The 212,191-nt window shown below is 61.0% G+C and carries 183 protein-coding genes, 3 tRNA genes and 8 pseudogenes; 75 read left to right on the top strand and 119 right to left on the bottom strand.

All coding sequences use genetic code 11. The features are described from left to right. Window positions 1-697 precede the first annotated feature (697 nt). The 5 genes from CFE428DRAFT_RS20485 to CFE428DRAFT_RS20470 form a co-directional block, all read right to left on the bottom strand. The gene (locus tag CFE428DRAFT_RS20485; RefSeq protein ID WP_006981550.1) at window positions 698-1,039 is read right to left on the bottom strand and encodes a hypothetical protein; all 342 of its coding nucleotides are present in this window, start codon (window positions 1,037-1,039) and stop codon (window positions 698-700) included. A gap of 50 nt (window positions 1,040-1,089) precedes the next feature. Continuing rightward, window positions 1,090-2,124 carry a DUF72 domain-containing protein gene (locus CFE428DRAFT_RS20480; protein ID WP_006981549.1) on the bottom strand — a complete coding sequence of 345 codons (1,035 nt, stop codon included), beginning with the start codon at window positions 2,122-2,124 and terminating at the stop codon, window positions 1,090-1,092. 73 nt (window positions 2,125-2,197) lie between these two features. Continuing rightward, the gene (locus CFE428DRAFT_RS20475) at window positions 2,198-2,437 is read right to left on the bottom strand and encodes a hypothetical protein (RefSeq protein ID WP_006981548.1); all 240 of its coding nucleotides are present in this window, start codon (window positions 2,435-2,437) and stop codon (window positions 2,198-2,200) included. A gap of 828 nt (window positions 2,438-3,265) precedes the next feature. Beyond that, window positions 3,266-3,721, bottom strand: coding sequence for a DUF4259 domain-containing protein (locus CFE428DRAFT_RS35950; protein WP_083805259.1), 456 nt, complete (start codon window positions 3,719-3,721; stop codon window positions 3,266-3,268). A 595-nt stretch (window positions 3,722-4,316) separates the two neighbouring features. After that, window positions 4,317-7,007, bottom strand: a complete 2,691-nt coding sequence (locus CFE428DRAFT_RS20470) for a DUF6600 domain-containing protein (RefSeq protein ID WP_006981547.1) — start codon at window positions 7,005-7,007, stop codon at window positions 4,317-4,319. A gap of 935 nt (window positions 7,008-7,942) precedes the next feature. On the opposite strand from CFE428DRAFT_RS20470, the gene CFE428DRAFT_RS20460 reads away from it, so the two are divergent. The 3 genes from CFE428DRAFT_RS20460 (at window position 7,943) to CFE428DRAFT_RS20450 (ending at window position 10,672) form a co-directional block, all read left to right on the top strand. After that, the gene (locus tag CFE428DRAFT_RS20460) at window positions 7,943-8,896 is read left to right on the top strand and encodes a PEP-CTERM sorting domain-containing protein (RefSeq protein WP_006981545.1); all 954 of its coding nucleotides are present in this window, start codon (window positions 7,943-7,945) and stop codon (window positions 8,894-8,896) included. Window positions 8,897-9,058: 162 nt separating this feature from the next. Further along, a complete protein-coding gene (locus CFE428DRAFT_RS20455) occupies window positions 9,059-9,325 on the top strand; it encodes a DNA-directed RNA polymerase subunit omega (RefSeq protein WP_006981544.1) in 267 nt (88 codons plus the stop codon). Between the two features lie 495 nt (window positions 9,326-9,820). Beyond that, window positions 9,821-10,672 (top strand): hypothetical protein, encoded by an 852-nt coding sequence (locus tag CFE428DRAFT_RS20450; protein ID WP_131989508.1) that lies wholly within the window; start codon window positions 9,821-9,823, stop codon window positions 10,670-10,672. Window positions 10,673-10,843: 171 nt separating this feature from the next. On the opposite strand, the gene CFE428DRAFT_RS20445 is transcribed toward CFE428DRAFT_RS20450, so the two are convergent. The 16 genes from CFE428DRAFT_RS20445 to CFE428DRAFT_RS20365 form a co-directional block, all read right to left on the bottom strand. Continuing rightward, a complete protein-coding gene (locus CFE428DRAFT_RS20445; RefSeq protein WP_083805258.1) occupies window positions 10,844-12,262 on the bottom strand; it encodes a tetratricopeptide repeat protein in 1,419 nt (472 codons plus the stop codon). A 50-nt stretch (window positions 12,263-12,312) separates the two neighbouring features. Next, window positions 12,313-12,876 (bottom strand): hypothetical protein, encoded by a 564-nt coding sequence (locus CFE428DRAFT_RS20435; RefSeq protein ID WP_006981540.1) that lies wholly within the window; start codon window positions 12,874-12,876, stop codon window positions 12,313-12,315. Between the two features lie 2 nt (window positions 12,877-12,878). Then, window positions 12,879-13,349 carry a hypothetical protein gene (locus tag CFE428DRAFT_RS20430; RefSeq protein ID WP_131989509.1) on the bottom strand — a complete coding sequence of 157 codons (471 nt, stop codon included), beginning with the start codon at window positions 13,347-13,349 and terminating at the stop codon, window positions 12,879-12,881. A gap of 388 nt (window positions 13,350-13,737) precedes the next feature. Beyond that, window positions 13,738-13,974 (bottom strand): hypothetical protein, encoded by a 237-nt coding sequence (locus CFE428DRAFT_RS20425; protein ID WP_006981538.1) that lies wholly within the window; start codon window positions 13,972-13,974, stop codon window positions 13,738-13,740. A gap of 27 nt (window positions 13,975-14,001) precedes the next feature. Continuing rightward, the gene (locus tag CFE428DRAFT_RS20420) at window positions 14,002-14,244 is read right to left on the bottom strand and encodes a hypothetical protein (protein WP_006981537.1); all 243 of its coding nucleotides are present in this window, start codon (window positions 14,242-14,244) and stop codon (window positions 14,002-14,004) included. Window positions 14,245-14,249: 5 nt separating this feature from the next. Next, entirely contained in the window at window positions 14,250-14,462 is a 213-nt protein-coding gene (locus tag CFE428DRAFT_RS20415; RefSeq protein WP_006981536.1) for a hypothetical protein, read from the bottom strand. Between the two features lie 27 nt (window positions 14,463-14,489). After that, window positions 14,490-14,768: a hypothetical protein gene (locus CFE428DRAFT_RS20410; protein WP_006981535.1), complete on the bottom strand. Its 279-nt coding sequence runs from the start codon at window positions 14,766-14,768 to the stop codon at window positions 14,490-14,492. 23 nt (window positions 14,769-14,791) lie between these two features. Next, on the bottom strand, window positions 14,792-15,070 hold the full coding sequence (locus tag CFE428DRAFT_RS20405; RefSeq protein ID WP_006981534.1) for a hypothetical protein: 279 nt from the start codon (window positions 15,068-15,070) through the stop codon (window positions 14,792-14,794). Continuing rightward, window positions 15,067-18,636 carry a hypothetical protein gene (locus CFE428DRAFT_RS20400; protein WP_006981533.1) on the bottom strand — a complete coding sequence of 1,190 codons (3,570 nt, stop codon included), beginning with the start codon at window positions 18,634-18,636 and terminating at the stop codon, window positions 15,067-15,069. Before CFE428DRAFT_RS20400 ends, CFE428DRAFT_RS20405 begins: the two co-directional genes overlap by 4 nt. 391 nt (window positions 18,637-19,027) lie before the next feature. Next, window positions 19,028-20,167: a hypothetical protein gene (locus CFE428DRAFT_RS39970; RefSeq protein WP_006981532.1), complete on the bottom strand. Its 1,140-nt coding sequence runs from the start codon at window positions 20,165-20,167 to the stop codon at window positions 19,028-19,030. Next, entirely contained in the window at window positions 20,164-20,460 is a 297-nt protein-coding gene (locus CFE428DRAFT_RS20390) for a hypothetical protein (RefSeq protein ID WP_006981531.1), read from the bottom strand. The genes CFE428DRAFT_RS39970 and CFE428DRAFT_RS20390 overlap by 4 nt, the downstream gene beginning before the upstream one ends. A gap of 537 nt (window positions 20,461-20,997) precedes the next feature. Then, window positions 20,998-23,589 (bottom strand): hypothetical protein, encoded by a 2,592-nt coding sequence (locus CFE428DRAFT_RS20385; RefSeq protein ID WP_006981530.1) that lies wholly within the window; start codon window positions 23,587-23,589, stop codon window positions 20,998-21,000. Between the two features lie 15 nt (window positions 23,590-23,604). Then, window positions 23,605-23,937 carry a hypothetical protein gene (locus CFE428DRAFT_RS20380; RefSeq protein ID WP_006981529.1) on the bottom strand — a complete coding sequence of 111 codons (333 nt, stop codon included), beginning with the start codon at window positions 23,935-23,937 and terminating at the stop codon, window positions 23,605-23,607. Between the two features lie 528 nt (window positions 23,938-24,465). Further along, window positions 24,466-27,126 carry a hypothetical protein gene (locus CFE428DRAFT_RS20375; RefSeq protein WP_042725412.1) on the bottom strand — a complete coding sequence of 887 codons (2,661 nt, stop codon included), beginning with the start codon at window positions 27,124-27,126 and terminating at the stop codon, window positions 24,466-24,468. A gap of 1,462 nt (window positions 27,127-28,588) precedes the next feature. Then, window positions 28,589-28,912 (bottom strand): hypothetical protein, encoded by a 324-nt coding sequence (locus CFE428DRAFT_RS20370; protein ID WP_006981526.1) that lies wholly within the window; start codon window positions 28,910-28,912, stop codon window positions 28,589-28,591. Between the two features lie 287 nt (window positions 28,913-29,199). Further along, complete coding sequence (locus CFE428DRAFT_RS20365) at window positions 29,200-29,421, bottom strand: hypothetical protein (RefSeq protein ID WP_006981525.1); 222 nt, start codon at window positions 29,419-29,421, stop codon at window positions 29,200-29,202. A gap of 661 nt (window positions 29,422-30,082) precedes the next feature. Here CFE428DRAFT_RS20365 and CFE428DRAFT_RS20355 point away from each other — a divergent pair. After that, entirely contained in the window at window positions 30,083-31,141 is a 1,059-nt protein-coding gene (locus tag CFE428DRAFT_RS20355; RefSeq protein WP_006981523.1) for a tetratricopeptide repeat protein, read from the top strand. A gap of 219 nt (window positions 31,142-31,360) precedes the next feature. Further along, the gene (locus CFE428DRAFT_RS41240) at window positions 31,361-31,546 is read left to right on the top strand and encodes a GmrSD restriction endonuclease domain-containing protein (protein WP_083805257.1); all 186 of its coding nucleotides are present in this window, start codon (window positions 31,361-31,363) and stop codon (window positions 31,544-31,546) included. Between the two features lie 16 nt (window positions 31,547-31,562). On the opposite strand, the gene CFE428DRAFT_RS37610 is transcribed toward CFE428DRAFT_RS41240, so the two are convergent. The 3 genes from CFE428DRAFT_RS37610 to CFE428DRAFT_RS37600 are packed head-to-tail and all read right to left on the bottom strand — an operon-like array spanning window position 31,563 to window position 32,289. Then, window positions 31,563-31,787 (bottom strand): hypothetical protein, encoded by a 225-nt coding sequence (locus CFE428DRAFT_RS37610; RefSeq protein ID WP_131989512.1) that lies wholly within the window; start codon window positions 31,785-31,787, stop codon window positions 31,563-31,565. After that, complete coding sequence (locus tag CFE428DRAFT_RS37605; RefSeq protein WP_131989513.1) at window positions 31,784-31,933, bottom strand: hypothetical protein; 150 nt, start codon at window positions 31,931-31,933, stop codon at window positions 31,784-31,786. Before CFE428DRAFT_RS37605 ends, CFE428DRAFT_RS37610 begins: the two co-directional genes overlap by 4 nt. Window positions 31,934-31,959: 26 nt before the next feature. Further along, window positions 31,960-32,289 carry a hypothetical protein gene (locus tag CFE428DRAFT_RS37600; RefSeq protein WP_157447583.1) on the bottom strand — a complete coding sequence of 110 codons (330 nt, stop codon included), beginning with the start codon at window positions 32,287-32,289 and terminating at the stop codon, window positions 31,960-31,962. Between the two features lie 422 nt (window positions 32,290-32,711). On the opposite strand from CFE428DRAFT_RS37600, the gene CFE428DRAFT_RS20345 reads away from it, so the two are divergent. Next, a complete protein-coding gene (locus CFE428DRAFT_RS20345) occupies window positions 32,712-33,008 on the top strand; it encodes a hypothetical protein (RefSeq protein ID WP_006981521.1) in 297 nt (98 codons plus the stop codon). 306 nt (window positions 33,009-33,314) lie between these two features. On the opposite strand, the gene CFE428DRAFT_RS20340 is transcribed toward CFE428DRAFT_RS20345, so the two are convergent. The 7 genes from CFE428DRAFT_RS20340 to CFE428DRAFT_RS20305 form a co-directional block, all read right to left on the bottom strand. Further along, window positions 33,315-33,617: a HigA family addiction module antitoxin gene (locus tag CFE428DRAFT_RS20340; protein ID WP_006981520.1), complete on the bottom strand. Its 303-nt coding sequence runs from the start codon at window positions 33,615-33,617 to the stop codon at window positions 33,315-33,317. Between the two features lie 14 nt (window positions 33,618-33,631). Beyond that, window positions 33,632-33,913, bottom strand: a complete 282-nt coding sequence (locus tag CFE428DRAFT_RS20335; protein WP_006981519.1) for a type II toxin-antitoxin system RelE/ParE family toxin — start codon at window positions 33,911-33,913, stop codon at window positions 33,632-33,634. A 390-nt stretch (window positions 33,914-34,303) separates the two neighbouring features. After that, window positions 34,304-34,501 carry a hypothetical protein gene (locus CFE428DRAFT_RS20330; RefSeq protein WP_006981518.1) on the bottom strand — a complete coding sequence of 66 codons (198 nt, stop codon included), beginning with the start codon at window positions 34,499-34,501 and terminating at the stop codon, window positions 34,304-34,306. A gap of 110 nt (window positions 34,502-34,611) precedes the next feature. Further along, entirely contained in the window at window positions 34,612-34,965 is a 354-nt protein-coding gene (locus CFE428DRAFT_RS20325; RefSeq protein WP_006981517.1) for a hypothetical protein, read from the bottom strand. 79 nt (window positions 34,966-35,044) lie between these two features. Next, on the bottom strand, window positions 35,045-35,470 hold the full coding sequence (locus CFE428DRAFT_RS39965) for a hypothetical protein (RefSeq protein WP_237705531.1): 426 nt from the start codon (window positions 35,468-35,470) through the stop codon (window positions 35,045-35,047). A gap of 199 nt (window positions 35,471-35,669) precedes the next feature. Next, window positions 35,670-36,017, bottom strand: coding sequence for an ATP-binding protein (locus CFE428DRAFT_RS20315; protein ID WP_272941129.1), 348 nt, complete (start codon window positions 36,015-36,017; stop codon window positions 35,670-35,672). 815 nt (window positions 36,018-36,832) lie between these two features. Next, a complete protein-coding gene (locus tag CFE428DRAFT_RS20305) occupies window positions 36,833-37,342 on the bottom strand; it encodes a GreA/GreB family elongation factor (protein WP_006981513.1) in 510 nt (169 codons plus the stop codon). A gap of 120 nt (window positions 37,343-37,462) precedes the next feature. On the opposite strand from CFE428DRAFT_RS20305, the gene CFE428DRAFT_RS20300 reads away from it, so the two are divergent. The 9 genes from CFE428DRAFT_RS20300 to CFE428DRAFT_RS20260 all read left to right on the top strand — a co-directional run bounded on the left by CFE428DRAFT_RS20300 (window position 37,463) and on the right by CFE428DRAFT_RS20260 (window position 48,439). Further along, on the top strand, window positions 37,463-38,044 hold the full coding sequence (locus CFE428DRAFT_RS20300; protein ID WP_006981512.1) for a hypothetical protein: 582 nt from the start codon (window positions 37,463-37,465) through the stop codon (window positions 38,042-38,044). A 93-nt stretch (window positions 38,045-38,137) separates the two neighbouring features. After that, entirely contained in the window at window positions 38,138-38,659 is a 522-nt protein-coding gene (locus CFE428DRAFT_RS20295) for a DUF4142 domain-containing protein (protein WP_157447582.1), read from the top strand. A 320-nt stretch (window positions 38,660-38,979) separates the two neighbouring features. Further along, window positions 38,980-40,542: a hypothetical protein gene (locus CFE428DRAFT_RS20290; RefSeq protein ID WP_131989514.1), complete on the top strand. Its 1,563-nt coding sequence runs from the start codon at window positions 38,980-38,982 to the stop codon at window positions 40,540-40,542. 8 nt (window positions 40,543-40,550) lie between these two features. Beyond that, window positions 40,551-41,810 carry a glycosyltransferase family 39 protein gene (locus tag CFE428DRAFT_RS20285; RefSeq protein WP_042725407.1) on the top strand — a complete coding sequence of 420 codons (1,260 nt, stop codon included), beginning with the start codon at window positions 40,551-40,553 and terminating at the stop codon, window positions 41,808-41,810. 44 nt (window positions 41,811-41,854) lie between these two features. After that, a complete protein-coding gene (locus CFE428DRAFT_RS20280) occupies window positions 41,855-43,357 on the top strand; it encodes an NAD(P)/FAD-dependent oxidoreductase (RefSeq protein ID WP_006981507.1) in 1,503 nt (500 codons plus the stop codon). Between the two features lie 268 nt (window positions 43,358-43,625). Further along, the gene (locus CFE428DRAFT_RS20275) at window positions 43,626-44,492 is read left to right on the top strand and encodes a hypothetical protein (protein WP_006981506.1); all 867 of its coding nucleotides are present in this window, start codon (window positions 43,626-43,628) and stop codon (window positions 44,490-44,492) included. Further along, complete coding sequence (locus CFE428DRAFT_RS20270; protein WP_006981505.1) at window positions 44,479-45,192, top strand: hypothetical protein; 714 nt, start codon at window positions 44,479-44,481, stop codon at window positions 45,190-45,192. The genes CFE428DRAFT_RS20275 and CFE428DRAFT_RS20270 overlap by 14 nt, the downstream gene beginning before the upstream one ends. Before the next feature lie 1,195 nt (window positions 45,193-46,387). After that, window positions 46,388-46,630 (top strand): hypothetical protein, encoded by a 243-nt coding sequence (locus CFE428DRAFT_RS20265; RefSeq protein ID WP_006981504.1) that lies wholly within the window; start codon window positions 46,388-46,390, stop codon window positions 46,628-46,630. Between the two features lie 519 nt (window positions 46,631-47,149). After that, window positions 47,150-48,439 carry a Gfo/Idh/MocA family protein gene (locus CFE428DRAFT_RS20260; RefSeq protein ID WP_006981503.1) on the top strand — a complete coding sequence of 430 codons (1,290 nt, stop codon included), beginning with the start codon at window positions 47,150-47,152 and terminating at the stop codon, window positions 48,437-48,439. A 316-nt stretch (window positions 48,440-48,755) separates the two neighbouring features. Here the strand turns inward: CFE428DRAFT_RS20260 and CFE428DRAFT_RS20255 are convergent, their stop codons facing one another. The 3 genes from CFE428DRAFT_RS20255 to CFE428DRAFT_RS20245 form a co-directional block, all read right to left on the bottom strand. After that, window positions 48,756-50,018 carry a Glu/Leu/Phe/Val family dehydrogenase gene (locus CFE428DRAFT_RS20255; protein WP_006981501.1) on the bottom strand — a complete coding sequence of 421 codons (1,263 nt, stop codon included), beginning with the start codon at window positions 50,016-50,018 and terminating at the stop codon, window positions 48,756-48,758. A gap of 358 nt (window positions 50,019-50,376) precedes the next feature. Next, window positions 50,377-51,219: an ABC transporter permease gene (locus CFE428DRAFT_RS20250; protein WP_006981500.1), complete on the bottom strand. Its 843-nt coding sequence runs from the start codon at window positions 51,217-51,219 to the stop codon at window positions 50,377-50,379. After that, window positions 51,216-52,139, bottom strand: coding sequence for an ABC transporter ATP-binding protein (locus CFE428DRAFT_RS20245; protein ID WP_042725406.1), 924 nt, complete (start codon window positions 52,137-52,139; stop codon window positions 51,216-51,218). The genes CFE428DRAFT_RS20250 and CFE428DRAFT_RS20245 overlap by 4 nt, the downstream gene beginning before the upstream one ends. A gap of 44 nt (window positions 52,140-52,183) precedes the next feature. Between CFE428DRAFT_RS20245 and CFE428DRAFT_RS20240 the strand changes: the two genes are divergently transcribed. Beyond that, on the top strand, window positions 52,184-53,005 hold the full coding sequence (locus CFE428DRAFT_RS20240) for a hypothetical protein (protein WP_006981498.1): 822 nt from the start codon (window positions 52,184-52,186) through the stop codon (window positions 53,003-53,005). Window positions 53,006-53,194: 189 nt separating this feature from the next. After that, a complete protein-coding gene (locus tag CFE428DRAFT_RS20230) occupies window positions 53,195-54,046 on the top strand; it encodes a hypothetical protein (RefSeq protein ID WP_162145293.1) in 852 nt (283 codons plus the stop codon). Here the strand turns inward: CFE428DRAFT_RS20230 and CFE428DRAFT_RS20225 are convergent, their stop codons facing one another. Together CFE428DRAFT_RS20225 and CFE428DRAFT_RS20220 are read right to left on the bottom strand one after the other, a co-directional pair. After that, complete coding sequence (locus CFE428DRAFT_RS20225; RefSeq protein ID WP_006981496.1) at window positions 54,047-54,574, bottom strand: type II secretion system protein; 528 nt, start codon at window positions 54,572-54,574, stop codon at window positions 54,047-54,049. It abuts the gene before it with no gap. Further along, window positions 54,571-55,137, bottom strand: coding sequence for a hypothetical protein (locus CFE428DRAFT_RS20220; RefSeq protein ID WP_006981495.1), 567 nt, complete (start codon window positions 55,135-55,137; stop codon window positions 54,571-54,573). The genes CFE428DRAFT_RS20225 and CFE428DRAFT_RS20220 overlap by 4 nt, the downstream gene beginning before the upstream one ends. 367 nt (window positions 55,138-55,504) lie before the next feature. Between CFE428DRAFT_RS20220 and CFE428DRAFT_RS20215 the strand changes: the two genes are divergently transcribed. Continuing rightward, complete coding sequence (locus tag CFE428DRAFT_RS20215) at window positions 55,505-56,836, top strand: B12-binding domain-containing radical SAM protein (protein ID WP_006981494.1); 1,332 nt, start codon at window positions 55,505-55,507, stop codon at window positions 56,834-56,836. 351 nt (window positions 56,837-57,187) lie between these two features. Here the strand turns inward: CFE428DRAFT_RS20215 and CFE428DRAFT_RS20210 are convergent, their stop codons facing one another. The 5 genes from CFE428DRAFT_RS20210 to CFE428DRAFT_RS20190 all read right to left on the bottom strand — a co-directional run bounded on the left by CFE428DRAFT_RS20210 (window position 57,188) and on the right by CFE428DRAFT_RS20190 (window position 61,244). Continuing rightward, complete coding sequence (locus CFE428DRAFT_RS20210; protein WP_006981492.1) at window positions 57,188-57,805, bottom strand: tetratricopeptide repeat protein; 618 nt, start codon at window positions 57,803-57,805, stop codon at window positions 57,188-57,190. A gap of 42 nt (window positions 57,806-57,847) precedes the next feature. Continuing rightward, a complete protein-coding gene (locus CFE428DRAFT_RS20205; RefSeq protein ID WP_006981491.1) occupies window positions 57,848-58,528 on the bottom strand; it encodes an acyltransferase in 681 nt (226 codons plus the stop codon). A 68-nt stretch (window positions 58,529-58,596) separates the two neighbouring features. Beyond that, on the bottom strand, window positions 58,597-59,997 hold the full coding sequence (gene cysS / locus CFE428DRAFT_RS20200; protein WP_006981490.1) for a cysteine--tRNA ligase: 1,401 nt from the start codon (window positions 59,995-59,997) through the stop codon (window positions 58,597-58,599). Between the two features lie 12 nt (window positions 59,998-60,009). Then, window positions 60,010-60,489 carry a 2-C-methyl-D-erythritol 2,4-cyclodiphosphate synthase gene (ispF, locus tag CFE428DRAFT_RS20195; protein ID WP_006981489.1) on the bottom strand — a complete coding sequence of 160 codons (480 nt, stop codon included), beginning with the start codon at window positions 60,487-60,489 and terminating at the stop codon, window positions 60,010-60,012. Further along, a complete protein-coding gene (locus tag CFE428DRAFT_RS20190; RefSeq protein ID WP_006981488.1) occupies window positions 60,486-61,244 on the bottom strand; it encodes an inositol monophosphatase family protein in 759 nt (252 codons plus the stop codon). The genes ispF and CFE428DRAFT_RS20190 overlap by 4 nt, the downstream gene beginning before the upstream one ends. Between CFE428DRAFT_RS20190 and CFE428DRAFT_RS37595 the strand changes: the two genes are divergently transcribed. Then, entirely contained in the window at window positions 61,235-61,510 is a 276-nt protein-coding gene (locus CFE428DRAFT_RS37595) for a hypothetical protein (RefSeq protein ID WP_157447581.1), read from the top strand. The genes CFE428DRAFT_RS20190 and CFE428DRAFT_RS37595 overlap by 10 nt on opposite strands. A 269-nt stretch (window positions 61,511-61,779) precedes the next feature. On the opposite strand, the gene CFE428DRAFT_RS20185 is transcribed toward CFE428DRAFT_RS37595, so the two are convergent. The 14 genes and pseudogenes from CFE428DRAFT_RS20185 to CFE428DRAFT_RS20115 form a co-directional block, all read right to left on the bottom strand. Beyond that, window positions 61,780-62,328 (bottom strand): flavoprotein, encoded by a 549-nt coding sequence (locus CFE428DRAFT_RS20185; protein ID WP_006981487.1) that lies wholly within the window; start codon window positions 62,326-62,328, stop codon window positions 61,780-61,782. Beyond that, a complete protein-coding gene (gmk, locus tag CFE428DRAFT_RS20180; RefSeq protein WP_006981486.1) occupies window positions 62,325-62,954 on the bottom strand; it encodes a guanylate kinase in 630 nt (209 codons plus the stop codon). The genes CFE428DRAFT_RS20185 and gmk overlap by 4 nt, the downstream gene beginning before the upstream one ends. Window positions 62,955-62,970: 16 nt before the next feature. After that, window positions 62,971-63,849, bottom strand: a complete 879-nt coding sequence (locus CFE428DRAFT_RS20175; protein WP_006981485.1) for a YicC/YloC family endoribonuclease — start codon at window positions 63,847-63,849, stop codon at window positions 62,971-62,973. 38 nt (window positions 63,850-63,887) lie between these two features. Then, window positions 63,888-66,290, bottom strand: a complete 2,403-nt coding sequence (locus CFE428DRAFT_RS20170; protein ID WP_006981484.1) for a DUF3857 domain-containing transglutaminase family protein — start codon at window positions 66,288-66,290, stop codon at window positions 63,888-63,890. A 16-nt stretch (window positions 66,291-66,306) separates the two neighbouring features. Next, window positions 66,307-67,503, bottom strand: a complete 1,197-nt coding sequence (gene trpB / locus CFE428DRAFT_RS20165; protein WP_006981483.1) for a tryptophan synthase subunit beta — start codon at window positions 67,501-67,503, stop codon at window positions 66,307-66,309. A 371-nt stretch (window positions 67,504-67,874) separates the two neighbouring features. Beyond that, window positions 67,875-69,497 (bottom strand): annotated as a pseudogene (locus tag CFE428DRAFT_RS41235) (fucose isomerase). Further along, window positions 69,494-71,080, bottom strand: coding sequence for a ribulokinase (locus CFE428DRAFT_RS20150; protein WP_006981479.1), 1,587 nt, complete (start codon window positions 71,078-71,080; stop codon window positions 69,494-69,496). The pseudogene CFE428DRAFT_RS41235 and the gene CFE428DRAFT_RS20150 overlap by 4 nt, the downstream one beginning before the upstream one ends. 170 nt (window positions 71,081-71,250) lie before the next feature. Next, the gene (locus tag CFE428DRAFT_RS20145) at window positions 71,251-72,150 is read right to left on the bottom strand and encodes a dihydrodipicolinate synthase family protein (protein WP_006981477.1); all 900 of its coding nucleotides are present in this window, start codon (window positions 72,148-72,150) and stop codon (window positions 71,251-71,253) included. Further along, a complete protein-coding gene (locus CFE428DRAFT_RS20140) occupies window positions 72,147-73,268 on the bottom strand; it encodes a sialidase family protein (RefSeq protein ID WP_006981476.1) in 1,122 nt (373 codons plus the stop codon). Before CFE428DRAFT_RS20140 ends, CFE428DRAFT_RS20145 begins: the two co-directional genes overlap by 4 nt. Then, complete coding sequence (locus CFE428DRAFT_RS20135; protein ID WP_006981475.1) at window positions 73,265-75,199, bottom strand: FG-GAP repeat domain-containing protein; 1,935 nt, start codon at window positions 75,197-75,199, stop codon at window positions 73,265-73,267. The genes CFE428DRAFT_RS20140 and CFE428DRAFT_RS20135 overlap by 4 nt, the downstream gene beginning before the upstream one ends. A 67-nt stretch (window positions 75,200-75,266) precedes the next feature. Beyond that, window positions 75,267-76,070 (bottom strand): GntR family transcriptional regulator, encoded by an 804-nt coding sequence (locus tag CFE428DRAFT_RS20130; RefSeq protein WP_006981474.1) that lies wholly within the window; start codon window positions 76,068-76,070, stop codon window positions 75,267-75,269. Window positions 76,071-76,273: 203 nt separating this feature from the next. Next, window positions 76,274-76,558, bottom strand: a complete 285-nt coding sequence (bamE, locus tag CFE428DRAFT_RS20125) for an outer membrane protein assembly factor BamE domain-containing protein (protein WP_006981473.1) — start codon at window positions 76,556-76,558, stop codon at window positions 76,274-76,276. A 60-nt stretch (window positions 76,559-76,618) separates the two neighbouring features. Continuing rightward, on the bottom strand, window positions 76,619-77,410 hold the full coding sequence (locus CFE428DRAFT_RS20120; RefSeq protein ID WP_006981472.1) for an NIPSNAP family protein: 792 nt from the start codon (window positions 77,408-77,410) through the stop codon (window positions 76,619-76,621). Between the two features lie 51 nt (window positions 77,411-77,461). Further along, window positions 77,462-79,129: a hypothetical protein gene (locus tag CFE428DRAFT_RS20115; protein WP_006981471.1), complete on the bottom strand. Its 1,668-nt coding sequence runs from the start codon at window positions 79,127-79,129 to the stop codon at window positions 77,462-77,464. A 116-nt stretch (window positions 79,130-79,245) separates the two neighbouring features. On the opposite strand from CFE428DRAFT_RS20115, the gene CFE428DRAFT_RS20110 reads away from it, so the two are divergent. Continuing rightward, complete coding sequence (locus CFE428DRAFT_RS20110) at window positions 79,246-80,115, top strand: ThuA domain-containing protein (protein ID WP_006981470.1); 870 nt, start codon at window positions 79,246-79,248, stop codon at window positions 80,113-80,115. Window positions 80,116-80,121: 6 nt separating this feature from the next. Here the strand turns inward: CFE428DRAFT_RS20110 and CFE428DRAFT_RS20105 are convergent, their stop codons facing one another. The 14 genes from CFE428DRAFT_RS20105 to CFE428DRAFT_RS20040 all read right to left on the bottom strand — a co-directional run bounded on the left by CFE428DRAFT_RS20105 (window position 80,122) and on the right by CFE428DRAFT_RS20040 (window position 98,660). Next, the gene (locus tag CFE428DRAFT_RS20105) at window positions 80,122-82,650 is read right to left on the bottom strand and encodes a c-type cytochrome (RefSeq protein WP_049975700.1); all 2,529 of its coding nucleotides are present in this window, start codon (window positions 82,648-82,650) and stop codon (window positions 80,122-80,124) included. Window positions 82,651-82,861: 211 nt separating this feature from the next. Next, the gene (locus tag CFE428DRAFT_RS20100; protein WP_006981468.1) at window positions 82,862-83,944 is read right to left on the bottom strand and encodes a hypothetical protein; all 1,083 of its coding nucleotides are present in this window, start codon (window positions 83,942-83,944) and stop codon (window positions 82,862-82,864) included. A 76-nt stretch (window positions 83,945-84,020) separates the two neighbouring features. Beyond that, window positions 84,021-84,093: transfer RNA gene (locus CFE428DRAFT_RS20095), tRNA-Ala, on the bottom strand. A gap of 73 nt (window positions 84,094-84,166) precedes the next feature. After that, window positions 84,167-85,192 carry a glycosyltransferase gene (locus tag CFE428DRAFT_RS20090; RefSeq protein WP_131989479.1) on the bottom strand — a complete coding sequence of 342 codons (1,026 nt, stop codon included), beginning with the start codon at window positions 85,190-85,192 and terminating at the stop codon, window positions 84,167-84,169. Further along, entirely contained in the window at window positions 85,189-86,340 is a 1,152-nt protein-coding gene (locus tag CFE428DRAFT_RS20085) for a glycosyltransferase family 4 protein (protein WP_006981466.1), read from the bottom strand. The genes CFE428DRAFT_RS20090 and CFE428DRAFT_RS20085 overlap by 4 nt, the downstream gene beginning before the upstream one ends. After that, the gene (locus tag CFE428DRAFT_RS20080; RefSeq protein WP_006981465.1) at window positions 86,337-87,395 is read right to left on the bottom strand and encodes a glycosyltransferase family 4 protein; all 1,059 of its coding nucleotides are present in this window, start codon (window positions 87,393-87,395) and stop codon (window positions 86,337-86,339) included. Before CFE428DRAFT_RS20080 ends, CFE428DRAFT_RS20085 begins: the two co-directional genes overlap by 4 nt. Further along, window positions 87,392-88,936, bottom strand: coding sequence for an O-antigen polymerase (locus CFE428DRAFT_RS20075; protein WP_006981464.1), 1,545 nt, complete (start codon window positions 88,934-88,936; stop codon window positions 87,392-87,394). The genes CFE428DRAFT_RS20080 and CFE428DRAFT_RS20075 overlap by 4 nt, the downstream gene beginning before the upstream one ends. After that, on the bottom strand, window positions 88,933-90,015 hold the full coding sequence (locus tag CFE428DRAFT_RS20070; protein WP_157447580.1) for a glycosyltransferase family 4 protein: 1,083 nt from the start codon (window positions 90,013-90,015) through the stop codon (window positions 88,933-88,935). The genes CFE428DRAFT_RS20075 and CFE428DRAFT_RS20070 overlap by 4 nt, the downstream gene beginning before the upstream one ends. Before the next feature lie 41 nt (window positions 90,016-90,056). Further along, the gene (locus tag CFE428DRAFT_RS20065; protein ID WP_006981462.1) at window positions 90,057-90,974 is read right to left on the bottom strand and encodes a glycosyltransferase family 2 protein; all 918 of its coding nucleotides are present in this window, start codon (window positions 90,972-90,974) and stop codon (window positions 90,057-90,059) included. Then, window positions 90,971-91,510: an acyltransferase gene (locus tag CFE428DRAFT_RS20060; protein ID WP_006981461.1), complete on the bottom strand. Its 540-nt coding sequence runs from the start codon at window positions 91,508-91,510 to the stop codon at window positions 90,971-90,973. The genes CFE428DRAFT_RS20065 and CFE428DRAFT_RS20060 overlap by 4 nt, the downstream gene beginning before the upstream one ends. Next, complete coding sequence (locus CFE428DRAFT_RS20055) at window positions 91,501-92,391, bottom strand: glycosyltransferase (protein WP_006981460.1); 891 nt, start codon at window positions 92,389-92,391, stop codon at window positions 91,501-91,503. Before CFE428DRAFT_RS20055 ends, CFE428DRAFT_RS20060 begins: the two co-directional genes overlap by 10 nt. A 6-nt stretch (window positions 92,392-92,397) precedes the next feature. Continuing rightward, the gene (locus tag CFE428DRAFT_RS20050; RefSeq protein ID WP_006981459.1) at window positions 92,398-93,321 is read right to left on the bottom strand and encodes a glycosyltransferase family 2 protein; all 924 of its coding nucleotides are present in this window, start codon (window positions 93,319-93,321) and stop codon (window positions 92,398-92,400) included. After that, complete coding sequence (asnB, locus tag CFE428DRAFT_RS20045) at window positions 93,318-95,189, bottom strand: asparagine synthase (glutamine-hydrolyzing) (protein WP_006981458.1); 1,872 nt, start codon at window positions 95,187-95,189, stop codon at window positions 93,318-93,320. Before asnB ends, CFE428DRAFT_RS20050 begins: the two co-directional genes overlap by 4 nt. A 225-nt stretch (window positions 95,190-95,414) precedes the next feature. Further along, window positions 95,415-98,660 (bottom strand): DUF7133 domain-containing protein, encoded by a 3,246-nt coding sequence (locus CFE428DRAFT_RS20040; protein WP_157447579.1) that lies wholly within the window; start codon window positions 98,658-98,660, stop codon window positions 95,415-95,417. A gap of 153 nt (window positions 98,661-98,813) precedes the next feature. On the opposite strand from CFE428DRAFT_RS20040, the gene CFE428DRAFT_RS20035 reads away from it, so the two are divergent. After that, window positions 98,814-100,184 (top strand): outer membrane protein assembly factor BamB family protein, encoded by a 1,371-nt coding sequence (locus CFE428DRAFT_RS20035; protein WP_202797469.1) that lies wholly within the window; start codon window positions 98,814-98,816, stop codon window positions 100,182-100,184. A gap of 104 nt (window positions 100,185-100,288) precedes the next feature. Here CFE428DRAFT_RS20035 and sucD read toward each other — a convergent pair. The 6 genes and pseudogenes from sucD to CFE428DRAFT_RS34085 form a co-directional block, all read right to left on the bottom strand. After that, window positions 100,289-101,199, bottom strand: a pseudogene (gene sucD / locus CFE428DRAFT_RS41230) (succinate--CoA ligase subunit alpha). 27 nt (window positions 101,200-101,226) lie between these two features. After that, on the bottom strand, window positions 101,227-101,601 hold the full coding sequence (locus tag CFE428DRAFT_RS20025) for a VOC family protein (protein WP_006981453.1): 375 nt from the start codon (window positions 101,599-101,601) through the stop codon (window positions 101,227-101,229). Window positions 101,602-101,614: 13 nt separating this feature from the next. Beyond that, entirely contained in the window at window positions 101,615-102,805 is a 1,191-nt protein-coding gene (gene sucC / locus CFE428DRAFT_RS20020) for an ADP-forming succinate--CoA ligase subunit beta (protein ID WP_006981452.1), read from the bottom strand. Between the two features lie 104 nt (window positions 102,806-102,909). Then, the gene (locus CFE428DRAFT_RS20015) at window positions 102,910-103,422 is read right to left on the bottom strand and encodes a hypothetical protein (RefSeq protein WP_006981451.1); all 513 of its coding nucleotides are present in this window, start codon (window positions 103,420-103,422) and stop codon (window positions 102,910-102,912) included. 92 nt (window positions 103,423-103,514) lie between these two features. Then, entirely contained in the window at window positions 103,515-104,039 is a 525-nt protein-coding gene (locus CFE428DRAFT_RS20010) for a hypothetical protein (protein WP_006981450.1), read from the bottom strand. A 163-nt stretch (window positions 104,040-104,202) separates the two neighbouring features. After that, window positions 104,203-107,406: a protein kinase domain-containing protein gene (locus CFE428DRAFT_RS34085; RefSeq protein ID WP_006981449.1), complete on the bottom strand. Its 3,204-nt coding sequence runs from the start codon at window positions 107,404-107,406 to the stop codon at window positions 104,203-104,205. Between the two features lie 98 nt (window positions 107,407-107,504). On the opposite strand from CFE428DRAFT_RS34085, the gene CFE428DRAFT_RS37590 reads away from it, so the two are divergent. Further along, entirely contained in the window at window positions 107,505-108,431 is a 927-nt protein-coding gene (locus CFE428DRAFT_RS37590) for an adenylate/guanylate cyclase domain-containing protein (protein ID WP_162145292.1), read from the top strand. An 89-nt stretch (window positions 108,432-108,520) separates the two neighbouring features. Further along, window positions 108,521-108,760, top strand: coding sequence for a hypothetical protein (locus CFE428DRAFT_RS19995; protein WP_006981447.1), 240 nt, complete (start codon window positions 108,521-108,523; stop codon window positions 108,758-108,760). Between the two features lie 55 nt (window positions 108,761-108,815). Here CFE428DRAFT_RS19995 and CFE428DRAFT_RS19990 read toward each other — a convergent pair whose 3' ends face one another. Genes CFE428DRAFT_RS19990 through CFE428DRAFT_RS19980 form a run of 3 tightly spaced genes read right to left on the bottom strand, consistent with a single transcriptional unit; the run spans window position 108,816 to window position 112,823 of the window. Beyond that, window positions 108,816-111,089, bottom strand: a complete 2,274-nt coding sequence (locus CFE428DRAFT_RS19990) for an FHA domain-containing protein (RefSeq protein ID WP_006981446.1) — start codon at window positions 111,087-111,089, stop codon at window positions 108,816-108,818. Window positions 111,090-111,102: 13 nt separating this feature from the next. Continuing rightward, window positions 111,103-112,017, bottom strand: coding sequence for an OmpA family protein (locus tag CFE428DRAFT_RS19985; RefSeq protein ID WP_006981445.1), 915 nt, complete (start codon window positions 112,015-112,017; stop codon window positions 111,103-111,105). A gap of 8 nt (window positions 112,018-112,025) precedes the next feature. Continuing rightward, window positions 112,026-112,823 (bottom strand): RluA family pseudouridine synthase, encoded by a 798-nt coding sequence (locus tag CFE428DRAFT_RS19980; protein ID WP_006981444.1) that lies wholly within the window; start codon window positions 112,821-112,823, stop codon window positions 112,026-112,028. 136 nt (window positions 112,824-112,959) lie between these two features. Between CFE428DRAFT_RS19980 and CFE428DRAFT_RS19975 the strand changes: the two genes are divergently transcribed. The 14 genes and pseudogenes from CFE428DRAFT_RS19975 to CFE428DRAFT_RS19915 all read left to right on the top strand — a co-directional run bounded on the left by CFE428DRAFT_RS19975 (window position 112,960) and on the right by CFE428DRAFT_RS19915 (window position 127,312). Further along, window positions 112,960-113,172 (top strand): hypothetical protein, encoded by a 213-nt coding sequence (locus CFE428DRAFT_RS19975; protein WP_006981443.1) that lies wholly within the window; start codon window positions 112,960-112,962, stop codon window positions 113,170-113,172. A gap of 90 nt (window positions 113,173-113,262) precedes the next feature. After that, window positions 113,263-113,925 carry an ABC transporter ATP-binding protein gene (locus CFE428DRAFT_RS19970; RefSeq protein ID WP_006981441.1) on the top strand — a complete coding sequence of 221 codons (663 nt, stop codon included), beginning with the start codon at window positions 113,263-113,265 and terminating at the stop codon, window positions 113,923-113,925. Next, window positions 113,922-114,401 carry a cyclic nucleotide-binding domain-containing protein gene (locus tag CFE428DRAFT_RS19965; RefSeq protein WP_006981440.1) on the top strand — a complete coding sequence of 160 codons (480 nt, stop codon included), beginning with the start codon at window positions 113,922-113,924 and terminating at the stop codon, window positions 114,399-114,401. Before CFE428DRAFT_RS19970 ends, CFE428DRAFT_RS19965 begins: the two co-directional genes overlap by 4 nt. Before the next feature lie 73 nt (window positions 114,402-114,474). After that, complete coding sequence (locus CFE428DRAFT_RS19960; RefSeq protein WP_006981439.1) at window positions 114,475-115,782, top strand: bifunctional UDP-3-O-[3-hydroxymyristoyl] N-acetylglucosamine deacetylase/3-hydroxyacyl-ACP dehydratase; 1,308 nt, start codon at window positions 114,475-114,477, stop codon at window positions 115,780-115,782. Beyond that, the gene (gene lpxA / locus CFE428DRAFT_RS19955) at window positions 115,779-116,555 is read left to right on the top strand and encodes an acyl-ACP--UDP-N-acetylglucosamine O-acyltransferase (RefSeq protein WP_006981438.1); all 777 of its coding nucleotides are present in this window, start codon (window positions 115,779-115,781) and stop codon (window positions 116,553-116,555) included. Before CFE428DRAFT_RS19960 ends, lpxA begins: the two co-directional genes overlap by 4 nt. Window positions 116,556-116,593: 38 nt before the next feature. Further along, window positions 116,594-117,181, top strand: a complete 588-nt coding sequence (locus CFE428DRAFT_RS19950) for a hypothetical protein (protein WP_131989474.1) — start codon at window positions 116,594-116,596, stop codon at window positions 117,179-117,181. 213 nt (window positions 117,182-117,394) lie between these two features. Continuing rightward, window positions 117,395-119,488, top strand: a complete 2,094-nt coding sequence (locus CFE428DRAFT_RS19945) for a sensor histidine kinase (protein ID WP_006981436.1) — start codon at window positions 117,395-117,397, stop codon at window positions 119,486-119,488. A gap of 9 nt (window positions 119,489-119,497) precedes the next feature. Continuing rightward, complete coding sequence (locus CFE428DRAFT_RS19940; RefSeq protein ID WP_006981435.1) at window positions 119,498-120,139, top strand: response regulator; 642 nt, start codon at window positions 119,498-119,500, stop codon at window positions 120,137-120,139. 36 nt (window positions 120,140-120,175) lie between these two features. Then, window positions 120,176-123,244: pseudogene (locus CFE428DRAFT_RS19935) on the top strand (LamG-like jellyroll fold domain-containing protein); the annotation flags it as partial. Window positions 123,245-123,563: 319 nt separating this feature from the next. Next, the gene (locus tag CFE428DRAFT_RS41225) at window positions 123,564-123,917 is read left to right on the top strand and encodes a LamG domain-containing protein (RefSeq protein WP_420196891.1); all 354 of its coding nucleotides are present in this window, start codon (window positions 123,564-123,566) and stop codon (window positions 123,915-123,917) included. A gap of 85 nt (window positions 123,918-124,002) precedes the next feature. Beyond that, window positions 124,003-125,029, top strand: a pseudogene (locus CFE428DRAFT_RS19930) (methyltransferase). Between the two features lie 74 nt (window positions 125,030-125,103). Further along, on the top strand, window positions 125,104-125,868 hold the full coding sequence (locus CFE428DRAFT_RS19925; protein WP_131989471.1) for a hypothetical protein: 765 nt from the start codon (window positions 125,104-125,106) through the stop codon (window positions 125,866-125,868). Window positions 125,869-125,924: 56 nt separating this feature from the next. Further along, entirely contained in the window at window positions 125,925-126,530 is a 606-nt protein-coding gene (locus CFE428DRAFT_RS19920; RefSeq protein WP_006981430.1) for a GAF domain-containing protein, read from the top strand. Continuing rightward, on the top strand, window positions 126,527-127,312 hold the full coding sequence (locus CFE428DRAFT_RS19915) for a S8 family peptidase (protein WP_006981429.1): 786 nt from the start codon (window positions 126,527-126,529) through the stop codon (window positions 127,310-127,312). Before CFE428DRAFT_RS19920 ends, CFE428DRAFT_RS19915 begins: the two co-directional genes overlap by 4 nt. Before the next feature lie 7 nt (window positions 127,313-127,319). Here the strand turns inward: CFE428DRAFT_RS19915 and CFE428DRAFT_RS19910 are convergent, their stop codons facing one another. The 4 genes from CFE428DRAFT_RS19910 to CFE428DRAFT_RS19900 form a co-directional block, all read right to left on the bottom strand. Further along, window positions 127,320-128,126 carry a glycoside hydrolase family 99 protein gene (locus CFE428DRAFT_RS19910; protein ID WP_006981428.1) on the bottom strand — a complete coding sequence of 269 codons (807 nt, stop codon included), beginning with the start codon at window positions 128,124-128,126 and terminating at the stop codon, window positions 127,320-127,322. Continuing rightward, window positions 128,107-128,631: a glycoside hydrolase family 71/99 protein gene (locus CFE428DRAFT_RS34080; RefSeq protein WP_006981427.1), complete on the bottom strand. Its 525-nt coding sequence runs from the start codon at window positions 128,629-128,631 to the stop codon at window positions 128,107-128,109. Before CFE428DRAFT_RS34080 ends, CFE428DRAFT_RS19910 begins: the two co-directional genes overlap by 20 nt. After that, window positions 128,628-129,281, bottom strand: coding sequence for a carbonic anhydrase (locus tag CFE428DRAFT_RS19905; protein ID WP_006981426.1), 654 nt, complete (start codon window positions 129,279-129,281; stop codon window positions 128,628-128,630). Before CFE428DRAFT_RS19905 ends, CFE428DRAFT_RS34080 begins: the two co-directional genes overlap by 4 nt. Window positions 129,282-129,425: 144 nt before the next feature. Beyond that, entirely contained in the window at window positions 129,426-129,683 is a 258-nt protein-coding gene (locus CFE428DRAFT_RS19900) for a hypothetical protein (RefSeq protein ID WP_006981425.1), read from the bottom strand. A gap of 407 nt (window positions 129,684-130,090) precedes the next feature. On the opposite strand from CFE428DRAFT_RS19900, the gene CFE428DRAFT_RS19895 reads away from it, so the two are divergent. After that, window positions 130,091-130,738, top strand: coding sequence for an RNA polymerase sigma factor (locus CFE428DRAFT_RS19895; protein WP_006981424.1), 648 nt, complete (start codon window positions 130,091-130,093; stop codon window positions 130,736-130,738). A 94-nt stretch (window positions 130,739-130,832) separates the two neighbouring features. On the opposite strand, the gene CFE428DRAFT_RS34075 is transcribed toward CFE428DRAFT_RS19895, so the two are convergent. The 3 genes from CFE428DRAFT_RS34075 to CFE428DRAFT_RS19880 all read right to left on the bottom strand — a co-directional run bounded on the left by CFE428DRAFT_RS34075 (window position 130,833) and on the right by CFE428DRAFT_RS19880 (window position 133,503). After that, complete coding sequence (locus CFE428DRAFT_RS34075) at window positions 130,833-131,897, bottom strand: DUF4126 domain-containing protein (RefSeq protein ID WP_006981423.1); 1,065 nt, start codon at window positions 131,895-131,897, stop codon at window positions 130,833-130,835. Between the two features lie 28 nt (window positions 131,898-131,925). After that, the gene (locus CFE428DRAFT_RS19885) at window positions 131,926-132,756 is read right to left on the bottom strand and encodes a fumarylacetoacetate hydrolase family protein (protein WP_006981422.1); all 831 of its coding nucleotides are present in this window, start codon (window positions 132,754-132,756) and stop codon (window positions 131,926-131,928) included. Window positions 132,757-132,954: 198 nt separating this feature from the next. Continuing rightward, window positions 132,955-133,503: a M15 family metallopeptidase gene (locus CFE428DRAFT_RS19880; protein ID WP_006981421.1), complete on the bottom strand. Its 549-nt coding sequence runs from the start codon at window positions 133,501-133,503 to the stop codon at window positions 132,955-132,957. A 220-nt stretch (window positions 133,504-133,723) separates the two neighbouring features. Here CFE428DRAFT_RS19880 and CFE428DRAFT_RS19870 point away from each other — a divergent pair, with 220 nt between their 5' ends. The 3 genes from CFE428DRAFT_RS19870 to CFE428DRAFT_RS19860 are packed head-to-tail and all read left to right on the top strand — an operon-like array spanning window position 133,724 to window position 137,421. Next, window positions 133,724-134,770 (top strand): hypothetical protein, encoded by a 1,047-nt coding sequence (locus CFE428DRAFT_RS19870; RefSeq protein WP_131989467.1) that lies wholly within the window; start codon window positions 133,724-133,726, stop codon window positions 134,768-134,770. A 53-nt stretch (window positions 134,771-134,823) separates the two neighbouring features. After that, window positions 134,824-136,338, top strand: coding sequence for an MBOAT family O-acyltransferase (locus tag CFE428DRAFT_RS19865; RefSeq protein ID WP_006981419.1), 1,515 nt, complete (start codon window positions 134,824-134,826; stop codon window positions 136,336-136,338). An 18-nt stretch (window positions 136,339-136,356) separates the two neighbouring features. Further along, window positions 136,357-137,421, top strand: a complete 1,065-nt coding sequence (locus tag CFE428DRAFT_RS19860) for a transporter substrate-binding domain-containing protein (protein ID WP_006981418.1) — start codon at window positions 136,357-136,359, stop codon at window positions 137,419-137,421. A gap of 83 nt (window positions 137,422-137,504) precedes the next feature. Here CFE428DRAFT_RS19860 and CFE428DRAFT_RS19855 read toward each other — a convergent pair whose 3' ends face one another. Both CFE428DRAFT_RS19855 and CFE428DRAFT_RS34070 read right to left on the bottom strand, forming a co-directional pair. Beyond that, entirely contained in the window at window positions 137,505-141,146 is a 3,642-nt protein-coding gene (locus CFE428DRAFT_RS19855; RefSeq protein ID WP_006981417.1) for a bifunctional proline dehydrogenase/L-glutamate gamma-semialdehyde dehydrogenase, read from the bottom strand. 30 nt (window positions 141,147-141,176) lie between these two features. Beyond that, window positions 141,177-141,836 (bottom strand): basic secretory protein-like protein, encoded by a 660-nt coding sequence (locus CFE428DRAFT_RS34070; protein ID WP_006981416.1) that lies wholly within the window; start codon window positions 141,834-141,836, stop codon window positions 141,177-141,179. 129 nt (window positions 141,837-141,965) lie between these two features. Here CFE428DRAFT_RS34070 and CFE428DRAFT_RS19845 point away from each other — a divergent pair, with 129 nt between their 5' ends. Continuing rightward, window positions 141,966-142,847 (top strand): ATP-grasp domain-containing protein, encoded by an 882-nt coding sequence (locus tag CFE428DRAFT_RS19845; protein ID WP_006981415.1) that lies wholly within the window; start codon window positions 141,966-141,968, stop codon window positions 142,845-142,847. 29 nt (window positions 142,848-142,876) lie between these two features. Here the strand turns inward: CFE428DRAFT_RS19845 and CFE428DRAFT_RS19840 are convergent, their stop codons facing one another. From CFE428DRAFT_RS19840 to CFE428DRAFT_RS41200, 8 genes and pseudogenes are all read right to left on the bottom strand, one after another. Continuing rightward, on the bottom strand, window positions 142,877-144,364 hold the full coding sequence (locus tag CFE428DRAFT_RS19840) for a DUF1501 domain-containing protein (RefSeq protein WP_006981414.1): 1,488 nt from the start codon (window positions 144,362-144,364) through the stop codon (window positions 142,877-142,879). Window positions 144,365-144,689: 325 nt separating this feature from the next. Continuing rightward, window positions 144,690-145,148: a DUF1553 domain-containing protein gene (locus CFE428DRAFT_RS41220; RefSeq protein WP_420196889.1), complete on the bottom strand. Its 459-nt coding sequence runs from the start codon at window positions 145,146-145,148 to the stop codon at window positions 144,690-144,692. 112 nt (window positions 145,149-145,260) lie between these two features. Then, window positions 145,261-145,353 (bottom strand): annotated as a pseudogene (locus CFE428DRAFT_RS41215) (hypothetical protein); the annotation flags it as partial. A gap of 1,060 nt (window positions 145,354-146,413) precedes the next feature. Continuing rightward, entirely contained in the window at window positions 146,414-146,737 is a 324-nt protein-coding gene (locus tag CFE428DRAFT_RS41210; protein WP_420196890.1) for a DUF1549 domain-containing protein, read from the bottom strand. A gap of 500 nt (window positions 146,738-147,237) precedes the next feature. Continuing rightward, window positions 147,238-147,510 (bottom strand): annotated as a pseudogene (locus CFE428DRAFT_RS41205) (c-type cytochrome domain-containing protein); the annotation flags it as partial. A 241-nt stretch (window positions 147,511-147,751) separates the two neighbouring features. After that, window positions 147,752-148,336 (bottom strand): MarC family protein, encoded by a 585-nt coding sequence (locus tag CFE428DRAFT_RS19830; RefSeq protein WP_006981410.1) that lies wholly within the window; start codon window positions 148,334-148,336, stop codon window positions 147,752-147,754. Window positions 148,337-148,462: 126 nt separating this feature from the next. Then, window positions 148,463-149,842: an L-serine ammonia-lyase gene (locus CFE428DRAFT_RS19825; protein ID WP_006981409.1), complete on the bottom strand. Its 1,380-nt coding sequence runs from the start codon at window positions 149,840-149,842 to the stop codon at window positions 148,463-148,465. 64 nt (window positions 149,843-149,906) lie between these two features. Further along, a pseudogene (locus CFE428DRAFT_RS41200) lies at window positions 149,907-151,119 on the bottom strand (glycine C-acetyltransferase). Between the two features lie 24 nt (window positions 151,120-151,143). Here CFE428DRAFT_RS41200 and CFE428DRAFT_RS41195 point away from each other — a divergent pair. Next, window positions 151,144-151,629 (top strand): Uma2 family endonuclease, encoded by a 486-nt coding sequence (locus CFE428DRAFT_RS41195; protein WP_042725394.1) that lies wholly within the window; start codon window positions 151,144-151,146, stop codon window positions 151,627-151,629. A gap of 26 nt (window positions 151,630-151,655) precedes the next feature. Here the strand turns inward: CFE428DRAFT_RS41195 and CFE428DRAFT_RS19810 are convergent, their stop codons facing one another. The 3 genes from CFE428DRAFT_RS19810 to CFE428DRAFT_RS34065 all read right to left on the bottom strand — a co-directional run bounded on the left by CFE428DRAFT_RS19810 (window position 151,656) and on the right by CFE428DRAFT_RS34065 (window position 155,001). Further along, entirely contained in the window at window positions 151,656-152,903 is a 1,248-nt protein-coding gene (locus CFE428DRAFT_RS19810) for a DUF3472 domain-containing protein (protein ID WP_006981406.1), read from the bottom strand. Between the two features lie 42 nt (window positions 152,904-152,945). Next, window positions 152,946-153,980 (bottom strand): L-threonine 3-dehydrogenase, encoded by a 1,035-nt coding sequence (gene tdh / locus CFE428DRAFT_RS19805; protein ID WP_006981405.1) that lies wholly within the window; start codon window positions 153,978-153,980, stop codon window positions 152,946-152,948. Window positions 153,981-154,068: 88 nt separating this feature from the next. Further along, window positions 154,069-155,001, bottom strand: a complete 933-nt coding sequence (locus tag CFE428DRAFT_RS34065) for a helix-turn-helix transcriptional regulator (protein WP_006981404.1) — start codon at window positions 154,999-155,001, stop codon at window positions 154,069-154,071. A 150-nt stretch (window positions 155,002-155,151) separates the two neighbouring features. Between CFE428DRAFT_RS34065 and CFE428DRAFT_RS19795 the strand changes: the two genes are divergently transcribed. Then, on the top strand, window positions 155,152-155,385 hold the full coding sequence (locus CFE428DRAFT_RS19795) for a ferredoxin (protein ID WP_006981403.1): 234 nt from the start codon (window positions 155,152-155,154) through the stop codon (window positions 155,383-155,385). A gap of 626 nt (window positions 155,386-156,011) precedes the next feature. Here CFE428DRAFT_RS19795 and CFE428DRAFT_RS19790 read toward each other — a convergent pair. Next, entirely contained in the window at window positions 156,012-156,317 is a 306-nt protein-coding gene (locus tag CFE428DRAFT_RS19790) for a hypothetical protein (protein ID WP_006981402.1), read from the bottom strand. Between the two features lie 215 nt (window positions 156,318-156,532). Between CFE428DRAFT_RS19790 and CFE428DRAFT_RS19785 the strand changes: the two genes are divergently transcribed. From CFE428DRAFT_RS19785 to CFE428DRAFT_RS39940, 4 genes are all read left to right on the top strand, one after another. Beyond that, window positions 156,533-156,796, top strand: coding sequence for a hypothetical protein (locus CFE428DRAFT_RS19785; protein WP_006981401.1), 264 nt, complete (start codon window positions 156,533-156,535; stop codon window positions 156,794-156,796). Continuing rightward, window positions 156,751-158,532: an SGNH/GDSL hydrolase family protein gene (locus CFE428DRAFT_RS19780; RefSeq protein ID WP_006981400.1), complete on the top strand. Its 1,782-nt coding sequence runs from the start codon at window positions 156,751-156,753 to the stop codon at window positions 158,530-158,532. Before CFE428DRAFT_RS19785 ends, CFE428DRAFT_RS19780 begins: the two co-directional genes overlap by 46 nt. Before the next feature lie 168 nt (window positions 158,533-158,700). Then, window positions 158,701-158,775: transfer RNA gene (locus CFE428DRAFT_RS19775), tRNA-Val, on the top strand. 244 nt (window positions 158,776-159,019) lie between these two features. Beyond that, complete coding sequence (locus CFE428DRAFT_RS39940; protein WP_237705529.1) at window positions 159,020-159,166, top strand: hypothetical protein; 147 nt, start codon at window positions 159,020-159,022, stop codon at window positions 159,164-159,166. A 29-nt stretch (window positions 159,167-159,195) separates the two neighbouring features. On the opposite strand, the gene CFE428DRAFT_RS37585 is transcribed toward CFE428DRAFT_RS39940, so the two are convergent. Then, entirely contained in the window at window positions 159,196-159,426 is a 231-nt protein-coding gene (locus tag CFE428DRAFT_RS37585) for a hypothetical protein (protein ID WP_157447578.1), read from the bottom strand. A gap of 124 nt (window positions 159,427-159,550) precedes the next feature. On the opposite strand from CFE428DRAFT_RS37585, the gene CFE428DRAFT_RS19765 reads away from it, so the two are divergent. Continuing rightward, a complete protein-coding gene (locus CFE428DRAFT_RS19765) occupies window positions 159,551-162,043 on the top strand; it encodes a CBM96 family carbohydrate-binding protein (RefSeq protein WP_006981398.1) in 2,493 nt (830 codons plus the stop codon). A gap of 82 nt (window positions 162,044-162,125) precedes the next feature. Here CFE428DRAFT_RS19765 and CFE428DRAFT_RS19760 read toward each other — a convergent pair whose 3' ends face one another. The 3 genes from CFE428DRAFT_RS19760 to CFE428DRAFT_RS19750 form a co-directional block, all read right to left on the bottom strand. Next, the gene (locus CFE428DRAFT_RS19760) at window positions 162,126-162,320 is read right to left on the bottom strand and encodes a hypothetical protein (protein ID WP_006981397.1); all 195 of its coding nucleotides are present in this window, start codon (window positions 162,318-162,320) and stop codon (window positions 162,126-162,128) included. A gap of 124 nt (window positions 162,321-162,444) precedes the next feature. Next, window positions 162,445-163,677 carry an amidase gene (locus CFE428DRAFT_RS19755; RefSeq protein ID WP_237705528.1) on the bottom strand — a complete coding sequence of 411 codons (1,233 nt, stop codon included), beginning with the start codon at window positions 163,675-163,677 and terminating at the stop codon, window positions 162,445-162,447. A gap of 169 nt (window positions 163,678-163,846) precedes the next feature. Further along, window positions 163,847-164,422, bottom strand: a complete 576-nt coding sequence (locus CFE428DRAFT_RS19750) for a YbhB/YbcL family Raf kinase inhibitor-like protein (RefSeq protein ID WP_006981395.1) — start codon at window positions 164,420-164,422, stop codon at window positions 163,847-163,849. 99 nt (window positions 164,423-164,521) lie between these two features. Here CFE428DRAFT_RS19750 and CFE428DRAFT_RS19745 point away from each other — a divergent pair, with 99 nt between their 5' ends. Together CFE428DRAFT_RS19745 and CFE428DRAFT_RS19740 are read left to right on the top strand one after the other, a co-directional pair. Continuing rightward, window positions 164,522-165,016, top strand: coding sequence for a cyclic nucleotide-binding domain-containing protein (locus CFE428DRAFT_RS19745; protein ID WP_006981394.1), 495 nt, complete (start codon window positions 164,522-164,524; stop codon window positions 165,014-165,016). 42 nt (window positions 165,017-165,058) lie between these two features. Next, the gene (locus CFE428DRAFT_RS19740) at window positions 165,059-165,850 is read left to right on the top strand and encodes a hypothetical protein (RefSeq protein WP_006981393.1); all 792 of its coding nucleotides are present in this window, start codon (window positions 165,059-165,061) and stop codon (window positions 165,848-165,850) included. Window positions 165,851-166,057: 207 nt separating this feature from the next. On the opposite strand, the gene CFE428DRAFT_RS37580 is transcribed toward CFE428DRAFT_RS19740, so the two are convergent. Next, on the bottom strand, window positions 166,058-166,213 hold the full coding sequence (locus CFE428DRAFT_RS37580) for a hypothetical protein (protein WP_006981392.1): 156 nt from the start codon (window positions 166,211-166,213) through the stop codon (window positions 166,058-166,060). Window positions 166,214-166,290: 77 nt separating this feature from the next. Here CFE428DRAFT_RS37580 and CFE428DRAFT_RS19735 point away from each other — a divergent pair, with 77 nt between their 5' ends. Next, the gene (locus CFE428DRAFT_RS19735; RefSeq protein WP_006981391.1) at window positions 166,291-167,181 is read left to right on the top strand and encodes an NAD(P)-dependent oxidoreductase; all 891 of its coding nucleotides are present in this window, start codon (window positions 166,291-166,293) and stop codon (window positions 167,179-167,181) included. Between the two features lie 2 nt (window positions 167,182-167,183). Here the strand turns inward: CFE428DRAFT_RS19735 and CFE428DRAFT_RS19730 are convergent, their stop codons facing one another. After that, window positions 167,184-167,957, bottom strand: coding sequence for an SDR family NAD(P)-dependent oxidoreductase (locus CFE428DRAFT_RS19730; RefSeq protein ID WP_006981390.1), 774 nt, complete (start codon window positions 167,955-167,957; stop codon window positions 167,184-167,186). Between the two features lie 171 nt (window positions 167,958-168,128). Between CFE428DRAFT_RS19730 and CFE428DRAFT_RS19725 the strand changes: the two genes are divergently transcribed. The 5 genes from CFE428DRAFT_RS19725 (at window position 168,129) to CFE428DRAFT_RS19705 (ending at window position 171,689) form a co-directional block, all read left to right on the top strand. Next, window positions 168,129-169,115, top strand: a complete 987-nt coding sequence (locus CFE428DRAFT_RS19725; protein WP_006981389.1) for a C-terminal binding protein — start codon at window positions 168,129-168,131, stop codon at window positions 169,113-169,115. A gap of 98 nt (window positions 169,116-169,213) precedes the next feature. Beyond that, window positions 169,214-170,311, top strand: coding sequence for an alpha/beta hydrolase (locus CFE428DRAFT_RS19720; protein WP_006981388.1), 1,098 nt, complete (start codon window positions 169,214-169,216; stop codon window positions 170,309-170,311). Between the two features lie 92 nt (window positions 170,312-170,403). After that, the gene (locus CFE428DRAFT_RS19715) at window positions 170,404-170,880 is read left to right on the top strand and encodes a hypothetical protein (RefSeq protein ID WP_006981387.1); all 477 of its coding nucleotides are present in this window, start codon (window positions 170,404-170,406) and stop codon (window positions 170,878-170,880) included. A gap of 10 nt (window positions 170,881-170,890) precedes the next feature. After that, window positions 170,891-171,307 (top strand): fluoride efflux transporter CrcB, encoded by a 417-nt coding sequence (gene crcB, locus CFE428DRAFT_RS19710; protein WP_006981386.1) that lies wholly within the window; start codon window positions 170,891-170,893, stop codon window positions 171,305-171,307. Between the two features lie 7 nt (window positions 171,308-171,314). Further along, window positions 171,315-171,689, top strand: coding sequence for a DUF190 domain-containing protein (locus CFE428DRAFT_RS19705; RefSeq protein ID WP_006981385.1), 375 nt, complete (start codon window positions 171,315-171,317; stop codon window positions 171,687-171,689). Window positions 171,690-171,819: 130 nt separating this feature from the next. Here the strand turns inward: CFE428DRAFT_RS19705 and CFE428DRAFT_RS34060 are convergent, their stop codons facing one another. Beyond that, entirely contained in the window at window positions 171,820-172,482 is a 663-nt protein-coding gene (locus CFE428DRAFT_RS34060; protein WP_006981384.1) for a response regulator transcription factor, read from the bottom strand. Window positions 172,483-172,876: 394 nt separating this feature from the next. Here CFE428DRAFT_RS34060 and CFE428DRAFT_RS19695 point away from each other — a divergent pair, with 394 nt between their 5' ends. The 4 genes from CFE428DRAFT_RS19695 to CFE428DRAFT_RS19680 all read left to right on the top strand — a co-directional run bounded on the left by CFE428DRAFT_RS19695 (window position 172,877) and on the right by CFE428DRAFT_RS19680 (window position 177,038). Further along, window positions 172,877-173,575, top strand: coding sequence for an FHA domain-containing protein (locus tag CFE428DRAFT_RS19695; RefSeq protein WP_006981383.1), 699 nt, complete (start codon window positions 172,877-172,879; stop codon window positions 173,573-173,575). Between the two features lie 21 nt (window positions 173,576-173,596). Then, window positions 173,597-174,256 carry a hypothetical protein gene (locus tag CFE428DRAFT_RS19690; protein ID WP_006981382.1) on the top strand — a complete coding sequence of 220 codons (660 nt, stop codon included), beginning with the start codon at window positions 173,597-173,599 and terminating at the stop codon, window positions 174,254-174,256. 111 nt (window positions 174,257-174,367) lie between these two features. Then, entirely contained in the window at window positions 174,368-176,311 is a 1,944-nt protein-coding gene (locus tag CFE428DRAFT_RS19685) for an ArnT family glycosyltransferase (RefSeq protein WP_006981381.1), read from the top strand. 37 nt (window positions 176,312-176,348) lie between these two features. Then, window positions 176,349-177,038, top strand: coding sequence for an SGNH/GDSL hydrolase family protein (locus CFE428DRAFT_RS19680; RefSeq protein ID WP_006981380.1), 690 nt, complete (start codon window positions 176,349-176,351; stop codon window positions 177,036-177,038). Between the two features lie 45 nt (window positions 177,039-177,083). On the opposite strand, the gene CFE428DRAFT_RS19675 is transcribed toward CFE428DRAFT_RS19680, so the two are convergent. Genes CFE428DRAFT_RS19675 through CFE428DRAFT_RS19665 form a run of 3 tightly spaced genes read right to left on the bottom strand, consistent with a single transcriptional unit; the run spans window position 177,084 to window position 178,863 of the window. Continuing rightward, window positions 177,084-177,464 carry a c-type cytochrome gene (locus CFE428DRAFT_RS19675; protein ID WP_006981379.1) on the bottom strand — a complete coding sequence of 127 codons (381 nt, stop codon included), beginning with the start codon at window positions 177,462-177,464 and terminating at the stop codon, window positions 177,084-177,086. A gap of 2 nt (window positions 177,465-177,466) precedes the next feature. After that, window positions 177,467-177,895: a DUF2231 domain-containing protein gene (locus CFE428DRAFT_RS19670; protein WP_006981378.1), complete on the bottom strand. Its 429-nt coding sequence runs from the start codon at window positions 177,893-177,895 to the stop codon at window positions 177,467-177,469. A gap of 11 nt (window positions 177,896-177,906) precedes the next feature. Further along, window positions 177,907-178,863 (bottom strand): metallophosphoesterase family protein, encoded by a 957-nt coding sequence (locus tag CFE428DRAFT_RS19665; RefSeq protein WP_006981377.1) that lies wholly within the window; start codon window positions 178,861-178,863, stop codon window positions 177,907-177,909. Between the two features lie 173 nt (window positions 178,864-179,036). Here CFE428DRAFT_RS19665 and CFE428DRAFT_RS19660 point away from each other — a divergent pair, with 173 nt between their 5' ends. Both CFE428DRAFT_RS19660 and CFE428DRAFT_RS19655 read left to right on the top strand, forming a co-directional pair. Continuing rightward, window positions 179,037-179,564, top strand: a complete 528-nt coding sequence (locus CFE428DRAFT_RS19660; RefSeq protein ID WP_006981376.1) for a sigma-70 family RNA polymerase sigma factor — start codon at window positions 179,037-179,039, stop codon at window positions 179,562-179,564. Beyond that, on the top strand, window positions 179,561-180,316 hold the full coding sequence (locus CFE428DRAFT_RS19655) for an anti-sigma factor family protein (RefSeq protein WP_006981375.1): 756 nt from the start codon (window positions 179,561-179,563) through the stop codon (window positions 180,314-180,316). The genes CFE428DRAFT_RS19660 and CFE428DRAFT_RS19655 overlap by 4 nt, the downstream gene beginning before the upstream one ends. 1 nt (window position 180,317) lies before the next feature. Here the strand turns inward: CFE428DRAFT_RS19655 and CFE428DRAFT_RS19650 are convergent. Both CFE428DRAFT_RS19650 and CFE428DRAFT_RS19645 read right to left on the bottom strand, forming a co-directional pair. Next, window positions 180,318-180,402: transfer RNA gene (locus tag CFE428DRAFT_RS19650), tRNA-Leu, on the bottom strand. A 102-nt stretch (window positions 180,403-180,504) separates the two neighbouring features. After that, on the bottom strand, window positions 180,505-183,318 hold the full coding sequence (locus CFE428DRAFT_RS19645) for a WD40 domain-containing protein (protein ID WP_162145290.1): 2,814 nt from the start codon (window positions 183,316-183,318) through the stop codon (window positions 180,505-180,507). A gap of 1,118 nt (window positions 183,319-184,436) precedes the next feature. Between CFE428DRAFT_RS19645 and CFE428DRAFT_RS34050 the strand changes: the two genes are divergently transcribed. The 9 genes from CFE428DRAFT_RS34050 to CFE428DRAFT_RS34045 all read left to right on the top strand — a co-directional run bounded on the left by CFE428DRAFT_RS34050 (window position 184,437) and on the right by CFE428DRAFT_RS34045 (window position 198,786). Then, window positions 184,437-185,897 (top strand): DUF1549 domain-containing protein, encoded by a 1,461-nt coding sequence (locus CFE428DRAFT_RS34050; protein WP_337442749.1) that lies wholly within the window; start codon window positions 184,437-184,439, stop codon window positions 185,895-185,897. A gap of 7 nt (window positions 185,898-185,904) precedes the next feature. Further along, window positions 185,905-187,236: a DUF1501 domain-containing protein gene (locus CFE428DRAFT_RS19635; RefSeq protein ID WP_006981371.1), complete on the top strand. Its 1,332-nt coding sequence runs from the start codon at window positions 185,905-185,907 to the stop codon at window positions 187,234-187,236. Window positions 187,237-187,380: 144 nt separating this feature from the next. Further along, complete coding sequence (locus CFE428DRAFT_RS19630) at window positions 187,381-189,552, top strand: PPC domain-containing protein (RefSeq protein ID WP_006981370.1); 2,172 nt, start codon at window positions 187,381-187,383, stop codon at window positions 189,550-189,552. Between the two features lie 213 nt (window positions 189,553-189,765). Beyond that, complete coding sequence (locus CFE428DRAFT_RS19625; RefSeq protein WP_042725389.1) at window positions 189,766-191,334, top strand: hypothetical protein; 1,569 nt, start codon at window positions 189,766-189,768, stop codon at window positions 191,332-191,334. After that, a complete protein-coding gene (locus CFE428DRAFT_RS19620; RefSeq protein ID WP_006981368.1) occupies window positions 191,322-192,908 on the top strand; it encodes a GMC oxidoreductase in 1,587 nt (528 codons plus the stop codon). The genes CFE428DRAFT_RS19625 and CFE428DRAFT_RS19620 overlap by 13 nt, the downstream gene beginning before the upstream one ends. Window positions 192,909-192,910: 2 nt before the next feature. Continuing rightward, a complete protein-coding gene (locus CFE428DRAFT_RS19615; protein WP_042725388.1) occupies window positions 192,911-193,747 on the top strand; it encodes an NAD-dependent epimerase/dehydratase family protein in 837 nt (278 codons plus the stop codon). Beyond that, a complete protein-coding gene (locus CFE428DRAFT_RS19610) occupies window positions 193,744-194,559 on the top strand; it encodes a polysaccharide deacetylase family protein (protein WP_006981366.1) in 816 nt (271 codons plus the stop codon). Before CFE428DRAFT_RS19615 ends, CFE428DRAFT_RS19610 begins: the two co-directional genes overlap by 4 nt. Continuing rightward, window positions 194,552-195,523: a glycosyltransferase family 2 protein gene (locus CFE428DRAFT_RS19605; RefSeq protein ID WP_006981365.1), complete on the top strand. Its 972-nt coding sequence runs from the start codon at window positions 194,552-194,554 to the stop codon at window positions 195,521-195,523. The genes CFE428DRAFT_RS19610 and CFE428DRAFT_RS19605 overlap by 8 nt, the downstream gene beginning before the upstream one ends. 542 nt (window positions 195,524-196,065) lie before the next feature. Next, window positions 196,066-198,786, top strand: a complete 2,721-nt coding sequence (locus CFE428DRAFT_RS34045) for a hypothetical protein (protein WP_006981364.1) — start codon at window positions 196,066-196,068, stop codon at window positions 198,784-198,786. A 117-nt stretch (window positions 198,787-198,903) separates the two neighbouring features. Here the strand turns inward: CFE428DRAFT_RS34045 and CFE428DRAFT_RS19595 are convergent, their stop codons facing one another. Both CFE428DRAFT_RS19595 and CFE428DRAFT_RS39935 read right to left on the bottom strand, forming a co-directional pair. Next, window positions 198,904-199,932: a Gfo/Idh/MocA family protein gene (locus tag CFE428DRAFT_RS19595; RefSeq protein WP_237705526.1), complete on the bottom strand. Its 1,029-nt coding sequence runs from the start codon at window positions 199,930-199,932 to the stop codon at window positions 198,904-198,906. A gap of 287 nt (window positions 199,933-200,219) precedes the next feature. Next, a pseudogene (locus CFE428DRAFT_RS39935) lies at window positions 200,220-200,285 on the bottom strand (twin-arginine translocation signal domain-containing protein); the annotation flags it as partial. Window positions 200,286-200,588: 303 nt separating this feature from the next. Between CFE428DRAFT_RS39935 and CFE428DRAFT_RS19590 the strand changes: the two are divergent. Together CFE428DRAFT_RS19590 and CFE428DRAFT_RS19585 are read left to right on the top strand one after the other, a co-directional pair. After that, window positions 200,589-204,359, top strand: coding sequence for a PVC-type heme-binding CxxCH protein (locus CFE428DRAFT_RS19590; RefSeq protein ID WP_006981362.1), 3,771 nt, complete (start codon window positions 200,589-200,591; stop codon window positions 204,357-204,359). Between the two features lie 160 nt (window positions 204,360-204,519). Continuing rightward, window positions 204,520-204,819, top strand: a complete 300-nt coding sequence (locus CFE428DRAFT_RS19585) for a DUF6799 domain-containing protein (RefSeq protein ID WP_006981361.1) — start codon at window positions 204,520-204,522, stop codon at window positions 204,817-204,819. A 51-nt stretch (window positions 204,820-204,870) separates the two neighbouring features. On the opposite strand, the gene CFE428DRAFT_RS19580 is transcribed toward CFE428DRAFT_RS19585, so the two are convergent. Next, window positions 204,871-205,569 (bottom strand): DUF4410 domain-containing protein, encoded by a 699-nt coding sequence (locus CFE428DRAFT_RS19580; RefSeq protein WP_006981360.1) that lies wholly within the window; start codon window positions 205,567-205,569, stop codon window positions 204,871-204,873. A gap of 141 nt (window positions 205,570-205,710) precedes the next feature. Then, window positions 205,711-207,000, bottom strand: coding sequence for a diaminopimelate decarboxylase (gene lysA / locus CFE428DRAFT_RS19575; protein ID WP_006981359.1), 1,290 nt, complete (start codon window positions 206,998-207,000; stop codon window positions 205,711-205,713). Window positions 207,001-207,170: 170 nt separating this feature from the next. Between lysA and aroB the strand changes: the two genes are divergently transcribed. Further along, window positions 207,171-208,283: a 3-dehydroquinate synthase gene (gene aroB, locus CFE428DRAFT_RS19570; RefSeq protein ID WP_042725414.1), complete on the top strand. Its 1,113-nt coding sequence runs from the start codon at window positions 207,171-207,173 to the stop codon at window positions 208,281-208,283. 321 nt (window positions 208,284-208,604) lie between these two features. Here aroB and CFE428DRAFT_RS19565 read toward each other — a convergent pair whose 3' ends face one another. The 4 genes from CFE428DRAFT_RS19565 to CFE428DRAFT_RS19550 all read right to left on the bottom strand — a co-directional run bounded on the left by CFE428DRAFT_RS19565 (window position 208,605) and on the right by CFE428DRAFT_RS19550 (window position 212,095). Next, complete coding sequence (locus CFE428DRAFT_RS19565; protein ID WP_006981357.1) at window positions 208,605-209,378, bottom strand: sulfite exporter TauE/SafE family protein; 774 nt, start codon at window positions 209,376-209,378, stop codon at window positions 208,605-208,607. Window positions 209,379-209,436: 58 nt separating this feature from the next. Continuing rightward, complete coding sequence (locus CFE428DRAFT_RS19560; RefSeq protein ID WP_006981356.1) at window positions 209,437-210,084, bottom strand: CPBP family intramembrane glutamic endopeptidase; 648 nt, start codon at window positions 210,082-210,084, stop codon at window positions 209,437-209,439. After that, window positions 210,077-211,441 (bottom strand): GntT/GntP/DsdX family permease, encoded by a 1,365-nt coding sequence (locus CFE428DRAFT_RS19555; protein ID WP_083805248.1) that lies wholly within the window; start codon window positions 211,439-211,441, stop codon window positions 210,077-210,079. Before CFE428DRAFT_RS19555 ends, CFE428DRAFT_RS19560 begins: the two co-directional genes overlap by 8 nt. A 66-nt stretch (window positions 211,442-211,507) precedes the next feature. Continuing rightward, window positions 211,508-212,095, bottom strand: a complete 588-nt coding sequence (locus tag CFE428DRAFT_RS19550) for an IS1634 family transposase (RefSeq protein WP_042725386.1) — start codon at window positions 212,093-212,095, stop codon at window positions 211,508-211,510. Between the last annotated feature and the right edge of the window lie 96 nt (window positions 212,096-212,191).

The raw sequence follows: 212,191 nt of genomic DNA, 5'->3' as shown, positions 1-212,191 counted from the left end.
CCCGCGGAGGGATGCGGAGCCCCGCGGAGGGATGCGGAGCCCCGCGGAGGGATGCGGAGCCCCGCGGAGGGATGCGGAGCCCCGCGGAGGGATGCGGAGCCCCGCGGAGGGATGCGGAGCCCCGCGGAGGGATGCGGAGCCCCGCGGAGGGATGCGGAGCCCCGCGGAGGGATGCGGAGCCCCGCGGAGGGATGCGGAGCCCCGCGGAGGGATGCGGAGCCCCGCGGAGGGATGCGGAGCCCCGCGGAGGGATGCGGAGCCCCGCGGAGGGATGCGGAGCCCTGCGGAGGGATGCGGAGCCCTGCGGAGGGATGCGGAGCCCCGCGGAGGGATGCGGAGCCCCGCGGAGGGATGCGGAGCCCTGCGGAGGGATGCGGAGCCCTGCGGAGGGATGCGGAGGCCCCGCGGAGGGGTGCGGAGCCCTGCGGAGGGATGCGGAGCCCTGCGGAGGGATGCGGAGGCCCCGCGGAGGGGTGCGGAGCCCTGCGGAGGGATGCGGAGCCCTGCGGAGGGATGCGGAGCCCTGCGGAGGGATGCGGAGCCCTGCGGAGGGATGCGGAGCCCTGCGGAGGGATGCGGAGCCCTGCGGAGGGATGCGGAGCTCACGGAGGGGGCGCAGGCCCGCTGAAGAAAGGAAAATAGAAAGGTGAGCGGGATGACACGATCACCCCCGATCGCGGCCTTGGCTTATCAGCCGTCAGGATCTAACCCTGATTGCGTTTGCCGGTCCGGCGGGAGCAGTCTCGATTTGCACGTTGAGCGTGGCATTCTCCAGGATGGCTTGGACGTCGCCAGCGTCCCATCCGGCTGGAATCGTCAGGAGGAATGTGCCCGAGGTCGCCCCATGCGGGCCCTCCTCGAGTTCCGCTTGCGCCAAAAATCGACCCCTGATTTCGGAGCCGTCGACATTTTCGGCGGTGAAGTCGGGGTCTCCCAGCGGGTAGGCGTAGCTGCGAAGCTGGCGCATCGCCTGCTCACAGTATTCGTGGTGGAAGAGGAGGGCGAAGGATTCCGAAGCGAGAAGTTCAGCGACGGTCATGGAACCAGCTTAGGGCCGATCGCCGAGGCTGCAACCGGCAAACGACCTGATCACGCCGTCCCTCTCTGCTTCATCATCTGCCCCATGATGCTCAGTAAATCCAGAAAGCCCTTGATGGTCAACGGCGCCGACCCTTCCAGGCGGTTGTTGATGTAGATGTAGACGAGCCGCTTGAGAAAGAATGACGACTCCAGCAGCTTGGCCGCGGCGCCGCGCGCGGCATCGATGCGTTCCTGCATTTCCTTGTAGGGGCTGAACAGGTCGACCGCTTGTTGATAGGCCCGGCCCGGCTTGAGGAGAAAGCGGGCCACCGTGAAATCCGCCGTCAGGCTGCCCTCGATCGCCAGCTGTTCGTCGACGCCCGGCATGCGTGTCCAGTTGTTGTAGACGTGGGCCACGTTGTGCGAGCGGAGCATGGCGAAGTATTCCGGCACCAGCCAGCCCTTGTTGCGGATCTCCACGCCGTATTGCCAGCCCTTGGGCAGCGCACTCAGAAACGTGTCGAGCATCTGGACGAAGTCGCGCCCGTGTTCGATCTCCTTTTTGTGGAACTGGGAGAACTCGAAGATCAAGGGACCCATCTTCGAACGGAACGGCAGGCACGGCTCGAGGAACAGCCGGGTGAACATTTCCGCATTGAGAAAGTTCGGATTGAGCGTCCCCGCCTTATTCCCCACTCGTGGGATATTCGGGAACCGCTGGATCGTAATATCATCGGTCACCTTGAAGGCCATCTTGAAGCCCTCCGGCACCTGGTTGAGCATCCCGGCCAGGAAATCGTGCTTCGGGAATTGATAGTAGCCCCCATCGAAGCACGTGGTGGAGAACGTCTCGGCGTATTCCGCGAGGCACGTGTCGTTGAAGCGTTTCTCGGCGAACTTGCCGCGGTATTCGTAGCGCTTCTCATCGTAGATCAGCCCGCACCAGCCCGGATACTTCCAGGAAGACGTGCCGACGTAGAGACCTTGGGCCGCGAGGGCGGCGAGTTGCCGGCGATAGACAGGGAGATCAAGCGGGCCGGCCGGCGGCTGCGCGGGTGGCCGCGGCGGTTCTGGTGCGAAGAGGTCAAGCGTCTCGTCGGCCATGCCTCCACTCTATAGGGCACGTCGGCTGGAGTCGACAAGGCCCGAGGCGGCGATTCGCATCGATGCCCCTCAGTTAGGATCGGCCGGAAAGCGCATCGGGTTCCGGACCGCTCGGGCGCGCGATCTCTTGCTGGGCAATCTCCTCCGGCGTCTTGCCCATGCGCATCAGCGACATCCAGAGGGCAAATCCGCCTTTGAATCCGACGTTCATCGCCTCGACATAGGAGCGTTCCAATTCACGATCGACACTCTTCTGGGCCTTGGTCTTGTCTGCTCGCGCCGCGCACAAATACCGGTGCCTGGCCTCGATCATGTATTGCCCGAGCGGATCCTGCGCGTCTTCAACTCTTCGAAGTTCCTTGCGCCAGTTCGTCGGCCAACTGGCGTTGAGCCACAGCGATCTTTTCCGCCCACCGGGCGGCGCGGCGAAGAAAGTTCAAGTTCATGCGGAGGTGGCCGTTACCGCCGGCAGAGTATGATCCTACGGCATTGGAGACATGGGAAACAGGGATTCTCTTTCACATAGGAAAGTGATCATATGAACACTATCGCATGCAACCGAAAAATCCTCGGCTGGACGGAATGGACCGGTAGGCGCTTCGCTCAAACCTTTTTCCCTGCACGATATCATCGCTACTACGAACGCCTCCGACTTCTGCCACGGCCCGCACCGCCTTCTCCGTCTCCGGAGTTGTGCCGTCGGTTGAGTCTTTACTCGCCATGACAGACCTCCCCGTTTACCCGAGCGTCACTTCCCGACATGTCGCCCACGCAGACCCCGCCGGTCCATTGCCAGAACCCTCGACGGTTGGTCCGGGTTCCAGTTCTGCGGCCTTCGCCCACAATTGAGGGGCTCGGCTGCCGGGAGTACTTTTTCGAGGCTCATTTATGTGGTTCATGTGTTCATTGCGACCTGCCGGTTCGACTCCATGCCTGCTCCCCACCCCGCCTCGCGGCGACGCAGTTGGCACGGTCTGCGGTGCTGAACCGTCTAATTGCACCGACGGGACTTTCACCCGCGCTGACGCCCGCTTCACGGGCGCACCAACTGTCAAGAGTTGACCCCGCCTTCCACCCTCCCCCTTCTCTCCCTCCATTTATTTTGGACGGCAGTGCGCTTTCTCCCCTTTCTTCGGAACATTTATTCGGCTAGTCGTCGCTCCAAATCCTCAACCGATTTTCTCCAGCCAGCGACATCGCTCTCTTCCCGCAAGTCCTTTAGTTCTGAGTTGGTCTTGACAATAGCCGTTGCCTTTTGAGCAAGAGCGACCAAGTCGGGGTGAAATGAAGATGAGTATTGCTGCACCCATGCAATAACGCTATCGGGCAAGTTCGAAGACGGATGGCCACGCCATGCAGCCACGATTTCAGCAGCGGCCAAGGACTTGGCCGCAACACTAGCCGTCAACCAAGCCGTATGATGTGAACGACCACGCAACCTCTCGAGAATGGAAGGTGGCGAATGTTTTGTGCCGCCGTGCTCGACAACTTGGCTCAATGCAGTGCGAACAAGCGAGGCATCTCTGCACTCTCGGATATCACCCAGCCAATCCAGCGCCCAGTCATTTTGAAAGCTGTCAGTTCCCCATGTCCCCATAGGGCCTCCAGCGGATTGTGTGAATAGAATAAGATCGCATATGTCAATGACTGCACATTCCTTTTACCCTCTCGTTCCCAAACTCGAGCGGAGCGAGAGGTCAGACGCAATCTGCCCGCAGGGTGGCGACGGCTACGCCCGTCCGGCCCGGACCGCCAACAATTAGCGAAGCGCTTTGGGAACGCAACATCCGGCTTGAAACTCCGTTTCCCCATTTTAATCGATCGGCGATCCAGAGCGCCGATCAAGAAACAGAGTTTCCGCCCGCAGGAGGAAGCGGCAGCGAGATTATTTGGCCCGCGAATCACACAGATGACGCGAATGAAAAATACGCCCATTTGTGTCATTCGTGTTATTCGCGGGCACTTTTTTCACAGGGGCGTGATCGGCGTGATCGGGGTCAATGATCGGGGTCAATCAATGATCAGGGTCAACTCTTGACCGTTGACAGATAGCGCACGTCGAAACGCGCTTTGGCAAAACGCCGTAAATGGAGGACCACGCTATCCGTTGGCATCAAGGCATTCCGCGCCGAGGTCTAGTAAATTTGCTAACTGTCCAGAGTTGACCCCGTCTTCTGCTTTGTCTGCTTTGTCTAATGTGGTTCTGGCGTTGCTTTGCCTTTGCCTTTGCCCTTGTCGCCTTCCTTGCCTTTGTTTCCCTCCTTCGGCGGTTCCTTGCTCTTGTTTTCAGGCTTCGGCGCTTCCTTGGTTTCCGGGCGAGAAACCTGCGGCGCGGGCTCCTTGTGTTTTCCTTCACGCGGACGCTCCTCCGGTGGTTTCGGAACCGGTTGTTCAGGGCGCTTCTCCTTCGGAGCCTCCGCTGGCGGGCGCTTGGTCATGGGCTCGACCGGCGCCTGGGGGCGCTTGATCTCTTCTTTCGGAGGACGCTCCGGCTTTTGCGGTTTTGCTGGTTTCTCCGGTTTTTCAATGGGCTGCTGAGGCTGCGCGGGGCGCTCTGACTTCTTCTCCGGCTTTTTCTCAGGCGGGGCGGGTTTTTCAGCCTCCGCAGGCTTGCGCGGCGGCTGATTCGGTTTTCCGGGCGCTTCGCCGGGAATCGTCTGCCCAGGCTTCTCGATCGTTTCTCCGGGCTTGCGTGGAGGTTGATTCGGTTTTCCAGGCGCTTCGCCGGGAATCGTCTGCCCAGGCTTCTCGATCGTTTCGCCGGGCTTGCGCGGCGGTTGATTCGGTTTTCCGGGCGCTTCGCCGGGAATCGTCTGCCCAGGCTTCGCGATCACTTCTCCGGGCTTGCGCAGCGGTTGATTCGGTTTTCCAGGCGCTTCGCCAGGAATTGTCTGGCCGGGCTTCTCGATCACTTCTCCGGGCTTGCGCGGCGGTTGATTCGGTTTTCCAGGCGCTTCGCCGGGAATCGTCTGGCCGGGCTTCTCGATGGTTTCTCCGGGCTTGCGCGGAGATTGATTCGGTTTTCCGGGCGCTTCGCCGGGAATCGTCTGGCCGGGCTTCGCGATCGTTTCTCCGGGCTTGCGCGGAGATTGATTCGGCTTTCCGGGCGTTTCGCCGGGAATCGTCTGCCCAGGCTTCGCGATCGTTTCTCCGGGTCTATGCGGCGTCTGGCCGGGCTTCTGTTCTCCATTGACGATCGGTTGTCCCAGGGGCCGGGCGGGAGCATTTTGCGGAGTTAAGCCATTCGACTCGCTGGCGATCTTCGTTTTCAACTGCGCGGCCAATTTCGGGTCTTTGATCTGCGCCCATCCTTTGTCCAACTTCGTCGCGGGAATGGTGGCCGTGACCTTCGGAACTCTCGTGGCCTTCCCTCCGGCGACAATCTTCGGCCCGGCAATCGCCAGGACATTCCCCTTCTGCACAAACCTGCCACCTGCTCCCACGGGACTTAGTGCGGTATTGCGCTGAATCACCACCGGCGAGAAGGGACGGCCGCCTCCGCGGGTCAGCGTGTTATTGATGGAGGAAAGGCTGGGACCACCGGCATAGACGACATGATTGTTATTGGTGATATTCGTGACGTTCGTCGTTTTTTGGATGATATTCACGTTTTGCTGACGCTGAATGATCACTCGTGAAATCTGCGGCGCGCCGAAGTCGCGCACGGAGACAAAGTTATAAGCCTGCGGCCCGAGGCCGTAATGATTGTCGGCCCAGCCCCCGATTCCTACATTTGCCGAGAACCCAGCTTCGGGAGGCAAAGGCGCCCACCCCACATGGCCGCCGCCAAATCTCCAGGAGCACCAGGAGGGAGCCCACACCCGGCCCGGCGTCCAGAACCAGCCGTTATCGGCATGGCACCACCGACCGTAGTGATACGTGGCCCAGCCCCAGTCCTCGTCCGAATCCCACGTCCAGCCGCCATCGGAGGCATAGACCCAGTGGCCCACCGTGTAGGGACTCCAGTTCTCGTCGACATGATTCGGCTGCCAGCAACGCCCATAGCTTCCCACTTCCACCCAATGTCCATTCCTTTGCAGGCTCTCATCGCCGTAGAAAACATCGCTGGAGATTCCGACATCGCTCTGGTCCGTGTCGTCCTCGACGCCGGCATCCGTGCGGATGGCGCCCGGCGTCACGGGGCTCGGCCCCTCGGCGACCGCCCCGGGCGGCAAGGCGGCCGATGGGCCGGCCACTTCCTGATTGGTGAGCGCGTAAAAGCTGAAAGGCGTGCTGCCTGAGCGCTGGGTGACGGTGACGCCCGGGCTCGTCGATCCATCCCAAGTGAACCGGTAATCGACGTAGTAGACCTGGTTTGCGTCAGTAAAGCCGCCAGGAGAAGTCGTCGCATCGTCTTCGTTGAAGAAATCCGTCGCCACCGCGGGTTGACCGTCGCCCGCAAAGGCCAGATCGATCTGCCGGTTCTGGCCGGACGGATTGCAAAAATAAACCCGCAGATCGTAGGTCTTCCCGGCCTGCAGCGTCGCAGGATCCAACACCAGGTACTGCTCGGAGCCGTTGTCTGCGCCTTGATTAAAAGTCGCGCGGGAGAGCACCTCGCCGAGCGAGCCGTCCGCCTCGATGCTGGCACTCTTTCCACCGCCGGCGGCCAGCGTGCCCGTGGCCGCGCTAAGGGTTAATCCGGCCGCGGTCGCCGAGTTCCCCGAGATGACGAGCGGCGTGAACGGCACGCCGCCGATGCTCAACCCTCCCGGCGCGTTCCCACCGCCGGCGGCCGCCGTATAAACATTGCTCGTCGTGATCCCGGAACCGGCGTCACTTCCATTGCCCGGGATGCCCACGTAAAAAAGTGTGCCCGCATGGGCCTGCGCTGCGGCGACGGCCAGCGCCGCCGTCATCACTGCCCGAAGGAGATATTTCATGATTGGATTTTCGGCTGAAGATTTAACGGGAGAATTCATCCAGCGGTTGTTGCTGGTTGAGACGGGAGGAGCCTCAAAAACCTTCACATTCCTTCTTCGAGCGGCCTCTGCGTCGTGAGCGTATGAATCGCCGATCCCCTCCCATTGTTTCATGGCAGAGCAGAGCACGACATTGGGGCGAGGCTCCCATTGGATCGGTTCTCAAGCGGAGACTTTCCGGTCCATTTCATGCCGCGCTCTGTCCTCAGCATTACCCACCTCTTTTTTGAACGCCCCGCGGAGAGAAGAAGTGCCTGCGAATCACGCAAATCACGCGAATAAAATCCTCCTCATTCGCGTTATCTGCGTGATTCGCGGGCCCCATCCGAAGTCTTTTTTGAGATGTGGGTAATGCTTAGGCTCAGTCGCCGCCCACCACGGAGCGGGGCGACTACATATCGGATGCATCGACTGTGGATCGAACTATTTTGGGACTATGAAACAGCGACGTCTTTCAGTCTATGTCACTGCCGTGATGGTCGTCCTTGTCATTGCGAACTGCTTGGCGTGGCTCGTCGGAGGCGCGGCGAGGTTTCGGGCAATGGGAATTTACTCTTCGGGATTTTTGATAGGCATGCTCGCCATGTATATCGCTATGCACCTCTACAAGTGGCAATCGAGATAGCGTCATTGTTTTAGGTGCCGGTCACGGATGGAATACCGCTGGTATCGCTGGAATTAGATCTTCACCCCTGGAGGCCCTTGAGGGATTTACGCGACTGCAGCGAGGAACGAGGCTTGAAACACGTTTACTTCAGGCTCAAGACTGCACCGTAGACCCAGATTGAAAGGCTCCGCACAAATACGGAATAAGCTTCGACACGAACCGCATTGCGTTCTACACACGAATGCGTAGCTGCGGCATGTGATCCACAAGCCGCACTCGAAAAAGTAACATGAACACAAAGGCATATCTTACCATCTGCGCACTGCTGGCCTATTTCCAAGGACTGCCTTTCAGTGCCCGCGCCTCCTCGGCGACCACCTACAACATACACGAGCAAGAATCCCTACAACAAACAGGCAGCGCTTCTTTTTCCAACGGCTATACCCCGCTCGGTGGGTTTTACGTCAGTCAATTCTCCATGGTCGCAGCAATTGATACTGGTGGGGCAAGCCTTTCCGCCGCTCCCATCCTCGGCTACCCCAATGGCGGCAGCATTACGTTTTCAACCGGTCCCTCCTCCGCCCCGAACTGGGCAACCGGTAATGGCTACCACATATATCATTGGGGTGCGCCCTTCGCGACACAGGCAGCATTGAATACACAATACGGGACGGGAAACTTTTCCCTTACCCTCGGCAATGCCACTGTGACACCGACCCTTTCACTGAATACCGTGAATCCCGTCTATCCGAGCTCCCCAACGCTCACCAGCGGCGGAACCTGGAGCGGCACTAATCTCCTCATTGACCCCACAGCTACCACCGTCCTCACATTCAACACGAGTTCGTTCACTGCCTATTCGGCTGCGACCGGCTCGAGCACCTCCGCCGCCCAAATCAAGTTTGAGTTTGTCGATTCCAATTTAGAGCCCATTTCCGCTCCAAGCGTTTCCCAGAACGGCCTCGGGAAAAGCGATCCAGCTCTGACTTCCTTCACCATCGCTCCTGGCACTTTGGTCCCCGGACAGACCTATAACTTCCAAGCCAATTACACGGCGTATGACACGGTAAACAACGCGTCCTTCACCGGAACGGGAATATCGGGAAACCCGGTCGGGCTGGCAGGTGAATTGACCACCACCTTTATTACCATTCAAGCCGTGCCAGAACCTGCCTCCGCCGTATTGCTACTTGGTTCAGGATTAATATTCCTGCTCAAGCGACGACGGCATCTTGCTCATTGAGCACCGACGCGCGCATTGTGGTCAATGGTTTGTGCATTCCTTCATTTCCGAAAATACTCCTCGCTATCTCTGCGAAAAAGACGACGGTGCACATCTGCTTCTGTCTCTCTTTTAAGGAGCCCGCGCGGTGAAACCCCTGAGTCGGCTGGGAAACGTCTCCTTATGCAAAGCCAACTACTCGAAAAAGCCCTTGCCGTCATCAAAAACGAACAATACCTCGTAAATGTCATTTCGAGGCGGGTGCGTCAACTTTCCAATGGCCACAGGCCGATGGTGGAAATCGAATCGCGCATGGGTTTGGCCGACATTGCCCTGATGGAAGTGATCAAAGGGAAGCTGACATACGAGCAGACTTCAGAATACGTTGAAGAACCGGTTGCCCCAGGCCGTCGAGACGACTACCTGAACGAACGCAGAGAACGCGCGTAATGCGTCGGTGGTTAGATGATTGAAGTCGACGACTTGGATCGGATGCTCGGCCAAGTCTGTCTAATCGGGGTAATCGGCGGTAATCGGGGTCAATCGTAATCGGGGTCAACTCTTCGTAATCGGGTCGTAATCGGGGTCAACTCGGTCGTAATCGGGTAATCGGGGTCAACTCTAATCGGGGTCTAATCGGGGTCAACTCTTGACAGTTGACAGATAGCGCACGTCGAAACGCGCTTTGGCAAAACGCCGTAAAGGGAGGACCACGCTATCCGTTTGCATCAAGGCATTACGCGCCGAAGTCTAGTAAATGGTTGAACTGTCAAGAGTTGACCCGCCTTCCGACAGGGCTGGGCCACAAATTTAAGAACCGACCCACTGCAATTTCGACCCGGTATTTTCTCCTGTGCCAGATTTCCAGGCTGAGGTAAGAAAAAATGGCCGGGCTACACCTGCAGTCTCGCCCACGCAATCCGCAACCCATCAACCATGATCCTTATGTCTTGTCTCGCTGGCCTCTGCCGCTGGGTCAGAATAGCCTTTGTCCTGTTGTTCTCTGTTTGTGTTGCGCGGGCGGAAATCGATCCGGACGGCGCCGATGCACCGCCCGAAATTGTTGCGCGGGCAAAGCAACTCGTAGAACAAAAGGACTATTTAGCGGTGGAGGCGATGATCGCCGAGGTGGATGCGCAGAATGGAAAAGACCATGGTCGCGCTTATTTCCGTGCATTGTTGGGCATTAGAAGCGCCGTTGTCGGATGGCCGAGATATCCCGCGAAGCCGGACTATTCGCGAATTTGGCTTGCTAATAAGATCCTTTGGAAGGTCTACCTGACACCGTATTCGCGAATCGAGGATGCAGCACTTGTTCAGGAGATGAAGAACCTGCTTGGAGGATTTAATGCGCCTCCTCCGTTGGGCGATTTCGATCGGGACCAATTTGTCGCCTTGCGCAACGACGGTATAGCTAGATTGGAGGCTTACCGGGATTTGTTAGCGGCTCATACTGTGCCGGGCTATATACGAAAGCCTATTGAACCCCATCGAACGGGGTTTTTTAGCGAAGAAGAGGCAATCCAACGAGCAAGCCCAGAAGGTCGAAAGTTAGCCGCGCTATTGACGCAAAATGAATTGGAGAACGCCGAGCAGGACGAGTTGAATGCTTCCCTACATCGGCTTAAACATTTTGCGGAAGTTGCGATCGAGGATTCTTTTTGCTGGGCGCCACAAGACGAGGCAGCGGTGAACAGATTGCTTGGCAAGTTTTTCGGAAGTGACAAAGAAAGAGCGCGCATTTTTTCTGAACTTCAGAGCCGCCGCGAGACCGAGCGAGTAAAAAAGGCGCTATAATCGGGGTATAATCGGGGGTATAATCGGGGTCAATATAATCGGGGTCAACTCTTGACAGTTGACAGCTAGTACATATCGAAACGCGCTTTGGCAAAACGCCGCAAAGGGAGGACCACGCTATCCCTTTGCATCAAGGCATGACGCGCCGAGGTCTAGTAAATGTGTCCACTGTCAAGAGTTACCCCCGCCTTCTGACGCCCAAGCTTGCAGCTCCGCACGCACCCGCTCGATCACTTCTTCCCAGTCGCCCGCAGATTTTTGCCGGAATAGCCGCATCGTCGGGTACCACGGCGTCGTATCGCCATGCAGCCCCCAGCGCCAGTCGGGCACGAACGGCAACAGCGTCCAGACCCGCTTACCCATCGCCCCGGCGAGATGCGCTACGGCCGTATCCACCGTGATGATCAGGTCGAGTTCAGACATCGCCGCCGCAGTATCTTCAAAATCGTTTATTGACCGCGTTAGATCAGTAACTCCGGAAGGCGCGGGATGGCCCAACTGCAGACTACAAAACCTCACTTCCGGGATGTCCAGAATTGGCTGGAGAAGTTCCGGGGAAATCGAACGTCGTTGATCCCTGTAGTTTCCAGGGTTACCGGCCCAGACGATGCCGACGTCCAATCCGCAGGAAGTTCTCACATTCGGCGTGCAAATATAAGGATCTCGCGTAGTGATCGGCGCGTACTGCTTCAATGTCAGCGGAAGACTGGCCATCGGCAGATGGACATCAAATTGAGGAAGTGGGTCACCATCCGTAATGACCTCAGCGACACCTTTGGCATTGCGAAATAGTCTCGTTAGAACACCAGGGCATTCCACGATCACGACACCCCCATTTTGGGCGACGATCGTCGTATATCGGACGAACATGATCGCGTCGCCAAAACCTTGCTCGGCGTGAAGTAGGATTCGGCGATCTTTCAAAGGTCCGCCATCCCACTTTGGCTGGTTGAAATCTCGCTTGCGCGCCAACGGCAAAAGGTGGCGCGATTCGTAGAGGTGCCATCCTTCTTCGAATTCGCCGTGGAGGAGTAAAAGGAGCGCAAGATGAAACTTTGTAGCGACTTGATTCGGCTCGATTGCCAGTGCCCGTCGGCATTCCACTATCGCTTCATCTGATCTTCCGAGATCGGCAAGGATGATCGAGATGTTGAGATGAGCTCGGCTATTGACTGGATCAAGAGTAATTGAGTGGCAATAGGCGTCCAAGGCTTCCTTGATCCGGCCCTGCCCTTTCAAGGCGTTCCCAAGATTGTTATAAGCAACCGCAAAATTCGGATTCAACTCAATCGCACGCCGACCTTCCGCCTCCGCCCTACTGTAATCGCCCAACGCCCGATAGGATTCACTGATATTCGAATGAGCGGCGGCGTTGAGAGGGTTGAGACTGATCGCTCGTTCGATCAAGACAACGGATTCCGAGTGTCGTCCTTTCTGGTGCTCCACTACTCCCAAAAAATGCAGTGTTTCCGCATGATTTGGATCTACCGAGAGGAGTTGACGATAAATTGCCTCGGCCTCGGCTATGCGTCCGAATTTATGATGTGACAATCCAAGATGGAAAAGTGCGTCGGAACCACGGGGAGACATCTTCAAAATACCATCAGCTGATGGCTACCTCTCCGTCAAGAGCGAGTTGGTTACGTCCCAGGCGTATAGGCCGTGCACCGACCATCCATAAAGGTAATGCTTCCGATGGTGTTCGGACCCGTCACGGAATACGTGCCGTCTGCGATCGGATTGATGCCGGAGGCGGACATCACATCGGCGTCGTTGACCGTCACCGCTCCCGGTCCGTTGTGACCGTTAACTCCGGTAACCAAGCTGGGTGATGGTCCCAATGAAAACGCATAGTCACCCTGAAGTGATGGTGGGTTCGTAATCCAATTAAAATACAATTCGACGTAGTTCACCGTAGAAGTGTACAAGGAAACAATAGTTCCCACGTAGGGTTTCCCGGATGCATCAGTCAATACGAAGTAGCAGTATCCCAGCTCTTCCAAGAGCGTCGACAGATCGATCGACGGGCCATTCTTGGAGTTGATCGAAAAAAATATGTGCGTCGATGCCGAAGGGTCGGCATTGTCGAAGCCAAATTCACCGGCATTGATCGTTGGGTTAGCGCCCCCCTTGTAGGTCCAAATCGGAAGCTGCGGAAGCGATCCGCCTCCGCCGGATGGTAATGGTGAAACAGTAATGCCCATAGTTAGATTACCTGCGCATAAAACGCGCAGTCTGCGCTTCCGATGGTTTTGCTGAACGTCCCAGTCGAGGAATTGCTCACGGCGATTCCGTTGGCCGCGGAAAGCGGCGTCGGAAGATCCAGCACCAGGAGCTGGCCGGCCGCTACCGGGATGGGCGGAAAGAGCAAGGTCACGGCCCCGTCCGACGGCACGGTCGCGGAGTCCATCAGCAAAATGAATTGGGCCGCCGCCTTGGAGTTGAAGACCGAGAACTGTTTCAGTTTTCCGCCGGAGCTTTTCAGCACCTTGCCCGCTTCCAAAGCAGTACCGCGCACTTCGACCACTCCACTGGACAGCCCGCCGCCGGAGTCCACGGTAATCGGGATGGCCTTGGATCCGTCCGTGCTCAGCCCGCAAATGAGAATCGGCCACGAGAACAACTCTCGCATCCGTCCGAAAATCGACGCTGTGAATCCGGCAAGTCGTTCACCCATAAGTTAGAGGTCCCAGTGATGTGGAGTGACCGAGCCCAGGATATCGACCGCCGGCCGCCGGAATAGTCGATCACTATCGCCGCGTGGAGCGTCGAAGGATGAGGCTCGAAAGATACAATGGCTGGCCATAAGTCGTGGCGTTGCTCCCGATGGGGTGAGGGTCAAGCGGAAAAGCGCCAGCCGAAGGTTTTGGTTGCTTCCGACCATCTTCTTCGCGGTGTCGTCTTTCGGCGCCATTCACCGCGACCGAAAGCGATCGCAGCGAGAAAATAGCGGTCAGCCAGCAAATCCTCTGTCACCGCCGAGAACAACATCCTTCGCCCAAACCCCGGCGGCGCTGGGTCGACCTGTCCAATTATGTCGCCTGCCCCCTTTTCCCCTCGCACCCTCAATAAATCGTATCCGGCCCGTCGTCATTGGGCGGAATCGGATCAATATGGATGACATGCCCCTGCAGTGATTTCGCCACGGCGGTCGCCAGACCGCCGACCCGATCTGGAAAATAGTGCGCCACAAAATCTCTTGCTCTCAACTCGCAAAGTTCTGCCGCCGCAGGCTTCTCCGATTTCCAATGAATGCCGTCAAAGCTGACGGCGTGGCCCATGATTTCGATGATGGCAGCCATAGCTTCGTTTCACCCAAGCTTCCGCTCTCAGTAAGCCATGTGCTCCGGTGGCGGCCCTTCGCGTTGGGGTTTCGGATCGAGATGAATCACCCGGCCGTTCAGCGATTTGGCCACGGCGGTGGCGAGGCCACTGACAATGTCCGGATAATAACGGGCAACAAAATCTTTTGCTCTCAATTCGCAAAGTTCCGCCGCCGCGGGATTTTCCGAAGCCCAATGAATGCCGTCGAAGCTGACGGTGTGCCCCATGATTTCGATGATGGCTGCCATAGATTCTATTTTACCACTCCCCGCAGGGTGTTGACAACAAAAGTGAAGTATTCGGGGTCCTGCTCCGCGAAGAGCGCCGGATCGGCATGCAATCGCTCGATGCCCATGGTGAGCACCTCGGTGCTTTTGTCGGGATACTTTCTGCCCGCGTAGGCGTCGCCTCCAAAGTCCTTGAAATGGTCTTCGATGGCGACTTCGTTGTCCCTTTCATAGGTCAACGCGGGCGCACCAAATGCGCCGCCTGGCTACCCGTTCTTTTCCTTCTCCTTCATTTCCTTCTCGTATTGGGCCTCTATCGCGGCTAGCGCCGCCTCAAATTTCGCGCGGGCCTTTTTTTCTTTCTCGATTTTGTCCGGGTCGTCAGGAAAGGGCCGCTCCTTGTAGTATATAGCTGATGCCTTCAGCTGAGCGTCGGCCCGACGCAACTCCTCCGGTGTCGGCCCTTCTTGGTCGAATAAGTCTTCGAAACGGTCGTCGAGGATGCACTCATCGTCCCGGGTGGGCTCGTTTGGCGGAGTGTTCATAGGTCAATACGGGCGCGGTCTAGTTACCCTTTCTTTTCCTTCTCCCTCATTTCTTTCTCGTATTGGGCATTGATCGCGACGATTGCCGCCTCATATTTCGCCCGCGCCTTTTTTTCTTTCTCGATTTTTTCCGGGTCGTCGGGATAGGGCCGCTCCTTGCAATATACAGCCAGCGCGGCCAGTTCTGCGTCAGCCCGACGCAATTCCTCCGGGGTCGGCCTCTCCCGATCGAAGGGCCCTTCGAAACGGTCGTCGAGGATGAACTCATCGTCCCGGGTGGGCTCGTTTGGCGGAGTGTTCATAGGTCGGTCCGGGAGTAAAGGATATCCTCCGGAAATTCTTTTTGCAACTCGTTCATAATCTCATGCGCGAAGATCTGGCTGGACTGCTTTTTGCCGACCTTGTTGGCGGCCCTCTCCGCAAACTGCCGGTTGCGCACCTTGGACATGGCGGCCTTATAGGCGCTCGTCATTTCTTCGGCGGGCAACCACCCCTTTGCAGGCCGCTGCAGGCGAAAAAGGACGGCGCCACCCTTGGGAGTTGGGCAGACGATGCGGATTTCCCCTAAGTCGGCCTTCGCGGCGAAGTCCAGATCGCCTTCCGAGAAGGAGTTACCGCAAGGATGATTGTGCGTAAAGATGTTATCTTTCAGCAGGGGTATTTCCTTCTTTTTGAACGGCACCTGGTCCTTTATTTTTCCGGGCTTTCTCATCAACACACTGCCGTCCGGCAGGTACACGGTACCATGCTCCAAAGGTTCGTTGATCACTTCCGCTTCCTCGACAGTAGCTCGGTTCGGTTCCGCCACAATTCCCTTTCCTGGTTCCGGCGGAGTTACTGGGTCCAAAGGATGCGTATAGAAGGTGGTATGGGCAGCGATCCCTGACTCGTCCCCCTCGTCGGAATTCGTCGCTGTCTCATCAGGAACATCCGGCGTTCCAGCCTCCGGCGTAGTGAAGTTCGCGCCGGGCGCCGGCGCGCCGCTCTCCGGCGGCGGAGCATCGTCGCCTGGGGAACCTGCCAGCCGTGTTTCCGCCTGCGGTTTGACGTGCAGTTTCCCCGCAGCGTCGCGGATGGCCACGTTGCCATTCGGAGAGCCGGGTGGCGGCCCCGCGGCCAGCGTGCCGGTCAAGCCGTCTTGCGTCTCGACGGGCAGGCCGCGGTGATCATCGGTAACTTCGCCCCACGGCCCGGGATTCGGCGGCGCGGCGGGGGTGCCCGTTGCGGTCGCGCCGCCCTCCGGTGAAGGCGCATCGTCGCCCGCGGAACCCGCCAGCCGCGTTTCCGCCTGTGGGACGACGTGCAGTGTCCCCGCGGCGTCGCGGAGGACGATGTTGGGGTTGGGGGTATTGGGCAGCGGCCCCGCGGCCAGCGTGCCGGTCCGGCCGTCTTGCGTCTCGACGGGCAGGCCGCGGTGATCGTCGGTGACTTCGCCCCACGGCCCGGGATTCGGCGGTGGGTTAGGATTTGCCGGAATGTTAGACTTCTCTCCGCTCTCACGTGGCACATCCGGCGCGGCGGGGCGGACATCGGCGGCATCGAAGAGATGATAGTTACCGCTGGCGTCACGGACCGCTGCCTTTTGCGAATTGGCATCGCCCAGCGTGCCGGTGATGCCGTTGCGCGACTCCACGGGCGTTCCCCGGTCCGCCTCGGACACGCCCCACGGTCGCTCCGGCGCGCCCGGAGTCTCCGGCGCCGGCGGGGTGGCAAAGGATTGACCCTCGGGCGCCGCGGGAGTAGAAGGCCGGAATGATTGCGAGCCTGTGGAGCCTTGTCGGACCAGACTTCCTGGTGATGTTAGCCCTGCTGGTGGGTTTTGTGATGTTAGTCCGCTGGGTGTGGATAAGTTCGACTCGCCGGGACCGGACTCCGCCACCGGTCCCCCAGGAACGGCCGGCGACTCCGCCGCCGCCCCCGCGCGATCATTGATCCCTTTTCCCGCGCGCACCTTGTCGAGGAAATCCGCGGCGACCGCGCGGAGGGCATGGCTGTATTGCGCGGCCTGTGCCTGTTGCTCCGGGGTGTATCGTCCGCCGGCTCCTTGCGCGATGCCGTCGAGCACGGCGACTTGCGGGTGCTGCCCGCTGAGGATGCTGCGCGCGGTGGCCAGTTGCTGCGGCGATTGGTATTCCGTCGATGCACCGTGGCCCGCGAAGACCACCGCATTGACCAGGTCATCCAGCGTCGGCGTCGGATTCTGACCGGCCGCGGCCTTCCCCGCGGCGCCCGCGGCCACATTCACTCCGCTGCCGGTCACCCACGCGGCCGCGGCCCGGGCCAGGGGCGACGCCTCCAGCGGGACGATGTTTTTCAGGATCTTACCGGTGACCCCTCCTGCGCCCGCAAACAGCAGCGTGCCCGGGAGCGTTTTCAGCGCCGCCACGAGGCCCGCTTTGGCGGCATCGGAGTCCGATGCGCCGGCGGCTTTGGCCTGGTCGTGCGCCTCCGCGCTGGATTGCGCCGCGGTCTGCATCCCCAGGGTCAGGAGGCCGGGGATGCCGCCCAGGGCGATCCCGGGCGCATTGCCGATCAAGCCCCCGACGAGGTTGGATCCGATCCGGGTGGCGGTGGAGGGTTCGCCGAGTTGCACGGTTTCACCCGAATCCAAAACCACGGGTTCGCCGCGCAGGAGCGCCTCTTGTTGCTCGGTGCGGTGTTGCAGGGCCGGGAGGGCAGCGGTGTGATTGGCGACCTTTTGCAGCGCCCAAGCCACGGGCATGATGCCCCCGGCCCACTCCGGCAGCGCCTTGCTCCATTGCAGCGCGCCCTCGATGCTTTTTTCGAAAGTGTGCGCCCCCGTGAGGGCGGTCCTCCACAAGAAATTCGGGATCCCGGTAATCGGTTGCACCGGCGCGCCGGCCGGCGATGGCGGCGTGGCCGTGGTCGCCGGCGTCACCGAGGCCGCTCGATCTGCCTGTGGCGACGTCGCGGTGGGCTGCGACGGCCCGGTACCTGGCTGCGACTGCGCAGCGTTCGGCTGCGGCTGTGCGCCGGTCGGCTGCCCCTGGGCGTCCGTCATCGGCGATTGCGAAGTCGATCCTTGGTCCGGCGAAGCGGCGGTGAGCGGTTCCGTGGTGGGCGGCCGCGAAGTCGATCCCTGGTCCGGCGAAGCGGCGGTGGGCGGTTCCGTGGTGGGCGGCCGCGAAGTCGACAGTGCGCGGTAGGAGCTGCGCAAGTCATCCAGGGTATCGGCATGATCGCTGACGATCGCCGCCGCGCGGTTGCCGAGGTCCGCGAGGTTATCCCGAAGAAGCTGGGAGTGCGGCGTGAGCCGCGCCGGACCCAACGGCGAAAGCTGATTGGCGCTGGGATCGGCGAGTGCCGCATTGATCTGCACTTGCACCGCCGTGTGCAACGCCGCCGGATCGGCCAGCGCATCATCCGGCACGCTGAACCCGAGATTGGCCAGCTTCTGCCGGGTATCGAGCATCGACTGCCCGGCCGCCTGCCGCGCCGCCTGGTAATCCCGCTGCGCCGCGGTCACCGGGTCCGCCGGATCCACCGGAGCGGGCGAAGCATCCGGCCCGGAGTCCGACGGCGCGTCGATCAGCGTGAGCGCAAAGCCCGGTGCGGCAGCCGATGGCGAAGCATTCGACGGCGATGTGACCGACGATGCCGAAGCATACGACGGAGACGCATCGGGAGAAGTGACATTCGACTGCGCATCCGGCGGAGCATTCGGAACGTCCGCGGCATCCGGCGAGTCGGGAATCGAGTCATCCGCCCAAGCTGTGGTATAATGAGTCAGCCCGCGTTGCGCGAGATCGGAGGCCTTGATCGTGGCATCATCGAGCGTCACGGCGCTGCTCGTCGTCGGAGCGGCGTCCAGGGCCTCGAGATTGGATTCGGAAAGAGGATCGCCCATCCCCCGCGCCCGTTGCGCCCCAGCTTCTGGAGGTCAAGCGCGAAAGCATGGAGTTAGGGAATTTTAAACAACACGGTCGCCACGGCTAATCTATACGCAGAGAACACAGCGCGGCCGAACCGCAACCAAAGAATTTTTTGAACGCAGAGGCCGCAGAGGCGCAGAGAAGAAGCGGAGATGGGCTCGTGGAGTAAAAAAAACGCGAATGGACGCTAATGAGCGCGAATCAGAAACGCATTCATCTTTCTCCTCTATTCGCGTTCATTGGCGTCCATTCGCGGTAAAACATTTACGCAAGCTGCGTCCACTTTTCGGGTAGCACCGCGGAGAACGCAGAGGGCCGAGGAAGAGGAGGGCAACCGAGCGGAGCGAGAGTTATCAAATGAATGTGTTAGATTAGTTCCACCGTACCAGCAGCTCCATGGTTGCCGCCGGCGCCGGGAAAACCGGCACTCGTAAACGAGTTACCCGGGGCTCCGCTGTTGCCAGAGGCGCCGCCGTTCACCCCCACCCCTCCCATGCCTCCGCCGCCGACTTCGGCGCCACCCCCGGAACCGCCATTGCCGCCGAAACCTCCGGCCCCTCCGTCGACGGAGTAACTACCCACCAAAACACCGGCCTCATAGTAGATGACGCCACCATCACCGCCATTGCCTCCGGTGCCGCCGCTGCCGCCGTTGGCAGTCACGCTGCCGCCGTCCCCGCCATTACCGCCATCGAAGGCGTGGCCGGCGCCGTCATCGATGGCGTTGCCTCCCGCGCCTCCCGTGCCACCTTGCCCGGAACCGCCGCCTCCACCGGTCCCGCCGACACCCCCGCTGCCGCCTACCGCGGAGACGTTCGCGACATGCAGCGTGCCGCGCAGGGTCACGTCCCAGGCTCGTTTGCCATCCGTGCCGGCGCCGCCGGTGCCACCGACGATCGTCACCGCGCTAGCCGGCGAGCCATCCGAGGGCGGCGAGCCATCCGAGCCGGGGTCTCCGTTCCCGCCCATCTCAAAATCGCCGTCCGTGCCCGGGCTCCCCCCATCGCCGGAACCACCGTTCACGGCCAAACTGCCGATGGTCGCGTTCTTCCCCGTGATCTGCCCCGCGCTCTGGGCGCCCGATCCTCCGCTCTGCTCCGCTTTGATGACGACCGCCACGGCCACATGAGTCAGTGTTAAATTCGCATTGGCCTGGCTGCCAAATGGGAAGTTACCCGTAACCGTCGTCGGGCTGCCGGCATGATACCCCTGCAGAGTTAGCCCCGTGGCGAGGAGGTTATCGTATTGCGAGACGTCCGGCGTGTCCGAGTCCGCCAGGTTATAAGTCTGGGTAAAGCCCAGCACCACCGGGCTTCCCGGGAAACCGGCGGCGAGCGCGGAGACCGCCGCGGCGAGGGTGGCGTAGGGTTGCTCGGGATTGTTGAACCCGGCCGTCCCATCATCGCCGGTGTTCGAAAGAAACGCCGTGTTAGTATAAACCGGCGGCGGCCCCGGAACGAGCCGCGGCCGATAACATCCCAGCACGGGTGTGGCGACGAGGATCATTGGTAGGCGATGACCGAGCCGCTGCCCAGCGTGATGAGGGTGAAGCTGCCGAAGAGCTGTTTCCCCGCGGGAATGGTGGCCCCCGAGGCCTCCAGCCCGGGGATATTACACGTGACCGCATCGAAGACGACATCCGTCACCACGTCGATGACCGTCCAGTTACCGGTATGCGTATCCGTATCGGCGATAAAGTCGCCGCCGGAAAATCCGTTGGCCACGATGACCGGCTGCGCGGCCAGTTCCCGCCGCCGCCCGAAAATGCTGACATCGTACCCTGCAAGTCGTTCGCCCATAGGTTAGAGATATAAGTGGGGTGGAGTAATCGCGACCAGGATAGCTACCGCGCGTCGCCGGGATAGTGGAAGTCGGCGGCCGCCTGGCGGGCCGTCGAAGGAGAAAGCGCGAAAGATAGAATGGCTGGCCATCAGTCACGGCGTTGCTGCCGACGTGGCGAGGGTCAAGACGAAAAGACGCTCGATCAACGCTGGCGTTTGGGAGTGCGGCTCGCCCGTCCGCCGACCTGCCACTATTCCCCTCCGCCGCCTCGGCGCTGCAGCCTCAGCATAACGCACATCTTTTCTCGGATTTAGGACTAGGGTAATACGGCCGTAGCTCACTGGGAGGTGCGACTTCTTAGAAAAAACCCTGCGTCGCGGAGCGACGCCCTCAAAGAGAGGCGCTACGCGCATCGGTTTTTCGGTCAGCGACTAGGAAGTCGCCGCTCCCAGTGGCGCCATCCCCTTCGACGTCTAAACGTGGGTAATGCCGAGGCGGCAGCGCCGGTGGCACTACGGGCCGGTGGCGGTCTCTCAACTCTCAACTCTCAACTCTCAACTCTCAACTCTCAACTTCCCCCTCCCCCCTCCCCCCAGCCGGCGCTGCATGTCGCGGTTCAGCACCGCTACGCCCGCGGGCGTCGGCAATACCTTCTCGCTCGAATTGATCACCGCCGGACGACCGGCCAGCACCACCGGCTGCGCTTTCGCCGTCCGCGGCGCGCCGCCGACTCCCGCCGCGATGGCCCGCCGTTCGCGCTTGATCGCCGGCGCGAAGAGGCGGCGCCCTGCGGCGTAACCCGGCACCCGGCCACGCGCAAAATTCTTCGGCGGCGGCGTCCCCTCCACGGTGGCCATCGGACCATTCGGCCCGGCGAGCTGCTGCGTGGTCGTCCCGGCACTCGGGTCGTACTGTTTGTCGTAACTATTGAGCACATTCTGCGCGGATTGCATGTCACCCTTCCAGGTCGCCGCCTCGGCGCGATCGGCCGCCGTCGGCTGGCTCCTCGCCTGCGGCGTGAAGGCGGAAGCCTCCGCCGGCGGATTGCCCGCATCGGACGATGGATCGTGCGGAGGGTGGAAGACATTCGGCATGGAATTGGCGCGCCGCATGTTATCCGCGAGATCGATCTGGTCGCCGCCGCCCTCGGTCGCATAACCGAAAGCGTAGTTAGGGATGAAGCCTCCGCGGGCATCGTTCGGCACGTCCGCGGCAGCCATGTCGCTCGCCGGCGCGGAATCGTCCTCGGGCGTCTCGTTCGAGGCCTCATTCCCGGCATTCAAGCCCTGCAATGCATCGTCGTTGTTCAGAGAGTTGACCTTCTGCTGAATGACCTCACTCGGCGACGTCGGTGCGGGCGGACCCTCCAAAGTGCTGGTGCTCGGCATGTGTTGGTTGGCCGCCTTGGCATCCAAGTCCGGGGCGTTGCTCGCCGTAGCCAACGGCGCGCCCGACACCTTGTTATCCTGCATCTGGTGGTAGTTATCCAAGCCGGGAGTCGGCGAGCTACCGGTCAGGGAGCCGGGCGACGTTGGCGCCGAATTTGGCGTCGTGGCCGTGGGAGCAAACATCGCCGGCTGTGCGCTGGCGGGTGTGGCCGGTGACGCGGGTTTCGGGGCCGCGTTGACGTTATTCGCTACCGCGGATGCCGGCGTGCCGCGCTCGCGGGCGGCGGATAGAGCCCGCGCCTTATTCGAAATGGCCCCCGGCTTAACCGAGGCAGTGCGCTCCTGCGCTCCGACATCGCCCGTCGAGGTGCCGCCTTCGCGGGCCAAAGATTGAGCCCGCGCCTGAGCCGAAATGACGCCGGGATCCGTGGTGGTATTGCGTTCATTCTGGGCGACGTCCGATTCGTTATTTCCGTAGCGCAGGTAATCGCCCACGTCTTTGGCATTCTGATCCGTGATCCCGATGGAACGCAAAGTCCTTTCCGCCGCATCTCCCGACCGCAGGTCGAGATGCTTCAACCCCGTCATGGCGTCGCCGCCCACGGTTCCCACATTGAACGGGCCGGCGTCCGCCTGGGCTTGAGCGGCCGTCTGCTGCGCCGCTTGGGAGGCCGCGGTTTGCGCGGGCGTCGGCGTGGCCGAGCCCTTGGCAATGGATTTCATGAGATTGCCCGCATTGGCAATGGCCGCTTCCTCGCCATACGGCTGGCCAGTCAGTGGATTGGTCGATTTCGCGTAATTGACAATCGCCGCATTCTCCGGTGTCCCTTTCTGGAATACCTCGGGATGACTGGCAAAAAGATTTTGCCGTGCCGCTAAAGCATCCCCTTGCACGCCGTATGCGTTCCCATTGGCGTCCCGCAGAAGCGTGCCCGTCGGGGCGTACTTCGACACCATGATCGGACCGTATTCACCCGAAGTGGCCCGGTCGTAAGCCGCCTGCTTTTGATTCTCGGCGCGGGCGCTGGGGTCGAATCGGACGCCGCCCTTGCCGTAATCCGTGGCGGTGTTAGTCGGGCTCGTCGGCTGAACGCCGGAAGCTTTGTCGAGCAGCCCCTGCACGAGCGAGCCGTTGACGTCCGCCGGTGCGTTCCTCACCGTGCCATTGAAAGACGGGGCCGGCGCGCTGGAGTTCGCCGGCGCCGAGGTGCGTGACGCCGGCGGTTGCGCGCCCGCCGCCCTGTCGAGCAAGCGCTCGACGTTGGACCCGCTCTTGATCGAGCCAACTCGGAACAACGACGGCAGCATGCCAGCGTCTGCCGGTGCGGACGATGCCGGAGCCGTGGACGGCGTGGACGGCGTGGGCGCCTTCGCCGGCGGCGTCTGCGACTTCGCCTGCCCCTGCGACTTCCGCGGGAACTCTTTTGTGAACCCGCTCCAGTCATGCGGCGCGGTCATCGCCAAATCTCGGGCACCTGGCGGCGGCGCATCCGGCGCGTCCGGCGGAGCGGACGCGTCCGGCGCCGGTGCGGGGACGAACGCCTTGGGACGTGCGCTACCGTCCGCCATTTGCGGGAAGTTTTTTTCGAATCCATCCCAGTCATGCGCCGCGCTCAGGGCCAGATCCGGGACCACCGTCGGCGCGTGGCCATCGATGCGATAGTTAGCCGGGCCGTAGTAAGCGGAATAACCCGCCGGCGGATAACCGGCGGCCGCTCTGCGCTGGCCCTGAGGAGTGTAGTAACGTTTGGAACCCATGGGATTTTCGGTTGATTAGTTGGGATTGGCTTTGGCGAGAAATTCGGTGTGTTTGGCTTCCGCGAGACCGCGGATGACCCGGGCGATGTGCTTGCGCTGGCAGGCGATGTCGCGCCGGGCGGTGGGCGTCTCGAGGTCATTGAGAATCTTGTCCTCCGCCTCGATCAACGGCTCCACGAACTCCTGGAGGAACCAGATGAAGTCGTCATTGGTCTTCAGCCGATAAAGACGGCCGGCGGTGTTGGCATGCTTGGTGTATTCCAGCCGGGCATCCTCGGCCGCCTGCGTCTCCACGATGATCCGCTGGGCCTGCTGGGCCTGCATGAGAAGGGCATCGGCGTCGGGCATAAGTCAGGGTGGGTCAGATAACTTCAGAACCGGTCAGTCGAAAAACGAGAAGCCGAGATAAGACGCGGAAGCAGTACTGGTGGATCGCGATCTCCGAGCGCGATGGCTACCCCCCGCGCGCAGCGCCTCTCCGCTGTAGCGGCGGCCTGCGACCTGATCTTTATACACATCTTGGGCAATTCTGTTTTGGCGAAGGGATAGCGTCTCCCCCCACGGTGTCATCCTGAGCGGAGCGCTCGTGGGCCAGTGGGGAGCGCGCAGTCGAAGGCCCCCGCCGCTGACGTGCGATTCTCGCTGGTTCTTCGGTTGCGTTTGCCACGCCGTTCCAGAGACGTCTCGCTGGTTGTTCGACCGGGTTTGCCCCACAGTCCCATAGGCGTCTCGCGGACTCGGCTTTCGACTGCGTGCCCCGCCGCCTGGCCTCCGGGGCACTCCGCTCAGAATGACCGCGGGGAGAGAGCGGCCTCGCAAGGCAGCCGCGACCGGATATCCTATAGCATCGCTTTCGAAAAAGTACATAACCTGGCTCTACGCCGCGGCGGAAGGGTTTGGCAGGACCTGCGGTGATGTCATCGGTGTCATCGGTGCCATCGACGTTGATTGCTGCGCGCCTTGCTGCGCCGACTGCTGCGACTGCCCCGACTGCCCTCCCCCCTGCCCCCGCTGCGGATCCGCCTGAATCCCAATCTGCTGCAACGCCTGAGCCTGCTCACTCGGCAAAAGGTCCGCCAGCTTGATCCCAATGCTCTCTCCGAGATGCGGATTCGGCGGCGGCGGCCGCTGTTGCCCTTCGGCCTGAATCTCTTCATCCGACGGCTCGACGAGAATGTCATCCGCATCCTGCACATCGAGACTGCGCAGCATCGCGATGAACGCGAAGCGCACCTGCTTCTGCATACTCGGACGCATCGCGTCGTACTGCTGGATCATCGCCACCGCCTGCTGATTATTCGCCAGCGACTCACTGCTCCGCGCCTTGGTCAGCAACAGCCGCACCTGCCGCGGCAGATCGCGAATCTCATCGCGATTCAACCCGGCGAGCAACTGCCCGCCCGGCGAAAACCGCAGCGTCTCCAGGTCCGCGTTTTCCAAAATCAAATCGATCGCCAGCTCACACAGCCCGGTCAGATCCTCGGCCATCATGTTCTCCGTCGCGCGCTGCAAAGTATTCCCCGTGCGCTCCACATTGCGCGTCGCCGTCGCCGTCGCGTCCTTGGCAATCTGCGCGCCTTCATCCTGCAACTGCCCGATGTCCGCGATACCAAACTCGATCTGCCCCGTCTGGATGATCTTCTGGATCATCTCCCATTCCAGTTGGTTTTGATCGTGCAAATTCTCCCGCCAGATCACCGGGTTGCTGGGCCCCAGCGGCCGATCGTTCAGCTCGCTTTTCACCCGGTAAATCTCCGTCCCGCCCATGCGAAACTCCTGCGCATCCTGGGCCTCGATGAAGGCGTCCACCTTCATGAAATCCGCGCTGGCGTTCTTCGTCGTCTTCAGCTTCGCGCGGTTGAACCAGTAATCCACCGCCAGATTGCGCTCGTGGAATTTCTGATAAATCCCCACGCCATAAGCCCGCGACGGCACACTCTCCAGCCCGCGCAGGATGCGGAACGGCGGACTCTTCATCCGCATGTTACCCAGATACTCCGCATGCAGCGGCACCTGCCGCGCGTAATCGAGCACCAGGAAAAGCCACGTCTCGTTGGCATCATCCGGATGGAGCCGCACCCGGTAATAACATTCGTGCACATTGCACTTGCGGCGAATCGAGCTGCCCTGCGTGTTATAATACTCGCCGTGCTCGCGCTTCGGCATGCTCGCCCCGCTCTTCGGCGAATCCTCCTCCGGCGCCGGAAAATTCAGCCCCGCCTTCAGCGGCGCATATTTCTCCGCCGGATCGCTGGAATGCCCGTAGGCCGCCAGCACCCGATCGAGCTCATCGTCGTAGACGTGGACCTGCAGCGGGCTGTCCATCAGCTTCGGCTGCTTGATGTCATACAAAAAATCCTCCACCTGCAGCCCCGCGCCCACCAGGCAATCCTGAATCGTGTCCGTCCCGATCAACCCCGGCACCGTCTGAAAAACCGGTTTGCTATCCGGCCCTAACATCGTCGCCGGATCAAAGACAAACGCCGGCTCCTTCTTCAACCGCGCCTGCACATACTGCCCCTCCGGCACCGGATCGCCCGGCGCATAAAGCGCCTGAAACTCGCCGGTATTCGTCGCCGCGAGACAAAGCACGATATCATCGTGCTGAAAAATGAAATCCCCCTTCGGCGTCCGCAACGGCTCCGCCGCCGCCCGCGCCGCCGCATTAGCGGCCCCCATCGCCTCCGCATCCATCCCCGCCAGCAAAGCAACCGGATCGAACCCACCAGGCGTCGTACTGCCGTTACCCATCCCGCCACCATCGGCCATCGCACTACCATCGGAAGTCGCATTGCCATCAGGCGTCGCGCCACCATCGGAAGCCGCACTGCCATCAGTGATCGCACCGCCATCCGCCATCGCGCCACCATCGGAAGTCGATCTCCCATCTCCCATCTCCGATCTCCGCGCCCCGCTCTCCACATACACCGCCACCGGCCGCAACTCCGGCCGCTGCGCCTTCTGCGTCACCCAGGTCAGCTTGATCACCGAATCATTCTCCGTCAAAGCCACCCGGATCGCCTCGCGCACCACCCCGCGGATGTTACTCCGGGTTAGTTCCTCCTGCAGCTTCTCCTCCACCTCACGGCTCAACGCCGCCTCGCCCTTGTTACTGATATCCGTCGGCATCGCCGCCACAAACGGATCCGTCCCCACGAGATTATCCGCATGCCCCGCCGCGCGCGTGGCCACAAACCGCGCCGGCACCCCCAGCGAAAGATTCCCCCCCGGCGCATCAAACACCCCGCCATAACCCGTCAGATAGCGATGCGCAAACCGCCCCGCATACTCACTGCGGGCAATCCGCCGCCACCACGCCCAAGACCCCCAGCGCGGCTCCGGATTCCCATACTCCAGCCCCATCTCCGTCCGATACTCGCCGATGAGCACACACACATCGCGGGTGATCTCCAGCAACCGCCGCGGATCAATCCCCAGCGCCTCCTCCGCAAAAGCATCGGAATCTTCCGGGCGCGCACCGTCCCCACCCTGCAGCGGAGTCCCCGCATAAGGATCAGGATCAGACGCCGCCGGCACAGCCGGATTAGGAGAAGCAGACTCACCAATAGTCAACATACCCCGCGCCGTTGCTCCCTGCCGCGCGAGGGTCAAGACATTTTCTGCTGATCCTTTCCTTAATCCTTAATCCTTAATCCTTGATCCTTAATCCTTAATCCTCCCTCGTTACCTGATGGGATTAAGATTAAGATTAAGATTAAGATTAAGAATCAGACGTTTTGTCCTCGAGTCCAAACTCGATTTTGGCACGAGAGAAACCGCCCTCCCCGCGTGTCATTCTGAGCGGAGTGGAGGGAGTGTAACGACCGGAACGCAGTCGAAGAACCCGGGCGAACAACCAGCGAGGCGCCTATGGGACTGCGGGGCAAACCCGGACGAACAACCAGCGATGATCTTTGGTAAAGCGGCGGGGTTTGCCCCCAGTCCCATAGGCGTCTCGCAAGCTCGGCTTTCGACTCCGTGCCCCTGTACCAGCGCTCTATGAACTGATCGTTACCCACGTCTTTCCGGACGCGTCCGAGTCGTTGCTGCAAAGAGGCAGGTGTCCCGGAGGGACAAAGGAATTTAGCCGGGGGTAAAGCGAGCTTGCGAGCGACACCCCCGGAACACGCCCCCAACACGAATGCGCCCCGGAGGTGGCGCGGGAACGCTTCGCTCGTGGGAGATTCCTCCGCCCCTCCAGGGCGGGTCCGTGGAGGGACGCAGTTCCGGTGGCCACGCCTGTTCGCCTGAAGCTCACAGGCTTGCGCACCGGCTAAATTCCAATGTCCCTCCGGGACAGTCTGCCGCTTCGCCAACTCAACCCGATCGACGCCACTGAGATGCAGGTAAAGATCCCTCTCGTTCCCAAACTCGAGCGGAGCGAGAGGTCAAACGCAGTCTGCCCGCAGGGTGGCGACGGCAGTCGCCCGTCCGGCCCGGACCACCAACAATGAGCGAAGCTTCGCTAACTTTGGGAACGAGAGAGAAATGCTCTAACGCTCCGGCGCGCGAAGGTCGCAACGCCTCACCGCGGTACCCGCGCTCTATGAACTGATTGTTACCCACGTCTTTCCGGACGCGTCCGAGTCATTGCGGTGAAGAGGCAAGCTGTCCCGGAGGGACAAAGGAATTTAGCCGGGGGTACAGCGAGCTTGCGAGCGACACCCCCGGAACACGCCCCCACACGGATGCGCCCCGGAGGCGGCGCGGGAACCCTTCGCTCGCGGGAGATTCCTCCGCCCCTCCAGGGCGGGTCCGTGGAGGGACGCAGTTCCGGTGGCCACGCCTGTTCGCCTGAAGCTCACAGGCTTGCGCACCGGCTAAATTCCGTTGTCCCTCCGGGACAGTCTGCCGCTTCGCCAACTCAACTCGATCGACGCCACTGAGATGCAGGTAAAGATCCCTCTCGTTCCCAAACTCGAGCGGAGCGAGAGAAACGAGAGAGCTGCGTCCATGACCGCTGTCGGGTGATATCATTTTTTCCCAAGGCCAAACCTCTTCACGTAACTACCCTCCCCCCACCCACGCCGACCCTCTCCGCCTTCTCCCCCAGCCGCCTCCTCTTCCGGTACGCCCGCATCCGGGCGTTGTAGGCTTCGCGGTGTTCTTGTTGCCAGCGGATGGAGCGGCGGGACGCCCGGGTCCGGGCGCGGTTCTTTCGTTTGCGCTCTTCGATGTTGTTTTTCTTCGGCAGTGCGCTGCTCTCCAGATGGCCGTTCAGCCACGCGTCGAGTTGCCGCGCCTGGGCTTTCGTCGGCAGGTCAAATTCGCTCACGCGGATGGGTTTGCGGCCGGTCAGGGTTTCGTGTTTCGTGGGTCTCATGCGATCGGTGGATTAAGGTCGGGTCACGGGTGGGGTGCGCGGGCTGGGTCTAAGCATTGCCCACATCTTTTTTGTCGATTTTTAGGGACCGCGAGGAATTCGACGGTGACCACTGGGAGGGGCGACTTTCTAGAAAAGACCCTGCGTCGCGGAGCGACGCCCTCAAGACGGCGCTTCGCGCGCTTGTTCGGTCGGCGACTGGAAAGTCGCCGCTCCCAGGAGCTCCATCTGTGTCGATGCGCAAATACCGTGCAAAGATGTGGGTCATGCCTAAGGCTGGGCGGAGCTCACTCGAGCGGGGGTAAGCTGCCGTCGGCGTTTTTCAGGCTCAGCAGGTCGAACTGGAAGCGCCATACCTTGAGGCTGATTTGGCCGCGGAGATATAAGTCATCCAGCCAGGCTTGTTGCTCGGCCCGGCTGTGCAGGATAAAGTGCCCGGGCGCCGGCGCCGCCGCAGTGGAGTCCGGAGGTTGATGTTTCCATTCGTCGCCTTCGAGGATTTCGCTCATTTCTTCCGAGCCTTTGGTTTTTCTTTCACGCGTTTCGCCGCCGCCTCGCAGACGCAGTCCGTGCAGATATGGGCATTCGACATTTCGTCCTCGGAAAGCTTCCATTCTCTCGCCGTATTCATATCGAACTGCACCGGTAGTAGGCTAACTAGAAACTCAATTTGCAGCCTCTTGTATGGACTCCGAGTCACGACCTTGACCGGCTGCATGTCGTCTTCCGTGACAGGCTTTGCGCAGATATCGCAAGTTACGGTTACTGTTTTCATATTTTAGCAATTCAGCCCGAAGGCGCGTTTGATTCTCAGGAAAGCATCCGCCTCGGCGAACCAGCGCGCGGGGGATAGGAACCGCAGGGCGTGCAACCACTTCGGCTGGTGGTGGGTGCGCGGCCTCTTCCGACGCCGCGATCAGTGACCCGATGTCCGTGCCGAGCGCGACGTCCTGGCTCAGGACGATGACTCCCTGCTGCCACGCGTAGAAACAATCCGCCTCGCCGGGCTTGGGAGCACGGACCAGCACCTTGGCGCCGCTGGCTTTGGCGATGTCCAGACCGCAGATCGGCGACGCCTCAGGGCGAGGTGATCGCGGCACGGCAGGCACTCGTGGAGGCCGGTTTGGCATAGCTTACTCCCAGCCTCCTCCATGGTTATCGGCGGCGCCGATGAATGGACGCACCGTCGCCGGCCGCGGCGCCGGCAGCCTCATGAATTTCCTCCAACACATGCCGCCCCTCGGCGCGGACGGGATTTTCTGGACTTATCGCTCGACCAACGGTGGCCCCGACGAGCTGCCCTCGGATCGCATTCAAAAGCTCGTGAAGAAACATCAAGGCTGGCTCGTACCGGTGTATGGTTTCGATGAATTGATGGCACAATTTGCCGAGCTTTTCGGCGTGAGCAATCTGTCCGACGAGCTCCAACGCAGTGCCAAGGAAACGTGCGAGAGATACAAAAAGGCCAGCCGCGAGTTGATTTACCGCTTTGCGATTGAACTGGCTGCGAAGGCCACGGGCACGGAAAAGGAACGGCTCTATCGAGCGGCGATCTATCATGCCGAACAATCCGACATGAAAGAGGAGTGGGGATACTGGGAGATCCGGGCCATTGCCGCACGCAATCCTGACGATCAGGAAAAAGCTTACCTGGAAGGACTGAGCAAACTTCCCGAGAGTGCTCCGTTGCTCGGCAATTACGCGATATTCCTGGATACTGTCGTTCAGAAACATGACGAAGCGGAAAAGTTCTACAAACGCGCCATCGGCGCCGCCCCCAAGAATGCCATTCACCTCGGCAACTACGCCAACTTCCTGACCGATGTTCGCCAGAAGCATGACGAAGCCGAGGAGTTCTACAAACGTGCCATCACAGCCGATCCGAATCACGCCAACAATCTCGGCAACTACGCCGAATTCCTCGAAGAGGTCCGGAACAAGCTCGATGAGGCGGAGGAACTCTATCGACGGTCCGTGGAGGCCGACCCACTCTATCCAAGGCATCTTTGTAACTACGCCGCGCTCCTGGCGAGGAAGCCCGCCAACAAGCCCAAGGCCCTAGAACTCGTGGAAGCCGCCTTGCGCATCTCGCCAGACGACCGTCTGGCAAAGGATCTGGCCGAAGCCCTGAAAGCGAAAGCCGCCCCTAACACCGCCAACGGTAACAAACCCGCCGCCCGCCGCCGCTCCAAGAAATCCGCGCGCCGAAAGAAAGAAACCGGTCGTTAGAGCATCTTAAAATGAAACTGTAGTCGCGACTAATTTAAACGCAGAAGACGCGGAGAACGCGGAGGGCCGCAGAGGAAGAGCCTGCCATCCCTCCTCTCCTCTCTCAAAATTCTCTGCGCCCTCTGCGTTAGATTCGGGCCGTTCCTGCAATAGATAGACCGCCCTCAATTCACGACGAAGCTGGTATCTATATTAACCGGCTCCGCAAATCACGCATTGATGCGAGCCAGCGATAATTCCGCCGTTTTGAAAAGCGAACCGTTCGCTACAACAAAAGCTGTTTTCGCGAGCTGCCCATATGTGCTCACAAGCCAAGTATCGGAATGCGACGACTGGAACTCAGCAACGATTAGCGATCGCCAAAAAGCATTGGCGCAACTCGCTCTAACAGCTTGGCCGATTTGATAATTTGATGGTCCGATCAACTTTGGGATGGAGGCTTGAGCGGTGAGTCTCCAATGATCGGTTTAGGGTCTAAACCACGACGGACGCACTCAAAATAAATCGCGTCCCAGAGATGGCGTCGCAATATTTCGCATTCGGTCTCCTGCCACGCCGAAGCCAGATCCATCGGCGTGGCGGATTCATCAATTTGAACATTGATCTTCGGCCCCTCGCTCCTTGGAACTATCACGATGTCGATCATGCTTCGCTATAGGAACATCCCGTCACCTCAGAGGCAACTTTGATATATTCCTCGTCGATATCGAAACCGATGAACCGGGATACGATATCCTCGCATTCGATCGCAGCGAGGGCGGAATGGCCAATGCCAAGGAACGGGTCCAGCACCGTGCAATCTTTGTGCCCGTGAAACCCTACGAGCCGCTCCTCCTCGGCAGCGCCTCGTTGTTAGTCATGTGGCTCCTCCTGCTCTGGATGTACCGCCGCAAACTTTTCCTGCGGATCTGAATGATGGGAGCATAATAGGCGCGTACTTTTTCCTCCAACGCTTCTGTTTCGTCTCCGTTGACGAACACCCCATCAATGATGACGTGCGGAGCATTGATTGGTCCAATTGGCAGGCGAAGCTCAACGGGCAACCCCGGTGAAAGTGATTTGTATTCAGCTTTCCATTTTCCTATTAATGCCCGGATCATTTGCAAGGCAGTATCCAAATCGAGTGGAATGGCGTCGGAATAATCCACCGGGTATTCTCCGGTTGAGGAGTTGATTCGCACTGGTTTTCCGCCAATCCTAAGGCGGCAGTCATGAGTTATGTTTATGAGCATGCGGCAAAATTTACCGCGCCAAGGAACGCTGGCCAGTTAGTTTTACTTACAATAGTAGCGGGATTAGGATTTTTGGGCACGCACTTGAGAGCGAAACTCTGTTTCGCACGGAGGGAGTGTCCGCGGGCGGGATCCCTCGAAAGCCAAACCCGCAGACGCCCCCTCCACGCCCGATGGAATTGGGCCCGCAAGGGCGTGCCCAAATGGAGTTTGGGCACGAGAGATTGGAAATCCGACCTACGCCTCCGCCCGAAAGGCCATTGCACACATAAAGGTAAGGATGCGAATCATCCTGCGACCCGTTGGGGGCGCTTGTAACCCTGTCAATACGATTACCTATGACTACTGCCGTCTGCATCCACTGCGGTTCCTTCAAATTCGGGGCGTTCAATCCCTGCGATCATTGTGGGTCCGTGCCTGTCACGGAGGAAGATTACGCTCTGTCCTTTGCTCTAACCGAGCACTTCAACAGCGAGGAGGAACTGCAGAAAATCGGCGAGCAGATTGCCAGCGGTATAAGGCTTCGGATCGGCCCCGATTCGCTGCCGCCGGATATGCAGGAAATCGCACGAGATGCCAAAGCGGCTTGCGAAAAGATGGCAGCATTTGTCAAGAAAAAACGCAGGAAGTGTTAGTCAACGGCAGCCTTGGCCAATCGCGCTGCCCATGCTGGGCCCACAAGGGCGTGCCCAAATGGAGTTTTTGGCACGAGAGAGAGGTCGGATACCGAAAGAAACTGCCCAGTCTTCGCCGAGTCGATCGAACCGCCCACGCCCTAAGCATTACCCACATCTCAAAAAGACTACGGATGGAGCCCGCGAATCACGCAGATAACGCGAATGAGGAGGATTTTATTCGCGTGATTTGCGTGATTCGCAGGCCCTTCTTCTCTCCGCGGGATCTTCAAAAAGATGTGGGTAATGGTTAGGCCCACGCCACGCCTACACCCCGACCGCGACCATCGGATGAACCTCGCGAGCAATCTTCGCGAGCAGCGGCTTCGCGTTGCGCAAGTCGCATTCCATTTGCAAGTTCAGCCAGAAGCGCGGTGACTGGCCAAAGTAACGGCCGAGGCGGAGCGAAGTGTTGAGCGTAATCGCCCGCTTGCCATGGATGATTTCATTCACCCGGCGTGGCGCCACCCCTAAAGCGCGGGCGAGCGCGTTCTGCGTCAGCCCCATCGGCTTCATGTACTCTTGGAGGAGAATTTCTCCCGGCGTTACTTTGAGAAGCTTGGCACTCATAGCGATGTTTTTGGTCAATGGTAATCGACGATTTCGACCTCGTGCGCCTGTCCGTCTTTCCAGACAAAACAGATGCGCCATTGGTCATTGATGCGGATGCTGTGTTGGCCCGCCCGTCCACCTTTGAGGGCTTCGAGGCGGTTGCCCGGTGGCACCCGCAGGTCACTCAAGACTTCTGACGCCGAGAGTTGTAGGAGCTTACGGACGGCAACACGCTGAATATCGGCGGGGAAACGCCGGGAGCCTTTGCCGTTCCAGATCCTCTCCGTCTCTTTGTCGCGGAAATCCTGAATCACTCCCCCATCCTATAACGCGCCGCGTTATAGTGCAACCCCTCCCTGTGGATAACCGGTTTCCAGTATTTTAAATAGTTTACAAATACGAAACAGCGATCCCGGAACGCGGAGCAGGCGCCTGTCCCCTTGTCCCCTTGTCCGCTCTTCTTCCCTCTCTGCAGTGCTAACCATGAAAATGTCCGCACGACGCGTAGAATTTTTGGCCCGCGAATCACGCAAATAACACGAATGAGGGCAGATCATTCGCGTCATTCGGGTGATTCGCGGGTCACTTTCCCTTCCCTGTCTTTTCGAATGTTCGTGGCTCCCCTTTTGGTTGCGGCTCCGCCGCGCTGTGTCTCTGCGTTTTAAAAAATTTTCCTCCCTGCTTTGCGGTGCGGCACCCGCGCGCTACCAGACCACCTTCATTTCCCGCTTCCGTTCTTGATCCAGCAGCATCTTTTCCGCGTCGTGGCCGCCCGGCTGAATCGCCACGTAATCCAATGCTTCTTTCACGGAGGCAAACTCCCATTCGGCGGCTCCTCCCCGGCGGCGCAGAACAAACCGTGGACCCTGCAATATCTCGATCTCGAACGTTTCACGTTTCATAGAGGCTCCTCCTCTCCCTGATTCGGACGCCACGCGTTCGGCGCATTCAAAAAAATCAATCCGCTTTCAGCCCAGATCGGCGCGTCCCAGGCGCGCCGCAGGCCTTGCCCCTACTGTCGGTCCAACCATTTCCGGGCGATGTCCTCATCTCGGAACACCGCAAATCTGTCCGCACCTTCGACCTGCGTGGCAAACCTGCGCACCATCCCGTAGGAAAGGTCTTCGTCGGTGACGAAAGCCCAGCGGATCGGGCGGAGCTCATCCGCCCTTTTCGCCAGGTCGCCGAGCTCGTCGCCGGAGGTTTCCCACCAGACCGCGTCAAAGAGCACCAGCGCTCCCGTCGCGCGCGGATATTCCGGATGCGCCTTGATCGCCTCCCAGCAGGCGAGAATCTCCGGTTTGCTCAAACCTCCCTGAACTTGGATGAGGAGAATCAGCCCCTCGTTTCCGATCGAATAGTGCATGCGCGTACTCCGTCTTTTTCTTCCTCCTTCCGCCGGAAGCCGACCCAGCGGCGACGGGCGAGGAGCAGGAACCGCCTCGTCATGAATCCGCCGACTCTGCCGGTGGCGGCGTAATCGTATTCGCGGACTCTGCCGGTGGAGGGGTAATCCTGGAACTCCGCTCCACGATCCCTTTGAGCTTCTCTTCGACGTCTTGAATGTCGCCCGTTTGAATCAGCGTGCGCTTCACGAGTGCACCGATCTCCTCTTGAATGTTTTTGATCTCCTCTTTGGGCGTTTCCGGCATGCGCGGGAATCGCCTGAACAGCCGGGATTGGATGTATAAATAATGGTTTCCCCGACAGATTAGTCCCGAGAGGGTGTCCCGAAAGCCGGACAAAAGGAGTTTTTGACCACGGAATGAAGAGAAGGATGAAGGCGGAGGGATGAAGGATGAAGTGAAATGCGCTCCGCGGCTTTGGATGTGGCGTCCTCTTTTCGGGTGACGCCTTTCTTCATCCTTCATCCTTCATCCTTCATCCTTCTGCCTTTTTTGCCCTCGTGCCCGAACTCTATTTGGGCACGCACTTGGGAGCGAAACTCTGTTTTGCACGGAGGGAGTGTCTGCTGGCGGGATTCCCCAAAAGACGCCGTAAGAGGCAAAGTCAACCCGGCGAAACTGCGGTGAAGCGGAAGGTTGTCCCTGAGGGACAAAGGAATTTAGCCTACTCGCCCAGCCGATTCAACAGCCGGAACCCCAGCACCTCGCGCAATGCGCCTATCTCCAGATTGCTCGTGATGATCGTCGGCCGCCGATGATCGTAGCGATCCGCCAGCACCTGATACAGCATCGGCTCCTCGTCCCGTCCGCCGCCCGACAGCCCAAACTCATCGAGCACCAGCATCTCACAATCCTGCCAGCGCGTGATCAGCTCCTGCGTCCGGCCCGCATCATAACTCGCGCGCAGATCCATCAGCATGTCCGGATGCTTGAGGAAAATCCCCGAGCCATTCCACTTCAGCGCCGCTGTCGCCAGGTAACCTTTGCCCGCCCCGCTCCGGCCAAGGAGCAGCAGGAAATTGCCGCATCCACTCTCGCCCGACCTTCGTATATATCCCGCTCACCTCCCCCTCCTCCAGCTCGCCCACGTACACGTCACAATCTCCCCGTGCTCCGTGATCCGCGACAACGCCGAGTCGCCGATCGATTCACGGAAAGCCGGCGCCGTCTCGTTCGAGATCAGCAGCGTGTCCAGGCGGTTCGAGTAGCGGCGATCCAGAATGTCCGTCAGCACCCGCATCTTCAGCCGCTGATTTTCGCCTCCTTTCGCGGATCAGCACGCCAGAATCGCGCAAACGCCTCCGCCTCGACCGCGCGCGCGTCAGCGCCCGTTCCATTCAGTTCCATTCAGTTCCATTCCATTCCATTCAGTTCCATTCCATTCCGTTCCATTCCTTCTTTCCTTCTTCGTCACCTGGCTGACAGCCGGGTGACGGCTGGCTGTCACCCGCCTGATAGTCCGATGCCATCTCCTCCATCCAGCCCACTTCCAAAAGCACCGGGATCGTCTTCTCGAACCTTCCAGACCGCCCATCGCCCACCGCGTTGCCAGCTCCATTGCCCACCGAGTAGTCCACCCATCCCGAGCCGCTCCGATATGCGACGCCCCATCCCTTTGCTTAACCCCGGAACAGCTCTGACCCTCACTACTCCGACCAATCCGATTCGAATTCTGTCCAATCCTGTCCAATCCCCGCCCTTTTCGTCCGAAGGGAAGCTGTTGGCGGCTGAGGAATCGAACCTCGACCGGGTTATTGCCGGCCCTCCGCAGAATTACACTGCTGCCGCCAATGATGTATCGGCTCCGCAATAGTGATCGGTCTTGGCTCAGGATGGCGGGCGCACTGCGACGATGTGCAGCTTCTTCTCTCCCGCCGGCGCCTGAAATTGCACGACGTCGCCGATCTTCCGGCCAACGATCGCCTGGGCGAGCGGCGAGAGCCAGCTGATCCAGCCTGCTTCCAAATCGACTTCATCCACGCCGACGATTCGATACTCGTCTTCCACGCCACCGGCATCGCGGATGGTGACAAACATGCCGAACCGCACTTCATCGCCGCGGCTTTCGGAAATCGCGATCACTTCTGCATCCGCCAACCTTTGCGAGAGGGCTTGCATGCGCGAGGTCACGCGGCGCAATTCGTCACGGCTGATTTCTCCTTCGCCGGTTTCTTCCAATTGCGCTTTCTGATCCGCGAGCACGGCCAGTTCCTTCTGCAGCCGTTCCGCGCCATCCACGGTCATGCGATTGCGAGCGCCACTCGGCAAGGTCGAAGCCCTCGACAGGGCGGCTTCTTCGCCGGAATCATCGCTTTCGCGGGTGAAGGCTTTGCTCATTTTCTCAAGGTGGATAAAGGCAGGACGGGACGCAGTATCGAACCGAACACGTGCCGCTGCACAGGAAATGTGCGAAGTAACTTGGTGAACCGCATCTTTCTTCTTTCTCCGGCGAAAGCCATGGGGGTTCGCGCGCAGTGGCTCGTCCGGCCGCAGGCCCATTTTGAACTCGCGCTCCGGGTGCAAATCGGCGACGCGAGCCTCGGCGAAGTCTTCGCCTTTTGCAGTGGTTTGTATTTCCGAGGCAAGCTTGCTTACGCCACGCGATTCGCGCGCGTTCCAAGTCTTCTCAGCGGCGCGCAGGTCATCACGCCCAGTCGCGGCTTGGTTCCCGCCGAGACGCGGATCGGCCTGAAAGAGCTGCTGGAATTTTCCACGGTGCCAGTGGATGCCGCCGAACCGCGCTTCACCGCGCCACTGCAAGCCACCGCCGGTGCGTTACCGCTGAGCGAACCATTTGAAGTGGTGATTTTGGGTAGCATCGCGACCGGAAAGTACGTCGAAACACTGTTACCCGTCTTCGGTGAGCGCTTGTTCTTTCCCGCCGATTTTGTGGGGCGGGGCGACATGAGCCGGGGCGCGCTCATGCTCAGTTGCGCAGCGAGTGGCGAGGAACTCCGCTATGTGCCGGTGAATGGCACGATTCGCAAAGGACGGCGCGCTCCGAAAGTCTCGTCGATGGCAGCTTCGCGACTTCGCTAACTCCGCTTTTCGTTGGCATGTTTCATGCCTCCAAAGACGTTCCGCGGGACGAACATTTTGTGGCCTCCGGGTGAAACTAACCTACCTTTGTATATGAAAAGCATACTTCGCTCACTTTTCGTGGTCGCCGTGGCTATGTTCGGTCTCTCCGTCCTCGCGTCGTTCGCCAATGACGTCGATGTGAGCCGTGCCGACAAATCCTTTCTCCAGAAGGCGTATCAAGACAGCCTCGCGGAAATCGACGCCGCGCGACTCGGACTCAAAAGCGCCAATGCCGACGTGAAGACGTTCGCCGATCGCGTGGCCGCGGACCTCGCCAAGGCCAATGCGGAACTGAAGACGCTGGCTGGCACCAAACAAGTCACGCTTTCCGAGAATCCGTCGCTCATCGCGGAAGCGAAATCGACACCCTTGGGGGTAAAATCCGACGAAAGTTTCGATAAGGCTTTTGCGCAGACCATGATCGACAACCAGAAGAGAGCGATCGATGCCTTCGAAAAAGCGGCGAGTGAGGGGAAAGACCCGGATGTGAAAGCGTTTGCCGCCAAAATCCTCCCGACCCTGAAAGTGCATCTCTCCATGGCCGAGGAACTCCAAAGTAGGATTGGCAAGTAATCGCCGCCTCGATCGATTCGGAAAGCCAGGAGGTAAAGCTGTTCCGACTATCCAGCATCAGAATACGTCACTAATTTAAACGATACGTAGACGTATTTTCTGAAACTGAATAATTTTTCACACGAGATACAGACGCCGTTAATGGGAATGGTGTAGTCTGGCGCGATGTCCGTTGGTCCCAATTCCCATTCCGTTTTCCGCGATGCCCGTCCTCGCGTCTCTCGCACCATCGCGCGCTGGGTGGATTTCGTCTCCTGGAAATCCGCATTGGGAAGAGGGCTCACCAACGGCCAACCGTCCCTCGGCACGGAAATCTTCGCGTGAACAGCTCCGCCGGTTCCGCCGTGGGGCTCGTTGCTTGGTTTCGCCGACATCCAGTGGTTGCGGACGCAATTCGCTGGGCCATTCCCGCGCTTTTGGTGGGTGGCATCCTGCGCATCCTCTTTGTCAGCTACATGCCGTACGCCCTGTGGGGGGCGGACTCGCGGTCCTTTTTTGTATTCACCCACAAGCTGTTTCTGAACCACTCGTTCAGCCTCGGCGACAAGCGGCGCTATCTCTACCCGCTCCTCATGGCGCCGATGGCAGCACTGCCAGGCGGTGTCCTGCGCTGGTTGCCGATTTTCCAGCACCTCCTGGGATGGGTCACGCTGGTGCCTCTGGCCTATGTGATTCGAAAATCCTTCGTCCGCTGGCAGCTGTGGATCATCCCGATCACCATCCTCTACGCCGGCCTGCCCGAGGTGCTCTGGTGCGAGCACGAACTCCTCGCCGATAACGTCTTCTTCGCCCTGTTCCTGTGGACATTTGCCGGCTGGACGGCGTGGATCACCCAAAAGGACCCGACCCGGTCGCGGCGCGTATTTTGGTTTTTCTTCGTGGCGTTCGCGCTGTTTATTCTTACCAAGCCATCGGGGCGTTTTGTGTGGCCGGGGCTCGCCATCGGAACGCTGATGACGCAAGCCTGGCGCAATTTCGGCTGGCGCCAAATCACCGCCATCGTCCTGCTGATGGGGGTATCCCTGACCGTCGGCTCGAAGCGTCAGGGTTCCCAACTCTTCTATACTTCTGTTTTTCCGCTGACTCGTCTCGATACGCCGCTGCACGCCGACTACAAGGCCGAGATCCGCGATTCGGTGGAGCATTACCGGAACAACCTGGAATACTTTCACGCCATGCAGGATGGGGACCTCTTCTACTTTCTGCGGGATCCGGGCGAGCAGGATGCACGGCCCCTTTGGAAGGCCTTGGGGAAGGACGACAATTTGAAGGTCAAAATCTACATGGATCTCGCGCTGGAAGGCATCAAAGCGCGGCCCGATTTGGTCTTCTATCTCGGCCTGCAGCGCGTCGTCTTCGATGCCAATCTCTCGGCTTACGGGCTTTCCCATTTTGCGGACGGCGGCTACGTGGATCGCTCCGCCCTGTATTACAACGAGGCCGTGAAGGATGAAAAAAGCCCGCTGCGCCTGGCTTTCGGTCTGCCGCCTCACGGTCCGCTTCCGCCTTACAGCGAGTTCGCCCACCACCTGGAACCGGCGCCAGGATCCTGGGCCGCACGGACGGTGCAGACCTGGGTCGCAAGCTACGGGACGAAATTCGATTACTTCCGCTACCCCAAAGTCCCCAAGAATGAGAGCAAACTCTCTCTCGTCCGGCCGACTTTCCTGGGCATCTGGATGCTTCTGGCCATGGGCTGCGCGTTCCTGCCGCGCTACCGCAACACGCTCGGAATCTGGGTCATCATTTCCGTGCTGCAAGTTTTCGCGGTCTATTCCGTTTCGCTGGTCAATGTCCACTATTTCGCCGTCGTCTGGCCGGTCCTTTTCGTGACCATGGCGATCCCTCTCGATGCCCTGTTGGCCAGATTCATTCGTAAATGACATTGGTAATGACTGACAAACCCACCACGAATACCGGAATCAAAGCCGACTCCGGGCCACGCAAAGCCTCGCACATTCTGGTAGCGTGCTTGTGTCTCATCTACCTGGCCCTGAACATCTCCGTGCTCATTCACACGTCGCGTCATCCGGACCTCGTGACCAAAATGGAGTCCAAGGATTCGCGGCAATATATCGAAATCGCGCAGGAGTTTGCCCGTGGTGATTTCCGCATGTCGTACGTCCAGACCATGCCTCACCGGCAGCCGCTCTATCCGCTGCTGCTCGCGCCGGCGGTGAAATTCTGGGGTGACAACCCGATCGCTCTGGGCTCGGTGAATCTCCTCGTGGGGCTGGCGCTGTTGATCTGCTTTTACTACGGCGTGCGACGACTCTTCCAAAGCGATACCGTCGCGGCCATCGGCAGCCTGCTCTTCATCGGCAATCCATTCATGGTGGATAAGATCGCCCGCCGCCTGATGACGGAGCCTTCGCACGCCCTCGTGCTCGTCATCCTGATTCTGCTCTTCCTCGGCTATGTGCGCACGGGGAGGCCGCTCTATCTCCTGGGCATCGCCGCTGCCGCCGGCCTGGACTACCTCAGCCGGACCAATGGTCTTTTCGGCGCCGCGGCCACGCTGGGCGTTTTGTTCGTCTACGATCTTTGGCGTCTCGCCAAACCACGTGAAAACGACACGCGCACCCGTTTCGCCCGCACACGATCCGTCTTCCTCACCTATCTCGGTGCGGCATTCGTGCTCATGATCGTGACGATTCCCACGTGGCTGCCCCGCTATCAATACTTCCACAACCCCGTCCATCACGGGTATCTCTCGAATTTCATGTGGGTGGACAGCTACGAGGAGGGCCACACCGGGCAGATCCAGAGCGAATTTACGTGGAAGGATTACGCCAAAAGTCACAGCGTCGGCGATTTCTTCCATCGTTGGGCGGAAGGATTCTACCGGGTCTACTATGATATCCCGCGCCACGCGGAGCATATCCGGGTGCTCTATTTCCTCTCGCTCCTGGGCATCGTCATCGCCTTTGCCAAACGGCGATGGGAATTTTGCGTCCTGGCGGCGTGTCTCTTCATCCAGTTGCTCCCGATCGTCTGGACGAGTATCACCACTCCCGGCCCACGAGTTGCTTACGGAACCTTGTTGCCGTTCGAACTGTTCTTCGCGACAGTCGGCGTCAGTTTCGTCCTCACCCTCCTGGCGCGGTACGCTCGTCGTGTCGCGCCCGCTCGCTTTCCAGACTCTCAATGACAGTTTCGCCTTCGACAGAAAATACTTCCAACCCACCCCGGGGAATGGTCGCCATCATCGGCGCCGGCCCCGCCGGATTGACCGCAGCTTATCTCCTCTCCCGCGCCGGCGTCCCCGTGACCGTGTTCGAAGGCGATCCGCAGTATGTCGGTGGCATCTCCAAGACGGCGACTTACAAGGACTACCACTTCGACATCGGGGGCCACCGCTTCTTCTCCAAATCCAAGGAAGTCGAAGATCTGTGGAGCGAAATCCTGCCCGACGACATGCTCGTCCGCCCGCGCTCCTCGCGCATCCTTTATAACGGCCAGTTCTTTTCCTATCCGCTCAAGGCGGCCGAGGCGCTCTTCAATCTGGGCATTTTTGAGTCCGTGCGTTGCGGCCTCTCCTACTTGTGGGCGCGGCTCTTTCCGGTAAAAAACCCGAAGAGCTTCGAGGATTGGGTGAGCAATCAGTTTGGCAAACGGCTCTTCCAGATTTTCTTCAAGACCTACACGGAAAAAGTGTGGGGCATGAGCTGCAAGGAGATCTCGGCGGATTGGGCCGCCCAGCGGATCAAGGGCCTCTCCCTGACAACCGCCGTGCTCAATGCCCTCCTGCCGAAACGCAAGCCCGGCAGCGGTGGCAAGACGGTGAAGACCTTGATCGAGTCCTTCCGTTATCCGCGACTGGGCCCCGGAATGATGTGGGAAGCCTGTGCGGAAAAGGTCAAAGCCGCGGGCGGCCAGGTCCTCATGGGACGCCGCGTGACCGAATGCGCTTTCGACGAGAGCAGCAAGGAGTGGACGGTAACGACGCAGGATCAAAATGGGCAGGTGCAGACCCTCCCGGCCCAGCACGTCATCTCCACCGCCCCGGTGCGGGAGCTGTGCTCGATGCTGAAACCCGCGCTGTCCGAAGAGTCCGTTCAAGCGGCGAATCAGCTCCGTTATCGCGATTTCATCACCGCGGTTCTCATCCTGCACGATCGCGACGCCTTCGCGGACAATTGGATCTACATCCACGATCCTTCCGTGCAGGTCGGGCGCATCCAGAATTTCAAGTCCTGGTCGCCGGAGATGGTTCCCGATCCGAAGATGACCTGCTACGGCCTCGAGTATTTTTGCTTCGAGCACACCGGCCTGTGGGAATTGACCGACGAGCAGCTCCAGGAACTCGCCAAAAGCGAGATCAGCAAACTCGGCCTCGCCCGCCAGGAAGATATCGTCGACGCCTGTGTCGTGCGGCAGCGCAAAGCCTATCCCGTTTACGATGACGCCTACGCCCGGCACCTGGCCACGATTCGCGAAGAGCTCACCCGCCGCTTCCCGACACTCCATCTCGTAGGCCGCAATGGCATGCACAAGTACAACAACCAGGATCATTCCATGATGACGGCGATGCTCTGTGCGCAAAACATCCTGGCCGGAGAAACGGTCTACGATCTCTGGCGGGTAAACGAAGACGCCGAATATCACGAAGCAGGCGAAAGCGGCAGCAGCAGTTCGGTCTCCGGACAGCGGCATGTGCCCAAAAAGATCGAGTCACCGGCCACGACAGCCCAGTGAGAGGCCTGACATAGCGGAAGGGCAGCGCTGAATACTGGATGACCCGACTCACCATGTCGGTTTTTCCGCTATTTTAACCACAGGCAGCGGGATGCCCTTGCAGTCGTGCTGGGTCTTTGGAAGAGACAACGGGTTTACCCCGTCTGGCGCTTCCGCCGGGCGAAAATCCCATGCCGCTGCCGCAGGCCATCTCTTCTGTGCGCAGGTCGCTTTATCGCGACCATGGTCCCGGCCCGTCTTCTCCCGGCAGTCTTCGCTGCGTCGCGCCATGACTGCGATCCCGCCGGAAAAGGACCGCCCGCCTTTCACGCTTCGTCGCTGTTTCTGGCTCTGCCTGCCCGCGCTGATCATCGGCGCGATCTTGCGCATCTCCTTCCTCGCCGCCGTTCCCGAGGGCTTTTACGGCAGCGACAGCAACTCCTACTTCGCCACGGCGCATGCGATCTACCTCGATCACCGCTTCGAGATGCCGGCAAAGCGCCGCTACGTTTACCCGCTCCTCCTGACCGCAGCGCCGCCGATCCCCTTTTGCAACACCGTCCAGGTCGTCGCCGCCGTCCAGCATCTCGCCGGTCTTTTCATCATCTTCGGCATCGGTTGGATCACAGGCCACCTCGTGCGTCGCCCCACGCTTTGGGTGCCGCTCGTCACTACTTTTGCGGCCATCTGGCCGCGCACAATTTACTACGAGCACGAGCTCATCTCCGAGACCCTCCTCCTCGGCGCCTTTATCGCCACCGTCGCCATCGCCATCCCACGCCAGGGGCTCGCCGGCGATCGCCGTCTCATTTGGTTCTGCATTCTGGCCCTGCTGATTGTTGCCATCAAACCCGCGGGCCGGCCCCTCTGGCTGGGGCTCATCCTTGCTGCCGCCATCGTCACCCGCCGTCCGTTGCACTGGCCGAAACTCTGCTACGCGACGCTTCCCCTGGTCATCCTCGTGGCCCTTACCTCGGGTAAGGATTCGCAAGGGCCCTGGCTCTTCCTGAGCTCAGCCCTGCCCTTGGTGAAAACCGAAGGCGAGCCCTACGCCAAAGAGCGCGCCCTCATTCGCCCGGCCATCGACTCCGCCCGGCACCGACCTGCCCAACTACGTCTTCAATCAAGGGCACTTCAAAAAGATGCTCATCAATGACGACGCGGACGGCCCCCTCGGTCCGGCTTACGCGAAGCTTCTTTCCAACCGCAAACGCTTCGCGCAAGTCGCCCAAACCCTGGCGCGGCAGGCGGTCCTCGCCCACCCCTTCCAATACTTCGGCATGGTCTGCAAAAAGATCATCGTCGCGGCCGCCGATCGGCACGCCGAGCAGCGCATCGACCCGGCGGAGTTCTGGTCCGACCAAAGCGAAGACGGCGAGATCCATTGGAGCCGGCGACCCAAGGAAATGCAGATGGTTTACGAGATGGATCGATCGGCCTTTGACACCCTTGTCGTCGAACGCGCCACCCACACCGTGTGGTATGCCAAATATTTGAAACCCTTCACCCGCGTCAATTGGCTCCAGGCCCATCGCGGTGAAATCGGACACCCTCCTCGCATTCACATCCAGACCATGGGCTGGCTCGCCTTGCTCGGCCTGATCTCTGCGCTCCTGCCGGGACGTTTCGCCCGCACGTCGTTCCTCTGGCTCCCGCTGTTGCTCTATCTTTTCATCGTTTACGCCATCGGCGACACCGTCACGCGTTACCTCGTCCCCATCGAGTGGATCCTCTTTATTTTTATGGGCTTCGGGTTGGACACGATCCTCGATGGCCTTGCTCTCGCCTGGCGCCGGATGCGTTTTTCCTCCGTCGGTGCGGCGCCTGCGCCGTCACCGGTAGAGGTCGTCTCCTAACATCGGAATACCTTTAAAACGCAGAGGTCGCAGCGCGGCGGAGCCGCAACCAAAGAGGAGCGACGAACACTCGAAAAGAGAGGGAAGGGAAAGTAGCCCGCGAAATCACGCGAATGACTCGAATGATCAGTTTTCATTCGTGTCATTCGCGTGATTCGCGGGCCAAAAATTCTACGCGCCGTGCGGACATTTTCAGGGTTGCGCGCTCGGTCCCAAGTTGCACTTGGGACCGCACTTTGGAGCGAACTCAAGCGGAGCGGAGAGGCCAACCGCAGGTTGCCCCGAAGGGGCAGCGACGGCGGTCGCTGGCAATTTCACTTCGCATGGCGGGGGTGTCGGCGGGGGCGCAAGAACAACCCGTCCGAAGACGATTCCTTCGCAGGCAGTACAACTGTCCCCCAGGTGCAAGTTGGGACCGAGCGCGCAAGAAGCGTATCGCTGGGAAAATTGTAGAATCCACCAGCCCTCAACACTTCTTCTCTGCGCCTCTGCGGCCTCTGCGTTTAAAAATTCTTTGGTTGCGGCTCCGCATTTAACCTCGACACGTTTTTTTGCGCGCTCGGTCCCAAGTTGCACTTGGGACCGCACTTTGGAGCGAAGTTTTACTTCGCATGGCGGGGGTGTCTGCGGGCGCGGGAAATGATGACCACCCGAAGACGCCCCTTTCGTGAACAGTGCAACTGCCTCAGGCAGACGCGATCCCAATTGCAACTTGGGACCGATCCGCAAAATTTCCGCAAGCTGCGGACACTTTTCAGGTTAGGGTAGTGTCCTAATTTGAAATTGTTCCACAAATGGAGATGGAGCCGGTGGGCTTTGAACCCACACGCACGGAAACGGGCACAGAGACGGCTGTATACTGGCGCGCGCCAGTATACAGTGACTCAACATGGACCTTCGAATGTAAGCGTCCGCTGGCGCTAACCATTACCCACATCTTTTTTGAAGGTCCCGCGGAGAGAAGAAGTGCCTGCGAATCACGCAAATCACGCGAATAAAATCCTCCTCATTCGCGTTATCTGCGTGATTCGCGGGCTCCATCCGCAGTCTTTTTGAGATGTGGGTAATGCTTAGCCGCTGGCGCACCTATTGACCGGGCTCTGGTAGATTCGGATTTCGCTCGTCACGGAAATGACTTTGCTCTCGTGCTCGAGTCCCGCTTTCGGTACTGGGAAAACTTTGGAAGCGAGAAAATATGAAATTCGAAACCGCTGAAGAGGTCGCAATCGTTTTATTGCGAACATTTAAGGAATTGGACCAATTGGCCACAACAATCAGAGCAGGGACTAGTGAAGAGGAGTTTGCCGACTATGGCCGCGCGGTGGCCCACGCCATCGGCAATTTGGACTATCAAATTCTGGCAAAGATTTACCGGGAACATCCGGGGCTCGAGAAGCGCGACACCGGACTTCACCCGCCGGAGATGAATGCCAACTGATATGGACCTGAAGAATTTGGGCATTTGGTCTTAGGCGGTGCTGTCCCCGAAGGGGCTCCTGGGAACGACAGAGATGCGCTTCGGGATGCAGTCAGCCGCCTATCAGACGTAATCGAGCAGGCAAAAGACCCGGCCTTTGATGCGCCCAAGAAATACACCGCGTTTCTTCTGCAAAGTTCGCGTCAAACGGACAACATCAAGCCGCGCGAAGGTCGATTTAATACCCTCTACGGAGAGGCGTTCGGATAGGAACAAAATTGTTCCACAGCTAAATTAGGACACTACCCAGGTTAGCACTGCAGAGACGCAGAGAAAAAGATCTACCAATGGGGCTCAATCCCAGGAAGCGTATCGCTGGGAAAATTGTCGAGTCCAACAGCCCCTCGACACTTCTTCTCTGCGCCTCTGCGGCCTCTGCGTTTTAAAAATTCCTGGTTGCGCAGCTGCGTTTTTCTTTCGCATTTTCCCTCGACACGTTTTACGGACTCGGCACCCTGCACGCGCATTCCCAGAACAGTCATGGCTAAAACGATCAAGATCGCCCTCGTCGGCGCCGGCATGTTTGGCGGCGACGTCCATCTCCGTGCTTATTCCGACCTCCAGCGCTTCGGCATCGCCGGGCAACTGGCCCGCGTCGGTCTCGACAAATGGACGCGCGATTTCGCCGAAATCCGTTTCGAACTGGTCGCCGTCGCTACCCGTTCGCAGGCTTCCGCCCAGCGGGCGCAGGCCCACTTCCGCGAGATTACCGGCCATGAACCCCGCGCTTTCTTCGGCGATGCGCCATGGGACGACATTCTCCGCGAGATTCCCGATCTCGATATCCTGGCCGTCGCCACGCCGGACAATCTCCACACGCAACCCATTCTCGCCGCGCTGGCCAAGGGAGTGCATGTCATCACCGAGAAACCGATGTGCCTCACGATCAATGAGGCCGATGAAATCATCGAAGCGGCGCAAACCAAGGGGCTCGTCGTTTCCGTGGACATGCACAAGCGCTACGACCCCGATCACCTCCGGGTGCGCGACGACGTCCAAAAGCGCATCGGCGCACCGCTCTACGGCACAGCGTATCTCGAGGAACCGCTCGAAGTCGCCACCGGCACTTTCAAGTGGGTCGAATCCAGCGACCCCTTCAGCTACGTCGGCGCGCACTGGACCGATCTCATTTACTCTTACTATCGCAGCAAGCCCGTTTCCCTCACTGCCGTCGGGCAGAAGAAGCGCCTCATCCGCGATGGCATTCTCGCTTACGACTCCGTGCAGGTCCGCGTCGATTTCGAGAACGGCCTGAGCATGAACTTCCACAACAACTGGATCACGCCGCCTGAGTTCGAAGGACCGGTGAACCAGGGCCACGAGATCGTCGGCGCCGATGGCAAGGTCGAGAGCGACCAGCAATACCGCGGTTTCCGCTGGTGGAGCAAAGGCGACAAATCGCGCACGGCGAACAACCACTTCACCCGCGAAGTTGCGCGCCCCGATGGCACCAGCGCCTATGTCGGTTACGGCGTCGACAGCCTGACCGTCGGCCTCGCGGCGATCTGCCGGATCAAATTCCACGGCGAGACCCGCGACGCCGTCGCCTCGCTCTACCCCACCGCCGAGGAGTCGCGCATCACCGTCGCGCTCATCAACGCCGCCGCCCAGGTCCGCGATTTGAATTTCGAATATCTGCAGAAAGGCAAAGGCGCCACCGTCACGGCCGCGCTTCGGCCCGGATGGAATCTTCGTGGTCGATCCAAACCGCGCGGGGGAAGGCGAAGCCGCGGTGTTCCAGCGGATTTACGACCGGCCGATTTAGGCTGAGTGTAGGAAGGCGATGGCCCTGATTGGGACGGGCGACTTTCCAGTCGCCCTGCGTCGCGGAGCGACGCCCCAAGAATGGCGTTCCGCGCGTTTGCTCCGGTCGGCGATCCCGCCATGGCGGGATCGCCGCTCCCAGTCGCACGTTCTGAAAGCGTTTCATAGCGGCGCGCCACCAATCCTTGCTCATCCCCGGCTAAGAGACTGTGAAAAAAGTGCCCGCGAATCACGCGAATGACACGAATGGAGCATCTTTCATCCGCGTCATCTGTGTAATTCGCGGGCCAAACGATCTCCCTACCGGTTTATTTCACAGTCTCTACGGGAACAACCCGCGCGCCCGCTTGGCGGCGAGCACGCGCTCGACGCCGATGGCCATGGCGGCCACGCGATGCGGAATCTTCGCTTCGCGGGAGCGTTTGGTCACCGCGGTAAATGCCTGCTCCAGGATGCGAAAGAGCTTGTCCATGATTTCGCTCTCGTTCCAAAAGAACTGCTGCAGCCCCTGCACCCATTCGAAGTAGGAAACGATCACGCCTCCGGCGTTGCAGAGGATATCTGGGATGACGAAGATCTCATTCCAGCGTTCGAAGAGGATGCGATCGGCCGCGGGTGTAGTCGGGCCATTAGCCGCTTCGGCGAGGATCCGGCAGCGGAGCTGACCGGCGTTTTTCTCGGTGATCACGCCCTCGACCGCGGCCGGAACGAGGACATCACACGGCTGAATCAGGAGTTCGTCCGGATCGATGGTATCCGCCTCGGTAAAACCGGCGAGGCTGCCATGCTCATTCGCATATTTCTCCGCGGCGTGAACGTCGATCCCGTCCGCGCGATAAAAGGCAGCAAAGGCATCGCTAATGCCAGTGACTTTCATCCCGTCCTTATAGGCGAGACCCAACGCGGTTACGGCGCCCACGTTGCCGAAGCCCTGCACGATGGCGGTGCACTTTTCCGCGTGCATCTTGAGGACATTCAGCGCGCGCTCGACGAGATACACGACGCCGCGCCCGGTCGCCTCACGGCGTCCCGTGGTGCCTCCGATACTCACCGGTTTGCCCGTCACGATTTCCGGCACAGCGTAGCCCTTGTAGACGGAATAGGTATCCATGAACCACGCCATGACCTGCTCATTCGTGCCCATGTCGGGGCCGATGACATCGGTATGCGGCCCGACAAAAGGAATCATCTCCTGCATGTAACGACGGGAGAGCGATTCCAGTTCCCGTGTCGAAAGTTCGCGCGGGTTAACGGTCACGCCTCCCTTCGCCCCACCGTAGGGCAGCCCGGTGAGCGCGCACTTCCAGCTCATCCAGGTGGCGAGCGCCGCGACCTCGCCGAGACTCACCCCGGGGTGAAAACGCACGCCGCCTTTCGTCGGCCCCATCGCGAGGTGATGCTGCACGCGGTAGCCCTGGTATGTTTGGAGGGTGCCGTCGTCGCGATGGATGGGCAGCGTCACTGCGATCGCCCGCTTGGGGTGCAACATCCGCTCGCGGATATTCGCGTCGAGGTTGAGGTAGTCGGCGATCACCCGGAATTGTTCCGTAGCCATCGCATAGGCGGGATCAGCGTAGATATCCATGGGGTTGCGAAAATGAAGGTTGGCTCTGCCGGTGGGCAGTTGTGCCAGCCACCTTTTTATTCGTGACAGGCGGCCGGCGCAGCCGCCTCAACATGGCGTAATCGCTGCGTGTGGCTAAGCATTATCCACATCTTTTTGTCGGTTTTTAGGGACAGCGAGGAATTCGGCCGCGGCTCACTGGGAGGGGCGACTTTCCAGTCGCCCTGCGTCGCGGAGCGACGCCCCAAAGGATGGCGCTCCGCGCGTTTGTTCGGTCGGCGACCCCGCCATGGCGGGGTCGCCGCTCCCAGGAACGCCATCTGTGTCGACGCGCAAATACCGTGCAAAGATGTGGGTAATGATTAGTCGGTACAGCCGCTTACGATTTGAAATCCCGGGAGCAGAAAATCACAACCCCAATCAATACGAACGTCGCATCGACGCCGAATAGGTAGGCGTAGTCTTCGACCATACGTTGCCACGGCAACGGGGAGCGCAGGACGTTATACCACGTTTCCGTATGCTGGGAGATGAACCAGTGTTTGATGGATTCGAAATAGGGCAGGCCGCGGAAGATGAGGTCGGCGATGAAGAAGGTCAGCGTGGCAATGGTGGCAGCCGCCGGCTTCACGTTACAGCAGGACATCATGAAGGCGAAGGAGGTGACGCTCAGCAGGCTCAAGCCCAGCGCCGGCAACGACGCGAGATAACGGACCAGGCCCGGACCGAAATCGTAAATCACATAGAGCTTCTCCAGTGGCTGGAAGACGAAGAAGCCGCCCGTCCCCTGTCGCAAGGTGCCGACGACCAACGCGCTCAGGCCGATGAAAAGCGCCAGCGCGAAGGTGTAGAGCACACACGTGAGATATTTCACCGCGAGCACGCGCAAGCGCGAGACCGGGCGACATAGCGTCATCCGCAAAGTCCCGTCTTCCACTTCCTTGGCCACGATGTCACCAGAGACGAGCGCGGTGTATAGAAAGGCCAGCGTCGTCGTCCCGAGCACGACCTGAAACGCGAGGGTAATGCCCGAGAAGTATTGCTCGAAGACATAGCCCGAATCCTCGAGCAGGTGGCGCCACGAGCGCTGCACTTTCGGAATCTGGAAGAGCAGCAGAATGACGACCTCCAGCGCAAGGAAAGCGCCGAAACCGAGATAGGTGCGTTTGCGGGCGAAGAGTTTCCAAAGCTCGCCCCGCAGTTGAAGAAAGAAGAGGCTCATGATTCGGTGTGCGGCGTGGCTCCGTTGTGCGTGATGGAAAGGTAGATTTCCTCGAGGTTTCGCCGGTGCGGTTCCACGGCGCGGACGCGGATACCGCCCTGCACCAGGCGCTCGACGAGGTCCGCCGTGTCGAAGTCTTTCCCGACCGTGACCAATCCGTTCTCGACGATCTTCAATTGCTCGATGTCTCGCAAAAGACCCGCGGCCTTTTCCCAATCATCCACCTCGAGCCGCACGCTCCGCTGCTCGCTGTCGAGCTCGGCCCAGCGTCCGTCGAAGACTTTGTGGCCCTGGTTGAGGATCGCGACGCGATCGCATAGTTGCTCCACCTCCACCAACAGATGCGAGCAGAACAGCACGGTGATTCCTCGCTCGCGATTCAGCCGCTGGATGAGCAGGCGCATCTCGTGAATGCCCTCGGGGTCGAGACCGTTCGTCGGCTCATCAAGCAGGATCAGTTCGTTGTCCGGCAGCAGCGCTTGCGCGAGGCCGAGTCGCTGGCGCATGCCCTGGCTGTAAGTCCCGACTTTGTCGCGAATGCGCCTGGTCAGCCCCACGGTCTCGACCGCTTCGGCGATCTTTTCCTTCGGCACGCGGGCCGAGTAACTGGTGTAAATCTCGAGGTTTCGCCAGCCGCTGAGGTAATCGTAAAAGCGCGGCGCCTCGAAGATCGCGCCGGTGCGTTCCAGCGCCTTCGCCCGCTCGCGCTGCACGGAGACGCCATTGACGAAGGCTTCACCCTGATCGGGAAAAACCTGCCCAAGCAGAATCCCCAGGGTGGTGCTTTTGCCCGCGCCATTGTGGCCGAGCAGGCCGAAGATCTCGCCCCGCTTCATCTCCAGCGAGAGATCGTGGAGCGCCGGCTTTCCCCCAAAGGCTTTTTGCAAGTTGCGTAGTTCGATCATGGGGGCGGAAGACATTCCGGGATTGGTCTGCGCGCAGCTTTTCGGTAGCATCGCCTCGCATGCAACTCATTTCCCAAGGTATGCCGCTGGCAGCAGCGAGCCCGTTTCCGTTCCATCCCCGGTTTGCCGAGTTCATTCAACGCGACGAAGTCCGGCACATCGGCACCTGCCTTCTCATCCTAATGGCCTGCGCCCAAGTGGTGCAAATCTTCGCCCTGTGGGGCGCATCGAAGATGGTGGTGGGCAATGATCACTGCACTTTCGGCAACTCCTTCAAAGCATGGCTGCTCGGTCTGCTGCTCTGGCTCGCCTTTATCGTGGGTCTGATATTCGCGGTCCCGTGGATGATTCGCACCGGCGAATACTGGCGAACCTTCCTGGTCGCGGGTGGAATGCTGATGACCTGGCTGCTGCTCGCCTTTCTCATCCCGATGAAGATCTACGTCACCGGTTTCATCCGGGCCTTCGCCATTCTTCTGCTGGCCGCCTGCATCAATGGCGGCGTCATGAAGGTGGTGGAAGTCGTCGTCCCCCCCGTCATGCATTTGGAAAAAGACATCGCCAGCCTGCAGGTGACCTTCGGGAAGTCCAAGGTAGAGCAGCAAGAATTCTTGAACCGATTGCTCGGCTTGGGGAAGCCTGACGAGATCGACCGGATGCTGGACGATGCCTTGCGTCCCATCGGCCCGCAACCGCCCCTGGCCGACCGGGAAGCCGCGCTGCGGAACATCCAGCAAAAGCTCAATGCGCGGCAGCGTTCTCTGCCGGCGGGCGACGCCCACGCGGCGACCGCTTATCAAAATCAACTCAACCGTTATCTTCTGTTTCGCAATGAGTTGATCATCGCCCGAAATGCCCCGGCCGCCAAGCCAGCACAGTGATGTCAAATGCGCCCCGGCATTTACCGGGAGCGATTTTAGTGTTGTTACGCATGGGGCGGGTGGGTAAACTGTATCGGTATGCAAATGGTTTCTTCCGTGCTGGCGGCTCCGACTTCCATTTTGGGCAGTCTCTTCTCTCCGTCTCTCGCTGACTCTCTGCTCCCTGCGGGAATCGCCACTGCAGGGATCGTGATGATCATCCTCGCCATCGTTGTTTCGATCCCGGTTACTATTCTCGTGACCGCCATTCCCATGTGGCTGTCCGCCAAGATCGCCGTTTCGGGGAGAACGACTTACGGCATGGCAATCAAAGTGATCATCTCCAGGATTCTGGCGGGAATCGTCATCCTCGGAGTGGGCGTACTTCTCATGTTCCTGATTGCGGCTGTGGGTGGAAAAAACACCGCTCCGCTTGTCGTTGGGGGGATTTATGCCGCTTTGATGCTCGTCGCCGTCGTCACCAATCTCCTGATCATCGCTGGCACTTATGATATCGGCACCATCCATGCCTTTGGTGTTCAACTCCTGTCGGGCGTGATCAGTATGGTCCTGGGCGCGGTCCTCTTTTTCAGCGGGGTCGCCCTCTTCGGCAAGGACAGCACGGGCGGCCTGCTCCAGGCGGCGGTGCAAAAGATCCACGACGTCCAGGCGAACGGCCTTGCCAAGGCTCTGCCTGCCTTCAACTCTCCCACGACTTCCGCAGCTCCGGCATCCGAGACTGCCGCCCTGCCGCCGCCCTCCGCGGATTACAGCGCGGAGATCGATAATTTGCTCAATGCCGCTCTCCATCCGGACGGTCCCCGTCCTTCGCTGGCCGAACGCGAAAATATCGTGCGCTCCCTTCAGGAGAAACTGCGCGTGCAGAAGGCCAGCCTGCCGGCGGGTGATGCGCATGCGATGCTTGTTTTTCAAAATCAGTTGAATCGCTACATGGCGCTGCTCGAAACCGTGCAGTTGGAGCGTCGGTTGCATCCGCTCCGCGATGAAGTGGTCACGCAGAAGCCGATCGGCCGCGATTACGCGTCGCCGGCGCAGAAGTAGCTAGTTGCCGGTAAAAAACTTCACGTCCTTGGTGACGTGCCCGTCTGCATAGAGAACGTTCACCTTGTTTTGCAGGTAGGGATGAAACCCTTCCTTATCCGAGAGGATGGGAATGTGCGTGGTGTCGGTGACGAGCAGGAAGTTCAAACTGGCCACCGCCTGACCGTTGAGCGCGACATTCCAGAAGTAGCTCGTGCCCGTCGTCGCGGCGTAGTTCTTGTTGTCCGCCGGGCAGGCGAAGACGCCTTTGTCGGTGAGGTATTTGTCGAACGTGTTGTCGATCACCGGCACGTTCTGGCTGAGGTTGTCCCGCGCGATCTGCAGCGTGGGCATCTTCATGTCGTTCTCGTTGAGATAGGCATTCAGCCCCATCCCAAGCTGGCGCAGATTGGAGAGGCAGGCCGCGGCTTTTGCGCTGGCCGTCACCCGTTGATATACCGGATAGGCGAACGCTGCCAAAATGGCGATGACCGCGATCACCGTGATGATCTCGATCAGCGTGAAGGCGCGAACAGCGGGACGGTTCATCGGAGCCCCTGAAGGTTTCTCTGCAGTTGCTCGATCAGCGGCGCGACGTCCATCTTCGTCTCCGCGCTCGCATCGCTGTAAAAGGACTTGAAGCCCTGATCGATGATCTTCTGGCCATTGGCATCGAGATCGCGCTGACCATCCGGGCTATCCTCACCCTCGTGCTTTTTCATGTCGGCCAGGGCCTTGTCGACGAATTGCTTCCGCTTCTCGCGCGTCATCTTGTTCAGCGACTCCATCATCTGTTTGAAGCCCGTGGGCAGCGTGAGGTCCAGGAAGCGTGTCTGGTCGTCCGCGGGCAGGGTGCGGAAAAAGCCATCGACCTTTTTGTTCACCCGTCCCTCGCGGCGCTCCTGATAGCTGAGCTGGTTGAGCTGTTTGGCGACCTTCTCGACGGTCTCCTCGCGATCCTTCGCCGAGGCGTTCGCCACGGAATGTTCATCGAGATAACGCATCACCGATTCGGGCGTGGGCTTCGCGCTATGCGCCCAATAGATGGCCCCGCCCGCAACGGCCCAGATGACGAGCAAAGTGGCAACGATCTTGATCCAAGGGAGGCGCATGGGAGGGAGCTTAGCGCAAGTTGCGGACAAAGAGAAACTTTCCCATCTTCCACTTCAAGACGCCGCCGGCCAAGGGGCGGTTACGGGAAAGAGTTTAGGTACGCCCTCTAAGGCCTAAGCATTCCCCACATCTTTATTCGGCTGTAGGGACAGCGAGGCATTCGGCCGCGGCTCACTGGGAGGGGCGACTTTCCAGTCGCCCTGCGTCGCGGAGCGACGCCCCAAGGATGGCGCTTCGGGCGTTTGTTTCGGTCGGCGACTGGAAAGTCGCCACTCCCAAGGCGCTATCCGTATCGACCGCGAGGCGCTCTGCCACTCCGCCTCGGACTGTGGTTGACTCTGGGGCGAAGACGGGGAAAGTGCGGACGTGATCAAAGTGCTGTTCAGCAACCCCCCGTGGTTTGAAGTCGAGCCAGGAACGAACCATTTGCGCAAAGGCGTACGCGCGGGTTCCCGCTGGCCGAATACCTATCACGCTGGCTCCATGCCGGATTGGTTCATGTTCGGCCACTACCTGCCGTATCCCTTCTTCATGGGGTATGCCACCACGTATGTCGCCCAACATACGGGAGCGGAAGCAACCCTGCGCGATTCCGTGGCTTTGCACGAGAGTTACGACACCTACACGGCCTACCTGCGGGAGGCTCAGCCGGATTTCATTTTCATCGAAAGCGCAACGCCCAGTTGGGATCATGACATGAAGATCATCCGTCACATCGCGACGGTGGTACCGCATGTGAAAATTGCGGTCTGTGGTCCGATCACCACCATCCGCGCCGATGAGATCATGGCGCTCCCCAATGTGGTGGCGGCGATCAAAGGGGAATACGAAAAAGCGGCCGCGAAAGTGGTGCAGGGGGCGACGGGAGTTTTTGAGCACGATCTGTTGACCGCGACGGAGATGAATGCGGCGCCATTTCCTTACTACGATGCGGTCACCGCCTGGCGGTACTACGATCCGAATCCGCAATCGCCCCGCCTGCCGCAAGCGCACGTGTGGTCGAGTCGGGGTTGCCCGTTCAAGTGCTTGTTCTGTGTCTGGCCGGCGACGATGACGGGGAACGACCCGGATGGAGAGCATCGACGCACCGTGCGGCACTACACCGCGGAATACATGGAGGGGTTCCTTCGTGACATCGTCGGGCGCTACGGTTTCCGCTCCATCTATTTCGATGACGACACGTTCAACCTCGGCAATCGTCACGTTGAACGCATGTGTGAGGTGATGCGCAAGATCGCCCTGCCGTGGGGGGCAATGTGCCGCGCGGACACGATCAACCGCGAGACGTGGAAGCTCATGCGGGAAAGCGGTTGCTATGGTGTGAAGCTCGGATTCGAGAGCGGCAACCAGCATGTCGTGGACAATATCGTCAACAAGGGACTCGACCTGCAGGAGGCGCGCGAGACCACCATCTACCTGCGGAATCTCGGGATGACCGTGCACGGCACGTTCACCTACGGGTTACCGGGAGAGACCAAGGAGCAAATGGCGGAGACCAAGGCCTACATCCGGTCGTTGCCGTTGACTTCCTACCAGGAATCAGGCACGGCGGAGATCGAGGGCACGCCGCTGCACACGCTTCGTTCGGCAGGACATTTGGAAAAATATTCCGGCGCGACGATGGATGAGAATTACCGCCAGGTCTCCGATGGGGTGAAGAAGATCGAGGCGATCAAGCGAGAGTTGGCGTTGTTGTAGGGTTTCGGATGTGAGACATCGCTGGCAATAAACGCCCGGCACAGATGCGCGAAGCGCTCGGAAAAAACGGTCATCCTGAGCGGAGCGGGGAACCATGGGCGGAGTCGAAGGACCTCTAATCTCTGCGGGTTTTCGCGCGGAGCTTCCCCAACTTGCGCGTGACCACGCGTCATTCTTCCCACCACCTTCGCCCGCCGACATTGGAGATCCTTCGACTGCGTGCCCCGCCCACCTTCGCCCGCCGGGGCACTTCGCTCAGGATGACGGGCTTTTTTGGAGCCGCTGCGCGGCAGCGCCTTCACGCGTTTTCTCTGTTCGTGCCTCACTCGTCTCCGTTCGGAGACCACAGCCCTACTTCTTCAACTTCCGCAGTTCAATCTGCGCCTGTTGCGCGGCGAAGTTGCCGGGGAATTGCGTGAGCATCTGCTCGTACAAGCGGCGGGCGTCCTCGGTCTTGCCTTTCTCCGCGAGAATGCGGGCCTGCGCGAGGAGGGCGATGGGAGCGCTGAAACTGTTGGCGTAGGTGGTCGTGACTTTCTGGTAGGTGCTCAGCGCCTCGTCCAGTTTGCCCTGGGCTTCGAGATTGGTCGCGAGGCTGGTCCACGCGCCGCTAATCAAAGAATGCTCCGGATACTTCTCAATAAAGGTGTGCAGCGCGGCTGAAGATTCGTCGAGCTTGCCCTCGGCACGCAGCTTCTCGGCGAGCATCAGATAGGCATCACCCGCCGGCATGGAGCCGGAATAGTCCGCGATGACCTTGCGGTAATCTTCGACCGAATGCGCATTCGCGAGCAGCGCCTCGGCAGCGGCCGTGTGCTTGTTGTGGATGTATTCGGAAAGGGCGTAGCCTCCGAGCGCGACCACGAGCAGGCCGGCCAGGAGCAGGATCTTGCTCTGGTGCTTAATCCAAAAAACGAGCGGATCGAATTCGGTTTCGGCAGGCTGAGGCGTGGACGTAGGACTGGGCATAGGGGCGGGCAAGGTTCCAAAAGACCTGCTTTCGCGCAAGGATCAATCGCGTCGGGCTAAAATCTGATGTTCCTGCCGGGTCTTGACGATGCTGTTGGCCGGGACGACGCCCCGCCAGACGGTGCCAGGGTAGATCACGGAATTCCGGCCGATGAGCGAGCCGGGGTTAATGACCGAATTGCAGCCGATTTCTGCCCGATCGCCGACGATGGCGCCAAATTTTTTCAGGCCCGTGGGCACCAGGCCGCCGGCGGTCGGCACAACGATCTCACCGTGATCGAGCTTCACGTTCGAAAGAATGACCCCCGCGCCCAAGTGGCCGCGATAGCCGATGATCGAGTCGCCCACGTAGTTGAAGTGCGGAATCTGCGCCTCGTCGAAGATGATCGAATTCTTGAACTCGCAGGAATTGCCCAACACGCAGCCCGAGCCGACGATGACGTTTTCGCGGATGTAGCAGCCGTTGCGAATCTCGCAGCCTTCGCCGATCCACGCGGGACCTTTGATCATCGCGCCCTGCTCGATGACCGTGCCTTTGCCGATGAAGACCGCACCGCTGATGAACGGTTTGCCGACGAGCCGGCCTTGAATCGCCGGCTTGAGCCGGAACTGCAGGTAGCTGGTGATCTGCTTCAACGCATCCCACGCATTGACCGAATTCTCAAAGAGCATGCGGTGCTCGGTGTGATTCAGGTCGAGGTAGTCGCCAGGGGAAAAAGTCATCGCCACTGTTTAAAGTCGATTCGTCGGTTGCAGGAAATACTGAAATGTCGCCTTCTGTCGAATGCGCATCAGCGAGGGGTGAGCTTGGGGCCTTCCTTGGTATCCTTGACCACCCAGCCTTTGGCAAGAATCTCGTCGCGGAGCTCGTCGCTCTTCTTCCATTCCTTGTCCGCACGGGCCTGCTGACGCTGCTCGACCAGGGCAAGGACGTCCGCGGGGATGGCAGCGGCTTCGCGCTCGAAGCCGAGGACGCTGTCGATGCGTCGCCAGTCGGCCAGCAATTGTGCCGCTTCCGCTGGCGAAAGCTCGCTGCGATTGAGGGCGGAATTGCTTTCGCGGATGAGATCGAACAGCGGGGCGAGCGCGCCGGAGATATTCAGGTCTTCGTCCAGGGCGGCGAAGAACTTCTCCGTGAAATCGGACAATGGAGTCGCGGTAGGGGAAGCGCCGGCCGCGTGAGCGGTGAGACGGTCGACCCATTCATCGATGCGGGCGAGGGAGGCGCGTGCCGATTCGAGACCGGGAAGGGTAAAGTTCAACGGCAGGCGGTAGTTCACCGTGAGCAGCGCATAGCGCGCCTCGCGCCCGGTGAACCCTTTCTCGATCAAGTCGCGTAGCGTGTAGAAGTTGCCGAGCTTCTTCGACATCTTCTGCCCGTCCACCATGAGGTGGGCGCAGTGCAGCCAGTAGCGCACGAACTTCTTGCCCGTGCAGCACTCGCTTTGGGCGATCTCCGCCTCGTGGTGCGGGAAGATGTTATCGACGCCGCCGCAATGGATGTCGATTTCCGGGCCGAGCAGTGCGGTCGCCATGGCGCTGCACTCGATGTGCCAGCCGGGCCGCCCGCGACCCCAGGGAGAATCCCACGCCACGTCGCCATCCTTCTCGTCCCACGCCTTCCAGAGCGCGAAGTCGCCGATGCTTTCCTTCTCGTACTCGTCATTGGCGATGCGGCCGCTGGGGCGCAGTTCGTCGAGATTGAGATGGGCGAGCTTGCCGTAGTCGGGGAATTTCGAGAGGCGGAAGTAGACGCTCTTGTCCTCGGCCTGGTAGGCGATGCCCTGCGATTCGAGTTGCTGGATCATCGAGATCATGCGCTCGATGTAGCGCGGTTCGGTCGCTGCCGGGAAATGCTGAGCGCGCTTGATGCGCAGGGTGTCGACGTCCTGGAAAAATGCGTCTTTGTAGATGGCGGTGAAGTCGGCGAGCCGCCGGCCGGCTTCGCGGGAATTGCGGATGGTCTTGTCGTCGACGTCGGTGAGATTCATCACCCGCTCGACCTGATAGCCACGCGCTTCGAGATGCCGCTGGAGCAGATCCTCGAAGAGATACGCCCGGAAATTGCCGATGTGGGCGTGGTTATAGACCGTAGGGCCGCAGGTGTACATCTTCACCTGTTGGCCAGCCGGATCGAGCGGCGTGAATTCCTCCAACTGCCGCGTGTAGGTATTGAATAAGCGAATGCCCATGCGTGTGCGTCTTTACTCCGGCACTTCCACGCTGGCCACGGCCATGGCCGAGATGCCTTCGCCGCGGCCGAGGAAGCCCATGCGTTCGTTGGTGGTGGCTTTCACGCCGACGCGCTTGGGATCGAGGCGCAGCGCCTTGGCGATATTGGCGCGCATCGCGGCCACGTGCGGGCTGATCTTCGGTGCTTCCGCGATCAGCGAGGAGTCGACGTTGAGCACGCGTCCGCCTTTCTCCGAGACGAGGCTGGCGACTTTGCGCAGGATTTCGAGGCTGCTGATGCCGCGGATGGATTGATCCGTGTTCGGGAAATGAAAGCCGATGTCGCGTTCGCCGATCGCGCCGAGCACGGCGTCCGCGATGGCGTGAGCGAGCACGTCGGCGTCGCTGTGGCCCTCGAGTCCGTGAGTATACGGGATTTCCACACCGCCGAGAATGAGCGCCCGGCCTTCGACCAGGCGATGCACGTCGTAACCGATACCGGAAAGAGTCATGGCCGCACCTCCAGGTCGAGGAGCCCGCTGGAAGCGCGAACGCTGATTTTGTCGGGATTGTCGGTGCGCGGTTTCATTTCAAATTTTCCGCCCGCAGCCTCGACGAGAATCTTGCCGGCGGCAACGTCCCAGAGGCTCACGCTGGATTCGATATAGGCGTCGTAGCGGCCGCAGGCCACATAGGCGAGGTCGAGTGCGGCGCTGCCCATGAGGCGGCACTTGCGGGCCTTGCTCACGAAATAATCGAGCACCGGCAACCCCGCGCTGATCGTTTCCTTGGACTTGGCGAAGCCGATGGAGAGCACGGCGTCGCTGAGCTGGTTGCGCGTGCTCACGTGGATGGGCTTGCCATTGAGGGTCGGCGTGCCGCCGCGTTCCACCTGCCAGGTTTCATGGCGCGAGGGGTCGTGGATGACGCCGACGATGATCTCGCCGCGCTCACGGAGAGCGATGGAGATGCAGTAGTGCGGGATGCCGTAGAAGTAATTCACGGTGCCGTCGATGGGGTCGACGATCCATTGGAAGTCGCTCTGCTGGTTGCCGGCGATGCCTTCCTCACCGTAGATGGCGTGATCGGGGAAGCGGTCGAGCAGGTGTTTGGTGATCAGTTCCTGCGAGCGGACATCGAGCTCGAGCTTGATGTCGTGGGCGGCGAACTCGTTGACCTCGAGCGCTGTGCCGACGTGGCTGCGCAGAAATTCACCGGCCGCGAGGGCGGCGCTGACCGCAGTTTCGAGATAAGTGGATGTGGACATGGAAAATGGTGAGCCCGGCATCTTCCACAAAACGAAACGGGAGGAGAAATGAATTCTCCTCCCGTTCGTTTAAGTTGCAGGGATCTGCTTACTTTTTCTTAGCAGCAGCCTTCTTCTTCGGAGCAGCTTTCTTGGCCGCCGTCTTCTTGGCAGCAGGCTTCTTGGCAGCAAGCTTCTTCGCGGGCTTTTTTGCAGCAGGTTTTTTAGTCGCCATTGATAATCCCCCCTTTCAATCCGCAGGTGCGGTTCGCAGGAAATTTGGTTGAGTGGTTGATGAGATACATCACTCGGTTGCGTTGGTGAGTGGGTAATGAAGTTGAAGCAAACCGTCAACGAATTTTTTCTTGCACGCGTCGCGAAATTATCGTTTCGCGCGTGACTCGCGATGCAAAAGCGGGCGTGAAATTTTTCCTGAAGCGCAACACGCATCGCGCGCGACGCGTGTGTTTATGCGGCTTCGCGAGTGACCCGCAAATTTTCTCCGCGCGATCGTGCGCGCGCACTTCACGCGATTTTTGCGCGCGGAAAATTTTTGCTATTTTTTTTGCGCGATGATGTGCGCAACGCGTTCGACGATGTCGTCGACATTCCACAAACGACCGAGTCCTTCGTACCCGCACGCGAGAATTCCTTCCTCCGGTCCGATGAATTCCACACCGCGCGAGCGCAACAACTTCACGTTGTCCTGCGTCGCCGCGTGCTGCCACATCTTGCCATTCATCGCCGGCGCGACGAGCACCGGCGCGAGCGTGGCGAGCGCGATCTCACCGATGGGATTGCCCGCGAGTCCATGCGCGAGTTCGGCGAGGATGTTCGCGGTGGCGGGCGCGATGAGGAGGAGATTCGCGCGGTCAGCGAGGTCGATGTGCCCCGGTTTCCAGTCGCGCTGGTCGTCGAAGACGCTCGTGATCACCGGATTTCGCGAGAGCGTCTGGAAGGTGAGCGGGGTGACGAACTCCTGCGCGCCGTGGGTCATGGCGACGTGCACTTCGAAGCCGCGCTTCACCAGCTTGCTCACGAGATCGGCGGCCTTATAGGCGGCGATCGACCCGGTGACTCCGACAACGACGACGGGGGCGCTCATGGCGTGAGGACCATCCGGTGGCTGAGATACCGCTCGGCGCGCATGATGGCGCGGAACTTTTGCAGGTCTTCCTCCACGGAGCCGCTGATGATGGTGTACCGATAGGCGTGCCAGGCTTCCATCTCGGTGGCGGCGTTGTGCAGGCGGGTTTCGATCTGCTCGGAGGTCTCGGTGCCGCGCTTGTTCAGGCGGCGGCGCAATTCCTCCAGGCTCGGCGGCATGATGAAGATATCGGCCACGGCATCGCTGATCGCCGGGTTGCCGTCGGAGCGAATCTGCTGGGCGCCCTGCACGTCGATGTCGATGAGCACGTCCACGCCGTCGTGCAATTGCTCGATCACCGCGCTCCGCAGCGTGCCGTAGTAGTTGCCGTGCACCTGCGCGTGCTCGAGGAACTCGTCGCCGGCCAGGCGCTGTTCGAATTCCTCCATGCTCACGAAGTGGTAGTCCTCGCCATTCACCTCACCCGGGCGCGGCTGGCGCGTGGTGTAGGAGACGGAGTAGACGAAATCCGGCGTCTGGCGCAGGGCATTGAGCAGCGTGCTCTTGCCGGCGCCCGAGGGAGCCGAGACGACGAAGAGGATGCCGAGGCGCCGGAATTGGCGGGAAGGGGCCGGGGTCTCCACGGAAGAGGATTGGTCGTTATTCAATGTTCTGAATCTGTTCGCGGATTTTTTCCATCTCGGCTTTGCACGTGACCACGAGCTGGGAAATGTCCACATCGTTGGCCTTGGCGCCAAGGGTATTGAATTCGCGGCCGATCTCCTGGCACATGAACTCGAGCGTGCGGCCGACGGGTTCATTCTTGCGCAGGTGATGGGCGAACTGGGCGAAATGGCTGTCGAGACGGGTCAATTCCTCGGATATGTCCGATTTGTCGGCGAAGAAGATCACTTCCTTCACCAGGCGCTCGTCGTCGACGGGGAGATCGACGCCCGCTTTTTGGATGCGCTCGTGCAGCGATTGGCGATGGCGCTTGAGGACCCCGGGCTGCAGCGTGCGGATCTTGCGCACGGATTCGCGGACGATCTTGAGACGATGGATGAGATCCTTGGCGAGGTGTTTGCCTTCGCGCTCCCGCATTTTGACCAAGTCGGCGAGCGCTTCCTTCAACGCGCTTTCCACCGGCGGCCACATGTCATCGATCGAAACTTCTTCCTCCGGCATGCGCAGGACGCCGGGGGCGCGCAGCACGGTGTCGATACTGATCTCGCCGGCGGCATTGAGCTCCTTCTGCAAGTCAACCATCGCCCGGTAGTAGATCCGCGCGAGATTGGTATCGAGCGCCAGGGCGGCGTTGGCCGGCCTGGCGGTGTGATGCGCGGCGATGACGACATTGAGTCGGCCGCGCGATACCTGGGCGTTGATGACATCGCGCACGCGCGGTTCCAGTTCGGTGAGCTCGCGGGGCAGCGTCACGACCACGTCGCTCTGCTTCCGGTTCACGGAGTTGAGTTCGACGCTGATCTTGCTGCCGTTTTGCGAGCTTTGGCCCCGGCCATAGCCGGTCATGCTTCTCATAGGCTTTGTTTAACGGCGAACGGTGGGGGATAGGAAGCTCACTTTGCGTGCAATAGGAAATGGAGCATCGCCAGCAGGATGAATCCCCCAATGATCGTGCCGATCCAGAAAAGGATGCCGTGCTCCTGGCGCCGATGCCGCCGCCGGCTGCCACGTCGCCGCCGGGAACTGCTTTCGCGCAAGGCGGAATCGGGAAGTGGCGGAGGTGTGGCAGAGGGATTCGGGCGAAGGACTGGTCCACGGTCGCGGCCGTGGGTGGGTTCACTCGCTCGTCCGGATTTTTCCTCGCGCGGGACGAGGTTTCCTCTCTCCCGCTGGGCGCGCGAAGTCAGCGCCGGTGCCGCTTCGATAGGCAGGGCGGAGAGACCGGCCTCGTCGGGCGACTGTGGAGAAGATGAAGTCGCACGGGTGCCCCTGCGCGGGAGCAGATTTTCGTGCGAGCGCGCCTTCCAAGGCACGACTGAGCTGGGCGGCAATTGCCCGGTCATGATCGTGGACGGCCACACCTCGCCGATCTTTTGCTTGTGTACTTCGAATTCCCACGTCGGCACGTGATCGGCGAGGATCTGCGCGAGAAAGGTGATGGAGGCAAAGCCCGGCCGCTGCTGGCCGTGGCAGGAAAAGCGGAAGGCCTTCGCGTCGACCTGCGCCGGGCGGACCAGATTCAGCGGCAGTCCGGAGGATTCGATCTCGATGGTATGCCGGACACGGCAGGGGAAAGGCATCTCCCACGGGTGGCGGCGCCTGCCGGATTCGAACAAACCGAGCACGGCCTGGATGGCATGGGCGCGGAAGCGAAAGAGGAAGGCTCGCTCCTCCCCACTGACGATCGGAAAGAGGACCGACCGCAGTTCGAAAGCCTCTCCGAAGACCAGTTCGTTATTTTCGCGATCGTCGTGCCATTCGACTTTCCCGAGGCGATGCGCGCCGGGGAAGAGTTGTTGGTAAAAGAATTCCCGCTGGCGCGCGAAAACCTCCACCCCGTCGTGGGCGAGACCGCGGCGCCACTTTTCCGCGTCACGACCGGTGGCAATGACCTGCACGCGCAGGGTCGAGGATCGTCCGGTGGTATCGAGGTAGAAAGTTTCTTTCAGCTCCGTGCGATCGCTCGATTCGTCCGTGGGAATCGACTCCAGGTCTTCCACGCCGGGACCGAGCGGCAGGCCGAGCCTGAATTGCGCCATGGGGCGCGAAAGCACCGATCCGCCCTGCAGCGTTTGGGTCGTGTCCAGCCAGCGGCGGCGGCCGTCGATTTCGAATTCGACGATGGCGTGGTTGAAAACATTGGGCGTGGGCAGGAACTCCTCGACCGTCTGGCGGAGGTCGGTATTGACCAGGACCGGTCGCGCCGGGATGCCGAGGAGGCGGAGGAGATGGACGGCGGCGAAGGATTTGTCCTTACAATCGCCGAAGCCCCGCTTGAGGATGACGCCCGGTGAAGTCGGGTTCTGGCCTCCGAACTCGGTGCTGTCGCTGAGGTTGCGGATGTCGTCCTGCAAGTAGGTAAGCGCCCGTTCGGCACGCAGGGCGGGGGGCGCCACTTCGGCGGCGATCGACTCGACCAGGTGAAGCACTTCCGGGTTTTGCAAATCCTCCCGCCAGGCGGCGACCACGCCGGATACCACCTCGGCCCACGAGGTGAAGTCGGTCAATTGGATCCAGCGATGCTGGAAATGCCAGCCGGGCACGTTCCGCTCGGGTTCGCGGCCCGCTTGGTCGTGGAGATGCCAGGACCATTCGGTTGCTTCCGCCTCTTCGCCGATCATCGGCGTGAGCTTTTCGTCGTTGCTCTTCCACCGCATGGGCCGGCCGGTGGGAAAGCGCACGGTCAAATGGAAGTCGCGCAACGTCCAATTCGGAATGGTGACGAGCCGCGCGAAATGCGTCGGAAAAATCCGATTCTGGGAATGGATGGTGAAGCTGATGTCGAGGATGTCGCCCGCGCGCACGTCTTCCAGCAGCACCACCACGGTCAAGCGGCCGTTGAGCGTCTGGGATTCGAGGCCTTCCTCCCGTTGCAACACGCGCAGGCGCTCCGGCTTCGCATTTTCCGCCACGCGTTCGCCGCGACGCACGATGAGGGTGTGTATGAAGAGTCGTTCCGTCGCGGGATCGAAATTTAATCGCCACTGGCTTGCCTCGCTGACGGCTTTCGTCGTATCCAGCCGCTGGACGTGGCGGTGATAGCTCCCCTGCAGTTCGGCATCGTGTTGCGCATCCAGCAGGTAAACTGGATTCGAGCCGTCCTCCTTGCGTGCTTCGAGATCGATCGGGCGCTCGACGATCCACGACTCGACGGGGCCGATGGCGATTCGCTCGAGAACGTGCGGCGGGATGAGGCTGACCGTGCCGATTTCCGCGGCCGGTGCGGGTTCCGGCGTCGGCGCCGCCAGGCCGGGGGAGTAATCCGGAACCGCTGGCGGAACAAACGTCGAATCCATCACACCTCGCGTGGCATTACTTCAGCAGATACTCGGCTGCCTGGGCGACATCCTTGTCCCCGCGACCGGAGAGGTTCGCGATGAGGATCTCGTCCTTCGACATTTGCGGGGCGGACTTCAGCACCTGGGCGATGGCGTGCGAGGATTCCAGCGCGGGGATGATCCCCTCGGTGCGCGACAGCCTTTGGAAAGCGTCGAGCGCTTCGTCGTCCGTGGCGTAGTTGTAATCGATGCGGCCCTGATCGCGCAGGTAGGCATGTTCCGGCCCGATGGCCGCGTAATCGAGACCCGCGGAGACGGAGTGGGTGAGCTGGATCTGGCCGTCATCATCGGCGAGCAGATACGTCTTCGTGCCCTGGAGCACGCCGAGCTTGCCACCTTGGAAGCGCGCGGCGTGGTCGCCATTGCGAATGCCGCGGCCGCCGGCTTCGACCCCGATCATCTTGACCCCGGCGTCGTTGAGGAAAGGCCAGAAGAGTCCGATGGCATTCGAACCGCCGCCGACGCAAGCGATGAGCAAGTCGGGCAGGCGGCCTTCACGCGCGGTGATCTGCTGGCGCGCTTCGTCGCCGATCACGCGATGGAAATCGCGGACCATCATGGGATAGGGATGCGAGCCGAGTGCGCTGCCGAGAATGTAATGCGTGGTGCGCACATTGGTCACCCAATCGCGCATCGCTTCATTGATCGCTTCCTTCAGCGTCTGCTGGCCGGCGGTGACTTCGACGACCTTGGCGCCGAGGAATTTCATGCGGGCGACATTGAGGGCCTGCCGCTGGGCATCGACCGCGCCCATATAGACCACGCACTCGAGCCCCGCGCGCGCGGCGACGGTGGCCGTGGCCACGCCATGCTGGCCGGCGCCGGTCTCGGCGATGATGCGCTTCTTGCCCATGCGCTGGGCGAGGAGGATCTGGCCGAGGGCGTTATTGATCTTGTGCGCGCCGGTGTGGAGCAGGTCTTCGCGCTTCAGGTAAATCCTCGCGCCACCGAGCTCGCGGGTGAGGCGCTCGGCAAAATAAAGGGGGGTAGGCCGTCCGGCGTATTCCTGGAGAAGCCACGAAAGATCCCGCTGAAACGAAGCATCCTCGCGAGCCTTGGCGTATTCCTCCGTGAGCTCGTTGAGGGCAGTCATCAGCGTCTCCGGCACAAACATTCCACCGTAGGGCCCGAAATGGCCATGGGCATCAGGAAGTGTGGCGAGATCAATCATAAGTAAGGGCGTGGAGACTAGGCGTGAAGACGGGAGGCTGCAAAGGGATTTCCAAGCGGATTGTGCGGTGCGTAGAAGACCCGGACTGAGACCATTCTGGCTAATGAGGCCCAAAGTGATATGATTCAATGCTGCCGCCCTCGATGAAGCCGACTTATATCATATCAGCGATGCTGGTCGCCCTCTTACTCTATCCGCTTTCTTTTGGCCCGGTGGTTTGGATGAGCCGCAGGATGGATCATAGGCCTGAAATGATGGATTCGTTTGGGCGCGAATTCTATTACCCACTTGTTCGCTTGGCAGAGCAAAACCAGACAACCTGCCAGCTGCTCATTTGGTACCAATTCCTTGTCCTTGAATGCGACGGGGGATCAATCCAATAGCCGTGCGTTGCCGCAGAGGTGGACCTCGAGCCCCAGCTCAGCCAGGGCCGTGGCCTTGATGCGCGCGGCGCGGCGGGCCTGTTTCTCATTCGGCGCGTAGACCACCTGGATGTGGTTCGACTTGTGCCGGGCCATCATCTGGTCGCGAGTGACACCCTTGAAAACGGCGTGCATGATCGGCCATTGCGGCGTGGTCTCACGCCAACGGCGCGCGGTCTCGGCTTCGGGCAATTTTACTACTTCGGCTACGCCCAGGTCGGCATGCAGCTTCCCGCCACTGATGAACGCACGGCTCCAGACGATGTGCCCCGGCTTGCTCACGCCTTTCAGCGTGCCGCCGCCGAGACGGAAATACATCGGCGGCTGCCGCTCGCTGCTTGCGCCTTTCCATCCGCCGATGAAATGCGCTGGCGGCGCGGCTCCGCTGATGAGCAGCACCCAGACGTAGTCGCCCTCAAATCCGCGCCCCAGCGTAGATCATGCAACGTATTTTCCGGCGCAAAACCGAGTTCGCGCCAGAGGCGATAGGTCACGAGTCCATCGAGACCGGCGCATTCATCCACTTCATTGAAGTGGGGCAAGGCCTGGCCCCTCGAAGAGCACGCGCCGGCCATCGGCGCTCTTCACGGGTGGGCGGTCGACGTTGTTGAGCATGCCCTCCACGAGATCGCTCGCCGGGCGCGAGGTCTTTGAGCCCCTGCTGATATTGGATGCCGATGGCCGCGCAGCCGAATTCATCCGCGAGTCGCACCGCGGCGATATACATCTTCGCCTGCTCGCGCACTGGGCCTCGGTGAGATCCGTCTCCGCGTTCGGGCCGAAGCGAAATTGCAATCCGCGCTTCTTTAGCCACGTGATTACGCCATCGGCCTCGGTATCGCTGACCGTGCGCATCGTGGCGAAGAGCGTCGACTGGCTGAGGCGTTCCTTGAAAAGCCCAGTGGGGTGCAGCAATTCGTCGGGAACGATGGCGTTGAACATTCCCATACAGCCTTCATCGAAGACGCCGAGAATCGCTTTCTCGCGGCGCAGTTTGCGGGCGAAGTCACGACCAAGGCGCTCGTCTTCCGCCGGGATCTTGAGCAGCGCGAGATCGCGCACGTGGGATTGATCGTGGGTGACCGCGCCGGTGGTGATCCATTCCTGGAGACCGGCTTGGAAGAAGCCATCGGTGAACGTCTCGCTCCAGAGGGTGGAATAGCGCACCCCGGCTTTGGTGAGCGAGGCATTGAGATTGAGCAGACCGACGAGGCCCGGCCATTGACCGCTCCAGTTCGCCACGGTGAGAATCGGCCCGCGATGTGTGGTCAGCCCGGCGAGGACGTGATGGGAATATTGCCACACCGCCTCGGCGACGATCAGTGGGGCGTCCGGGTCGATGTCGCGAAACACGGCCATGCCCATCTTCTGCGAATCGATGAAGCCGTGACCCGCCGCGCGATCGACTGGGTGGGCGCGCTGGATCTTCCAGCCTTGGGCAGAAAGGGCTTTGGCGAGGGCCGCTTCCATCTTCTGCTGCGCCGGCCAGCAAACGCGATTGGCGCTGGGCCGAAGATCGCCGCTGGCGATCAGGTAGGCGGTCTTGGGTCTGAGTCGGGCGGCTGGCTTCATGGGGATGAAAAATGCGACGCGAGTTCGCGGTAGCGGATGTAGAGTTCGTCGTAGGCGGAACGATGGGAGCGCTGCGGCTTGACGACCGACGCGGATCTGGCCGTGGCCATCGCGCGGATGGCGGCGTTTGGCGACGGGAAAGCGCCTGCGGCGAGCGCGCCGAGGATGGCGGCTCCGAGCGCGGGGCCGTTTTTGCACGGATGCACGGTGATTGGTGCGCCGAGGACGTCCGCATAGACCTCGACGACCAACGGGTTGTGATGCGGCAGGCCTCCAGTGGCGACGAAACGATTCACCGGCACACCATGTTCGCGAAGAAGATCGACGATCCAGCGCACGCCGAAGGCCGAGGCTTCGAGCAGCGCGCGATAGAGATGCGCAGGCGTGTGATGCAGGGTGAGACCGGTAAAGGCGCCGGTGAGCGAGCCGTCCATGAGCGGAGTGCGGCAGCCGTTCAGCCAGTCGAGACAGAGCACGCCATCCGCGCCGGGAGCGAGCGCGGCGGCTTGTTGCGAGAGTAGCCGCAGGTCTCGCTGGCCGGCGAGGCGGCGCAACCAATCGAAGGCATCGCCCACCGCCGCCTGTCCGGTCTCGTAGCCGACGAATCCCGGCAGAATGCCATCGCGCACGATGCCCGCGACCCCGGGAACGAAACGTTCCTCGACGCTATTGAGCATGTGGCAGGAACTCGTGCCGAGAACCATGACAAAGGTGCCCGGTTCCGCCGCGCCCGCGCCCGGGACGCCGGCGTGGGCATCGATGATGGCGGCGCTGACGGGCGTGCCTTCGCGCAGTCCCAGTCGTTTGGCCATTGCCACGCTCAATCCACCCGCCGAAACACCCGGAGCGAGCAAGCGTCCCGGCATCTTGTCTTTGACGACGCGGGTAAAATCGGGATGGAGCGCGCGGAGAAAATCCTCACTCGGGTAACCGCCATCGGCGCTCCACATACCTTTGTATCCCGCCTGGCAGGTCGAGCGCGGCAGCGTAGTGGCATCACCGCCGACGAGCTGCCAGACGAACCAATCGCCGGCCTCCAGCCACACTTCCGCGGCTTTGAAAACGCGCGGCGCGTGTTCCAGCGTCTCGAGCATTTTCGGAAAGAACCATTCCAGTCCGATGGCTCCGCCGTAACGCGCGAGAAAGTTCTCTCCACGCTCGCGGGCGACCCGATTGATCCGCTCCGTCTGGGCCTGCGCGCCGTGATGTTTCCACAACTTCGGCCAGGCCAACGGCTCGCGCGCGAAACGCTCGACGAGGCAGAGCGGCGTGCCGTCGCGCAATGCCGGCAACATCGTGCAGCTCGTGAAATCCACGCCGAGGCCGATGACGTCGGTGGCTTTCGCTCCAGCGGTGCGCAAGGCGCGGCGCGTGGCCCTGGCCGCGGAGTCGATCCAATCTTGCGGGTGCTGCAGCGCGTAAAGCGGCGGCAGTTTCTTCGGCGAGCCGGGCAGGGTCTCGATGATCTGCCCATGCTGATATTTCGCGACGGCGGAAGCGTGTTCGCGCCCTCGCAGATCGACGAGCAGTGCTCGAACGGATTCCGTACCGAAGTCGAGGCCGAGTGTAAGACGATCTGCCATGGCTTAGGGTGCGATTACGAATTCCGTTAGGTGAGGCTTTTCGCGGCAGCGTTTTGGAGTGCGGCGGTGCTCCGCCGCTTTTCGAGGACCGGCTCCCAAAGCGGCGGAGCACCGCCGCATTCCAAAACGCAAGCGATGGTCATTCGCCCTCTCGAATTCGTAAACATAACTCAGGCCGTGATTTTTAGTTCCGCGAGGACCTTGCGCACCCGCTCGCGCTCTTCCTCGCGGAAGCGATGGAACGGTTCGGCCATGAAATCATCGCAAATGCCCAATTCGCGGAGCGCGCACTTGAGCCCCTTGATGATCGCGGAACTATGGCGGCCCACGCGATAGAGCGTAGTCGAGAGATGGATGACCTCGGCGTGCAACGCGGCAGCGTGCTCGAAGTCGCGAGCGTGGGCGGCTTCGTACAAATCAACGTAAAGCCGCGGCCGCAGGTTCGCGCCGCCGCACACACCACCGTGACCGCCGAGCAACACTGATTCGGCGAGCAATTCCTCGGGGCCGACGAGCAGCGACCACTGGGGCCGTTGCGGCAGCAGGCGGATCAACTGGTGAAAATAAACCATGTTCGCCGAACTGTCCTTCAGCCCCACGATGTTCGGCATATCCATCGCCCGCCGCACGGTCTCGACCTCGAAGATCGTCTTGGTGTGCGTGGGCATGTTGTAGAGGAACAGGGGCAGCGGCAGCTCGGGCGCGAGGTGTTGCACGTATTCGAGCAACTCAGGCTGGCTATTCGGAAAATAGTAGGGCGGCGCAAGGACCAGTGCTTGCGCGCCGGATTCCGCGGCGAACTGCGCCATGTGCACCGCCTCGACAAAGGCGGTGTCGGTGATGCCGACGAGCACCGGCACGCGGCCCGCCACCAGCCGGCAGGTGCGCTCGATGAGTTCGCGGCGCAGGCGATAGCTCAAGCCCGGCGCTTCGCCGGTGGTGCCGAGGATGAAGATGCCGTGCACGCCGCCAGCGAGCACGTGTTGCACGAGACGCTCCAGGCCCTCGACATCGAGCTCATCGCGCGATCGGAGGGGCGTGACGATGGGTGGGATGATGCCGCGCATCATTTTGCCTGAGCCGCGGCCGGCGCGGGTTCGGGGGCGCTGTACTCGTTGTCGGGCCACTCACCATTCACGATCGGCGCCAGCACCAATTTCGTGGGATCGACGACGACGTGTTTGATGCGGTGCCGTTTCCACGTGTAGGTGATGTGCACGAGTCCATCGGCGGTTTGGATCACCGCCGGGTAGCTGTATTCACCGGGTTCGTTTTCGAGGACGAGCGCAGCCTGCCAGGTCCTGCCATCGCGCGAGACGGCGACATTGAGCGGAGAGCGGCCGTGGTCGGTGTGATTGTAGACGAGTACGTGGCGGTGATCGCGCAGGGTGACCGCGTCGGTGCCGGAATTCGGATTCGGCAGATCCGTGAGCGACAGTTCATTCCACGTCTGGCCGTCGTCGGCGGAAGTGGTGCGGAAGAGATGCGCCTGGCGGGTGCGGCCGATGGCGAGCAGCTTGTCGCCGCCGAGGAAGAGGATGCTCGGTTGGATGGCGCTGATCTCGAGACCGTCGTTGAGAAATTCCGTCTTCTCCCACGTCTTGCCGAGGTCGGGCGTGCGCTCGATTTGCACACGCCAGCGACTCGGCTTTTCCGGCGTCTCGATGCTGGCGCCGCAGAGCAGCATGCCGTTTGCCAATTGCACGGGCTTGTTCTTCACTGGCCCGACAAAGCCATCGGGCAGCGGCTTCGCCGCGGACCAGTCGGCGCCGTCATCGAGCGAGGTCTTGAGAAAACCGGACCAGCCGTTGGGATTGCCGCCAGCCTTGTAGAAGAGGAGGAGCGGGCCTTTGGCGGGCTGGAAAAGCACGGGGTTGTAGCAGGCGAAGCGCCGGCCATCACTACGCAGGCCGTTGGCCACTTCGACGGGCGCGCTCCATTGGCCGCCGATGTGGCGAGAGAGCCAGATGCCGACGTCGGGCGCGCCTTCACGCGTGCCGCCGAACCAGGCGGAGACGAGGCCGCTCGCCGTCTGGGCGATGGTCGAGGCGTGACAGCTCGGAAACGGCGCACTTTCGAAAATGAACTCGGAATGGACGTAGCCGGGTTGCGTGGTGAGATCGGCGGCCATGGCGGACAGTGCCGGGATAGTGAGCAGAGCGAACAGGGCGGGGAGGAACGGTTTCATTTGGAGCGGGGATTTTTGAGATAGTAAAAATGGCCATCCTCGGCACCGAGGAGCAGATCGGGGATGCCGTCGTTGTTCCAGTCAACCGCCGTGGGGCTGGTATCATGGCCGGCAAGATTGGCGTTGGCGTCGAGATTGCCCATGTTCTTGAAGAACCATTTGCCATCGTGTGCCCCGACCTGGCGCCACCACTCGGCGTTGCCGCTGTTGATGAGGATGTCGATCGCGCCATCGCCGTCCCAGTCGACCAGACAGAATTTGCGGCGTCCGCTCTTGCCTGCCGTGCCTTTGCTGAATTGCAACGGCTCGCCCTTTTCATCGCAGAAGACGCGCTTCGGCGGAAGCAGCACGAGCTTGCCGTCGCGCCTGGCGCGCTCGAAGAAGGCGAGATAGCCCTCCTGGTCGAGCATCACGAGATCGACGAGGCCGTCGTGGTTCCAATCGATGGCATAGGGCGTGGTGCGCCATTGCGTGAGCAGTTCTTTGCCCTGCGGTTTTTGCCAGCCCCACGCGAGTTGCGGTTCCGCGCCTTCCCATTCGACTTCGATCGGTTGCGCGGCTGCGAGCTTCGGTGCGGTGCGAGTGCCGATGTTGCGATACCACACGACCTTGCCCCAGATGGAATTGACGATGAGATCGGGCAGACCGTCGCCATCCCAGTCCGCGACGCTGAGCGTGGTGTAGCCCCACTTGGCCTCCGCCGGGCCCTGGATGCTGCCGTTCGGACCGGCCATGATGCGGATACGCTGGCCATCGGCTTCGAGGTATTTTGGCGCGGCCCATTTGGGATGCACCTCGCCCGGCTTGCTGAGATTTTCGATGAAGCCGATGTAGCCGGCGCTGTCGCCGCAGAGGATGTCGATCGAGCCGTCGCCGTTCCAATCGAAGCCATAAGGCGAAGATAGCGCGCCGAATTTCACGAGATCGGCCTGCTGCTGAAAGTAGCGGGGCTGGAGAAAGATGGGCGTGTGATCGGCGTCGAGTTTGCCGGTGTTTTCGATGAAGGCGACGCGGCCGTCTTCATCGCCCACGACGAGGTCGACGTGGCCATCCTTGTTCCAGTCGATGGCCGTGGGCATGATCATCTCCAGGTCCATCTTGAGCGGCTGGCCATCGGGAGTTTTAATCCGCCGGCCCGGAGCGTATTTCGGCGCGGTGCGAGTGCCGATGTTTTCGAAATAGGTAAAGCCATCGAGAAACTCGCCGCAGATGAGATCGAGTTTCCCGCTGTTGGTGAAGTCGGCGAAGTTCGGCGTGGGCCAGCCGAAGGTTTCGATCGGTTTTCCGCCGGCCTGGATTTTGACCGCGGATTCATAAGTGGGCTGTTCGTTGGTGCCGGCGTTGTGGAGGAAATAGACGTAGCCGTGGAGGCCGCCGCGAGTCCAACGGCCGGTGGCATCGTAGCCGTTGTCCCAGCCGTAGTCGCCCCAGTCGTCGACCCCGACGATGAGATCGACTTTGCCGTCGCCATCGTAGTCGACGTATTTCCAGAAATTCCCGCGGACGTTGTGCGTGTGCACGTTCACCGGCAGCGGTAGTTTGATCGGCTTGTCGAGGCCGGTCTCGTGAAAATAGGGGAAGGAGGTAGCGGGAGTGAGGATCTGCGGCTTGCTGTTGAGATAGCTGACCTGAGCAAACTGCGCGCCGCCGCTGATGCGTCGCGCGGCTTCGAAGACGGGGAATGGATTCACCGCGGTGTCGCCGCCGGGATTGCGGAAAAAGTAGAGGCCGTTGTAAGGCTTGTCGGGGCAATCGACGAGAAGGTCGAGGTTGCCGTCGCTGTCGAAATCCATCGGCAAAGGATCCGCCCACAGGCCGACGCTCAGGTCGACGACGAGGCCGGGGTTGTTGTAGTGGATGGGCTCGAGCGCGAGGGCGGGGAGAGACGCCGTGACAAGGAGCGGGAGCGTGAGGAGACGCTGGGGAGGCATGGGAGAGGGAAATTTCGAATGACGAATGACGAATGATTCCGCGGGGCGGATACGAAGGCCAAAGGTGTCAGCTTTTGCGTTGGCGGGTTTTGCGAGGACGAGGAAGAGCGGGGCCTTGCTCGATGCGTTGGAGGTCGGCGAGCAGGTCGTCGGGGAGGCCGAGGGGGATGGAACGGGTGTCGGGGGTGGTTTGCGCGCGGTCGTAGTGGTCGAGTGCTTCGCGCATGCTGGCCCGGATGTGGTCGGCCATAAGGCGTTGGGCACGGGCGGCGTCGCTCTTTTTGACGGCCTCGAGGATGTCGCTGTGGAAGCGATGGGTCTCCTGGATCACGTCGAGATCGTGTTCCTGACGCGGGGTACCGAAGATGCGGGTAAGCATGCGCGAGTCGGCGATGATTTTCATGAGGCGCCGGTTGCCGGAGGCGCGCAGCAGGACCATGTGGAAACCGAGATCGGCGGAGAGCAGCCGGCGCATGAGCGCGGTATCGAGTACGGCGCGCGGCGCTTTCTTCAAGGTCGCGGCGATGGAACGGATTTCGTCGCACAGCTTGCCGAGCGTGACGAGGTCCTCGGTGCTGAGGCGGCCGGCGACCTGGGCGACGGCATAGGGCTCGAGCGCTTCGCGAAGCTGATAAAGTTCCTCGAGATCCCGCCGCTCAGGTCGGCGGACGATGGTGCCGTAGCGAGGGACCTGTTCGAGCACGCCTTCCTGTTCGAGGCGCTGGATGGCTTCGCGCACGGGAGTGCGGCTGATGCCGATTTCACGGGCGAGCGAATGTTCCGAGACGACATGGCCGGCGGGCAATTCCCCGGCGAGGAGCTTGCCGTGGATGTGCTTGTAGGCCTGGTCGCGGAGGGGATTGGTGGGCATCGGAAGGCGGATCTGGTAAGGCAGTTAAATACCACTGGTATACCAGTGCAAGAAATATTCGTTTCCGCCAATTGGGTCGCGCGGCACGCCTCGGGATCCGGAGATCTATTTTAAGAGACGTGCCAAACAGAAAGGGCGCTGAGTGATCAGCGCCCTGCGAATGTGTTTTCTCGAATTTGGAGGAAAAGTGGGTGGCGACGGGCTCAGTTCGGCCCATAGGAACGCACGCGTCCATCGCGGCCGAGGATGACGTAGTAGGACAGCGTCGGCGGTTCGCTCTGGTGCAGGACGGCGGGTTGCTCCTGGGTGAAGACGTAGTCGTAAATGAGGAGCGCGCCCATGTTGCTGATCGTGCGCGGCTTTCCGAGAAGATTGGTCAGTTCCTGTTGCGTCATTCCGACGTGCAGTTCCGCGATGCGATGCTGGATCGGCCGGGCACTGGCACAGGCGAAGAGGAGGAGAGCGAGCAGAGGGGCGAGACGATGCATGCGGTGGGAAGGGCGCGGGTGGAGTTTGGGCGAAGCGGGTCGGGCGTAGTCCTTGCGGACTCAGATCTCGGAGTACGCTTCGGGTGTCAGGATCTTGTTGGTGATCTTCGAGACGATTGACTTGTCGGCGTACTCGGGGATTGCCTTGAGCTTTTTCCATTCATCGTCGCCACCGAAACGCTTCCACGCGGCGGTGCGCCCGGCGTCGTCGGGAAAGACGAGCATGTAGGTGAGGTTCGGCATGTTCGCGCCGACGATCGTCTGGCCAAAGAAGACCGGAGTCAGCCCCACACGCTGGAAGATGGGCATCTCGTGGAGGTTGAACATCTCGATCTTCTTCGCGGCAGCGCGCTCGTTGTGGCTCTCGTAGATGCGCAGGTTGAGTAGGCGGGGTTTCGAGGAATCGGGCCGTGCGAGTTTCGGCATGCCTTCGATGGCGAGATGCACCGAACTCTGGATCCGCTCGTAGACGGGATCGGCCGCCGTGGCGGAGAGGTAATCGGCACCCGCTTTCTGATACTCGGAATCGGCGGCCAGCTTCGCTGGTTGCGCGACGATTTGTTCCGCGGACGAATGCACGGTGAGCACGTAAACGGCCAGATGATCCGGGTCGACGGTCTCGCTAAACACGCCCACGGGGCCGCTGCCCAAGCGCTTCACGGCAGGGATGAAGGCTTTGCTGAGATAATCGTCGAGCAACGATTTTTTCGCGGTCTTGAGCGTGTAGACGCGCAGTTCATAGAGGTCGCGCCCGGCAGGAGCGGCAGCCTCCGCGGCATTGGCCTTGGTTTCGAGAGCGGCGGCGCCGACGCAGGCGGCGATGGTGTTTTGCAGAAAGTCGCGGCGTTTCATGGAAGGGGAGGGAGAGAGGGGAGGCAGTGTGTTCAGGGGCACGGCTCAGATTCAAGATCGCTGTGGAACGATTTTTCCAGCGGTGCGGTAGAGCGCCTGGCCGGCGACGGCGAAAATGAAGGCCGTCATGGCCGTGAGCACGAACAGCCAATACCCCCCATAGGTAATGCGATAGCGGTAGATATCGAGGGCGTGGACGATGCAGACGCCGAAGGCATTTCCCAGCGGTGCGAGGAAGAGAAAGAAGGCGGCCCAACCGGTGCTGCGGAGGTTGCACAAGGGAGGCCATACATGCACGGCGAGCAGGGCGAGCAGGAAGAGGCATTCCAAGGGCAACGCCCATCGAGTCACGCCCCGAGCCAATTCGGTGAGTTTGGGGTGCTCGGCCAATGGGGGCGATGCCTTCGCCAGCGCGGCGAGGTCCTCTTGATAGTGCTGCCGCGTGGTCTGCCAGTCGGCGCGTAATCCGGTGGGCTGGTGAGCGGTCAGAGATTCTGCCGAGAGTCGATATTCCCCGGTGATATCCGAGCGGTCCTTGAAAAAGGTTTTCGCATCGGGCCAGAGGAACCAGTGGAACTGGAGGAAAACCTTGCGGGTGTAAGCACCGGGATCGTGCAGCACGGCGCTGGCGAAGGAACCGAAACAGAAGGCTTTGATTTGCTGAGGAGTGGCGCCGGCGTATTCCGGGATGGCCGTGTTGAGCTTGCGACTGTCCAAAAGATAGTCCGGGTTGATGCGCAAATGATCGTACGGCCGATAGTGGTCCGCCGCGATGGCGAGTTCGCCTTTGAGGACATCGTCGAGATGTTGCAGGCGCGGCTTTTCCGGGGCTGAATCCGGAAGATGGGCGAGCTTCGCGGTGAAGGATTCGTCGATGAGTGGAGCGTGCACGCAAAACAAGGCCAGCGGGAGCAGCGTGACAGAGGCACCGTCCCGGACGAAGAACATCCGGGCAGGAAGCGCCAGGATGAGCAGTGCTGCGGCGATGCCGGTGACAGGAGTCAGTAACCGGATTCTCCACGAAAGCGCGCTGCCGAACAGCCCGATGCCAACCGAAAGCGAGGTGGTGACCGTTGCGAGATACCAACTCGGCTTGAGTAGGAAACAAGCGTAGGCGAAGACCAGCGCCGCCGCACCGAGGAGCAGGGAAGGCAAGGGCTTCGGTGTGTGCCAGCGAAAGCGGCAATAGCCCATGGCGCAGGCCAGTTGCGCGTAGACGAAACAGGGCAGCAACGATTCCGGGCGCAGGGACATCTGGTAAAGGACGCTCTGCGGATTCACCAACTGCATGAAAATCGGCATCGCCCCGAGGAGAGAAATGGCGAAGCGAATACCCCGATGGAACGGCAACATCGACACCCAACAGCGCCACGTGATGGCCATCAGCACGCCCGACAGCAGACCGATGCATTTCTGCCAGGCGACGATGCCGGTGAACGAACCGGTCGTCTTGAGAAACAACGCGACGAAGGCGGGGTACAGCCAGTCGCGCCCACCCGCCTGGACAAAGCCCGTGCCGCTGAGCCAGCTCAGCGCCGGGTTCAAATATCCCCACGTGTCCGGGTCGGCGAGCGGAACCATCGGCCACGCGCTCCAGGATTTCCACGCGAGAGTGAGTACGATGGCCAGGATCAGCAATTCGAGGCCACGGAAGACCAGAGACGGCAGGCGAGCCTCGGTGCGCACGGGCACTGCGGGCGAGGGATTCGGGCTGGTCATGGCTGGTCTCTAGCGATGCAAAGAATGGCCAACAAGCTTGTTCCAGAAGCCGCCTTCAAACGTACCTAACACCGCCTCGGCTCGGTGGTCATTCCCGATGCCCGCGCATTCTCACCATGAAAACACTCGTTCTCCCTACGCTCGTCGCGCTCTTCCTGCCGCTGACCGTTGCGTCCGTCCGCGGTGCTGATGCCGTCAAACCGATCAAGGCCCTGCTCATCACCGGCGGATGTTGCCACGACTATGTGAAGCAAAAGGAAATCCTGAGGGAGGGTTTGGAAGCGCGCGCCAACATCGTCGTCGACGAAGTTTACAGCAGCGACAAAACGGACTCTCCGGCGTTCCCGATGATCTACGGCAACCCGAATTATGCGAAGGGTTACGATGTGATCATTCACGACGAATGCGCCTCACGCACTTCCGGGCTCACCACCCAGGCGGAGAATGAAGCGGTCATCAAGAGCATCCTCAAGCCGCATCGCGAGGATGGCATTCCCGGGGTGAATCTGCACTGCGGTGTGCATGCCTATCGGGCGAAGGATTCGCCATGGTTCGAGTATCTCGGCCTGGAATCCAGAAAGCATGATGCGCAGGAACCGATCGCCGTGACTTATATCGACAAGGAGAGTCCGATCACCAAGGGGCTGGCCGATTGGACTACCATCAAGGAAGAGCACTACAACAACGTCCACATCTTCGACACGGCTCATCCTCTCGCGCGCGGCAAACAAACGGTGCATGTGAAGCAGAAGAATCCCGATGGCACGACGACCATTACCGGAGATCGCACGGACGATTGGGTGGACGTGTGGACGAACATTTACAACGGCAAGACGCGCGTCTTCAGCACGACGATCGGCCACAACACCGAAACGGTCGCCGATCCACGGTATCTCGACCTCGTCACGCGCGGGTTGCTGTGGGCGACCGGCCATCTCAACGACGACGGCACGCCGGCGCCGGGTTATGGTCCCGGTGGAAAGTAGCGCCGTCTATCTCTTGAACGGCGCGCCATCGGCGTGGCCAGCGGATTCGAGATAGGCGAGCAGATCGAGAATCTCGTCCTTGGTCAGCATGTTGATCAGACCGGGAGGCATCGGGGAGACCTTCGAGATTTCCCGCGACTGGACGTCCGCCTTGCGCACCTCACGCATCTCCGGCGCGAGCATGCTGGGACGGATGACGATCTGATCGTCGGTTTCCGACACGATGCGTCCGGAGAGGACGTCGCCATTTTTCAAGACGAGGTCGGTATTCGCGAACTGCTCGGAGATGACCTTGGAAGGTTCGATGATCGACTCGAGAATATCGTGGCGGGAGAAGCGGCTGGAGATCGCGGTGAGATCGGGGCCCACGGAGCCGCCATCGTCGCCGATGCGATGGCACATAAGACATTGCACGGCATAGAGGGCGTCCTGGCCCTCGGCGAAGTTGCGGCCGTGGCCCACGTGATCGAGTTCTCCTTCGAGGTCGGCCACTTTCCAATCGCGGACATAGCCGCGCTGCTTTTTTGAAGAATGGAGGTTCTTCACCGGCTCAGCCCAGGAGTCCAGCACCGGCTGGAGGGCGGCGAGTTCCGCGGGTGAGAGATTCGTCATCGCTGTATGCCGCGTCTTGATGAGGAAGTTGTTGTAGCTCGAGCCGTTGGTGTATTCGCGACCGGCTTCCGGAAACCAGCGGAGCTGATAGTCGGGATGCTGGGCCGTCTTCGGCATTTGGGTCCACCAGGAGAAGTACTGGTGGCGGAGTTCCGGGGTCCAGCCGGCGGTGATCGTGCGCAGGTAGAAGATGTAGGTGAACTGCTCCTCCTGGGTGGGGGCGGCGGCGACGAGTTGGAGCATTCGGCCGATCACATTCGGGGCATCCAACGCGAGCAGCACCTGGCAAAGTTCGCGATTGAGTGGGATCGATTTCGCTGGGAAGATCGGGTTGAGCTCGGCAACGAGCGGCGCCGCTACTTCCGCGGAGGGTTTCCCCGCTCGACTGAGCGAGACTTCGAGTGCCCGCAGCTTGTCGAGTTGCTGGGTTTCATCTGGAAGTCGCGACAACGGGAATTTGGCCAGCGCCTTGAATACATCGGCCTGCGATGCAGTACCGCCCAATCTCGCCACGGCCAGTAGCGCGGTGAGCGCGGTCCGCGAATCTTTCTCCGACAATGCCCGGTCTTTCCACTGCTCGAGCGGCTGGCTCTCGATCGCGATGCGTGCGGCGTAGCGGAGGAAGCGGTCGGTGCTGCCGAGTTGCGGCCATGCGAAATCCACGGCCCGCGCATCTTCATGGCCGTGAAATGCTTCGAGCTGGTGACGCAGGGCCCGTGCTTCTTCATCCCTGGGGTCGTGGAGATTCGCCGGCGTCGTCAATTCCCGGCCGATGTAGGTGATGCGATAGAGCGCTCCCTGCGTGTGCCGGCCGCCGATGGTGAAATACAACGCGCCGTCGGCGCCGACCACGATGCCGGTGAGATTGAGCGGAGTTTTGCCCGAAGTCGCGTGGAGCGTTTTCGGCGCGAGGAAATCTTCCCAATCGCCGCCATAGCTCGCGCCATCGGGACTGAGATGCACGGCAATCAAGCGGCCGTAGGTCCAGTCTTCGATGAAGAGCGCGCGCTGATATTTGGCCGGGAAGTTCGCGCCTTCTCCGAAAACAACGCCGGTCGGACTGCCGATGCCAATGGTCAGCGTACCCGGCAGGCTATCCGCGTAGTACTCGGGCCATTTGGCCGTGCCCTCGCGAAAACCGTAATCAGCGCCGCTGGTCACGTGGTAGACCCGGATTGGCCGATACCACGGCGTGCCCCAGTCGTTTTCCATGTCGCTGTCGAAGCCGAAAAGCTCGCCATCGTGGTTGAAGGCCACGTCGTAAGTATTGCGCTCGCCGCTGGCCACCAGTTCGCAGTGGCTGCCATCCGGATCAAGGCGGACGACGAAACCGCCCGGCGGTTTCCGACCCGCACCGAAACCGTTGCTGTCTTCCGCGCGCGGCAGGGCGAGATCGTCTGCATAGTGACGATGCGGTGAGGAAGGAAGCACGTCGCCGGGCACATCCACGAAATTTCCGCAGACGATGTTGAGATGCTTTTTGTCCGGATTCAGCAGGATGGCGTGCGCGCCGTGATCACCGCCTCCGCCCTTCCATTCGCGCAACAGTTCGACCTGATCGTATTCGTCGTCACCCTTGGTTGAGCGGCAGCGCCAGAGGCCGAAGACGTCGTGGCCATCGGGAGTATGTCCGCGACCATTGATGTAAAGGCTGTCGAAAGCGAAGAGCATCCCCATGACCTCCGACAACGGAATCTGGAGGATTTCGGCCTTGGTGACCTGGCCGTTTTCGAGAGTGAGCCGGGAGATGGGTTGCTTGCGTTCGGCCCCGAGGAGCAGCCGTCCCTTCGGATCTCTGGCGATCGAAATCCACGAGCCTTCGGTGTCCAAGTCCGCTACGCGAACGAGTTCCACTTTGAAATCCGGCAGTGTCTCGAGTGCCTCGGGCTTGGGCGGCTCACCCAGGACAGTTCCCGCGAACATTGCGAGGAGCAGGCAGAAGGGGAGAGACTTCCAAAAATGGCGGGAGATACTCGTGGCGGACATGGGCGGAAAACAAACGTGTGAAAGATTCACCGATGCGAATGCCGCAGGAGAGGTTCCTTCTTAGGCTGAATCGCGCATTCCGTGCCCCGCGAGATCGCGGGATAACCCATCGAATTCCAATGGAGCCACTACCCTTTGGGGGCGCCTGTCAATTCCTGGACGTCATCGGGTTGGCCAGCGATTGTGGACAACGGGGTTCGAGGCCGCCGGCCGGGTCCTTGGGAAAGGAAGGGTCAGCGAGCATGGCTTCTACTTTTTCGAAATAGCCTCGGCGCGTGCCCCAGAAAATGTAGTTCAAGTGGAGTTTGTCGCGGCCGAATTCGTAAATCTCTTTCACCGGTGTTTCCCCGGGAGTTCCGCGGAAGGCGGCGGTTTGCGTGTAGTCATTCTGCTGCACGGCGGCGCCCAGCGGCACGAGGCCGGACAGTGGCGGGTAGAGGCGATAGACACCGTGCTGTGGATTGGTGAGCAAGGGATCGTGTGGATAGATGTCTGGCCCGCCGAAGCCGATGCCGCGTGCCTTTGCATAGTCAGCCAGAGGTTGGATCGATTCGGGTGGCATGTTGACGTATTGCATGACGACGGTGCTGGGGAAGGCGGCTTTGAGCGCCTGCATGCCAGACTCGACGCTGCGCGTGTATTTTTCCGGGGTGTAAGCGATGGCGGTTTGAGTGGCGACATCGAAGGTCGTCGCCGATTCGGGGATGACCACAGCTTCCAGGAACGGCTCGCGATCGAACTCCTTGCCAAGTTGCGTGTAGAGAGCGTTCAACCGCTCATTGACACGCTCGTTCCAGATGACGGGATTGAAAGAGCTCCAGCGCGTCTTGTAAACGCCCCCTCCATAGTCCGGACCGGAGATGTAGTCAGGGCAGTAATTCTGTCCCGCACCGAATGTCTTGGTCTGGATCTGGATGATCAACCGCCGATCATGTTTGCCGAGAAACGCGAGGTCCGAGCGGATGGCGGTGAAATCGTAGTGATCTTTCTGCGGCTCCAGTGCGCGCCAAGTGTACATTTTCTCGATGCCTCGGAAATTCTTGTAAATCTGTTCTTCGCCTAGCGGGCTGGATTGGACAAACGCATAGTGGCCTGGATGCCATTTCACTGCCTGGCTGTTGGTCGTCGCCGCTAATTTTTCCCCTGTCTGGATCTCGGCGGCTCGCAAGCTGAGTGCGCAAAGAATGAGAATTGTCAGGCAGGAAACGGCAAAATGGCGCGTTGTCGTCATGGAATAGCAAACACCCGTGCGGCGCGCTGGTTGCCAGAACATTCGCTTCTGGTGAATCCCCTCACCGAGAGGGGAGTGGAGCCTAGGGGATTCGAACCCCTGACCTCCTCAATGCCATTGAGGCGCTCTACCAACTGAGCTAAGACCCCGTCTGCGAGGGACGGGAAAATGCCTTCGACGTGGCTTTGTGGCAAGAGGAAATTTCAACGATTTGCAGCGGCCTTATTGCCGGGTGCGCAGGATGCTTTCGTAGAAGGCGAGATAGCGGGGGGCGAGGTTCTGCCAATCGTAGTTGGCGTGGGCCCATTCGGAGAGCGCGACGCGCTTGGGCGCATCCCAGCAGGGCTGCCGGAAAAATTCGGCAAGGCTCTGGCGGACGCTGTCGATGGTGGGCTGGCAGATGTAGCCGCGGCCGGTGGAGAGTTGCTCGGCCCACGGCGTCTCGGTGGTGGTGAGTGCGGGCGTGCCGACCTGGCAGGCTTCGAGGACGGCGAGACCGAAATTCTCGGAGTGCGTGGGCAGACAAAACAAATCGGCACCTTGAAAATAAGCCCAGCGGGCGTCGCCCCACACCGGGCCGACCCATCGCGTGAAGGGAAGCTGGGAGGCATGCCTCTGCGCGAAGCGTTTGAGCGAGTGAACGTAATCCCGGCCGCCTTCGCCCACGATGATCAAGCGTGTATGCGGGGGAAGCGAAGTCGTGGCCAGCGCTTCCAACAGGAGATCCAACCCCTTCTTGACGTGGATGCGGGAAAGATAAAGCAGCACGCGCTCTTCCGGTTTCCAGCCGAGGCGTTCCCGGGCTTTTTCGTAGTCGGGCCGGGCAGTGCCCGTGAGGCCGAGTGGCAGGGTCTCGATGCGTTGCCCAGGAGCAAATTTTTGCAGCCGCCCGGCTTCCGGCTTCGCGGTGGCGAGCAAGGCGGCGGCCCGGGCGAGGTGGCCCTTTTCGATGAAATGAAAATAGGGCCACTTTTTCCACCATTTGTGACGCCACGCCCAGGGTTCCAGCATGCCGTGCGGCGAGACGATGTAGGGAATGCCGCGGGCCGTGAAGCGCTTCGCCAGGCGCGCGTGACCGGGTTGCCACAGGCCGTGAAAATGCACGAGCGTGTCGCCGCCTTCGGCGGGTTGCGAATCATCCGTGATGGCCGTCCCCAAATCTCCCAAGGCGCCGCGCAGGCTTTGAATGGCCGAATCGAGGCCGCCCACGCGTTGTTCCATCGGCGGAACGCAAAAGATGACCTTCACGGTTTGCCGAGTGCCTCGCGATAGAGCGCCTCGTAGGCTTCGGCCATCGTGGCGTAGGAGTATTTTTCCTCCACGAGCTTGCGCGAAGCGGCGCCGATGGTGAGCAACTGTTTGCTGTCGCTCAAGGCGTCCATCCAGGTGCCATCGGCTCCGACGGAGATGGAATTGCTGGCATCGAGGAAGGGCATTTCCCGCAGCAGATGGCTGGCGATGGCGCAGGGCAGCGCGGCGGACATGGCCTCGAGAATGGCCAGGGGCAGGCCCTCGTATTCGGCGACGTGCAGGAAGACGTCGGCGGCCATGAGCAGTGAGGGTATGTCGTTGCGCCACGGCAGGCGGCGGATCGTCCTGCCCATTTTATGCGCCTCGATCCAGTCGTCCCATGCGCCGCTCAGTTCGCCGTCGCCTACCCAGAGAAACTTTGCTTTCGGATAACGCCGCAGTACGTTCTCGGCGCGAGCGAGAAATTCCAGCGGACGCTTTTGCGGGACCATGCGACCGACGGCGATGACGAGCAATTCATCCTCGCCGATCCCGAGGTCCGCGCGTTTCGTTTCGCGAGCAGCGGGGCGGCGCGCGATATCATAGATCGGCACGCCATTCGGGATCATGCGAATGCGCGGCGATTCGCCGATGAAGGAAACGAGATCCTGGCAGCGATTTTCCAGCACCGTCACGAGCGGGTTGTGGTAATTGCGCAGGGCGCGCCGGGCGATGAAGTCGCGCGCGGGAGCGAGCTTGGCCTTGAGATAACCCGCGCTCTGCGTGAGGTGGATGGTGCAGATATTCGGCAGGTGCGAACGGCGTGCGGCGTGGAGCAGGTCGAGGCCGTCTTCGAGGTTCTGCTTGTTCACGTGGAGAATATCCGGGCGCGCCTTTTTCCACTCGCGGGCGAGTTGGCCGACGGCGCGGAGATTCAGGTAGCTGGAGAGGGAGCGTCCACGGCGATCGTAGGTATTGCGATAGGGGGAACGCAGCACTTCGCCGATGCCGGAGAAGCTGTTGGCCAGTTCATCCATGCGCGGATGATCCGAGGCCCAGAGCAGCACCGTGTGCCCGCGCTGCGCGAGCGCGCGCCCGAGATAGAGCAGGTACAGTTCGCCGCCCCCGCGTGACCCGGAACTGCTGCTGGCTAAAAGGATTCTCATGATTGGAGGGCGGTCTGGAAAACGTCGACCCATTTTGCGGCTCCGGCCGCGGGCGTCCAGTGCCGCGCGCGACGGCGCGACACCTGCCCCCAGCTTTCGCACAACGAAGGCTGGACTATGAAGCGTTGCATTTTTTCGGCAAGCGCGGCGGCATCGCCGGCGGGAAATCGCAGGCCGTTGATTTCTTCTTCCACGAGATCGCGCCCGGCGCCGACCATGTCGGAACAAACGATCGGAAGCCCGGCGCCGAGCGCCTGATTCACCACCACGCCCCAGCCATCGTAACGGCTGGGCAGGACAAAAACGTCCGCCTGCGCGAAGAAGTGGGGCAACTCCTCCGGAGCCTGAAAGCCCGCGTAGATGATGCGATCACGCACTGCCGCCGGCAGCGGGGCGAGAAGCTGCGGGAGCTCGGCCTCGCGGCCCACGAGCAGCAAGCGCGCGGCACCGCCGAGGCGTTGAAAGGCCTCGAGCAGCAGATCCACGCCCTTGCGCGCGATCATTTGTCCGCAGAAGAGGAAGACGACCTGGCCATTCGTGCGCGTGTGGCGCGGCAGGGCGAGGAAGGGATCGAGATCGCAGAAGTAGGGAATGCGGAAATGCTGCGGCTCAGGAAAACGCGCGCGGTAATCTTCATCGGCAAAAGTGCCGATCGCCGCGATGCCGGTGGCGCGATGCAGGGGCTCGGAAAGGCGCTCGTGCATCTTTCCGCCGCGTCCCAGGCGTTCGCCCCAGAAGAACCAGGGCTTGTGGCGCAGTGTCGTCCGCATGAGCCATTGGGCGGTGAAAGACATCAAGGTATTCATTACGACGACGTCGAAATCCTCGAGCTTCGGCAGCGGCCAGTTGACATGGCAGCGCGCGGAGCCGACCGGCAGCCAGAAACCGCGCATGATTTTCTCATACGGCTCGAGCGTTTTCTCGGGCCAGGGTGAATCGGGTGCGGCGGCCTCGAGATAAAAGACGCTCAAGTCCACTTCCGGCCGCTGCGCCAGGGCCCGGAAGAGATCGCGCTGGTAGGGGGAAGGAACGACGGAAACGAACGCGGCTTTCATTTCCGGGGCGGGGCAGGGCGGGGCGGCATGGGCAAGCGTCGTGCCTGGGCGTTACGCAAAGCGGCTCGCGAGAGGAGTTGCCCGGCTTGCTTGGCGAGCAGGCGAACGGCGTAGGTCCCGATGACGAGCGCGGCCACGGTGGGCAGCAGCGCGGTGGTGAAGACGAAAAGGCTGCGCATCGAAATGACGGCCGCGAAAAAACCGGACGCGTAGATGAGGATGCCAAGTTCGGAGTTCTTCGGAGAGGCCAGAAAACTCCACCAACCGGTGAGCGCTCCGAAACAGAGAGCGATGATGAGGGTCACCACCATGCCGCCGGACATGTAGGCCTCGCCGACAAAGCTCGCCGAGATGGTGACCCCTTCGACGCCGAGTGCGTCCTCGATGGAGGAGCTCAAGCCTTCCGGTTTGCCGGCCCAGATCGCGCGAGGGATCGGCCGAATGAGCGCCTGATAAGGGATCTCGAATCCGAGATAATCCCGCTTGTGCGGAAAGACGTCCACGAGCCGGCAGATGGCGTAGAGATTGTAGTCCACGAACATGGTGCGCTCCGCCGGGTCCTCCTGCACATAGCCGCCCTGGAGGTAATTGCGAAACCCGACGTTGCGAAATTGCAGCATGTAGTAAGTCGCAAAGATCATGAACAAGCCGCTGCCGATGCACAGGATGAGAAGTTCTTTCTTCCGGGCAAAGGGCAGGGCGAAGCTGTAGGCGATGAGGAACGTGACGAGGTAGGAGGCGAAGATATTCCGCGTGCCGCTGGTGAAACCGTAGAAAAAGGTGAACAGCAGGGCACCGCAGGCGAGCGCCAGCGAAAACGTGCCATAGCGATGCCGTCGGGCGATCATGATCCCGGCGAGCGGTGGGATGAGATAGATGAACAGGCCGAGCTCGACGAGCAGCGCCTTCCAGTCGCCGAGGCGTCCGCGCTGCCACGGCTGGCTGAAGCGCGGATCCATGAAGAAGCCCACCATTTCGACCACGTTGAAATTCACCGCGACGAGCATGTGCAGGTAGCCGATGAAGAAACAGGCCCAGAAGATGAAGACGATCCAACCGGCGGGAATCTCGTAGGTGAGGGTGTGCGCGAAGGGCTGCTTTCGTGGATGGATCAAATGGCGCCCGAGGAAGAGGCCGAGAAAGCCGAGGTCCACGCAGAGGAGGGCTTGATGCGTGGTGCGGACATCGATCAACTCATCGAAGTGCGGCTGCGGAAAAAGGAACTCGAAGAGGGTGAGAAAGTAGAAGGCGAAGATCGCCATGAGGTCCGCGCGGATGAGATTGCGCAGGCCTCCGCGACGCATGTCCATGGCCACGCTGATGCCGATGCTAATGAGAGCGCCGATGGAGGAGAAACGAGCAAGGGAGGAGGGCAGGCTGCTGTTCGCGAGAAGGGCGGTCAGAGCCAGGCCGACGAGGGCGGCAAAGGTGCCGTTGCTGTCGGGATGCGGATGTTCGTCTGCCTCGGGAACGGCCTGGACGGTTCCGATAGGACGCGGAGGTGGGGCGGTATTGCGATGTCTGGGCCGGGGAAAATTCATGAGAGGGCAGCGGCGCTGAATTCGATGAGCTTTTCTGTCGGCTGGCTCCAGCCAAAGTTTTCGGACACGCGCTTCGGGTGCTCCGCCCACCACATGAGTTCGGCCGCGAGAGCGGTGACGTCCTCGGCGGGGAAGATGGAGCCGTTATCGCGGTGCCGCACCTGATCCTTGCCGCCGACGCGATCGCTGACGATGGCGGGCATTCCGCAATTGAGGGCCTGCGGCACGACCAGCCCGAAGCCTTCCTCCAGCGAGGGCAGCACGAGGACCGAGCCGGTCCGGAAGGCTCCGGCGAGGGTTTCCTGCGAGACAGGGCCGTGGAATTTCAATGGCGTGGCGCCATGGTAGGCGTCGAGATCGTGGCACGCTTCACCCAGCACGGCGCCGTAGAATTCCATGGACCAATCCGGCCGTTTGGCCAGCGCGAGGGCGTCGAGCAGATTGCGCAGGCCTTTGCGCACGCCGACCTGACCGGCGAAGATGATACGAAACGATTGGCCCGGCGCCTGGTCGGAGTGGTGGAAGATGTGCGCGTCGGCGCCGTAGGGCACCTGCCAGATGCGCCTGGCATCGATGCCGAGGGAGATGAGTTGATCGCGCACCACGGAGGAGGCGGCGCAATGCCAGTCGGTCAGCCCGTATTCTTCGTCCTCACGCGCGAAGTATTCCTCGTCGTAGGGGCAGACGTCGGTGAGCTTCAGGCCGATGCGGGCGTATTCCGGCTCCATGATGCGCACCCATTCGCGCACCGGGCCGGTGGCGTGATTGAGCACCGTCTTGATGCCGAGCCGCCGCGCGGCGCGGAAGGTGTGCAGGCATTGGCCCGGCATGGCGTGCACGAAGTCGCAGCCGTCGAGGTGCGCGCCGGTCCAGCGGTCGAAGCCGTGATCCTGCCAGCGAAAGAGCTTCTTCGACTCGGGCCGCCAGCGCTCGGGGACGAACTTGAGCAGGCCGTAGACGATATTCGTGCGCAGGCTGTGCGTGCGCACCGGCAGGTCCGCGGCCGCGCCGAGCTTCCACGCCGGATAACCCGAGTAATAGCAGCCGAGCGCGTCGTGCTTCGCGAGTTCGAGTGCCATGGGATACAGATGGCACGGGTTGGTGGCGGAGATGGAAATCTTCACGACGCTTCCGCTCCAAATTTGGCGTTCCATTCCGCTTCCGAGGCCAGCGGGGTGCGGACGAGTTCCATCCACGCGCGATATTTTTCCCAAGGCAGCGGTTGCCGTTGGGCGAGGCAACGCGAGACGCCTTTCAGCGCGGCCAGCCACCAGGCCGGTTCGCGCACGACCCAATCCAGACCGCGCTTCCCGGCGTAGCCGAATTGACGGACGAGGCGGAAGAGTGCGACGCCGAGGCATTGCGGCGCTGGGCAGCGCAGCAGCACGCTCCAGAATTCGTTGCGCGAGTGGCGCTGGTGGGTGCGGATCTCGTTGCGCTGCGCGCCGGTGAAGTGATGGCGGATGGTGATCGAGACTTCGTGCCAGACCTGCCAGCCCGCGGCGGCACAACGCAGGGCGAAGTCGGGTTCCTCGTAAGCGTGGAAAAAAAAACCAGGATAGCCGCCCAGTTGTTCGAAGACCGAACGGCGGATGGCTGCTCCCGAATTGGCATAGCTGCCAACGAATTGCGAGGGGCCGAAATCGGTGGCGGTCAGCGATGCGGGAAATTCATCCGAGCGTTGCGGAAAGGAAGCGACGGCGAGGCGGGGCCGCGCGGTGAAGAGATCGCGCAGGCGCGCGATGCAATCGGTCTCGAGGGGATAGCTGTCGTCATCGAGGCTGAGGAAGATGTCGCCACGGCAGGCGGCGGCGAGTTCGTTGCGCGAGGGAATGGAGCCTTGCGCTTGTTCGTGGATGAGTAAGCGGGCTTGCGGATACTTGTCGCGGAGCAGTTCCAGCGTGCCATCCTGGCAGCCATCCACGGCGATGAGGATTTCGTCTGGCGGGGGATTCAACGTGGCCAGCGCCGCGAGGGTGCGGGTGAGTTCGTCGCGGCGATTGTGGGTGGTGATGCAGACCGCGACGGTAAGACTCATGGTGCGATCTCCCGCAGGACTTTCGCCGGATTGCCCACCGCGATGACGCCGGCCGGCAACGATTTGGTGACCACGCTCCCGGCACCGACCACGGTGCCCTCGCCGATGCTCACGCCTTTCAAAATGGTGACATGCGCGCCAATCCAGCAGCGGGCGCCGAGCCGGGTAGGCGCGGTGACGAGCGGGCCGTCGGCCGGTGCGGCCCACGCACTCACCGTGTGATCGTGATCGGTGATGTAGCAGAACGGACCGATCATCGTGCTCTCACCGATTTCGATGAGTTCATCCGCATCGATCATCGTGTGGCGATTGATGTACGTGCGAGGACCGATGACGATGCGGGCGCGATCGCTGGTGGCCAGGAGGACGACGCCGCGATCGAGAGCCGCCCCATCCTCCAGCGTGATGCACTGTGGGCGCTGCCGCACTTCGATGGCCCGTAATGAGACGTGGCCATGGATGTGCATGCCCGAGGAACGGTAGTAAGCGATGCGCGCGCGGGAGGTCAGGCCCTCGAGAAAGCGGGTCAGGTCCATGTGCCGAGGAGTTCCTGCTGCCATGTGGGCCCGCGTTGCCGAAGGATGCTGATGCTGGCGAAAAGGCGATGGAGCAGCAGCTTCCACGTGAGCACTGGCTCGCGCAGGCCGAGGATATCGTGCGCGACGAGGCGTTGATGGCGCACGCGCATGCGGGCGAGTTCGCGAGTGTTACGCTTGAAGGTGCTCGGGGCGTCGCGGTGCTCGAAGGTTGCCGTGCGATGAAAATAAAGCTGGTGCGTGCGGCTGACGCGGGCGGAAAGATGCACGTCCTCGAGGAAGCTGTAGCCCTCGAACTCGGGGAACTTTTCCCGCGCATACAGCGGGGTGCGGTAGAAGACGCAGGTCGAGTTCAGCCAATCCGCGGGAATGAGTTCGCTGTCCGATTCCGTGTAGGTCGGCAGGCAATTGATCGCGGCGCCGAAGAGCTTCCCGCCGTAGGTGGGGTGCGGGTAGCCGGCCTGGAGCCGGTAGTAACAACGCAACAGACCGCTGGGGACGCGATGTTGCATGCCGTCGATGCGCGCGGCGATGCCGCCGATCTTTTCCTCGGTGTCCGCATCAAAGGTGGCGACGATTTTCTCAAAACTGTCCGGCGGGACGAAAACGTCGTCATCGACAAAGGCCACGATGGGGGTGGTGACGAGCGCCGCTCCCTGGTTTCGCTGCACGGCGGCGCTGGGCTTTTTCGCGCGTTCGTAACGGACGGGGACCGGCGCGGCTTCCACGACGGCGCGGGTTTTGTCGTCGGGAGAGGAATCCACCACGATGACGGCCGCAGGGGGGCGGGTCTGGGCGGCGATGCTGGCCAGTGTGGTACGCAGTTCTTCCGCTCGTTCGTAGGTCGCGATGACCAGACTGTATTCGAGTGGAGCGGGCATGTGGGTTTAACGGCGGGCAGCAGCGAGCCTCTCCGCGCCCGTAAACCCTAGCAGGCGGTGCGCCAGCCGATAGCTTCGCGGGGCGGCTGGGCCGGCAAGATGAATGAGTCCCCGCTTCTTTCGCTCCTGAAAATAGGCCGCTGCCTCCGCTAAATCCTGCCGGGCGAAGGTGCGGGACATCTCGAAAAAGGCCTGGCCGGCGACCCGGGCGTGTTCGGCGGTCCAGAGGCCGCGAGACTGCATCCAGGCTTGCAGGGTGTCCATCAGCTCCGTGCGCACGCGAATGACCTGCCGCGGATCACGGCGACAGACGGTTTGCTCGGACCAGATGCGGTAGACGGCGTGGGGGGTGGGAGCGTAGCGGAAACGCAAACCGGCCTGCAAGGCACGGAGATAGAGCTCGTGTTCCTGGCAGCAGGGCTGGCCTTCTTTCCAGCCGCCGATCGAGTCGAGGGTGCTTTTGCGCCAAAGCGGGCCTCCGGTCTGGGGAATCTGCCAGGCCAGCCATTGGCTGTAGAGATCGAGCCGGGTATCGATGGGCCCGGGCTCCCGGGTTTTCTGGCCGAGGTCCTCGATCCACGTTGGACTGTAAATGATGTCAGCATCCGCGCCGTCATCGGCTTCCGCGAATTGCTGCGCGATTTTCTCCGGTTCGAGATAGTCGTCGGCGTCGAGAAATTGAATCCATTCGCCGCGGGCGGCGCAGAGGGCCTGATTGCGCGCGTGATTGCCGCCGCGGTTTTCGGTGACGATGAGCTGGATCTGGCCCCCGAATTTCCGTGCGATCTCGGGCGATTCATCGGTCGAACCGTCGTCGACCACGATGACTTCCTTTTCCGGCCACGTCTGGGCGAGCGCGCTTTCGATGGCCTGGCCCAGCCATCGCGCGCTGTTGAAAGAGGGAATGCCGATGCTGACCAACGGCTTCATGCGAGCGAGAACTTCCGCTGCCAGACCTCATAAAGCCAGAGCGCGTAGAGCGTGCGCTCGCCTTCCCAGGTGCCCGTCTGAAAATCGTTCCATGCCGAGCGCATCAAGTCGCGGTCGAGAATCGTCAGGCAGGCGGAATCCCTGGCGAAAATGGTCGCCTCGACAGGTTCGCGCAACGGACCGCGGAACCAATCGCCCAAGGGCACTGGGAAGCCGCGTTTCGGCCGGTTGAGAGGTTCGTGCAATTTGCGCGAGAGGCAGTGGCGCAGGACGAGCTTGCCCGGTCCCGCTGGCGGCAACTTGAGTGAAGACGGCATGCGTGCGGCGAGCTCCGCGACGCGCAGATCAAGGATGGGAGTACGCAGTTCGATGGAGGCGCCCATGCTCATCTTGTCGGCTTTCTGGAGCAGGGATTCCGCGAGTTGCCAGTTGAGGTCGAGGGTGAGCAGCGAACCGAGCACGTCGCGCTGCGGTTGGAAGACGCTTTCGGCAATCGTGCTGGCGCGCTGGCGCAGGTGGCGCAACTGATCGGCGTTGAGGCCACGGGGCTGCCGCACGTCGCCAGGCAGACCTTCGATGCGCAGGGTCACCGCTTCGCTGGCGCGCGTGTGATGCGTGCGCAGACCGAATCGCTGCCAGCGCGAGGGGCGCGACGCCGGATCGGCGGGCGGAACCAGCGGGGCGAAGCGGCGCAGCTTCTCGGAGCGTTGCAACGTGGCCATCATCCCGAGATAGCGTGTGTCGTAGCCGGCGAAAAGCTCATCCGAGCCTTCGCCGGAGAGCAACACTTTCACATGGCCGCGCGCGAGCTCGCAGACCTTGAGCACGGCGAAGGCGGCCGGATCGCCGACCGGTTCATCGAGATGCCAGGCGATTTTCTCGATGTTGTGCAGAAGATCGTCGGAGGTGAGTTCCAGGCCGTGATGCTGGGACTTGATTTCGGCGGCAGTGGTGGCCGCCCCCTGGGTCTCGGATTCCGGGCCACCGAAACCGACGGTGAAGGTCTGCATCTTCCCTTCCTGCAACTCCTGCGCGTAGGTGCTGACCACCCGGCTATCGAGGCCGCTGCTGAGCAGGACGCCGACGGGGACATCGGCGCGCAGGTGCATTTTCACGGAGTCCGTGAGGACCGCATCGAGTTCTTCCACGGCGGGCTCGAGTGCGGTGAGATCGGGAACTTCGTTGAGCTCATAGCGCCAGTAGCGATGCGGCTCGAAGGATTGGAGACCTTTTAGTGGCAGACTGAGGAAGCAGCCGGCGGGCAGCTTCCGAATATGCCGGAAGTGCGTGCGCGGCGCAGGCAACGACATCCACGAGACGTAGTCGAGGAACGCCTCGGGATCGCGCTCCTTGCTCACCCACGGCAGGGCAAGGAGGCTTTTCAATTCCGAGGCGAAGGCGAGGCGCTCGCCGCTGGTCGTGTAATAAAGCGGCTTCTGGCCGAAGTGATCGCGGGCAATGAGGACGCGGTTCCTGTTCTTGTCGAGCAGGGCGAAAGCGAACATGCCGCGCAGCCTGGCGAACATGGCGTCGCCGAGTTGCTCGTAGAGATGCACGAGCACTTCCGTATCGGTGTGCGTGCGGAACTCGTGTCCGCCGGCGATCAGTTCACGCCGCAGTTCGAGGTAGTTGTAAATCTCGCCGTTGAAGACGACGCCGATGGTTTCGTTCTCGTTCCAGATCGGCTGCCAGCCGCCTTCGAGATCGATGATGCTGAGCCGCCGCATGCCGAGGCCCAGCCCCGGCGCGACATGCGTGCCTGCGCCGTCCGGTCCGCGGTGGGCCAGGAGGTCGAGCATGCGTTGAAGATGGGCGGCGCCTTCTTCTGCGGAGAGTGATGGATCAATGAAGCCGGCGATGCCGCACATGGTGATGTTGGTGGACCTTACTTAGCCTCCCGCGGGCCATTGGCCTAGAGCGAACTCGCTGTGGCGCAAATCACGGTGTCGGCGCCGGGCTGAAGAGGAACCCGAGCAAGTCGTTGAAATCGGCCGGCGCGATGGTGGTCTCAAAAAATGGGTGGCATAAGCGGAAAGCTTGGATTGAGTTTGGGGTCTTGATCTTCGCGCGCGGGACGCTGACTGGTTTGCCCGTCACGTCGGTAAATACGAGTAATTCGCCCTCTTCGGTGGACGTTCAAGCCTGGCGAAGGTCTGGGCCGTTCGCTGGTTTCCGATGATGGTCTGGCGGAACAATGGGGTCCGACGTTGGCGGGTGGGGATCGAGGATGTCCTTCGATCACGCGATGGGCGCCCGCGGGCGCCGATGCCATCGAGGGCCGGGCCGATATTGGCGCCCTGGTTGTGGATCTTGTGACAGACGGCGCAGTTTTGCTGGAAGATCTGCGCGCCGTGGATTGAATCGGGCTTCGCTTTTTCATACGCGGTGGCGCGCTGGGAAATGACTTTGTCGAGGCGCTCGTCCTCGGGTGGGAGATCCTTGGTCAGCGCGGTTGCGCGATCGCGCAGCCCTTGCGGTCGCTTTTCCAGGGCGGCGGTGACGAGGGGATTGCGCAACAGGACGGGCGTGGCTTTTCCTTTTTCGATGGTGCTGATGAGCGACTCCGCGCCGGAATCGGTGGCGGCGAGGCCCGCGGCGATGAAATTCCCGACGTCCGTAGGCGCGTTGGGCAGGGCGGCGAGTAGGGCCGCGCGGGCTTCGTCGGTATTGGACTGGTTGAGGAGTTCCGCGGCCCGTTTGCGGAATTTCATCCCGGCCGGAGTGGCCAGAACCTGGCCGAGAATAGAACGCGCAGCATCGAGATTAGCGAGCGCTTCGAGGGCGGCGATGCGCAGCGGTTCGGACCGCTTGGCGTTCGTGGCAATCTTCGCCAACGGTTCGAGCTTCGCATCGAACTTCGCCTCGCGGACGCTCTCGATGGCGGCTTTCAGCATCCAATCATTATTGCTGGCGAGGCACTCGATCATGATCTTGTGCGTCCAGGCGACGGTTTCCTCGGGGAGCGTGATGCCGCGCTGCCGGGCAGCTTGGGCAAGTCCGTCGGCGGCGACGAGGCGTTGCAGCAGCGGTGCGTCGCCGATTTTCGCGACGAGATCGGAAAGCAGGCTGAACTTTTCCGAGGGCAGATGCAGGGCGACGTGCTTGAAGTATTCCCCGATACGCGGCGAACCCAACCCATGGCGCTGGAGGTGGCCGAGGAGGAATTCCGCGGATTCCGCGGTCGGTACGGCTACGGAAACATCGGCGATGTGATCGGCCGCGGCCGCGTTTTCTTCCGCACCGATCTGCGTGACCGCCTGATAAGAGTCCGGCAGCAGCAGGCAATCGCGCAACGCCATGCGCAGGGCGTAGGTGAGTTCGGTGTCGTCCTTGTCGACGTGGTCGGATGCATCGAGCAAAGCGGTCAGCACTTCCGGAATTTCTTTCAGGGATTGTTCGCGCAATTTCTTCGCGCGCTCGTTGTCGTCCTCGACGTCGTTGCGCAGCGCGATGACGGTCGCGGAGATGGCCCGCGCGGCGTTGCGTTGCAGGGTGGGGCGGTTCGGATCTTTGAGGGCGAGCCGCTGCTCCGCGAGCGTCAGACCGGGGATGGATTTTTCCCGGAATTCGCCGAACCACTGGAGACTGTGGCTGGCAAAGGCATCCGGCATGCGGAGCAGCGTGGCGGCGTTTTGCTCGGAAGAGAGATTGGTGTTGAGGAACCATGCGGCGCTGAATCCCGGTTTGAATCGTTCCATGACGGATTGTTCGGTGATCAGCCGTGAGAGGGTGGTCGGATCCACCTTCACCGGACCGGGTTCCGGCGTGAAGAGGTTGAGGGGGATCGTCTTGAGGAACCGATTCGCAACTTCATGCTGAGCGCGCTCGCCGATGCGATCCACGAGTTCATTCGCGGCCAGGCGTCGGGTTTCGAGATTCACGTCGCCGAGTTTGTCCAGAAGATCATTGGTCCCGAGGTGGCCAAGGTCGGGTGGAGTCGCCGCGGGTGTGTCTTTCTGCTCGCCGCGATAGACGATGCGCCAGATGCGGCCGTGCTTGTGATCGCGTCGCGGATCGGCGAGTGGGAATTCGTAGTGGCCGATGATCGGGTTGTAGAAATCGGCGATCCAGAGCGCGCCGTCGGGACCGAGTTTCACCTGTACCGGACGGAACCAAGGGTCGTCGCTGACCACGAAATCCGGCTGGCGAACGGCTTGCGGCGTCGAGCCATGCCATTCGAGTTTGTCGCGATTGACCCGGCGGGTGACGGGGTTGCCGTTGAAGAGATTGCCGCGATATTCCTCGGGGAATTTGTCGTCGGCGTAATAGGCGATGCCGGCGATGGCGGTGGAACCGTGGCCGTCGTCGGTGATGCGCGGCGCGAAGCCAAGGCCGTCGTGTTGCTTGCCGATGCCCTCGTAATAACCGCCGCGCTGGAGCATGTAGACGGGTTTGGAGTGCGAGTCGGCGCTGTAGAAATTGCCGAGCGGATCGACAGCGAGGCCGAAGGGATTCGTCTGCCCGTGCGTATAGATCTCGAAGGCGGAGCCGTCCGGGCGGAAGCGATAGGTGTTGCCGCTTTCGAGCAAGGTCATGCGACCATTCAGGTCGTGAATCTCGCTGTGATTGCGGAAACCGTGCGTGCCGTAGATCCAGCCGTCGGTCCAATAGAGGAAACTCGACATGCCGCCGTGGGTGTCGAGATAGCCGGCCGTTTCGTAGAGCGGCACGCGGCTTTCGGCGAAGCCGTCGCCGTCCCAGTCGGTGAGCAGCCAGATTTTCGGCACGGAATAAACGATCGCGCTGTCGCCCTTGGGCGCATGCCCGATGTGTCGTCCACCCAATGGCGCGCGTTTCACCATCGCGGGATTGGGATCAAAGTTCGGCAGCAGGCCATAAGCCGCGGCGATCGCCGGAGAGCCGTGCGGCAGGGGTTGGATGCCGCTGGGAATGTTCAAGCCATCGGCGAAGACGCGGATGGTTTTGGCGTGGCCGTTTTGATCGAAGTCCGACAACACGCGCACGGTGTCGCGCGCTTCGGTGGAGGGATGCGGCGCTTTATCGCCGACATGAAAGGCGCTGGCGATGTCCGCGAAAGCTTTCTCGTAGCCGGGGATGGGTTGGCGGGAGGCATCCGTGCCGGCGGGCCAGGGATACATCTCCGAACCGGTGACCCACAGGCGCCCGGCGCCGTCGAAGGAGATATTGATCGGCTTCTGGATATCGGGCTCGGCGGCGACGAGCTGGATCTCGAAACCTGGTGGCAGGTGAAATTTGGCGCGTTCTTCTTCGGGCGTGCTCGGGGGAGAGTCGGGATTGTCGCCGCGCACATTGTCGGCAGCGAGGGCCATGCAGGGGGCGAAGAGGAACAGGAGACTGGCAACAGGACGAAGCTTCATGTTCTGGAGGAGGGGAGGCTCCAACATTGGCGGGAAAGAGCCAACTGCAAATGCAGCGATCGTGTCGCCGCTTTACTTCGCGCCCGAGCCGCCTCCGGAGGTCGAGCTTGATCTGTGAGACCGGTGCGTCATGGTTCGCGCGTGCTTCGTTATTTGTTTCCCCTCGTTTTCACCGCCCTGGGTCTCGCCATTCACGCTGCGGATTGGCCGGAATTCATGGGGCCGACGCGTGACCAGGTTTCCACCGAGACCGGGCTGATCGATACGCTGCCCGCGCAGGGGCCGCCGCTGGTTTTCGAGAAGAAGGTGGGGAAGGGTTACAGCGCGCCGTCGGTGCGGGGCGATACGATGGTCATTCATCATCGTGTGGAAATGCAGGAGATCGTCGAGGCGTGCGATGCGCGCACCGGCCTTACCTATTGGAAGTACGCTTACAAGTCCGACTATCGCGATCCCTTTGGCTACAACAACGGGCCACGCTGCACGCCGCTGCTCACCGCGGACCGTTGTTACACGTTCGGCGCCGAAGGGGTGCTGGCCTGCCTCGACATCACCACGGGCAAGGAAATCTGGCGGCGCGACACGCAGGGGGATTTCGCGGTGCCGGAGGCGTTCTTTGGCGTGGGCAGTACGCCGGTGCTGGAAGACGGCTTGCTCTTCGTGCAAGTGGGCGGCCAGCCGAACTCCTGTGTCGTGGCCCTGGATGCGAACACCGGCAAGACCGTGTGGGAGAATGTCGGCGAGAAGACATGGAACGGACAGCCGATGAATGGCTGGCCGGGCGAACGCACGGTGCACTGGAGCATCAACGATCCAGCCTACTCGATGATGGCCAGCTACTGCTCGCCGGTGTTGGCGACGATTCACGGCAAACGGCACCTGCTGGTCTGCACACGCCAGGGTTTGGTCTCGCTCGAGCCGAAGACCGGGAAGGTCAATTTCTCCTACTGGTTTCGCGCGCAGCAAGATCAGTCGGTGAATGCCATGACGCCCGTTGTGCAGGATGACCTGATTCTCATCTCATCCGCGTACTACCATTTGGGTTCGACGGTGTTGCGCGTGGACCCAAGCGGAACGGCGGTGACGCCGCTGTGGAAGGGGTTGCAGTTGGAGATGCACTGGACGCGTCCGGTGTTGCTCAATGGCTTCCTTTACGCGTTTAGCGGACGCAATGAGCCGGATGCGTTTTTCCGTTGCGTCGAGATGAGTTCGGGCAGGGTCGCGTGGGAGCGCCGCGAAGGCTGGCCGAACGGCAGCCACGCGAAGATTCCCGAAGGCGTGGCTCCGCCGGATGTCTATGGCCGCGGCTCGGCGATCCTGGCCGATGGCAAGTTGATCGTGCTCGGTGAGGCTGGCCTGCTGGGTTTGGTCAAACCGAGCCCGGACAAGCTCGAGGAACTCGCTCGTTGGCAGGTGCCGCAGATGCACTACCCGTGCTGGACCGCGCCGGTGCTGGCGAACAAGCGGCTTTATCTGCGCGATGAGGATCGCGTCGTCTGCTACGACCTCGCGAAAAAGCCGTAGGCGAGCAGCGAGTTCTTACTCATAATCCTAATCTTAATCTTAATCCCGCAGCGTTGCTCCCCAGGAGTAAGATTAGGATTAAGAGTAAGATTAAGAAAAGAAGGTTACGCCTTGCCCCAGTGCTTGAGCAGCGTCTCGGCCATGACCGAAGGTGTTTGGGCGACGGCGATGCCGGCGGCCTTGAGCGCTTCGATCTTGCCTTGGGCGGTACCTTTGCCGCCGCTGACGATCGCCCCGGCGTGGCCCATGCGGCGTCCGGGAGGCGCGGTGGCGCCGGCGATGAACGCGGCAATCGGCTTCTTCACATGATCCTTGGCCCACACGGCGGCTTCCTCTTCCTTGTCGCCGCCGATCTCGCCGATCATGATGATCGCTTCGGTTTCAGGGTCATCGTTGAACATCTTCAGCACGTCGAGGTGGCTGGTGCCATTGACCGGGTCGCCGCCGATGCCGACGCAGGTGCTCTGGCCGTAGCCGCGCGTGGTGAGCTGCCACACCGCTTCGTAGGTCAGGGTGCCACTGCGCGAAACGACGCCGACGTTGCCCTTCTTGTGAATGTAGCCGGGAGCGATGCCGATACGGCAGCCGCCGAAGGATTTTTTCGCCGGTGCCAGGGCGTGACGAGGCCAGGGCAATTCGGGCCGATGAGACGCGTCTTCCTGCCTTGCATCGCGGCCTTCACCTTCACCATGTCGGACACGGGAATGCCTTCGGTAATGGCCACGGCGAGATCGAGTCCGGCGTCGACGCACTCGAGAATGGCGTCGGCGGCGAAGGGCGGCGGAACGAAGATCGCGCTGACCGTCGCGCCGGTCTGCTTCGCGGCTTCACCCACGGTATCGAAGATCGGGACCTTGTGGCCGTTGTGCTCGAAGGTCTGGCCGCCTTTGCCGGGCGTGACGCCGGCGACGAGCTGCGTGCCGTAGTCGAGTGAAAGCTTGGCGTGGCGGGAGCCGAAGTCGCCGGTGATGCCCTGAACGAGGAGGCGGGTTTGCGGGGTAACGAGAATGGACATTGGAAAGTACGGAGCGGGAAAAAGGGATTAGTGGTGGCCGGGTTTGCGTTTGTGAATGATCACCGTGTTGCCGTCGGGATCAGAAACCATGAGCATGTGGCAGACGGGCGTTTCGAAGGGACCCATCTTGATCGGAGTGCCGGAGGTCTGAATAGCGGCGACTGCTTCATCGAAATTTTCCACCTCCAGCCCGACGGTGCAGCCGTCGCCCGTCGGCTTCCAGCCTTCGTATTTGCCGAGGCTGAGCGTGCCGCTGGCGATGTCGTATTCGATCCAGTGGCCTTTCTCGCCCATGTCTTGATCCTGCGTCGCCTTCAAGCCCAACACACCCTCGTAAAACTTGCGGGCGCGCGCTACGTCCGTGATGGGGTAAGCGGAAAAAGCGATTTCGGCGATTTTCATGCGACGGGACGGGTTAGGCGGCTTTCTTGACTTCGGCGACGATTTTTTTTGCGGCGTCGGCGAGATCGCTGGCGCTGATCAGCGCGAGACCGCTCTCAGCGAGCGTCTTCTTGCCGGCCTCGACGTTGTTGCCCTCGAGGCGGACGACGAGCGGAATCTTCAGCCCCACTTCCTTCGCCGCGGCGACGATACCGGTGGCGATGACGTTGCAATCCATGATGCCGCCGAAAATGTTGACCAGGATGCCTTCGACGTTCGGATCGCTGAGGATGATCTTGAACGCCGCGGTCACCTGATCTTTCGAAGCGCCGCCGCCGACGTCGAGGAAGTTCGCCGGCTTGCCGCCCGCGTATTGAATGATGTCCATCGTGGCCATGGCGAGGCCCGCCCCATTCACGAGGCAGGCGATGTTTCCATCGAGGCCGATGTAGTTGAGATTGTATTCGCTGGCGGCGACTTCGCGCGGATCTTCCTCGCTCTTGTCACGCAGCGCGACGATCTCCGGCTGACGATAGAGCGCGTTGTCGTCGAAGTTGAACTTCGCATCGAGCGCGAGGATCTCGCCCTTGTCGGTGACGACCAACGGGTTCACTTCGATCTGCGAGCAATCGCGCGCGAGAAAGAGTTTGAACATGTTGGTGAAGAGCTTCGCCGCCGCATTGATCTGCGCGCCGCTGAGACCGAGCGCGCGGGCGATCTTGCGCGTCTGGAAGGGCTGCAGGCCGAGCGTCGGGTGAATCGGCTCACGGAAGATTTTCTCCGGGGTGTGCTCGGCGACGGATTCGATATCCACGCCACCCTCGGTGCTGGCGATGACCACCGGTGCGCCGCTGGCGCGATCGAGGAGGATGGCGAAGTAGAGTTCACGGGCGATGGTCGCGGGTTCGGCGATCAGCACCTTGTTCACCTGTTTGCCCTCCGGGCCGGTCTGATGCGTGACCAGCACCTGGCCCAACATCTGGGTCGCCAGCTCGCGGACTTTTCCGATCGAGTCGGTAATCTGCACGCCGCCTTTGAATCCATTCTTAAACGTGCCCTTGCCGCGTCCGCCAGCGTGGATTTGCGCCTTCACGACGAATTCCTTGGTGCCGAGTTTCTCGGCCACCGCCACCGCTTCGTCCGGGGTGGCAGCGACGCCGCCTTTAGTCGTGGCAACACCGAATTTTTCGAAAAGTTCGCGAGCTTGGTATTCGTGGATATTCATTGAGCAAAAGTCTGGGAATGGCAGACGCGCTCACGATCAAATCGCCAAACGCAACCGCCCTGCGCGAAGCGCAGCGATGCAACGTGCCGTAGCCCGCCGGGGAATTACAAGCCGGTACCGACGTATTGCGCCGAATAAGTCTCGACCTTCATCATCGCACCCATCGCCGGCGAGCTCTGCATGTCGTAAACGTTGTTGCTCACGAGCGACTCGTTCTGGGTGTCAAAGATCATGACGTCCTTTTTCGTGCCGGGCGCGCTGCGCTTGTCCGTCGGCGTTTCGATCGCGACGTAGCGGGGCAGCTTCTTCCGGAGCGCTTTCTTTTCGTCCTTGGTCGCGGGAGCCTGATTTTCCGCCACGGCATGTTTTTTCCCCTTGGTGACCGGACCGGTGGCCGACTGCGATTCGCGGTAGGAGCGCAATTGCGCCGCCATGTAAGCGCGCGCGTGGGCCTCGGCGACTTTGCGCTGGTACTCACTCGCCTCGCGGCGAATCATCGACGTTTGCGTGGTGATGATGCGCTCCATGACGTCCATGGCGAAGGCCGGAGGCAGGGCAACGAGCGTGACACACAGGATGGCAGTGAGCTGCAGATAACGCGGGATCGATGTTTTCATGGGAGAGGGGAGTGGAAGTGAAGGTTGAGTTCAGGTTGCTTGCCCGGCTCATTTAAAAAACGAGCCGGCGCAGCCAGCTGGATGGGCGTTCCTTATAGGGAACCGGTGCCGACGTATTCTGCGTTGTAGGTGTCGATCTTGGCGGTCGAGCCCGCGGACGGGGTCGACTGCACGTCGTAGACGTTGTTGCCCACGATGGATTCATTCTGGGTGTCCCAGATCATGACGGATTTCTTGGCCTTCGAGGGGGCTTGCTCGCTGCGCTCGGTATCGACCGCGATGTAGCGATGCTTTTTCCGGAGGGCGACTTTCTTTTCGGGGGCGAGGCGGCCGTAGTAGACGCGGGCGCGCTCTTCGGCGATGCGTCGCTGACGCTCGGTCGCCTGGTGCTTGGAAATGACGTAAGCCGTGAACGCCACGACCGCGCCGGTGGCTGCGCCGATGGCGATGGATTCGCCGGTGCTCGCACCGGCTGCCCGAGCGATGCCACCGGCGAGAACACCGGCGGTGGTGCCGAAGACCGCGGCGTTTTCACCGGGGGACATGTTTTCGCAGGCGCTGACGAGCAGGGAAATGGAGGTGGCGAGGGCGACAGTTTTGAGCGTTCCGGGTTTCATATCACTGGTTTGATAAAAGTTAATAAGCCGCTGGTGCGGTGGCAAAGCAATTCTGGGATGGTAAAGGGACGCCTACGGTGTAATACGCACGGGCGAAGGGCGGTGGTTGGGAGCGATGTTGCCAGTGGCGCAGAAGTCGATTCCGCCTGGAGCGCTGCCGCGCTTAATTTTCCTCGCTATAGACCACCTTGTGCTCGTTGCACCAATCGACGGCCTGGCGGATACCTCCGGCGGCGGCCTTCTTGTAATAGGTGATGGCCAGCATGGGGTTCTTCGAGACGCCCACGCCTTTTTCCAGGACCGAAGCGTAGAGCCACATGCAGAGGGCGCTGCCGCCTTTGGCGCCTTTCTCGAAAAGTTCTGCCGCCTTTTTCTGATTTGCGGTCACGCCTTCTCCCTGGAGGTAATGGATGCCCAGGTTGCCCCCAGCCTCGAAGTTCCCCTTATCGGCGGCTTTGCGGTAATAATCGACGGCCATCTTGTAATCCTTGGGAACACCCAGCGCATGGTCGTAGCAATAGCCGAGCAAATCCATGGCTCGGTCGCTGCCGGAGTCGGCGACTTCGGTCAGCATCTTCACGGCGCGGTCGGCATCCACGCTTACTCCCTGGCCGTTGAGGTAACAGGAAGCGAGTTCGTATTTGCCATTGGGGTCGCCCTTGTCCGTGGCGGCCTGGAAGAGCGACACCGCCTTTTCCATATCCTGCGGCACGCCGAGGCCCTTCTTCAGCATCAAGCCGTACTGCACCATGCCGGTGGGATCGCCCTTTTCGGCGGCGGCGGACAACCACTGGGCCGCGGTGCGCGACTCGCGGTTGCGCAGGGTGTCGCCGATGAGGAGCATGGCGGAAAGGACACCCTGTTGGGCGCACTCGAGAATCTGGCCGCGCATGGTCTGGAACTCCTCGAAACTGATCGGGCTCGGACGATCGCGCAGATGGTTGAGCATCGTTTCCAGATGGTTTCTGCCGACCGGAGACTCGGGGAATTCCTTGGCGACCTTCAACCAGGCGTCGAGCGACTTGGCCCAATCGTTGTTCGACTCGAGGATTTCGGCGTCGGTCACGGCCGACTTGAGCAGTTCCTGGCGGTTCGGTCCTGGCGGCGGAGTCGCCGGAGCCGGCGTGGCCGGCATGGGAGTCACTGGAATCGGCGTGACCGGAATCGGGGTCGCCGGAATGGGCGTAGCCACCGGCGTATTGTCCGCCACGAGAGGCGTATTGGTATTGCTATTCCCAGTGGTGTTGGAATCGCTCGTGTTGTTATTGGCCGTCGGGTTGGCCGTGTCGATCGGCTTCGGCTTCGGGTGCAGGAAGTAGAACCCGGCGGCCGCGGCGATCGCCAGAAACAGCGCGGCGAGCCCGCCGATGAGCGCGATCGGCACCGTTTTGGGTGGCGGCGTTGGCGCTGCCGTATGGGTCGGGACGCGCGGTACTGCTGGAGCTGGAGGCGGTGTCTTGTCGGTCTGCCGCTTGGGGATGGACGGAGGGGGCGGAGCGGTCGGAGTTGGAGCGACCGGCGGGGTCGGCGCGGTCATCGGAGCCCGCGATTCGGAACGGCGGACTTGGAGGCCACGGAGGCCGGCGAGAGCCGCGGCAAATTCACTGACCGACGGGAAGGAGCGCGCCGGATCGAGCGCACGGCGCAGCACTTCGTTGCCTTCCTCGGAGAGCGTGGAGAGCGGCGTATAACGCGCGGTAGGTCCGCCAGGACTGCGCAGGGCCACAGGTGAAAGCGTGCCGCCGAGAATCTCGTAGGTGACCGCGCCCAATGCCTGAACGTATTGCGGCCGGGCATCCATGCCGGGGACCGAGCTCTTTTCCGAACCGGCGATCATCGTCTGCGCGCCAGCCCAGGTCTGGGAGGCGGCGAAATCGCGTGTCGCGCCGAGCGGATAAAGCTTCAGCTGAAACGCGGGCCACGAGCTCAGGGGTGACCGCAGAAGCTTTTCCTTGGCCACGGATTCCTGGCCGGGAAAATGGATGTGCAACTGGTGGAGGCCGAATTCCAGCGTGTTCAGCCCGAGGCTGAGCGCCTGGTCCGCGCCGGCCGCCGCCTGCTGCAGGAGGGCAATCGCTTCGTCGGCATCGAGTTCCCGCCGCGCCTTGAGCAGGTCGAGAACGGTGAAACCCTCGGTCCATTCCAGCACGAGGAAGCTGCCCCGATCGACGGTCTCGAAGCCGAAAATTTTGAGCAGGTTCGGATGTTGGACCGGCAGCAATTTGTCGACCTCCCGCTCGAGGGCACAAAGGGCGACGCTGTCGCTCAGTGCCTCGGCGTGCAGCACGATGAGGCGCACCTCCGTCTTGCGCTCCGTGTCGTAAGCACGAAAGACCTTGCCGGCATTGGTTTCACCGCACGATTGCGCCACGCGATAGCGGTTGGCGATCGTCGAATTCGTCTCGAAGCTGCCCATCCCCGAGCGCATCGAGGAGTCGTCCAGCAGGGTGGCGAAATCTTCCGTCTGCTCTACCGCTTCGGCGGTCATCGCTGGCGCGCCGCCTGCGCCGGTGATCTTGCCGATGGCTGCTTCGATCGCCTTGCGCAAATCGTTCGGCGTCTGGAAGCGATCCGCGGGATCCTTGGCCAGCATGAGCTTCAACACCTCGGCCACCGGCACCGGCAGCTTGTCCAGCTTCTCGAAAGGCGGTGGTTTCGAGAGGTGCTGGCTCATGACCTGGGCCATGGAACCGGCAAACGGAGCCTGCCCGGCGAGCATGTACCAAAGCGTGACGCCGAGAGAGTAGATATCCGACCGGCCGTCGATTTCCTTTTCCTCGAGCTGTTCCGGGCTGGCGAAATGCGGCGTGCCGACGAAGCCACCCATGCTCAGCGTGGCGGCGTCTTCGCCATCACCGGTCACCGAGGCCTTGGCCAGGCCGAAGTCGATGACCTTGGCCACGAGTTCGTCGTCTTCTTTGACCAGCATGAGGTTCGCCGGCTTGATGTCGCGGTGCACGAGGCCGTGCTGGGAGGCGGCATTGAGGGCGCGGGCGACTTGGGCGGTAATGGTGAGGGCGATGACCGGGGCGAGCGGCCCCTGGCGCTTGATGAGGGCATCGAGCGTTTCGCCATCGATGAACTCCATGGCGTAAAACCACGTTTCACCTTCTGTGCCGAGATGAAAGACGGAGGCCACGTGCCGGTGGCGGAGCTGGGCGGCGGAGCGCGCTTCGCGGACGAAACGCTGCCGGGCGACCTCGCTGTTCAGATAAGTCGAGTTAATGACCTTGAGGGCGACGGGGATCCGCAGGCTGGTGTCGAAGGCCTTGTACGTAATGCCCATGGCGCCGCGGCCGAGCTCGAAAAGCGAGCCATCATCGCGGGTCAAAACTTCGTAGTGGTCGAAGACAGCGGAGTCGGGCATGTAAAAATTTAGGCCAGTTATTCTGAGGGCAGCGTCAAATGTTGCAGTTTTCCGCGACCTTTCGCAATGTGCAATCAGCAAACCCGGCATTCAACCCCATGGGAGCGAAACTTTCCATCCAACCAGCCCAATCCGACGCCTTCGATGTGACCATCGGAAATACGGCGACTATTGGGCGGACGCGAGAGAACACGGTTTGCCTGAGTTTTAGCCCATTGGTGTCCCGGCAGCACGCCATTATTCGCTGTCACAACGGCTGGCAATACCAGCTCATCGACCTCGGCAGCCGCAATGGAACTTACGTGAATGACCAGCGGGTGGTGATGCCGATGACGCTGACTGACGGCGCCCGCATCCGCATCGCGGACAACATCCTCATTTTCTCCGAGCACAACGACGAGAGCTCCGGCGAGCATAATGCGATGACGCTGGTCGGGACGATTTCTTCGAACGATCACAGCGTGGTCGAGTCGCGCCCGGTGGCGCTGCTGGTCTGCGACATCCGCGGTTTCAGCACGATGTCCGAGAAGATTCCCAGCGGCGACATGGCGCAGATGCTTGGAGCGTGGTTCCGCGAGACTGGGAATCTCGTGGCGCAGAGTGGGGGGACGATCGACAAATTCATCGGCGACGCAATGCTGGCCTATTGGGGCGCTGCGGGGCGGCCGGCGGCGGATTGTGGGACCGCCTTTGCCGCGGCGAAGATGATGATGTCCCTCGCGGATTCGCGGAAATGGCAGAACGGCGCGCCGTTCCGGATCGCGGTTGCGCTCCATTTTGGCAAGGTGACCTGCAGCAACGTGGGCGTGGCCGCGGAGCGCGATGCGACGATTATCGGCGACGCGGTGAACACGGTCTTCCGCCTGGAAGGGGTGTCGAAGGAGCTGAATCAGCGCGTGGTGATGTCCGGGGATTTTGCCGACCAGATGCCGGAGGTGATGCGGAAGTTCACCGACTTCGGCGAGAAGATGCTGAAGGGGAAGAGCAATCCGGTGCGGGTGTTTGGAATGCCGAATGGGGAGTGAGAAATGACGAATGCGGAATGGGGAATGCGGAATGACGAAGGCTTTGTTTCCGCGCCGCGGGATCAGTCATTTCTATAGCCGCTCACGATATGGGGCATAACGAAGACAACATCTGGATCCTGTTCAGGGACCTGATGCCGCTGTGGATCGTCTTCGCGTTCATGGTGATGGTGTTTTACATCTATGCGAAGACGCCTTCCCCTCCGCTGCCACGATGGACGCAGAACCGCTATGTTCGCTGGCTGGGCATTGCGCTTATCGCCGTCGGCGTCCTCCGAGCCGTCTTTCAGGCAATTCACAACTGGAGGCTTTTCTACGGGCTGCATTGAGGCCCGGACTCGGAATATCCCGAAGGGGTCATTCGTCATTCCGCATTCCGAATTTCTACACTCTTTCCCGCTTCTTCAACGTGAACCACGCGACGAAGTAGGTGAAAATGCCCCAGCAGAGTAAACCAATGAGGCCGCGTTTCGCCGGGTGGAATTTGTTGTAGACGTCGCCGGTGGAGAATTCGCGATTTGGGTCGAGATTGCGGTAGGATTGATGATGGTCGCTGATCAACTCGCCGCTGAGTTCGCGCTGCCAGAGGAAGCTCGTGTCCATGACCGTTTGTGCGCAGAAGGTCGGCGTGAGGCGGCTGACCAGCAGCACCTTGTGGCTCATGTCGGTCGAGGCCACGGTGTAGCCGGAGAAAAGAATCTGCGGAATGAGGATGAGCGGGACGAACATCACCGCCTGCATGACGGAGCGCGAGAGCGCGGAGATGGCCGCGCCGATGCCCACGCCGGCAATGGCGATGCCGAGCAAGGAGGCGAGTTGCAACATCACCGAGCCGTCCCGTTTGCCTTCACCAATCATCACCGTGACGTAGAGCAGCAGCGCCTGGAAGGCGGTGAGCGTGATGAGAAAGATGAATTTGCTGGCGAGATAGGAATGCGCCCCGACGCCGACGAGACGTTCGCGGCGGTAGATGGCGATCTCCTTCACGATCTCCTGCGCGGCGTTGCTCGTGCCGAACCACATCGTGGCCAGGTAGGCGAAGAACATGATGAGCGCGCGGTCGTCGCTCACCCACGAAACGAGGGCGGCGATGATGATCGGCTGGCTGATGAGCAGGACGAAGTTGCGCCAGTCGGAACTGAGGATGGTCCACTGCCGGGCAAGTAAGATGGGCAGGGCGAAAGCACGCCGGGCAGGTTTGGCGATCCGCACGCTGGGGCCGATGGGCGGGGGCATTTCGTCCGCCGAGGCGGGGCGATCGACGAAGGCTTTTTGCCATTCCTTGGCCGGACGATCGGCGAGGCGATCGTAGAGGCCGGTGAGCTTTTGCACGCCGAAGTATTCGCGCGCCGCTTGTGATGAACCCTGGAACGCGAGGCAGCCCCCGCAGAGGACGATGAGCTGGTCCATGAGGTAGGCGTTTTCCATTACGTGCGTGGTGCAGACGATGGTGCAGCCGGTGTCCGCGAGATCGCGGAGCAATTCCATGAGCTGGAATTCTGTGGCCGGATCGAGGCCGGAACTTGGTTCATCGAGGAAGAGGATGGCCGGCTTGGCGAGCAACTCGACACCCACGCTCACGCGCTTGCGCTGGCCGCCGGAGAGGCGGTTGATGGGCTTGCGCGCGTGGGCGCGCAGGCCGAGTTGATCCATGGTCTGCAGGAGCAGCTTGTCGATCTCGCGCGGCGGGGTGCCGGCGGGGAGACGCAGCCGGGCGCTAAAGCGCAGCGCCTGGTCGACGGTGAGATCGGCGTGGACGATGTCTTCCTGCGGGACGAAGCCGAAAGACTGCGGCTCGTTGCCGGAATAGATGTCCTTCCCATCGACGAGCACGAGACCTTTTTCCGGCGCGCGCAGGCCGCTGAGAGTCGTGAGCAGCGAGGATTTGCCGGCGCCGCTGGGGCCGATGATGCCGACGAAGCGCGACGCGGGAATGGTCAACACGACGTCATCGAGAATCGTCAGCGTTCCCGAACGCATGAAGACATGATCCGAGCGAATGGTCCCGCCGGCGGCATTGGCCACGCGGTTCAGCGAATGGCCATCGAAATGGAAACAGAACGGGCCGATTTGCAGGCGATCGCCGATGGTGAGCTCGTGCGTGTCGAAGCGGTGGCCATTGACGAAGGAGCCGGCCGTGCTGTTGAGATCGGTGACGATCACGCCGCCGCGCTCACCCGGTGCGACCGAGGCGTGCCGGCGGGAGACGCCGGGATCGTTCAGCATGATGTCCGTGCCCGGGTCGCGGCCGAAGGTCATGGGGCGATCGACCTGGATGCGATCGGCCGGTTTGCCGAAGACGAGCATCTGCGCGTTGCCCGCCGGCCCGGATGGCGGCTCTTTCTTCGAAGCGGGCGCTGGCACTTCACCCAGGCCGAAGACGATGACCGCAGGGCCGACGCCGACCTGGTCGCCAGGATTCAGCGTGGTCGGCGTTTCGATGCGGTGACCATTGACCCGTGTGCCGCGCACGCTGCCGAGATCCTCGACGATGCACTTGTTGCCGTCCCAGGTGAAGCGGCAGTGCTGGCGGGAAATTTCGACGTGACTGAGCTCGAAATCGACCTCCGCGGCGCGTCCCGCGACAAAGCTTCCTGCGCGGAGAGCAAAGACCCGTGCCGGCAGCCCACTCGTAACCGCGAGATGCGCACCATTCATGCTCGAGGGAGGACTATGGAAGCACTGCCCAAATCTCGACGATCCGGTTCTTCTCGAGATTGTGCGCGTCGAGCAATTTCGAGCCGCCCATGCCGACGGTGTGCATGACGTTGATGACGTCGCATTTGTCCTTCATGATCTTGCGCACGGAATCGGCGCGCGATTCGGAGATGGTGATGTTTTTCTTCGCATCGCCCTTCGGATCGGCGTAGCCGAGAATGACGAAGACGGCGGTGGGGTCGCCACGCAGGGAGACGATCTCCGGCTTTTCCAGCTCTGCCTTGAGCTGCTGGATGTCCGTGGCGGTGAGCTCGGTTTTGCCGGAACCAAAGGGGATGGTGATGATCTTGCCCATCTTGCGCGCCTTCTCGACGGCCATGTAGAGCTTGTCCTTGTTCCCGCCGGAGATGTTCGGCATCTGGTCGACGCGCGTGAGTACCTCGGCCTTGACTGTCTTGTTTTCCTGCTGCGAGAGGTCCATCTCGATGCGCTGCGGCGAGGTGACGGTTGCCGGTGGCTCGGCGACCGGGGCGGAGGAGGTCGTGTCGTGCGTCGTCGATGGCGTGGTGCTGTTCGTCTCGCCGGCGGGAGTGGAGGAAGAATTGGAAGAGGGGGTGGCCGGGGTGTTGTCCGTCGACGACGGTTGGTCTGTGGAAGCCGGGCGATCGCTCGCCTCCTGGTGGCCCTTGCCCTTCGAGATCATTCCGCGGAGCGGTGGGTAAAAAGCGAAGGCGACACCGGCCAGGATGAGAATGGCGAGAAGCCCGTAAACATAGCGCATCCAAACAGACGCCGGCGACTTCACCTCGACGAGAGGTTTGCCGCATTCGGCACAAATGAAAGGCTGGCCATTTTCAACCTCTGTCTCCTCACCACGATAGGCGAGCAGACATCCCGATAGGTTCTGGCATTTCCCAAAACGTGACATAGAGCCTCTTATATGATGCTCGTTTTAAGGGCAGCGAGCAAATTTTCCCCAGCCCAGCTCATCAGGTCCGGGGCGAGGGGGGTGCGCCAGGCGAGTCCGGCATCCGGGAGGCGCAGGACGGTGGAGTGCAAGGCGTGGCGGGGAAGGAGGAGGCGGGAGCCCAATTCCGGGGTCCAGCCGGTGCGAATGAACTCCAGATAGCATTGCTCATCGGGGCCGTAAATTTTGTCGCCGACGACAGGATGACCGGCGTGGGCCAGGTGCACGCGGATCTGGTGCGTACGACCGGTTTCCGGAAAGGCGCGAACGAGGGCGAAGCGGTTGCCGTTGCTGGTCTCGAGGGTGAATGTGCACTCCACCTGGAATCGGGTGCGGGCCGCAGCGCCATCGGGATGGACGGCTTGCTTCAGGTGAATCGGGGAGGGCATGCACTCGCCCTGGCGCAGGATGGGGGCATCAATAGTGAAGGTCTCGCGCTCCGGCCAGCCCCAGACCAGGGCAAGGTATTCCTTTTCCACGCGCCGGCCCTGCATCTGGAGGTGCAACTCACGGGCCGCCGCGCGATGCTTGGCCACGAGGGTGAGCCCGCTGGTCTCGCGATCGAGCCGGTTGATGATGGAGACCTGGCCGCCATTGACGATTTCGTAAGCCAGAAGCCCGCGCAGGCCATCCCACAGTGTGGGCCGTCCATTCGGCTTGCTGGGATGCGCCTCCATGAATGGCGGCTTGTCCACCACCAGCCAGTCGGCGGTTTCGTCGATGACAGTAAAGCGAGGTGGGTCTTTGGGCTGAGGAATGAAGGCCACAGGGTTTGGTGCACGACGAATGTCGGCATTTCACGCACCAGCATCAATCTCGGTGACGAATAAATGTGACGAGCCGTTCCCTGGCGGACGCTGCGCTGGCGTTGACGGTCGATATATCACATTGCATGATGTTGATATGAGCATCACCGCCATCGTCGAGAACGGCACGATCAAACTTCCCGTGCATGTGCCGGATGGTACGCGTGTTGAGGTTACGTTATTGGAGGAAGACGCGGCGTCCAAACCTCAGAATGCGTTGGACTGGATGAAAAAATACGCAGGAGCCATTGAGGGGCCGGAAGATTTTGCGGCGGAACACGACCACTACATCCATGGCACTGAAGGATGAGGGGCTCGGAGAGGCGCTGACCGGGGATCGGCACTTTGAACAGGCGGGATTTAAAGCGTTGTTGGCCGGGCAATAAGATAGTCGCTAAGCGTGATCCACATCCGCCACGTCACCCGCCGCTATTCCGCCGCCGTCACGGCGCTGGATGATGTCTCGCTCGAAATCGCTGAGGGGGAGTTTGTGGCCATTACCGGGCCGAGTGGCTGTGGCAAGAGCACGCTCATGCATTTGATCGGCGGCCTCGATACGGCGACCTCGGGCGAGATCGTCGTCGACGGTCTGCCATTGCACGGAGCGGACGACGCGGAATTGACGGCGTATCGCCGGACGAAGATCGGCATCGTCTTCCAGTTCTTCCACTTGCTGCCGACGATGACCGTCACGGAGAACGTCTGCCTGCCGTTATTGCTGCGTGGGGATGCGTATCCCGCTGCTCGGGCGAAGGCTGGGGAGATCATCGAATTGGTCGGCCTCGGCGACCGGGCGCAGCACGGGATGCACCAGCTTAGCGGAGGGCAGTTGCAGCGCACGGCGATCGCCCGCGCACTGGTCCACGACCCGGCGGTTTTACTGGCGGATGAGCCCACGGGGAACCTCGATTCGGCCAATGCCGGCCAGATCATGGAGCTGCTGCAAAAGATTTCTTCTCAGCGCCGAACGACAATGCTAGTCGTCACGCACAGCGAAGAAATCGCGCGTCAAGCCTCGCGCTGCATCCGTCTGCGCGACGGAAAAATCTCCCACCATCCATGAGCAACATCAGCGACATCCGGAGCAAACTCAAAGACAATGCTCTTTTCGTCGAGTTCACCGCCCTCGAGTTTGGGGAACTCATTGATCTGCTCGACCAGGTGAGCGTGAAGGACGGGGAAGTGGTGGTGCGTCAGGATGAGCCCGGCGACTGCATGTACATCGTCGTGGATGGCGAAGTGCGCGTGGTGCATCACCGTGGCACGCGGGATATCGCCCTGGCCACGCTGCGGAGCGGCGACTTTTTCGGGGAGATCGCGCTGGTGGATAGCGGCCCGCGTTCGGCGGACGTCATCGCCCAGGGCAATGGGATGCTGCTCAAGATTACTCAGGCCTCCATTGCTGCCCTGGCCGGCGTCTATCCCACCGCCGCTTTTAAATTTCTCATCGCCATCGGCCGCAGTTTGGTCAGCCGCCTGCGCACGAGCAACCAGCGCTACGTCGACTCGTTGCTCTTCCCGGTGGAAGGCAAGGATTGAATAATCGGTCACAAGGGGCTTGTCGGGAGGAAGTTTGTCGTCCATATACGACCCCCTTCTTTTCACCGACCGCATGAGTTCTTTGCAAACCACCCTCGCCAAATCCGCCAGCATCAGCGGCTCGTCCCTTCACACCGGCGAGAAGGTGACCCTCACTGTGCACCCTGCACCGCCGGGACACGGCCGCAAGTTCAAGCGCAAGGATCTCGCGGACGAACCCATCATCGACGCCAAGGTTGAAAACGTGAAGACCGTGGAGCGCTCCACGACCATCGCGGAAGGCAGCGTGAAAGTGCACACGGTCGAGCACGTGCTCTCCGCGCTCTCCGGCATGGGCGTGGACAATGCGCTCATCGAGATGGACGCCAATGAACCGCCGATCGGCGATGGCAGCGCGCAGCCCTATGTCGAGCTCATCAAGAAAGCCGGCATCGTCGAGCAGCCTGCGCAACGCGCGGAGTTTCACGTGTCCGAGACGGTCTTCCTCGAGACCAAGGGTGGCTCGCTGATGACCATCGTGCCGGATTCGGCCTTCCGTATTTCCTGCACGCAGGTCGGCCCGGATGGCCGCTTCACCCAATTTTATTCCACCGAAATCACGCCCGCGATTTACGAGAAGGAAATCGCCCCGGCTCGCACGTTTGTCTATTACGAGGACGTGAAGCCGCTGATGGACAAGGGCCTGATCAAGGGCGGCAGCCTGGAGAACGCGGTGGTGGTGCAGGGCGAATCCGTGCACAGCAAGGAGCCGATGCGCTTTCTGCGAAGAATTTGCCCGGCACAGATTCTCGACATCGTCGGTGACCTTGCGCTCATCGGGCGGCCGATCAAAGGCCACATCATCGCCGTCAAACCCGGTCACGGGGCGAATACCGATCTGGCGCGCGCCCTGTCCAAGCAACTCGCGCGGACGGCGGCGATGGTGCCGCCGACGGTGACGCCGAAGGGCGGCGACATTCTCGACGTGATGGACGTGATGAAGGTGCTGCCGCATCGCTATCCATTCCTGATGGTCGATCGCGTGGTGCAACTCAGCGAAGACCGCTGCACGGCCATCAAGTCCGTCTCGATGAATGAGCCGTTCTTCCAAGGTCACTTTCCGGGACACCCGATCATGCCTGGCGTGCTGCAACTCGAGGCCATGGCACAGGCGGGCAGTGTGTTGCTTTTCAAACATGTGAATGTGACCGGTAAGATCGGCTACTTCATGAGCGCGGACTCGGTGAAATTCCGCAAGCCCGTCGTTCCCGGCGACACGTTGTTCATCGAAGTCGAGCTCATGCAGAAGAAGCGCGCGATTATGAAGGCGCGAGGCCGCTGCCTCGTGAATGGCGAGGTGGTCTCGGAGGCAGAGATGATGTTTGGCATTGTTGATTCGTGAGCACGCGGATTCATCCCACTGCCGTTATCGATCCGGAAGCGCAGATCGGCGAAGGCTGCGAGATCGGGCCGTACTGCGTCGTCGGGCCGAATGTCGAGCTTGGCCCCGATTGCTGGCTGCAGCATCACGTGAGCCTCAATGGTCCGAGCAAGATCGGGCAGGGGAACCGCTTCTACGCCTTCACTTCCATCGGCCAGCAAACGCAGGACCTGAAATACGCCGGCGAGCCGACTTATCTTTCGGTTGGCGACGGCAATACCTTTCGCGAATTCGTCACCGTGCATCGTGGCACGGGTAAGGGCCTCGTCACGCGCGTCGGCAACGGCGGCAATTTCCTCGCCTATTCGCATATCGCGCACGACTGCATCGTCGGGAACAACGTCATCTTTTCCAACAACGGCACGCTTGCCGGACACGTCGAGGTCGGCGATTACGCGATCATCGGCGGGTTGACAGCGATCCATCAATTCTGTCGCATCGGCGCCTATGCGCTCACCGGCGGCTGCTCGAAGATCGTCCAGGATGTGCCGCCGTTCATGATCGCCGACGGCAACCCCGCCAAGGTCCGCAGCTACAACAAAGTGGCCCTCGAACGGCACGGCTTTTCCGACCAGACGCACCGGGCCATCAAGGAAGCGTATCGCCTCATCTACCGTTCCGCGCTCAACCTCCAGCAAGCGGTCGAGCAAATCCGCACCGACCTGCCGGAAACGCCGGAAGTCACGCAGTTGGTCGCCTTCGTGACCAGTAGCCCGCGGGGGATTATCAAGTAACAGAGCGCTCAGCGGGGCCCCCGCGCCGTTCTTTTCTCTTGAGCTGGCCTTGGCTACCGGGGCTTCTGGGTTGCATGTCCTGCCCATCCGCCGAGCAAATTGCTGATATCGTTCTGCATCGTCGGGAGGTCTATGGTCTCGATGTGGATACCCGGATTCGCGAGGTGGCCAATCGTCTCACTGCCCGGGCGTTGTTTGAATTACTCGCGCGTATTGATGATCAATCGCCGGAATTTTCGGCGCAGCTTTCGGCGCTTCTTCGCGATCTTCCCGACGGCAGCCATTCTCATTTGATCGCTTTTCGCAGCCACGAAGGTGCGAGAAGGGGCGGCCGCGCCAAAGCCAGCGAACCTCTCGCAGAGCCGAGCGAGCACTATCTGCGGCTCGTCTTTCGCGACGAGCAGGCAGCTTATTACCAATTTAATCTATTCCCCGATTTTGATGCCGACTTCATCCTCGGCTCATCGCGCAAGCGAGCCGGAGACTCGCAATATCTGCGTCTCACGCTGTCCCGGCCCGAGGCACTGCAGACTTTCATCGAATCCTGCCGGAAAAACCCGCACTTCTCGCGCGTCGAACAAATCACGGCCGAAGAGTTTCACGGGGCCCCTTCGCACAGTGTGTAGGTGGTATAGGATGCGGAGAGTAGCACCTCTCGAATCGACGAATTCTGGAAGACGACTCACGGTGTTTCGCTGTATGGCGGCTTCCTCGTTCAGTCTCTGCCGGCTTGCTGAGATCATGACCTTGCTTTAACCCGAGGGCTTTTGAGGCCGGTCGAGACGACGGAATCGCTTGTGCAAACGCGGCGCATTTTGCAAGGATGATGGCCCCCTCGAATGAATCCCCCCTCATTCACTGCTCGCCGCGTGCAGATGGTCCTTTCATTCACGCTGCTGGTCTTGTTGTTTCCGATGTGGCCGGCGAAGGCGGAAAATTTGCCGACCTTGACGACGGTGGGCCAAATCCGCGCTCTGAGTGAAGAGCAGGCGGCGTATTCCTATCCGATTCATCTCTCCGCGGTGGTGACCTACTGCCGGGCGAAACTTTCGTGGTTCGTTCTGCAGGATGAAACGGGCGCGTGTGCTTGTCTGAAGACCACGCCCGCTGTCGATTTCAAGGCCCGTCCCGGTCAGATCGTCACGGTGGATGGATGGAGCAGCCCCGGTGGCTATGTGGCCAACATTATGGCGTCGCACATCGAGGTTACCGGCTTTGCACCTTTGCCAGAGGCAAAGCCGATGCGTTACGACCAATTGATGTCGGGTCAACAAGCCTGCCAGCGTGTGGAGGTGCGCGGTGTGGTCCGGGCGATTTATCAGCAGGGCCGGCAGCAATTCGTCATGCAGATCGCCTCCGGTGGCGGAAAGCTGCCCACGGTGATCGAAGGGCTGGCGCCGGAGCATCCGGAGCAGTGGATCGATAGCGTGGTGCGGGTCCGCGGCGTGTGCAGTTCCACTTTCAACAAGCAGCGTCAGCTCTGCGGGGTTGGGCTCAGTGCGTTGACGTTGGACGATGTCGTTCGCGAGGAATATCCCTCTGCCGAGCCGTACGCGGCGCCGGCCAAGCCGATCCGCCAGATCATGCAATTTGTGCAGGGCTCGACGCATGATCGGCGCGTCAAGGTGAGTGGCACCGTCCTCTATCACCAGCCGGGCCAGTCGTGCTTTATCGAGGACGAAACGAGTGGTTTGGAAGTGCTCAGCCGCGAGGCCGGTATGCTGCATGTGGGCGACCGCGTGGAGGTGCTGGGGTTCCCGCTGTGGAGCGAATATTCCTTTCCACGCCTCGAGGATGCGATCTTCCGCCGCGTCGGCCGGGGGCTGCCCCCCAAGCCGATCGATGTCACCGCCGGCCAGTTGCTGGAGGGGCGGCTTGACCGAAGGCTCGTACGATTACAGGCGCAGTTGGTCGAGCAGTCGCGGAGAAAGGGAGAGGAACTGCTGGTCATGAAAGCGGGCGAGGTTCTCTTCAATGCGCGTCTCTCGCCGTCCGATGACGGAGTTTCTTCGCTGGCCAACGATAGCATCCTGTCCCTCACCGGCATCTGCCGCTTGCAGATGGGCGAGCATCGGCCGGTGTTGGGCGATTGGCCGGTCTCTGCTTTCGAACTCCTGCTTCCATCGCCGGACGACGTGCATGTCGTGAAGCCGCCGGACTGGTGGACCCAGCAGCGCGCGGCTTGGTTGCTGGCCGTGGTTACGGGCCTGTTGGTCGGCGCCATGTGCTGGGTGGCCATGCTGCGGCATCGGGTCCGGTTGCAAACGGCGATCATCTCCGACCGCTTGCGCGCCGAAGCCGCGCTTAACGAACGGGAGCGCATCGCCCGCGAACTGCACGATACTGTCGAGCAGGACCTCGCCGCGATCGGCATGCATTTCGAAGTCATCACCGACCGGGCGCTCGAACTCGAGCCGATGGTCCGCGAGAATTTCGAAGCCGCGGTGCGCCAGGTGCGGCGCAGTCAGGCGGACATGCACCACGCCGTCTGGGATCTGCGATCCGGCACGCTCGTCGAGCGCGGCCTTGGGCCGGCGCTGGAGGAAGCCCTCCAGTTGAGCGCGGCGCATTGTGGCGCGGTGCCGGAGTGCAAGGAGTATGGCCCCGTGCGGCGATTGCCGGGAGTGATCGAGCACCACCTTTTGCGCATCGGCCAGGAAGCAATGAGCAACGCCGTCCGTCACGCCGCGCCGAAGAGAATCAGCATCGCGCTACGCTACGAAGGAGACACTCTGACGATGCGCGTGGAAGACGATGGCTGCGGCTTCGACGTGGAGGCGCGTTCGCAAAACACCGCCCGCTTCGGACTCATGGGAATGCGGGAACGCGTGGAGCGAATCGGCGGCCGGCTCTCCGTGCAGAGCACGCCGGGGACGGGATCGGTGGTGGAGGTGGTGCTGCGTAATGCCGGTTCGTTTTCCAGTGTCAACTAAACCACGCCGATGAAGACCTCCGCAAAAATTCGCGTCATGCTGGTCGATGACCATTTCGCCATCCTCATGGGGTTGCGTGCCTGCTTGAAACCGGAAGGAGACATCGCGGTGATCGCCGAGGCGGCGGACGGCGGCGAAGCCATCGAACAATACCGCGCGCATCTTCCGGATATCACCTTGATGGACCTCTCCCTTCCCCGTCTCGATGGAGTGGCAGCCATTCGCACGATCTGCCGCGAATTTCCGGAAGCGCGCATCATCGCGCTCACCACCCGCCAGGGAGACGATGATATTCATCAAGCACTCAGCGCCGGAGCGCGTTCCTACGTGATGAAGAATATGCCACGGCAGGAGATGCTCCGCGCCATCCGGGCGGTCCACGATGGTCAGGAATATCTCCCACAAGAAGTGCAGACCGCGCTCTTGCAACACGAGAAGCGTGCGCCGCTGACGCCGCGGGAACTCGAAGTCATCCGGCTGCTCGCCCGGGGCTGCAGCAACAAGGAGATCGGCATGGCATTGGGCATCGCCGAGATTACGGCGAAAATTCATGTGAGCCATTTGCTATCGAAGATGGGGGTGCTGGATCGTTCGCAAGCGGTGATGGAGGCTTTGCGCCACGGCATCATCCATCTGGATGGCTCCGTATAATACTTCCGCATAATAGACCGCCGCTGATGGTCGGTCATGATGGGCGCTACGTTAGCGGCAATTCCGCCGCGGCGGTTTCTTTCAAACCACCACCCCACCATGAGCCTACGCACCTCCGTCTCTCGTGCCTCCCTCCGCCCTCTGTCGTCACTACGCCGATCGCTTCACCTCCGTGCTGCCCGTCTGCTCCCGGTCTTTGTCCTGGGATGCCTGGGGCTGACGGATACAGGTCACGCGGCCACCTACTATGTGTCGCCGAGCGGGAATGATGCGAACACGACGACGCAGGCGCAAAACATTAGCACGCCTTGGAAAACGATCCAGAAAGCCGCAAGTTCCATGGCGGCAGGGGACACCTGTTTGATTCGTGCCGGCACGTATCGTGAGACCGTGACGATGCCGATTTCCGGTACCGCTGCGGCGCCAATCACCTTCAAAGCGTATACCGGTGAGGTCGCCACGATCAGCGGCACGAACGCCATGTCGGGATGGACGCTGGAAAGCACCAACGTCTACTACACTTCCATGCCCACCACGCTGGGGAATGGCAACCAGGTCTTCCAAAGTGGCGCCATGAAGCCCGAGGCCCGGTGGCCCAATGTCGGCAGCGGTTTCCCATGGCAGAATAGCGCGATCAAGCCGTCGCCGGACTGGTCGTATGTCGTCACCTCGGGTTACACGAATAATGCCAACGGATGGTTTACAGACACCAGCCTGCCGGCTCGCGCCAATGGCTATTGGAATGGCGCGACCGTCCACATCATGTCCGGCCACGGCTGGATCATGGCTTCGCCGAAGGTGACGAGTTACACCGACTCGTCGAAGACGATGGTCACGAACGATCCCAATGGAGCGAATGCCGCCTACGCGATTGCGGCGGGCAACGAGTATTACCTCACGGGGGTGAAGGGCGAAATGGACAGCCCCGGCGAATGGTTTTACGACACGACCACGAGTCGGTTGTATTTCTATTCCACCTCCGCGCCGGCGAACGTGGAAGCAAAGCAACGCTCTTACGGTTTTGACCTGCGCGGACGGTCCTACATCAATTTGGTGAACCTCGATTTTTTTGCCTGCACGATCGAGTCGGATTCCGGATCCACCAATGAGACGTTCAACGGTCTCTCGATGCAGTTTCTCGGGCACGGGGCGACGAACTCGTCGATCTTCGGATTGACGCTCTACAGCGGCACAACCCTGCGGAATAGCGAGTTGGCCTGGGATTCCCGCGGATTGATCCAGCTGGCAGGCAACGATATCAAGATCATCAACAATTACTTCCACGATTCGGGTTATGTCCCGACGTGGGATGCGATGGTCAACGGCGGCGGCAACCGCATTCTCGTTAGTCACAATACGTTCCGTAATTCGGGTCGCGCAGAGATGGGCAATCCGGGCCGGTCCGCCATTGTCGAATACAACGACATGGCGAATGCGATGAAGCTCACCACCGACGGCGGGATCTTCTACACCTTCTCCGAGGCCGGTAATACGATCGTGCGTTACAATCTCTTTCACGATTCAACCGGACCGCTGGGTCATTCGGGAGCGCCGGTGGAAGGCTTCTATCTGGACAGCCAGAACAGCAGCTGGATTGTCCATCATAATATCGTCTGGAACGTCCCGGGGTGGGGCATGCAGTTCAATACCCGGCAAAACTTCGATATGATCTTCAACAATACCGTCCGGAATACGGCGGTCGGCTTGTTGACTTCATTTGACCCCGGCTTGGACGGCGAGACGGGAACGCACGTTTACAATAATTTGTTCAATACCACCCCGGAAGGCCTTTCCTGGAGCAAGTCGGACATGGGTTACAACCTTTACACCGATCCCAAGTTCGTAGCGGGAACCTCGCAGCTTCAGGCATCGTCGCCGGCGATTGATCAAGGCACGGTGATACCGGGAGTCACGGACGGCTACGTGGGGTCGGCGCCGGACATGGGTGCACTGGAGTACGGAGGGACGGATTGGACGACCAAGGTGGGCAATAACTTCACCACGCCGCCGTCTCCCGATCCCACTTACAGCATGCCGGCGATGGTCTTTCCCAATAAAGTCGTCGACGGCAGTTTCGAGAGCGGCAATCTCAGTCCGAACTGGACCACCACGGGGAGCGTGACGTTATTCAGTGTTTCGGGGCACACCGCGTGGACGGATGGGCGTTTCCGCTCGGGAGCTTATAGTTTGATGTTCGGCCAGGGGACTTCGCAGGTCACCCAGCATGTTACGGGGCTGCAACCGGGACGCCGTCATAAGCTGTATGTCGGCACACAGACCGCCGCTTCGAGTGCGGTGATCACCATTGGCATCAAGAACTATGGCTACGCCGCGACGCAGGTCACCGTGCCCGCCGGGAGTGGCGTTTGGGAGATGAACGATCTCTGGTTCATCACTGGCGCGAGCAGCACGACCGCGGATATCTATGTCAGCGTGACTTCGACTACGACTACTCCCGTTTATGTGGACGACATGAGCGTGGAGCTCTCGCAGGAAAATACCGACCCGATTCCATACACCATGCCCGTTGCGGCTTATCCTTTCGACGAGAGCAGCGGGGCGACCGCCTACGATTCCACCACGAACGGCAGAAATGCCACGCTCACCAATACGTCCTTTGTCAGTGGCGAGATCGGCAACGCGCTGGATTTCAACGGCACGAGCAGTACGGCCAGCGCCAGCTTGGGCGGAACCGCATCGCCGGGCGGATCGTTCACGGTGGCCTTCTGGGTGAAATTCAATAGCACCGGAACAGGGACCCCGCCGCTGGCTTCAAACAACAACAATGGGTGGCTGCAAAAAGGCTGGTACATTTGCGCCAATCAAGGCCGGAACGTCGGCATGTATCTGTGGGATGGTGCGGGCAATGCTGCTTCATCGTGGACGACGACGTCGCTGGGGACGGGCGTGTGGACCCACATGGCATTTTCGGTCGATCGCGAGAACGGCGTCATCAGTCAATATCGCAACGGCGTCCTCCAGTCGGCTGGAGCGATCTCGAGCAGCTTGGGCAGTATCGACACGACGATTGGATTGGCCCTCGGGTCGCCCTCGTTCGATGGTGATCTGGATAATTTCCAAACGTGGAACTATGCGTTGGATCCGAAGGAGATCGCGTCTGCCGCCGGGGGAGACCCCGGGCTGGCGGTTCGCTGCAAATTGAATGACAACGCGGGATCGACCAAGGCGTGGGACGCCTCCGGATTCGGTCACAACGCGACGTTGACCGGGATGAATACCTCGAGTTGCTGGGTGAATGGCGCGCTGCAATTCAGCTCCGCGGGTTATGTGCAATGCCCGCCGCTGAGCACGACATCGTTGCCCTCGGGTTCCTTCTCCGTGGCCTTCTGGGTGAAGTTCGCTGATTCCGGAACGGGCACGCCGCAACTCGTTTCCAACAACAACAACGGCTGGTTGCAGAAAGGTGTGGTACATCACCGGGAACCAAGGCCGCTCCGTTGGCTTGTATCTGTGGGATGGGACAGGTGCGAGCGTGGGATCATGGACCTCGAGTACGCTTCCCGTCGGCACCTGGACACATCTTGCCTATACAGTCGATCGCACCGCCGGAGTCGTGAGCCGCTACCGGAACGGAGTGCTCGAAGGCACGGTGAGCATCCCCTCGACCTTTGGCGGTGTCGATACGCTCTTCGGCCCGCGCATTGGCTCGCCGACCCTCAACGCGATGATGGACGACGTGCGGGTCTATTCGCGGGTGCTGTCCTGGAGTGAGGTGCTGGACATTCCGTTCCAGGCCGACGAAGCGCCGTATTATTGAGCCGGATGGGGGATGCAGGACACGCGCCCTGCACCAAAGCTGAGGTCCGCGGCCGCATTGCCACTAGCAATGCGGCCGCACTTTTATGAACTCTCCGCTCGATCCCTCCTCCATCCTGCAGACCGCTTTCGGCTTTTGGCATTCCAAGGTCCTGCTCACCGCGGTCGAGTTTGGTTTGTTTACCAAGCTTGGCAGTCGCCGGCTCACGGGTGAGGAACTCGGTGCGGAGTTGCAATTGCATCCGCGCGCGATTGCGGACTTTTTCGACGCACTCGTGGCGATGAAGTTTCTTGGCCGCGATGGAGACGGAGCGCCCGGGAAGTATTTCAACACGCCCGAGGGTGCTTTGTTCCTCGATGAGACCAGCCCGCGTTACATTGGCGGCATCTTGATCATGCTCAATGCGCGGCTGTTCAAGTTCTGGAACGACCTACCCGAGGCCTTGCGCACGGGACGGCCGCAGAATGAGGTCAAGCACGGGCAGAAAGGTATTTTTGAGGAGCTCTACGCCGACCTGCCCAAGCTGGAGCAATTCATGGGGGCGATGACGGGTCTCTCCCGTCTCAATTTCGAAGCCTTCGCGGAAAAGTTCGATTTCTCGAAATCGCAGACCTTGTGCGACGTCGGCGGCGCAACCGGCCTGCTCTGCACGGAAGTGGCGAAGCGTCACTCGCATCTCCAGTGCGTCAGCTTCGACCTCCGCCGGTCGAGGCGATTGCGAAGAAGCATTATCCCCGCAGCGGGCTTGAAAGGCCGCGTGAGGACGGCCGCCCGGCGATTTCTTCCAGGATCCGCTGCCCAAGGCGGACGTCATTACGATGGGGATGATCCTGCATGACTGGAATCTGGAGAAGAAGAAGCACCTCATCCGCGCGGCCTACGAGGCGCTGCCGCCCGGCGGCGCGTTGGTTGCCATCGAGGCTTTGATCGACGATGCCCGCCGCGAAAACGTGCAAGGTCTGCTGATGTCGCTCAACATGCTCATCGAGTTCGGCGATGCGTTCGATTATTCCGGCGCGGATTTCGGCCAATGGTGCGGCGAGGTCGGCTTCCAGCGCTTCGAAGTGATCCACCTCGCCGGGCCTTCCAGTGCGGCGGTCGCTTACAAGTAGAGCCGTTGCCGGAACGACTCGACAGCCCGCAGATTTCTGCGAGAGTGCGGGGATTGCCTGAGTTCCCGATGGATATGAAGAAATATCTTCCTGCTTTGCTGGTGGTGTTGTTGCCAATACTGGCGTTTGCCGAGGATCTAAAACGCGCGGATGGGACGACCTTTAAGGCCACTGTCGTGCGCGCGGAACCGGATGGGTTGGTCGTGCAGACAGATTCAGGGGTTGAGAAGATTGATTTCGTGTTTCTCTCGGATGAATTGCAGAAGCGATTCAAATACGATGCTGCGAAGGCGCGGGAATATCGGGCCAACCAAGTGGTGGCCCACCAACAGGCGGTGTCCCAACAGATTTCGCAGCAAATGGCCGCCATCCGCGCGCAGGCGCAGGCGATCGATCAGAAGCAGAGCCAGTTGCCTTCCCCCCAGGAAGCGGAGCGCCGGATTCAGATCGAGAAGAGTGTGATTTTCGCCACGGCGACCATCGAGCAGGGCACGTCCAAAGGGGTGCGCGCGGGACTCACCGTGCTGAACGGGCGCGCCGCAGCCACGATGCTGGACAAGGATACGCGGACGACGACTTCGCTGGGCGATGGCTTCATTTACGGACTGGAGGGCGCGGCTGGCGAGTCGTGGCAGGGAAAGATTTATCCGGCGGGCTATTTCCATTACACCGACTCCTTTGGAGAAGAGCAGACCGTTCGGGCTTATGCGCTGACGGTCGAAGACGCGATCACGCACGGGGCGGATGGGCGCGGTCCGAGCGTTCCTTCGGTGGATCCGACGGCGGTGCAGCGGCTGTTGCCCAGTGGCCTGCGCGGTGGGACACTTTTGGACAAATAATCGTCACAGATTGCAGCTTGATAAGGGACCGCAAAAGAATCAGGCTGAGAGGCATCATGGGCGAACGACTAATGGTTCTGAACGATGATCGCTTGGGGCATTTGCGGTCCATCGTTCGAACGCGTCTGCGTGAACTGGCGGCCCGCGCGGGCACCGGGGCCTTCGACGAATTTTTTGACTCCACGATGCGGGCGCTCGTGGAGTGCTGCTTCCAATCCATCGGGGCGGATGAAGGCACCGTGTGGCTGCTCGATGAAGGCCGCAATTATCTCATTCCTCGATTCAACACCGGTCCGAACGCAGCGAGTTTTGTCGGGCGTTTCCGCCAGAGCGTACGTGCGGGCATGATCAGCATGATCGTCTCCACGGAGTTGCCGCTGTGCGAGAATGAGGTCCGCAGGAATCAGCAGCAGGACAAATCGCTCGACCAAAAGCTCGGCCTGCAAACGTGCGCGATGCTGGCGACGCCGCTCTATTTTGCTGGTGAATTGCGCGGGGTCATTTCGGCCGTGCAACTGCGCGCGCCGAGTTCAGACGAACCGGAACCGCCTGGATTTTCCCAGCAGCACCTCGAGACGCTGCAACTCTCGGCCAATGTCCTCGGCCGTCTCATCGAGCAACAACTCCAGTCTCTTGCGATCGGACTCGAAGACGTGACATGAGGTGCTGGATTTCGCCCGCCGAGGCAGCGGCGGCCTTGCGCCGGGGGCGGGGACGTGGTGTGCGCATCGCGGTGCTCGACTCGGGAATTGAAACCAGCCACTCGACATTTGGCGGAGGCGCGCTCTGCGATGATCTCGCGATTGTCGAAGATGGTCACCGTTTGAAAGTGGTGGCTGGCGAAGGGCGCGATCTATTCGGCCACGGCACGGCGGTGGCCGGGATCATCCGGGAAATGGCGCCCGAAGCGGAGATCGGGAGCATCCGGGTGCTCGGTGAATCGCTCTCCGCGCGGACGGCGATCATTCTTGAAGGCGCGCGCCAGGCCATCGAGCGCGGCTATCACATTCTCAACTGCAGCCTGGGCTGCGGTGTGCTCGAGCATGTGCTCAAGTACAAGGCCTGGGTCGATGAAGCATACCTTCGCGGCGTGCATGTGGTGGCGGCGTGCAACAACGCCGACTACGGCCGGCCCGAATGGCCGGCGTTTTTCACCTCGGTTCTGACGGTGAACATGGCGCGGACGGACGATAATCTCGGCATTTTTTACAAGCCGGGCCACCTGGTGGAATTCGCCGCGCGCGGTGTGGATGTGGATGTGCCGTGGTCCGGCGGCGGAACGAAGAAAGTCACCGGCAGCAGCTTCGCCGCCCCGCGTGTCACGGGGATGCTGGCGTGCCTGCTGAGCGAAATTCCCGATCTCGATCCGCTACAGACCAAGGTGTTGTTCCAACGTATCGCGACCCCGTGGAGTCGTGAAATCCGCGGACCAAACGAGCGATAAGGCGCGGCTATGGTTTCGGTAGTGGGCTGTCCACCGGCAACTCCCCGCGCAGCATCTTCGTCCCTTGCCCGGTGAGCCGCAGATAGTAATCCGACGGCAACCCTTCAAAAGTCACAAATGGTGCTTCGCTCGGCGGTGGCACGTCGTTGGTGCATTTGAAGATCGCGGTACCTTCATCCACTTCATCGAACATGGCGACGTAGAGCATGTTGGCCCCGGCGGTCTTGTCCTCGTGAAACTGCCGCCAGAAAAATTCCCCGCTTCGGCGCGGAATGGCGTTCGTGCTTTGCCCATACATATTGCGCCACGAAAAGCCGGGGAAGAGGACGGGCAGATAGTCGAGATGATGTTCCGTGCACCACGCGATGTCGGGCTTGATTTGCTTCTCCGCATAGCGCGCGGCGTCATCCGGTGAGCGATAACGGCCTACCGTCCACGGGCTCACGATATCCGCCAGCGCGATGATATCGTGCAGCGCGGGATCGGGAACGGCATCGTTTTTCTGTTCCCGCCAGTAGGTCGGCACACCGAGCATGACGGTGCAGCCATCGCTCTTCAGGAACTCGATGAGCCGCTTGCATTCGTCGAGCGTGTAAGCGCGCTTGTCATTGAAACCGATGCCCCACACGGCGACCACCGGCTTGCCGCGATGATGCAGGTAGGCGGGATCTTCACCGAGCTTCATGCGGGTGCGAAGCTGGCGCCAGTCATCGATGACTTCATCCATGCGTCCCGCGCCCAGGCCGGAAAGATCGTACATCAGCGCATAAGTGCGGCCATTGCGATTCGCGCCCTCACGGCAATGCGCGAGCACGGGTATTATTCTGGCGCTGGAAATCCGCCGAGCGCGCTCCCCCGACGAAGCGCTGCACGAAAACGCCATCGATGCCGTAATCGCGCATCCATTTGAAATGCCGCAGGACGGTCGCCTCCTTGAAAGAGCTGAAGATCTGCGCGGTCGTGCCATCCACGTGATGAAACGCCGTGTCGAAACGCTCGTCGGCACCCAACTCCGAGACATCGGGCCACAGGTCCACCTTGATATTGCTGGGCGAGGGGATGCCGCGGCCTTTCACCCAGTGCACCCAGCCGCGATTGGCGCCATCGCCTTCGCAGTTGAACCAGCCTTGATAACCACACATCACCTTGCCGGTCAGCGTGCTCGTATCGACTCCGTGCACCGACTCGCCAGTGTACGGCCGGAGTGTCGCGGCGAGCACTTCCTCCCGCGAGGGAGCGGGCGCGCCGCGAAGATGCGGCGTCGCGCTGGTGAGAGAAACCGCGGTGGCGACAGCGTAGGCGATCCAGGAAACTCTCATTTCGCCCATTCCACTTTGCCCGTCCGCAAATCGTAGCAGCCCTCGACCACTCGCACTTGCGAGGTGAGATCGCCAAGCCTGGCTTTCTTGCGAATCTTTTCCGCGACCAGCGCATCGTTTTCGTGAACCGCGTTGGACAGAGGATCCCCCGGTTTTCCTTTCGTCGCTTGGACCGCCGGTTGGATCGCGCTGACCAGCGCATGGATGTGCCCGGGCGCTTCTCCACCGGAAAGAGCTGCCTGCACCGCCCCGCATTTCTGATGTCCGAGGACCACGATGAGCCGGGCGCCAAGATGCTCAACGGCGTATTCGATGCTGCCCAGTCCGTAGTCATCCACCAGATTGCCCGCCGCGCGCACCACGAAAAGGTCGCCGATGCTTTGATCGAAAATGATCTCCGGCGGCGTGCGCGAATCGGCGCAACCGACGATGATGGCAAAGGGATGCTGGCCATTGACCGTGGCCGCCCGCCGTGCGGCGACCGGTTTGCTGCTGCTAACGGAAGCGCTGGCGAAACGTTGATTGCCGGCTTTCAATCGCGCCAGCGCTACGTCGGCGCCCACGGAGGGACTCGTATGGTCCGCTGCCGCCGCGAGAGCGGGTAAAAGGAGAGACAAAAGAACCGCGGAGATTCGGGAAGGAATTTTCATGGCAGCAGGGTCATCGCCAGTAGACCACGACCTGTGGGATAGGCAATTCCCGATGAACACGCTCGCTCATCCTTCCGTGTCGCCGCGAATCGACACGCTCCACCACGTCACGGCGGTCCAACTTCCGCCGTTCGCGCCGGCCAATTAACTGCCGGTGGCCGGCGAAACCTCATCCAAGTCACGCCCGGTCTTGATGCGCTCTGCAATCCAGCGAATCCATGCCGGGTGGAGCTGCAGGAAGCGCGACAATTCGCGCCGTTCTGCATCATCACACCGGCCAGCGATAAATCGCTCGATCATAGCCGATTGCTCCACGCGGAGCCCGATCAAGCCATGACCTTTCACTTCGGGACCACAGCGCTCGAAGAATTCGATTAAAAGGGAAATATCATCGTCGCTCATAACTACCGGCTTAGATGACGGTTTTGTGAATTCTTGCAGAGAAAAAACGAATGTTTGTGAGGGAAAACCTGACCATCAGAAATTATTTCAGAAAAATGCCGGTTTCGCTGCAAGAAGTCGACAAACCCGCGTCTTAGCTGGTGAAGGCAGTGGGTGTTGGGAGGAGCCTTCGCTGACAGATAGCGCCCGCCGGGCGTGTGGGTGTGGGGGATACGGAGAGCGGGTGCCGCGCGGAAACGTGGAGGGCGGTGGAAAGTGGGTGGGTTGGGGTTGGTGGGCGCTGTCTGTCGCGGGAATTTTGCGAGGGGGGCGCGGTCTTGTGAGATCGCCGCGTTCCCCTCGCAAATCCACATCTCTTGTAATTTGCCGTTGAAATTCGTCGCCGGGCTTTTCACGATTCGCGCGCCATGCTCGATGTCCTACCTCACCCCGAAGATTTTCTGCTCGCGCAGAAATGCCTGGAGGGCGACGTACGGGCGATTCGGCAACTGCAGGAGACTTACGCGAACCCGATCAAGGAATATCTTCTGCATCGTGGCGCGACCCCGCACGAGGCGGAGGATGTGACCGATAGCCTTTGGGCGGATTGCCTCGCGGAACGTCCTGGCAATCGGCCGCGACTGGCTACCTACGCGGGTAACTCCGCTCTGCAGGCGTGGCTCAAGGCCGTTGCGCTGAACCGCCTGGTCCAGCAAAAACGCCGCGAGAAACGAGATCCGATCGTCATTGGCGATCCTCCGGAGGGAAAGCCGGTTCCGCCGGTGCACGAGCCTCCTCAAGTCGAAGCGCCGCTCCTCGAGATCATGCGTGGCGCGGTCGAAGCGGCCTTTCACGAATGCGACGCGCAGGATTTCGTGCTGGTGCAACTGGCCCACGCCAATGGATTGCTCGGCCGCGAACTGGCCGTCATGTTCTCCTGCTCGGAAGCGAAGATCAGTCGTGACCTCGAGCGAGCCCGGAAAAGCATCGCCGGCGTGACGCTCGGGTATGTGCGCCAGAAAGATCCCTGGCTGGATTTGCAGTGGGAGATTTCCTCGAGCTCTGCAAAGTGGTGAGCCCAGCGTGTTTCGGAGTGGAGTAAAAGCGCACGCCGATCGGCCGCTGGGTTCGTGTTCCTCCCGTCGGTCCCATTCCTCCTATCCGTCGGAGTTAAGACAACGCCGGCTCTTCCGTGCGCGCCGGTTCCTCGACTGTCGGTCGACTGGCCCCCAGGCGCTCCTCGAGGCTGGCGACCACCGCCTTGGCAATCGCCCGCTGACTGCGAGCGAAGAGGAAAACGTATTTCGGCTTCTTCTCCTGCTGATAGAGCGCCACGTTCTCGCTGAGAAACCGGGGCTCATGTGCGACTCGGAATCCGGTCAGGTCGAGTTCGACCGCCGCGTGTCTCCAATGGCGCTTGGCGAGAAAGGCGAGCTTCGGCCCGGGGCGTTCGGTGGTGACCAGGAAGCCGAAGAGATTACCCGGCAACCCGCGTGCCGAAGTGCTCACGCACGGCGCCGCCCAGGCAATGGGATCGCGCTCGAGATTCACCGTGAAGAAAGGAATCTCCAGCTCTTCCGGTAGCGTCTTGGAAAGCTCCTTCTGCAATTTATCCGCGGCCGGCGACGAAATCTTTTTCCAAATCAGCCAGAGTTGCACCTTCGCTCCGCGGAAGATTTTCGGCGCGAGATAGGCGAAAAGCAGCAGGATCGCCGTGAAGACGATAAGCGCGAGAAATGGGTCGTGCTTGATGAGCACGAGCCCGCCAAACACCGCCGCATCTTCGCCCACGCTTAGCGCGATATTGGAAAACGGTTCCGGCGAATGATTCACGACCAGGCGCGTACTGGTCTTCATCGTGTGAGTGGTCAATGTTACCCCGCCCGCGAGCAAGGCTCCGACCACTTCCATGGTCGGATCGGTATTGCCGAGCACCCCATTCATCGCGCGCAGCGCCAGAAACGCTCCGCCGACCGGACGAATGAAGGTGTGCACGGCGTCCCAGAGCGAATCCACCCACGGAATTTTGTCCGCGAAGAATTGCAACACATAGAGCACGCCGGAAATGATCAGCACCGCGGGATGCGCGAGCACCGCGAGTTCCGGATAGGTCTGGCTCACATCGACCCAGTGCTGCTGGATGGCCAGTCCGGTGACGAAAACCGTGAGATAAAGATTCAGGCCTGCGAGTGACGCCAGCCCGAGGGCCACGCCCAAAGTTTGCAGGATCTGCATAACCGCACTATTCGCCCCCGCGGGGCTTTTACAAACGGAAACTCGTCGCGCCGGTCGGCGTTTCGTCGATCACCGGATTGCTCAACGCGCCGATATTCTCAATGTCGATCGTCACCTTGTCGCCCGCCTTCAGGAAGCGTGGCGGATTGAAGGCCATGCCCACGCCCTGCGGCGTGCCGGTGAGAATCACGGTGCCGGGCAGCAGCGTCGTGGAGCCGCTCAGGAATTCGATCAGCGTGGCCACATCGAAAATCATGTCGCCCGTGGAGCTGTTCTGCAGCGTCTCGCCATTGACGATCGTGCGAATGCGCAGCGCCTGCGGATTCGGGATTTCATCGCGGGTAACGATCCGGGGCCCGAGCGGGGCAAAGGTGTCGAACGATTTGCCGCGGCACCATTGTGTGCCACCGCCTTCGCGCTGCCAGTCGCGGGCGCTCACGTCATTCGCGCAGGTGTAGCCGAAGACATATTCCAGAGCACGCTCGCGCGGGACGTTCTTCGCCCGCTTGCCGATGATCACGGCGAGTTCGCATTCGTAGTCGACCTTCTCGCTGGCCAGCCAGCGCGGGAGCACGATTGGTTCGCCGGGATGCTGCACGGATGCGGGGTTCTTGAAAAAGAGCACGGGATATTGCGGCAGCGGCGCATTCGTCTCGATCGCGTGCTGGCGGTAATTGAGGCCGATGCAAAGGATCGCCGTCGGTTCGAGCGGCGCGAGCAAGCGGGCTACCGGAGCCGTTTCGCCGGTTTGCTCGAAGGAATCGAAATGGCAGCCACGCAGCTTCGTAGCCGTGCCGTCAGCGTGTTCCTGGGCATAGCCGATTTCGCCGGTAGGGGATTGATAGCGGATGATTTTCACGAGTGAAGAGGCAGGTTGGGGAAGATGGGTGGGTCGGCGATTCTTGATGTTTTACCGCCGACCGCCAGCCTTTTCCGCTGTGGGGCAGAGCGGATGAGGGGGATTCCTTTTCTTAATCTTAATCTTAATCGTAATCTTACTCTCTGACGTGGGGGATTAAGATTAAGATTAAGATTAAGAAACCGCCCCCTTCCCCCTTTAATTGCCGTTGTCTTCGAGCGCCATGTCCACCGGAGCGAAGAGGTAGGCGTCTTGCGCGGAGAAATGCCACCATTCGTCGTGGATCGCGGCAAAGCCCGCATTGAACATCGCCGTGCGCAGGACCCTCAGACGCGCGGCCACCCCGCCATCGGTGCCTGCATATTCGGCTTTTGCCGCGGGGGTGAAGTCGTCGAAATCCGAAGGCATCCTTTGCTCGCGTCCTTGCAGATCCACCAGCGTCACATCCACCGCTATGCCCCAAGTGTGATAGGATCCGCCCCGGGCGGGATCAACCAGATGTTCCGGGTCGGGCACTGCCTTCCACAGGGCGTCCTGCGCCCACGCCGGGCGATACGCGTCCCAGATTTTCAGCCCCAGCCCCACCTTGTTCAATTCGCTCTGCACCTGGCGCAGCCGCTTCGCCACGCTCTTGCGGACAAGCGCACGCGCCCGCAGCGGATAGATCACGGCGTGCGCGGCATTACGATCGGTGGCATAGCGCATCTCGACGACGATCCCGGGGCAAACCTTCGCGATATCGACCATGGCTTCGCCGCGCTGGCTAAAGACGACCTTGCGCGGGACTGCCCGGCCCGATTCCGGGATGTCCGGCGGTTGACCAACCGCAGCGATTGGAAGGACAATCGCCAGTGCGCACCGACCGAGCGTGAGCCTTTCGAAGACGCATGCAACGGAAGAGTGTAGGTGCGTTTCCCGGTGGTGGCAATTTCCTTGTCTAACAGGGTGACGCTCTACGATGCGGCGCGTGACGAATTCCGCAGGGGCCGCAGTCGCCGTCCCGTCCACCAACGCCCGCCCAAGTATCGCGCATCACGCCCTGATCGTGGCGCTGTTCCTGGTGGCGTTTGCCGGCACGTGCGGCCTGCTGCACTCGCGCCTGCCGTTCCCGTCGGTGCCGGATATCGCGCCGCGCTTCCGCTACTTCGCGGAGCACAAGGATGAGTTCGATACCATCTTCATCGGCTCAAGCCGCATCCGGCATGGGATTATCCCGCAAGTGTTCGATGAGGCGGCGGCGAAGAATGGTGTGCCTACGCATTCGTTCAATCTCGGCTACTCAGGCATGTGGCCACCGGAGAGCTATTACTACCTGCGTCAGGTGCTCGCGCTCCATCCGAAGAAGCTGCGCAACGTCTTCATCGAACTGATGGACTACCGCCTCGGTCAGGCGGAGGGCGAGGCTCCGACCATGCGCTCGGTGTACTGGCATGATGTGCCGCACACCGGCATGGCTCTGCGGTTGGTGGCGGAATCGCCGCTGTCCTTCAACGAGAAGGTTGGGCTTTTCGCGACCCATGCGCATGAGTTCGTGCAAAACATGACCAACCCCGGCCGCGGTGCGGAATGGCTGGAGCAGCGCTATTTCCCGGCGAGGAAGAAAGTCGATACGAGTTGGATTTCGCGTCGGGGTTTTGACCCCGAACCCGCGACCGAATGGAGCGAGGCGGCCCAGGAAGAGTACCGACGCCAGATTCGGGTTTTCGAAGAGGCTTCGACTCACGAACATTGGCGCCCAGGTTTCGCTGCTGCGCTGGATGACATCTTGGGGAAAGTAAATCAGACGAGGGCGAAAGCGATTCTGGTAATTCCACCCACAGTGCGACCGGAGGAGCATTTTACAGCGTGCCCCCGAGGTGCCTTTTTCGGTTTCTACTTCGATAGCCCCTCGAAATACCCACGGCTTTATCTTCCGGAATTGCACTACGATCCGGGACATTTGAATGAGGCTGGAGCGAGAGAGTTCACAACGCAACTCGCGGAACACTTCACCACGGCTTGGATGACCTGGTGACGCCAATTTTCCACCGCTCTCGGTGCTTCGCGGTTTCCTTGTAATTTCGCCCAGTGCTCTTCGTCGAATTTCGCTTCCTCATCTTTTTCGCCGTCATCTTCGGCGTGCACTGGGCCTTGCGCAGCAATACCGCGCGCAAGTGGTGGCTGCTTCTGGCTAGTCACACTTTCTACGCGTGCTTTTTCATCGGGAAACCGTCGGAGTTCTTCGCGCACGTCACGCACGGTGAGTGGGCGCAGTTGCCGGATGGTTGGTGGTTTCCGGTGGTGCTGTGGGCCTCGACCTGCATGGACTACGCTGTCGGTCTCGGCATCGCGGGTGCGGCCTCGGAAGGACGCCGAAAGGCGTGGCTGCTCGTCAGCCTCGCGGTGAATCTCGGCGTCCTCAGCTTTTTCAAGTATTTCAATTTCTTCATCATCAGCGCCGGAGGTTTTCTCGACTGGGTGGGCCTGCATTCTTCGCTGCACACGCTGAAGATCATCCTGCCCTATGGCGTGAGTTTCTACACGTTCCAGTCGATGAGTTACTCGATCGATGTGTATCGGCGGCGGCTCGAGCCGGTGCGGCGGTTCCTCGATCTTGCGTTCTTTATCTCGTTTTTTCCCCAGCTCGTCGCCGGTCCGATCGTCCGCGCCACGGTCTTTCTCCCGCAGGTTTCCGTGAAGCGCCAGTGGGCGAATGTCGATGTGCGCAGCAGCGCGACGCTCTTTTACGTCGGCTTCGTGAAGAAGGCGTGCGTCTCGGAATTCGCCGGGCCGTTCTCCGATCAATTCTTCGCCGGGCCCGAAAAATACAGCCACCTCGGCGCGCTGGCCGGCGTGCTCTTCTACGCGGTGCAGATCTATTGCGACTTCAGCGGCTACACCGACATGGCTATCGCCACTGCGCGATTGCTGGGCTACGAGCTCACGCTCAATTTCGATTTCCCGTATTTCTCGGGCAATATCACCGAGTTCTGGCGCCGCTGGCATATCTCGCTCAGCACGTGGCTGCGCGATTACCTCTACATCTCGCTCGGCGGCAATCGTGGCACGAAGCTCTACACCTATCGCAATCTTATGCTCACTATGCTGCTCGGTGGGTTGTGGCATGGCGCTTCGTGGAACTTCGTCATCTGGGGCGGGCTCCACGGCGTGGCCCTGATCGTGCATCGCGAATGGGTGCGCCTCAGCGAAAATACCGGCGTCTTACTGCGTCGCGCGATCGCGGTGCTCGCCGTACCGCTGACCTTCTTCTGGGTGTGCGTGACGTGGATCTTCTTCCGCGCCGCGCCGACTTATAACGAGAAGACCCACGCGATCACCGCCACGGGCCTGCACAATGCGTGGATCACGCTGAAGGAATTCACTTTCACCGGCGGTCACGGCAGGAATGCATTTAGTCCGGAATGCTTCATCGTCCTCGCGGTGCTTGCGGTGCTGCACTGGCTCAATTCGCAACGCATCCTCGGCACGTGGTGGCGCCGGTTGCCGGATTGGGCCTGCGCCCTTCTGCTTGGCATCGGTATCGCTGTTGCGTTGCTTTTTGTGCCGGTAAAATACAAGCCTTTCATTTACTTCCAGTTTTAGCGCCACCTTTCCGTCATCATGCGTTCCTTCCTCCTCTTCCTCTTCTTCGCGCTTCCGGCCTTATTGATGGGCCAGGATGCCGCCACTCCGGTGAAGAAGCTCACGGTATTGGTGAAACCGGCGAAGCCCTTCGCTTTCGACAAGGGCGGCGCGCCCGTCGGCTATAGCATTGACCTTTGGAAGCGGGTCGCCGAGGAGGCGAAGCTCGACTACGAGTTCAAGACCGTGGCCACGGTGCCGGAAGTTCTTGATGCCTTGAAAGCGCGGCAGGCCGATGTGGGCCTCGGCGCGCTGAGCATCACTGCGGAACGCGAGGCAGTGATCGATTTCAGTCATCCCTATTACAAGTCCGGGCTGCGCATTCTCGTGAACGAGGCGAATACAAAGTCGCCGTTCCGCGCTTTTCTCAAGCTCGATATCTTCAAGATTCTCGGGCTCCTGCTCGTCGCCATCGTCATCCACGCGCACATCCTGTGGTTCTTCGAGCGACGCAAGGGCTCCGATTCCTTCGATAGCGACTACGTTCCCGGAATCCTGAATGCGCTGTGGTGGTCGGTCTGCTTTCTCGTCACCCTGGGCTGTGAAAACATTGCGCCGACGAGGGTCGCAGGCCGTCTCCTGGGCGTGGTGTGGATGCTGGCCGGCGTGGCGTTCTATTCCTATGTGACTGCGACGCTCACCTCGACCATGACCAAGGACGCGCTGCAGAGCGACATTCGGACGGTCAGCGATTTGCAGGGACAGGATGTCGGAACGGTCGGGGGCAGTTCGACGGTGAGCTTTCTGCAGGGCAATCAAATCACCCCCAAAACTTATCCCGATGTGGATGCCGCCTGCCGCGCGCTCATCGCGGGAGATATCAAAGCCGTTGTCTACGACGAACCGCTATTGAAGTTCTATCTCAGCAATAACTCGAACGCGAAGCTGCACCTCGTCGGCGATCTTTTTGAAAAGCAGGACTATGGCTTCGCGCTCGTGGACAAGAGTCCGTTGCGCAAACAGATCAACGAAGCGCTGCTCAAGCTTGGTGAGGAAGGATACTTCGAGGATTTGGACAAGAAGTGGTTTGCAACGACGCCGTAGCGGAACGCCAGGAACCAGGTAACCGGAGCCATGTGGCGCACAATCTCGCGTTGGGCGGGGAACACCTGGCTCCTGGCACTTCCTCACAACGGCTCTACGCGGCGCTCCTCCGAGCGCGCTCCAAGATTCCCGTATCGATGATAATCATCGCTGACGCTCTGTTCGCGCAGGTACCACAGTAGCTCCACTCGTCCTTCCGCAAGCACGGGGGTGTCGGCGAGATGGACGAAGGCTTCGGCGGCAGCTGCGCGCACGACGATAGGGACGCGATCTGGGGCGGCGAAACGGGCGCGCTCGACTTCGCCGCCGCGGATCGCGCTGGAGAGTTGTTCGTCCGTCTCCCGGAGAAACTCGATCGTCGCGCCCCATGCATCGGTGAAATCATCGAGTATCTGGACGGTTTTCGAATTCAGGTCCGGCGGAGTGCTGATGAGCGCGCGACAGCCAACCGTCTGGGCAGCGCAAGCGCGCGCGAAGATGTCGAACACGGTATCCGCCGGATGCACGCGGATGCGCATTTCGTGCAGTGGCTGGTAACGACGCAGGTTGTCCTCGCCGATGAGCCGGAAATGATCGTGCGCCTGTCCAAACTCCTCGCGCATCCAGCGATCGTAATTGCTGATCGCCGCGAGCACGCCCGTGACCTCGCTGGCCGGGGCATCGATCTCGACCGCGAGGAGTCGTTCCTGCAAATCGCGCAGGCGCGGTTGCTGGACGAGCCGGTTGTTCGTTGCGGTCTGCCGTTCGGTGAACGACTGGAACTGCGCCACATAGTTTGGTCCGCCCGCTTTCATGCCCGGTCCGAACGAGGACTTGCCCACGCCGCCGAAGGGCTGCCGCAGGACGATCGCGCCCGTGGTCCCGCGGTTGATGTAAAGGTTGCCGGCTCGGATGCCGTCGCGCCATTCCGCCTGCTCGCGTTCGTCGAGCGATTCGAGTCCGGAGGTGAGCCCGTAACCCGTGGCGTTCACAAGCGAGATCGCTTCGCTCAGCTTGGTGAAACGTATCACGCCAAGCAACGGGCCGAAGAATTCCGTGTGATGCGTGATGCTGCCGGGTTGCACGTCCCACTTCACTCCCGGCGACCATAGATGCGGATTGTCGCCGACTTGAAGAGGTTCGACGGCCCACGACTCACCGGGTTCGAGCGCGGTGAGTGCGCGGGCGAGTTCGCCGGCGGGCGGACGAATGAGCGGACCGATCTTCGTTTCCAAATCCCACGCGGAGCCCACATGCAGGCTGCGGACGGCGTCGACCAGCATGCGCTGGAAGGCGGGATCGTCGTAAACTTCCGCCTCCAGCAGGAGCAGAGATGTGGCCGAGCACTTCTGTCCGCTGTGGCTGAAAGCGGAGTGGAGCACGTGCTTGATGGCCTGTTCGCGGTCGGCGAGAGCGGTGACGATGGTCGCATTCTTGCCCCCGGTCTCGGCGAAGAGTCGCAAATCGGGACGAGCCTGTAGAAGATGAAGCGCGGTCGCGGTGCCGCCGGTGAGGATGACGGCATCGACATGCGGATGCGTAACCAACCGCTGGCCCGCACCGCTGCCCGGGCAGGGGACGAATTGCAGCACTTCCCGTGGTACGCCGCCGCGCCAGAAGCACTGACAAAGTTCCCATGCGACGAGCACGGTATCGCTCGCGGGCTTGAGGATCACGGTATTGCCGGCGGCCAGCGCCGCGGCCATCCCGCCGCAGGGGATGGCGATGGGAAAATTCCATGGCGGGACAACGACGACCACACCGAGCGCGCGCGCCTCGAGCGTCGGCAGTTCGAAAAACTCCCGGGCCGATGCGCGATAGAATTCGAGGAAATCAATCGCCTCGGAAACCTCCGGATCGGATTCGGTGAGCGTCTTGCCACCATTGGCCAGCGCCGCCCACATGAGTGCGCCGCGAGCCTTGCGCAACTCAGCGGCGACGGTGCCGAGAATGGCGGAGCGGGCTTGATGGCTCAACGATCGCCAACCGGTGACATCGGCGTGTGCCGCGGCGACGGCGCGATCCACATCATCGTCGGTGGCCAGCGCATAGTCACAGAGCGTGACTCCCGGCCGCGAAGGGTCGAGGCATGGGCGTGTCTCGCGATTGCGGATCGTTTCTCCACCGAGGACGAGCGGGATGCGGGGGAGCGATTCGTTCGGAGGAAGCTGCTCCGTCAGCGCCCCATCTCGATTTTGGATCTCGACGGAGCGAGGCCCTTCAGCATGGACGATCTGCTCCGCCCAATCGGAATTCTGCGGCAAAGCAAAATCCGTATCCGGTTCGTTGACTAACTCCATCCACGGCGCTTCCTCGCGGGCCGTTTCGTTGTGAGGCACGGTCCGGTTTTGCGTCCGCCGTGGTGCATCGGATATCCCAAGGTGAAAGGCCTCACGGAAACCGCGTTCGAGCGCGTTCCACTCCTCGGTGCCGACGTGCAGCCTGAAGGCATGGCGCAGGAAATTGTCCGGACCAGTGTTTTCATCGAGCCGGCGAATGAGATAGCCGATGGCGTTGAGAAAATCCTCCTTCCGGCAGGCAGGCGCGTAGAGAAGCAGATTGCGCGAGCGTTCGAAAAGCGCTCGACGCTGGTGATTCGCCATGCCTTCGAGCATTTCGAATTGTACCCGGTCGCCCGCCTTGGCGACATCGGCCAGCACGAGGCCGTAGGCTAGGTCGAAAAGATTGTGCGAGGCCACGCCGATGTGCACCGCTGCCAGATTTTGTGGCGTGATCGCCTCGGTGAGCAGGCGTTTGTAATTCGCATCGGTCTCCGCCTTGGTCTTGAACGGCGCCTGGGGCCAGCCGCGCAGCGACGCTTCCACACGCTCCATTTCCATGTTGGCGCCTTTCACGATACGGACGGTGATCGGCCCGCCACCCTTGGCGATCCGCTGGTGCGCCCACGCCGTCAGTTCGCGCAACACGCGCGCGGAATCCGGAATGTAGGCCTGCAAGGCAATGCCCGCACTGACCTTTTCCAGGCCCGGTCGCTCCAGCGTCCGCATGAAGGCCTCGGCGGTGAGGCGCATGTCGCGATACTCCTCCATGTCGAGGTAGAGGAACTTCGGCACGCTTCGGCCCTCACGTTGAAATGTGGCGCCGGCGGCGGCGCGATAAAGCGGTTCGAGTCGATCGCAAAGCACGCGAATGGTGTGTGCGCGCGCCATGGCGGAGATTTGCGAGTAGATCGTCGAGATCTTGACCGACAGGCATTCGATGTCCGGTGATTTCAGCGCGTCGAGATAGCCGCGCATCCGTCGCTGGGCTTCTTCTTCACCGAGCAACGCTTCGCCGAGAAAATTGACGTTCATCCGCACGCCTTCCTCCTGCCGCGCTTGCAGGTGTTCGTGGAGGACTTCGGGCTCCGCGGGCAGGACGACATTCGCCGTCTCGTGTTGCATGTGATCCTTCACCAGCGGCACGGACACGCCGGGCAACCACCCGCCGAAGGTCTGGAAGCCACGCAACAGCGCACGATCGAGCGGGCTGAAAAAGCGCGGCACTCCTTGCACATCGAGGATGTGGGTGAATTGTTCGGCGACGCGCTCCGGGGCGTGCGCGCGAAAGGCGCGGTCGGTGAGTTGCACCAGCGTCGCTTTGTCCTCCGGCACCTGGAGCATGCGATCGAGCTCGGCCTGCTGGCGGCGTTCCGCGGGCGTCTGCAGCGCACTGGCCCGCTCCTGCAATTCGCGCGCGAGGAGAATGGCCCGCTCAATCAATTCGGGATCGAAAGCAGTCTTCATAGGAAAATGGCCGGGCCTTCTCCTTCAACATCACTGCTTCCGGTAGGTCTCCGCAAATTCCTTCCACAAACTATCGAGATCCGCGCCGCAGTATTCCTTGAAGAGCTCGGGCGAGTATTTGCCGTCGTGCGAAGCGATGTTCAGCTTGCGGACGATGTCCTTGTCCTTGTGTTCTTCGAGCCAGATGAGAAAGGTCGCCGCCGTGCCGTAAGCGTCCCGATAGCTGCTCTTATCCGGATCGATGTGGTGATGCCGCACGCCCGGCTCGAAATAGCGGTCGCGGATGTAATCGGCGATCCCCTCGGTGAGCCACCCGGCGCCCTGACCGCGATAATCCTGGACCACGTGCGTCAATTCGTGCGCGACCATCCCGTAGTCATTCGGCGCTTTCTTCGTTACCCATTCCGCGGAGATGCGCAGCACGTTCTTCTGCGTATTCGCCACGCCTCGCATGGGCTGGAAAATGAGCGAAATCTCCGACGCCGGCAACGGGTGGTCCTTGTCGAAAAGGATCTCATTGATTTTCGGATACCACTCTTCGACCAGCGCCTTACTCTTCTCCGCAAACTCCGCGCACTCCGGCGCCTTGGAAGTATCGACCGTGACTTTGAATGCAGGGTCGGCCAGGGCGAAGCTTGCCGAACAAAGCGTGAACGCGAGGAAACGCGGGAAAAGGGAAGTCGATGTCATAGGGGGTGCGATATCTGTATCGAATAAAGCGTCGCCGACGGAGGCGCTTTTCTTCGTATGACACGGCTGGTGTGGATTGTTGAAAATCCGGTTCCATGCCGCGGGGAGTTGCTGTAATCGCGTGTGCCGATGATTGTCCTGACAGAAAGTGCTGAGCAACTACCGCCTTCCGCGAGCGCCCGAGATATTGCGGCCTCGACGAATGCGGCAAAGTTGGTCGGTTGCCAAGTCTTTCACATCCCACCAGATTTCACGGATTGCGAGGACGCAGAGGGGGCGCTGTGGATGGTTCCTCACTTTGCTGAAAGGCAACTCGGTGTTTGGATCGGTTATATCCCGACGCTTGAGCGCTACGGGCAGATCTACGAAGCGGCGCTCGCGAAAAACATTCAACTCTTGAACACGCCAGCCCAGCATCGTGTGGCTCAGGAATTCGATTCGGCCTATCCATTTCTGCAGGGGCTTACACCGGAAAGTGTGATCGTCAGCAGCGAGGGTGAATGTGCGAAAGCGGTCGCGGAAGTGGGATTGCCGATTTTCGTGAAAGGCGCTGTGCAGTCCCGGAAAGCACGGGGTTGGAAAGCGTGTGTCGCCGAAACGCTGGATGAATTGCGCCGCCTGACTCGGACGCTACTGGAGTTGGAAAATCGCAGCCGAGGCCGCGTTGTCTTGCGGAAGGTCGTGGCGCTGCGTCACTCGCGGTGTTCGGCCGAGGGATTTCCTTTCGGCCGTGAATATCGCCTGTTTATCTATGCGGGCGAAGTACTCGGGATGGGATACTATTGGGAAGGAGACGATCCGCTGAGGGCTTTGTCCGCGGATGAAGAAGCGCATGTGCGAGCTTTGGCGCAACAAGCCGCCGCGCGAATGAAGGTGCCGTATGCGGCCATCGATATCGGCCAGCTCGAAGATGGCCACTGGATCGTCATCGAAGCAGGCGACGCGCAGTTCTCCGGTGTGTCGCAGATTCCACTTCTGCAATTGTGGAACAGAATCTCCGGGATCGGCTGATTCAGCGAACCGCCGGTCCGGGAATCAATTTACGCGAGGATATCTTTCACCACCTTGGCCGGTTCCACGCCGGTGAGGCGCTGGTCGAGGCCTTGGAACTTGTAGGTGAAGCGCAGGTGGTCGATGCCCATGCACTGCAGGATCGTGGCGTTGAGGTCGTTCAGGTGTACGGGGTTCTCGACGACGTTGTAGGAGAAGTCGTCGGTCTCGCCATAGACGATACCGGGTTTTACGCCGCCGCCGGCCATCCACATGCAGAAATTGCGCGGGTGATGGTCGCGGCCGTAGTTGTCCTTGGTGAGTTTGCCTTGCGAATACACGGTGCGGCCAAATTCGCCACCCCAAACGACCAGGGTATCCTCGAGCATGCCGCGTTGCTTGAGATCCTTGATGAGGGCCGCAGTGGCCTGGTCGACATCGCCGCATTGGGCGCGGATTTCGCTGGGTAGATTGCTGTGCTGGTCCCAGCCGCGATGGAGGATTTGCACGACGCGCACGCCGCGCTCGGCGAGACGCCGGGCGAGCAACGCACTGGCGGCGAAAGAGCCGGGCTTCTTCACGTCGGGGCCGTATAGCTCGAGCGTCGCGGCGTCCTCGGTCTCGAGATTGGTGAGATCGGGCACGGAGCTCTGCATGCGAAAGGCCATCTCGTACTGCGCGATACGCGTCTGTGTTTCCGGATCGGAAAAGCGCTGGTAATTCAGTTCGTTGAGCTGGTTCAACGCATCGAGCATGGTGCGGCGATCGTTGAGATTCACGCCCGCGGGATTGTCGATGTAGAGCACGGGATCGCCGACCGCGCGGAGCGCGACGCCGGTATAACGCGTGGCGAGGAAGCCGCTCGACCACATCCGCGTGAAGAGCGCCTGGGCATTGGCTTTCGAGGACCAGTTCGGCGTCAGGACGACGAAGGCGGGCAGGTCATTGCTCTCGCTGCCGAGGCCATAGGAGAGCCACGAGCCGAGACTGGCTTTGCCGGGAATCTCGCTGCCGGTCATGACGAAAGTGCATGCCGGATCGTGATTGATGGCTGATGTGTTGACCGATTTGATGAGCGCGATTTCGTCGACGATTTCCGCGGTCTTCGGCAGAAGCTCGCTGACCCAAGTGCCGCACTTGCCATGCTGCGCGAACTTGAACATGGACGGCGCCACGGGAAAACGCGTCTGACCGCTGGTCATGGTAGTGATGCGCTGGCCGTTGCGAATGGAATCCGGTAGATCCTTGTCGAATTGCTCCGCGAGCCGCGGCTTGTAATCGAACAAGTCGAGCTGCGACGGCGCGCCGTTCATGTGGAGATAGATGAGGCGTTTTGCTTTCGGGGCGAAGTTAGGAAACCCGGCGAGAGCGGGATGAATCTTCGTAATCGGAGCCGCCTGAGGATTGGCGGAAGTTGCACCAAACAATCCGGAACGCGCCCCCATCAAGCCGAGCGCGAGACCGCCGAGCCGGAGACCAGTAGTGCCGAAAAATTGTCGGCGGGTTTGAAGCAGTTTGTGTTGGAATAGTGGGTCCATGGCGTCAGTTCTTCGTGACGGTTTCGTCGAGGTTTAGCAGGAGATTTGCCACGAGCGTCCAGGCGGCGAGCTCGGGTTCGGGAAGGTTGGCGGGCGGAGTGGATTCGCCGTTGTGCACTGCGGCTTTCGCGGCGGCGGGATCCTTTTGATAACGGGCGAGGTGCTTCTCGAGGGCGCTCCAGATGATGAGCGTCTCGTGATCATTCGGGTGCCGGCCGACGACGGTGCGGAAGGCCCAGGTGATGCGCGCCGGCGAGCTTTCGCCGCCTTCGGTGAGGATGCGGCCGGCGAGTGCACGGGCGGATTTCGAAGTGCTGCACGTCGTTCATGAGCTGGAGCCGCCTGGAACCGGGGTGTCGCTGCGCTCGCGGCGGGTGCAGAATTGTTCGCGCGACGGCGCGTCGAAGGTCGTCATGAACGGCGGCGGTGCGGTGCGCTTGAGGAAGCAGTAGAGGGTGCGGCGGTAGAGCGCTTCGCCGTGGTCTTGCTTGTATTCGCGCGTGTTACTGCCGACGAATCCGACCGGTTCCCAGATATTCGGCGGCTGATAGGTGCGCGCGCCTTTGCCGCCTTCCTTGTCGACCAGCAGGCCGCTGACGTAGAGCGCGTTGTCGCGGATTTCCTCGGCATCCAGGCGAAAGCGCGGGCCGCGGGCGAGGAGGCGATTTTCCGGGTCGCGTTTCCAGAGCTCCGAGGAAGCGGCCGAGGATTGCCGATAGGTCGCCGAGGTGACGATGCGGCGGACGAGCGCCTTCACGTCCCAGCCGGATTCGCGGAAGGTCACCGCCAGCCAATCGAGCAACTCGGGATGACTCGGCGGTTCCCCTTGCGAGCCGAGTCCGCGGAGTCTTGACGATGCCGATGCCGAAGAATTGCTGCCAGAGCCGGTTTACGGTCACCCGTGCAGTTAGCGGATTCTCCGGCGCGACCAGCCAGCGGGCAAGATCGAGCCGCGTGGGATTCGTCGCATTGGCCAACGGCGGGAACATTGCGGGCACGTTGCTGTGCACCTGCTCGCCGGGCTTGTCGTATTGGCCGCGGATCATGATGAAGCTATCCCGCGGCTGCGGCATGTCGGCCATCACGAGCGTGGCGGGAACGACATTGTCGATGCCATCCCGCTCCTTCTTCGCTTCGGCGAGTGCCCTGTCCAGCGGTTCGAAGGTGGCTCTGGCCCCGGCGTAAACGTTCGCGAGGTAGTAATCGCGGAGCGCGTTCTTCTGGGCCTCGTTGCGTGCGTTGCGGCCGGTGCCGCGGAAGATCTTGTTGATGTCCGCGGGAAGCTCCGGCGTATTCTTGCCATCGTGCAGCTTTTCCCACGCCAGTTGCGAAGTCGTGGGATTGGCCGCGGGGTCGATGCGGCCGCTGACCCCGGCCTTGTCCCAATAGACCGTGCCGTCGAACTGCGTGTAAGCGAGTCCGGTGATGAGATCGCCGGGCTTGAGGCCGAGTTTCTCGGCGTCGACTTCCAGGCGGGTCCAGAGGCCGGTGTTCGGCAACGCGCCCATGTTCACGCGCTCGGTGGTGTTGGCCTTGCCAAATTGAATGGCCTCGTAATCGCCCCACACTGCGCGATGCAGCCAGTCACCCTTGTGATACTGGAGCATCACGGCTTTGGGCGGATCGGTTGGGTCGAGATAGACGTAGGCGAAGAGTTTGCCGTCGGGCGGAATTTCAAGCGGCGCCGCGCCGCCGGAATAAAAGTCCTGCACCATGCCTTTGCCGATGCGCTTGAGCGCACGCTTGCCGCTGAAGACCGGGCCTTCCTCGGCGGTGACCCATTTGATGGGATCGCCGGCCACCTGCGGCTTGGCGCCTGCAGGAAAGTCATCGTCCAGCCACACGGTCTCCTTTTCCTCGATGGGCGGGCGCGGCTGCGCGGTTGCTGGATCGGTGTATTCGACCTTGGTCAGCGCATCCTTGATCGCCTTTTCCGTGCTGGAAATCTTCGCCTCGGATTCGGCCAGCTTCCTGGCCTGCTCGGGGGTGGTGAGCTTGAGAATGGGCGGGGTGAGCAGCTTGTTGCCATCCATCGCCGGATCAGCGGTGCTATGGAAAAAGGAATAGAGTTGGTAAAACTCCTTTTGCGAGATGGGGTCGAACTTGTGGTCGTGGCACACGGCGCATTGCGCGGTGAGGCCGAGCCAGGTGTTTACGGTCGTGGCCGTGCGGTCCACCGCGTAACGGAAGACGTATTTCCGCATCGATGGAGCCGCCTTCGCTCGTGGTGACGTTGCAACGATTGAAGCCGCTGGCGATGATCTGCTCGCGCGTCGCATTGGGAATGAGATCCCCGGCGACCTGATCGATGGTGAATTGGTCGAAGGGGAGGTGCGATTGTAAGCGTCGACGACCCAGTCGCGGTATGGCCACATCGAGCGCTCGTTGTCGAGATGCAGGCCGTGCGTGTCGCCGTAGCGCGCCTGGTCGAGCCAGTAGTGCGCCATGTGCTCGCCGTAATGGCGGTTGGCGAGCAGTCGATCGACGACCTTGTCGTAAGCGTCGGGCGATTTGTCGGCGAGGAAAGCGTCGGTCTCGGCAGGCGTGGGCGGCAGGCCGCTGAGGTCGAAAGTGACACGGCGGAGCAGCGTCTCGCGATCCGCCTCGGGCGAGGGCGTGAGACCCTCCTTTTGCAGACGTTCGTCGATGAAGGCGTCGATGGGATTTCGAAGATCGGAGTTCGGAGATCGCAGTTCGGGCACCGGCGGCTTCAGCGGTGCTTCAAAGGCCCAATGTTTTTGATATTTGGCGCCCTGTTCGATCCAGTGCTTGATCGTGTCTTTCTGCCCGGCGGTCAGCGTCTTGTGTGCCTTGGGCGGCGGCATCATGTCGTCCTTGTCATCGCTGATGATGCGCTGCCACACTTCGCTCTTCGCGATGTCGCCCGGAGTGATGGCGATGTCGCCGTCGTCGTTCGCCTTGAAGGCACTTTCCGGAATGTCGAGTCGCAGGCCAGCTTCCCGCTTTTTGGAATCCGTACCGTGGCAGGCGAAGCAGTTGTCCGAGAGGATCGGGCGGATGTCGCGATTGAACTGGAGCTTCTCTCCGTGAGCGGCTGGGACATGTCCAACAGCAGCGAGAAATAGGCTGGTCGCGAGGAGACGGACAGCGCGGTTTTGAGGGAAAAGGGATCGGCGGAAACTCATGGTCAGGAAACGAGCCAAGGATGGGCAAAAGAAAGTGGCCACGTTTTGGGTGAGGGGTCTGTAGCGAAAACTCGCGATTGAAAAGGCATGCCGGGATGTGCCTGGAAGGCGGCGCGTTTTGAGGATGGAGGGAGAACCGAAAACTCATGATCAAGAAGGAGCTCAGGGAGATGCCCTGAAAGGTGGCATGTATTAGCAGGATTGCCCTATCGGGCCAGCTACGCGTATGCGTAACTAGCGGCTAGGATTGGAGATATTGCTTCAAGCCGTTGAGAAACATTTGCACGGCGATCATGACGAGGAGCATGCCCATAAGGCGTTCGACGGCCATGGATCCTTTCTGTTTCAACACGCGGGAGATGGCCGGTGAAAGCAACAGGACTGCGGCGGTGATGGCCCAGGACGTGAGCAGAGCAGCGAGCCAGCGTCCCATGGCTTCCGGTTGCGAACTCACGAGCACGAGCAAGGTGGCGAGGACTGAGGGCCCGGCGATGAGGGGAGTGGCCAGGGGCACGATGAAGGGTTCGAGGGCGACCTCATCGCGTTCCCGCACGCTCGGCGGGAAGATCATCTTGAGGGCGATAAGAAAGAGCACGATGCCGCCGCTGATGAAGAGCGCTTCTTCCTTCAGATGCAGCAACGACATGATCCACCGTCCGCAGAAAAGAAAGACGAGCAGGATGATGAGGGCGATGACGAGTTCCCGGGCGATGACGCGCAAGCGGCGCTCCGGCGGCACACTGCGCAGGCCCGAGATGAAATTGGCCACGTTCCCCAGCGGATCCATGATGGTGAGCAGCAGGATCGTGGCGGAGATGATGTCCATCGGCGGTGGTGGAAAGGAGGCGGCGGCTTCTTGATCTTAATCTTTAATCCTTAATCGTTAATCCCCGGCGCGTTCGAAAAAGGATTAACGATTAAGGATTAAGGATTAAAAATTAAGAAACCCCGCTCAACACTCGGTGACATTCACCGCCAGCCCTCCGCGCGAGGTCTCCTTGTATTTCGTGCTCATGTCGGCGCCGGTCTGGCGCATGGTGGCGATGACGCGATCGAGCGAGACGCGGTGTGTGCCGTCGCCGCGCAGGGCGAGACGCGCGGCATTGATCGCCTTGACCGCGCCCATGGCGTTGCGCTCGATGCATGGGACCTGCACCAGGCCGCCAACCGGATCACAAGTCAGGCCGAGATTGTGCTCCATGCCGATCTCTGCGGCGTTCTCGACCTGTGGCACGGTGCCGCCGAGCGCTTCACACAAGGCAGCGGCGGCCATGGAACAAGCGACGCCGACTTCGCCCTGGCAACCGACTTCCGCACCGGAGATGGAGGCGTTGAGCTTGTAAAGAATGCCGATCGCGCCGGCGGTGAGAAGGAAGCGCACGAGCTTGTCTTCGTCGGTCACGCGTTGGACACGCATCAGGAAGTGCAGCACGGCGGGAAGAATGCCGGCAGCGCCATTGGTCGGCGCGGTGACGACCCGTCCGCCGGCGGCGTTTTCTTCGTTTACCGCCATGGCCCACAGGCTTACCCAATCGAGCGCGGTGAGTGGATCCTGCAAGGCGGCTTCGGGATGAGTGATGAGTTCCTGGTAAATGACCGGCGCCCGCCGCGGAATGCGCAACCCGCCCGGGAGCACGCCCTGGCCGTGGCAGCCGCGCTCCACGCATTCCTGCATCGCCCGGCAGACGCGCATCAGCGCAGCGCGGGTTTCGGCTTCCGGGCGCCACGCGGCTTCGTTGCGCAGGGTCATTTCGCTGATACTCAATCCGGATTCGCGGGCCATGCGCAGCATGTCGTCACCGGTGTGGAAGGGGAAGGGAAGCTCGCGTTGATCGGCGGTCAACTCATCGCGTTGCGCGGCGTTCTCGTTCACCACGAAGCCGCCACCGATTGAGTAATAAGTACGGCTGAGCAGTTCGGTATTCGCGGCGTCGAAGGCGACGAAACGCATGCCGTTTGGATGCATCGGTAGCACTTCAGAACGATGAAATTGCAAGTCCCGTCGGTCATCGAAGCCGATGGATTTGCTGCCGCCGAGCTTGAGGCGGTGCTGCGCGCGGATTGCCTCGAGGCGCGGGACCATCGAATCCACATCAATGGTTTCCGGCGCTTCGCCTTCCAGCCCGAAAATGACCGCGCGATCAGTGCCGTGTCCGCGGCCGGTGAGGGCGAGTGAGCCATACAAGTGCGCCTCAACGCGAGTCGTTTTCTCCAGCGCTCCAGCTTCATTTAAGCGCGTGACGAAGCGGTGTGCGGCCCGCATCGGTCCTACGGTATGTGAACTACTCGGCCCGATGCCGATGGTGTAGAACTCGAGGACGGAGAGGTTCATGCACGTTGCTAACTGCATGCAGAAGATACCATAAATCGGGCCAGGGATGACATGGATTCAGAGTTCAAATTCCCAACTCCCGTTTGGCCTCGGCGAAGGCCTGGACGGCGAATTCCAGGTCTTCGCGGGAATGGGCGGCGCTGATCTGGGTGCGAATGCGTGCCTTCCCCTGCGGGACGACCGGATAGAAAAAGCCGACCACATAGACGCCGCGCTGCAGCATGGCTTCGGCGAGGCGCTGCGCGAGGGTGGCTTCGCCGAGCATGATGGGCACGATGGGATGGGTGCCGGGCAGGATGGTGTAGCCGAGCTTGCTCATCGCCTCGCGGAAGAAGCGGGTGTTCGCCTCCAATTTGTCGCGCAGGGCGGTCGAGGCGCTGAGCAGTTCGAGCACCTTGAGCGAGGCACCGGCGATGCTGGGCGCAAGGGTGTTGGAGAAAAGATAGGGCCGCGAGCGTTGGCGGAGCAGTTCGATGATTTCCTGGCGCCCGCTGGTGTAGCCGCCGCTCGCGCCGCCGAGCGCCTTGCCGAGGGTGCCCGGTGAGAATGTCCACCCGGCCCATGACCTCGCAATGCTCATGCGTGCCGCGGCCGGTGCGGCCCATGAAACCGACGGCGTGCGAATCATCGACCATGACCAGCGCACCATGTTGCTCCGCGAGATCGCAGATGCCGCGGAGATTGGCGATGTAGCCATCCATCGAAAAGACGCCATCGGTGGCGATCATCTTGAAGCGCGCGCCTTTCTCCGCCGCCTCGCGCAGCTTCGCTTCCAGGTCGGTGAGGTCGTTGTTTTTGTAGCGGTAACGCTGCGCCTTGCAAAGCCGCACACCGTCAATGATCGAGGCGTGGTTCAATTCATCGGATATGATCGCGTCTTCCGGGCCGAGCAACGTTTCGAACAAACCGCCATTCGCATCGAAGCAGGACGAATAGAGGATCGTATCCTCGGTACCGAGAAACTCGCTGATCTTCGCCTCCAGCTGCTTGTGCAATTGCTGCGTGCCGCAGATGAAACGCACCGAGGAAAGTCCGTAGCCCCAGCGATCCAGCGTGGCATGCGCCGCGGCGACGACCTCGGGATGCTCGGCCAGACCAAGGTAATTATTTGCGCAGAGATTCAGGACCTCGCGTTCCGGACCCGCGGTGCCGGTCGCCGACGTGACGCGAATGTGGGCATCCTGCGGCGTGGTGATGATCCGCTCGGATTTATAGAGGCCGGCGGTGCGGATGTCGGTGAGTTGCTGGAGAAGGTGGTTCCGAAACTTTTCAACCATGATCGTTTATGTTTGAAGTGGCTGATGACTTGGGAGCAGCTCTGTAAAGACAAGCGCTTTGAGGACGCCCCGTACAAGATTGAGCTGAACGGCCAGGGGCAAATTGTCATGAGCCCGACCGCCAACTATTGCGGAGTATACAAGTTTCGTATCGGCGAGTTGTTGCGTCGACATCTTCCGCAGGGGGAAATTGTGGTGGAATGTGCAGTGGAAACCAGCGACGGAACGAAGGAAGCCGATGTCGTCTGGCTTTCGCGGAAACGTTGGACGGAAGTTGCCGAGGACTTCAGTTGCAAGATCGCGCCCGAAATTTGCGTCGAAGTCCTTTCCCCGTCCAATACGGTGAAGGAGATGCTTTACAAAAAGGATCTCTACTTGGCCGCAGGGGCGCTCGAATACTGGCTGTGTGACAAACAAGGACGTATTCGCTTTTTCAATGCGAGCGGCGAAATGGCGAAATCGAAATTGGCGCCGAAGTTTCCGTCGTCGGTAAAGTCGATTGGAAAATAGTCGGCGCAGCGCGGGCATAGAGCGGGTCAATTCGAGGTCACGGTGGGCAATTGGATTTCGGGCGGATGCCCGCTGGCTGGACGGGTGAATTTGTCGCCGTATTTCGTGGAGCCGGGAACGAAGCCGCCATTGGAGAGGAAGAAGCGGCCGCTCTCCACGCCCATGAAACGATCGAGGCGGTTTTCCTTGCCAGTACCGTCGTGGCTGAAGCTGGCCTCGGTGATTTCCTGCCATTTGCCATCAGCCAGGCGAATCCATTGCGGGCCGAAGAGCGCCTTGCGCTGCAGGTGGCCATTTGAGCCGCCGAAGTTTTCGCTGAAGGAGTAGAGGCCGCGCAGCCATTTGCCGTCGCGCGGGGCGCGGAAGCTGGCGATGAGCTTCCACACATGTTGCTCGGGTTGAAACCAGTAGCCGGTGTAATCGGTGTGATCTCCTTCGGCTTTGGCCGTCACCACGAACTTCTGCGGCTGGCCGGTCTTCCAGTTGTAGACGAGATGCGAGTGGCCGCCGGTGCCTTCGTTGCCGAAATCGCTGGCCACGACGTTCTCGCCCTTGGCGAGCAGCTTCACGCGATTTTCATCCGAGACGTCGGTGCGGTTCTTCGCCGTTTGTCCCGAGCCGCTGTCCCACACGGAGAAAATGATGCGGCGTTCGGTGGGGGAATTGACCTGCATGCCGAAATAGCCGCGCGCAAAGCCACAGGCCATATAGTAAGTCGCGACCGGATCGGTGACGGCGGTGACTTCGTTGTAGAAGAGCGCGACTTCGCCATTGGCGGGCGTCTCGTATTTCAAGTGTACGCTCGCGGCGTTGCGGCGTGGATCGAGATTGAAGTGCGCGCCTTGTGTCGCCGTGCCGTCGAGGACGAGCGCATCGAGATCCCCGGCCGGCTTGTCCTTGGGATTCAGCGAGGTGAGCTGAAACTTCACGTAACCGGCATTCGGGATATGGAAGGTGCCGAATTTGACGGTGACCGGTTGCCCCTTGCCGGTGGCCTGCGCTTCGCGTGCCTGCGTGCCGACGGTCAGACGCCAGCGACTGTTAGTGCCTGGCGGAAGGTGCAGCGCGACGGAGGCATCGAGCATGCCGGGAGTCTTGATCTCGCCAAACCACGAGACCGTGATCTGGGGATTCGTCCAGCCGGAGATTCCCTCCTTGGTGACTTTCGCCCCATTGGGGTCTGGGTCGAGATAGGCGGTGGAGGCGGGGACACGGAGTTCGGCGAACGCGGTGGAAGCGAGCGCGATGGACGCGAGGAGGCTGAGCGTTTTCATTGCATGTTATGGGGGACGGGACTGTTTCCGGCGGGCCGGAAATCAGCGGAAGACTTTCCAGTCGAGAATGACTTTGCCGCTTTCGCCGGACTTCATCGCGGCGAAACCTTTCTCGAATTCATCCGCACCGAAGCGGTGGGTGATGACTGGGGAAATATCGAGCCCGCTCTGGAGCATCACGCTCATCTTGTACCATGTCTCGTACATCTCGCGGCCATAGATGCCTTTGATGGTGAGCATATTGAAGACGACCTTGTTCCAGTCGATGGCGATGTCTTCGCTCGGGATGCCGAGCATGGCGATTTTGCCGCCGTGCGCCATGTTATCGATCATCGACCGGAAAGCGGCGGGATTGCCGCTCATCTCCAGGCCTACGTCGAAACCTTCGGCCATCTGGAGTTGCTTCTGCACTTCGGCCAGCGAGCCGTTGGTGACATTCAGCGCCACGTCCACGCCCATCTTTTTGGCGAGTTCGAGGCGATGCTCATTCACGTCCGTGATGACGACATAGCGCGCGCCCGCGTGGCGCACCACGGCCGCGGCCATCAGGCCGATCGGACCGGCGCCGGTAATCAGCACGTCCTCTCCGAGCACATCGAAACTCAGCGCGGTATGCACAGCATTACCGAGTGGATCGAAGATGCTCGCGACGTCGAGATCGATGCCCGGGCGATGATGCCAGACATTGGTCATCGGCAGCGAAAGATACTCGGCAAAAGCCCCGGGACGATTCACGCCCACGCCCACGGTGTGCGCACAGAGATGGCGGCGGCCAGCGAGACAATTGCGGCAGCGTCCGCAGACCACGTGGCCTTCGCCGCTGACGATTTCGCCGGGGAAGAAGTCACTCACATTCTCACCAACCTGCACGATCTCGCCGACAAACTCGTGCCCGACGACCATCGGCACGGGAATCGTTTTCTGCGCCCACGCGTCCCACTTGTAAATGTGGAGGTCAGTGCCACAGATCCCCGTGCGATCGACGCGGATGAGTACGTCATTGATCCCGCACTGCGGTTCGGGGACGTCTTGCAGCCAGAGGCCGGGTTCGGATTTCGCTTTGACGAGTGCTTTCATGGAAAGTGACCAGTCCACTACCAGCGAAATTGTCTAATTCGCAAGATAACTATCCATTTATGACAAACATCGGGCGGACCGAGGAAACTCAGCTCTTCTTACCCGAGACGGGCAAAGGACCGCCTTCCTGCACGAGCTGGCGATAAGTGCGCGGTGGGATGCCGTAGGCTTTGCGGAACGCGCGCGAGAAAGCATAGAGCGACTCGAAGCCGCAGCGTTCGCCGATATCGGAGACATTGAGTCCCGAAGACTGGAGTAACTGCGCTGCTTCCGAGAGACGCGATTCGCGCATGTATTTGCCGAGGCTCACGCCGAGGCGATCGCGAAAAACGGCACGCAGATGGCTCACGCTGTAACCCAGCTCACCGGCGATATCGGCGATGGTGACGGCACGGCCGAGATTGGCGCGGACGTATTTATTGATGCTCTCGAGGATGACATCGCGTACGTCGTCGCTGGAGTGGATGTCCCGGCGATCCGTCGGCAAAGGCGGGCAATCGAGCAAGTGCAAGAGCACGCGCGACAGCGCATAGGAAATCTCCAGGGTATCGTGGGCGGCGTTCTTCGGGTGCACGAACTCCTGGACGATGTTGTTCAGCAACTCGAGGCAGGTCGGATCGAGCACCCGCGGAGAGTTTTGCAGCGAGCGGATGGCGTCGTGATTCTTCAACTCGAAGGTAATGAAGAGCCAGTCGAGATGGCTCTTCGAGACGTCCATGAAGTGGTGAAATTGATTCGGGAAAATGAGCGCGCATTCGCCGGGATGCAGATCGTAAGTCGTGCGATCGATCCGCGCCGGGGCGGCGGTATCGAGCACGCTCACCAGTTCGAAGCGGTGGTGAAAATTCACGCTCACGCCCTCGGGCTTGAGCAGCGTGGTATCCGTGCGCTTGAAGATGATGATGTTTTCCGGGGCCAGCGATTGCTGGATCGTCATGCCGGAGAAAAGGCTCGCCGGCTCGTGGATTTCGCGCATCAGGCGCCGGAGGTTCTGGGTGATCTTGCTATCGGATATTTTCACGTTCCTATGCGGGGTTGGCAGCCGTGGAAAGGCGGACAAGCCCGGCTGGCACCGTGTTTGTAGCCGACTTACTGAAAAAAGCTATAAACATCTAAAAGCGCGGATAATCGGATTGTCAGAGAGGGCGAAATCGGTTAGTCCTGCGGCCCCATGGCCGACAAGACACATAAATTGCACGAGAATGTTCCGGGACCATGGTATGTGGATGATACCTGCACGCCCTGCCGCGTGTGCCTCGACGAGGCGCCGGAGTTGCTGAAATACAACGACGACGAGACTTACGTCTATTTTTTCAAACAGCCGGAGGGGGATGAGGAAGAGGCGGCGGCGCAGAATGCCGAGGGGATTTGTCCGCAAAACGCGATTGGGAACGACGGAGAATAATCCACCGCTGCGCGAACCAAATCGTTTAGCGCATTTTAGACAAAACTGTCGCCACGGCTGAGTTTAAGCGCAGAGGACGCTGAGAACGCAGAGGGCCGCGGAGGAGGAAACAAAAGGATGAAGTGAAGTGCGCTACGCGGTTTTTGGAGATCGACACTCGCTATCGGGTAACGCGTTTTTTTCATCCTTCCTCCTTCCTCCTTTTCTCCCTCTGCGGCCCTCCGCGTTCTCTGCAGTGCTAACCATGAAAATGTCCGCACGGCGCGTAGAATTTTGGGCCCGCGAATCACGCAAATCACTCGAATGAGGACAGATCATTCGCTTCATTCGAGTGATTCGCGGGGCACTTTCCCTTCCCTGTCTTTTCGAATGTTCGTGGCTCCCCTTTTGGCTGCGGCTGTGCCGCGCTGCGTTCTCTGCGTTTAATTTGCCCCAGTTTCTCGGGACGATGCCCGGCGACAGTTTAAGTCAAAACGCGACAGTGTGCCGAAATTCAATGTGAGGGGAGGAGGGACCACGGATTTACGGATTGCACGGATTACAGAAATCCGCGTCGGCTCGTCTCATCCCTCAAATCCTGAAATCCGTGGTCAAAAATCCCCCCGTTCGACTTTCGGGACGCCCTCTTAGAATTTCAAACCCTTGAGCACTTCCTCTTGCGGTCGCACTCGGCTCCAATAGGCGGCGGCCGTTTTGGGCCGGCCGAGGATATTGGATGGCCGGCGGTGTTGCGACGGGTCGTGGATATTGCGCGCGTGCGGGTTGCCGATTTCGCAAATGGTCGTCTCGTTTTCGCCCAAGGGGCAGGCGCAGGGCACGATCACACGCATCCCCGAAACCATGAAATCGAGCCGCCGTCCGCTCCCGCGGCAGTGCGGACATTGGCGCTCCGCGGCGATCGCCGCGTCGTGCGGAGAGACGTAGAGGTTCATGTTCGCGCCGAAAAGCCGGAGCCTCCCGGATACCTCTACATTCGCACATCCCGTGCCGCCTGCATGTTACTCGGGGCGTTTCGCGGAAGAATGAGCAGGATCCGTTGAGATTCAAACTCCTGAAGGCGAGCTGGTTGCGGCATGTTTACGTGCTTGCGGAAGTTTTTAAATCCAAGGCTTTCGTGTCTGGGCAGTCATCAGAGCACTCCACTATCATGAATACTCGTTTGCTCGCCGGTTTGATTGCCATCATGCCCTCGCTGTTATCGAATGCGATGGGGGCCGGTGGCTCGCCGCCGGAAGATCGCGCGGGGCTGCGCTGCCTCAGCCGCCAGGCGTTTCCCGAGCCGATGGGAACCACGGTCTTGATGGAAAGTAACTTCGAAGCCGGCGAAAGACTTCCCGCGGGTTGGGGCAGGGTGGGGGAGAGATCGTGGCCTCCGGCGATGCGCCGGAGGGAAAGGCGTATTTCCGGCTGAAGGCGAAAAAGAATTCGGGGCTGAACAGTCCGACCGTAGCCGTGCAACCCGGAATGCCCTGCCTGCTTTCTTTTTGGATCAACACTGCCATGGATCCGTGGACGACGATTTCCTTCACCTCCGACGAGCGTGAGCCCAGCTTCACCACGATTCATACGCCGATTTTTTATCAGGACTTCCCGCTCGATACCCACGGTGAATGGCGCCAGGAGGGCTTCTATTTCATGGTGCCCGCGCAATGCCAGACGGTGCAGGTGCATATCAGCCCGCGGGAGAATGGCGCGGACGGGCTATTCGTGAGCCTCGATGATGTCCGCCTGCGCACGGTTACGGACGAGGAGATCAAGGCGGCCTATCAAGCCGAGCGCGCAAATTTCCCCTCCTACATGGCGAAGTCGCAGCCCGGCGATGGAAAGAATCTCGCGCTTTCCGTGGCGAAGTGGGAAGGCAAGGCTGGCATCCCGGGAAAGCCGTTTGTCATCTGGGCGCTCGGGTCGAGTTTTACGGATCGCGAGGGCGATGGCTCCGAGTTGGTTCGCGCCATTCGCGAGCGCTTTCCGCATGCGCCGCAGATCATTTATCGCAAGCACGGTGGCCCCGGCGAGCCATGGGAATTCATCGATGGCTGGATCCGGCAATTTGTGGCCGCCGAGGAGCCCGATCTCATTTTCAGCTACACCAGTGGCACGCTGGAGGGGCTCGACGCCATGCTCACGGACATCCGCCGGCGCACCACGGCGGACATCATCATTCCCTCGCTGCACTTCAAACCCGACAGCACCATGACGCCGGAGGATATCGAGCACGGGGCCGGTGTGCCGTGGGACAAGGTGCGCGAGATTTGCGAAAAGCACGGCGCCGAGTTTGTGGATAGTCGCCGCGAGATGGCGGACTACATCAAGCAGGCGGGATTGGTGCCGGACGATCTGCTCGCCGATCACAATCACCAGAACATGCACGGGCGGATTCGCATTTGGGACAACGTGAGCGCCCACCTCGTGGAATCGAGCCAGGCGACCGGGAAACCCGAATCCCGCGAGCGCCGCCTCTCGGTGGCGCCTCCCACCAAAAGCGCCACCGAGGAGGTGAGCCTCTCAGGCCAATGGACCACGACGAACGGTACGGTGCAAAGCAGCGCCGCCGGCGCCCGGCTGAAAGTCACTTTCACCGGCACGCAGATCGACCTGATTGGTCGCAAAACCGCGGGTGGTGGTTCGGTCAAAGTGTTCATCGACGGCGCGCCGGCGGAGCAGGCGCCGGTGTTTCTGATGAATTACATTCAGCCAAACAAGGCGCACGCCTGGCGCATTCCGCACACCGTGGACCTGAGGAGTAATCCCGTGCCGCAAGCGTGGATGATCACCATGACCAGCGACAGCGGCGACTATCGCCTCGAGGGCAGCGCCACCGGGCCGGATGGAACCGGCAACCTCGCCGCGCCTTTCACCAGCAAGTCCGGCCAGATCCACCTCGATCCGAAATTCTGGCGGCAGGGGCGCGTAGAGAAAAAGGGCCAGCCCGTGGATTACGGAGTGAGCGACGGCGACACCTTTCGCTTCGATGTTTTCCGCAGTGCGGCCGGCGCCGTGAGCTTCCAGGCGGAACCGCCCGGGCAACTCGTCGAGCCCTTGGCCCGCAATCTACCGAATCAAAAGCACACCTTGGAACTCGTCACGAACGGAGACGGTGAAGTGACGATCGAAAGCCTCTACGTCTACGAACCACCGGAGAAATAACCGCCCGGTGCCGGCGCTTTTCTCCCCCGCTGTCCGTTGCAAAGCCAGGCCGGTCCGTCCGAAATGCAGTGCTAAAACGCGCGAAATGGCGCCCCGTAATTTTTCCTCCAAAAGTGTGCTTGCCACGCCACGGTCGTGCGCCTACTTTCCCCGCCTCGCTTCACCCATGCGCGGTTAGCTCAGCGGTAGAGCACTACCTTGACACGGTAGGGGTCACAGGTTCGAACCCTGTACCGCGCACCACCTTTTTTTCTCTGTAGGGGTGGTTTTTCTGCCTCCAATTTGCTGCCGTCTGGCCCCCCGCTTCTCTCTTTCCGTGGCCTGGTTTTGCCTCTTGGGACTGGGCGCAATGAGGGCCAAAGTCTGAAAAACCAGCAATTTTATACATAGTTTTACTTACAAGAATGGTTGAAATGTCGCCTCGAATCAGCAAAAATGCCCCCACGTGCATTTTCAGATATACTGCCATCAAGATTGTAAATGTTCGTTGAAGATCGTTGGCGACGCTGCTGTCCGCGAATTCGACAGCATTTTGGCGGCGCTGGAAGCAGCGCGCGAATTGAGCGAAACCGGCGAGTCCCCACTCACGGTCTACAGCACGACTGGAACAGTGATTTTTGAGACGATGGTTTGATTCCGCGTGCGTTGGAGCCGGCCACTTGGTCAAATGGTCAGTCGATGAAAGTCATTCGCGTTCCCTGGATTCGTTGCCGTGCTGATGAGGTCGGTTCGTGTGCGATTGAAGTACGCTGGAGAAAGCAGAGCTTTCAGATCCTCGCGTATTCGGAACGCGAAGCGCAGGAATGGTGGGGCGGATTGCGGGATGAAGAGCGCGATGCCGTGGCTGGCCTGGATGAGTCGCCCACCGAGCAGGCCAGCTTTTGGTGAGTTCATCCCCGCTTTAGGGGATACCGTCACCCGGACGGAGGGATAAGATTCGCGCTGTCATCGAGTGGAGGACTGCCGCATCCGGCGGGATCCTCCGCCCGCACTCTCAACCCCCAAAGAGAACCTCCCAATGCACCGACTCTCCTCCATCGGCTTCCCTCGTGGTCTTGTCGTATCGATCACCCATCGCCAGTTCCTGCGTCGTCCCAGCATCTGGTTGCTTTGCCTTATTGTCCTTCTGGCGTGTGGCTTCACCGCCCGGGCCAATGTGAATGTTGAATTCGGCCTGACCTCGAGTCCTCAGCAGCCCAGCTTTTATCACGTTACCACCAGCGCGACGGATGGGGTGCAGACCATTTCCGGAACCTTTGCCAATGCCGATGCGAGCGTCTGTCCCTCGGGATCACTCACGGTGAAGATGACCGGTGGTACCAGCGCGTCGAGCAATACCGCCAGCAGCATCGTGCGTGATCGCGGCGGTCCGGCGAATTCCGGGGCTTTCACGAATGGCGCGCTCTACGAATCGTTCGCCGGGGAAAGGGTGGGAACGGGAGTCTATCTCTGGCTCACCGTATCCGGTCTCGTTCCCAACGGGCATTATTCGATGACCCTGTATGGCTACGACAACAGTTACAGCGGCAGTGTGAGTTACACGGACTTCAGCAGTGGCGCCGCCGCCGCGACGGGCTCGATCAATTATGTGAAAGCCTACAACTTCCCAGCCGATCCCGAAGGCAACGACCATTTCACGACGACGTTGATCGTCACGGCCGACTCGACCGGCGCCGTCACGATCCAAGGCACGGGCCTGAACAACGGCAACACCATCGCCATCCTCAACGGCTTCGAATTGGCGCCGCTGGTCGCCGTCGCCACGGTGGGCGCCTCCTTCGCCGACTGCAATCTCTACAGCGACACGAGCCTCGGAACGCCCGGGGGCGCAGTGCTGAATGTGGGCGAATCGGGAGTCGATAACAACAACTGTCACGTCTATGTGCCCTTCTCCGCGAGCAGTGCCAATGTCAGCTCGATCCAGGCCGCGGCCAACGTCACCCTGATGATGTATTTACGAGGTAACAGCGCGACCAGTTACTCCGTCGATCTCTACGGCTACAGCAACCGCGGTTCGGCGACAGGGGCCGCGATGGGGGATTATTCCGGCGGCACGCTGCTGGTCAGTGATGTCCTCGACGGTACGGCCCAGGTCGGTTGGAAAGCCTTCGACGTAACCGATTTCGTCCAGCAGCAAGTGGACGCCGGCAACACGGCGATTTGTTTCAAGCTCCAGATCCACCAATCCGGTTTGCCCAACGGCGACGGCCATCAAACCAACTTTGCCTTCGCTCCGGCCGATGGCGGTCCCACGACCGCACCTTATCTGGAAGTCACGATCAAGCACGCCGACGCCACCAGCTTCGATAACAAAGTAGTCGCGGGCTACCAGGGTTGGTTCCGTTGCGTGGGCGATCCGACGAATGCCTGGGCGCACTGGTGCCATAGCGGCACTTCGCTCACCGGCACCAATCTCAACGTGGATTTCTGGCCGGACATGAGCCTCTACAGCGCCGCCGAGAAATTCAGCACGCCGGGCATGACTCTGCCGGACGGCACCACGGCCAATCTCTACAGCGCCGACAATCAACGCACCGTGCTGCGGCATTTCGCCTGGATGGAAAAGTACGACATCGACGGCGTCTTCCTGCAAAAATTTGCCAACTATCTCCCTGGTGGCGGACACTATCCGAGCGGCTACACGGATATCACGCAGGTGCAGACTTATGTCCAGAATGCCGCGGCGCAAACCGGGCGAGTATGGGCGCTGGAATACGATTGCTCCGGCACGCCCGCCTCCACGGTCGATAGCATCGTCGAAAATCACTGGCAGAGCATGGTCGACAGCGGCGTCACCAATAGCCCCGCCTATCTCCACCACAACGGACTGCCCGTCGTCGCGGTGTTCGGATTTTTCTACAACAACACCAACCATCAACTCGGGCAAACCGCCGTGGCCAATGCGTTGATCAGTTACTTCCATACCCCCGGGAAGTATCAGGCCTACATCGTCGGATCCGGCGAATGGAACTGGGCCACGGACGCGGGGAATGATCCCGCGTGGGGATCGATGATCGAAAGCCTCGATTGCTACCTGCCCTGGGAAGTGGGCCATTACACGACGGTCAGTGGCGTGAGCAAGGCCAGCACTGGTCATTGGCAGGGAGACGTCAATCTGTTCCCCGGAAAATACCTGCCATGTGTCTATCCCGGCACCAGCAACCAAAACGAGACCAGCGGGGCGGGCTTCACGCTGCCACGCCGCCAGGGAGGCTTCCTGTGGGAGCAGTATGAAGCCGCCGGGGCGATCGTGAAGCAGGGCACTGGCGCGACCATCAACTCGCTCTTCATCGCCATGTTCGATGAGTTTGATGAAGGCACCGGCATCATGCCCGCCGCGTCGGTGAATGGCATCCCTACGCAGGCGATTCGCGTGCTCAATTATGACGAAGGATCCGCTCCGGGTACGATCCCGAGCACGGCTTACCTGGAGTGGGTGGGCGACGGGGAATACTATCTGAAAACCCACCAGACGGTACCGACGACCATCCCGGCTCCCAGCGCGCCATAGTCGCCGCGCTTGGGATAGCCGTGCGCTTATTTCCACGACGGGCGCTCATGCCTCCGTCGTGGAGTTGGCGTTTAGGTTCGGCTTACTTCTTGCCGCACTTGCAGGTCTTGCCCTTTTCGTCGGGACAGCCTCCGCCTTTGGTCGGTCCGCTACAGCCGCAGTCCGAACATTCCTTGGCCGTAGGGTGACTGGCGCTGGTCACAGGGGCGCTATTGAGCTTGGTGGTGCCGAAGGCACAGAGGACAAACAAGGCCGGGATCGCAATGTAGGTTTTCATAGGTATGCCTATGGTTCGCCGGTTCGTGAAATGGTGGATGTTTGTCGAATTCTTCACCCCTGCCCGAACTCCGTTCCCTGATGTCCGAATCCGGTAATTTTCTGAGTTAAAAGCGGGCAATTGCTTACCGCTGTAAAGCCGCCTCAACCAACCGCCCCGCGTTCAGCAGCGCCGCTTCACTTTTCGGACGTCCGATCAATTCCAGGCTCGTCACTGGGAAGCCCGCGTTTTCCAACGGCACCGGCAGAGCCAGGGCCGGGTTGCCAGCGAGATTGACCGGCACGGTGTTTTGCAAGCCAAGCATGCGCGTGTCCATAAGCCCGATTCGCAGGTCAACCGTCATTCGCGGCGGAGTAGTTTGCAAAGTGGGTAACGCGATGAAATCCACCCGTTGCAAAGTCTGCCGCAGCGCGTTCTGCCAGCCCGCCTTGCGAGCCAGGGCCTCGCGATATTTTTCACCATAGAGACTGTGCCCCAGCAGCATACCATTCTTCGTGCGCATACTAATGCCCACGGTGCTGCCGTATTCCTGATAGCTCTGCCAGATGCCTACCGCGGCCACCGTGTCCCCATCCTTCTTCGCCTGCTCCCATCGGTCGCGGAAGGAGTCGCTGAGACGGACGATTTGAAACCCGGTGTGAGTCAGTGCACGATCGATCGCCTCGTCGATTTTTGCGTCGGTTCCCTTGAGATATAGTCGGCCGACACGAATGCCTTGAGCGCGTGGCCTGGCTACCTTGGCCGCCGCGTATTGCGCCATGAATCCGTTTTCCAAAAGATCCATGCCCTCCGCCGTCCGCTGAATGTCTTTCGCCATCGGACCAATGGTGTCGAGATCGATGGGGTCGATGGGGTATACCCCCTTCAGTGAAATGAGGTGACGGGTAGTTTTGAGACCCACGATTCCGCAGCAAGCTGCGGGCACGCGGACCGAACCCGCGGTATCGGTCCCGAAAGCCACCTCGGCTTTGCCATTGGCGACGGCGACCGCGGAGCCGGACGAGGAGCCGCCGGGAACGCGGCGCGGCCAGCCTCGGCTGAGCGGGTTTTCCGGCGTGCCGAAATATTCGTTGAAGCCGGAGGGTGCGACGGCGAATTCGCTCAGATTCGTCTTGCCGACGATTTGCACTTTGCGCTGGCGCGCAATGGCGAGGCAGGCGGCGTCCTTTTTCGCGGGCGGAGCGTGCTTGAGCAGAAAGCGCGAGCCGACCGTGGTCACTACGCCCTGCATATCGATGTTGTCTTTTACGGCGAGGGTTAACTGACCGGTCTTCGCCGGCGGCCAGTAATCGATGAAGGCGCGATCTCCGTGGAGGCGCGGAACGAGAGTGCAGCCGGTGAAAAGAACCGTGCACAAGAGCGCGCGGACTACAAAACATTGCATACGCAGTAGAATCGCTGCAGGCGGCCTATTCAGGCGTATGCGCTCGCGAAAACCGCTGGAGGCGAATGGGATGGATAGGAAGAATCGGAGTTATGGGAATCCCATCATTCCTATTCTTCCCATCCCCCTATCCGTCCGCGCTCTACTTCTTCCGCTGGTACTTCCCCATCAGCAGGCCCTCGGCGAGAATGTGATGCTCCATCGCTTGCTCGACTTCCTTCTTCGTCGCTCCCGCTTTCACCGGCAGACTGGCGTCGAGCGCATAGACCTTGAAGAAGTAGTGATGCGGCTTGCCTTCCGGCGGACAGGGCCCGCCGTAGCCGACCTTGTCGAAACTATTGATCCCCTGTCGCGCACCATTAGGCAGCATCGCCGTGGTTGCCGTCTTTTCCGTGAGCGCCGTCACACCGGCCGGCAGATTAAACAACACCCAATGAACAAATGTGCCGCCCGGCGCATCCGGATCGTCGCAGATCAGCGCGAAACTTTTCGTGCCTGTTGGCACGCTTGTCCAGCTCAACGGCGGCGACACGTTCCCGCCTTCACAGCTATACTTGGAGGGAATCATGCTCTCCGCCGGAAAGGCGGAACTGGTGACACTCATGGCCGAGCCCGTGCCGTGAGTTTTGGCGGCCGGTTGCTGGGCGTATCCGAGCGCAGCACAGAGAAAAAACAGCGCCGCTCCACAGACGACGCAAGCTTCGGTCGTTCGAGTCATGAATAAAGCATCGCACCAAAACGTCTATTATCCAGCTTCTCCTCGGATGTGGCCCTTTCCCTGCTTTGTATTTATGGGAACCTCTCTATATTACCCCTGATGATTCGAACCGCACCATTGACCGATTTTAAATCGGTCAGCGAGATCATCTCCCAGTTGCGACTTTTCGGTGGCGTCACCGATTCTCAAAGGGAAGGTGTCTTTCGCCGTCTGGAACTCTGGAAGGTGGAGGAGGGGGATCTTCTTTTTCAAAAAGGCGACGAGCCGTCGGCGATCTACATCATCAAGAATGGCCAGATCGATATCCAGATCACGGATGGCGACGTGACAATCAACAAACACGAACTGCACTGCGGCGAGTGCTGTGGCGAAGCGTCGCTCCTGTCCATGCACTGCCACACCGCCACGGCCCGTGCGGCCACCGATAGCGAGGTCATGGTGCTTTCCAAGCGCGCGCTCATTCAACTGAAACACGAGGATCTGGAACTCTTTGCACTGCTCGTGATGAACCTCGCGCGGGAGCTCGCGCGCCGGCTCCATTTCACCGATCAGCTCCTGCTCGAGGCCACGGCGCGCAGCGCAAAGTTGGTGTGAATTTCTCTTCGCAAGTCACGCGAGCCTGCTATCACTCGCGTTATGAAATTGCCCCTCCTTTGCTTTTCCGCCGCATTGCTGGCGGTTTCCACACCCCATCTTTTCGCCCAGGCTTCGGCGGCGGATATCGTCGTTTCTGATGACCTCGAATCCACCGCCGTCGGCCAGATTCCGCAAGGCTTCACCAAGACCGGCGCCATCGCCGTGGCCGATGACCAGGCTCACAGCGGCAAGCATTCGCTGAAGATCGAACCGGCCATCAAGGGCGGCCGATTCATCACCCTCTCGCCCGACAAGGTCGCTGCGCTCGGTGGCGAACATTGGGGCCGGCTCTACTACAAGGTGAAGACGCCCGCGCCGCTTCCGGTCATTCCGGAAGGCAAGAAAAGCGGATCCATTCACACCACGCTGGTCGCCGGCAAGTGCACCAGCCCGCTGGCGAATGACCCGATCGAAGTGCGCCTCGTGGGCCTCTCGGTGAATGGTACCGGCGCCTTCAAGTATCTCTACAACGTCCAGACGAAGCTGCGCGGGGAATTCGGTGTCTCGCAGAAGACGACGAATCAATTCACCGACGAGTGGACGCTCCTCGAGTGGCACGCGGACACCGCCACGCAGACCTATCAATTCTTTGTCAATGGCCAGGAAATCACCGACATCGCGCTGCACAAGGGCGCGGGCCAGTACGACAAGTCGGAGATCCCGGCGAAGTTCGATACCTATTCGATCGGCTGGACCAACTATCAGGCCGCGACCGATCCGGGCTTCACCGTGTGGATCGATGACATCGCCCTCGGCAAGAAACGCCTTGGTCCGGTGGCCGCCCACAAATAAGGCGACGGGCGCTAATCGCCAAATCCCCATTTTTCCCGCGAGGGAAACCAAAGCTCAGGCCGGTGCCGACGCAAGTCGCGCACCGGCCCCTTGTTTTTCTACCATTGCTCCGCGGCGCGGCCGCAAAGCAGACAGAAACACCCGACGTAGATGAGAGCGAGATAGAGTAAGAAGATCATGACGGGACTCCTTTCGGCGAAGACGAGGTTAGAGAGGCTTGGCTCGCAGTTCGTCGATCTGATGCTGCAGTTGCTGGATTTCGCGCTTGAGCACAATTCGCGACCGCAGTGAGCGGGCCACGGAAAGTCGCTGCCGCTTAACCGAGAGCAGGCTTTCCAGTGAATTGAGCAGGATGTTCTTCATGTCAGATTGGACGTGCGAGAGACGGTGGTTGTTCAGTCGATTTTACCTTCCACATGTAATACCTTCCTCCCGTTCCTATGACTTCGCAACTTACAGACAAAAATCTCTCCGGCCAAAAGATCGGTTACGTAGGCCTCGGTAACATGGGCCGCGCGATGGCGCGGCATCTCCACGCAACCGGCGCTGACGTCGTCGTTTGGAATCGCAGTACAGGGCCGGCGGAAGCCGCGGTCGCAGCGGGGATGCGTTGCGCGGCTACGCTGCCGGAACTCGCGCGTGAAATCGGCGGCGGGATCATCTGCCTGAACCTGACCACGGCGGAAGTCGTCGAGCAGGTTTTGTTGGGCCAGGGTGGATTGATCGAGGGCTTGCAGCCCGGTGCGCTGCTGATCGACTTCGGCACCACTGGCTTGCCGGCGACCAAAAAATTTGCGGAGCACGTGACCTGGGTCGATGCGCCGGTTTCCGGGGGACAGGTCGGCGCGGAAGCAGCCACGCTCACCATCATGGCGGGCGGCAGCGAGGCGGCGTTTCAACGAGCCCTGCCGGTGCTGCGCGTGGTCGGCAGGAATGTCACGCACCTCGGCCCGGTCGGCTCGGGGCAGGTGACGAAACTCGCGAATCAACTCATCGTCGCCCAGACCATCGATGCCGTGGCGCAGGCCCTGCGCCTCGCGGAACTCGCGGGAGTCGACTCGGCGAAAGTGCGCGAAGCACTGCTCGGCGGCTTTGCCGACAGCCGTATCCTGCAACTGCACGGCGACCGCATGGTGCGGCGCGATTTCGTGCCCGGCGGTCGCTCGGCGTTGCAGCTCAAGGATGTGCGCCTCATCTGCGAACTCGCTGCGTCCCTTGGCTTCCAGTCACCGACCCTCGACAACTGCCGTGCCCAGTGGGAACGCATGGTCGAAAAAGAAGGCCTCGGTGATGTGGATCACTCGGGGTTGTTCATGCTCTACGACAAGTAGCGTCACGCATGCATCACCTGCCCGCCGTCGATATTGATCGTCTGGCCGGTGATGTTCCGCCCGTGATCCGAGGCAAGATACACGGCCATGGCCGCGTATTCTGGCGGGGTCTGCCATTTGCCGAGCGGGGAGACCTTGCGAATCTTTTCGCCGCCCCACGTCGCATAATCCTGTCGCTGGTCCGTGGGCAGATTTGCCTGGCCGGCGCGCCACACGGATTCGTTCAAGCTCGTCTGCACCATTCCGGGGGAGATCGCGTTCACCCGCACATTGTGCGGCGCGAGATCTTTCGCCGCGCATTGCATGAAATTGATGAGCCCTGCTTTCGCCGCGCTGTACGGTGGATCGGTCTGCGAACCGATTTGCCCGGCGACGGAGACGAGGAAGAGCATGGAACCTTTTCCGCTGGCAATCAGCTTTGGGGCGAAGGCGTGCGCGGCATTCACGGCGCCGATCAAGTTGATGTCGAGGACGCGCGCCCAATCGCCGGGCTCCAGGTTCCAAAAGGGAAAGCCGAATTTGCCCGAGCCCGCGCCCACGGTGAAAATGACATGATCCACGTCGCCGATCTGTTCCGCGGCGGCCCGCAGGTCGCCGTATTTTGTCACGTCGCCGGAGAGGTTGGCTTCGACGGAGGGCAGGGGAGCGGCTTGTGCCTCGCGGTCGAACGCCCAGACGCGGCATCGCTCGGCCACAAAGCCTTCCGCGATCGCGCGGCCGATGCCCTGCGCGGCACCGAGGACGACTACTTTTTGCCCTTCGAGATTCATTTGCATGGTGGCGAGAATGAAGGAGGAAGGAGGAGGGATGAAGGATGAAGTAGAGTGCGCTACGCGGTTTTGGAATTCCGACGACGTTCTGTCATCGAATAATACTTTTCTTCATCCTTCCGCCTTCCTCCTTTTCCCCCCACCGAGAGGCTGCTAGGACGTTCCACCTCCCCCAATATGTCCTCCCCCAAACCTCTCATCGGCATTATCGACTGGGCGAAATCTCCGCTCGGTGAACCGGAATGCACCGCGGAACGCGCGGTGATCGGCGACGCTGCCGAAGTGCGCCGTTTCCTCTGCTCGAGCGATGATGATTTCACCGACGAAATTTGCGGGGCGGATGCCCTCATCGTCTGGCACAACACTCCCATCCGTGCCGCCGGCCTGGCCCGGCTGCGCCAGTGCCGCGCACTGATCCGCAATGGCGTGGGATTTGACTCAGTGGATATCGCGGCTGCCCGCGAGCACGGCATTGCGGTGTGCAATGTGCCCGACTACGGCACCGAGGAAGTGGCCGATCACGCCATCGCGCTGGCGCTCGCGTTGTGCCGCCAGCTTTTTCCACTCGACCGTGAGGCGAAACAACTCGGCTGGACCATTCGCGTCGAACCAAGGTTGCGGCGTCTGCGCGAACTGACATTCGGTGTCGTGGGCCTCGGCCGCATCGGCACTGCGGCGGCGTTGCGCGCAAAGGCACTCGGGTTCAAGGTCGTCTTTTACGATCCGTATCTGCCGAATGGCGTGGACAAGGCGGTGGGCATTGTGCGGGTGCGCCAACTCGACGAATTGCTGCGCCAGGCGGATGTGGTGTCGTTGCACTGCCCGCTCACCGAAGAGACGCGGCATCTCATCGCCGAGCGGGAGATCGCCTTGCTCAAGCCCGGCGCGTTTGTGGTCAATACTGCGCGTGGAGCGGTGATCAAAAAGACGGCGATCCTCGACGCTTTGCGCACCGGGCGCATCGCCGGAGCCGGCCTCGATGTGGTGGAAGACGAGCCGCTGCAGACCGCTGAAGAAGCCGCCACGCCGAATTTGATCGTCACCTGCCACGCGGCATTTTGCAGCGTGGAATCGAAGCTGGAAATGCGCGCCACCTCCGCTCGCATCGCCCTCGCCGCGGTGCGTGGTGAGCCGCTGGAGAACATCGTCAACGGCGTCGGTTAAGGTTTTTTTCAAAATCGTACTCAGGCTCGACCGCGGGTGCTTTGCTGATACACACATCATCAAGCCCCTCACTCATTGTGGGGCCATTCCTCCCCATTATGAAATCGATCCCTTTCTGCGTTGTAATCACCACGTTGCTCGCTTGTTCGACTTTCGCTCAGCAACCCGCACTGGCGCGGCGTCCGGAGCGGCTGGTTTCGCCGGAGGTGGAGCAGGGGAAGGTCGTCTTCCGTCTTGCCGCGCCCAAGGCGCAGCAGGTGAATGTGCGCATCAATGGGCGCAAGGACCTCATCGCCATGCAGCATGACGACAAGGGTGTATGGACGGCCACGGTCGAAGGGCTCGCTCCGGAGATTTATGACTATCAATTCGACATCGATGGGTTTGTCAGTCTTGACCCGGCGAATGCATGGGTGAAATCGGGCCTGCGGCCCAACTATAGCGAAGTGGAGGTGCCGGCGCATCCCGCGGAGTTTTGGGAAGCCATCGATATCCCGCACGGCAACGTCACCATTCATACGTTCTGGTCGAAGAGCCTCGAGGCGCCGCGCAGCTTCCGCGTCTACACGCCGCCGGGTTACGACCAGCAGACCAGCGAGCACTTTCCGGTGCTGTATTTGCTCCACGGTTCGGGCGATGCCGATGACGGCTGGACGGTGGTGGGCCGCGCCAATTTCATCGCCGACAATCTGCTCGCCGAGCGCAAGGCGAAGCCGATGCTCATCGTCATGCCGAATGGCACCTACCCGCGCGAGGCCGGGCACGAAGATGATTTCGAGAATGAGCTTCTCAAGGAGATCATCCCCACCGTGGAGAAGCAGTATCGCGTGGCGCCGGGCGCGGCGAATCGTGCGCTCGCGGGGTTGTCGATGGGCGGTTTTCAGACGCTGAATGTGGGCGTGAAGCACATGGATCAGTTCGCCTGGCTCGGCGTCTTCAGCGCGGGGGCGCGGGACAGTTATGCCCAGAGCCACGGCGCATTTCTCGACAAGGCGAATGACCAGCTCTCGCTTTTCTGGATCGGGATCGGCGAAGACGATTTCCTTTTGAAGAGCGAAAAAGATCTCGAGACGTTGCTCAACGAGCATCACGTGAAATTCACCTCACATATTAGCAAGGGCGGCCACACGTGGACGAATTGGCGGCACTATTTGCACGAGATCATGCCGCTGCTTTTTCAGCCAGCGGCCAAATAGATCGAGCCTGCTCTTGGGGGCTTTGCTCTAATTTTCGGTAGCGCTCGTTCGTCTACCCTCAAACCCGACGCTCTCCACGAATTAGGATCACCATGAAGACGCTCCTTCAGACCGCTGTTTTGTTGATTTTCGCTGCGACGATGGGGGCCGGGGCGCTGACGCCCGTGAAAGAGGATTCGAATACGCGGGATACGCGGAATGATTCCTCCGCGAATATCGATGACAAGATTGCGGCGCAGCCGAAGCTGCTGCGGATTAGTGCGAATGTGGACGGCAGCGGGCGAATCATTTTCACCCGCGACGGGGTACGCTACGAGCACAAGTATTGGGACGAGCCCACGGATGTGTCGTTCGATGGCGAGCCTTGGGAGGATCTCTCGAAGACGCCGCCCGCGTGGCAGGATGTGGTGAGCCACCTCGATCTCACGAAAGCCTGGATCGTGAAACGCCAGGGCCGCGATGTCATTGCGCTGGAGCAGACGCCGGATGGTTTTGATCTCTATCTTTGCGATTCTCCCAACGGCGCGGAGCGCTACGAGGTGACGATCGCGATTCCGCGACGGCACTAGAAGTTTTGCGATGTCTGCCTCATCCACACCGGAGATTTTGAAAACGTATTTCGCCGTGATGCTCGGTGGGGCGGTGGGGACGGCGTTGCGCCTCGGGCTTTCGAACTGGTTCGCCAATCATTATGGCGAGACGTTTCCGTTGGGAACGATTGTGGTGAACGTCACCGGCTGTTTTGTGATCGGTCTTTTCGCGGCGCTGACCGGCCCGGATGGGATTTACCTCGCACCGCCGCTCACGCGACAGGTGGTGATGATCGGCGTGCTCGGCGGGTACACCACGTTTTCTTCGTTCAGCCTGCAGACGCTCAGTCTCTTCAATGGCGGTGAGTGGCTGAGGGCGGGCTGGAATGTGCTGCTCTCGGTCCTCTTTTGCCTGGCCGCTGTGTGGCTGGGGCAACTGGTCGCTTCGCTCATCAATCAACGCTGATTCTCCCATGACTCCCGATTCTTCTGGCGCGTCTGCACCTCTGCCCGCCGAGGCGACGCTGCTGCGCATCTTCATCGGTGACACCGATCGCTACGGCCACCAACCGCTCTACGAGGCGATCGTGCTCAAAGCGCGCGAGTTGCATCTGGCCGGCGCGACGGTCCTCAAAAGCCCGATGGGCTTCGGACACAACAGCCGTCTTCACACGGCGAAGATCCTCCAGCTTTCCACCGATCTGCCGATGGTCATCGAGATCGTGGATGAACCCGGGAAGATCCAGGCATTCCTGCCAGTGCTCGACGAGATGATGGATGGCGGCCTGGTGACCTTGGAAAAGGTGCAGGTCATCCATTACCGCCCGCATACCGAGCGCGGCAACTAATCTGGCCGCGAAACGGCGGGAGGAGCGGCCACAAAAGGCACAGAAAGCGCAAACGACTAACGTACGTTTTGCACCTTTGTTCAGGCGTTGTTCCGCGAAGCGGCGGAAGGCGCGATTGTTCGTCGGGTGTTTACCGCTTGCGGCGGCCGGCGTCGGCGACCAGGCGGGTGGCCGCGGTGCGCGACTTCACGCCCAGCTTGTCGAGGATGTGCTCGACGTGCTTTTCCACCGTGCGCGGGGAAAGACCCAGCTCGACGCCGATTTCGGCGTTCGCTTTGCCTTCGGCCAGGAGGTGCAGCACTTCCGTCTCGCGACGGGTCAGGCCGTAGCTTCCGAGGGCGCGCGGCATGGTCTTCACACGGGTCGACTCGAGCGAGGTGCTCAGGGTATCGATCCGTTCCGCGTCGGCACGTTGCCGGTCACAGATGGTGGTGGCGATGACGATGGCGGCGCGAAGCTGCTCCTTGCTGGCGAGCGGCTTCAGGAGGAAAGCCTGCACACCGAGCGCGCGGGCCGCTTCCAGGGTCGCATCATCGGACATGCCGGTGAGCACCACGATGGGGACCAGCATTTGGTCCAAAATGCGGCGGGCAGCCTCCAGTCCATCCAGGACCGGCATGCCGATGTCGAGCAGCACCGCTCCCGGTTTGAGGGAGAGGGTCTTTTCGACGGCTTCCATTCCATCGCCCGCTGTTCCGACAATGGGGTAGCCCAGACTCTCCAGCATGCTTTGCAGGAGAATACAGGTTCTCTCATCATCCTCAGCGATCAGTATCGAGGGCAACAAATCCATAAGCGTATTGGTATCTAAAACCAACCAACTACAGCATGCTTAATGCCGCGGTCCGCGTTCTTTGTGACAATTTTCTACAGGTCAACAAGGAAGACTGGTATTTTGTGGGCTGTAAACGCAGCGCAGTGGGTTGGTGGATGTCTTCGAATTCGACTAAATTTTATCTGACGTCAACTTCTGTTCTTGTTTGTAAACAATAGTCTACAATAGATCATGCGCCGTGATTTTCACCTGAAATCGCTTGTTCCCGGGGAATGCTACAGCGTTCACGCGCAAATTTTTTGACATCCATCCCCCCACTTTTTTCACTTTCCACGATTTCTTAAAAGAAGGCGGTTGCGATTCCAGTGCGTCTCACTACTGTTTCGCGCCGATTCCCCATAGCTCCAGTAATATGGCCAGTCTTCGTCTTACGTTCCCCGAGAAAGATCAGCCTACGGTGATTGCGCTGACCGGCGCGCGACTCACCATCGGTCGATTGCCCTTTAATACGATCCAGATCATCGATCGCACGGTCTCAGGCTTTCACGCCGAGCTCATCAGTGAGCACGGCCACTATCGCCTGCATGACCGCGGCTCATCCAATGGCACTTACGTCAATGGCCAGAAGGTGTCGGATTACCACCTGAATGAGAAATGCACGATCAGCTTCGGCACGGTCGAGGCGCAGTTCAGCCCCGAGGATGTGGCGTCCGGCGAAGAGGCCGAGACCTTCCCGTCGCGTGGGGAAGTGAATGCCGTGCGGCAGGAAAATGCCGAGATGCGCGCCACGGTGTCGGCCTTGCGGGAGGAAATCGCCGCGCTGCGCAAAGAACACCAGGCGGCCGAAGGCGCCACGGTGAGCCGGGATGAATACGAACAGGTGGTCGTCGAGCGCGAGGCGCTGAAGGAAAAGCGGCTCCGCCATGAGGAAGAAATCAATCTTTTGAGAACGGATCTCGCAATTTTGAAACGCGACCGTGTCAATTTGCAACTCGCCTACGATGGAGCGCAGCGCGAGATGGAGCAAATGCGTCGCAAGCTGAATGGCGAGGAAGAAAAGCCCGCGTTGCCGCCCGTGGAGGCGGCGGCGGCGGTCGCGCCCGGCGGGTGAAGTGCGCATCGAAGTGTCCAGATGGGAACTCTGGCTGGGGTTGCACTTGCCTCGATCGCTCCCACTCCTGCGGCGCCGGCTGTTCCCGTAAAGCCCGCCGCACCGGTGGTGCCAGTAGCGCCGATCCGCCCCAAGCCGTACGCGGAAGTGGAAGTTCCCGTGGCGCCGAGCGAAGTGCCGGCCCCGACCGCGCCGGCGGCGCCCGAGCCGATGGCCCCGGCGGCGCACATGCCTTTCAAGCCGCTTGCCAAGCCGCAGGTCCCACTGGCCAAGCCCGCCGCGACCGCGCCGACGCCTTCTGCGCTCGTGCCGACGGAAATCGAGAAACCGGAGAAATCCGAGAAGCCGGCTGCACCGGCGAATTTGCCGAAGCGCTCCGCCTTCATCCCGCCGGTGGATTCCTCGATTCCGGAAAGTCTGTTTACTCGCGCCCCGGCTGCGCCCGCCAATAGTGCCGGCGTTCGTCCGTTGCCCCGCGCTACCGGCACGCCAGCCGGTGGACCGCCCAAGGCGCCCGGTGCACCCGCGACGCCCGCCGCGTCCGGCACGCCGGCGACCCCGAAGCCCGGACAACAACGTCCGCTCCCACCCGGCGCACGTTCCTTGCCGCAGGCCACCGGGAAGGCGAATCCCTTGCCGCCGAAGAGTGGTCCGAAGGGTACGCAGAAGCTTTCGGAATAGGCGATTCGAAATTTCCCCACGCCTCCGCTGTTGGCATCGGTCCGGATTTCGGATTGAAGGAGGCATGCCGCCAACTTTCGTCCTTCCGCCTGCCTGTCGCTCCCTGGGCCCATGAGTGAGGAGGTTCGACCCGCCGACGTTCGGCCAGCCGAGGAAAATGGCATTTCGTGGCGCGAGAAATTCTGGGCCGGCCTCCTCCTCGTCATCGCCTTCGGCCTGCGCTGCTTTTACGTCTTCCGTTACCGCTACGATAGCGACGAGCCCCAGCACCTGCACACCACCTGGGGCTGGACGCAGGGGCTGCTGCAATACCGTGACTTCTTCGACAACCACACCCCGCTCTTCCACATCCTCTTCTCGCCGCTCGTCGCGGCTTTGGGTGAGCGGACGAATATCCTGGATTACATGCGCCTGGCGATGGTGCCGCTCTGGCTCGTGTCGCTGTGGTGCGTGTGGAAAATCGGCTCGGCGGTCTTCTCGCGGCGCGTCGGCTTGTGGGGCACGGTGTTCATCAGCTTGCTGCCGTGGTGGTTCTATTGCGCGGTCGAATATCGCACGGACAATCTCTGGGCACCACTCTGGCTCGGCACTGTCGCCACCCTCGTGTGCGGTCGTTTCTCACGGACGCGCGCATTTCTCGGTGGCCTGCTGCTCGGGCTGTGCGCCACGGTTTCGCTGAAGACCACGCTGCTCGCCGCGGTGCTGGCCATGACTCTCGGCTTTACGATGCTGGTTTGCGCGCGACGGTTGGGGCTCGCAGGCATCGGGCGCATTCTCGGAAAAGCCTGGCCGATGTTCCTGGGGATGTTCATTGGACCGGCGATTCTCGCTTCCTTTTTCATGATGAAAGGTGCGTGGGCGCCGTTCTTCTACGGCACCATCCAGCACAATCTCCTGCCGGACGTCGATGCGAAGAATCATCCGTCCCGTCTGCGCCTCGCTTTCCCGATCGCTCTGCCATTCCTGCTCGCGATCGGAGGATACATCGCCTATCGCACGCCGGACACCACGAAGGCGTTGCGCCGCGCGGGGCTTTTCCTGCTGGCCGGGCTCTATTACACCGCGCTCTATAGCTTCTGGACGCTGCTCACGCGCCAGGACTTTCTGCCCTTCTATCCAATCGCCATGGTGCTGCTCGCCGCGGCGTTGATCGCACTCGCCGATCGCTTCCTGGCCTCACGCGCGAAGTGCGTTCTGATCGCTGTCAGCGTCCTGGAAATCGTCCTCCTGCTCGTTGGGCGCAAACCTTGGATCGATGGCACCCAACGCGAGCGGGAGATTCTCAGCGAAGTGCTGCGGCTCACGAAGCCGGGTGAATTCGTCATGGATTTCAAAGGTGAATCGGTCTTTCGCCAGCGCGCGTTTTACTACGTCCTCGAACCGCTCACTTTTGTCCGAATCCGGAGCATGATGATCGCCGATACCGTGGCGGAGGATCTCGTCGCGAAAAACGTCTGCGTCGCCCTGAATCAGGACCGCTGGTATCCGAAGAAAGGAGCGAAATTCATCGAGGAAAACTATCTCGCCGTTGCCCGCAAAGGAGGGGCTGGCGGAGCGAGGACCGACAAACCCATCGCGGCTGGTGAGAAGATTCCTTTCGAAGTCAAAGTGTCCGGCTCGTATGTGCTGTGGGCCGATAACCATGTCGTGGATGGCTCCATTGTGGGCATTAAGAGCAGCGTCCAACCATACGAAGTCACGGCCGGCTCTCACGCCTTCATTGTCGACGCCCCGTATGGTCATGTAGACGTCCTTTCGGTGGGGCGATTGCGGGTGGCAGGCAAGGCGGTCACTAATTCATCCATCGCGACGGGTCAGAAAATCCGTTTCGAAGTCAAGATACCCGGCTCGTATGTCCTGTGGGCTGACGGCCAACTCGTTGCCGATCCGATAGATGGTGCTGCGGCCGGCAGCGGGCCGCGTGAACTGACAGCTGGTTTTCATGAGTTCACCGCCGCTGCTCCGCACCAGTTCGTGGCCATCTTGTGGTCTCGCGCGGCGGAAGACGGTGCCCAACCGATCGTCAATAAACTGGGCTGGCAGGACTACCGCTGACATTGCCATTTGCGTGCCCCGTGCGCATTGTCCCGCCATGCGTTTCCCTCTTCTCTGGCTTTGTCTTCTCCTCCCGCTGTTCGTCGCCGTCGCACCGCAGGTGCGCGCGGAGGCGCCGGTCGATCCCTTTGCGAAGTGGGAAAAGGAAATCGCCGCCTTCGAGCAAAAAGATCGCCAGAGCCCGCCACCCAAGGGCGGCATCGTCTTTGTCGGCAGTTCGAGCATTCGCAAATGGACCACGCTCGCCGAGGATTTCCCGCATCGCGTGGTCATCAACCGCGGCTTCGGCGGCTCGCAGCTCATCGACAGCGTGCATTTTGCCGACCGAATCGTCATCCCCTACGAGCCGCGCATGATCGTCCTCTACGCGGGCACGAATGACATCCACGCCGGCAAATCGCCCGAGCAGGTCTTCGCGGATTTCCAGTCCTTCGTCGAAAAGATCCATGCGAAACTGCCGAAGACCGAGATCGCCTATATCTCGAACGCGGGAAATCCCGCCCGATGGGCCGACGTCGAAAAGGTGAAAACGGCCAATTCGCTGATCGAAAAATACATCGAAGGCAAACCCGGCCTGAAGTTCATCGACGTCTTCCCGCGGATGCTCGGCACCGATGGCCTGCCGCGCCCCGAAATCTTCGGCCCGGATCGGCTGCACATGAACGCCGAGGGCTACAAGCTGTGGACGGAAATCGTTGGTCCGTATCTCCCTTCGCCGGATAAATGAGCCCGGCTTGAATCGACATTCTGTTCGAGGATTCGCGAACCCTTCCTATCGCAACGTGCGGAGATAGGCGGTGAGATCGGCAATATCCGCGGCGGCGTGTTTCTTCGCGAAGGAAGGCATTTCCTCGGGAATGCCCGTGCGGATGACCGCGGCGATGCGGGCATTGCTGATCCGCAGCGCGAAGAGATCCGGCCCGTCGCCGTCCTCACCGCTGCCGCGCGCATCGTCGCCGTGACAATGCGCGCAGCTTTGGATGAAGAGCCGCCTTCCGCGCGGAGCGGAAGGCGGCTGTGTGACCACCGCTACGGGCGCGACGGTGGGTGCTGTGGAATCGGTGCCGACGAGATCGAAGGCGCACGAAATGGTGCAACCCACGACGATCACGGCGACGCGCAGCGCCTGGCCGGGCAAGTGAGGCGAGATCATGGCTATCCTCGGTTGAGCATTTCACCGCCCCAGTAACCGGCCCCGCTCATGAAGGCGGCCGCAAGGAGCATCAGCACCACATACGCCCTAGGCAGTTTGTCGCCGGGATTGCGCCGCGCGACGAGACGCCAGGTGGCGAGCCCGACCATGAGGGCGAAGGCCGGCCAGACGAACTGATGATGGCGCAGCAGCGTGGCGTGGCCCCACACCTGCCACCTGGTCATCACCAATCCGGTGAAGACCGCCGCGTAGCTGCCCAATGCGCCGAGCACAAGCGTGATCGTGCCCGCGGAGCGCAGCGCGCGTTGCTTCTGCTCCGCCTGGGAGAAGAGCAGGCTGGCGCAATCGCAGAACGCCGAGACGAGCATGAGCGCGATGGGAAAATGCGTGCTCGCCCCGTGCAGGTTCGACCAGATGGATGGCTCGATCATCGCGCGCGCGGTTACCGGTTGGTCGCCAGCGTGGAGTCAATCACCGCCAGCGAGTGCGAGGTCTCGGTATACGACACCGAGGTGATGCCGAGATAACTGCGCAGTTTCTCCGCGGGCACGGCCATTGGTCCCGCCTTGGGCGCGGTGCCGGGCGCGGGCTGCGGGAAGGCCGTGGAGCGCGCGGTATGGAAGGTGATGTTCCCTTCGATCTTTTGCATCGCCTGGTGAATGTGCCCGTTGAGCACCGTGACCGAGCCGAAGGGCCGCAGCATTTCCATCGCGCGCGCGCCGTCGTCCGTGCCCCAGCCCCATTGCGGATACACGCTCCACAGCGGAATGTGCGCAAAGACCACAATGGGCGTGCTCTTCGACAAACTGGCGAGATCCTTTTGCAGCCAGTCGAGTTGGTCCGCGCCGAGCACGCCGAGGCCGCCTTCTTTCACCGTGGCGACATTCACGAGGCCGATGAAGTGGACGCCCTTTTGATCGAAGCTGTACCAGCCAGTGCCGTGCGTGCCTTTGCCGAAGCGCTCGAGATACTGCGCGCCATTGTCGCTGAGGATGTCGTGTTCGCCCGGTACGAAGAAGACCTGCTTCGTCTTGCAGTCCTTCAGCATTTGCTGGAGGTCGTCGAATTCCTTCGTCTCCGAGAGTTGGGTGAGATCACCGGTGTGCAGGATGAAATCCGGCGCCTGGGGCAGAGCATTGATGCGCGCGATCGTCTCGCGAAAGGTCGCGCCGACATCGGGGTTGGCCGGCTTGTGAAAGCCGATGTGGCTATCGCTGATCTGCACGAAATTGAACGTCGCGGCTTCCGCGGCACTGGCCGTGCTGCCGAGCAGGCGTGAGCCGAGAATGCCGCCGCTGACGCTGAAGAGCATGCCGGTGCCCGCCCAGGCCATGCAGTGCAGGAATCCGCGGCGGTCGAGGCTGTCGTCGGTGGAGTTTTCGGTGATGAGTTGGGACATAGGATGGGATGTGGTTTGGTCGTTGATGTGGATTTCACGGGCGCACGATGCGCCTCACCGACCGAGACCCACCGCCCCTCGGGAAAATTCCCTGCATTGCGAAAAAATCGGTTCCGGGAATAAAATCGCCGCCTCGCGAGTCTAGCCTGTGTTGAACCCATCTCTCGAACGCCTTGCCTGACGCTGCCGCCAACTTCGACCAGACGATCCTCCCGCACCTCGATGCGGCCTACAACCTCGCGCGCTGGTTGATCGGTAACGAGCGCGATGCCGAGGATGTGACCCAGGAGGCCTGCCTGCGCGCGTTCAAGTTTTTCGACGGCTTTCGTGGCGGTGATGCGCGGGCGTGGTTGCTGACCATCGTGCGCCGCTCCGCCTGGACGTGGCTGCGCAGCAATCGCCGGCACGAGGAGGCGGTGGAATTCGACGAGGAGTTGCACGGCGGTATCGATGTCTCCGCGAGTCCCGAGGTGTCGTTGATCCGCGCGGGCGATGTCGATGCGGTGCGGCAAGCCATTGCCACGCTGCCCGCGGTCTTTCGCGAAGTGCTGGTGCTGCGGGAGTTGGAGGATTGTTCTTACAAGGAGATCGCCGATATCGCCGGCGTGCCCATTGGCACGGTGATGTCGCGGCTCACCCGCGCGCGCCGTCAGCTCCAGACCGCGCTCTCCACGCAACCGCAAAGCGGAGGTCTTTCATGAATTGCGAGCAGGTCCAGAAATTGATTCACGCGCATCACGACGGCGAACTCGACGTTGCGAATACACTGCAGGTTGACGAGCATCTCGCCGATTGTCCGAGCTGCTTCAACGCCGTGCGCCAGCTCTCCGCGTTGCGCGGCGCGCTGCAAGATTCCGAGCTGCGTTTCCGCGCGCCCACCCGCCTGCGGAGCTCGATCACCGCGGCCGTGGAACAGGCGGTCCGGGCCGAACGCCCGGCCGTGATCACCCGGCCATGGTATCGGCAGCCCGCTTGGTCCGTGGCGGCGGTGCTGCTTGTGGCGTGTGTGCTGACTTTGCAGGTGTCATTCCGGCGCAGCGACGACCGTTTGCTCGCGGAGTTGACCTCCAGTCACGTCCGTTCGCTGATGGTCAATCATCTCTACGATGTCGCCTCGACGGATCAGCACACAGTCAAGCCGTGGTTCGACGGCAAGATCGACTTCGCCCCGCCGGTGAAAGATTTGCGCGAGACTGGTTTCCCGTTGCTTGGCGGACGAATGGATTTCCTCGAAGGCCGCGCCGTGGCCGCGCTCGTCTATGGCCGGCAGAAGCATTTCCTGAATCTCTTCGTCTGGCCATCCGCATCCTCCTCGCCGGCGGAACTCCGCGCAACCCAACGCAACGGCTACAACGTCCTGCGCTGGTCCGATGGAAAGATGAACTTCGGCCTCGTGAGCGATCTCAACGAAGGCGAGATGCGCGAGTTCGTGCGCGAGTGGGCGGCGAAGTAAGTGGCGCCGGCGGGACTTGAACCCGCACTCGAGTTTCCCCGAAGCGGATTTTAAGTCCGCTGTGTCTGCCATTTCACCACGGCGCCGCAGAAGGGCGCGACAGTGCCAGCGTCGTGGCTCGTGAGCAAGCGGGGTTTTGCGGTTTGCCGCGAGAAACGCGAATGGCCGATGCCCGCACGGACGCGCGTCTATTTCGTCGCGGAGATACTCGCGTTTTTCTGCGGTGCTTCGACGGGCGGGGGATCGAGGCTGAAAAGGTTTTTCCCATTCGCCGCGTTCCAAATGCGCAGGACGCTGTCCTGTCCGCCGCCGAGGATGATCTTCCCATCGGGCGTGAGCGCGGTGGAAAAGATGAAGCCCTTGCTGCCGCCGTATTCGCGCAGGTTGCCGCCGTCCTCCTTGAGCATGCGCACACGGTTGTCGCCGGAGGCGGTCAACAGCTCGCCGCCGTAGCCGACGAAACGCACCGAGGTGACCTCTTTCTTGAAGTCCTCGATGCTCTTGATCTGCTCTCCCGAGGGAAACGCCCACAGCTTCACCGTCTTGTCCGCGCCGGAGCTGGCGATCTCGCGGCCAGTGGCGCGCCAGCTCACGCAGAGAACGTAATGGGTGTGCCCGGAGATCGATTTTACGAGCTTGCCGCTGGCGGTGTCGAAGACCTTGACGAACTTGTCCGCGCTGCCCGTGGCGAGCAGTTTTCCATCCGGCGAAAAGCGGACGCTGAAAACAGTGTCGCTGTGCGAGGGATTGATCTCCCGCACGAGCGCGCCATCCGCCGCGTTCCAGATTTTCACTTCGCCGTTGCGCGAAGGCATGCCGCCCCCAGTGGCGATCCATTTTCCGTCGGGGCTGAAATCGAGCGCCACGACGCGATTGCTCAGCGGCGACTTTTCATCACCAGTGCCGATGGTGCGCGCGAGCGTCCAGTTCGGTCCGCTGCGCCAGACGATCGCGCCGTTTTTCTCCGCGGCGGAAATGATCCGCCCATCCGCCGCATAAGCCAGCGCCTGCACGCCGCCGAGTTGGCTGGGGAAGGTATCGAAGCCCGCGCCATTTTCTGCGCTCCACGTATGGACGATCTGGTCTTCACCCGCGGTGGCCACGGTCAGGCCGTCCGGCGAAAAGGCCACGGCTCGCACCGCTTTTTCCGCATCGGTCGCCGCCTTCTTTGCTTTCTCCACTTCCGTATCCGCGGTTTGCTGGGTGGCGGCGGCCTTGTCCGAAGCCGCCTTTGCGTCCGCCGTGCGGTGCTCCGCTTCCTTCGCGCTTTCCTGCGCAAGTTTCAGGACTCTTTCGGCGGAGGACTTGGTCGCCGTCGCTTTTTTAGCAGCCTCTTCCGCCGCCGGTTTCGCTTTGTCGTCCGTGACCTTTTCCAGCGCCGCCTTGGCATCGGTCACCGCTTTGTCAGCCGCGGTCACGGCATCCGTCGCTTTCTTGATCGCGTCCGCCTTGGTGGCCTGCAATTTCGTCGCCGCGTCCACCGCGTCCTTCCAGTAGGCGACCTCCGCCTTCGCAAAATCTGCGAACTGCGTGGCACGATCGAGACGATCGCTGGCGCGGTGATCGCCCTTCATCTCGCCCAATTGTTGACCTTTCTCCGCGTTCCAAATCCGCGCGTGATTTCCGCCCGCCGTGGCGAGCGTCTTGTTATTCGGCGAGAGCGCGAGCGCGGTGATCGGCGCCCCGTGATCCATCTGCCGCACTTGCTTCGCCGAATCCACCGCCCACTGGCGCACCGAGCCGTCGCTGCTGCCGGAGAAGAGCTGCTTGCCATCCGACGAAGCGACCAGCGCGGTGACCGGTTGGGTGTGGCCGGTCAATTCCTTCGCCTGGGTCAACGGTGCATCGGCCGCTGTGGGAATATCCCAGAGCCGAACGGACTTATCGCCGCCGGCCGAAGCTAGCTGTTTCCCATCCCTCACCCAGGCGAGGGCGCTCACTTCGGTGGCCGCTTCCACCTGCGTCGTGTTCTGGCCAGTTGTGAGATCCCATACGCGGATCGTCTTGTCGGCGCCGCCGGAAGCCAGTCGTTTGTTATCGGGCGAAAATCGCAGGGCATTGACCGTCGCCGAATGCCCGGCCAGTTCCTTTAACTGCTTGCCCGCCGCGCTATCCCAAATGCGGATCACGTTATCCTTCGCCGCTGTGGCGATAAACTTGCCATCGGGACTGAGCGCGAGCGCCGTGGCCGGTTCCGCGCCCAGGGTGAACTGCGGGAGATTCGGCTCCCGCCGCCAGAGTTTCACCATGCGGTATTCGCCCGAGGCGAGCACCTTCCCGTCCGGACTGAAAACGAGGGACTGCACGAAATCCCGCTGCGCCGAACTTCGCCAGCCGCTCCGGCCCGATTTATCCGCCAGCTTCGGATCGGTGAGCCGCGCCACCGTCTGGCCAGTGGGCACGTGATAGATGAAAATCTGATTGGCCCGTCCGCAAGCCGCGTATTGCCCGTCAGGCGATACCGCCACGGCGAGGATCGGGTGCAGGCCCGGGGGCAGGGGATGCCATTTCACCGGCCTCACCTTGGCTTTCACCGTGCCGGTGGCCCCTTCGTCGATCCACGCCTGGAGAAGGGCCACTTCTTCCGGTTTCAGGATTTCCGCGCCGACCTTGTTGTTCTTCGGCGGCATGTAAGGCTTGGCTTCCCTAGCCGCGCTCTTCACCAGCAAGCTCTCGTTCCCCTTGTGCGGCACCACCACCGGGCCATCCTCGCCGCCTTTGGCGATAGTCGCCGGCGTCTCCAGCACGAGATCGGCCTCTGCATCGGTGGCATTGTGGCAGGAAAGGCAGTTCTTCTTCAGGATCGGCAGGACTTGGGCCTCGAAATCGATCTTCTTCGCCGCCGCCATGGCGGGAGCCGGCGTGGAAGGCACAGGTGCCTTGGCCGGAGGCGGTTCCGCAGAAACCGCGGTGGCGAGAGCGAAAACGGCGGAAATAGCGGCGATGCCGGCCCCCAGCAGCGATCGCTGGTCGGGCCGGATACTCTGGGGGAGGGGTGCCATTTCGTCTAAGAATTGGGCGAACATTCTGCTTTAAAGAGGAAGTAGTTGAAATCGCCACGTCACCAAGGACGGGCATTCCATTAAAGCCACCTCCCACAGCATGCTTAGAAAGTCCCTCATTTTCGCGTTTTTTGCCGCCGCCGCTTCCGTGGGCGTGGCCGAAGATGCGCCTCGAATCACAGAGGTGACGATCGAGCCCCATGAGGTCACGTTGACCAACGCCGACCAGTCCGTGCAGTTTCTCGTCACCCTGAAGATGAGCGACGGCACTCTGCGGGACGGCACCCGGCAGGTCGAATACAAGACGCAACTGACCGAAGGCAGCGGCTCGGGCGATGGCGTGGCCGCGGTGGAAAGAGGCCGGCTGGTGCCGAAGGGCGATGGCGCCATTTCCGTCGAGGCTTCGGTCGTCGACCCGGTGACCAAGCAAACTGTCGTCGCGTCCGCCAGGGCGACCGTCCGCAATTTTGCCGTCGAGCGCGAACTCCACTTCGTCAACGACATCGAGCCGATCCTGACCAAGACCGGATGCAATACCGGCGGCTGTCACGGCAAGGCCTCGGGCCAGAACGGTTTCAAGCTTTCCCTCTTCGCCTTCGAGCCAAAGTTCGACTACGACGCGTTGGTCAATGAAGCGCATGGCCGCCGCGTCTTCCCGGCGTCGCCCGAGGAATCGCTGATCCTGAAAAAGGCCACCGGCACGATCGTTCACGGCGGCGGCACTCGTTTCGACGAGCATTCCGAAGCCTATAAGATGCTTAGCCGCTGGATCGCCCAAGGCGTGCCCTACGGTGACGAAAAAGCGCCGACGGTGCAGAGCATCGAAGTTCTCCCGCGTGAGCGACTCCTGGCTGGCGTGGGAGAGCAGCAGTTGCGCGTGGTCGCGCATTACACCGACGGCTCGTTTCAAGACGTCACCCGCCAGGCGGAATACAAGGCGCAGCAGCCGGATATCCTGAAGGTCGAGACGAATGGTCTCGTGAGCACGCTCGGCCACACCGGCGAAGGCGCGGTGATGGTCCGCTACATGGGCCAGGTGGACGTGGCCCGCGTCGCCGTCCCCTTCAGCCGCGGGTTGCCCAGCGGAAGCCTACGCGCATTTCCAGCCGAAGAATTTCATCGACGAACTGGTTGCCGAAAAATGGCACAAGCTCGGCATTGCCCCGAGCGCGGTTTGCTCCGACGAAGAATTCCTGCGCCGCGCCAGCCTCGACGCCATCGGCACGCTGCCGACGGCGGAGGAAGTGAAGGCCTTTCTCGCGGACCAGTCGGAGGACAAGCGCGACCGGTTGGTGGATAGGCTTCTCGATCGCCCGGAATACGCGGGTTATTGGTCGAATCAGTGGGGCGATCTTCTCCGGGTGCAACGCCACGGACAGAACACGCTCAAGGCGGGCACCTTTGCCTTCACCGGCTGGCTGCACGATGCCTTTGCGCAGAACATGCCCTACGACCAATTCGTGCGCGCGATTCTCACCGCGCAGGGCGAGAGCGCCGAATGTCCGCCGACCAATTGGTATCGCTGGGTGCGCAATACCGTGGCGATGGTCAACGACAGTTCGGAGCTTTTCCTCGGCCTGCGCCTTTCCTGCGCGAACTGTCACAATCATCCCTACGAACGCATCACACAGGATGACTATTGGGGCTACGGCGCGTTCTTCGCCCGCGTCTCCGTCAAACGTGGATTGGGTGACGAGCAGGCGATCGTGGTGAAAAAGGATGGCGCCGTGAATCAGCCGCGCACCGGCCAGACGATGAAGCCGAAGGCGCTGAACGGGCCGGAATACGATTATGTGCGCGGGGAGGATCCGCGGCAGAAGCTCGCCGATTGGATGGCGGATCCGAAGAATCCGTATTTCGCCAAGGCCATTGCGAACCGTACGTGGGCGCACTACATGGGCGTGGGTCTCGTGGAAGCCGTCGATGACATGCGCGTGACCAATCCGCCGAGCAATCCGCAACTGCTCGACGCACTGGCCAAGGAGATGATCAACTACCACTTCGACCTCAAGCATCTCATGTCGGTGATCATGAAATCGCGGACTTACAGTCTGAGTTCGACGCCGACGGAACAAAACAAAACGGACCGCCAGAATTACGCGCGTTACACGCCGAAGCGGCTTTCCGCGCAGGCGCTGCTCGACGCCGTCGATCAGGTGACCGGTTCGGAGTCGAAGTTCGAAGGGCTGCCCCTCGGGACGCGCGCCATCGATCTGCCGGATGAAGCGGTGCCGAGTTACTTCCTCACGGTGTTTGGCCGCTCCATGCGGGAGACCGCTTGCGAATGCGAGCGGAGTTATGCGCCGAATCTTTCCCAGGTGCTCGACCTGATGAATTCGCCCGAATTACAGAACAAGATCGCCGACAAGAAAGGCCGTCTGAATCAGTTGCTCGATGCGAAGAAATCGGACGAAGAAATCCTGGCCGACTTCTATCTCAGCGCTTTTGGCCGCAACCCGCGTCCCGATGAAATGAAGGACGCGCTGGCCATGGTCGCCGGCGCCAAAGATCGCCGGGCGTCCCTCGAAGACTTCGAGTGGATGTTCCTCAACGCCAAAGAATTTCTCTTTAACCACTAATCCCCATATGAATATCGACGTCCACAGTGGAGCGTATCGTTGCTGCGACGGCGTTACTCGCCGCAGCTTTCTTCGAACCGGCGGCCTGATGCTCGGCGGCTTGTCGCTGAGTTCTTTCCTGCGTCAGAAAGCCATGGCCGAGGCTGCCGGCAAGGCGACCAAGGACATGAACGTGATCCTCTTCTGGATGGGGGGCGGCCCCAGCCAGCTCGATATGTGGGACTTGAAGCCCGACGCACCGTCCGAATTCCGCGGCACTTTCAGCCCGATCAATACCAACCTGGACGGTCTGCAAATCGGCGAGCACATGCCGCGCATCGCCAAGGTATGCGACAAGCTCGCGCTCGTCCGGTCGTGCACCCACGGCGATGCTGGGCACGAATCGGCGACGCACACGCTGCTCACCGGTTACAAGCCGACGAATGATATTCCGTCCAACGAGGCGCCGTCCTATGGCAGCATCGTGGCCAAGGAGATGGGACCGAAGGTCGAAGGTTTCCCGGCGTATGTCACCGTGCCGACGGCGCCGAAGAGCTCGCTCGCCGCCTATCTTGGCGTGGCTTACAACCCGTTTGAAACGCAAGGCGATCCGAATAGCGATAACTTCACGGTGCAGAACCTGAAGGTTCCGCAGGGCCTGACCCTGGACCGGCTGGAAAATCGCCGCGCCATCCTCAGCCACTTCGACACGCTGCGCCGGGACGTCGATTCCTCCGGCCTCATCGGTGGCATGGATACCTTTGCCCAGCAGGCTTATAACATCGTCACTTCGCCGAAGGTGCAGGCGGCGTTTGACATCGGCAAGGAAGACGCGAAGACGCGCGACATGTATGGCCGCACCACCTGGGGCCAGAACACGCTGCTCGCCCGGCGCTTGATCGAATCCGGCGTGCGTTTCGTGACGGTGAACGTCGGCGGCTGGGACACGCATGCGAATAACTTCGAAAGCCTGAAGAACAAGAACCTGCCGCAGTTCGATGCGGCGTTTGCCGGTTTGATCGAAGATCTTTCGCAGCGCGGGCAGCTCGACAATACACTCGTGCTCGCGTGGGGTGAATTTGGCCGCACGCCGCGTATCAATAAGGATGCCGGTCGCGATCACTGGCCGAATGTCTTCTCCGTGCCGATGGCCGGTGGCGGACTCAAGCGTGGCATCGTGCTCGGCGAGAGCGACGCGCGCGCCGAGTTTCCGAAGGAGCGCCCGGTTTCGCCGCAGGACGTTCTCTCGACGATGTATCACCTGCTCGGCATCGACCAGACGAAGAGTTACGTCAACGACGCCGACCGCCCGGTGCCGATCCTCAACTACGGCGAGCCGATCAAAGAGCTGCTGGCCTGAGAGCCTGGACCGTTCTAATTCGGGAGGAAGGGTGACCACGGATTACGCGGATTTCACGGATTAAAGAAATCCGCGCCGCTCGTCTCATTCGTGAAATCCGCGTAATCCGTGGTTCAAAAACTCCTTTTGTCCGACACAAGACTCGTGAAAAGATTCATTCAATCGGCGGTGGCGATTTGCGGCCTCCTGGCGTCGATCCTCACCGCCCACGCCCAGGAAATTCCCGTCCCGGAACTCCAGCACATCCTCCCCTGCGGCGCGAAGCGGGGCACGACGGTCGAAGTCGAACTCAACGGCAGTCGGCTCGACGAAACGAAGAAGCTTTATTTCAGCAATCCGGGCATTACGGCCGAGCTGATCTCCGACCCGGCGAAACTGCCGGCGCGTTTCAAAGTGACGGTGGCGGCGAATGTGCCCGTTGGTGTTTATGACGTGCGCTCCGCCGGCAAAATGGGCGTGAGCAATCCGCGCGCGTTCGACGTGAGCGACTGCGCGGAGGTGATGGAGAAGGAGCCAAATAATACCCGCGACAAGGCGAATCGCGTGCCGTTGAATTGCATCATCAACGGCACGGTCAGCCCAGCGGAGGACATCGATTGGTTTGTCTTCGAGGCCAAGCGAGGCCAGCGAGTTTTGATTGAATCCCTCGCCTGGCGCCTGGATTCGCGCCTGGACGGCACACTCGTGCTCTTCAACAGCGCAGGGAAAGAAATCGCTTCGAACCAGGATGCCAACATCCGGGACCAAAAGCGTGACCCGTTCATTGACTTCGATGTGCCGGAGGACGGCGACTATTATGTGCGGTTTACCGACTTCATGTATAACGGCGGGGAGGATTGCTTTTACCGGCTCAAGATCAGCACCGGGCCGTATTTGGATTTCATCACGCCCAGCGGCGCGAAGCCCGGCACCACCGCGGACATTACCTTTTACGGGCGCAATCTGCCGGGCGGCGAGAAGACCGATGTGCAGGTGAATGGGCGGCCGCTGGAGAAGGTGGTGCGGAAGATCGAAGTGCCGAGCGATTCGCAGAAAGTGACCGGCTTGCAGGTCAATGAATTGGTCCGCCCGCCGTCCTCCCGGCTGGACGGCATGGAAGTGCGCGTCAGTGGCGATACCGGCACTTCGAACGCGCGGATGCTCGTCTACAGCGATAGCCCGGAGCTGCTGCAGCAGCGACCGAACGACAGCATCGAACACACGCAGCACATCCCTGTGCCGTGTGCCGTGACCGGCGCGTTCAATGCCCCAAAGGACGCCGGCTATTACACTTTTAGCGCGAAGAAGGGCGAAAAGTATCTCATCGATGTGGCCTCGGAGCGGATCAATTCGCCCGCTGATCCTGATCTGGAAATCTACGAGAACGACGGCAAACCCGAGGGCAAGCTGATCAACAGTTACCAGGATACCGGTGAAAATATCGGCCAGTTGCGTTTCCCGACGATGACCCGGGACATCGTCTACCTGTGGACGGCGCCAAAGGACGCGGATTTCACGCTGCGGCTGGAGCACGTTTACAGCCAGGTGCAGGGGGGGCCGCAGTATCAATACCGGCTCGAGATCAAGAAGGATCCGGCGCCGGATTTCCGTCTCGTCTGCACGCCGACGCACGACATCCACATCGACAGCTCGTGCGTGTATCAGGGCGGACGGCAGCGGCTCGATGTCCTCGTCTGGCGGATGAACGATAACGATGCGCCGATCGAAGTGGAGGCGCAGAATCTGCCGCCCGGCGTGACGGCCGATCCGATTGTCATCGGCCCCGGCGTGAAGTGGGGCACGCTCGTCGTGAATGCCGCGCCGGATGCGCCGATCGGCGAGGCCGAGATCAAGATCGTTGGCACGTGTCAGGTAGGATCGGAAAAACTGGTTCGCGAAGCGCGCGGAGGCACCATCGTCTGGAATACCGTGAACACGCCCGCCATTTGCCGCATCACCAAGAGCATCATGCTGGCCGTGCGGGAAACGACTCCCTTTGCCGTGACCGCTTCCACCACCGACACTGCCATCAAGGCCGGCGACCCGATCAAGGTAAAGGTCACCGCCGCCCGCCGCGCGGATATGCCCAGCGCCATCCAACTCACCGGCACCGGCTACGACCTTCCGCCCGGCCTCACCATCCCGACCACGACGATCAATCCCGGCCAAACCGAGGCCACGCTTACGGTGGCCACGACGGATAAGACGAAGGAAGGCACCTACAGCTTCATCATCAACGCCGAAAGCCAGGTGCCCACCAGCGGGGACAAAAAGATGCGGGTCATTTATCCGAGCAACCCGATCAAAATCACCGTCGCGGCCAAGCCGGCGAAGTAGCAAGAGCGGCTGACGGAGGCCGTTAGGAAAACTGGGAGTTGCGACCCTGTCAGGAAAATCGCTTCACAAATCGCCCCGTATGCATTTCCTTACCGCGCCTATTCTTATGCTGTTCAGTCACCTCGGTTAATGGAGCCACCCGTATCCTCTCCCGTAGCGGATGGAGGCCTGGAGACGCCCGCCCCATCGGCGGCAGTCTCCGCGAGTACCGATGTGAGCTGGAAGCAAACCTTCCGCGAAGTGCTGCGCTGGTGCCTGCCGGCGTTGCTCATCGGCTTTGCCATTCGCGCGGCGGTGATGTGGTGCATGCCCAACGGCTACGTGCAGTACGATAGCTCCGACTATCTCGTCACGACCCAGCGCATCATCGAGGACCACCACTTTTACATCCACCACAAGCGCTCCTATCTCACCCCCGTGCTTTTCAGTGCCGCCTTTTTGCTGCCTGCGCCGGCGACTGTCACCATCGCCGTGGCCCAGCACGTGATGGGGTTGATCGCGATCCTCATCGTCGGCGCGCTGGTCCGGTTCTGGTTCCGCTTTTGGCGCGTCGCTATCATCCCAGTGACGATCCTCTTCGGCGCGAATCCGTTCATCATCTGGTACGAGCATACCATCATGGGGGAGGCGCAGTTCCTCTTCTTCACCCTCGTGATGCTCCTCGCCGGAACGCTCCTGGCCCGGCGTCCGACGCTGGGCCGGCTGGCTTGGTTCATGGTCAGCCTCGTGCTCGTTTTTGGCACGCGTCTGGAATCGAAAACCTTCCTGCTCTTTGCGGGCTTGCTCACCTTCCTCGTTTTCTGGAAGCAGTGGTGGCGCATGGCCGTGGCCGTGGCCGCGGTGGTGATCACCTTCCAGGTCGCCTTTCACGTCGGTGGCGATCGCGACGTCTCGTCGCTTGTCTACGCGTCGCTCATTCGCTTTGCACCGACCGAATCCGCGACCGAGCCGGGCATTATGCCGCGCATTCTTCCCATCCGGCAAAAGGCGCGCGCCCGCTCGGTGGAATTCCCCACGCAGTTGGTGCGCGTTTCAAAAGACATCAACACGGCGGTGGGCAACTACGTCGCCGAGCGTTTTCAGGGCCGCAAGAAGCAGGCGCCCGAGGAGGCGCGCATCGTGCGCGGCCTCTGCCTGGAGACGCTCAAGGCGGAACCGGTCAAGACCCTGATGGAGCCGTGGATCAAGTTTCGTTTGGCGGTGGATGCCTGGAGCGCCTACTGCTGGGACAAGCGTTCGCTGTGGGAGAATCAGCGCGAGGCGCTTACCATGAAGGACTGGATGACCACCGTCCTCGGCCACGGTCTCACCGGCCGGCCGATCACCCTGGAGCAAATCCCTGACTGGCTGAAGGAGCATTACCGCTCATCGAAAGTGGCCTGGTTCACCCGCTATCAAAAGAACTGGAACAAATATCTCATCCACTTCCGCATGCCCGACCGGCACCTGGATCAAAAGCGGTGGGTGCACGATTTCTATGGTGGTGTGGGTGACTGGCGACACACCCTGCCGGGCGTGCCTTTCTTCTACATCCTTGGCTTCCTGGGCATGTTCGCGGCGATTCTGCGGCCCTCGCAGTTGCGCCCGTTCCACTTTGCCTGGGTGCTCACGGTCCTCGGCGGTCTGTATGTGTCGTGCATGGTGGGCGTGACGAATGGTCGCTTTCGCTTTGTCTACGAACCCTTCTTCCTCCTCTACTTCTTCTTCCTCTTTGATTACGCCGCCGATCTCTGGAAGGGCTGGCGTGATCGTCGGGTAACATCCCGCGCATGTTCTACGTAATCGGTTCCGGTCCGGCGGCCATCTCCGCCGCGGTGGCGCTCACCAATCGCGGCCTGCCCGTCACCATCCTCGACGCGGGTCGCAAGCTGGAGAAAGAGCGGCAGGAGATTCTCGATCGCCTCGGCAAGCTGCCGCCTGGGCAATGGCCGGCGGCGGATCTGGATGCGCTCCGTGGCGGTGACCAGAAAACGCGCCAGGGTTCGATTCATGTGAAGCTCAACTACGGCTCGGATTATCCGTACGCCACGAATGGGACGCTTCTGGATTCCGCCGAAGAGCCGCCCTTTCACTATTCCGAAGCGCGCGGTGGTTTGAGCAATGTCTGGGGCGCCTCGCAGCTTCCTTCGCGCGCGGCGGACATCGAGGACTGGCCGATTTCCGTGGCCGACCTCGAGCCGCATTATCGTGCCGTCTTCGATTTCATGCCGACCAGCGCGGTGAACGATGAGTTGGCCGAATTGCTGCCGACCTATACGGATCGCGGCCAGGATTTGCGACCCTCGCAACAAGCCGGCGAATTTCTCGCCGACCTGCGGGCGAATCGTGAACCGTTGCGTCGCGCGGGCCTGCACTTTGGCCGTTCGCGCGTCGCGGTCACGGCGGCGGACGAGGCGCGAGGCCTCGGGTGCGTGCATTGCGGGCTCTGCCTTTACGGTTGTCCGTACGGGCTCATCTATTCCACGGCATCCACGCTGCGCCGATTGATCGAGGAGAAGAAGGTCACTTACATTGATCGACACAGCGTCGAGAAATTGGAGCCGACCGCGAATGGCGTCACCATCATCGCCCGCGATCTGGAGCGCCAGCAGACGGTGACGTTCGAAGCCGAGCGCGCCTTCGTCGGCACCGGTGTGCTGCCCACCGCCGGGTTGGTCCTGAATTCCCTCGGAGCCTTCGATCAAACGGTGGAGATGCTCGACAGCCAGTATTTCATCTACCCGTTTTTCCGGCTGCGGAGAACCCCCGATGTGCGCCAGGAAGAGCTGCATTCGCTGGTCCAGGCTTTCGTGGAGATCGAGGATCCAGCCATCAGCCGGCACCTCGTGCATCTCGAGATTTTCAGCTACAGCGATTTTCTCCAGCGCGCCTTGATGGAGACGCCGTTGCGCTTCTTCCTACGCATTCCGTGGGTGGCCGAGCAGTTGTTCGGCCGGTTGCTCGTCGTGCAAGGCTTCCTGCATTCGCGCGATTCCGGACGGCTGAATATTTCGTTGCGCCGGAATGCCGCCGGCCAGCCACACCTGCACGTCGAGCCGCAACCCAGCCGGCGCGCGTGGTGGGCGAGCATTCGGGCGGGGCTCAAGTTGGTGGCCAATGCCCGCTTCCTCGGTGGTGCGCCGGTTGTGCCGGCGATGCAATTCGCGGAACCCGGCCGCAGCTATCATTCGGGCGGCACTTTCCCCATGCGTTCGCGCCCGGGAAAATTCGAGACCGACGTCCTCGGCCAACCGACCGGCCTCGCTCGCGTGCACCTGCTCGACGCCTCCGTCTTCCCCAGCATTCCCGCCACGACCATTACTCTCACCGTCATGGCCAATGCGCACCGCATCGCCACCGAGGCGGCGAAACTCTGATCATGCGCTGTGCGATTACAGGTGCCGCCGGGCATGTCGGCTCTGCGATGGCGCGCTGCTTCCGGGCGCACGGGTGGGACGTGCTGGGCTTTGGCCGCCGCAGCGTGACCTACGCGCAACGCGTGCCCTACCAACTCGGCGACGATCCATGGAGCCTGCCGTGGGGCGAGGTCGATGCTCTCGTGCATTGCGCCTACGATTTCCGTCCGAAAAGCCCAGGGAAAATCCACGAGATCAATGTCGACGGCAGCATCGGCCTTTTACGCGCGGCCCGGGAGGCAGGGGTGAAGCGCGCGGTCTTCATTTCTTCGCTCAGTTCCTTTCCCGGCTGCCGCTCGCTGTACGGACAGGCCAAACTCGAAGTCGAAGCCGCTGCCTTGGAATTGGGTTGGGCGGTCGTGCGTCCCGGCCTGGTCTGGTCGAATACCTCCGGTTCATTGATGCGCTCCCTGGAGCGGGCGGCGAGCGGCCGTTTCATCCCGTTGATCGGTGATGGCTCTTACATTCAGTACCTCGTCTTTGACGAGGACCTCGCGGAACTGGTCTTCGCCCTTTGCCAGTCCGATGCACCGTCGATCTCGCACGCCATTTCCGCCGCGCATCCGGAGAAAATTTCCCTGCGCAGCCTGCTTCAGCGCATGGCGGACAAGCAGGGGAATCGCCCCACTTTCGTGCCGATTCCCTGGCGCCTCATGCACGCCGGCTTGAAAGCTCTGGAGACCCTGGGCTTGCCCGCGCCCTTCCGGAGCGACAGCCTCATCGGCATTGTGTTCCAGAATCCTGCGCCGGAATTTGCCTTGCCGGAACTCCCTCAGGTGACGTTCCGCCCCTTCGCGTGAAGACGTTTCTGTTCAGCATCGACCTCGAGGAATTCTACGCCGAACGCGCCGAGTTCCAGCGCACGCCCCTGCCAGAACTCGTGGAGCGTTATCTCGCCCTGTTGCGCCGCCGGGAGATGAAGGCCACGTTTTTCATCGTCGGCGAGATCGCGCAAAAATTTCCATCGGTCATTCGTGCCCTCGCCGCCGAGGGACACGAACTGGCCTGCCACACCTTCGATCACATCCCGCTCAACGAACGGAATCCGGATACTCTGCGCGACGACCTGCGGCGCAATCTCGATGCGCTCGCCGAGTTCGCGACCACACCGGTCCAGGGTTTTCGTGCGCCGATTCTCTCGCTCGGCGAGAAGCAGCAGTGGGCCTACGAAATCCTCGCCGAACTCGGCTTCACCTATTCGAGCAGCGTGTTGCCGGCGAAGAATCCCTTGCACGGCTGGCCCGGTTTCGGGCTGCAGCCGCGCCGCCTCCACGGCGTGCTCGAGGTGCCGGTCACGCTCAGCCCGTTCTTCGGCCTCGAAGTGCCAGTCGGGGCGGGGACATACTTCCGCTGCCTGCCCTTTGGCTCCATTCAGCGGCGCTTCACCGATCATGCCGAAGCGGACACCGCCATCGTCGGCTACTTTCATCCTTACGACATCGACACCGCGCAGGAGCGGGTGATGTCGCGCGGGGTAGGGGGCAGCCGCCTGCTGAACACGCTGCTCTATTTCAACCGCGGGGGGACCCTCCGCCGGCTCGAATCCATCCTCGACGCCGGATTCCGCATCATGCCATATCGCGAGTTTCTTCCCACGCTTGCCCATGTCTGATCGCCCCAAGATCGCCGTCGTCATTCCCTGCTACCGCGTGCGCGACAAGATCGTGGAGGTCGTCAAGTCGGTGCTCGCCGTCGCGGATTTCGTGGTCGCGGTCGATGATTGCTGCCCGGAAAAGTCCGGCGAATTTCTTCGCCAGGCGCGCGCCGAGCCGAAGCTCACCATTGTCTTCCACGAGCAGAACCAGGGTGTGGGCGGCGCGATGATCACCGGCTTCAAGACCGCTCTCGAACTTGGCGCGGACATCATGGTGAAGATGGACGGCGACGGCCAGATGGAGGCAAAACACCTGCCGCGCCTCATCGCCCCGCTGGTCTCGCGCCAGGCGGATTTCTCCAAGGGCAATCGCTTCTACGATTTGCGGGCCTTGCGGGCCATGCCCTTCGTGCGGCGCTTCGGCAATTTCGGTCTCACGCTCTTGAGCAAGGCGGCGAGTGGTTTCTGGCATTTGTCGGATCCGACCAATGGCTATTTCGCCCTGCGGGCCAATGCGCTGCGAATGCTGAATTTTCACCTCCTCGCCCCGCGCTATTTCTTCGAGATCAGCCTGCTCATTCAGCTCAACGTCATCCGCGCCATCGCCATCGACGTGCCCATCCCAGCGAAGTATGCGGATGAAAATAGTTCGCTGAGTCCGATGCGCGCACTGGTGACGTTCCCCTCGAAGCTCGCCGCCGGTCTCGTGCATCGCATCTGGTGGCGCTACTTCATTTACGACATCAACATCGTCACCGTCTTCCTCATCACCGGCGCGTTCCTGTTTTTCGGCGGCGGCGCCTTCGGTGTCTGGCGCTGGAGCCACAACTGGATGTACGGCCACGAGCAAAGCGCCGGTACCGTTGCATTGGCGATGTTGCCGATGATCCTCGGTTTCCAAATGCTCCTGCAAGCCGTGGTGCTCGACATGATGGACAAGCCCGACGCGCCGATCAGCGATTTGATGGAGACAGGGGAATGAGCCGGCTGTAGCGGCGGTTTGTGACCTGAGCTTTATACACGTCTCGGGCAATTCCGCTTTGGCGAAGGGATAGCGTCTCTCCCCGCGGTGTCATCCTGAGCGGAGCGCTCGCGGGCCAGTGGGGAGCGCGCAGTCGAAGGACCCCGCCGCTCACGTGCGATCCTCGCTGGTTGTTCGGTTGCGTTTACAACGCAGCTCCAGAGGCGGCTCGCTGGTTGTTCGACCGGGTTCTTCGACTCCGCGCCCCGCCGCCTTGCCCCCGGGGCGCTCCGCTCAGAATGACCGCGAGGAGAGAGTCGCAAGACAGCTGCGTTCGGATATCGCAACTTGTGTATAAAGATCAGGTCAGTGACCGTTGGGGAGCGTGGGATAGCGCGTCGCTTGCAGAGTTCCCGGGACGGCGGCGGAGCGCCGTATCTACAGCCACCGCCACCAGCCCCGGCAATAAATTGAGCAGGCCGCCGATCGATACACGCGCCCCGTACGGCGCGTGCGATAGACGAGCGGCTCTCCCGATCCCACAACGCAGGATTCTTCCCCCTATGAAGACCAAGTCCTCTCTGCATCGCGTGGCATTCTTTCCCGCTGCGCTGCTCGCTGCCTTCCTTGCCCTGCTTCCGGCTTCGCCCTCGGCGCTCGGCCAGCTCGAGGTTCAATTTACGCCCAATACCGGCAGCCCGCCGCTCATGGGTGGCAGTGTCTACAATGTCACCGGCTCTCCGAGTGGGACCGAGGCCGTTTCCGCGACGCTCACCGGCGCCGATCCCAAGATCGCGCCGAGCGGCACGGTGACAGTGAGCCTCGTCGGAGGAACGACCGCTGGCGCCAATACGCTCACGCACTCGTGGGCGGATCGCGGGGCGCTGACCGGCGGCGGCGCGGGCTTCACCGAAGGCCCGCTGTATGAATCCTTCGCCGGATACAATCTCACTGCCGGCACTTACGAGTGGCTGACGATCTCGGGATTGCAGCCATCGACGTTATATGTGCTGCAGTTATACGCCTACGATAACAGTTTCAGCGGCAATGTGACCTTTACCGATACCACCACCGGATCGCTGGCCGGCAGCGCCACGGTCAATTTCACCAATCACTACAGCTTTACCACCGACGCTGACGCCGATGCGAAATTCTCCGGTCAAATGTCGGTGCGCTCGGATGCCAGCGGCAATGTGGTGATCAAAGGCACCGGCGTGGATAACGGGCAAGCCATCGCCATTCTCAACGGCTTCCGCCTTTCCGCGCAGCCCTGGGTGCGGATCAAGAATCAATGGACCGGCAAGTATCTTTCCGAGGTCGGTGGCAAGGTGATCTACGAAATGCCGGGTTGGAGCGATCAGACTTCGCAGTGGGCGTTGCTGGCTATCGGCAATGGACAATGCCGGATCCAGAATCGTTACACCGGCCACTACATGAACAACCAGGATCAGCTTGCCTGGGTGGAGTGCGGCCCGGGTGCGCTGGTTTGGGCGAGCGAGAAATGGGTCATCACCGTGGAAAGTAGTTATTTTTACCGTATCGAGAATTTGTGGAAGGGCACGTTCATGAATGTGCAGGATCTGTTGGGTTATGCGGAATGCACCTCCGTGCCGGCAGGGTTCACCAGCAGTTGGTGGAGCTTTGAAACCGTGCACGGCGCGACGGTGCCGTGGATCACTTACGAGGCGGAAAATGGCACGACCAACGGCACAGTGATCGGCCCCGGCGTGACCGAAGGAACCGCGCAAGCCGAGGCGTCGAACCGCCAGGCCGTGATCCTGAACAGCACGGGGCAATACGTGCAGATCACCTCCAAGGCGGCGGCCAATGCCATCGTCGTGCGGCTAAGCATTCCCGATGCGGCGACCGGTGGCGGAATCGATTCGACGCTCAATCTCTACGTCAATGGGACCTTTGCCCAGGCCCTCAATGTGACGTCGCGCTATAGCTGGGTCTACGGCAGTTACATCAATAACACTTGGTCCAACGATCCTACCGCAGGCACGGCGCGCCATCTTTACGATGAAGTCTCCGCGTTGCTCACTAATCCCATTCCGGCGGGCGCGACGGTGAAACTGCAAAAAGACGCCGCGAATACGGCCTCTTATTACACCATCGATTTCATCGAGTTGGAGCAAGCACCCGCGGCGCTGACCGAACCGCCGAATTACATTTCAATCACCGATGCGCCTTACAACGCCGATCCCACTGGTGCCACGGACAGCGCAGCCGCCATCACCCAAGCGTGGACGGCTGCGCGCACCTCGGGCAAGGGCTTATGGATTCCGCCGGGCACGTTCCAGGTCAGCAACGGCTTCTATATCTATAACATCAAGATGAACGGCGCTGGCATGTGGTATTCGAAACTCATCTATCCGAATTCCGCCGCCTGCGGTTTCAATATCGGCACCAACGTGCAGTTCTCCGATTTCGCCCTGATCGGCGCGGCCAACGATCGCGGCAACGGTGGCACCTGTTTCGTGGGAAGTTTCGGCACGAATACCGTGCTGCAAAATCTCTGGGTGGAGCACTTCGGCTTCGGGATGTGGGTGGGTAACGCGACCGTGACGGCCAACGGCGTGGTGCTCAACAATTTGCGGATGCGCGACCTTTACGGTGACGGCATCAATCTCAACACCGGCACGCGGAATTCAACGATCAAGAACACCTGCATCCGCAACAGCGGCGACGACGGGATCGCGCTCTTTTCGGCGCCCTACACCGGCGGATCGCCGGATTTCAACAACACTGTCACCGACTGCACTGTACAGTCGCCGTGGTTCGCCAACGGCATTGCCGTTTACGGCGGCTACAACAACGTGGTCAAAAATTGCGAGGTCTACGACACCGTCACCGACTTCGGTCTCTTCATCGACCAGGGGTTCAATTCCTACCCCTTTGCCCCCACCACGACCGCGCAGAACATCGACCTGTATCGCTGCGGCGGGACGTTTACGTATTGGAGCACGCAAGCTGGGGCGATCGGTGTGGATGCCAATACCGCCAGCTTCAACGCGCCGATCAACCTCTGGGACATCGATGTCTACAATGCCTCTTACTCGGGCATCCAGGTACAATGCGAGAATGGTTACAGCCAGGCAGGCGTGGTCTTCGACGGGATCAACGTCAAGGGCGCGGCGACCTATGGGATCAATATCAAAGCCGGCGCGGCTGGGTCCGGGACGTTTGACGCGGTGACCATTTACTCCGCGATCTCCGGCACGTTCATCAATTCCGCGGGGACAGGTTACACGGTGACCAAAGGCGTGGGGAATAACTGGTAGCGGGCAAAAAAAGAACCCCGAGGCTTCACCAGCGATCATGATGGTTGGTCCTCGGGGTTCTTCGAATGTGCTTGCTGAGCGAGTTCCGCTCAGGACGACAGACGAACTGCCGCTCGCTTACGTCAATTCATACACGCCCGGAATCGCCACGGGCGCCACGGGCAGCTTCGAATCCCACTTGAGGTCTTTCGGGAAGAGATCTTCCTTCGATTCCATGGCCTGCTGCCAGGTTACTTCCTTGCCGCTATAGGCGGCCATGCGGGCCATGATCGCGGTCATCGTCGTCTTGGTGAAACGCTCCGAGGTGTTGATCGGCTTGTTGGCCCGGATCGAGGCATACATCTCGTCGTGCTCGGTCTGGTAACCGTTGTCCTTCACTCCCGACGGCGCCTGGTAGCGCCACGGATTGTCGCTGTGAATGATGACGTGACGCTTGCTCGCGCTCTCGCCTTGATACACGCCCTTCGAGCCGACGACTTCGTCCGTGTTCGCATTGTAGCAGCGGCCGATCTGGCGGCAAAAATGATAGCCCTTCACGCCATTCTCCCAGCGGAATTCCGCGCCGAAGTGATCGTAGATATTGCCGTATTCGCCGCCCGCGGATTCCACATCCGTGGTGGTGCCATCGGCCTTGCCGAGCTGGTATTTGCCCGGCGGGAGCGCGCCCGGACGCGCCTGGCGTCCGCCCACGCAGACCACGCTGGCCGGCGGTTCGTCCTTCATCGTCCAGAGCATCTTGTCGATGCTGTGAATGGCCTGCTCGACGATGTGATCGCCCGAGAGCCAGGTGAAATAGTACCAGCGGCGGATTTGCCACTCGAGGTCCGTCTTGGTGTTCGTGCGATTCCATTTCGGATAGCGATCCACCGAACCCGTGTAGTAGCTGGAATAGATCGTCCTGATGTCGCCGATCGCGCCCTCGTGGAGCTTCTTGTAAGCCTCGCGATTCGCCTGCGTCCAGCGCCAGACGAAGCCGTCGACCAGCGCGAGATTCTTCTCCTTCGCCTTCTTCGCGCTCTCGATCACCGAGCGCAGGCCCGGACCGTCCACGGCCATCGGCTTCTCGGCGAAGACGTGCTTGCCCGCCTCGATCGCGGCCTTGATGTGCATGGGGCGAAACGCCGGCGTGGTGGTGAGAAGGACCACGTCCACACCACTATCGATGACCTTCTGGTAGGCGTCGAGGCCGACGAACTTGCGCTCTCGGCGACGTTGAATTTTTCCGGCTTGTCCTTGAGCAACGTCTTGAGCGACTCGAGCGATTTGTCGATCGGATCGCGGAAGGCATCGCCCATGGCCCACAGTTCGACATTGCTATCCGCCTGCAGCGCTTGCGAGGCCGCGCCGGTGCCGCGACCGCCGCAGCCGATAAAGCCGATCTTCAGTTTGCGCGAGGGATCGGGCGCACCCATGCTGGTGTGCACGCCGGCCGCAGCCATGGCCGCAGCGGCGGTGGAGACCTTGAGAAAGTCGCGACGAGTAGGGAGAATAAGACTCATGGATTCAGGGAGGTGGTTGGGATGATGGGGAAATAAAAGCCCGTCGGGCGGGCACACTGAATAAGCCGCCGCGCGCATGCTTCTTTGATTGGTTTTGCAGCGAGTTGGTTAAAAAGCACGCTCTTTTTGTGATTCCCGATAGATACGTATTGAAGATTCCACTGCATCATATGTGATGGTTTCACATCATCCCATCGGCATGACGGCAACCCGGCTCCGAGTGGATGTCAGCAAATTGCCGCATAAAGAAAGTTTCTCCAAAGGGAACGCTCTGTAGGCAGTTCCACCCTGTGTTAACTCCCCATGACTCCTAGACGTTTCTTCGCCCTCCTCGTCCTTACCCTCGTCTCGCTCGTGCCCGCTCGCGCGGCGGACCTGGCACCCGCCCCCAAAGCGCCGCACATTTTCTTCCTCATCGGCGAGCCGGAATACAATACCAAGACCACCGTCCCCGCCTTCGCCAAGGCGGAACTCGAGCCGCGCGGCGTGGAGTGCACGTTCTCCGTCCTGCCGGACGACACGAGCAACGACTTCCCAAATATCGAGGCGCTGAAGGATGCGGATCTGCTCTTCATCAGCGTGCGCCGGCACACGCCTTCGCAGGCGGTGATGGCGGCGATTCGTGCGCACATTGCGGCGGGCAAACCGGTGGTCGGCATTCGCACGGCCAGCCACGCCTTTGCCCTGCGCGACAAGAACGCCAAGCCGCCCGCGGGCTATGCCGATTGGCCGGAATTCGATCACGAGATTCTCGGCGGCAATTACAACAACCACTACGCGCACAACCTGGAGACGTGGGCCAAAATCGTTCCTGCGCAGACCCAGCATCCGGTGCTCGCCGGCATCGGTCCGGATGAATTCAAGATCACCTCGCATCTTTACAAGAATCCCGACCTGCCCGCGTGGGTCACGCCGCTCATGACCGCGCGCATCGCGATCGACGGCAAATCCGAGACCCAGCCCATCGCGTGGGTGAACACCAAGGACAACCGCCGCGTCTTCTACACCTCGCTCGGCGCGCCGGAGGACTTCGAGCTCCCGCAATTCCGCAAGCTGCTGCTCAACGGCGTCTTCTGGGCGCTGGGCCGTGCGGTGCCGGTGCCGGGTGTGACCCAGAAGCTGCGCCCGGGTCAGACGAACGCCGCGGCGTCCACGCCGAGTGAGGCGATGCAGACATTCAAGGTGGCCGACGATTTCGTGCTCGAGCAACTCATGACTGAGCCGAATGTGGTGAAGCCGCTCTTCATCAATTTCGACGAACGTGGCCGTATGTGGGTCGTCGAGTATCGCCAGTATCCCGAGCCCGCCGGTCTCAAGGTGCTGAGCCACGATACCTATTGGCGCGCGCAGTACGACAAGGTGCCGCCGCCTCCGCCGCACCAGATTCCCGGCCACGATCGCATCACCATTCACGAGAGCACGAAGGGCGACGGCGTTTACGACAAGCACACCGTCTTCCTTGATGGTCTCAATATCTGCACCTCGGTCGAGCGCGGCCGCGGCGGTGTGTGGGTGCTGAATCCGCCGTATCTGCTTTTCTATCCCGTGAAGCCGGGTGAGGACAAACCGTCGGGGGATCCCGTGGTGCACCTCGCGGGCTTCGGCATCGAGGACACGCACTCGGTGGCGAACAGCTTGCGCTGGGGTCCGGACGGCTGGCTCTACGGGGCGCACGGCAGCACGGTCACGGCCAAGATCATCCGCCCGGGTATCGACAAGGAACCGATCGCCGAGATCGAAGGACAGGACATCTGGCGTTACCAGCCGGAGACCCGCAAGTTCGAGGTCTTCTGCGAGGGCGGCGGCAATACCTTCGGCGTGGAGATGGATTCGAAGGGCCGCATCTTTTCCGGCCACAATGGCGGAGACACGCGCGGCTTCCACTACATGCAAGGTGCGTATCTCAAGAAGGGCTTCGACAAGCACGGCCCGCTCTCGAATCCCTACACCTTCGGCTATTTTGACATGATGCAGCACGAGAAGGTGCAGCGCTTCTCGCATACCTTCCTCATCTACGAGGGCGGGGCGTTCAGCGCGGCGCACGCCGGGCATTTGTTTGGGCCGGAGCCCTTGCAAAATCAGGTGGTGGAGACCGAGATCACGCCGCTGGGTTCGACTTTCAAGACGCACGATCTGCAGCGGCCGGTTACCAGCTCGGATCCGTGGTTCCGTCCGGTGGATATCAAGGCCGGTCCGGACGGCGCCATCTATCTCTGCGACTGGTACGTGCCGCAGCTCGCGCACAATCGCACCTACTCGGATCTCCAGCAGGGCGGCCTCGACCTCGCTCGCGGGCGCATCTATCGCCTGCGCGAAAAGGATGCAAAGCCGGCCCCGCCGGTCGATTACGGCGCGCACAGCATCACCCAGCTCGTGGACGACTTGCACAGCCCGAACAAGTGGGTGCGCCAGACGGTGCAGCGGTTGATTGCCGATCGTCACGACGCCTCGATCGTGCCCGACCTGAAGAAGCAACTCGACACAAGTGACGGCCAATATGCGCTTGAATTGCTTTGGGCCTTGCACGGCAGTGGCGGCCTCGATGCACCGGCCGCAGTGCATCTGCTCGATCACAAGGACCCCTTCGTGCGGCTGTGGACGGCGCGGTTGCTCGGCGATGAAAACACCGTGACTCCGGAGGTCGCGCAGAAGCTCGCCGAGGTGGCGGAACATGAGCCGAATGTCGAGGCGCGCGCGCAATTCGCCTGCACGGCGAAACGTCTCCCGGCGAAGCAGGATTTGCCGATCGTGCGCGCCTTGCTCAATCACGATGAAGACGCGGCCGATCCGCGTGAACCGCTGTTGCTCTGGTGGGCCATCGAGGCGAAGGCGGCGAAGGATCGTGATGCGGTGCTCGCCATGTTCCATGACTCGCCGCTGTGGGATCGCGCGATCGTCAAGCAGGACATCCTCTCGCGCCTCATGCGCCGCTATGCGCAGACCGGTTCGCGCAAGGACCTGGTGACCTGCGCGAGCATCTTCGATATGTCGCCCACGGCGGAGCATTCGAAAATTCTCATGACCGGCTTCGAAGAGGCGTTCAAGGGGCGCCCGCTCTCCGGGTTGCCGGATCAATTGGTCATCGCGATGCAGCGGCATCATGTCGGCTCCGTGGCGCTGTCGTTGCGCCAGGGCGACGCCGGGGCGGTGGAGCAGGCGTTCAAGACCATCGCCGATGAAAAGGCGAAGGCGCAGACGCGGTTGGAGTACATTACCATCCTGGGCGAAGTCAAAGCGGCTGGCAGCGTGCCGGTGCTGCTCGGGGTGATCGAAAAGTCGAAGGACGAATCGCTGCGCAAAGCGGCGCTCGGCGCGCTCTCGCCCTACGATGACGCGGAGATTCCCAAACGCGTCGTGACGGATTTTCCGAAGCTGGGCAAGGCCTCGCAATCCGCGGCGCTGAGCCTGCTTTCCCGCCGGGCCAATTACGCAGCACAGCTCGTCAGTGCCGTGGAAAGTGGCGGTATCCCGCACGCCGAAGTGCCGTTGGAAGTGGTGCGCAAGATCAAGCTCTTCACGTCCGATGATCTGCCGGCTCGCACGGAAAAGATCTGGGGTTTGGCCGGTCGCTCCACGACCGCCGAGATGACGCAGAAGATCAAGCGCCTCGGCGTGATGCTGCGCGATGGCGGCACGGGCGATCCTTACAAGGGTTACACCGTCTTCATGGGGACCTGCGGCGCCTGCCATACCTTGCACAATCAAGGCGGACAGGTCGGCCCCGATCTCACCAAGTTCAAGCGCGACGACCTCGACACGCTATTGCTCAACATCGTCAATCCCAGCGCGGAAATTCGTGAAGGATACGAGAACTTTCTCGTCACCACGAAGGATGGCCGGATCATCAACGGCTTCCTCGCCGAACAGGATCCGCAAGTCGTCGTCCTGCGCGGGCTCGATGGCCAGAACGTGTCACTGCCCCGCACCCAGATTGCCGAGATGAAGAATGCCGGCGTATCGCTGATGCCCGAAGGCCTGCTCGACGCATTCAGCGATCAGCAAGTGCGCGACCTCTTCACCTACCTGCGCACGAGCCAACCGCTGCCGATGAAAGCCGGCGGCGGCGCGCCGTAGGCCCTGGGGAGGACGCCTCCGATTTTTGAAGGCCGTTGGATCGGGCGCCGGTGGAGAGCAAAATCATTCGAACTGATGCAATCGGATTGCAGCGCTCTTCGTTGTCCTTGTGTGCGGTGATGTCTCACCCGCGAACTCCACATCAACAACCAGCATACCTATGATTGCCAAAACTTCGAAGCTCACCCGCATGGCGCTCTCCGCAGCCGCCGTGCTCTGCCTCGGCGCCACCGCCATGGCCGGCCCCGATCCCATGTATATCATGCTCAACGGCAAGATGATGAAAGTCACGCCCATGACCAGGGACGTGACGATGAAGAACGGTTGCAAAGTGTGTTGCGTCGGTACCTACACCGACGCCAAGGGTAAGACCGTCTACCTGAAAAGCGGCGATATGGTTTCGACCGAGGGCATGCTGATGAAGCCCTATGCCAGGTCCTTGCACGGTGGTGGGCAATAACCAAGGCCGGGGACTTGGTCGTCAACCGGGTTCCCGGCGGTAAGACCCGGCCTAATGGAAGTACTGCTCGTGAATGAGCTGATACTCCCCAAGCTTCTTCACCGAGTATTTCTTGCCCTTCGCGATCCAGCCGCGCTCCATCATGTAGGTATTCAATTCGCCGGCGATCATGCGTGAAGTGCGTGCCGCATCGTCGGTCACGCCCATCATGGATTGCGTGGTCATGCTCATCGCCGCGCTGCCGGGACCGGAGCTTTCGAGCAAGCCGGGCATGGCGTTGCTGCCGCCGGTCGTTTCGAAAGTCAGGAACGGTTTGCCATTGCCGGCAAGATCGATGACCGAGACCCGCGTCTCCATCTTGGAGCCACCGGCGCCCAGACCGACGAGGGCCCGCAATTCGCGATTGCCGGTGTTCACGCGTAGGAATTCGCCCGTGATCAGCCAACCCTGGCGCGGCAGTCGATGCGCATCGGCCGCACGTTCGGCCGGGACGACGTGTTCGTTGACGCACTTCGTGACGTAATTGGCCAGCGTCTCCGCGGTCTTGTGTTTGAACGACTCGGGGTCTTTGGCTTCTGTGCCGGCGATCTTATAGGCGCCCTTCGTCGTGTCGAAAGCAGCCACATAAATCTTCGCGGGCTTCTGGACCGGCTTGCTGGCCTCTCGATGCTCGCCCTTCACACTGACCGAAGCGCACGAGGAAAGAAGCAGGAGGGCGATGGGAACCAGACCGACAGCGATGTTTTTCATAGCTACACTTTATAACGCTTATATAGCGCCCAGTGGCCGTGGCAATCTATTGCGATGGGCAGGGCGATTCCACCAAATAGGACCGATAGGAGGCATAGGACGAATAGGAGGGATAGGATCCCATACCTCCTATTCCTCCCATCAAGCCAGCCGTTCGCTGGTCTCCGCCTTCAGCAAATCGTCGATGTTCTCGCGGCGCGAGATGATCTCCACGCTGCCGTCGTCCTCCAGCCAGAGCTGCGGGGCGCGGCCGATGGAGTTGTAGTTGCTCGACATGGCGTAACCGTAGGCGCCGGCATCGCGCAGGGTGAGCAGGTCGCCCGCGGCGGGACGGGGCAGAAGGCGCGGGGCGAGCAATTCGCGATCGTCACGGGTGAAGATATCGCCGCTCTCGCAGAGCGGGCCGGCGACCACAATGGGCTCGCGCGGGACATTCGGGTCTTCGTCGTCCTTGCCCACGATATCGATGGCGTGATAGCTGCCGTACATCGCCGGGCGAACGAGATCGACGAAGCCGGCATCGACCATGGCGAAGGTCGCGCCGCTGCCTTTTTCGTTGCTGCGAGTCTGCTTCACATCGGTCACTCTAGTAACCAGCGTGCACCCCGGCGCGACATAGTAGCGGCCCGGTTCGATTTCCAATCGCAGGTCCCGACGCGCCTTGGAGACGAGTCGCTGGTGGCACGAAGCGAAGAGTTCGTGCAGCGGTTCGATCGGCACTTGGGCGCCGTGGTCGCGGTAGTTGTGCGGAATGCCACCGCCGAGACTGATGGTGTTGACCTTGGTAAACTTCTCCAGCAGCGTGACGAATTCCGCGGCGAGGCGGGTGAGGTTGTCGTGCAGTTCCTGAAATTGCGGACCGCTGCCGATGTGGGCGTGCAGCATGGTGATCTCCAGACCCGCCTTGTCGGCCATTTCCTTGGTGGCGAACAAATCCTCGAGCCAGATGCCGTGCTTCGAGCTCGGACCGCCGGTATCGCAGGCATTCACGTGGCCGTGGCCGAAGCCGGGATTCACGCGCACCGAGATCGGGCCGCTGTAGCCGGCCTTCTTCAGGTCGGCGATTTGTCCGGGCGAACCGATGTTCGGCAGGATGCCGTTTTCGAGCACGACCGGCAGCGCGTTGTCGCGGAAGACATCGCAGGTCAGGCAGATGACTGGCGGCTGATGTCCAGTCGGATGTCCGGCCCGGAGCGCGCGGAGCACTTCGTTGCCGGAGACGGCATCGATCCAGATGTTCGCCGCCTTCATCTCCTTGAGCACCTTGGTCGCCGGGCAGGCTTTCATCGCAAACCGCGCCTGCACGCCCTCCGTATCGGTCAGGAATTGGATGTCGGCGATCCGCTGGCGGATGACACGGGCGTCATAAAGCCAGAAGGGCGTGCCGACTTTTTCGGCGAGCGAGCGGAGCAGGGCGGGCGGGTGATTCATGGAAAAGGGGGCGAAGCATGCGATGAACCCGGGCGAGGGTGCAAGCCGGGGATTGGAGGGAGAATGCCGAATGCGGAATGACGAATGATTCCGCTACGCGGGAACGAATGACGAAGTTGCTGCAATCCGCAATTGGCAATCGGCAATTGGCAATCGAGAATGTCTTTTCCATGAATTCCGCCCGTATTGAAATCGATCTTGGCCCGCGCAGTTACCCGATCGCGATCGGGAACAATTTGCTGCCCGTGCTCGGGAAGATCTTGCGGTCCCATGGGATGCGGCAGGCGGATGCGTTCATCATTACCAATCCGCAGGTCGGCGGGTTGTATTTTGACCGGGTGCGAGCGGCGCTGGAGGCGGCGGAGTTTCGTCGCGTGGTGCGGCACGATATTCCGGCGAGCGAAGAGGGGAAGAATTGGGATGAATTCTCGTCGACATGTGCGGCCTTGCTGAAGGCGTTTCCGGATACGGGATCGGTTCCGCTGGTGATCTTGCTCGGCGGCGGGGTCGTCGGAGATCTCGGTGGATTTGCCGCGGGAGTTTTTCGTCGTGGCGTGCCGTTCGTGCAGATGCCCACGACACTGCTCGCCGCCGTGGACTCGAGTGTCGGCGGCAAGGTCGCGGTGAATTTCGGCGGTGTGAAAAATATCATGGGCATCTTCAACCAGCCGCGGTTGGTGGTCTGCGATCTCGATCTGTTGAGCACGCTCGATCCTCGCGAAGTGCGGAGTGGGACGAGCGAAATCATCAAGTACGGTGGCGTGTGCTCGGCGTCGCTTTTCGAGCAATTGGAGCGCGGCGATCTGGAGAAGCTGCTGGCTTTGGACCCGACGGTGCTCACGGATATCGTCGCGCAATGCGTCGCCTTGAAAGCGCGCGTGGTGGAGCAGGACGAGTTCGATAAGAAGGGCATCCGCAATGTGCTCAACTTTGGCCATACCATCGGGCATGGACTGGAGTTGAGCGCCGACTACGCGCTGACCCACGGTGAGGCCATCGCCATTGGCATGATCGCCGCGACGCGGTTGGCGGTGAAGTTGGGGGTGTGCCCACAGTCCTTCCTCGATCGTTTGCAGAAGCTCATCGAGCGCGCAGGGTTGCCGATTTCCTTTGCCGATCAACCGGGGCTGTTCGACCGCGTCGTGCGGGCGATGCAGATGGACAAGAAATTCCGCGACGGAAAGAACGTCTTCGTTTTACCGACCACCGTCGGCGCATGGCAACAGGTGGAGAACGTCGATTGGGCGCTGGTCCATGAGGTCGTGCGGTCGGTGCTGCATTGACGTCGGGAGAATTTTAAAACGCAGAGACGCGGAGGCGCAGAGGTCGCAGAGAGGAAGCTTTCGTAGTGCCCTCGATTTGGGTGCCCGGCCTCTTCTGCCTCTTCGGTGCTAACTTGGAAAAGGTACGCAGCCTGCGCAGATTTTTTGACCCCGAATGGACGCCAATGAACACGAATAGAGGAGGGAAATGAATGCGTTTCCGATTCGCGTCCATTAGCGTCCATTAGCGGTTTTTACTCCACCAGTCCCTCTTACACTTCTTCTCTGCGTCTCTGCGGCCTCTGCGTTTAAAAAATCTTTGGTTGCGGCTCTGCGCTTTTCCTAATGGTGGAACTGCTTCCAAAAGGTGACCGCGGACATGGCGAAGCCGATGCCGGTGATCAACCGGCGCACGGCGATCTGCGGCAGGCGTTGGGAGTAGTGCGCGCCGAGCCAGTAGCCGGCCAGCGCGCCAACCGTCATGATGCCCATCTTCTGCCAGTCGATGAGTCCGCTGCAGGTGAAGACCACGGCGGCCACGAGGTTGATCAGCGAGCCGAGGACGTTCTTGAGGGCGTTCATCTCGTGGATATTCGAGAGGCCGAGGAAGCCGAGCGAAGCCAGCATGAGGATGCCGATGCCCGCGCCGAAGTAGCCGCCATAAACAGCCACCGCGAACTGGAAGACGATCGCCACCCACAAGCCGGTTTGCCCTTTGTGCGGCGTGGCAGCCTCGCGCTTGGCCATCTGGCGAAAGAGGTTCTGCGCGAGAAAGAGCACCGTAGCGAAAAGAATCAGGAACGGAACGAGCCGGGCGAAAAATTTGTCGCTCGTATGGGTGAGCAACCAGCTTCCCAGCCATCCGCCAACGAGGCTTACGGGGACGAAACGGACCAGCCATTTTTTGATCGCCGCGATGTACTGGCGAAAGCCGAAGATGCTGCCCGTCGTGCCGATGACCAGTGCGAGGGTGCTCGTGGCATTGGCGACAATCGGCGGCGTGCCGCAGAGCAGCAGCGTGGGAAAGGTGAGCAAAGTGCCGCCCCCGGCGATGGCATTGATCGCTCCTGCGGCTGTGGCCGAGGCGACAAGGGCGAAAATTTCGTATCCAGACATGAGGTCGCGCACTTTCCAGAATTCGCGCAGGGGCGCAAGCCTCGCGCGAGGTCCGCTGCTAAAGTAATCCGGCCCGTAACACGATCAGGAAGATGGTTGCGTCGGCGACGATGTGAGCGAGCACGGGCAGACCGAGGCCAGCGGTAAAGACCCGGAGCCAGCCGAGCATCAGACCGTAGATGCCCGCCAGCACGGCGCCGAGCGGGCCGGGTGGATACCCGTGCATGTGGCCGTAGCCGAAGAGCGCGGCGGTAACGATCACCGTCATCGGCGTGCTCACCTGCGACTCAATGGCGGTGAAGAGGATGCCGCGAAAGATCAGTTCCTCGAGGAAGGCATTGAGGATCGCGAAGACGATGCCGGCGATGATGATCTCATCGCCGGGCAGCTTTGGTAGAGCGGCAGCGTAAGCGTGCAGATCCGGTCGCGACCAATGCTGGAACAGCAGCAAAGTCACCGAAGACAAAATCGCAATGCCGACGGTGGCGAGCACGGCGGTCGCGTTTACCCGGCCAAATGCCCAGCCGGTAAACGTCGCTCGCAACGGCCGCACCAGCCTCGCGAGGGCAAAGTAGCCGGCGAGGGGCGCGATCCAGATGAGCGGCCAGGTGCGAAAGATCGGCACGAAGGTCGCCGCGATGAGCAGGGCGAAGAAAAGGAAACCGTGGAGCGCTTTCCGATCTGCCGCCGTGCCGCGCTCAGGCATGATGGAACAAGGGCAGCAGCGAATTCACGATCAGGATGAGCGTGATGGACATCACGGCGATGCCTGTTTCCACCACCGTCCAGGTCTTGAGGGTTTGCGGAATGTCCATGCCGAAGTATTCCTTCACCAGCCAGAAGCCGCCGTCGTTGACGTGCGAGAGGACAAGCGAACCGGCGCCCATGGAGAGGACGAGGAGTTCTTTGTTGATGTGTGGGTCGGCTTGAACGAAAGGCAGCATGATGCTGGCAGCGGTTTGGACGGAGACCGTCGCAGATCCGACGGCGACACGCAGCATGCCCGCGATGAGCCAGCCGAGGAGCAGGGGCGACATGTGCAAATGGCCGCCGACATCCGCCAATGCCTTGCCGACGCCTGAATCATTCAGGACTCTACTGAAGCCGCCGCCTGCGGCGATGACCAGCAACACTCCCGCCGCGGGGGCGAGGCAGTCTTCGGAAAAACGCAGAATCTGGTGGGAGTTGAGCCCACAGGCACGCCCGAAACTCCAGAAGGAGAAGAGGACAGCGACGAGCATCGCCACCGTGGGGTCACCGATGAACTCGGCCCATATCCGGAAATCCGCCTGCCACGTGCCGGCGACAGCGCCATTCGCGAACCAAGGCAGTTCAACCGCCGTTTTGACGAGCATGAGCAGAACGGGCAACAGGATGGTGAAAATGCTGATGCCAAAACCAGGCGTGTGCGGAGCGCTCGGCTTGGCGCTTGCGCTTTCACCGAGTCCGGCGAAGCCGACCTTCACGCGAGGTGTGACCCAGCGGGCGAGGAGCGGACCGGTCACGAGCGCCACCGGTGGACCCACGACCAGCAGGGACCAGGCGATCGTTTTGCCTACGTCGGCTCCAAGAATACCAATGGCGGCCAGCGGTCCTGGATGCGGAGGAATGAGCCCGTGGGCCGTCGATAACCCGGCGGCCAGCGGAAGGCCGATCCGCAGAATGGGAGTCTTGGTCTCGCGAGCGAGGGCAAAGGCAATCGGGCCGAGCAGGAGTAACCCAACTTGGAAGAACACCGAAACGCCAATGATGAAGGCCGCCACCATCATTGCGTAGTCGACTCGTTCTGTACCAAAGAAACGAGTGATTCCCGAAGCGACTACGGTGGCGCCACCTGATTCGGCGAGCATCTTGCCCAGCATCGTGCCGAGGCCGATGATCATGGCCAACTGCGCCATCGTGTGGGCGACGCCTTCGCCGAAGGCATCGACCACGTGCTTGGGTTCCATGCCTGCGGCCAGTCCCAGGAGCAGCGAAACGATGGTAATGGAGATGATCGCGTTGAGCTTGAATTTCGCGATGAGCAGGACGAGAGCGACGATCGCGATGGCTGCGACGAGCAGCAGCGCGCTAGCCCAAGTTCGACAGTTACGAAGTTAGTTGGGTTGATTTTGAAGGGCTTACGTTGATTAAAGGCGGTTTTTCTCCACTACATTTTCGATGATTTTCGGACGCGTGGGCAGTTTCAGGCCCAAGTGAGCCAGCAGATCGGCGGCCAGCGGTTCGGGTTTGCTGACTAGGCGCAGCCGGGTTTCGCCGCGGTCACGGACGTTGAACAAGAGGTCCATGGAATGAATGGTGCCGAGTTCCTGCACCACTTGCCGAGCGGTGTCTCCCATGGCCTTGGCTTTGAGCCAGAGTTCCAAGGTGCGCCACATGACCAGCGCCAGGAAGCAGACCAGGATGTGGGCCTGCACCCGATCTTCTTTTTGATGAAAGACTGGGCGCAGTCCCAAGTCGCTCTTGCTGGTCCGAAAGGCGTCTTCGACTTCCGTCAGTTGGATATACCAACGCCAAAGCTTGCCGGGATCTTCTTCGGTGCAGTTGGTGCGCAGCAGATAGGCGCCATGGGCGGCTTGCGCCCATTCGGTTTTGCTCGGGTCTTCGCTGACGCGCAGTCCGACCGCGCGGCCTTTTCCCACGAGCACTTCGACTGCGAAGAGCTTTTCGGCGGCGGTATTGCGCCCAAGCCATTTGCCGATGCGCCGTTCGATCACCCGGGGTGACTTGGGCCGGCTTTTTGCGCAACGCGGCATCGATCTGCGCGAGCTTCTTGCGCAGCCGCTCTTGGTTGCCCGCGCAGCTTGGCCTTT

This window comes from Chthoniobacter flavus Ellin428 (genome assembly GCF_000173075.1).
Lineage (GTDB): Bacteria > Verrucomicrobiota > Verrucomicrobiia > Chthoniobacterales > Chthoniobacteraceae > Chthoniobacter > Chthoniobacter flavus.
This window is presented reverse-complemented; position numbering and strand designations above follow the sequence as displayed.

What these genes read in the sequence shown, in the direction of transcription:
- CFE428DRAFT_RS20485 (WP_006981550.1), bottom strand. Translation starts at nt 1,039, where the DNA reads ATGACCGTCGCTGAACTTCTCGCTTCGGAATCCTTCGCCCTCCTCTTC.
- CFE428DRAFT_RS20480 (WP_006981549.1), bottom strand. Translation starts at nt 2,124, where the DNA reads ATGGCCGACGAGACGCTTGACCTCTTCGCACCAGAACCGCCGCGGCCA.
- CFE428DRAFT_RS20475 (WP_006981548.1), bottom strand. Translation starts at nt 2,437, where the DNA reads ATGATCGAGGCCAGGCACCGGTATTTGTGCGCGGCGCGAGCAGACAAG.
- CFE428DRAFT_RS35950 (WP_083805259.1), bottom strand. Translation starts at nt 3,721, where the DNA reads ATGGGGACATGGGGAACTGACAGCTTTCAAAATGACTGGGCGCTGGAT.
- CFE428DRAFT_RS20470 (WP_006981547.1), bottom strand. Translation starts at nt 7,007, where the DNA reads ATGAAATATCTCCTTCGGGCAGTGATGACGGCGGCGCTGGCCGTCGCC.
- CFE428DRAFT_RS20460 (WP_006981545.1), top strand. Translation starts at nt 7,943, where the DNA reads ATGAACACAAAGGCATATCTTACCATCTGCGCACTGCTGGCCTATTTC.
- CFE428DRAFT_RS20455 (WP_006981544.1), top strand. Translation starts at nt 9,059, where the DNA reads ATGCAAAGCCAACTACTCGAAAAAGCCCTTGCCGTCATCAAAAACGAA.
- CFE428DRAFT_RS20450 (WP_131989508.1), top strand. Translation starts at nt 9,821, where the DNA reads ATGTCTTGTCTCGCTGGCCTCTGCCGCTGGGTCAGAATAGCCTTTGTC.
- CFE428DRAFT_RS20445 (WP_083805258.1), bottom strand. Translation starts at nt 12,262, where the DNA reads ATGTCTCCCCGTGGTTCCGACGCACTTTTCCATCTTGGATTGTCACAT.
- CFE428DRAFT_RS20435 (WP_006981540.1), bottom strand. Translation starts at nt 12,876, where the DNA reads ATGGGCATTACTGTTTCACCATTACCATCCGGCGGAGGCGGATCGCTT.
- CFE428DRAFT_RS20430 (WP_131989509.1), bottom strand. Translation starts at nt 13,349, where the DNA reads ATGGGTGAACGACTTGCCGGATTCACAGCGTCGATTTTCGGACGGATG.
- CFE428DRAFT_RS20425 (WP_006981538.1), bottom strand. Translation starts at nt 13,974, where the DNA reads ATGGCTGCCATCATCGAAATCATGGGCCACGCCGTCAGCTTTGACGGC.
- CFE428DRAFT_RS20420 (WP_006981537.1), bottom strand. Translation starts at nt 14,244, where the DNA reads ATGGCAGCCATCATCGAAATCATGGGGCACACCGTCAGCTTCGACGGC.
- CFE428DRAFT_RS20410 (WP_006981535.1), bottom strand. Translation starts at nt 14,768, where the DNA reads ATGAACACTCCGCCAAACGAGCCCACCCGGGACGATGAGTGCATCCTC.
- CFE428DRAFT_RS20405 (WP_006981534.1), bottom strand. Translation starts at nt 15,070, where the DNA reads ATGAACACTCCGCCAAACGAGCCCACCCGGGACGATGAGTTCATCCTC.
- CFE428DRAFT_RS20400 (WP_006981533.1), bottom strand. Translation starts at nt 18,636, where the DNA reads ATGGGCGATCCTCTTTCCGAATCCAATCTCGAGGCCCTGGACGCCGCT.
- CFE428DRAFT_RS39970 (WP_006981532.1), bottom strand. Translation starts at nt 20,167, where the DNA reads ATGATCCTCGTCGCCACACCCGTGCTGGGATGTTATCGGCCGCGGCTC.
- CFE428DRAFT_RS20390 (WP_006981531.1), bottom strand. Translation starts at nt 20,460, where the DNA reads ATGGGCGAACGACTTGCAGGGTACGATGTCAGCATTTTCGGGCGGCGG.
- CFE428DRAFT_RS20385 (WP_006981530.1), bottom strand. Translation starts at nt 23,589, where the DNA reads ATGGGTTCCAAACGTTACTACACTCCTCAGGGCCAGCGCAGAGCGGCC.
- CFE428DRAFT_RS20380 (WP_006981529.1), bottom strand. Translation starts at nt 23,937, where the DNA reads ATGCCCGACGCCGATGCCCTTCTCATGCAGGCCCAGCAGGCCCAGCGG.
- CFE428DRAFT_RS20370 (WP_006981526.1), bottom strand. Translation starts at nt 28,912, where the DNA reads ATGAGACCCACGAAACACGAAACCCTGACCGGCCGCAAACCCATCCGC.
- CFE428DRAFT_RS20365 (WP_006981525.1), bottom strand. Translation starts at nt 29,421, where the DNA reads ATGAGCGAAATCCTCGAAGGCGACGAATGGAAACATCAACCTCCGGAC.
- CFE428DRAFT_RS20355 (WP_006981523.1), top strand. Translation starts at nt 30,083, where the DNA reads ATGAATGGACGCACCGTCGCCGGCCGCGGCGCCGGCAGCCTCATGAAT.
- CFE428DRAFT_RS41240 (WP_083805257.1), top strand. Translation starts at nt 31,361, where the DNA reads ATGCGAGCCAGCGATAATTCCGCCGTTTTGAAAAGCGAACCGTTCGCT.
- CFE428DRAFT_RS37610 (WP_131989512.1), bottom strand. Translation starts at nt 31,787, where the DNA reads ATGATCGACATCGTGATAGTTCCAAGGAGCGAGGGGCCGAAGATCAAT.
- CFE428DRAFT_RS20345 (WP_006981521.1), top strand. Translation starts at nt 32,712, where the DNA reads ATGACTACTGCCGTCTGCATCCACTGCGGTTCCTTCAAATTCGGGGCG.
- CFE428DRAFT_RS20340 (WP_006981520.1), bottom strand. Translation starts at nt 33,617, where the DNA reads ATGAGTGCCAAGCTTCTCAAAGTAACGCCGGGAGAAATTCTCCTCCAA.
- CFE428DRAFT_RS20330 (WP_006981518.1), bottom strand. Translation starts at nt 34,501, where the DNA reads ATGAAACGTGAAACGTTCGAGATCGAGATATTGCAGGGTCCACGGTTT.
- CFE428DRAFT_RS20325 (WP_006981517.1), bottom strand. Translation starts at nt 34,965, where the DNA reads ATGCACTATTCGATCGGAAACGAGGGGCTGATTCTCCTCATCCAAGTT.
- CFE428DRAFT_RS39965 (WP_237705531.1), bottom strand. Translation starts at nt 35,470, where the DNA reads ATGAAGGATGAAGAAAGGCGTCACCCGAAAAGAGGACGCCACATCCAA.
- CFE428DRAFT_RS20305 (WP_006981513.1), bottom strand. Translation starts at nt 37,342, where the DNA reads ATGAGCAAAGCCTTCACCCGCGAAAGCGATGATTCCGGCGAAGAAGCC.
- CFE428DRAFT_RS20300 (WP_006981512.1), top strand. Translation starts at nt 37,463, where the DNA reads ATGGGGGTTCGCGCGCAGTGGCTCGTCCGGCCGCAGGCCCATTTTGAA.
- CFE428DRAFT_RS20295 (WP_157447582.1), top strand. Translation starts at nt 38,138, where the DNA reads ATGAAAAGCATACTTCGCTCACTTTTCGTGGTCGCCGTGGCTATGTTC.
- CFE428DRAFT_RS20285 (WP_042725407.1), top strand. Translation starts at nt 40,551, where the DNA reads ATGACTGACAAACCCACCACGAATACCGGAATCAAAGCCGACTCCGGG.
- CFE428DRAFT_RS20280 (WP_006981507.1), top strand. Translation starts at nt 41,855, where the DNA reads ATGGTCGCCATCATCGGCGCCGGCCCCGCCGGATTGACCGCAGCTTAT.
- CFE428DRAFT_RS20275 (WP_006981506.1), top strand. Translation starts at nt 43,626, where the DNA reads ATGACTGCGATCCCGCCGGAAAAGGACCGCCCGCCTTTCACGCTTCGT.
- CFE428DRAFT_RS20270 (WP_006981505.1), top strand. Translation starts at nt 44,479, where the DNA reads ATGCTCATCAATGACGACGCGGACGGCCCCCTCGGTCCGGCTTACGCG.
- CFE428DRAFT_RS20265 (WP_006981504.1), top strand. Translation starts at nt 46,388, where the DNA reads ATGAAATTCGAAACCGCTGAAGAGGTCGCAATCGTTTTATTGCGAACA.
- CFE428DRAFT_RS20260 (WP_006981503.1), top strand. Translation starts at nt 47,150, where the DNA reads ATGGCTAAAACGATCAAGATCGCCCTCGTCGGCGCCGGCATGTTTGGC.
- CFE428DRAFT_RS20255 (WP_006981501.1), bottom strand. Translation starts at nt 50,018, where the DNA reads ATGGATATCTACGCTGATCCCGCCTATGCGATGGCTACGGAACAATTC.
- CFE428DRAFT_RS20250 (WP_006981500.1), bottom strand. Translation starts at nt 51,219, where the DNA reads ATGAGCCTCTTCTTTCTTCAACTGCGGGGCGAGCTTTGGAAACTCTTC.
- CFE428DRAFT_RS20245 (WP_042725406.1), bottom strand. Translation starts at nt 52,139, where the DNA reads ATGTCTTCCGCCCCCATGATCGAACTACGCAACTTGCAAAAAGCCTTT.
- CFE428DRAFT_RS20240 (WP_006981498.1), top strand. Translation starts at nt 52,184, where the DNA reads ATGCAACTCATTTCCCAAGGTATGCCGCTGGCAGCAGCGAGCCCGTTT.
- CFE428DRAFT_RS20225 (WP_006981496.1), bottom strand. Translation starts at nt 54,574, where the DNA reads ATGAACCGTCCCGCTGTTCGCGCCTTCACGCTGATCGAGATCATCACG.
- CFE428DRAFT_RS20220 (WP_006981495.1), bottom strand. Translation starts at nt 55,137, where the DNA reads ATGCGCCTCCCTTGGATCAAGATCGTTGCCACTTTGCTCGTCATCTGG.
- CFE428DRAFT_RS20210 (WP_006981492.1), bottom strand. Translation starts at nt 57,805, where the DNA reads ATGCCCAGTCCTACGTCCACGCCTCAGCCTGCCGAAACCGAATTCGAT.
- CFE428DRAFT_RS20205 (WP_006981491.1), bottom strand. Translation starts at nt 58,528, where the DNA reads ATGACTTTTTCCCCTGGCGACTACCTCGACCTGAATCACACCGAGCAC.
- cysS (WP_006981490.1), bottom strand. Translation starts at nt 59,997, where the DNA reads ATGGGCATTCGCTTATTCAATACCTACACGCGGCAGTTGGAGGAATTC.
- ispF (WP_006981489.1), bottom strand. Translation starts at nt 60,489, where the DNA reads ATGACTCTTTCCGGTATCGGTTACGACGTGCATCGCCTGGTCGAAGGC.
- CFE428DRAFT_RS37595 (WP_157447581.1), top strand. Translation starts at nt 61,235, where the DNA reads ATGTGGACATGGAAAATGGTGAGCCCGGCATCTTCCACAAAACGAAAC.
- CFE428DRAFT_RS20190 (WP_006981488.1), bottom strand. Translation starts at nt 61,244, where the DNA reads ATGTCCACATCCACTTATCTCGAAACTGCGGTCAGCGCCGCCCTCGCG.
- CFE428DRAFT_RS20185 (WP_006981487.1), bottom strand. Translation starts at nt 62,328, where the DNA reads ATGAGCGCCCCCGTCGTCGTTGTCGGAGTCACCGGGTCGATCGCCGCC.
- CFE428DRAFT_RS20175 (WP_006981485.1), bottom strand. Translation starts at nt 63,849, where the DNA reads ATGAGAAGCATGACCGGCTATGGCCGGGGCCAAAGCTCGCAAAACGGC.
- CFE428DRAFT_RS20170 (WP_006981484.1), bottom strand. Translation starts at nt 66,290, where the DNA reads ATGGATTCGACGTTTGTTCCGCCAGCGGTTCCGGATTACTCCCCCGGC.
- trpB (WP_006981483.1), bottom strand. Translation starts at nt 67,503, where the DNA reads ATGATTGATCTCGCCACACTTCCTGATGCCCATGGCCATTTCGGGCCC.
- CFE428DRAFT_RS20150 (WP_006981479.1), bottom strand. Translation starts at nt 71,080, where the DNA reads ATGGCAGATCGTCTTACACTCGGCCTCGACTTCGGTACGGAATCCGTT.
- CFE428DRAFT_RS20145 (WP_006981477.1), bottom strand. Translation starts at nt 72,150, where the DNA reads ATGATGCGCGGCATCATCCCACCCATCGTCACGCCCCTCCGATCGCGC.
- CFE428DRAFT_RS20140 (WP_006981476.1), bottom strand. Translation starts at nt 73,268, where the DNA reads ATGAAACCGTTCCTCCCCGCCCTGTTCGCTCTGCTCACTATCCCGGCA.
- CFE428DRAFT_RS20135 (WP_006981475.1), bottom strand. Translation starts at nt 75,199, where the DNA reads ATGCCTCCCCAGCGTCTCCTCACGCTCCCGCTCCTTGTCACGGCGTCT.
- CFE428DRAFT_RS20130 (WP_006981474.1), bottom strand. Translation starts at nt 76,070, where the DNA reads ATGCCCACCAATCCCCTCCGCGACCAGGCCTACAAGCACATCCACGGC.
- bamE (WP_006981473.1), bottom strand. Translation starts at nt 76,558, where the DNA reads ATGCATCGTCTCGCCCCTCTGCTCGCTCTCCTCCTCTTCGCCTGTGCC.
- CFE428DRAFT_RS20120 (WP_006981472.1), bottom strand. Translation starts at nt 77,410, where the DNA reads ATGAAACGCCGCGACTTTCTGCAAAACACCATCGCCGCCTGCGTCGGC.
- CFE428DRAFT_RS20115 (WP_006981471.1), bottom strand. Translation starts at nt 79,129, where the DNA reads ATGACCAGCCCGAATCCCTCGCCCGCAGTGCCCGTGCGCACCGAGGCT.
- CFE428DRAFT_RS20110 (WP_006981470.1), top strand. Translation starts at nt 79,246, where the DNA reads ATGAAAACACTCGTTCTCCCTACGCTCGTCGCGCTCTTCCTGCCGCTG.
- CFE428DRAFT_RS20105 (WP_049975700.1), bottom strand. Translation starts at nt 82,650, where the DNA reads ATGTTCGCGGGAACTGTCCTGGGTGAGCCGCCCAAGCCCGAGGCACTC.
- CFE428DRAFT_RS20100 (WP_006981468.1), bottom strand. Translation starts at nt 83,944, where the DNA reads ATGACGACAACGCGCCATTTTGCCGTTTCCTGCCTGACAATTCTCATT.
- CFE428DRAFT_RS20085 (WP_006981466.1), bottom strand. Translation starts at nt 86,340, where the DNA reads ATGAGAATCCTTTTAGCCAGCAGCAGTTCCGGGTCACGCGGGGGCGGC.
- CFE428DRAFT_RS20080 (WP_006981465.1), bottom strand. Translation starts at nt 87,395, where the DNA reads ATGAAAGCCGCGTTCGTTTCCGTCGTTCCTTCCCCCTACCAGCGCGAT.
- CFE428DRAFT_RS20075 (WP_006981464.1), bottom strand. Translation starts at nt 88,936, where the DNA reads ATGAATTTTCCCCGGCCCAGACATCGCAATACCGCCCCACCTCCGCGT.
- CFE428DRAFT_RS20070 (WP_157447580.1), bottom strand. Translation starts at nt 90,015, where the DNA reads ATGGCACTCGAACTCGCGAAGCACGACGCGCTCGGCTGCTATTACTCG.
- CFE428DRAFT_RS20065 (WP_006981462.1), bottom strand. Translation starts at nt 90,974, where the DNA reads ATGAGTCTTACCGTCGCGGTCTGCATCACCACCCACAATCGCCGCGAC.
- CFE428DRAFT_RS20060 (WP_006981461.1), bottom strand. Translation starts at nt 91,510, where the DNA reads ATGGACCTGACCCGCTTTCTCGAGGGCCTGACCTCCCGCGCGCGCATC.
- CFE428DRAFT_RS20055 (WP_006981460.1), bottom strand. Translation starts at nt 92,391, where the DNA reads ATGCCCGCTCCACTCGAATACAGTCTGGTCATCGCGACCTACGAACGA.
- CFE428DRAFT_RS20050 (WP_006981459.1), bottom strand. Translation starts at nt 93,321, where the DNA reads ATGAAGCCGTTGGTCAGCATCGGCATTCCCTCTTTCAACAGCGCGCGA.
- asnB (WP_006981458.1), bottom strand. Translation starts at nt 95,189, where the DNA reads ATGTGCGGCATCGCCGGCTTCATTGATCCATCACTCTCCGCAGAAGAA.
- CFE428DRAFT_RS20040 (WP_157447579.1), bottom strand. Translation starts at nt 98,660, where the DNA reads ATGAAGCTTCGTCCTGTTGCCAGTCTCCTGTTCCTCTTCGCCCCCTGC.
- CFE428DRAFT_RS20025 (WP_006981453.1), bottom strand. Translation starts at nt 101,601, where the DNA reads ATGAAAATCGCCGAAATCGCTTTTTCCGCTTACCCCATCACGGACGTA.
- sucC (WP_006981452.1), bottom strand. Translation starts at nt 102,805, where the DNA reads ATGAATATCCACGAATACCAAGCTCGCGAACTTTTCGAAAAATTCGGT.
- CFE428DRAFT_RS20015 (WP_006981451.1), bottom strand. Translation starts at nt 103,422, where the DNA reads ATGAAAACATCGATCCCGCGTTATCTGCAGCTCACTGCCATCCTGTGT.
- CFE428DRAFT_RS20010 (WP_006981450.1), bottom strand. Translation starts at nt 104,039, where the DNA reads ATGAAACCCGGAACGCTCAAAACTGTCGCCCTCGCCACCTCCATTTCC.
- CFE428DRAFT_RS34085 (WP_006981449.1), bottom strand. Translation starts at nt 107,406, where the DNA reads ATGCCCGACTCCGCTGTCTTCGACCACTACGAAGTTTTGACCCGCGAT.
- CFE428DRAFT_RS37590 (WP_162145292.1), top strand. Translation starts at nt 107,505, where the DNA reads ATGGGAGCGAAACTTTCCATCCAACCAGCCCAATCCGACGCCTTCGAT.
- CFE428DRAFT_RS19995 (WP_006981447.1), top strand. Translation starts at nt 108,521, where the DNA reads ATGGGGCATAACGAAGACAACATCTGGATCCTGTTCAGGGACCTGATG.
- CFE428DRAFT_RS19990 (WP_006981446.1), bottom strand. Translation starts at nt 111,089, where the DNA reads ATGAATGGTGCGCATCTCGCGGTTACGAGTGGGCTGCCGGCACGGGTC.
- CFE428DRAFT_RS19985 (WP_006981445.1), bottom strand. Translation starts at nt 112,017, where the DNA reads ATGTCACGTTTTGGGAAATGCCAGAACCTATCGGGATGTCTGCTCGCC.
- CFE428DRAFT_RS19975 (WP_006981443.1), top strand. Translation starts at nt 112,960, where the DNA reads ATGAGCATCACCGCCATCGTCGAGAACGGCACGATCAAACTTCCCGTG.
- CFE428DRAFT_RS19965 (WP_006981440.1), top strand. Translation starts at nt 113,922, where the DNA reads ATGAGCAACATCAGCGACATCCGGAGCAAACTCAAAGACAATGCTCTT.
- CFE428DRAFT_RS19960 (WP_006981439.1), top strand. Translation starts at nt 114,475, where the DNA reads ATGAGTTCTTTGCAAACCACCCTCGCCAAATCCGCCAGCATCAGCGGC.
- CFE428DRAFT_RS19945 (WP_006981436.1), top strand. Translation starts at nt 117,395, where the DNA reads ATGAATCCCCCCTCATTCACTGCTCGCCGCGTGCAGATGGTCCTTTCA.
- CFE428DRAFT_RS19940 (WP_006981435.1), top strand. Translation starts at nt 119,498, where the DNA reads ATGAAGACCTCCGCAAAAATTCGCGTCATGCTGGTCGATGACCATTTC.
- CFE428DRAFT_RS19925 (WP_131989471.1), top strand. Translation starts at nt 125,104, where the DNA reads ATGAAGAAATATCTTCCTGCTTTGCTGGTGGTGTTGTTGCCAATACTG.
- CFE428DRAFT_RS19920 (WP_006981430.1), top strand. Translation starts at nt 125,925, where the DNA reads ATGGGCGAACGACTAATGGTTCTGAACGATGATCGCTTGGGGCATTTG.
- CFE428DRAFT_RS19915 (WP_006981429.1), top strand. Translation starts at nt 126,527, where the DNA reads ATGAGGTGCTGGATTTCGCCCGCCGAGGCAGCGGCGGCCTTGCGCCGG.
- CFE428DRAFT_RS34080 (WP_006981427.1), bottom strand. Translation starts at nt 128,631, where the DNA reads ATGAGAGTTTCCTGGATCGCCTACGCTGTCGCCACCGCGGTTTCTCTC.
- CFE428DRAFT_RS19905 (WP_006981426.1), bottom strand. Translation starts at nt 129,281, where the DNA reads ATGAAAATTCCTTCCCGAATCTCCGCGGTTCTTTTGTCTCTCCTTTTA.
- CFE428DRAFT_RS19900 (WP_006981425.1), bottom strand. Translation starts at nt 129,683, where the DNA reads ATGAGCGACGATGATATTTCCCTTTTAATCGAATTCTTCGAGCGCTGT.
- CFE428DRAFT_RS19895 (WP_006981424.1), top strand. Translation starts at nt 130,091, where the DNA reads ATGCTCGATGTCCTACCTCACCCCGAAGATTTTCTGCTCGCGCAGAAA.
- CFE428DRAFT_RS34075 (WP_006981423.1), bottom strand. Translation starts at nt 131,897, where the DNA reads ATGCAGATCCTGCAAACTTTGGGCGTGGCCCTCGGGCTGGCGTCACTC.
- CFE428DRAFT_RS19880 (WP_006981421.1), bottom strand. Translation starts at nt 133,503, where the DNA reads ATGGTCGATATCGCGAAGGTTTGCCCCGGGATCGTCGTCGAGATGCGC.
- CFE428DRAFT_RS19860 (WP_006981418.1), top strand. Translation starts at nt 136,357, where the DNA reads ATGCGTTCCTTCCTCCTCTTCCTCTTCTTCGCGCTTCCGGCCTTATTG.
- CFE428DRAFT_RS19855 (WP_006981417.1), bottom strand. Translation starts at nt 141,146, where the DNA reads ATGAAGACTGCTTTCGATCCCGAATTGATTGAGCGGGCCATTCTCCTC.
- CFE428DRAFT_RS34070 (WP_006981416.1), bottom strand. Translation starts at nt 141,836, where the DNA reads ATGACATCGACTTCCCTTTTCCCGCGTTTCCTCGCGTTCACGCTTTGT.
- CFE428DRAFT_RS19845 (WP_006981415.1), top strand. Translation starts at nt 141,966, where the DNA reads ATGATTGTCCTGACAGAAAGTGCTGAGCAACTACCGCCTTCCGCGAGC.
- CFE428DRAFT_RS19840 (WP_006981414.1), bottom strand. Translation starts at nt 144,364, where the DNA reads ATGGACCCACTATTCCAACACAAACTGCTTCAAACCCGCCGACAATTT.
- CFE428DRAFT_RS19830 (WP_006981410.1), bottom strand. Translation starts at nt 148,336, where the DNA reads ATGGACATCATCTCCGCCACGATCCTGCTGCTCACCATCATGGATCCG.
- CFE428DRAFT_RS19825 (WP_006981409.1), bottom strand. Translation starts at nt 149,842, where the DNA reads ATGAACCTCTCCGTCCTCGAGTTCTACACCATCGGCATCGGGCCGAGT.
- CFE428DRAFT_RS41195 (WP_042725394.1), top strand. Translation starts at nt 151,144, where the DNA reads ATGACTTGGGAGCAGCTCTGTAAAGACAAGCGCTTTGAGGACGCCCCG.
- CFE428DRAFT_RS19810 (WP_006981406.1), bottom strand. Translation starts at nt 152,903, where the DNA reads ATGAAAACGCTCAGCCTCCTCGCGTCCATCGCGCTCGCTTCCACCGCG.
- tdh (WP_006981405.1), bottom strand. Translation starts at nt 153,980, where the DNA reads ATGAAAGCACTCGTCAAAGCGAAATCCGAACCCGGCCTCTGGCTGCAA.
- CFE428DRAFT_RS19795 (WP_006981403.1), top strand. Translation starts at nt 155,152, where the DNA reads ATGGCCGACAAGACACATAAATTGCACGAGAATGTTCCGGGACCATGG.
- CFE428DRAFT_RS19790 (WP_006981402.1), bottom strand. Translation starts at nt 156,317, where the DNA reads ATGAACCTCTACGTCTCTCCGCACGACGCGGCGATCGCCGCGGAGCGC.
- CFE428DRAFT_RS19785 (WP_006981401.1), top strand. Translation starts at nt 156,533, where the DNA reads ATGAATACTCGTTTGCTCGCCGGTTTGATTGCCATCATGCCCTCGCTG.
- CFE428DRAFT_RS37585 (WP_157447578.1), bottom strand. Translation starts at nt 159,426, where the DNA reads ATGAACTCACCAAAAGCTGGCCTGCTCGGTGGGCGACTCATCCAGGCC.
- CFE428DRAFT_RS19765 (WP_006981398.1), top strand. Translation starts at nt 159,551, where the DNA reads ATGCACCGACTCTCCTCCATCGGCTTCCCTCGTGGTCTTGTCGTATCG.
- CFE428DRAFT_RS19760 (WP_006981397.1), bottom strand. Translation starts at nt 162,320, where the DNA reads ATGAAAACCTACATTGCGATCCCGGCCTTGTTTGTCCTCTGTGCCTTC.
- CFE428DRAFT_RS19750 (WP_006981395.1), bottom strand. Translation starts at nt 164,422, where the DNA reads ATGACTCGAACGACCGAAGCTTGCGTCGTCTGTGGAGCGGCGCTGTTT.
- CFE428DRAFT_RS19745 (WP_006981394.1), top strand. Translation starts at nt 164,522, where the DNA reads ATGATTCGAACCGCACCATTGACCGATTTTAAATCGGTCAGCGAGATC.
- CFE428DRAFT_RS19740 (WP_006981393.1), top strand. Translation starts at nt 165,059, where the DNA reads ATGAAATTGCCCCTCCTTTGCTTTTCCGCCGCATTGCTGGCGGTTTCC.
- CFE428DRAFT_RS37580 (WP_006981392.1), bottom strand. Translation starts at nt 166,213, where the DNA reads ATGAAGAACATCCTGCTCAATTCACTGGAAAGCCTGCTCTCGGTTAAG.
- CFE428DRAFT_RS19735 (WP_006981391.1), top strand. Translation starts at nt 166,291, where the DNA reads ATGACTTCGCAACTTACAGACAAAAATCTCTCCGGCCAAAAGATCGGT.
- CFE428DRAFT_RS19730 (WP_006981390.1), bottom strand. Translation starts at nt 167,957, where the DNA reads ATGCAAATGAATCTCGAAGGGCAAAAAGTAGTCGTCCTCGGTGCCGCG.
- CFE428DRAFT_RS19725 (WP_006981389.1), top strand. Translation starts at nt 168,129, where the DNA reads ATGTCCTCCCCCAAACCTCTCATCGGCATTATCGACTGGGCGAAATCT.
- CFE428DRAFT_RS19720 (WP_006981388.1), top strand. Translation starts at nt 169,214, where the DNA reads ATGAAATCGATCCCTTTCTGCGTTGTAATCACCACGTTGCTCGCTTGT.
- CFE428DRAFT_RS19715 (WP_006981387.1), top strand. Translation starts at nt 170,404, where the DNA reads ATGAAGACGCTCCTTCAGACCGCTGTTTTGTTGATTTTCGCTGCGACG.
- crcB (WP_006981386.1), top strand. Translation starts at nt 170,891, where the DNA reads ATGTCTGCCTCATCCACACCGGAGATTTTGAAAACGTATTTCGCCGTG.
- CFE428DRAFT_RS19705 (WP_006981385.1), top strand. Translation starts at nt 171,315, where the DNA reads ATGACTCCCGATTCTTCTGGCGCGTCTGCACCTCTGCCCGCCGAGGCG.
- CFE428DRAFT_RS34060 (WP_006981384.1), bottom strand. Translation starts at nt 172,482, where the DNA reads ATGGATTTGTTGCCCTCGATACTGATCGCTGAGGATGATGAGAGAACC.
- CFE428DRAFT_RS19695 (WP_006981383.1), top strand. Translation starts at nt 172,877, where the DNA reads ATGGCCAGTCTTCGTCTTACGTTCCCCGAGAAAGATCAGCCTACGGTG.
- CFE428DRAFT_RS19690 (WP_006981382.1), top strand. Translation starts at nt 173,597, where the DNA reads ATGGGAACTCTGGCTGGGGTTGCACTTGCCTCGATCGCTCCCACTCCT.
- CFE428DRAFT_RS19685 (WP_006981381.1), top strand. Translation starts at nt 174,368, where the DNA reads ATGAGTGAGGAGGTTCGACCCGCCGACGTTCGGCCAGCCGAGGAAAAT.
- CFE428DRAFT_RS19680 (WP_006981380.1), top strand. Translation starts at nt 176,349, where the DNA reads ATGCGTTTCCCTCTTCTCTGGCTTTGTCTTCTCCTCCCGCTGTTCGTC.
- CFE428DRAFT_RS19675 (WP_006981379.1), bottom strand. Translation starts at nt 177,464, where the DNA reads ATGATCTCGCCTCACTTGCCCGGCCAGGCGCTGCGCGTCGCCGTGATC.
- CFE428DRAFT_RS19670 (WP_006981378.1), bottom strand. Translation starts at nt 177,895, where the DNA reads ATGATCGAGCCATCCATCTGGTCGAACCTGCACGGGGCGAGCACGCAT.
- CFE428DRAFT_RS19665 (WP_006981377.1), bottom strand. Translation starts at nt 178,863, where the DNA reads ATGTCCCAACTCATCACCGAAAACTCCACCGACGACAGCCTCGACCGC.
- CFE428DRAFT_RS19655 (WP_006981375.1), top strand. Translation starts at nt 179,561, where the DNA reads ATGAATTGCGAGCAGGTCCAGAAATTGATTCACGCGCATCACGACGGC.
- CFE428DRAFT_RS19645 (WP_162145290.1), bottom strand. Translation starts at nt 183,318, where the DNA reads ATGGCACCCCTCCCCCAGAGTATCCGGCCCGACCAGCGATCGCTGCTG.
- CFE428DRAFT_RS19635 (WP_006981371.1), top strand. Translation starts at nt 185,905, where the DNA reads ATGAATATCGACGTCCACAGTGGAGCGTATCGTTGCTGCGACGGCGTT.
- CFE428DRAFT_RS19620 (WP_006981368.1), top strand. Translation starts at nt 191,322, where the DNA reads ATGTTCTACGTAATCGGTTCCGGTCCGGCGGCCATCTCCGCCGCGGTG.
- CFE428DRAFT_RS19615 (WP_042725388.1), top strand. Translation starts at nt 192,911, where the DNA reads ATGCGCTGTGCGATTACAGGTGCCGCCGGGCATGTCGGCTCTGCGATG.
- CFE428DRAFT_RS19605 (WP_006981365.1), top strand. Translation starts at nt 194,552, where the DNA reads ATGTCTGATCGCCCCAAGATCGCCGTCGTCATTCCCTGCTACCGCGTG.
- CFE428DRAFT_RS34045 (WP_006981364.1), top strand. Translation starts at nt 196,066, where the DNA reads ATGAAGACCAAGTCCTCTCTGCATCGCGTGGCATTCTTTCCCGCTGCG.
- CFE428DRAFT_RS19590 (WP_006981362.1), top strand. Translation starts at nt 200,589, where the DNA reads ATGACTCCTAGACGTTTCTTCGCCCTCCTCGTCCTTACCCTCGTCTCG.
- CFE428DRAFT_RS19585 (WP_006981361.1), top strand. Translation starts at nt 204,520, where the DNA reads ATGATTGCCAAAACTTCGAAGCTCACCCGCATGGCGCTCTCCGCAGCC.
- CFE428DRAFT_RS19580 (WP_006981360.1), bottom strand. Translation starts at nt 205,569, where the DNA reads ATGAAAAACATCGCTGTCGGTCTGGTTCCCATCGCCCTCCTGCTTCTT.
- lysA (WP_006981359.1), bottom strand. Translation starts at nt 207,000, where the DNA reads ATGAATCACCCGCCCGCCCTGCTCCGCTCGCTCGCCGAAAAAGTCGGC.
- aroB (WP_042725414.1), top strand. Translation starts at nt 207,171, where the DNA reads ATGAATTCCGCCCGTATTGAAATCGATCTTGGCCCGCGCAGTTACCCG.
- CFE428DRAFT_RS19565 (WP_006981357.1), bottom strand. Translation starts at nt 209,378, where the DNA reads ATGTCTGGATACGAAATTTTCGCCCTTGTCGCCTCGGCCACAGCCGCA.
- CFE428DRAFT_RS19560 (WP_006981356.1), bottom strand. Translation starts at nt 210,084, where the DNA reads ATGCCTGAGCGCGGCACGGCGGCAGATCGGAAAGCGCTCCACGGTTTC.